Annotated in this window: 198 protein-coding genes and 3 pseudogenes (1 of these 201 running past the window's edge); 58 read left to right on the forward strand and 143 right to left on the reverse strand. The window is 45.3% G+C overall.

The features are described 5' to 3' along the window. Both NYE62_RS17690 and NYE62_RS17695 read right to left on the reverse strand, forming a co-directional pair. Window positions 1-206: the beginning of a glycoside hydrolase family 32 protein gene (locus NYE62_RS17690; RefSeq protein ID WP_144664385.1), read on the reverse strand. 1,264 nt of this gene lie to the left of the window's left edge; only the first 206 of its 1,470 coding nucleotides appear in the window; it begins with the start codon at window positions 204-206; its stop codon lies beyond the left edge, outside the window. Window positions 207-220: 14 nt separating this feature from the next. Beyond that, window positions 221-1,453, reverse strand: a complete 1,233-nt coding sequence (locus tag NYE62_RS17695; RefSeq protein ID WP_144463883.1) for an MFS transporter — start codon at window positions 1,451-1,453, stop codon at window positions 221-223. Between the two features lie 390 nt (window positions 1,454-1,843). On the opposite strand from NYE62_RS17695, the gene NYE62_RS17700 reads away from it, so the two are divergent. Together NYE62_RS17700 and clpP are read left to right on the forward strand one after the other, a co-directional pair. Then, window positions 1,844-2,818, forward strand: coding sequence for a LacI family DNA-binding transcriptional regulator (locus NYE62_RS17700; protein WP_095352627.1), 975 nt, complete (start codon window positions 1,844-1,846; stop codon window positions 2,816-2,818). A 247-nt stretch (window positions 2,819-3,065) separates the two neighbouring features. After that, window positions 3,066-3,662 carry an ATP-dependent Clp endopeptidase proteolytic subunit ClpP gene (clpP, locus tag NYE62_RS17705; RefSeq protein WP_003151513.1) on the forward strand — a complete coding sequence of 199 codons (597 nt, stop codon included), beginning with the start codon at window positions 3,066-3,068 and terminating at the stop codon, window positions 3,660-3,662. A 41-nt stretch (window positions 3,663-3,703) separates the two neighbouring features. On the opposite strand, the gene NYE62_RS17710 is transcribed toward clpP, so the two are convergent. Beyond that, entirely contained in the window at window positions 3,704-4,564 is an 861-nt protein-coding gene (locus tag NYE62_RS17710; protein WP_061860902.1) for a LysR family transcriptional regulator, read from the reverse strand. A gap of 173 nt (window positions 4,565-4,737) precedes the next feature. Between NYE62_RS17710 and NYE62_RS17715 the strand changes: the two genes are divergently transcribed. Both NYE62_RS17715 and NYE62_RS17720 read left to right on the forward strand, forming a co-directional pair. Next, window positions 4,738-5,868 carry a PrpF domain-containing protein gene (locus tag NYE62_RS17715; protein ID WP_095352626.1) on the forward strand — a complete coding sequence of 377 codons (1,131 nt, stop codon included), beginning with the start codon at window positions 4,738-4,740 and terminating at the stop codon, window positions 5,866-5,868. Between the two features lie 43 nt (window positions 5,869-5,911). Further along, window positions 5,912-7,288: an MFS transporter gene (locus NYE62_RS17720; protein ID WP_015240656.1), complete on the forward strand. Its 1,377-nt coding sequence runs from the start codon at window positions 5,912-5,914 to the stop codon at window positions 7,286-7,288. 243 nt (window positions 7,289-7,531) lie between these two features. On the opposite strand, the gene NYE62_RS17725 is transcribed toward NYE62_RS17720, so the two are convergent. Next, entirely contained in the window at window positions 7,532-8,107 is a 576-nt protein-coding gene (locus NYE62_RS17725; RefSeq protein ID WP_095352625.1) for a TIGR00730 family Rossman fold protein, read from the reverse strand. A 115-nt stretch (window positions 8,108-8,222) separates the two neighbouring features. Here NYE62_RS17725 and NYE62_RS17730 point away from each other — a divergent pair, with 115 nt between their 5' ends. Beyond that, window positions 8,223-8,543: a MazG-like family protein gene (locus NYE62_RS17730; protein ID WP_003151506.1), complete on the forward strand. Its 321-nt coding sequence runs from the start codon at window positions 8,223-8,225 to the stop codon at window positions 8,541-8,543. A gap of 45 nt (window positions 8,544-8,588) precedes the next feature. Here the strand turns inward: NYE62_RS17730 and NYE62_RS17735 are convergent, their stop codons facing one another. Both NYE62_RS17735 and NYE62_RS17740 read right to left on the reverse strand, forming a co-directional pair. After that, on the reverse strand, window positions 8,589-10,178 hold the full coding sequence (locus NYE62_RS17735) for a SulP family inorganic anion transporter (protein ID WP_342497485.1): 1,590 nt from the start codon (window positions 10,176-10,178) through the stop codon (window positions 8,589-8,591). 2 nt (window positions 10,179-10,180) lie between these two features. Continuing rightward, complete coding sequence (locus NYE62_RS17740) at window positions 10,181-10,774, reverse strand: carbonic anhydrase (protein ID WP_087920781.1); 594 nt, start codon at window positions 10,772-10,774, stop codon at window positions 10,181-10,183. 388 nt (window positions 10,775-11,162) lie between these two features. On the opposite strand from NYE62_RS17740, the gene NYE62_RS17745 reads away from it, so the two are divergent. After that, a complete protein-coding gene (locus NYE62_RS17745) occupies window positions 11,163-12,128 on the forward strand; it encodes a D-glycerate dehydrogenase (RefSeq protein WP_007407418.1) in 966 nt (321 codons plus the stop codon). Between the two features lie 204 nt (window positions 12,129-12,332). After that, window positions 12,333-12,722, forward strand: coding sequence for a ribonuclease (locus NYE62_RS17750; RefSeq protein ID WP_223204413.1), 390 nt, complete (start codon window positions 12,333-12,335; stop codon window positions 12,720-12,722). Window positions 12,723-12,782: 60 nt separating this feature from the next. Here NYE62_RS17750 and NYE62_RS17755 read toward each other — a convergent pair whose 3' ends face one another. The 21 genes from NYE62_RS17755 to NYE62_RS17855 form a co-directional block, all read right to left on the reverse strand. Then, entirely contained in the window at window positions 12,783-13,529 is a 747-nt protein-coding gene (locus NYE62_RS17755; RefSeq protein ID WP_095352622.1) for an arylamine N-acetyltransferase, read from the reverse strand. 24 nt (window positions 13,530-13,553) lie between these two features. After that, the gene (locus tag NYE62_RS17760; RefSeq protein WP_003151495.1) at window positions 13,554-13,811 is read right to left on the reverse strand and encodes an HPr family phosphocarrier protein; all 258 of its coding nucleotides are present in this window, start codon (window positions 13,809-13,811) and stop codon (window positions 13,554-13,556) included. Window positions 13,812-13,834: 23 nt separating this feature from the next. Further along, window positions 13,835-14,785: a DNA-binding protein WhiA gene (gene whiA, locus NYE62_RS17765; protein WP_007407421.1), complete on the reverse strand. Its 951-nt coding sequence runs from the start codon at window positions 14,783-14,785 to the stop codon at window positions 13,835-13,837. 26 nt (window positions 14,786-14,811) lie between these two features. Further along, window positions 14,812-15,765 (reverse strand): YvcK family protein, encoded by a 954-nt coding sequence (locus tag NYE62_RS17770; RefSeq protein WP_007407422.1) that lies wholly within the window; start codon window positions 15,763-15,765, stop codon window positions 14,812-14,814. Then, window positions 15,762-16,649 (reverse strand): RNase adapter RapZ, encoded by an 888-nt coding sequence (gene rapZ / locus NYE62_RS17775; RefSeq protein ID WP_012118535.1) that lies wholly within the window; start codon window positions 16,647-16,649, stop codon window positions 15,762-15,764. Before rapZ ends, NYE62_RS17770 begins: the two co-directional genes overlap by 4 nt. Window positions 16,650-16,674: 25 nt before the next feature. Continuing rightward, window positions 16,675-17,142: an 8-oxo-dGTP diphosphatase gene (locus NYE62_RS17780; RefSeq protein WP_342497096.1), complete on the reverse strand. Its 468-nt coding sequence runs from the start codon at window positions 17,140-17,142 to the stop codon at window positions 16,675-16,677. A gap of 273 nt (window positions 17,143-17,415) precedes the next feature. Beyond that, window positions 17,416-18,366: a thioredoxin-disulfide reductase gene (gene trxB / locus NYE62_RS17785; RefSeq protein ID WP_007407423.1), complete on the reverse strand. Its 951-nt coding sequence runs from the start codon at window positions 18,364-18,366 to the stop codon at window positions 17,416-17,418. A 206-nt stretch (window positions 18,367-18,572) separates the two neighbouring features. After that, the gene (locus NYE62_RS17790) at window positions 18,573-19,985 is read right to left on the reverse strand and encodes an NlpC/P60 family protein (protein ID WP_007407424.1); all 1,413 of its coding nucleotides are present in this window, start codon (window positions 19,983-19,985) and stop codon (window positions 18,573-18,575) included. A 396-nt stretch (window positions 19,986-20,381) separates the two neighbouring features. Further along, on the reverse strand, window positions 20,382-21,836 hold the full coding sequence (locus NYE62_RS17795) for a tetratricopeptide repeat protein (RefSeq protein WP_039253712.1): 1,455 nt from the start codon (window positions 21,834-21,836) through the stop codon (window positions 20,382-20,384). Between the two features lie 115 nt (window positions 21,837-21,951). Further along, the gene (locus NYE62_RS17800) at window positions 21,952-23,013 is read right to left on the reverse strand and encodes a HAMP domain-containing sensor histidine kinase (RefSeq protein WP_020956399.1); all 1,062 of its coding nucleotides are present in this window, start codon (window positions 23,011-23,013) and stop codon (window positions 21,952-21,954) included. Continuing rightward, on the reverse strand, window positions 23,010-23,684 hold the full coding sequence (locus tag NYE62_RS17805; protein WP_342497097.1) for a response regulator transcription factor: 675 nt from the start codon (window positions 23,682-23,684) through the stop codon (window positions 23,010-23,012). The genes NYE62_RS17800 and NYE62_RS17805 overlap by 4 nt, the downstream gene beginning before the upstream one ends. A gap of 36 nt (window positions 23,685-23,720) precedes the next feature. Next, window positions 23,721-24,338 carry a hypothetical protein gene (locus NYE62_RS17810; protein WP_144664427.1) on the reverse strand — a complete coding sequence of 206 codons (618 nt, stop codon included), beginning with the start codon at window positions 24,336-24,338 and terminating at the stop codon, window positions 23,721-23,723. A gap of 88 nt (window positions 24,339-24,426) precedes the next feature. Further along, a complete protein-coding gene (locus tag NYE62_RS17815) occupies window positions 24,427-26,196 on the reverse strand; it encodes an ABC transporter ATP-binding protein (RefSeq protein WP_007407428.1) in 1,770 nt (589 codons plus the stop codon). Between the two features lie 211 nt (window positions 26,197-26,407). Next, window positions 26,408-27,028: a bifunctional phosphoribosyl-AMP cyclohydrolase/phosphoribosyl-ATP diphosphatase HisIE gene (hisIE, locus tag NYE62_RS17820; RefSeq protein WP_199022179.1), complete on the reverse strand. Its 621-nt coding sequence runs from the start codon at window positions 27,026-27,028 to the stop codon at window positions 26,408-26,410. After that, the gene (gene hisF / locus NYE62_RS17825; RefSeq protein WP_191974032.1) at window positions 27,025-27,783 is read right to left on the reverse strand and encodes an imidazole glycerol phosphate synthase subunit HisF; all 759 of its coding nucleotides are present in this window, start codon (window positions 27,781-27,783) and stop codon (window positions 27,025-27,027) included. Before hisF ends, hisIE begins: the two co-directional genes overlap by 4 nt. After that, on the reverse strand, window positions 27,780-28,517 hold the full coding sequence (gene hisA / locus NYE62_RS17830) for a 1-(5-phosphoribosyl)-5-[(5-phosphoribosylamino)methylideneamino]imidazole-4-carboxamide isomerase (protein WP_020956401.1): 738 nt from the start codon (window positions 28,515-28,517) through the stop codon (window positions 27,780-27,782). Before hisA ends, hisF begins: the two co-directional genes overlap by 4 nt. Continuing rightward, window positions 28,514-29,152, reverse strand: a complete 639-nt coding sequence (gene hisH / locus NYE62_RS17835) for an imidazole glycerol phosphate synthase subunit HisH (RefSeq protein WP_335389979.1) — start codon at window positions 29,150-29,152, stop codon at window positions 28,514-28,516. Before hisH ends, hisA begins: the two co-directional genes overlap by 4 nt. Then, the gene (gene hisB / locus NYE62_RS17840) at window positions 29,153-29,737 is read right to left on the reverse strand and encodes an imidazoleglycerol-phosphate dehydratase HisB (protein ID WP_015240671.1); all 585 of its coding nucleotides are present in this window, start codon (window positions 29,735-29,737) and stop codon (window positions 29,153-29,155) included. Next, window positions 29,703-31,016, reverse strand: coding sequence for a histidinol dehydrogenase (hisD, locus tag NYE62_RS17845; protein ID WP_039253702.1), 1,314 nt, complete (start codon window positions 31,014-31,016; stop codon window positions 29,703-29,705). The genes hisB and hisD overlap by 35 nt, the downstream gene beginning before the upstream one ends. After that, window positions 31,013-31,654 carry an ATP phosphoribosyltransferase gene (gene hisG / locus NYE62_RS17850; protein WP_342497098.1) on the reverse strand — a complete coding sequence of 214 codons (642 nt, stop codon included), beginning with the start codon at window positions 31,652-31,654 and terminating at the stop codon, window positions 31,013-31,015. The genes hisD and hisG overlap by 4 nt, the downstream gene beginning before the upstream one ends. Beyond that, a complete protein-coding gene (locus NYE62_RS17855) occupies window positions 31,647-32,819 on the reverse strand; it encodes an ATP phosphoribosyltransferase regulatory subunit (protein ID WP_342497099.1) in 1,173 nt (390 codons plus the stop codon). The genes hisG and NYE62_RS17855 overlap by 8 nt, the downstream gene beginning before the upstream one ends. A 241-nt stretch (window positions 32,820-33,060) precedes the next feature. Between NYE62_RS17855 and NYE62_RS17860 the strand changes: the two genes are divergently transcribed. Next, window positions 33,061-33,786 (forward strand): C39 family peptidase, encoded by a 726-nt coding sequence (locus NYE62_RS17860; RefSeq protein WP_031378286.1) that lies wholly within the window; start codon window positions 33,061-33,063, stop codon window positions 33,784-33,786. 20 nt (window positions 33,787-33,806) lie between these two features. On the opposite strand, the gene NYE62_RS17865 is transcribed toward NYE62_RS17860, so the two are convergent. The 4 genes from NYE62_RS17865 to hprK are packed head-to-tail and all read right to left on the reverse strand — an operon-like array spanning window position 33,807 to window position 36,764. Further along, entirely contained in the window at window positions 33,807-34,322 is a 516-nt protein-coding gene (locus NYE62_RS17865) for an acyltransferase (RefSeq protein WP_012118549.1), read from the reverse strand. A 3-nt stretch (window positions 34,323-34,325) separates the two neighbouring features. After that, a complete protein-coding gene (gene ppaX, locus NYE62_RS17870) occupies window positions 34,326-34,976 on the reverse strand; it encodes a pyrophosphatase PpaX (protein ID WP_144664403.1) in 651 nt (216 codons plus the stop codon). A 25-nt stretch (window positions 34,977-35,001) separates the two neighbouring features. Next, window positions 35,002-35,817, reverse strand: a complete 816-nt coding sequence (gene lgt / locus NYE62_RS17875; protein ID WP_061890844.1) for a prolipoprotein diacylglyceryl transferase — start codon at window positions 35,815-35,817, stop codon at window positions 35,002-35,004. Window positions 35,818-35,831: 14 nt separating this feature from the next. Further along, on the reverse strand, window positions 35,832-36,764 hold the full coding sequence (gene hprK / locus NYE62_RS17880) for an HPr(Ser) kinase/phosphatase (protein WP_013353746.1): 933 nt from the start codon (window positions 36,762-36,764) through the stop codon (window positions 35,832-35,834). Window positions 36,765-36,933: 169 nt separating this feature from the next. Here hprK and nagA point away from each other — a divergent pair, with 169 nt between their 5' ends. Genes nagA through NYE62_RS17895 form a run of 3 tightly spaced genes read left to right on the forward strand, consistent with a single transcriptional unit; the run spans window position 36,934 to window position 39,591 of the window. Next, complete coding sequence (gene nagA / locus NYE62_RS17885; protein ID WP_094031320.1) at window positions 36,934-38,124, forward strand: N-acetylglucosamine-6-phosphate deacetylase; 1,191 nt, start codon at window positions 36,934-36,936, stop codon at window positions 38,122-38,124. Next, window positions 38,121-38,846 (forward strand): glucosamine-6-phosphate deaminase, encoded by a 726-nt coding sequence (nagB, locus tag NYE62_RS17890; protein WP_061861573.1) that lies wholly within the window; start codon window positions 38,121-38,123, stop codon window positions 38,844-38,846. The genes nagA and nagB overlap by 4 nt, the downstream gene beginning before the upstream one ends. A gap of 13 nt (window positions 38,847-38,859) precedes the next feature. Beyond that, complete coding sequence (locus NYE62_RS17895; protein ID WP_015418311.1) at window positions 38,860-39,591, forward strand: GntR family transcriptional regulator; 732 nt, start codon at window positions 38,860-38,862, stop codon at window positions 39,589-39,591. 143 nt (window positions 39,592-39,734) lie between these two features. On the opposite strand, the gene NYE62_RS17900 is transcribed toward NYE62_RS17895, so the two are convergent. From NYE62_RS17900 to NYE62_RS17925, 6 genes are all read right to left on the reverse strand, one after another. Then, window positions 39,735-40,310, reverse strand: coding sequence for a TetR/AcrR family transcriptional regulator (locus NYE62_RS17900; protein WP_015418312.1), 576 nt, complete (start codon window positions 40,308-40,310; stop codon window positions 39,735-39,737). Between the two features lie 167 nt (window positions 40,311-40,477). Beyond that, window positions 40,478-44,347 carry a metallophosphoesterase gene (locus tag NYE62_RS17905; protein ID WP_342497100.1) on the reverse strand — a complete coding sequence of 1,290 codons (3,870 nt, stop codon included), beginning with the start codon at window positions 44,345-44,347 and terminating at the stop codon, window positions 40,478-40,480. Window positions 44,348-44,440: 93 nt separating this feature from the next. Next, entirely contained in the window at window positions 44,441-44,800 is a 360-nt protein-coding gene (locus tag NYE62_RS17910) for a phage holin family protein (RefSeq protein WP_007407446.1), read from the reverse strand. Then, entirely contained in the window at window positions 44,801-44,995 is a 195-nt protein-coding gene (locus NYE62_RS17915) for a PspC domain-containing protein (RefSeq protein WP_007407447.1), read from the reverse strand. Between the two features lie 4 nt (window positions 44,996-44,999). After that, a complete protein-coding gene (locus tag NYE62_RS17920; protein WP_007407448.1) occupies window positions 45,000-46,097 on the reverse strand; it encodes a DUF4097 domain-containing protein in 1,098 nt (365 codons plus the stop codon). Window positions 46,098-46,121: 24 nt separating this feature from the next. Further along, window positions 46,122-46,448 (reverse strand): hypothetical protein, encoded by a 327-nt coding sequence (locus tag NYE62_RS17925; protein ID WP_003151444.1) that lies wholly within the window; start codon window positions 46,446-46,448, stop codon window positions 46,122-46,124. Window positions 46,449-46,645: 197 nt separating this feature from the next. Between NYE62_RS17925 and NYE62_RS17930 the strand changes: the two genes are divergently transcribed. Next, complete coding sequence (locus tag NYE62_RS17930; RefSeq protein ID WP_012118557.1) at window positions 46,646-46,906, forward strand: hypothetical protein; 261 nt, start codon at window positions 46,646-46,648, stop codon at window positions 46,904-46,906. Window positions 46,907-46,931: 25 nt separating this feature from the next. Here the strand turns inward: NYE62_RS17930 and uvrA are convergent, their stop codons facing one another. The 3 genes from uvrA to NYE62_RS17945 all read right to left on the reverse strand — a co-directional run bounded on the left by uvrA (window position 46,932) and on the right by NYE62_RS17945 (window position 52,210). Then, the gene (uvrA, locus tag NYE62_RS17935) at window positions 46,932-49,805 is read right to left on the reverse strand and encodes an excinuclease ABC subunit UvrA (protein ID WP_144664408.1); all 2,874 of its coding nucleotides are present in this window, start codon (window positions 49,803-49,805) and stop codon (window positions 46,932-46,934) included. A 7-nt stretch (window positions 49,806-49,812) separates the two neighbouring features. Beyond that, window positions 49,813-51,798: an excinuclease ABC subunit UvrB gene (uvrB, locus tag NYE62_RS17940; RefSeq protein ID WP_003151439.1), complete on the reverse strand. Its 1,986-nt coding sequence runs from the start codon at window positions 51,796-51,798 to the stop codon at window positions 49,813-49,815. 175 nt (window positions 51,799-51,973) lie between these two features. Next, on the reverse strand, window positions 51,974-52,210 hold the full coding sequence (locus NYE62_RS17945) for a CsbA family protein (RefSeq protein ID WP_003151438.1): 237 nt from the start codon (window positions 52,208-52,210) through the stop codon (window positions 51,974-51,976). Between the two features lie 300 nt (window positions 52,211-52,510). Here NYE62_RS17945 and NYE62_RS17950 point away from each other — a divergent pair, with 300 nt between their 5' ends. From NYE62_RS17950 to NYE62_RS17960, 3 genes are all read left to right on the forward strand, one after another. Beyond that, on the forward strand, window positions 52,511-55,012 hold the full coding sequence (locus NYE62_RS17950; RefSeq protein ID WP_342497101.1) for a PEP/pyruvate-binding domain-containing protein: 2,502 nt from the start codon (window positions 52,511-52,513) through the stop codon (window positions 55,010-55,012). 71 nt (window positions 55,013-55,083) lie between these two features. Then, the gene (locus NYE62_RS17955; protein ID WP_015240677.1) at window positions 55,084-55,707 is read left to right on the forward strand and encodes a TetR/AcrR family transcriptional regulator; all 624 of its coding nucleotides are present in this window, start codon (window positions 55,084-55,086) and stop codon (window positions 55,705-55,707) included. Next, the gene (locus tag NYE62_RS17960; RefSeq protein ID WP_007407455.1) at window positions 55,680-57,017 is read left to right on the forward strand and encodes an MFS transporter; all 1,338 of its coding nucleotides are present in this window, start codon (window positions 55,680-55,682) and stop codon (window positions 57,015-57,017) included. The genes NYE62_RS17955 and NYE62_RS17960 overlap by 28 nt, the downstream gene beginning before the upstream one ends. A gap of 656 nt (window positions 57,018-57,673) precedes the next feature. On the opposite strand, the gene NYE62_RS17965 is transcribed toward NYE62_RS17960, so the two are convergent. From NYE62_RS17965 to NYE62_RS18015, 11 genes are all read right to left on the reverse strand, one after another. Continuing rightward, entirely contained in the window at window positions 57,674-58,447 is a 774-nt protein-coding gene (locus tag NYE62_RS17965) for a thioesterase domain-containing protein (protein ID WP_042635520.1), read from the reverse strand. 50 nt (window positions 58,448-58,497) lie between these two features. Next, window positions 58,498-59,568 carry a DUF3810 domain-containing protein gene (locus tag NYE62_RS17970; protein WP_040238845.1) on the reverse strand — a complete coding sequence of 357 codons (1,071 nt, stop codon included), beginning with the start codon at window positions 59,566-59,568 and terminating at the stop codon, window positions 58,498-58,500. A gap of 85 nt (window positions 59,569-59,653) precedes the next feature. Then, window positions 59,654-60,715, reverse strand: a complete 1,062-nt coding sequence (locus tag NYE62_RS17975) for a saccharopine dehydrogenase NADP-binding domain-containing protein (RefSeq protein WP_040238843.1) — start codon at window positions 60,713-60,715, stop codon at window positions 59,654-59,656. A gap of 32 nt (window positions 60,716-60,747) precedes the next feature. Next, window positions 60,748-62,490 carry an ABC transporter ATP-binding protein gene (locus tag NYE62_RS17980; protein WP_040238841.1) on the reverse strand — a complete coding sequence of 581 codons (1,743 nt, stop codon included), beginning with the start codon at window positions 62,488-62,490 and terminating at the stop codon, window positions 60,748-60,750. 196 nt (window positions 62,491-62,686) lie between these two features. Beyond that, window positions 62,687-74,005 carry an amino acid adenylation domain-containing protein gene (locus tag NYE62_RS17985; protein ID WP_342497102.1) on the reverse strand — a complete coding sequence of 3,773 codons (11,319 nt, stop codon included), beginning with the start codon at window positions 74,003-74,005 and terminating at the stop codon, window positions 62,687-62,689. 11 nt (window positions 74,006-74,016) lie between these two features. Continuing rightward, entirely contained in the window at window positions 74,017-91,116 is a 17,100-nt protein-coding gene (locus NYE62_RS17990) for an amino acid adenylation domain-containing protein (protein ID WP_342497103.1), read from the reverse strand. Window positions 91,117-91,622: 506 nt separating this feature from the next. After that, window positions 91,623-92,153: an SDR family NAD(P)-dependent oxidoreductase gene (locus NYE62_RS17995; RefSeq protein ID WP_342497486.1), complete on the reverse strand. Its 531-nt coding sequence runs from the start codon at window positions 92,151-92,153 to the stop codon at window positions 91,623-91,625. Then, window positions 92,154-92,315 (reverse strand): hypothetical protein, encoded by a 162-nt coding sequence (locus tag NYE62_RS18000; protein ID WP_154105043.1) that lies wholly within the window; start codon window positions 92,313-92,315, stop codon window positions 92,154-92,156. It lies immediately after the preceding gene. A gap of 917 nt (window positions 92,316-93,232) precedes the next feature. Continuing rightward, the gene (locus NYE62_RS18005) at window positions 93,233-94,423 is read right to left on the reverse strand and encodes a PDZ domain-containing protein (RefSeq protein WP_342497104.1); all 1,191 of its coding nucleotides are present in this window, start codon (window positions 94,421-94,423) and stop codon (window positions 93,233-93,235) included. A gap of 74 nt (window positions 94,424-94,497) precedes the next feature. After that, on the reverse strand, window positions 94,498-94,851 hold the full coding sequence (gene swrA, locus NYE62_RS18010) for a swarming motility protein SwrAA (protein ID WP_014305920.1): 354 nt from the start codon (window positions 94,849-94,851) through the stop codon (window positions 94,498-94,500). 372 nt (window positions 94,852-95,223) lie between these two features. Next, window positions 95,224-96,624: a S41 family peptidase gene (locus tag NYE62_RS18015; protein WP_040238826.1), complete on the reverse strand. Its 1,401-nt coding sequence runs from the start codon at window positions 96,622-96,624 to the stop codon at window positions 95,224-95,226. Between the two features lie 167 nt (window positions 96,625-96,791). Between NYE62_RS18015 and NYE62_RS18020 the strand changes: the two genes are divergently transcribed. After that, window positions 96,792-98,198 (forward strand): right-handed parallel beta-helix repeat-containing protein, encoded by a 1,407-nt coding sequence (locus tag NYE62_RS18020; protein ID WP_342497105.1) that lies wholly within the window; start codon window positions 96,792-96,794, stop codon window positions 98,196-98,198. Window positions 98,199-98,244: 46 nt separating this feature from the next. Here NYE62_RS18020 and ftsX read toward each other — a convergent pair whose 3' ends face one another. The 26 genes from ftsX to degS form a co-directional block, all read right to left on the reverse strand. Beyond that, window positions 98,245-99,135, reverse strand: coding sequence for a permease-like cell division protein FtsX (gene ftsX / locus NYE62_RS18025; RefSeq protein WP_063094296.1), 891 nt, complete (start codon window positions 99,133-99,135; stop codon window positions 98,245-98,247). Continuing rightward, entirely contained in the window at window positions 99,128-99,814 is a 687-nt protein-coding gene (gene ftsE / locus NYE62_RS18030) for a cell division ATP-binding protein FtsE (RefSeq protein ID WP_007407465.1), read from the reverse strand. Before ftsE ends, ftsX begins: the two co-directional genes overlap by 8 nt. Before the next feature lie 218 nt (window positions 99,815-100,032). Beyond that, a complete protein-coding gene (cccB, locus tag NYE62_RS18035) occupies window positions 100,033-100,374 on the reverse strand; it encodes a cytochrome c551 (RefSeq protein ID WP_003151417.1) in 342 nt (113 codons plus the stop codon). 35 nt (window positions 100,375-100,409) lie between these two features. Further along, window positions 100,410-101,258 (reverse strand): YitT family protein, encoded by an 849-nt coding sequence (locus NYE62_RS18040; protein WP_007614078.1) that lies wholly within the window; start codon window positions 101,256-101,258, stop codon window positions 100,410-100,412. Between the two features lie 169 nt (window positions 101,259-101,427). Continuing rightward, window positions 101,428-102,529, reverse strand: a protein-coding gene (prfB, locus tag NYE62_RS18045) for a peptide chain release factor 2 (RefSeq protein WP_096034905.1) whose coding sequence is annotated in 2 segments (ribosomal slippage) — window positions 101,428-102,456 and window positions 102,458-102,529 — 1,101 coding nt in all. Because the reading frame shifts where the segments join, the coding sequence is not laid out codon by codon here. Window positions 102,530-102,603: 74 nt separating this feature from the next. Next, window positions 102,604-105,129 carry a preprotein translocase subunit SecA gene (gene secA, locus NYE62_RS18050; RefSeq protein ID WP_085342348.1) on the reverse strand — a complete coding sequence of 842 codons (2,526 nt, stop codon included), beginning with the start codon at window positions 105,127-105,129 and terminating at the stop codon, window positions 102,604-102,606. A 165-nt stretch (window positions 105,130-105,294) separates the two neighbouring features. Further along, window positions 105,295-105,861 (reverse strand): ribosome-associated translation inhibitor RaiA, encoded by a 567-nt coding sequence (gene raiA / locus NYE62_RS18055; protein ID WP_003151413.1) that lies wholly within the window; start codon window positions 105,859-105,861, stop codon window positions 105,295-105,297. Window positions 105,862-106,055: 194 nt separating this feature from the next. Then, on the reverse strand, window positions 106,056-106,433 hold the full coding sequence (locus NYE62_RS18060) for a hypothetical protein (protein WP_003151412.1): 378 nt from the start codon (window positions 106,431-106,433) through the stop codon (window positions 106,056-106,058). 9 nt (window positions 106,434-106,442) lie between these two features. Beyond that, window positions 106,443-106,787, reverse strand: a complete 345-nt coding sequence (gene fliT, locus NYE62_RS18065; RefSeq protein WP_007407472.1) for a flagella biosynthesis regulatory protein FliT — start codon at window positions 106,785-106,787, stop codon at window positions 106,443-106,445. Further along, the gene (fliS, locus tag NYE62_RS18070) at window positions 106,787-107,188 is read right to left on the reverse strand and encodes a flagellar export chaperone FliS (RefSeq protein WP_003151407.1); all 402 of its coding nucleotides are present in this window, start codon (window positions 107,186-107,188) and stop codon (window positions 106,787-106,789) included. Before fliS ends, fliT begins: the two co-directional genes overlap by 1 nt. 19 nt (window positions 107,189-107,207) lie before the next feature. Next, window positions 107,208-108,728, reverse strand: coding sequence for a flagellar hook-associated protein 2 (locus NYE62_RS18075; protein ID WP_085342349.1), 1,521 nt, complete (start codon window positions 108,726-108,728; stop codon window positions 107,208-107,210). A gap of 249 nt (window positions 108,729-108,977) precedes the next feature. Continuing rightward, window positions 108,978-109,964, reverse strand: a complete 987-nt coding sequence (locus tag NYE62_RS18080; protein WP_015387631.1) for a flagellin — start codon at window positions 109,962-109,964, stop codon at window positions 108,978-108,980. Window positions 109,965-110,107: 143 nt separating this feature from the next. Then, the gene (gene csrA, locus NYE62_RS18085) at window positions 110,108-110,332 is read right to left on the reverse strand and encodes a carbon storage regulator CsrA (RefSeq protein WP_003151402.1); all 225 of its coding nucleotides are present in this window, start codon (window positions 110,330-110,332) and stop codon (window positions 110,108-110,110) included. After that, entirely contained in the window at window positions 110,326-110,757 is a 432-nt protein-coding gene (gene fliW, locus NYE62_RS18090; RefSeq protein WP_007407475.1) for a flagellar assembly protein FliW, read from the reverse strand. The genes csrA and fliW overlap by 7 nt, the downstream gene beginning before the upstream one ends. 29 nt (window positions 110,758-110,786) lie before the next feature. Next, the gene (locus tag NYE62_RS18095; RefSeq protein WP_007407476.1) at window positions 110,787-111,356 is read right to left on the reverse strand and encodes a DUF6470 family protein; all 570 of its coding nucleotides are present in this window, start codon (window positions 111,354-111,356) and stop codon (window positions 110,787-110,789) included. Window positions 111,357-111,446: 90 nt separating this feature from the next. After that, window positions 111,447-112,364 (reverse strand): flagellar hook-associated protein FlgL, encoded by a 918-nt coding sequence (gene flgL, locus NYE62_RS18100; protein WP_342497106.1) that lies wholly within the window; start codon window positions 112,362-112,364, stop codon window positions 111,447-111,449. A gap of 11 nt (window positions 112,365-112,375) precedes the next feature. Beyond that, complete coding sequence (flgK, locus tag NYE62_RS18105; RefSeq protein WP_342497107.1) at window positions 112,376-113,893, reverse strand: flagellar hook-associated protein FlgK; 1,518 nt, start codon at window positions 113,891-113,893, stop codon at window positions 112,376-112,378. A gap of 15 nt (window positions 113,894-113,908) precedes the next feature. Further along, window positions 113,909-114,391, reverse strand: coding sequence for a flagellar protein FlgN (locus NYE62_RS18110; protein WP_039253650.1), 483 nt, complete (start codon window positions 114,389-114,391; stop codon window positions 113,909-113,911). Window positions 114,392-114,405: 14 nt separating this feature from the next. Further along, window positions 114,406-114,672: a flagellar biosynthesis anti-sigma factor FlgM gene (gene flgM / locus NYE62_RS18115; protein ID WP_003151393.1), complete on the reverse strand. Its 267-nt coding sequence runs from the start codon at window positions 114,670-114,672 to the stop codon at window positions 114,406-114,408. 69 nt (window positions 114,673-114,741) lie between these two features. Next, window positions 114,742-115,161: a TIGR03826 family flagellar region protein gene (locus NYE62_RS18120; RefSeq protein WP_012118571.1), complete on the reverse strand. Its 420-nt coding sequence runs from the start codon at window positions 115,159-115,161 to the stop codon at window positions 114,742-114,744. Between the two features lie 73 nt (window positions 115,162-115,234). After that, window positions 115,235-115,924: a phosphoribosyltransferase family protein gene (locus NYE62_RS18125; RefSeq protein WP_197061611.1), complete on the reverse strand. Its 690-nt coding sequence runs from the start codon at window positions 115,922-115,924 to the stop codon at window positions 115,235-115,237. A gap of 5 nt (window positions 115,925-115,929) precedes the next feature. Then, a complete protein-coding gene (locus tag NYE62_RS18130; RefSeq protein WP_039253645.1) occupies window positions 115,930-116,214 on the reverse strand; it encodes a competence protein ComFB in 285 nt (94 codons plus the stop codon). Between the two features lie 57 nt (window positions 116,215-116,271). Continuing rightward, window positions 116,272-117,657, reverse strand: coding sequence for a DEAD/DEAH box helicase (locus NYE62_RS18135; RefSeq protein WP_047936252.1), 1,386 nt, complete (start codon window positions 117,655-117,657; stop codon window positions 116,272-116,274). A 108-nt stretch (window positions 117,658-117,765) separates the two neighbouring features. Next, window positions 117,766-118,614, reverse strand: coding sequence for a DegV family protein (locus tag NYE62_RS18140; RefSeq protein WP_007407483.1), 849 nt, complete (start codon window positions 118,612-118,614; stop codon window positions 117,766-117,768). 97 nt (window positions 118,615-118,711) lie between these two features. Then, the gene (gene degU / locus NYE62_RS18145; protein ID WP_003219701.1) at window positions 118,712-119,401 is read right to left on the reverse strand and encodes a two-component system response regulator DegU; all 690 of its coding nucleotides are present in this window, start codon (window positions 119,399-119,401) and stop codon (window positions 118,712-118,714) included. 76 nt (window positions 119,402-119,477) lie between these two features. Continuing rightward, window positions 119,478-120,641 (reverse strand): two-component sensor histidine kinase DegS, encoded by a 1,164-nt coding sequence (gene degS, locus NYE62_RS18150; protein WP_007407484.1) that lies wholly within the window; start codon window positions 120,639-120,641, stop codon window positions 119,478-119,480. A gap of 222 nt (window positions 120,642-120,863) precedes the next feature. On the opposite strand from degS, the gene NYE62_RS18155 reads away from it, so the two are divergent. Further along, window positions 120,864-121,511, forward strand: coding sequence for a YigZ family protein (locus NYE62_RS18155; RefSeq protein WP_003151384.1), 648 nt, complete (start codon window positions 120,864-120,866; stop codon window positions 121,509-121,511). Window positions 121,512-121,515: 4 nt separating this feature from the next. Further along, the gene (locus NYE62_RS18160) at window positions 121,516-122,730 is read left to right on the forward strand and encodes an LCP family protein (RefSeq protein ID WP_015418337.1); all 1,215 of its coding nucleotides are present in this window, start codon (window positions 121,516-121,518) and stop codon (window positions 122,728-122,730) included. A gap of 89 nt (window positions 122,731-122,819) precedes the next feature. On the opposite strand, the gene NYE62_RS18165 is transcribed toward NYE62_RS18160, so the two are convergent. The 12 genes from NYE62_RS18165 to NYE62_RS18220 all read right to left on the reverse strand — a co-directional run bounded on the left by NYE62_RS18165 (window position 122,820) and on the right by NYE62_RS18220 (window position 137,140). Next, a complete protein-coding gene (locus NYE62_RS18165; protein ID WP_003151382.1) occupies window positions 122,820-123,896 on the reverse strand; it encodes an MraY family glycosyltransferase in 1,077 nt (358 codons plus the stop codon). A gap of 132 nt (window positions 123,897-124,028) precedes the next feature. Then, entirely contained in the window at window positions 124,029-125,225 is a 1,197-nt protein-coding gene (locus NYE62_RS18170; protein WP_069006925.1) for a glycosyltransferase, read from the reverse strand. A gap of 19 nt (window positions 125,226-125,244) precedes the next feature. Then, window positions 125,245-126,003 carry a glycosyltransferase family 2 protein gene (locus NYE62_RS18175; RefSeq protein ID WP_045209026.1) on the reverse strand — a complete coding sequence of 253 codons (759 nt, stop codon included), beginning with the start codon at window positions 126,001-126,003 and terminating at the stop codon, window positions 125,245-125,247. A gap of 23 nt (window positions 126,004-126,026) precedes the next feature. After that, entirely contained in the window at window positions 126,027-126,707 is a 681-nt protein-coding gene (locus NYE62_RS18180) for a hypothetical protein (protein WP_144665045.1), read from the reverse strand. Further along, the gene (locus NYE62_RS18185; protein ID WP_032867086.1) at window positions 126,704-128,191 is read right to left on the reverse strand and encodes an O-antigen ligase family protein; all 1,488 of its coding nucleotides are present in this window, start codon (window positions 128,189-128,191) and stop codon (window positions 126,704-126,706) included. The genes NYE62_RS18180 and NYE62_RS18185 overlap by 4 nt, the downstream gene beginning before the upstream one ends. Window positions 128,192-128,258: 67 nt before the next feature. Continuing rightward, window positions 128,259-129,599 (reverse strand): UDP-glucose/GDP-mannose dehydrogenase family protein, encoded by a 1,341-nt coding sequence (locus NYE62_RS18190; protein WP_251257242.1) that lies wholly within the window; start codon window positions 129,597-129,599, stop codon window positions 128,259-128,261. Window positions 129,600-129,603: 4 nt separating this feature from the next. Further along, a complete protein-coding gene (locus NYE62_RS18195; RefSeq protein ID WP_251257241.1) occupies window positions 129,604-130,800 on the reverse strand; it encodes a glycosyltransferase family 4 protein in 1,197 nt (398 codons plus the stop codon). After that, window positions 130,797-132,245 carry an MOP flippase family protein gene (locus NYE62_RS18200; protein WP_342497108.1) on the reverse strand — a complete coding sequence of 483 codons (1,449 nt, stop codon included), beginning with the start codon at window positions 132,243-132,245 and terminating at the stop codon, window positions 130,797-130,799. Before NYE62_RS18200 ends, NYE62_RS18195 begins: the two co-directional genes overlap by 4 nt. A gap of 36 nt (window positions 132,246-132,281) precedes the next feature. After that, window positions 132,282-132,941, reverse strand: coding sequence for an exopolysaccharide biosynthesis polyprenyl glycosylphosphotransferase (locus NYE62_RS18205; protein ID WP_003151373.1), 660 nt, complete (start codon window positions 132,939-132,941; stop codon window positions 132,282-132,284). 216 nt (window positions 132,942-133,157) lie between these two features. Next, window positions 133,158-134,648 (reverse strand): N-acetylmuramoyl-L-alanine amidase, encoded by a 1,491-nt coding sequence (locus tag NYE62_RS18210; RefSeq protein ID WP_022553873.1) that lies wholly within the window; start codon window positions 134,646-134,648, stop codon window positions 133,158-133,160. Between the two features lie 21 nt (window positions 134,649-134,669). Then, window positions 134,670-136,790, reverse strand: a complete 2,121-nt coding sequence (locus tag NYE62_RS18215) for a SpoIID/LytB domain-containing protein (RefSeq protein WP_020956425.1) — start codon at window positions 136,788-136,790, stop codon at window positions 134,670-134,672. A gap of 32 nt (window positions 136,791-136,822) precedes the next feature. Next, window positions 136,823-137,140 (reverse strand): hypothetical protein, encoded by a 318-nt coding sequence (locus tag NYE62_RS18220; RefSeq protein ID WP_007407496.1) that lies wholly within the window; start codon window positions 137,138-137,140, stop codon window positions 136,823-136,825. A 180-nt stretch (window positions 137,141-137,320) separates the two neighbouring features. Here NYE62_RS18220 and NYE62_RS18225 point away from each other — a divergent pair, with 180 nt between their 5' ends. Beyond that, window positions 137,321-138,238: a LytR family transcriptional regulator gene (locus NYE62_RS18225; RefSeq protein WP_003151369.1), complete on the forward strand. Its 918-nt coding sequence runs from the start codon at window positions 137,321-137,323 to the stop codon at window positions 138,236-138,238. 31 nt (window positions 138,239-138,269) lie between these two features. On the opposite strand, the gene wecB is transcribed toward NYE62_RS18225, so the two are convergent. Then, a complete protein-coding gene (wecB, locus tag NYE62_RS18230; protein WP_032867494.1) occupies window positions 138,270-139,409 on the reverse strand; it encodes a UDP-N-acetylglucosamine 2-epimerase (non-hydrolyzing) in 1,140 nt (379 codons plus the stop codon). Window positions 139,410-139,637: 228 nt separating this feature from the next. On the opposite strand from wecB, the gene galU reads away from it, so the two are divergent. After that, on the forward strand, window positions 139,638-140,522 hold the full coding sequence (gene galU / locus NYE62_RS18235; RefSeq protein WP_003151367.1) for a UTP--glucose-1-phosphate uridylyltransferase GalU: 885 nt from the start codon (window positions 139,638-139,640) through the stop codon (window positions 140,520-140,522). Between the two features lie 39 nt (window positions 140,523-140,561). On the opposite strand, the gene tagH is transcribed toward galU, so the two are convergent. The 5 genes from tagH to tagD all read right to left on the reverse strand — a co-directional run bounded on the left by tagH (window position 140,562) and on the right by tagD (window position 147,429). Further along, window positions 140,562-142,106: a teichoic acids export ABC transporter ATP-binding subunit TagH gene (gene tagH / locus NYE62_RS18240; protein WP_342497109.1), complete on the reverse strand. Its 1,545-nt coding sequence runs from the start codon at window positions 142,104-142,106 to the stop codon at window positions 140,562-140,564. Window positions 142,107-142,126: 20 nt separating this feature from the next. Continuing rightward, the gene (locus NYE62_RS18245; protein ID WP_003151365.1) at window positions 142,127-142,954 is read right to left on the reverse strand and encodes an ABC transporter permease; all 828 of its coding nucleotides are present in this window, start codon (window positions 142,952-142,954) and stop codon (window positions 142,127-142,129) included. 185 nt (window positions 142,955-143,139) lie between these two features. Beyond that, window positions 143,140-145,314 carry a CDP-glycerol glycerophosphotransferase family protein gene (locus tag NYE62_RS18250; protein WP_043021850.1) on the reverse strand — a complete coding sequence of 725 codons (2,175 nt, stop codon included), beginning with the start codon at window positions 145,312-145,314 and terminating at the stop codon, window positions 143,140-143,142. Window positions 145,315-145,363: 49 nt separating this feature from the next. Beyond that, the gene (locus tag NYE62_RS18255; protein WP_007407500.1) at window positions 145,364-146,902 is read right to left on the reverse strand and encodes a glycosyltransferase family 2 protein; all 1,539 of its coding nucleotides are present in this window, start codon (window positions 146,900-146,902) and stop codon (window positions 145,364-145,366) included. A gap of 137 nt (window positions 146,903-147,039) precedes the next feature. Beyond that, window positions 147,040-147,429, reverse strand: a complete 390-nt coding sequence (gene tagD / locus NYE62_RS18260) for a glycerol-3-phosphate cytidylyltransferase (protein WP_003151361.1) — start codon at window positions 147,427-147,429, stop codon at window positions 147,040-147,042. Window positions 147,430-147,784: 355 nt separating this feature from the next. Here tagD and NYE62_RS18265 point away from each other — a divergent pair, with 355 nt between their 5' ends. Continuing rightward, window positions 147,785-148,555, forward strand: a complete 771-nt coding sequence (locus NYE62_RS18265; protein ID WP_007407501.1) for a WecB/TagA/CpsF family glycosyltransferase — start codon at window positions 147,785-147,787, stop codon at window positions 148,553-148,555. 32 nt (window positions 148,556-148,587) lie between these two features. Then, window positions 148,588-149,754, forward strand: a complete 1,167-nt coding sequence (locus NYE62_RS18270; RefSeq protein WP_020956430.1) for a CDP-glycerol--glycerophosphate glycerophosphotransferase — start codon at window positions 148,588-148,590, stop codon at window positions 149,752-149,754. A gap of 60 nt (window positions 149,755-149,814) precedes the next feature. Here the strand turns inward: NYE62_RS18270 and NYE62_RS18275 are convergent, their stop codons facing one another. After that, window positions 149,815-152,460 carry an N-acetylglucosaminidase gene (locus NYE62_RS18275; protein WP_342497110.1) on the reverse strand — a complete coding sequence of 882 codons (2,646 nt, stop codon included), beginning with the start codon at window positions 152,458-152,460 and terminating at the stop codon, window positions 149,815-149,817. Between the two features lie 139 nt (window positions 152,461-152,599). Further along, window positions 152,600-153,550, reverse strand: a complete 951-nt coding sequence (manA, locus tag NYE62_RS18280) for a mannose-6-phosphate isomerase, class I (protein WP_342497111.1) — start codon at window positions 153,548-153,550, stop codon at window positions 152,600-152,602. 217 nt (window positions 153,551-153,767) lie between these two features. Between manA and NYE62_RS18285 the strand changes: the two genes are divergently transcribed. From NYE62_RS18285 to NYE62_RS18295, 3 genes are read left to right on the forward strand one after another with little or no spacing between them, the layout of a single operon-like run. Beyond that, the gene (locus NYE62_RS18285; protein WP_342497112.1) at window positions 153,768-155,219 is read left to right on the forward strand and encodes a spore germination protein; all 1,452 of its coding nucleotides are present in this window, start codon (window positions 153,768-153,770) and stop codon (window positions 155,217-155,219) included. A gap of 5 nt (window positions 155,220-155,224) precedes the next feature. Next, window positions 155,225-156,331 (forward strand): spore germination protein, encoded by a 1,107-nt coding sequence (locus NYE62_RS18290; protein ID WP_144665018.1) that lies wholly within the window; start codon window positions 155,225-155,227, stop codon window positions 156,329-156,331. Further along, entirely contained in the window at window positions 156,328-157,458 is a 1,131-nt protein-coding gene (locus NYE62_RS18295; RefSeq protein WP_144665017.1) for a Ger(x)C family spore germination protein, read from the forward strand. The genes NYE62_RS18290 and NYE62_RS18295 overlap by 4 nt, the downstream gene beginning before the upstream one ends. A gap of 3 nt (window positions 157,459-157,461) precedes the next feature. Here NYE62_RS18295 and NYE62_RS18300 read toward each other — a convergent pair whose 3' ends face one another. Then, a complete protein-coding gene (locus tag NYE62_RS18300) occupies window positions 157,462-158,874 on the reverse strand; it encodes a bifunctional glycosyltransferase family 2 protein/class I SAM-dependent methyltransferase (RefSeq protein ID WP_265451080.1) in 1,413 nt (470 codons plus the stop codon). Between the two features lie 94 nt (window positions 158,875-158,968). Then, on the reverse strand, window positions 158,969-160,345 hold the full coding sequence (locus NYE62_RS18305) for a sugar porter family MFS transporter (RefSeq protein ID WP_015418357.1): 1,377 nt from the start codon (window positions 160,343-160,345) through the stop codon (window positions 158,969-158,971). 304 nt (window positions 160,346-160,649) lie between these two features. Between NYE62_RS18305 and NYE62_RS18310 the strand changes: the two genes are divergently transcribed. The 3 genes from NYE62_RS18310 (at window position 160,650) to NYE62_RS18320 (ending at window position 163,479) form a co-directional block, all read left to right on the forward strand. Next, a complete protein-coding gene (locus NYE62_RS18310; RefSeq protein ID WP_015418358.1) occupies window positions 160,650-161,636 on the forward strand; it encodes an LCP family protein in 987 nt (328 codons plus the stop codon). A gap of 154 nt (window positions 161,637-161,790) precedes the next feature. Further along, window positions 161,791-162,648, forward strand: coding sequence for a Cof-type HAD-IIB family hydrolase (locus NYE62_RS18315; RefSeq protein ID WP_007614165.1), 858 nt, complete (start codon window positions 161,791-161,793; stop codon window positions 162,646-162,648). A gap of 105 nt (window positions 162,649-162,753) precedes the next feature. Continuing rightward, window positions 162,754-163,479 (forward strand): hypothetical protein, encoded by a 726-nt coding sequence (locus tag NYE62_RS18320; protein WP_144665024.1) that lies wholly within the window; start codon window positions 162,754-162,756, stop codon window positions 163,477-163,479. A 38-nt stretch (window positions 163,480-163,517) separates the two neighbouring features. On the opposite strand, the gene NYE62_RS18325 is transcribed toward NYE62_RS18320, so the two are convergent. The 5 genes from NYE62_RS18325 to pgsB form a co-directional block, all read right to left on the reverse strand. Next, window positions 163,518-164,753 carry a C40 family peptidase gene (locus NYE62_RS18325; RefSeq protein WP_144665015.1) on the reverse strand — a complete coding sequence of 412 codons (1,236 nt, stop codon included), beginning with the start codon at window positions 164,751-164,753 and terminating at the stop codon, window positions 163,518-163,520. Window positions 164,754-164,903: 150 nt separating this feature from the next. Beyond that, window positions 164,904-165,065, reverse strand: a complete 162-nt coding sequence (locus NYE62_RS18330) for a hypothetical protein (protein WP_003151344.1) — start codon at window positions 165,063-165,065, stop codon at window positions 164,904-164,906. Between the two features lie 7 nt (window positions 165,066-165,072). Continuing rightward, on the reverse strand, window positions 165,073-166,221 hold the full coding sequence (locus NYE62_RS18335; RefSeq protein ID WP_007614174.1) for a CapA family protein: 1,149 nt from the start codon (window positions 166,219-166,221) through the stop codon (window positions 165,073-165,075). 18 nt (window positions 166,222-166,239) lie between these two features. After that, window positions 166,240-166,689, reverse strand: coding sequence for a poly-gamma-glutamate biosynthesis protein PgsC (pgsC, locus tag NYE62_RS18340; protein WP_003151340.1), 450 nt, complete (start codon window positions 166,687-166,689; stop codon window positions 166,240-166,242). Window positions 166,690-166,703: 14 nt separating this feature from the next. Continuing rightward, window positions 166,704-167,885, reverse strand: a complete 1,182-nt coding sequence (pgsB, locus tag NYE62_RS18345; RefSeq protein WP_003151337.1) for a poly-gamma-glutamate synthase PgsB — start codon at window positions 167,883-167,885, stop codon at window positions 166,704-166,706. A gap of 731 nt (window positions 167,886-168,616) precedes the next feature. On the opposite strand from pgsB, the gene NYE62_RS18350 reads away from it, so the two are divergent. From NYE62_RS18350 to NYE62_RS18395, 10 genes are all read left to right on the forward strand, one after another. Then, window positions 168,617-170,086 (forward strand): spore germination protein, encoded by a 1,470-nt coding sequence (locus NYE62_RS18350; protein ID WP_023357161.1) that lies wholly within the window; start codon window positions 168,617-168,619, stop codon window positions 170,084-170,086. Next, on the forward strand, window positions 170,076-171,167 hold the full coding sequence (locus tag NYE62_RS18355) for an endospore germination permease (RefSeq protein ID WP_031379309.1): 1,092 nt from the start codon (window positions 170,076-170,078) through the stop codon (window positions 171,165-171,167). The genes NYE62_RS18350 and NYE62_RS18355 overlap by 11 nt, the downstream gene beginning before the upstream one ends. Continuing rightward, window positions 171,157-172,290, forward strand: a complete 1,134-nt coding sequence (locus NYE62_RS18360; RefSeq protein WP_039253592.1) for a Ger(x)C family spore germination protein — start codon at window positions 171,157-171,159, stop codon at window positions 172,288-172,290. Before NYE62_RS18355 ends, NYE62_RS18360 begins: the two co-directional genes overlap by 11 nt. A 93-nt stretch (window positions 172,291-172,383) precedes the next feature. After that, window positions 172,384-173,373, forward strand: coding sequence for a LacI family DNA-binding transcriptional regulator (locus NYE62_RS18365; protein ID WP_095352594.1), 990 nt, complete (start codon window positions 172,384-172,386; stop codon window positions 173,371-173,373). Beyond that, a complete protein-coding gene (rbsK, locus tag NYE62_RS18370; RefSeq protein ID WP_007407520.1) occupies window positions 173,366-174,247 on the forward strand; it encodes a ribokinase in 882 nt (293 codons plus the stop codon). The genes NYE62_RS18365 and rbsK overlap by 8 nt, the downstream gene beginning before the upstream one ends. Next, window positions 174,244-174,639 carry a D-ribose pyranase gene (rbsD, locus tag NYE62_RS18375; RefSeq protein WP_095352593.1) on the forward strand — a complete coding sequence of 132 codons (396 nt, stop codon included), beginning with the start codon at window positions 174,244-174,246 and terminating at the stop codon, window positions 174,637-174,639. Before rbsK ends, rbsD begins: the two co-directional genes overlap by 4 nt. A 16-nt stretch (window positions 174,640-174,655) precedes the next feature. Beyond that, on the forward strand, window positions 174,656-176,149 hold the full coding sequence (locus tag NYE62_RS18380; RefSeq protein ID WP_095352592.1) for a sugar ABC transporter ATP-binding protein: 1,494 nt from the start codon (window positions 174,656-174,658) through the stop codon (window positions 176,147-176,149). Then, window positions 176,139-177,110 (forward strand): ribose ABC transporter permease RbsC, encoded by a 972-nt coding sequence (gene rbsC / locus NYE62_RS18385; protein WP_007407523.1) that lies wholly within the window; start codon window positions 176,139-176,141, stop codon window positions 177,108-177,110. The genes NYE62_RS18380 and rbsC overlap by 11 nt, the downstream gene beginning before the upstream one ends. A 13-nt stretch (window positions 177,111-177,123) precedes the next feature. Further along, on the forward strand, window positions 177,124-178,041 hold the full coding sequence (gene rbsB / locus NYE62_RS18390; protein WP_007407524.1) for a ribose ABC transporter substrate-binding protein RbsB: 918 nt from the start codon (window positions 177,124-177,126) through the stop codon (window positions 178,039-178,041). A gap of 60 nt (window positions 178,042-178,101) precedes the next feature. After that, window positions 178,102-178,635: an SH3 domain-containing protein gene (locus tag NYE62_RS18395; RefSeq protein WP_342497113.1), complete on the forward strand. Its 534-nt coding sequence runs from the start codon at window positions 178,102-178,104 to the stop codon at window positions 178,633-178,635. 124 nt (window positions 178,636-178,759) lie between these two features. Here NYE62_RS18395 and NYE62_RS18400 read toward each other — a convergent pair whose 3' ends face one another. The 3 genes from NYE62_RS18400 to alsS form a co-directional block, all read right to left on the reverse strand. Further along, the gene (locus tag NYE62_RS18400) at window positions 178,760-179,284 is read right to left on the reverse strand and encodes an NAD(P)H-dependent oxidoreductase (protein WP_040238799.1); all 525 of its coding nucleotides are present in this window, start codon (window positions 179,282-179,284) and stop codon (window positions 178,760-178,762) included. Between the two features lie 102 nt (window positions 179,285-179,386). After that, window positions 179,387-180,154: an acetolactate decarboxylase gene (gene budA / locus NYE62_RS18405; protein ID WP_003151318.1), complete on the reverse strand. Its 768-nt coding sequence runs from the start codon at window positions 180,152-180,154 to the stop codon at window positions 179,387-179,389. A 60-nt stretch (window positions 180,155-180,214) separates the two neighbouring features. Next, entirely contained in the window at window positions 180,215-181,927 is a 1,713-nt protein-coding gene (alsS, locus tag NYE62_RS18410) for an acetolactate synthase AlsS (RefSeq protein ID WP_040238798.1), read from the reverse strand. 156 nt (window positions 181,928-182,083) lie between these two features. Here alsS and alsR point away from each other — a divergent pair, with 156 nt between their 5' ends. Together alsR and NYE62_RS18420 are read left to right on the forward strand one after the other, a co-directional pair. Further along, window positions 182,084-182,992 carry an acetoin biosynthesis transcriptional regulator AlsR gene (gene alsR, locus NYE62_RS18415; RefSeq protein WP_040238795.1) on the forward strand — a complete coding sequence of 303 codons (909 nt, stop codon included), beginning with the start codon at window positions 182,084-182,086 and terminating at the stop codon, window positions 182,990-182,992. A gap of 195 nt (window positions 182,993-183,187) precedes the next feature. Then, window positions 183,188-184,519, forward strand: a complete 1,332-nt coding sequence (locus NYE62_RS18420) for an arsenic transporter (RefSeq protein WP_015418370.1) — start codon at window positions 183,188-183,190, stop codon at window positions 184,517-184,519. 48 nt (window positions 184,520-184,567) lie between these two features. Here NYE62_RS18420 and NYE62_RS18425 read toward each other — a convergent pair whose 3' ends face one another. The 3 genes from NYE62_RS18425 to NYE62_RS18435 form a co-directional block, all read right to left on the reverse strand. Continuing rightward, window positions 184,568-185,242, reverse strand: coding sequence for a hypothetical protein (locus NYE62_RS18425; protein ID WP_007407530.1), 675 nt, complete (start codon window positions 185,240-185,242; stop codon window positions 184,568-184,570). 41 nt (window positions 185,243-185,283) lie between these two features. Beyond that, window positions 185,284-186,177 (reverse strand): hypothetical protein, encoded by an 894-nt coding sequence (locus NYE62_RS18430; RefSeq protein ID WP_007614229.1) that lies wholly within the window; start codon window positions 186,175-186,177, stop codon window positions 185,284-185,286. Window positions 186,178-186,299: 122 nt separating this feature from the next. Beyond that, window positions 186,300-187,394 carry a CotH kinase family protein gene (locus NYE62_RS18435; RefSeq protein ID WP_015240725.1) on the reverse strand — a complete coding sequence of 365 codons (1,095 nt, stop codon included), beginning with the start codon at window positions 187,392-187,394 and terminating at the stop codon, window positions 186,300-186,302. Window positions 187,395-187,534: 140 nt separating this feature from the next. Here NYE62_RS18435 and NYE62_RS18440 point away from each other — a divergent pair, with 140 nt between their 5' ends. The 3 genes and pseudogenes from NYE62_RS18440 (at window position 187,535) to NYE62_RS18450 (ending at window position 189,348) form a co-directional block, all read left to right on the forward strand. Further along, window positions 187,535-188,104, forward strand: coding sequence for a spore gernimation protein GerQ (locus tag NYE62_RS18440; RefSeq protein WP_144665011.1), 570 nt, complete (start codon window positions 187,535-187,537; stop codon window positions 188,102-188,104). Between the two features lie 156 nt (window positions 188,105-188,260). After that, window positions 188,261-188,881, forward strand: coding sequence for a flavin reductase family protein (locus NYE62_RS18445; protein ID WP_342497114.1), 621 nt, complete (start codon window positions 188,261-188,263; stop codon window positions 188,879-188,881). Between the two features lie 165 nt (window positions 188,882-189,046). Then, window positions 189,047-189,348: pseudogene (locus NYE62_RS18450) on the forward strand (hypothetical protein). 7 nt (window positions 189,349-189,355) lie between these two features. Here the strand turns inward: NYE62_RS18450 and ggt are convergent. Continuing rightward, the gene (gene ggt / locus NYE62_RS18455; RefSeq protein WP_251257234.1) at window positions 189,356-190,933 is read right to left on the reverse strand and encodes a gamma-glutamyltransferase; all 1,578 of its coding nucleotides are present in this window, start codon (window positions 190,931-190,933) and stop codon (window positions 189,356-189,358) included. 207 nt (window positions 190,934-191,140) lie between these two features. Here ggt and NYE62_RS18460 point away from each other — a divergent pair, with 207 nt between their 5' ends. Genes NYE62_RS18460 through chrA form a run of 3 tightly spaced genes read left to right on the forward strand, consistent with a single transcriptional unit; the run spans window position 191,141 to window position 192,754 of the window. Next, the gene (locus tag NYE62_RS18460; protein ID WP_007407537.1) at window positions 191,141-191,617 is read left to right on the forward strand and encodes an Lrp/AsnC family transcriptional regulator; all 477 of its coding nucleotides are present in this window, start codon (window positions 191,141-191,143) and stop codon (window positions 191,615-191,617) included. Between the two features lie 13 nt (window positions 191,618-191,630). Continuing rightward, window positions 191,631-192,221 carry a chromate efflux transporter subunit ChrB gene (gene chrB / locus NYE62_RS18465; RefSeq protein ID WP_040238790.1) on the forward strand — a complete coding sequence of 197 codons (591 nt, stop codon included), beginning with the start codon at window positions 191,631-191,633 and terminating at the stop codon, window positions 192,219-192,221. Next, window positions 192,218-192,754, forward strand: a complete 537-nt coding sequence (gene chrA / locus NYE62_RS18470; protein WP_015418373.1) for a chromate resistance efflux protein ChrA — start codon at window positions 192,218-192,220, stop codon at window positions 192,752-192,754. Before chrB ends, chrA begins: the two co-directional genes overlap by 4 nt. Window positions 192,755-192,911: 157 nt before the next feature. Here the strand turns inward: chrA and NYE62_RS18475 are convergent, their stop codons facing one another. The 5 genes and pseudogenes from NYE62_RS18475 to NYE62_RS18495 all read right to left on the reverse strand — a co-directional run bounded on the left by NYE62_RS18475 (window position 192,912) and on the right by NYE62_RS18495 (window position 196,029). Then, entirely contained in the window at window positions 192,912-193,628 is a 717-nt protein-coding gene (locus NYE62_RS18475; protein ID WP_342497115.1) for an endonuclease V, read from the reverse strand. A 40-nt stretch (window positions 193,629-193,668) separates the two neighbouring features. Continuing rightward, window positions 193,669-194,169 carry a hypothetical protein gene (locus NYE62_RS18480; protein WP_012118621.1) on the reverse strand — a complete coding sequence of 167 codons (501 nt, stop codon included), beginning with the start codon at window positions 194,167-194,169 and terminating at the stop codon, window positions 193,669-193,671. 191 nt (window positions 194,170-194,360) lie between these two features. After that, window positions 194,361-194,798 (reverse strand): SMI1/KNR4 family protein, encoded by a 438-nt coding sequence (locus NYE62_RS18485; protein ID WP_342497116.1) that lies wholly within the window; start codon window positions 194,796-194,798, stop codon window positions 194,361-194,363. Window positions 194,799-194,916: 118 nt separating this feature from the next. Further along, the gene (locus tag NYE62_RS18490; protein WP_144665005.1) at window positions 194,917-195,459 is read right to left on the reverse strand and encodes a T6SS immunity protein Tdi1 domain-containing protein; all 543 of its coding nucleotides are present in this window, start codon (window positions 195,457-195,459) and stop codon (window positions 194,917-194,919) included. A gap of 18 nt (window positions 195,460-195,477) precedes the next feature. Further along, window positions 195,478-196,029: pseudogene (locus NYE62_RS18495) on the reverse strand (polymorphic toxin type 15 domain-containing protein). 45 nt (window positions 196,030-196,074) lie between these two features. On the opposite strand from NYE62_RS18495, the pseudogene NYE62_RS18500 reads away from it, so the two are divergent. Beyond that, window positions 196,075-196,689: pseudogene (locus NYE62_RS18500) on the forward strand (IS3 family transposase); the annotation flags it as partial. Window positions 196,690-196,752: 63 nt separating this feature from the next. On the opposite strand, the gene NYE62_RS18505 reads toward NYE62_RS18500, so the two are convergent. The 10 genes from NYE62_RS18505 to NYE62_RS18550 all read right to left on the reverse strand — a co-directional run bounded on the left by NYE62_RS18505 (window position 196,753) and on the right by NYE62_RS18550 (window position 204,982). Then, window positions 196,753-197,262, reverse strand: a complete 510-nt coding sequence (locus tag NYE62_RS18505; protein WP_043020921.1) for a hypothetical protein — start codon at window positions 197,260-197,262, stop codon at window positions 196,753-196,755. A gap of 20 nt (window positions 197,263-197,282) precedes the next feature. Beyond that, entirely contained in the window at window positions 197,283-199,019 is a 1,737-nt protein-coding gene (locus NYE62_RS18510) for a T7SS effector LXG polymorphic toxin (RefSeq protein WP_342497117.1), read from the reverse strand. A 19-nt stretch (window positions 199,020-199,038) separates the two neighbouring features. Continuing rightward, the gene (locus NYE62_RS18515; RefSeq protein ID WP_007407543.1) at window positions 199,039-199,299 is read right to left on the reverse strand and encodes a YwqI/YxiC family protein; all 261 of its coding nucleotides are present in this window, start codon (window positions 199,297-199,299) and stop codon (window positions 199,039-199,041) included. Next, window positions 199,299-199,733 carry a DUF5082 family protein gene (locus NYE62_RS18520; RefSeq protein WP_039253558.1) on the reverse strand — a complete coding sequence of 145 codons (435 nt, stop codon included), beginning with the start codon at window positions 199,731-199,733 and terminating at the stop codon, window positions 199,299-199,301. Before NYE62_RS18520 ends, NYE62_RS18515 begins: the two co-directional genes overlap by 1 nt. Window positions 199,734-200,013: 280 nt before the next feature. Then, entirely contained in the window at window positions 200,014-200,802 is a 789-nt protein-coding gene (locus NYE62_RS18525) for a YwqG family protein (protein WP_061890865.1), read from the reverse strand. Between the two features lie 63 nt (window positions 200,803-200,865). Then, entirely contained in the window at window positions 200,866-202,191 is a 1,326-nt protein-coding gene (locus NYE62_RS18530) for a UDP-glucose/GDP-mannose dehydrogenase family protein (RefSeq protein WP_144665071.1), read from the reverse strand. A 199-nt stretch (window positions 202,192-202,390) separates the two neighbouring features. Then, entirely contained in the window at window positions 202,391-203,155 is a 765-nt protein-coding gene (locus tag NYE62_RS18535) for a CpsB/CapC family capsule biosynthesis tyrosine phosphatase (protein ID WP_015418388.1), read from the reverse strand. A gap of 45 nt (window positions 203,156-203,200) precedes the next feature. Next, a complete protein-coding gene (locus NYE62_RS18540; protein ID WP_015418389.1) occupies window positions 203,201-203,890 on the reverse strand; it encodes a CpsD/CapB family tyrosine-protein kinase in 690 nt (229 codons plus the stop codon). Continuing rightward, window positions 203,877-204,623, reverse strand: a complete 747-nt coding sequence (locus NYE62_RS18545; protein ID WP_015418390.1) for a Wzz/FepE/Etk N-terminal domain-containing protein — start codon at window positions 204,621-204,623, stop codon at window positions 203,877-203,879. The genes NYE62_RS18540 and NYE62_RS18545 overlap by 14 nt, the downstream gene beginning before the upstream one ends. Window positions 204,624-204,838: 215 nt before the next feature. Further along, window positions 204,839-204,982 (reverse strand): hypothetical protein, encoded by a 144-nt coding sequence (locus tag NYE62_RS18550; RefSeq protein ID WP_003151259.1) that lies wholly within the window; start codon window positions 204,980-204,982, stop codon window positions 204,839-204,841. Between the two features lie 203 nt (window positions 204,983-205,185). Between NYE62_RS18550 and NYE62_RS18555 the strand changes: the two genes are divergently transcribed. Both NYE62_RS18555 and NYE62_RS18560 read left to right on the forward strand, forming a co-directional pair. Then, the gene (locus NYE62_RS18555; RefSeq protein WP_227578948.1) at window positions 205,186-206,796 is read left to right on the forward strand and encodes an SWIM zinc finger family protein; all 1,611 of its coding nucleotides are present in this window, start codon (window positions 205,186-205,188) and stop codon (window positions 206,794-206,796) included. Next, on the forward strand, window positions 206,783-209,557 hold the full coding sequence (locus NYE62_RS18560) for a DEAD/DEAH box helicase (RefSeq protein WP_033574409.1): 2,775 nt from the start codon (window positions 206,783-206,785) through the stop codon (window positions 209,555-209,557). Before NYE62_RS18555 ends, NYE62_RS18560 begins: the two co-directional genes overlap by 14 nt. A gap of 112 nt (window positions 209,558-209,669) precedes the next feature. On the opposite strand, the gene NYE62_RS18565 is transcribed toward NYE62_RS18560, so the two are convergent. The 4 genes from NYE62_RS18565 to NYE62_RS18580 form a co-directional block, all read right to left on the reverse strand. Further along, window positions 209,670-210,527 carry a Cof-type HAD-IIB family hydrolase gene (locus NYE62_RS18565; RefSeq protein ID WP_335389928.1) on the reverse strand — a complete coding sequence of 286 codons (858 nt, stop codon included), beginning with the start codon at window positions 210,525-210,527 and terminating at the stop codon, window positions 209,670-209,672. Next, window positions 210,524-211,306 carry a DeoR/GlpR family DNA-binding transcription regulator gene (locus NYE62_RS18570; RefSeq protein ID WP_039253550.1) on the reverse strand — a complete coding sequence of 261 codons (783 nt, stop codon included), beginning with the start codon at window positions 211,304-211,306 and terminating at the stop codon, window positions 210,524-210,526. The genes NYE62_RS18565 and NYE62_RS18570 overlap by 4 nt, the downstream gene beginning before the upstream one ends. Window positions 211,307-211,514: 208 nt before the next feature. Continuing rightward, window positions 211,515-211,856 carry a single-stranded DNA-binding protein gene (gene ssb / locus NYE62_RS18575; protein WP_227578947.1) on the reverse strand — a complete coding sequence of 114 codons (342 nt, stop codon included), beginning with the start codon at window positions 211,854-211,856 and terminating at the stop codon, window positions 211,515-211,517. Between the two features lie 97 nt (window positions 211,857-211,953). Further along, the gene (locus NYE62_RS18580; RefSeq protein WP_040238779.1) at window positions 211,954-212,307 is read right to left on the reverse strand and encodes a hypothetical protein; all 354 of its coding nucleotides are present in this window, start codon (window positions 212,305-212,307) and stop codon (window positions 211,954-211,956) included. A gap of 172 nt (window positions 212,308-212,479) precedes the next feature. Here NYE62_RS18580 and NYE62_RS18585 point away from each other — a divergent pair, with 172 nt between their 5' ends. Continuing rightward, window positions 212,480-212,890, forward strand: a complete 411-nt coding sequence (locus NYE62_RS18585; RefSeq protein WP_012118638.1) for a YwpF-like family protein — start codon at window positions 212,480-212,482, stop codon at window positions 212,888-212,890. A gap of 45 nt (window positions 212,891-212,935) precedes the next feature. On the opposite strand, the gene mscL is transcribed toward NYE62_RS18585, so the two are convergent. Next, a complete protein-coding gene (gene mscL, locus NYE62_RS18590) occupies window positions 212,936-213,331 on the reverse strand; it encodes a large conductance mechanosensitive channel protein MscL (protein WP_003151243.1) in 396 nt (131 codons plus the stop codon). Between the two features lie 56 nt (window positions 213,332-213,387). Further along, window positions 213,388-213,813: a 3-hydroxyacyl-ACP dehydratase FabZ gene (gene fabZ, locus NYE62_RS18595; protein ID WP_003151242.1), complete on the reverse strand. Its 426-nt coding sequence runs from the start codon at window positions 213,811-213,813 to the stop codon at window positions 213,388-213,390. Between the two features lie 195 nt (window positions 213,814-214,008). On the opposite strand from fabZ, the gene NYE62_RS18600 reads away from it, so the two are divergent. Next, window positions 214,009-215,073, forward strand: a complete 1,065-nt coding sequence (locus NYE62_RS18600; RefSeq protein WP_040238774.1) for a tetratricopeptide repeat protein — start codon at window positions 214,009-214,011, stop codon at window positions 215,071-215,073. A gap of 17 nt (window positions 215,074-215,090) precedes the next feature. On the opposite strand, the gene NYE62_RS18605 is transcribed toward NYE62_RS18600, so the two are convergent. The 4 genes from NYE62_RS18605 to spoIIID all read right to left on the reverse strand — a co-directional run bounded on the left by NYE62_RS18605 (window position 215,091) and on the right by spoIIID (window position 218,357). Continuing rightward, the gene (locus NYE62_RS18605; RefSeq protein WP_119001999.1) at window positions 215,091-215,912 is read right to left on the reverse strand and encodes a flagellar hook-basal body protein; all 822 of its coding nucleotides are present in this window, start codon (window positions 215,910-215,912) and stop codon (window positions 215,091-215,093) included. A 24-nt stretch (window positions 215,913-215,936) separates the two neighbouring features. Next, a complete protein-coding gene (locus tag NYE62_RS18610; protein ID WP_007614310.1) occupies window positions 215,937-216,734 on the reverse strand; it encodes a flagellar hook-basal body protein in 798 nt (265 codons plus the stop codon). Window positions 216,735-216,893: 159 nt separating this feature from the next. Beyond that, a complete protein-coding gene (gene mbl / locus NYE62_RS18615) occupies window positions 216,894-217,895 on the reverse strand; it encodes a cell shape-determining protein Mbl (RefSeq protein ID WP_003151237.1) in 1,002 nt (333 codons plus the stop codon). Between the two features lie 180 nt (window positions 217,896-218,075). Beyond that, the gene (gene spoIIID / locus NYE62_RS18620) at window positions 218,076-218,357 is read right to left on the reverse strand and encodes a sporulation transcriptional regulator SpoIIID (protein ID WP_003151236.1); all 282 of its coding nucleotides are present in this window, start codon (window positions 218,355-218,357) and stop codon (window positions 218,076-218,078) included. Between the two features lie 331 nt (window positions 218,358-218,688). Here spoIIID and NYE62_RS18625 point away from each other — a divergent pair, with 331 nt between their 5' ends. Together NYE62_RS18625 and NYE62_RS18630 are read left to right on the forward strand one after the other, a co-directional pair. Further along, entirely contained in the window at window positions 218,689-219,102 is a 414-nt protein-coding gene (locus NYE62_RS18625; RefSeq protein ID WP_007407562.1) for a MarR family transcriptional regulator, read from the forward strand. 24 nt (window positions 219,103-219,126) lie between these two features. Next, window positions 219,127-220,323, forward strand: coding sequence for an MFS transporter (locus NYE62_RS18630; protein WP_012118641.1), 1,197 nt, complete (start codon window positions 219,127-219,129; stop codon window positions 220,321-220,323). 35 nt (window positions 220,324-220,358) lie between these two features. Here NYE62_RS18630 and NYE62_RS18635 read toward each other — a convergent pair whose 3' ends face one another. From NYE62_RS18635 to NYE62_RS18645, 3 genes are all read right to left on the reverse strand, one after another. Next, window positions 220,359-221,813, reverse strand: coding sequence for an NCS1 family nucleobase:cation symporter-1 (locus tag NYE62_RS18635; protein ID WP_342497118.1), 1,455 nt, complete (start codon window positions 221,811-221,813; stop codon window positions 220,359-220,361). 163 nt (window positions 221,814-221,976) lie between these two features. After that, complete coding sequence (locus NYE62_RS18640; RefSeq protein WP_094032554.1) at window positions 221,977-223,341, reverse strand: MFS transporter; 1,365 nt, start codon at window positions 223,339-223,341, stop codon at window positions 221,977-221,979. Beyond that, window positions 223,338-223,904, reverse strand: coding sequence for an isochorismatase family protein (locus NYE62_RS18645; RefSeq protein ID WP_241457729.1), 567 nt, complete (start codon window positions 223,902-223,904; stop codon window positions 223,338-223,340). Before NYE62_RS18645 ends, NYE62_RS18640 begins: the two co-directional genes overlap by 4 nt. A gap of 252 nt (window positions 223,905-224,156) precedes the next feature. On the opposite strand from NYE62_RS18645, the gene NYE62_RS18650 reads away from it, so the two are divergent. Both NYE62_RS18650 and NYE62_RS18655 read left to right on the forward strand, forming a co-directional pair. After that, window positions 224,157-225,368, forward strand: coding sequence for an ammonium transporter (locus NYE62_RS18650; protein ID WP_003151223.1), 1,212 nt, complete (start codon window positions 224,157-224,159; stop codon window positions 225,366-225,368). A 17-nt stretch (window positions 225,369-225,385) separates the two neighbouring features. Continuing rightward, window positions 225,386-225,736 carry a P-II family nitrogen regulator gene (locus NYE62_RS18655; RefSeq protein WP_003151222.1) on the forward strand — a complete coding sequence of 117 codons (351 nt, stop codon included), beginning with the start codon at window positions 225,386-225,388 and terminating at the stop codon, window positions 225,734-225,736. A gap of 53 nt (window positions 225,737-225,789) precedes the next feature. Here the strand turns inward: NYE62_RS18655 and ftsW are convergent, their stop codons facing one another. Further along, window positions 225,790-226,944: a putative lipid II flippase FtsW gene (ftsW, locus tag NYE62_RS18660; RefSeq protein WP_007407568.1), complete on the reverse strand. Its 1,155-nt coding sequence runs from the start codon at window positions 226,942-226,944 to the stop codon at window positions 225,790-225,792. A 164-nt stretch (window positions 226,945-227,108) separates the two neighbouring features. Between ftsW and NYE62_RS18665 the strand changes: the two genes are divergently transcribed. Then, the gene (locus NYE62_RS18665) at window positions 227,109-227,684 is read left to right on the forward strand and encodes an undecaprenyl-diphosphatase (protein WP_007407569.1); all 576 of its coding nucleotides are present in this window, start codon (window positions 227,109-227,111) and stop codon (window positions 227,682-227,684) included. A 17-nt stretch (window positions 227,685-227,701) separates the two neighbouring features. Here the strand turns inward: NYE62_RS18665 and NYE62_RS18670 are convergent, their stop codons facing one another. Further along, window positions 227,702-228,124 (reverse strand): VanZ family protein, encoded by a 423-nt coding sequence (locus NYE62_RS18670; RefSeq protein ID WP_342497119.1) that lies wholly within the window; start codon window positions 228,122-228,124, stop codon window positions 227,702-227,704. Window positions 228,125-228,215: 91 nt separating this feature from the next. Further along, window positions 228,216-229,085, reverse strand: coding sequence for a M23 family metallopeptidase (locus NYE62_RS18675; RefSeq protein ID WP_007407571.1), 870 nt, complete (start codon window positions 229,083-229,085; stop codon window positions 228,216-228,218). Window positions 229,086-229,223: 138 nt separating this feature from the next. Here NYE62_RS18675 and NYE62_RS18680 point away from each other — a divergent pair, with 138 nt between their 5' ends. Both NYE62_RS18680 and NYE62_RS18685 read left to right on the forward strand, forming a co-directional pair. Then, window positions 229,224-229,715 carry a GNAT family N-acetyltransferase gene (locus NYE62_RS18680; RefSeq protein WP_089072492.1) on the forward strand — a complete coding sequence of 164 codons (492 nt, stop codon included), beginning with the start codon at window positions 229,224-229,226 and terminating at the stop codon, window positions 229,713-229,715. Further along, window positions 229,712-230,161, forward strand: coding sequence for a DUF5362 family protein (locus tag NYE62_RS18685; RefSeq protein WP_144664838.1), 450 nt, complete (start codon window positions 229,712-229,714; stop codon window positions 230,159-230,161). The genes NYE62_RS18680 and NYE62_RS18685 overlap by 4 nt, the downstream gene beginning before the upstream one ends. A 31-nt stretch (window positions 230,162-230,192) precedes the next feature. Here the strand turns inward: NYE62_RS18685 and NYE62_RS18690 are convergent, their stop codons facing one another. Then, on the reverse strand, window positions 230,193-230,630 hold the full coding sequence (locus tag NYE62_RS18690) for a DUF5392 family protein (protein WP_064115302.1): 438 nt from the start codon (window positions 230,628-230,630) through the stop codon (window positions 230,193-230,195). Between the last annotated feature and the right edge of the window lie 56 nt (window positions 230,631-230,686).

The raw sequence follows: 230,686 nt of genomic DNA on the forward strand, positions 1-230,686 counted from the left end.
ACATGTCCCCAATGCATCGGCCCCCAATGCTCATCATACGGATGATGCTGAAAAAAGACGTGGTATTCTCCTTTAAACTGAATAAGCCCGTTCGGATCATTGATCCAATTCGCCCGGGGCATAATATGGTACCCCAATCGATATCTTTGTTTCACTTTACCCTCGGCTTCCTTCAAAGCTTCTTCCGCCTGCTGAATTCTATCCATTTATAACATCCTCTCTATCCGATTTTTTGCAGACGCTGGACACGCCTGCTGTTTTGTTTCGGGCCCAATAAAGTAAATATGGAGATGACGGTAAAACCGAAGACGACGATTCCCATGATGAGATAGGTTTGACGGAACCCCGCACTGTCATATAACCCTCCCGCAAGCGGCGACAGAATCGACGCGCCTGCCTGAGATGCGAATTGAAAACCGACGAGATAAAGGACGGACGACAGACGCGTATCAAAATTGGCAGCCAAATATTTAAAAACGGCGATCAGCATAATCGGCAATTCCAGTGCGTGGATGAGTTTCATTGATGAAATGCCTACAGGCTCAACTGCAATTCCGGACCCGACGATGCGGAAAGCCATTAAGAACCCCGCTAAAATCAAACTGTTTTTCGCCCCGAACTTATTGACGATAAAAGGCGCAAGAAACATCATGCCGGCCTCCAAAAACACCTGGAATGAATTAAGATAGCCGAATACTTGGTTACCCGTCGACACTGAAGGAAACAAAGACGCATAGTAGATCGGGAACTGCTGATCATATACGCCGTAAATGCAAGTCACCCCGATAATGTACAGCATAAAAAACCAGAAATCTCTTAGTAAAAAGAGCCGCCCCACATCTTTTAACCGGACCGAATCCGCTCTGTTTTTCTCATGATCGGTCATTTCTATTTTCACAGACATGATAATGACCGTTAATATGATGGCTGAAACAGACGCGATCCAGAAGTTGATATTGGGATTGATATTGAAAAGCTGCCCTGCAAAAAATGCAGCCGCCGCCCAGCCCAGCGAGCCCCACATTCTTGATTTACCATACTCGAAATCATATTTTCGGCTGACCTTTTCAATGTACGTTTCAATCGCGCCTATCCCCGCCAAAAAAGCGGCTCCCAAATATAAGCCTCCGACAACGGCGCCAAGAAAGACGTTGTATTGTAAAAGCGGCCCATAGACGAAGATATAAAACGGACCCGTGAATATGAGAAGACAGCTGATCATAAATAATATCTTTTTCTTCAGCCCCAATTTGTCAGAGATAAAACCGTAAAGAGGCTGCATGCATAGGGCAAATACGGCGTTTACAGAAAAGATAATGCCTGTCGCTGATCCGTTTAAATTGATTTCCTGCCCTAACCAAATCGCAAATAAAGAATAGCTGGAAGACCAAGTAAAAAAGAAAAAGAAGAAATAAGCACTCAGTTTCCAATACAGACTTTTTGAGCTTTTCATTTGCACCGCTCCTTTAAGAGGACCTTTTAATAGCCGTTTTAGAGCCGCATACTTCCTTCTTCATTTTCATCACATACATGCGAGCCCTGAGTAAGCGCTTACTTTCTATCGCTGCTTAATTCTTTCACTTTATTGCCGCCAGCCATCTCTCCATACCCGTCACTTCCCTTCACTCTGCAAATAAAGCGCTTTCAAAAAGAATTGTATGTCAACCGGTTCCATATGTCAATCGGTTGACATACAATTTTCTGATTATTTTAATCAAACAAAACGCACCCTCTTTATATGAAAACAGAAACACGGAATGTCCTTGCACATGTCAGCCTGATTCTCTAAAATAAGTGCGTGACGGAAATTGTAAGCCATTTCAGTAAGCAGGAGGGCACGGGAATGAAGCCTAACATTCATGATGTTGCGAAAATAGCGGGAGTTTCATCTACAACCGTTTCGCGGGTATTAAATAACCGCGGCTATATCAGCGAAAAAACAAAAGAAAAAGTGTACAAGGCGATGGAAGAAATCAATTACTTTCCAAACGATCTGGCCCGCTCTTTATTCCGAAAACGAACCAATTTAATAGGGCTTATCATCCCAAACTCCAGCAATCCGTTTTTCGGCGAACTCGCCTTTCATATTGAAAGCATTTGTACGTCCATGGGCTACAAACTGCTGCTTTGCAACAGTTTACATCGAAAGGATAAGGAAGAAAAATATTTGGAGATGCTGATAAGAAACCAAGTGGACGGCGTGATCGCCGTGACTTACAACCGGGGAATTCTCAATTATCACAAGCAAAATCTGCCGATTGTCGCCATTGATCATTACTTATCGGACACGATTCCCGTCGTCGGCTCAGACAACTATGACGGCGGAAAAAAGGCGGCAGAACTGCTGATTGAAAAAGGGTGCCGGCACATCGTCCATCTCAACGGCCCGCTTGAACTCGAGACACCGGCAAACCTCAGAAGAAAGGCATACGAAGACGTCATGCATGAACACTGCCGGAAGCCTATTACATATGAAGTACCCTTTTATCAGCATTACCATGACATTATTTCAACATTATTCGATGAACAGCCTGACACCGATGGAATTTTTGCCAGCGATGATATCATGGCGGCTGCAGTGATGACCGAGGCCAAAAAACGGGGAATAGACATCCCGAATCAATTAAAAGTGATCGGTTATGACGGCACTGAAACCGTTCAATCGGTTCTGCCGGACTTGGCAACCATCCAGCAGCCGATTGAATTGATTTCCAAAACAGCCATCGAGATTTTAGCAAAAGAAATTGAAGGCGAATTTGATGATTTGCCGCTGGAAACATATTTGCCGGTACGGCTTTTGGAAGGGCGGACAACGTAGTCAGACCGTTCAGCCGTACGTAGCGACGCGATTGCGGTCTATTTTGAGCGCTCCGGCCATATCATTTTCTCAAGGCTCCGGCATTGATCATCCTCATTTCCACTTTGCTGTTTGAACTTTTTGTTTTATGGGAAAAATGGTGTTAGAAGAAAAGGTTGGCATTTTGGTCAGCGTTTTGTTTGACCTTTATTGACCAAAAATGTATCATGTAAATACATACTTACCTAAAAGGTGAAGGAGGAGCATTATGAATTTAATACCTACAGTCATTGAACAAACGAACCGCGGAGAAAGAGCTTATGACATTTACTCCCGTCTTTTGAAGGACCGTATTATCATGCTTGGATCTGCGATTGATGACAACGTTGCGAACTCCATCGTGTCACAGCTTTTATTCCTTGAAGCGGAAGACCCTGAAAAAGATATTTCCATTTATATTAACAGCCCTGGCGGATCAATCACTGCCGGCATGGCAATCTATGATACAATGCAGTTCATTAAACCGAAAGTATCCACGATCTGCATCGGTATGGCCGCTTCTATGGGAGCATTTTTACTTGCAGCCGGAGAAAAAGGCAAACGTTACGCGCTTCCTAACAGTGAAGTTATGATTCACCAGCCGCTTGGCGGAGCGCAAGGACAGGCGACAGAAATTGAAATCGCGGCAAAACGCATTCTCTTGCTTCGCGACAAATTAAACAAAGTGCTTGCTGAACGTACCGGCCAGCCGCTTGAAGTCATTGAGCGCGATACAGACCGCGACAACTTCAAATCAGCTGATGAAGCCTTAGAATACGGCTTAATCGATAAAGTGCTGACACGCAATACAGAAGACCAGAAGTAATGCCCAAAAACCTGCAAGAGATGATGTCTCTTGCAGGTTTTTTATGCTTTATTCCCATTCAAGAAAGTAATGAATGCTTTGACGACAGATAATTCTAACGCTGAAGAATCATACATAAGCCAAGTATCGCGTATCACAGGCTCGTTATTTTTATAGGATAGCGCCAATGTGTATAGTTCATCAGAAGGCTGAAGACAGATTTCCGGCACAACAGAATAACCGAGACCGTTTTTCACCATCTCTTTACAGGTTTCCTGCCTGTCTACCTCCATCGCAATGAAAGGCGGTTCAGTAAATTGGTTATTCCACCATTTTTGAATCAAACTTTTCAAAGAAGCATCAGTTTGATAATAAATCATCGGCAATTTGGGAAGGTCCTCACTGTTGATTTCAGTTTTTGAAATAAGGTACAGTCTCTCTTCATTTAGCAGTTGTTTTTTCCCTTGCCAATCATAATCTCCCCTCATAATCCCAAGGTGTACCCCCGAATGATGAAGCAGATCCATCACCTTCGCACTCCATCCCGTATTGACGTGGAATTGAACAGACGGATACTGATCAGAAAACCGTTTTAGAATCGCCGGGAGCTTATACTGAGCAAAATTGCTTGAGACTCCTAATCTGAGAACCCCGCTGACTTCATGGCTCATATTGAGCATATCATCCTTCACTCTTCTGAATTCCTGCAGCATCTCTTTCGAATAATCAACCAGATGTTCACCTTCTGAAGTGAACTCCATCCCTTTTTTTCTTTTATAAAAAAGGCGCACTCCGAATTGTGCTTCCAGGTTTTTGAGCCGATAACTTAACGCCGGCTGTGTCATATATAATCGCTCTGCCGCCTTCGTCATATTTTTTTCTTCGAATAATGTAATGAGCACAATCCAATCCTTTTCATCCATATGAAATCCCCCAAAATATTTTTCTGCTATAAAATTTCCTCCTATTATAAAAGTTTTTTATTCAACTTTATAAAAATTATATGTTTTACTTATAATCCTTATTTATCATACGATATTTTCCAAAGGGACCGGTACCTTTTTATCCACACAAAATGATGTAAGGATGAGACAGCATGGAAAAAGTTCCTGTAACCGTCATGAGAGGCGGCACCAGCAAAGGCGTTTTTATTCATCAAAAAGACATGCCAGACGATACAAACCTATGGAGCGATTTTCTTTTAGACATCATGGGGAGCCCTGACGAGAGACAAATTGACGGTCTCGGCGGCGGCCATTCTCTCACAAGCAAGGCAGCCATTATTAAGAAATCCGCCAGAAAGGATGCGGATGTTGAGTATACGTTTGCTCAGGTCAGTTTGACTGACCATTTTACGGACTTCAAAGGCAATTGCGGAAATATCTCTTCTGCCGTAGGCCCTTATGCTATTGAGAAAGGGCTCGTTCAAGCTGAAGAGCCGGTTACAAAAGTCAGAATGTTAAATACAAACACTCAAAAAGTGATCGTAGCAGAAGTTGAAGTCAGAAATGGAACATTTCATTACCAGGGGGACTGCTCTATCCCCGGGGTTCCAGGTACAGCTTCTCCTATTTATCTTTCATTTCACCAGGCTGAAGGAGCGGTGACCGGTAAGCTGTTTCCCACTGGTCAGCCTATTGATGTTCTCGATACACCGTATGGAAATATCTCGGTCTCGATTATTGATTACGCTAATCCGCTTGTCTTTGTAAAAGCAGAGGACACGGGGCTTACCGGCTTAGAACTTCCGGATGAATATACTCCGGATATATTGGAAAAGCTCGAAATGATCCGATCGATTGCAGCCGAGAAATGCAGATTCGCTTCAAGACATGAGGCTGCTGCAAAATCACCGGCCGTACCAAAACTAACATTAATCTCATCTCCAGCGGATTATATCGATACAAAAGGGATAAAGAGACATGCAGAAGAGATGGATCTTGTCATTCGTATGATGTCCATGCAAAAACCGCATCAAGCTTTAGCCATTACAGGGGCGGTTTGTACGACTGCCGGTATGCTATTGCAGGATACAATATTATCTGAATTTTCATTCTATGGCAGAACGATTCGATTGGGACATCCAAGCGGCATTTTAGAATCCGAGGCAGATGTTGATTCGGACGGAACAACGATTAAAGTAGTACGCACAGCAAGAAAAATCTCTGAAGGCTATGTGTTTACAAAGCAAAGTTACAACCTGAATACGCTGAATCACATTGGTTAATACCAGTCTTCAGACAAGTCAAAGATAAACGGAGGAATGCGAGATGATCAATGTAAATGCGTCTAATCGATTAAACAGACTGCCTTTTTCAAGGGCCCATCAAGCAGTGCTCGTTATCCTTTCATTCGCTTACTTTTTTGATTTTATCGATTTAAATACGTTTTCATATGCGGCGCCTTCACTTTTAAAGGAATGGAACATTTCGACTCATACCATCGCTTTTATTACGTCTGTCTCCTATTTCGGAATGTTTATCGGCGCCTCTGCCGGAGGATGGTTTTCAGACCGTTTCGGAAGGAAAAAAGGTTTAATTCTGGTTGTCACTTTTTTCTCTTTCTTCTCCCTCCTCTCTTCTCTGGCTTGGAACCCAGAAATACTCGGTGTTTTTAGATTTCTTACGAGTTTAGGTATCGGCGCCACAACGATTGTGGCAAGTACGTATATCAGCGAATTTTTCCCATCCGCAACTAAGGGTAAGTACCAGGCAATCTGTATTACAATCGGCATATGCGGAATTCCTGCAGCCGGCTGGGTGGCTAAATTGGTCGTGCCGTCCGCCTCTTACGGCTGGCGGTTTATCTTTCTATTCGGCGCGGTCGGTATTTTTTTTCCGCTGATCGCCAGAAAACTGGAAGAATCACCGAAATGGCTGGACACGAAAGGAAAAAGCGAACAAGCACACCGCATTCTGCTTGAACTGGAGGCAAAAGCAGAAAAAGAAAAGGGTGAACTGCCTGAACCAGCTCCGGCTCTGCGAAGCAGACAAACCGCTGTAAAATCCGTTCCATATCGGACGTTATTTCAAAAGCCTTTGGCAGGAAGAACTTTTGTTTTAATGACGATGTGGGCAGCTTCCACGATTGCAATTCAAGGCTTTGGCACGTGGGTTCCCACCCTTTTGGTAAAAGAAGGCGTATCAATGGATGAGTCTATCGTATACGTCACTCTGGGAACGATCGGTGCCCCGCTGGGCGCTCTCATTGCCTCGCAAATCTCTGACCGTGTGGATCGAAAGTGGGCCATTTCTGTTTTATCGTTAATTATTATGGCGCTTGGATTCTTTTACGGCATCAATCCTTTACCGATGGTCATTGTCATATGCGGATTTCTCATGCATATGTTTGAGCGTACTTTCAGTTCGATCGCATATGCCTATACGCCGGAATTATATCCGGTTGAAGCCAGGGCCTCTGGAAATGGTCTCACTTACGGCGTAGGACGTCTTGCGAATGTAGCCGGTCCCTTTGTCGTCAGTTTCCTGTATTCAGGCTACGGATTTTTAAGTGTATTCTTGTTTTTTACAGGCTGCTGGTTTCTTTGTGCACTGACAGTCGGTATATTTGGAATCAGTTCAAAAAAACAAAAGATGCAGCAGGATGATTTCATATCGGAGGAAACATTCGTGCAACAAAAGTTGTAAACGCATACAGTATGCAAACCGCAAAACATCCATCTCCTCTGAGGAAATGGATGTTCTTCTTTTAACCCCAACAGCATTCTCTTTCTCATCTTATTCTCATACATATGTCTTATCATGAAGAAAGGTGTGATACGCATGAGAAAGAGAAAACGATTTCCAGAAAGAAAAGGTATTCTATAGGCGGAGAATTTTCCATCAGAATGGATCAGATGCAACCGCCGAAACATATTTCAGACCTCTGCCTTACAATTCCCGCCATTTCTTATCTAAAATCGGGTATATATACCGATTCATCTGCTCAATCAGCTCATCCGGCCGGGAGGAACTGTGGATCAGCTTCAAATGAGACTCATTCGAAAATCCTTCCTGAATGCTGTACTTGACCATCTTCATCATCGGCTCAAAATACCCGTTCACATTGTACAGTCCGATCGGTTTTTGATGAATGCCGATTTGCGCCCAGCATAGCACTTCAAATAACTCTTCATATGTTCCGAAGCCGCCGGGCATGGCAATGTACCCATCGGCAAGTTCACTCATTTTCGCTTTCCGCTCATGCATGCCGCTGACTTCAATCAGCTCCGTCAGATTCTGATGAACAACCTCCCCGCTGAACAGCCCGCTCGGCATGACGCCGACAGCTTTTCCGCCGCCTGCCATTAACGCGTCGGCGACGGTTCCCATCAGACCGACCCGTGAACCGCCGTAAACAAGGCCGATTCCCTGCTCCGCCATATATTCACCCAGTTCGGCCGCTTTGCGTTTGTACTCTTCATTTACCCCCGGGTTTGACCCCGCAAATACACAAATGGTTTTCATTTTTTCATCTCCATATCTATATATGTACATCAATAAATCAAAATACACTATATATTGTCCCATCTCTATATGATAATATCAATAAGAATCATACAGGACATAAGGAGTGTTTCACATGCAGATGGCTGAAGCAGAACAATGGACGAAAGATTTTTATGAAAAACGAGGATGGACGGCGTACGGGCCATTTATCAGAATCGGTTTTTTAATGGAAGAGGCGGGTGAGCTCGCCCGAGCGGTAAGAGCATATGAAATCGGCAGAGACCGGCCGGATGAAAAAGACGCGACCCAGGCTGAACGCAGGCAGGAGCTGATTGAAGAAATGGGTGACGTCCTCGGAAATCTGGCCATCCTTGCCGATAAGTACGGCATCACGTTAGAAGATGCGATGAAAGCCCATCAGGAAAAACTGATCAAGCGCTTTGAAACCGAATAAAAACACGGCCTGTCCGCTTTTTCATGGACAGGCCGTATCTGAATTTTATCCCGTTATCTCGTCCTGGTGCTCAAAGAAATGCTGTTTCCCGATTTTATGAAACAGCCCCGTCTTCCGGATCAGCTCTCTCGGCTGTGATTGCAATCCGACGATCATCAATCTCCCGTTATGCCGTTTGATCCGGTTCATCACATTCCCCAGCACCGCTTCTGCGGAGGTATCCATGTAATGTACATTATTCATCAGCAGAATAAGCGTCTTCGGCTTTTCCTGAAGCCTCTCCAGCAGCGATGATTCCAGTGAATCAATTGAACCGAAAAACAGCGGCCCTTCAATGGAATATGTGCTGACGGACGAATCATTTTTAACCGATTTGACAGCGGCATGCGGTGTTTTGATGCTTGTTGATTCGCTCATTTTCCTGATAAAGAAAACAAAAGCGAGCACGAGACCGGCAGAAACGCCGATGATTAAATCAAACAGAACCGTCAGCAAAAAGGTTGCCGCCAGTACGAATGAATCAGTGTTTTTCAGCCGCATCATATTGGCGACTTCCCTCCGCTCACTCATGTTCCAAGCCACAACCATCAATACCGGCGCCATGCTTGCCAGCGGTACGTGAACGGCAAGCGGGGCGAAGACGAGCAGGACGAGGAGGACGGTGACTCCGTGGACAACACCGGAAATCGGAGAAACTGCGCCGTTTTTAATATTTGTTGCGGTCCGCGCAATCGCTCCCGTTGCCGGTATACCGCCGAAAAGCGGCGCTGCCATATTGGCGATGCCCTGCCCGACAAGCTCCCTATTGCTGTCATGCCGTGATCCTTTCATATTGTCCGCGACCATCGCCGATAATATGGACTCAAGTCCGCCGAGAAGCGCAATGATCAGAGCCGACGGAAACATCATGATTATGTTATCGATTGAGAAATCAGGAAGCTGGAAAGCCGGAAGCTGCCGCGGGATTTCCCCGTAAGCAGAACCGATTGTCGCCATTTTGTCAGGAAAAAACACGACCGCCGCGGCTGTAGAGACAAGCAGCGCCACAAGCGCGCCCGGAATCTTCGGCATCAGCCTGGCTGATAACAGCAAAATGGCCAAAGCAATTCCCGCGATGAGGATGCTGTACAAATTAAAGGTTCCGATCTTCTTGCCGATTTCCGCAATGTTGAGGATAAAGCTTTCATGCTTTTGGATATCGCGCAGACCGAGAAAATGGGCAATCTGCTCCGAGAAAATCAGCACCGCGATTCCGGCCGTAAATCCGACGATCACCGGCTTCGGCACGAATTTCATAATCTTTCCGAGCTTAAATACGCCAAACAGGACGAGCATGACGCCTGCCATAAAACCGGCTACCAGTAAATTCTCAAAACCATACTGCATCACAATGGCAAATAAAATGGGAACAAACGCCCCCGTAGGCCCGCCGATCTGATATTTAGAGCCGCCCAACAGCGAAATCAGAATTCCGGCCACAATAACGGTGTAAAGCCCGTATTCCGGACCGACCCCCGAGGCGATGGCAAAGGCCATTCCCAGTGGAATCGCTACAATTCCCACCACAATTCCCGCGATTAGGTCTTTCTGAAATTTCTGCAAATTGTATCCCTGATATCTGCCGGTAAATTGCATCGTCAGCTGCATCCTCCTTTGACTGTTTCATAACCGTCAACGACTACATCCAGCGTCCCCGTCCCCGGATCGATCACCAGCCCGTGCACCGGCACCTCTTCAGGCAAGAGCGGATGATGCCTGACCATATTCACGCTGTGGGCCACGCTTTCTTCGACGCTGTGAAAACCGGTCAGCCATGTTTCCAAATCGACTCCCGCATGCTGCAGAAGGCTGAGACATTTGTCCTCCACGCCGCGCTCTTTCGCTTTATTTAATATGGAAGCCGCATTTAATCCCGACATTCCGCACTCGCGGTGACCTATGATGCAGACTTCCTCTGCCTGCAGTTCATAAACGGCAACCAAAATGCTCCGCATGACACTTCCAAATGGGTGAGAAACAATGGCTCCCGCGTTTTTTATGATTTTGGCATCGCCGTTTCTGAGTCCCATCGCCTGCGGCAGAAGCTCCGTCAGCCTTGTATCCATACAGGATACGATGACAAGCTTTTTTTTCGGGAATTTTGTCGTTTGGTAAGGTTCATATTTCCTTTCTTGGACAAACTGCTGGTTGTGCTCCAAAATGCTTGATAAAGAAACCATTTTTCTATTCATCTCCCATCCGATTGTATTGCAAGCCTTCTTACCCAGCTTACAGTAAGGAATTATAGCACAGAAAAAGGCCTCAAAAGCGCTTTCAAAAAAAGACACGATAATTTAACTGTAAATTCAGATTATGTTCATTTATATCTTTCAAAAATAATAAAATTTATCTTTACACCAACCTATAAAGCTTTTAAAAACAGCGGTTCCGCTCATTTTGCCTTCAGAAATATAGGCGGATTCTGTTATTGTTTGGAGAAATCAAGCATGTACATTTCTTTTTCTTTCATTTTAAGTTCAAAAGAACCAGAAATTTATCGTGATGCGTTTGAATATTTCTCACGTTACCGCTTCTCTTATATAATAAAATAGAGAAGAAAGACAAAGGAGGAGAAGCCCGTTGAAACCCTATGTATTCATCGCGAAACCGGTACCGCCGGAAGTCGAACAAATGATAGGCGAGCATTGCCGGTATGACATCTGGAAAGAAGATACCATTCCAAAAGAGGAACTGTACGAAAAAATGAAAGATGCTGAAGGGCTGCTGACATCCGGAACGGCGATTGACAGTGATTTACTGGATCACGCGCCGAAGCTGAAGGTCGTCAGCAATAATTCTGTCGGCTATGATAATTTTAATATTGAAGAAATGAAAAGACGCGGGGTTGTCGGCACGCATACGCCGTACACCTTAGATGACACTGTCGCTGATCTGGCTTTTTCATTAATCCTGTCTTCCGCCAGACGGGTTGCCGAATTGGATCGATTCGTCCGCGCCGGCAAATGGGGAACCGTTGAGGAAGAATCTCTTTTCGGTATGGATGTCCACCATCAGACATTAGGAATTATCGGCATGGGCAGAATCGGTGAACAAGCTGCCAAACGGGCAAAATTCGGCTTCGATATGGACGTGCTGTATTATAACCGCAGCAGAAAACCGGACGCTGAGAAGGAACTCGGGGTTACATATGCCGACTTAGATACACTGCTGAAAACATCAGACTTTGTGCTGTTAATTACGCCGCTTACTGACGAAACGTATCATATGATGGGAGAGCGGGAATTTAAATTGATGAAAGATACGGCATGTTTCGTCAATATTTCCCGGGGAAAGACGGTTGATGAGAAAGCGCTCATCCGCGCATTGCAGGAGGGCTGGATAAAAGGCGCCGGTTTAGATGTGTTTGAAAAAGAGCCGATCGCCGAAGACAATCCGCTCCTGCAGCTGGAAAACGTCACATTGCTTCCGCATATCGGGTCAGCAACGGCAAAAATCCGCTTGAATATGTTCAAGCAAGCCGCACAAAACATGATTGACGCCGTATACGGAAAAACGCCGAAAAACCTCACGAAGGAATTTCAATGAGATGAAAAATCCCGGCCGTTTCAGCCGGGGTTTATTTTTTTCTAGATCAAAAGAACCATTTTTAAATTCTTTCTATTCCTTTCTCTCGATGCTGATACAATGAAAAGGAATCAGCTTCACATGATAAAAATGGGAGGTATTGCTTTGAAAAAACGATTATCGTGGATTTCCGTTTGTTTGCTGGTGCTGTTCTCCGCGGCGGGGATGCTGTTTTCCACGGCTGCCAAGACGGATACATCTTCTCACAAGGCGCACACTGAAGCACAGGTTATCAACACGTTTGACGGGGTTGCGGATTATCTTCAGACCTATCATAAGCTTCCTGATAATTACATTACAAAGTCAGAAGCGCAGGCCCTCGGCTGGGTGGCATCAAAGGGGAATCTTGCAGACGTCGCTCCGGGGAAAAGCATCGGCGGAGACATCTTCTCAAACAGGGAAGGCAAACTCCCTGCCAAAAGCGGACGGACGTGGCGTGAAGCGGATATTAACTATACATCAGGCTTCAGAAATTCAGACCGGATTCTTTACTCAAGCGACTGGCTGATTTATAAGACGACAGATCATTATAAAACCTTTACGAAAATGAGATAAACACATACAAAAAACGGCTTCCCTGCGGAGGCCGTTTTTTTTGCAGAGAACCTGCGAGCTTCAAATAAAATGAGCAGTAAATTTTTCTTCAAACTCTGATCGGTCTATTCTGCTATTTTCCGCCGTGCCATCGTGTTTTTTTATTGTTATATTGCGTTCAGACAGAACCATGTGCCCTTCCGGTGTCCGCTTAGAAGCAAGCAGGCGTTTGTTGAAAGGAGAGCGTTCATGTTCAAAGATTGTTTGTTTCATAGACTTGAGATCCTTTTCATCGATTTCTTCAAGCGAAAATGCGTAACCTGTCTGCCAGCCGTCCCCTTTGTTCATTTCAAGCAGGTATGTACCGAATTCCGTCTCTTCTATCCTCACGCGGAACGCTCCGGCCGCTGATACCGTCTCGTCTCCCGACATCGGCACAGGCTGCATGGCGAGATTGAGGCCGAAGCCTGCATCAGCGATGTACTCATTCCCCCCGGCGGAAAGAAGTACGGCCGCATGTGTGCCGGGCAGCGCCCAGCCGTTTTTCCAGACCGTTCCGCGGATCAATTTGACATCAAATCCGGCATCTTTCAGGATGAAATAAAGCAGTCCGTTCAAGTCATAACAAAGGCCGCCATGAGGTTCCTTCACCATGTGCCGCCACAGTCCTTCTTTCGTGACGTCATATTCTTTTTTGGACAAAACCGCCCGATTTTCAAACGGAAACCGATATGCGAGCGCCTTTAAAAACTCCGGCAGGTTGCTGAAATTGAGGGAATCCTTTTCCCAGCCTATCGTTTGATAACAATCTTTCAGAAACTCATTCATCGTTCCGTCCCCCTTACAAAGTGTTTACACTTCTTCCTGCACATAAGCGGACAACTTTTCCAGCGCTTCCTTTTCATCGTCGCCTTCAGCGATCAGAGTGACTTCCGTCCCCGTGCTGACCGCCAGACTCATTAATCCCATAATGCTTTTGGCATTCACTTTCTTGCCGTTTTTCTCAAGAAACACATCTGATGCAAAACGATTTGCCTCCTGTACAAACAATGCAGCGGGACGCGCCTGCAATCCTGTCTTTAAACGCACTTCCACTTTCCCCTGAACCATAAGATCTCCCCTTTTCTGTACGGTTATTTCAAAGTGATGCTTTGTCCTGTACGCAGCTGTTCTGCGATTTCATCGAGCTTTCTCAGCCTGTGATTGATGCCGGATTTGCTGATTTTCCCGCTTGCAACCATTTCCCCCAGTTCTTTCAGCGTGACCTCCTGATAATCAATCCGCAGCTGCGCAATTTCGCGAAGCTTTTCCGGCAGCGCTTCAAGACCGATCCGTTCATCAATGTATTTAATATTTTCCACCTGTCTGAGCGAAGCACCGATGGTTTTGTTTAAGTTTGCTGTTTCACAATTGACGAGGCGGTTCACTGAGTTTCTCATATCTCTGACAATCCGCACATCTTCAAAACGCAGCAGTGAATTGTGAGCGCCGATGACATTCAGAAATTCAGTGATTTTTTCCGCCTCTTTTAAATACGTAATATAGCCTTTTTTCCGTTCAAGCGTTTTGCTGTTCAGATGAAATTCATTCAGCAGCGCGCATAATGAATCGTTATGTTCCTTATAAAGCGAGAAGATTTCCAAGTGGTACGACGATGTTTCGGGATTATTCACAGATCCTCCCGCCAAAAACGCCCCTCTCATATAAGAACGTTTGCAGCACCGTTTCGCCACCAGTTCCTCAGAAATATTCCGTTCAAATACAAAGTTCTCTCCGAGGATTTTCAATTCCTCTAAAATCAGCTTTGCATTTTCAGAAAAGCGCACAATATAAACATTGTTTTTTTTCAGCCGCATTTTTTTTCTGACTAACAGTTCGACCGATACATCATATTGTTTCTTCAGCAATGTATAAATGCGGCGGGCAATCGCCGCATTTTCGGTTTGAACGTCAAGCACGAGATGGCGGTTTGAAAATGACAGTGAACCGTTCATCCGAATCAGCGCGGACAGCTCCGCCTTGGCGCAGCAGTCCTTCACTTCCAGATTCGTCAGTTCTTTTTTTGTTTCCGATGCAAATGACATATTAGCCACCTCATTTCAAAAGGCCTCTAGTCCCTTAATAAATCGACAAGAAGAGAAGCCACTTTATGTGTATCGTGACGGATTACGCCATTTTTATACGTGATAATCTGATCCCTGATGACCTCAAGCCCCATGGATTTCAGCTTTTCAACATTGAAGTCGACGGGCCGGGCCAGCTCTTTCGCATATTTGCTTTTGATTTCGTCAGGGATCTCCTCATTGTTGATTAAGATCGTGTCGATAAACGGCTGCTCCATATGATCGTTCAGCGCCTTGACATGGTCGGCCGCACTGTATTGCAGCGTCTCGCCGGGCTGTGTCATGACGTTGCATATATATACTTTTTTGGCCGCAGCCTTGACGACTTCTTCTCCGATTTTCGGCACGAGCAGATTCGGAAGAATGCTTGTGTACAGGCTTCCCGGACCGATAATGATTAAATCGGCCTGACGGATGACGTCAATCGTTTCCGGGAGCGGATCAATTTTTTCAGGCGTAAGAAACACCCGTTTAATCCGCTGGCCGTAAGAAGGGATTGTCGATTCTCCGGAAACGACCTGCCCGTCCTCCATTTCAGCGTGAAGAACGACACTGGTGTTGGCAGCCGGCAGCACTCTGCCGCGGACATTCAGCACCTTGCTCATTTCGGTGACAGCGTGAAAGAAATCACCGGTTATATTTGTCATCGCTGCCAAAATCAAATTTCCGAGCGAATGTCCGGTTAAGTCGCTTCCTTTGTTGAAACGGTGCTGAAACAGATTTTCAACGAGCGGCTCAACATCTGACAAAGCGGCCAGTACGTTACGAATGTCACCCGGCGGCGGAATTTGAAGTTCATCCCGCAGACGGCCTGAACTTCCGCCGTCATCAGCAACTGTCACAATCGCCGTAATATCAACGGGCTTATGCTTTAACCCCCGAAGCAGCACGGACAGACCCGTTCCGCCGCCGAAGATTGCGATTTTCGGCTTCTTATTCATTTCCGGCTTCTCTTTTCAATGTCCCGGTGGGTGACATGAGTATAGAAATCTTTTTTAAAATAGTCAGCCAAATATTCAGCGAGCGTGACGGAGCGGTGCTGGCCGCCCGTACAGCCGATCGCGATGACAAGCTGGCTTTTACCTTCCCGCTTATAAGACGGAAGCATAAAGCCGAGCAGATCAACAAGCTTTTCAATAAACTTTTGTGTTTCGTTCCACTTCATCACATAGGATGACACTTCCTCATCTTTCCCCGTAAGCGGCCTCATGCTTTCAATGTAGAACGGATTCGGCAGAAACCTTACATCAAACACCAGGTCGGCATCTATCGGAAGCCCGTATTTGAACCCGAATGACATTACGTTCACTGTAAATGTTTCACCTTGGTTCGTGGCGAAATGCGCCACGATTTTTTCACGCAGATCACGCGGTTTCATATCCGATGTGTCATAGATCAGCTGAGAGCGCCCTTTCAATTCTTCAAGCAGCTGGCGTTCCAGCGCGATTCCTTCAAGAGGAAGCCCGGTAGCGGCCAGCGGGTGAGAACGCCTCGTTTCTTTGTATCTCGTCACAAGAATGGAATCCTTAGCGTCTAAAAAGAGAATGCGCGGTGTAATCCACGGATTTTCCGCCATTTCATCCAGCGCCTCAATCAGCCTGTCAAAAAATTCACGTCCCCGCAGATCCATGACAAGCGCGACCTTGCTCATTTTTGAACTTGATTCTTTCATCAGCTCCAAAAATTTCGGCAGCAAGGAAGGCGGCAGATTGTCGACGCAAAAATAGCCGAGATCCTCAAAGCTTTGAATGGCGACGGTTTTCCCCGCTCCAGACATTCCCGTAATGATGACGAGCTGAATATCATGGTTTTCATTCATACTCATCTTTCTCCCCCCTGCGGTCTTTCTTTTATTTGATAAGCTGCGGATCTAAACGATAGCTGAGCAGCTCGAAGTCCGGCGTATACGTAAAGGTGCCGTGCAAAAGCCCTTGGCCCTTGATCATAAAATCAAGGATATGCCCGTCTCCGGGGGCCATCGGAAGGCTGTGGATATCTTTTACATCATGCCACTTCAGAACGCCTTCCTCTGATTCAGCGACATTTCGCCCCGTGTACGAGTCGGCGACGAAAGTAAACATCATCCACTCTGACACGATTTGTTCCTGTTCCTTAATAATAAAGGTAAACACGCCTTTTAACTGCGGATTTAGTAAATAAATGCCCGTCTCTTCTCTGTACTCCCTGATGACGGAATCTCTGACGGACTCGCCGCTTTCCATCTTCCCGCCGGGCGCGACCCACCAGCCCCGTCTCGGCTTTTGGAGAAGGAGAACCTGATCATCTGTCTGCAGCACACAATTTGTCACTCTTTGCACAAGTACGTCACCTAACCTTCTCAACAAATCATCGTCTCTTCATTATACCGTTTCGGCATGTCTCTCACAATGCAGAGACACCGACATCCTTTTCTTTTATTTGACAGAAAACAGAAAATCGCAAAAAAAGGGCACGGATACTGGAATCCGTGCCAAAGTGTATTCATTAAAAAGGGGGTCAATTACTACATTCATCTTAAAACATCAGTATTTCACCCGTGTTACAGCGTAATTAAAACACAGTAACGATTCAAAAACTGAACATTACAGTGATTATTTAACGGTTTTGAGCGTTTCCTCAAGCTCTTCCACATAATGCTGAACGCTTTGAGCCGCAATACTTCCGTCGCCTGTCGCCGTTACGATCTGGCGGAGCGTTTTTTCACGGATGTCTCCCGCGGCGAAAATGCCTGGAACTTTTGTTTCCATTTGAGCGTTTGTTTCAATGTAGCCTTCTTCATTTGTGATGCCCAAGTTCTCGAACGGTTTAGAAAGCGGAAGCATACCGATATAAATAAAGACGCCGTCAGCTTTGAATTCTTCTTCTTCTCCCGTCACGGTGTCCACAAGAGTAAGTCTGCCGACTTTTCCGTTTTCCTCATGGATTTCTTTTACGGTTTTGTTCCATTTGAAGTCAATTTTCTCATTGTCAAAGGCACGCGCCTGAAGAATGCTTTGCGCCCGCAATTTGTCACGTCTGTGAACGATGGTGACTTTTGAAGCGAAGCGTGTCAGATAGACGCCTTCTTCAACGGCGGAGTCTCCGCCGCCGACAACGACAAGCTCTTTATTTTTAAAGAACGCGCCGTCACAAACCGCGCAGTACGATACGCCGCGGCCGCCCAGTTCTTTTTCGCCGGGAACACCGATCTTTTTGTATTCCGCTCCGGCAGAAATGACGATGGCGCGCGCTTTATATTCTTTTGAACCGGCTTTGACCGTTTTATATTCTTTGCCGTCAACGATTTCTTTAATATCGCCGTACGCATATTCCGCACCGAATTTTTTCGCATGTTCAAACATTTTATTAGAAAGTTCAGGGCCGAGAATGCTTTCAAAACCCGGATAGTTTTCAACATCCTCCGTGTTGGCCATCTGGCCGCCCGGAATTCCTCTTTCGATCATTAATGTGGATAAGTTCGCTCGTGATGTGTAAACAGCAGCGGTCATCCCCGCCGGACCCGCGCCGATAATGATCACATCATAAATTTTTTCTTCTGACACCATGATTCACTCCTTTTCGAAATGGGGCGCACCCTATATGACTAAGAATCCCCATCAATCGTATTCCTTACCCATATCCTATTAAATCTGAAGGCAATTCGCTATTTTTTTGCTCATTTTTCTGAAAAACCGTGATTAGGCAGCTCCTGAGCGGGTATACAAATAAAGAAAGAGCCTTCCGGGATAGAAGGCCCTTGTCTTATTCATTATTGCACGACACGTCTTACATTGCCGTTGAATGCTTTCTTCCAGTAAGGATTGCTCATAGAATCAATGGATACACCGTGTGATGTATTATCGTTCAGGAACGTTCCGTTACCTAAGTAGATGCCGACGTGGCCGTTTGTTTTATACGTGTTGAAGAATACTAAGTCTCCGCGTTTCATGTCAGACGCGCTTACTGCCTTACCTCTTCCGATTAATGTATCTGTGTTTGTGCCGCTTGCAGGTCCGAGATTAACGCCTGCGTTAGCATAAGCCCAGCGTACGAATGAAGAGCAGTCAAAAATACGGTTGTTAATATCAGATTGAGTGCGTCCGCCGCCGAATTTGTACGGGGATTGACCCACAAGGCTTGATCCTACGCTGATCGCGCCTTCAATACCGCCTGAATTTGAAATAACAGATCCGCCGTCAGAATCATCTGAACCGCCGCTGTTATGAGATGATCCGCCTGAAGTGCTCTTCGGTTTGCTTGAGCTGTCAGATGAATCAGATGATGTTGAAACAGCCGCTTTTTTCACAGTTTTAACCGCCGGTGCCGGCTGGCTGTCATCTTTTTGGTTTTGGTCTTCAGAAGCTTTTTGCGCTTCTTCCTGTTTTTTGATCAGGGCAGCCGCTGCAGCCTGCTCAGCTTTAATGCGCTTCTGTTCTTTTTCAGTATCAGCTTTTTCGTTTGCAAGCTTTGATGCTTCTTTTTTCAGATCAGAGATAGCGGAAGCCGCTTTTTTCTGACCGTTTTTCGCTTCGTCGAAAAGCTTGTCTTTCTGATCAAGCTGTTTGTTCAGGTCTTTTTGCATAGACTCGAGTTTCGCAAGATCATCTTGAACTTTTTTCAGCTTCACGTTAAGTTCAGCTTCTGCGTCTTCGAGTTTCGCTTTATCCTGCTCCTGCTGTTTGATCAGCTCTTTATCCGCATCAACGATAGAAGATACCGCAGTCGCACGGGAAATGAAGTCTCCGAAGCTTGTCGCCCCTAAAAGAACATCTATGTATCCTTGAGAACCGCCGTTTTCCTGTAAAGAACGAACGCGTTTTTTCAGGATTTCATTGCGTTTTTCAATACGCGCTTCTGTTTCTTTAATTTCTTTTTTCAAATCAGCGATCTGCTTTTTCGTTTTTTCGTTTTCAGCTTTTTTATCTTCGATTTTATTGCTTGTATCCAACGCTTTAGCGTTAATGTCTTTCAGTTCTTTTTCAATCTTAGCCTGCTTGTCCTGAAGCTTAGACAATTCTCTTTCTTTTGCTTCAAGGCTTGAAGCCACCTCAGATTGCTTGCTTTCAATTTTTGCTTTTTTGCTGTCTAATGTTTCCGCCGATGCAGTTTTTGTAAACGGGATCAAAAAACTGCTTGTCCCGATGACGGAAGCCAAACCAAGTGTTAATAAACTCTTTTTCACTTTTTCTTTCCTCCCTTTTACTTTAAACCTGTTCTCATTTGGAATTCTATTATGAACATCAAAGTTACGCTCCCTCACATACCCGTGAGGCTGATGATTTTTATGTATGAATCTTTAAATCTTTTAAATTGGTATAGATTATACAGCACATGTAAAATAAACTAATCTCTTATGTACGAGACTCATTATACCATCATGTTTCGACAATTTTTATTACAGTTATATTTCAATGTGATTGCAAATCTCATATTTTGCAAAATAAACGGTGATTACGGCCTGATTTCGATTCGAAAAGCAAAAAAATACGTATGAATACCTCTTTATTCGGCGGTAAAGTTCTGTTTTGCCCCTTTCTGATAAAAAAAGAACCGACTCTTTATATAGAAAGAATCGGTTTTATTCTAATATATCGTCTATTTGTCTGATGTATTTCGAAAGTGTTGCCGGCGTTATACCGTAAACGGCTGCCGTTTCTTTTTTCGTCGTTTTTTCGCCGTTTGCTTCTTTCCATACATATGCGATGGCTGCTGCCCACGCCCGCTCATTCTGTACGGCAGCGGCGGCGCGGATGTGCTGAATGACGTGAAAAACCCAGCAGCTCATGACGTCAGTTTTTAAACTGTCGGCTTCCGCTTTCTCCAGCAGCTTGACCGTCCGATACGTGAACAGCGCATCACCGGAGACGCCTGAAGCGCCTTTTTCACCGGAAAGCAGCAGTCTGACGAAATCTTGTTCAAACGGTGAAACGGCGCGTTTTGCCGTCAGAACTTTTTCAAGCTGGTTCCGCTCTCCTTCAGCGCTGCTGATATAATAGGCGGCAAGCCGCTGTTCAAGTGAAGCAGGCAGCGGTTCCTGCCGCTCCGCCCAAGGCGCGGGCCGATCTGATTCGGGAAATTCGGCTTCGGCCTTTTTCCAAATGGTTTCCGCAAATTCTGTGCGGCCTGTCCCGTAGGCTGAAGCGGCAAGCCAGTAATAAAACGTTTCGTCGCCTTCAAACCCGCTTTTGTAAAGAGAACGGAGCCATTTATAACCGAGATCATGTCTGCCGACAAGTGCAAGCGTCGCCCCCAGCTTATAGCGCTGTTCGAATAAAATCGGATACACATTGGCGAGTTTTCCGCTCAATTCTCCGACTTTTTCATCTTCCCTCTCGTAATAGCAGAATACAAGGAGGTTGCACAGGGCATGGAGATTGCCTTCATTTTTCTCAAGCACTTCGAATACCGTTTGTTTCGCTTTTGTGACATTGCCTGAGTAAAAGTAAGCGAGCGCCAGGTTGTTGTATGCGGACCAAAGCTCGGGGTAATCGGCCGTAATCTCTTCAAGCATGACAACCGCTTCATGAAGCTGGCCGCTCTCAAGAAGCGTTTTTGCCCGATCCTGCCTGATCAGCAGTTCATCCTGGTCATAGAGCGATTCGTTTTCACCCGCTTCGCCGAAATCCAAAAGCTCCATCAGACTTTCAATCTCTTCGCTGAATTCCCCGTCCGGATCGGCATCTGAATAAGCCGCCGCTTCTTTGTATGCTTCCTGAAAGAGTCCCAAATGCGCGAAATTATTCGCTTTAAAGTAATGACACTCGGGCATTTCTTCTTTCAGGTTCACCAAAATAAAGTCGAACAGCTCATTTGACTGCTGGTAGTGGCCCATTTCAGAATAAATGACGGCCAGCCGGGACAGCATTTCGGAATCATTCGGCTCAAGGTGGACGGCCCGCTGAATCAGTTTGCTGGCCCGTTTTAAATTCCGCTCTCTATATGCTTTTAAGCCTTTATGAAAAAAATATTGTCCATCCTGAAGCAGCTGGACAATTTGCGCGTGCTTTTTCTGTTCAGAAGTGTGTTTTCCCACAAATATCCTCCGTTTTATACGTATTACCGTCAGTAGTATACCATAAAACGGTTTCGCCTCAATAGTTCAAAAGACAGGATCGGCTTCGTTTTTTACTGGCTGGTTCGACCAGATTTTAGCTGTTTTTTTCACGAGGCTCGGCTGGAAGAATGACGCGGAAAAGGGTTCCTTCGCCGCGCTTGCTCTCAACCTCTATCGAACCGCCGTGCAGCTCTGCGATTTTTTGGGCGATGGACAGGCCGAGCCCGCTTCCTCCTGCATTTCTCGCCTTATCCGCTTTATAAAACCGTTCAAATACACGCTCCGCCTGTTCAGGCTCCATTCCGATTCCGTCGTCGGCGATTTCGACAGCCGCCGCTCCCGGCAGATCTGCAATTTTAACGGAAATGCGGCCGCCTTCACCGGTAAATTTTACGGCATTGTGAATCAGATTCATCCATACTTGGCTGAGCAGCGCTTCATCTCCGTACACATACGACTCCTGTAAATCAATGAGAAACTCAATCTGTTTGGCGGACCACTCAGGCTCACAGGTCAATATGGTGCGCCGCAGCTGTTTGTCAATGCGGAACGGTTTTTTTTGTATCGGTTCGGTTTGGCGTTCGAGCGCAGTGAGCTTCAGCAGATTTTCACTGATTTTTGATAATCGTTCTGTTTCTGTTTCGATGATGTGTAAGTAGCGCCCACGCTCCTCATATGATAAATCCGGTTTTTTCAGGAGATGCGCGTAGCCCTTTAATGAAGTAAGCGGGGTTTGGATTTCATGGGAAACGTTCGAAATAAATTCTTGTTTCAGTTTTTCCATTTCACTCAGTTCCGCGGCGAGTGTCGACAGTTCATCAGCCAATTTCGTCACGGGGTGGTTCCGCTCAATCTTCTCCATTTTCCGGGAAGCGGCCGCTGTGAAGTTGCCGCTCGACATTTGCTTGATCGTGGCGGTCAGCGAATCCCAGATCGCATGATGCCTTTCGCGTGCTGACTTTGAAAAGATAAACATCGTTATAAACAGCAGGCCGAAAACAAGCCAAAGCGTCAGAATCTGCTCGGCGTAGGGCACAAGCAAAATCGGCCATATGAGACCGAATCCCTGAACGATCAGGTGAGCCGCCAGCCATAAGAATGCGGTGACGGTGAGAAGGATGATGATTTTTCCAGCCGTTCTGAAGATCCGTTTCATTCCGTCACCACAAACCGATAGCCGAGCCCCCGCACCGTATGGATGGCAAACGGATAGTCTTTTTCCGGAAACCGTTCTCTCAGCCTTTTAATATGCACATCAACCGTCCGCTCGTCACCTTCATAATCAAAGCCCCAAATATCTTCTATTAATTGTTCTCTTGAAAACGTCTTATTCGGATAACCGGCGAGCTTAAATAAAAGCTCAAATTCACGCCGGGGCAGTGTCAATCCCGCTCCGCCGCGCGTTACGGTGCGGGATTGCTTATCTAATGTGACCGTTCCGATGGTCAGCAGTTTTTCAGCGGTGATCCGGTACCGTTTCAGCAATGCTTTGACCCTTGCTTCCAGCTCAAGCGGCTCAAACGGTTTGACGAGATAATCATCCGCTCCGGAAGTAAAACCTTGCACTTTGTCCAGCGTTTCGCCTTTTGCCGTCAGCATCAAAATCGGAATGTCCGTAAAGCTGCGGACGGCTTCACTGACTTCAAACCCGTCCATTTTCGGCATCATCACATCCAGTATGATGAGATCTATAGGTGCTGATTCGATCAGCCGCACCGCCGCTTCCCCGTCTTCCGCTTCTGCGACGTCAAAACCGCTCTGCTCCATCATAAGGCGGACAAGCTCACGGATATGGCGGTCATCATCCGCAACCAATATGACAGCCATGAAAATCCCTCCTTCTGCTTTTTTGCCTGTCTTCTTTTAATGAATCGACATGATGTCTATTAACCGTCTTATTTTTTCATTGTCTCCTGTATCGACAGACACTTTTTTTGTATGGCGGATCATTTCCTCCGTCACTTCTTTCATTACGCCTTGATCAGTATCTTCACGAGACTCCCAGCGCAAAGGAACATTGTATACCTGAATGGTGCCGTCACCATTGCTGCTGTAAGTGACTGACCCATCGATTAACCGGGAGCCTGCTAACTGCGTAACATCTTCCGGATAGCGGGCGCTCGTATGATCGTCAGGATTGACGAGTGCTCCGGCCGGAATGCGGCGAACGTTCAATTCATCTATCTGCTGATTTTCCCCAAGCTGCAGCCAGATGCGGGCATATTCAATTTGCAGAGGAGAATCGTCTGCCGACATGTTGTCCGGTTCGCTTTTGTCCGCAGAGATGTGATGTGAATCTTTGTTTACGGGTTCTTTTTTTTCTGCCGCTGATGCTGTTTCAGCCTTGTTGATGCCACTGCTTTCTCCGGCCGGACTTGAAGAATGGCTCGGCTCTTCATCGTTACCGCCCATACACCCGGCAGTCATGAATACGAGCAGTAAGGCCGCGTGACAATAAAAAATCTTTGTGCGTTTTTTCATCATTTAACCCTCGCTTCCAATGAACAGGACTCCGGCTGCAAAATAAAAAGCAGCTTTTTCAGCTGCTTTTTATTCATAAAGTCTTGCTTTACACAGCTTTGTTTTCTAAGTCGGCATTCAGCTTCAGCTGCTGCTCCGCAAAATCGCGGTACAGCGAATGGGATGCCATTAATTCATGGTGTGTGCCCCGTCCGGTGATTTCACCCTGTTCGACAAAGAGAAGCTGATCTGCATCCACAACCGTGGATAAACGGTGGGCAATCACGATGGTGGTGCGGCCTTCCATTAGAACTTCCAGCGCCTGCTGCACCCATTTTTCAGATTGGCTGTCCAGACTTGATGTCGCTTCATCAAGCATCAGAATGCTCGGGTTGCGAAGGAGCGCTCTGGCAATGGCGATGCGCTGGCGCTGTCCGCCTGACAGCATAATCCCCCGCTCACCGACCTCGGTTTCAAATTTCTTCGGTAAGTCTTCAATAAATTGCAGGGCGTAGGCCATGTCAGCTGCTTGCCTCAGTTCCTCATCGGTCACCTCGCGTTTTAATCCGTAGCAGATATTGTCGCGGATGGTGCCTGACATTAACGGGCTTTCTTGCGACACGTAGCCGATATGCTCCCGCCATGACTCAAGGGAATACGCATCAATCGGTTCATTTCCGAGCAGGATGCTGCCCGCAGTCGGATTGTAGAATCGTTCAAGCAGCTTAAATAACGTTGTTTTCCCGCCGCCGCTCGGTCCGACGATCGCGGTGACTTTGCCGGCCTCAATTGTAGCCGTAATGTCTTTTAAGATGGTTTGATCTGTTTTGTAGCCGAATGAGACTTGTTCGAGCTTAATCGGCTGATCCGCGTTTTCAATGGCTTTTCCGGTTTGGATATCTTCTTCTTTTTCTGCAAGAATATGAATCATCCGTTCCGTTGCGCCGACGGATTTTTGAAGCTGTGTGAAAAATGAAGTGATCTGGCCCATCGGCATAATGATCTGAAACAAATACAGGATAAAGGCAACGAGTGCGCCGGCTGTCAATTCACCGGATGACACCTGCATCCCGCCGTACCCGATGACAGCGACCAGCGCCGCCATTAATACAAGTGTAATAAGCGGACCTACGAGCGACTGCACCTTCGCTTCACGCAGCCCGAGTTTAAAGAGTGCCATGATGCCTGCTTTTCCGCGTCCGTATTCCGCTTCTTCAGCGTTTGACGCTTTTACAAGCCTGATTTCCGGGAGGATGTGGTTTAATAATCCGGTGAATCTCGCCGTTTCATCCTGTGTTTCCCGAGAAATTTTAAACATTTTCCGGCCGATCGGCACTAAAATCACCGCAGCCAGCGGCACGACGATCAGCACGAGCAATGTGAGCTTCCAGTTCATGAAAAATAAGATCGTCAGTGACCCGATAACGGAAATGATTCCGGTAATAAATCCGCTGATATTGTTTGTGATCAGCTCTTTTACCACCATTGTGTCATTGGTGACACGGCTGATCGTTTCTCCTGTGGCGTTTTTGTCAAAATAAGAGACGGGCAGTTTAATTAATTTCTGCCACAACAAATCACGCAGTCCCGAGATGATTTTCTGGCCGCTGTAGTTCAGGGCGTAGGTGGCGTAGGCGCTTAATGCGGCCTGTACGATAAACACGGCTGCGATGATTCCGATTTGCACGCCTGACAGCGACGACATGGAAAAGCCGTCAACGAGCTGCTTTGTCAACAGCGGAATCAGCAGGCTGACGAGCGTTGTCACAATACTGAGAGACAGCGCGAAGGCCAGCATACCGTATGATGGTTTTGTTTTTTTGACTAATGAAAAGAATGAGCTGAATTTCCCTTTAGGTTTTGGTTGTTTATTCGGCATATGTTTTCCTCCTATATCACTGTTTATACTATAACGGATGTGCATGAACGGAATATGAACAAAACGTATATTTTTAATAAAAACCAAAATAAACTCTATTAGTCAATATTATCAAATTCATCTGCCTCCGGTTGCGGAAATAAGGAATATTTAATTGAATGTTTAAGTTTGACAGATTAAAAACCTCACGGATCTCTCCGTGAGGTTTGTTTTACTCAGATGCTGAATGGCGTTTCGCAAGGACGTCAAGCACGTCGTCCAAAGGAAGCGACTGCTCACGCAGAAGAACGAGCAAATGATACAGCAAATCCGCTGCTTCCCATTTTAATTCTTCATGGTCGCGGTTTTTCGCGGCGATAATAACCTCTGCGGCTTCCTCGCCGACTTTTTTGAGGATTTTATCGACGCCTTCCCGAAACAGATACGTTGTGTAGGCTCCGTCAGGCATCTCCGCCTGCCGTTTGGCGATTACGCTTTCCAGTTCATTTAAGATGCCGAAACGATCCTGCGCGTCCGCTTTTTCCGGAGAAAAGCAGCTGTAACTTCCCTTATGGCATGCGGGTCCTGAAGGCTCCGCAAGCACGATGAGGGCATCTTGATCGCAATCATAGCGGATGGCTTTCACCATTTGGGTATTCCCCGACGTCGCTCCTTTATGCCACAGCTCCCCGCGTGAACGGCTGTAAAACCAGGTTTCTTTCGTTTCTATCGTTTTTTCGTAGGATTCACGATTCATATAAGCCAGTGTCAGTACTTCTTTGCTTGCCGCATCCTGCACGATGGCGGGAATCAGTCCGGCCTCGTCAAACCGCAGTTCATCTGCCCGTTTCATCTCACATTCACCCCGTGTTTCTTCATATAATCTTTCACTTCTTTTATAGATGTCTCTTTGTAATGGAAAATGGAAGCTGCAAGCGCGGCGTCCGCTTCACCGACTGTGAAGGCTTCAAGCATATGGCGCGCGCTGCCGGCTCCCCCTGACGCAATGACGGGCACCGGGACGGCACGTGTGACAAGCTGTGTGAGCGTATGATTAAAGCCTGTTTTCTCACCATCTGCGTCCATGCTTGTCAGCAGGATTTCACCCGCTCCCCGGCTGACGGCTTCTTTTGCCCAGGCCGTGACTTCCCACTCGGTTTTCTTTCTGCCGCCGTGTGTGTACACTTTATAGCAATCCGAATCTTCATCATACTTTGCGTCAATCGCCGCGACGATGCATTGCGAGCCGAAAAAATCTGCTCCTTCCGTAATCAGCTCGGGGCGGAGGACGGCCGCTGTATTAACGGATACTTTATCAGCGCCGGCGCGAAGCATTCGTTTCATATCGCTTAATTGATTGATTCCGCCGCCGACCGTAAACGGAATCGCCAGTTTTGCCGCAACTTGTTCTACGACGTCTGTCATCGTCTTGCGGCCTTCGTGAGAGGCGGAAATGTCGAGAAAAACAAGTTCGTCAGCACCCTCCCTGTCGTAGGCTTCGGCCAGCTCGACAGGATCGCCCGCATCTTTCAGCCCGAGAAATTGTATGCCCTTGACGACGCGGCCTTCTTTCACATCGAGACACGGAATGATTCGTTTCGTGATCATGCGTCCTTCACCCCGCTGAGCGCTTCGGCTAATGTAAATTGTTTTGTATACAGCGCTTTTCCGATAATCGCTCCCGATACGCCGGCGTCTTTGAAGCGGGCCAGTGCTTTGAGGTCGGCGACTGAGCTGACTCCGCCTGAAGCGATGACGGTTTTTCCCGTTGCTTTTGCGAGCTGAACGGTGCTTTCGATGTTCGGTCCTGACAGCATGCCGTCAGTTGCAATATCCGTGAAAATGAAGGTTTCCGCTCCTTCGGCCGCCAATTCACGGCCCAGATCGGCCGCCCTTACCGAGGATGTTTCCAGCCAGCCTTCCGTCGAGACATATCCGTTTCTTGCATCAAGGCCGATCGCGATTTTGCCGCCGTATTGTTTCAGCATGCTCTTCACAAATGCCGGATCGGAAACGGCCGAGCTGCCGAGAATGACGCGATCAACACCTTGTGATAAATAACCGTACACATCCGCTTCAGAACGGATCCCGCCGCCGATCTCGACTTTGGCATCAAGCTGCCGCGCAATGTCAAGAACATGCCTGTCGTTTACTTTCCTGCCTGCTTTCGCGCCGTCAAGATCCACGAGATGAATCCATTCGGCACCTTCGTTTGCAAATTGCGCCGCCATGTCTAAAGGAGAGTCACCGTATATCGTTTCCTTGCCGTAATCGCCTTGGATGAGGCGGACGCATTTGCCGTTTCTCATATCGATTGCCGGATATAATGTAAAAGCGTTCATTTCTTCACCTTCTGTTCCGCTGCCATTTTTGTAAATTGCGTTAAGATCGCCATTCCGGCCGTACCGCTTTTTTCCGGGTGAAACTGTGCACCGAAGACATTGCGTTTCCCGACGACCGCCGGAACACGAACGCCGTACTCAGCGCTTGCCAGAAGATCGCCGTCTTCCATCCCGTCTATATAATAGGAATGGACAAAGTAAACGAAGCCTTCTTCCGCTTCCGAAAGCAAAGGAGACGTTTGGTGAAACGTCAGCCGGTTCCAGCCCATATGCGGCACCTTCAGCTTGTTTCCTTCGACATCTCTGTCTTTGAGTCTCACAGCTTTTCCGGCTAATAAACCAAGTCCTTTTGCAGAGCCGTTTTCGGTGCTTTCTTCGAAAATGAGCTGCATGCCGAGGCAGATGCCGAGGAGCAGCTTCCCCTTGTCAACCATACGGTGTATGAATTGATCAAGCTTCGCGCTGCGTAAATTGTCCATGGCGTCACTGAATGATCCGACACCGGGGAGAATAAAAGCATCCGCTTTTTCAAGCTCTTCCGGCCGGTCTGATACGACATACGGGACGCCGACGCGTTCCAGCGCCTTCGACACGCTGAATAAATTGCCCATACCGTAATCAATTACACCGATCATTTACAGCATTCCTTTCGTAGATGGCACGCCCTTGACGCGCGGATCAATGGATGACGCTTCGTCCAGCGCTCTGCCAAGCGCCTTAAACACGGCTTCTATCATATGATGCGTATTCGTGCCGTAATGAACGATGACGTGCAGATTCATTCTCGCTTCCAGCGCCAGTTTCCATAAGAATTCATGTACCAGCTCGGTATCAAACGTTCCGACTTTCGCTTGCGGAAATGCGCCGCGCATCTCAAGGTGCGGCCGGTTGCTCAGGTCTACGGCGACTTGGGCGAGCGCTTCGTCCATCGGTACTAGCGCTGATCCGTACCGTTTGATCCCTTTTTTATCACCGAGCGCCTCCAAAAAAGCCTGCCCTAAGCAGATGCCGATATCTTCAGTCGTGTGGTGATCATCTATCTCCGTATCGCCTTTTGCGTCAACAGTTAAATTGAATTGCCCGTGCTTTGTGAACAAATCAAGCATATGAGTCATAAACGGCACATCCGTGCTGATGTCGGCTTTTCCTTCTCCGTCTATTTCGAAAGCCAGCTTAATATCCGTCTCATTTGTTGTTCTGGCGCGTTCCGCTTTTCTCATCGGTCATTCCTCCGTTTCTCGCTTCAATCGATCTTGCGTGCGCTTCAAGCCCTTCCAGTCTCGCGAAGGCGGAAATGCTGTCCGCGTGTGTTTCAAATGCCTTCCGGCTGTATGAGATGATGCTCGATTTCTTTTGAAAATCTGTTACATTCAACGGGCTTGAAAACCGCGCCGTTCCGTTTGTCGGCAAAACGTGATTCGGTCCGGCAAAATAATCGCCGACCGGTTCAGCGCTGTATCGTCCTAAGAAAATCGCCCCCGCGTGTCTGATGCTTCCAAGCAAAGCCTCCGGCGAATGCGTCATGATTTCTAAATGCTCGGGCGCCAGCGCATTCACCGTGTCCACTGCATCTTCCATCGATTCCGTAATATAAATGCGGCCGTGATCCCTGATCGACGCTTCGGCGATTTCTTTGCGCGGCAGCGTCTGAAGCTGTTTATTCACCTCATCTGATACGGCTTCGGCAAGCTTCCGTGAGTCGGTGACAAGCACGCTTGAGCTGAGCGTATCGTGTTCGGCCTGTGAAAGCAGGTCAGCGGCGACTTCTTTGGGCACCGCCGTATCGTCTGCCAGGACCACGATTTCACTGGGCCCGGCAATCATGTCAATATCCACAACGCCGAAGACTTCGCGCTTCGCGAGTGCTACAAATATATTGCCGGGGCCCGTGATCTTATCAACAGGCTGTATCGTTTCGGTTCCGTAAGCGAGCGCGGCAATCGCCTGCGCGCCTCCCGCTTTGTAAATTTCCTTTATGCCGAGCTCAGACGCCGCCGCCAGAACGCCCGGCGAAAGGCGGCCGTCTTTTCCCGGAGGACTGACGAGAACGATCCGTTCCACTCCCGCAGCGAGAGCGGGGATGACATTCATTAAAACGGAAGACGGATAAGCGGCCGTCCCGCCCGGCACGTATACGCCCGCGGAATCGAGCGCCGTTATTTTCTGCCCGAGCATCGAGCCGTCTTTGCGATGGTAAAACCACGAGGATTGCAGCTGGCGTTCGTGATATTCTTTAATATTGGCAATCGCCTGTCTGATCACTTCCAGCAGCTGATCATCAAGCAGACGGTACGCCTCGGTGACTTCCTCTGCACTCACGGCCATTTGGTTCAGGCTGATGCCGTCAAATGTTTTTGTATAGGCTAAAACGGCTTTGTCACCGTTTTGTCTGACGTCTTCAATAATCTCCCTGACGGTTTTCCGCTGCTCTTCGGTTCCGCTGTCGATGGAACGCTTCAGTGAAAACCGCTCGCTTCTTTTTACTGCGGTTATTTTCATTGTGCCGTTTCTCCTTCCACAACCCTGGCCAGCCTGGCCGCCATTTTGTCGATTACATCATCCTTCATGCGGTAGCTGACCGGATTGACGATAAAACGCGATGTGATGTCACAAATATGTTCTGATTCAACGAGACCGTTTTCCTTTAATGTCCGCCCGGTTGATACGATATCTACGATTCTGTCAGCAAGCCCGATTAAAGGCGCCAATTCAATCGAACCGTTCAGCTTAATGATTTCCACCTGCTCGCCCTGCTCTCTGAAATAACTTGACGCAACATTCGGATATTTCGTCGCAATCCTCGGGGCGACTCCGTTCCAATCAGCTCCGGGAAGCCCCGCAACGGCGAGATGGCATTTGCTGATTTTCAGATCGAGCACCTCATACACGTCACGCTCTTCCTCAAGCATGACATCCTTTCCGGCAATACCGGCATCAGCGACGCCATGTTCGACATAAGTCGTCACATCCATCGGCTTTGCCAGAATAAAGCGGAGATTTTCTCCAGGAACGTCAATGATCAGCTTTCTCGATTCTTCAAACTCCTCGGGCAGCCTGTACCCGGCCTGCCGCAGCAACCCGGCCGCTTCTTCGAATATCCGTCCTTTTGGCATTGCCATTGTGAGTACCTTACCCATTCTGCTCTTCCTTTCTGGCACCGATAAAGTATGTGACGTTTGCAAATGATTTTGTCATATGATCGATATTTTCAATGCCCGCCAGATCCTGCAGAACGACTTTTCTGCCTCTCGCCCTTTCTTCCTCCGCGAATAAAATGGCCTGCGCCCGCTGCTCCTTGCTGAAAATCACGGCGTCCGCTTCACTAGTTTCTTCCTGGATGCCGAGCGCTTCAATCAGCCTGTCGATACGGAGCCCGAAACCCGTGGCGGGAGCGGGACTGCCGAAATGGCCGAGAAGATTGTTATAGCGTCCGCCGCTTCCGATGACAAAACCGACATTTGCCGCATACACTTCGAATAAAATTCCCGTGTAATAACTCATATGGCTTACCATATTCAGATCAAGGCGAATATGCTCGGCACATCCGTAATCCTCAAGAATGTCCCACAGGTCTTCCAGCTCCTGAATCAAGCTTTGTCCGGAGATGCCGATGATCTCCTCCGCTTTGGCGCAGATCTCTTTCCCGCCTCGCAATTTCAGAAGTGCGAGCAGCCGGCTTTTGTCTATTGAAGAAAGCGGAAGCGATTTGACATGTTCCCTGTATCCCACGTAATTCTTCTCAAAGAGAAAGCGCCGCAGAACATCCGCCCGCTCAGCATTGCCCAGAACCTCGACAAACAGCTCATCAGCGAGTCCGGCATGGCCGATCGCGATTTTAAACCGGTGCAATCCCGCGTTTTTCAAAGCGCCGGCCGCCAGCGCAATCACCTCAGCGTCCGCGCTTGTTGATCCGTCGCCGATCAGCTCCGCGCCGACCTGTTCGAATTCGGCCGGACGTCCGCCTTCCCGCTCCTGAGCGCGATAGACGCTTGCCGCGTACCCCGCTCTGAGCGGATGATTGTGTTTGTGCAGCTTAGACGCCGCCACCCTGGCAATCGGTCCGGTCATGTCAGGCCGAAGCACAAGCGTTTTTCCGTCCTGATCGAGAAGCTTAAACAGCTGCTGTTCTTCAATGGCTGACTGGACGCCTACTGTTTCATAAAATTCAAGGGTCGGCGTCTCCATAAACTGATAACCCCATTTATCAATTAAATCCGTCAGTGTGGAACGGACTTTTTTCTTTGCTTCGTATAAACCGGGCAGCGTATCTCTCATGCCATGCGGTTTCTCAAACATAAACATTTGCCTTTTACACCTCCGCTTTGTCTGAAGGAAAATTCCGAATCCTTTAGTTCGCTAATATGATAATATGTTAGCAGATAAAAGAATGAATTGCAACGCCCAATGTCCGCCTACTCTTTTCCATAAACATGGCTAAAGAATGAACAAACCTGTAAACATATCGGAACGATCGAATCATATTGAGCAGAAGTGCTATAATACATAGAATAGCTTCAACAGAAACAAGGGAGAAGAATTGATAATGAAGACGCTTGGAACATTATGTGTGCTGATTCTGACAGCCGTCCTTGTCTATCTGGGATATAACATCTATACAAACGATATTCATTTGAATTTTTTCAATCAGCAGTCCGACGAGCCTGATGAGAAAACACCGTTAAAAGGGAGTGCGTCACCGCTGAATGTCGTTCTGTACAGACAGATGGATTCTCCCAGACTGTACAATGGCTGTGAGGTGACAAGCCTTGCCATGATTTTGAACAATGCCGGATATCATGTGTCAAAAAATACATTGGCGGATAAAATCAATAAAGTTCCGCTCACATACAGCAGCGGGCTGAAGGGAGATCCGAATGAAGGATTTGCCGGAGATATGGAAAACGGCCCGGGTTTAGGCGTTTATCATGAGCCGATTGATAAACTTGCCAAAGAATATGCGGGAAACAAAGTATACGACCTGACGGGAAAAGACATTTCTTCAGTGTACCGCCAGCTTGAAAAAGGGCGGCCGGTCTGGGTGATTACCACCACATCCTTTAAGCCGGTTGATAATATGCAGACTTGGAATACGCCGAACGGAAAAATCGACATTACGTTCAGCATGCATAGCGTAGCCGTTACCGGTTATGATCACGATTATGTATACGTTAATGATCCTTACGGCTATAAAAACAGAAAAACAAACCGATCTGACTTTGAAAAAGCCTGGAAGCAGATGGGCAGCCAGGCCATTGTGATCAAGTCATAAAAAAACCCCGCTGACGTTAATCAGCGGGGTTTTCCCATTCGTTCTTTCATTTCTTCGTCCGTATAGATCACCTGCATCGGATTTCCTCCGACAAACGCCCCGGCCGGGACATCTTTATGCACCAGCGTGCCGGCTGATACAACGGCTCCGCTCCCGATGGTGACGCCGGGCAGAATGGTTGTGTTTGCCCCGATCATCACCTCGTCACCGATTGTGACAAAACCGGTCCGGTACTCATGTATTAAATATTCATGAGCCAAAATCGTCGTATTGTAGCCGATGATACTGTTTTTTCCGACAGTGATTTTTTCGGGAAACATGATATCCGGCATCACCATCAGCGCGAATGACGTCTGTTTTCCGACATTCATTTTCAAAAAGGTTCGGTACAGCCAGTTTTTCACGCTTAAAAACGGCGTATACCTTGCGATCTGAATGATGATGAAATTTTTCATCACCTTCAGAAAGGGGACCGTCTGATAAACATGCCACAATGAATTTGCACCTGAAACCGGATGGCGGTCTGTTTTTCTCACGGATTACTTCACTCCGGTGATGTGCAATAAATCACTCATTTTTTCGAGCATATAATCGGGTTCATAGGCGGAAAGCGTCTGTGCGCCTTTAATCGTCCACGCGACGCCGGCTGTTTTCGTGCCGGCGTTTTTTCCCGCCATGACATCGTGATAATTGTCACCGACCATTATGGCTTCCGACGAACCGCACCCAAGCCGGCTGAGAGCAAGCCGCACAGGCTCGGGGTCAGGCTTCGGATGCTTTACATCATCAAGCGTGACGACAGTATCGAAAAACGCCCCGATGCCTGTCAGCTTCAATCCCATATTGACTGTATCCCTCAGCTTCGTGGTGACAATCCCGAGCTGATAGCCCGCTTTTTTCAATTCATCCAGCGTTTCATAAACCGTTTCGTACTCCGTGACGAGCTCATCGTGCTTTTCATGGTTGAATGCTCTGTACATGCTGATCATCTCATCGCACTTTTCAGCATTAATGCCTGAAAACGTTTCATACAGAGGCGGGCCGATAAACGGAAGCACATCTTCCCTTTTGAACTGCCCCGGGCAATAATGATCAAGCGTATGAAGGTAAGAAGCGATAATCAGTTCATTCGTGTCAATCAGCGTGCCGTCGAGATCGAATAAAATGGCGGTTACACGTTTATCAGTCATCTTATGTCCTTTCCGATTTCAGGCGTCAGTCCGTGTCGGCATACCGCTTATCGGCATACCCCTTCATGCGTCTGAAAATCATTAAAATAATCGCAAGTACAATCAGCACAATGGAAATGACCTGCGCGATCCGAAGCTGGCTCGTAAGCATCAGGCTGTCCGTCCGCATTCCCTCAATAAAGTATCTGCCGATCGAATACCAGATCACATACGTCAAAAACAAATTGCCCCTGCGCAGGTTCACGCGGCGGAGCAGAAGCAGAATCAAGACGCCCGCAAAACTCCACAGCGATTCATACAAAAACGTCGGGTTATAATATTGTCCGTCTATGTACATCTGATTAATGATGAAATCCGGAAGATGCAGACTTTCCAAAAATGACCGGCTGACCGCTTCACCGTGAGCCTCCTGGTTGATAAAGTTCCCCCAGCGCCCGATGGCCTGGCCGAGCAGAATACTCGGCGCGGCAATATCCGCCAGCTTCCAGAATGAGATCCCTCTTACTTTTGAAAAGACGATTCCCGTTGCGATCGCGCCGATCAATCCGCCGTGAATCGCGATGCCGCCTTTCCAGGTTTTAATGATTACCCCGGGGTGTTCCGAGTAATAGCTCCACTCGAAAAGCACATAGTATGCCCGTGCGCAAATGATTGCGATCGGGATGGCGAAAAGAACAAGATCAATAAAAATGTCCTTTTTCAGCCCCCGCTTTTCACTCTCCCTCATGGCCATCCAAAGCCCTAATAACGCACCCGCGCCGATAATGATCCCGTACCAGTGCACGGATAAAGGCCCGAGCTGCAAGGCAATCGGATTGATTGGTGTTCCTGCTTCGTTCATATTATTGCCAACTCCTATTCGTCTTGTTCGCCGTCTTCAATGACATCCGCCAGCTTATTCGTAAATTGCTCGGCAGCATTTAAGCCCATCCGCTTCAATCTGAAGTTCATCGCCGCAACTTCGATAATAACGGCGAGATTTCGCCCAGGGCGGACTGGAATGGTCAGTTTTGTAATTTCCGTATCAATGATTTTCATTTTTTCTTCTTCAAGTCCGAGACGGTCGTATTGCTTCCCTTGCTCCCAAAGCTCAAGGTCCATGACGATTGTAATTCTTTTATTGCTTCTGACGGCGCCCGCTCCGAACAGCGTCATGACATTTATAATGCCGAGACCCCTGATTTCAAGCAGATGCTCAATCAGATCAGGCGCATTCCCGACGAGCGTATCCTGATCCTCCTGCCGGATTTCGACGCAGTCATCCGCGACAAGACGATGGCCGCGTTTGACAAGCTCCAGCGCCGTTTCACTTTTACCGACGCCGCTTTTTCCCGTTATGAGCACACCGACGCCGTATATATCCACAAGCACGCCGTGAATGGCGGTTGTCGGCGCGAGACGGCTCTCAAGAAAATTCGTCAGCCGGCTTGACAGTCTGGTTGTTTTCAGAGGGGATCTGAGCACAGGCACGCCGTTTTTCTCGGATGCTTCTACAAGCTCCGGCGGGATCGGCATATCTCTGGAAAGTATGATAGCCGGCGTCACATCGGTGCACAGCGATTCCATCCGCTGTTTTTTATCCTCCTCAGGAAGCTGATCGAAAAATGACAGCTCCGTTTTTCCTAAAAGCTGCACCCGTTCTCTCGGGTAATATGTAAAATAGCCGGCGATTTCAATACCGGGCCGTGATAAATCACTCATCGTAATCGGGCGGTTAATCCCTTCTTCTCCGCTGATCAATTCTAAATGGAACTGCTCCATTACGTCTTTGGTCCGAACCTTTGCCAAGATATGTTCCTCCTGTTCTGGGATGTTCCGAGCTTTGAACAGTTATATTTTATCACTTTACTGTCTGAACCAAAACAGATTTATACAATTCCGGCATAACTGGTCTAGATAACTAGTCTGAAAAGGAGTAAAATAAAACTAACAACTAACCAGAAAGGCGTGTTTTAAAGTGGCTGAAAGCTTGTTAATCAGCGGTGCGGACATCGTAACAGAAGAAGAAATCATCCGAAACGGTTTTCTCGGTATAAAGGACGGCATCATTTCTTACGCGGGGAAAACAAGACCGCAAGAAACGTATGAGAAGGAATGGAAGGCGCCCGCGGGTTCGTATGCGCTTCCCGGAATGATTGATATTCATATTCACGGCGGATACGGCGCGGATACGATGGATGCTGATGTTGCAGCTCTTGATACAATGTCCGCCCGGCTGCCCGAAGAAGGAACAACCTCTTTTTTAGCGACCACGATCACACAACAGCACGAAAACATTGAAAAAGCGCTCGTCAACGCCAAAAAATGGGCGTCTTCCTCACCGCAGGCCCAAAAAGGCGCTGAGTTGATCGGCATTCATTTAGAAGGACCGTTTGTCTCTCCGAGAAAGGCGGGAGCACAGCCGAAACAATGGATTACTCCTGCTGATGCCGGGCTCTTTCAGAAATGGGAGCGGCTCTCGGGAGGGCTGATCAAAATCGTGACGCTTGCACCGGAAGAAGATCCTGATTTCAGCCTGATCCGTTATTTAAAAGACCAAAACATCATCCCGTCAATGGGACACACAGACGCGGGAGCCGAGCTTTTACAAAAAGCGGCGGATGCCGGGGCGGTGCATATGACGCACCTCTTCAACGCCATGAGCTCCTTTCATCATCGTGAGCCGGGGGGCATCGGTACGGCTCTCGCCTGCGGCCGCATCACGGCGGAGCTGATCACTGACGGCATTCATTCCCATCCTTTGGCCGTTAAGCTTGCCTATTTGGCGAAAGGAAGCAAAAACCTGATCATGATAACAGACTCCATGCGGGCAAAAGGGCTTAAGGACGGAGAATACGAATTCGGCGGACAAAAAGTCACCGTTCGCGGGGACACGGCGCTTCTCTCTGACGGGACGCTGGCCGGTTCCATTTTAAAAATGAATGAAGGCGCGGCGCTCATGCGCAGGTTTACAAACTGCTCATGGCTGGATATAGCAAATATGACATCGGCAAATGCGGCCCGCCGCCTCGGCATATTCGACCGTAAAGGAAGCATCGCCGAAGGAAAAGACGCCGACGTTGTTCTGACGGACGGACAGTGCGGCGTGCTGGCAACGATTTGCCGCGGAAACACCGCATATATCTCAAGGGAGGCTGATTGGACATGAACGTTATCACATGCAGACATTATGAAGAATTAAGTGAAAAAGCCGCAGCGATTATCGCTGAAACAGTGAAACAAAAGCCGGATGCCGTTCTCGGCCTTGCGACGGGAGGCACCCCTGAAGGCGTATACAAAGAACTTGTGCGGATGCACCGCTCAGAAGACTTGTCATTCCGAAATGTCACGACGATCAACCTTGATGAATACGCCGGGCTTTCTCCCGAGGACAAAAACAGCTATCATTATTATATGAATACACATTTTTTTGCACATATCGACAGCCGAAAGGACCGCCACTTTCTCCCTGACGGACGGGCAGACGATCTTGATGCCGAATGCGGACGCTATGACCGATTGATTCAAACACTCGGCGGAGCGGATATACAGCTTTTAGGCATCGGACACAACGGCCATATCGGCTTTAATGAACCCGGGACGCCATTTGAATCCCGAACCCATGTCGTTGAGCTTAATGAAGAGACAAGACAGGCGAATGCGCGGTACTTTCCGTCAATTGATCAAGTCCCTGTAAAAGCCCTGACAATGGGGATCGGGACGATTTTGTCCGGCAAACGGATTTTGATCATGGCATCCGGAAAAAGCAAGGCCCAAGCGGTGAAGCAGCTTCTGGACGGGCGCATCAGCGAAGCATTCCCCGCCTCCGCCCTGCACGCGCATCCGGATGTGACGGTCTTGATTGATGAAAAGGCTGCGGGCGGCGATTGAAAGGATTTGACCTATGCAGATTGATAAACAATCTCCGATTCCGATTTACTTTCAGATTATGGAACAATTAAAAACACAAATCAAAAACGGCGAGCTGAAAGCGGATGCGCTGCTTCCGTCGGAGCGGGAATACGCCGAACAATTCGGCATCAGCCGAATGACGGTGCGCCAGGCGCTTTCCAATCTGGTGAATGAAGGATTTTTATACAGGCAGAAAGGCCGGGGAACGTTCGTCAGCAAACTGAAGATGGAACAGCCGCTTCAAGGGCTGACAAGTTTTACGGAAGATATGAGAAGCCGGGGCATGAAGCCGGGGAGCAGACTTGCCGAATACCAGCTGATTCAGGCGACGGAAGAATTATCTTCTATCCTGGGATGCGGCTATCAGGCAACGCTTCATAAAATCATCCGCGTCCGGCTGGCGAATGATATCCCGATGGCGATTGAAGCCTCGTACATTCCGTTTGACAAAGCGGGAAAACTGGACGCCTCTCATTTTCAATCATCCATGTATGAGCATATTGAAGCGTACAATCAGATGCCGATCTCGCGGGCAAAACAAGAGCTTGAACCGGGAGCCGCTTCCGAGGAAGAAGCTGAGCTGCTCGGTATCCAGCCCGGCGCCCCCGTCCTCTATATCAAGCGGACCACTTATCTGCAGGACGGCACTGCCTTTGAGCACGTCAAATCCGCCTACAGAGGCGACCGCTACACATTCGTGCATTATATGGACAGGGTGAAATGAAACATCTCCAACCGTTACGGGTTGGAGATGTTTTTTGATCTGCCATTTTCAAATCAAGCCGGTGAATGTTCTCTATGACTCTGTCAAAATGGTGAGGCTGTGGTTCTGGTATCTATTTTTATAAAGAAAAAAGTAATAAAATGCTACCCTCTGTTTTGGACAATATACGGAACCTGCTTTGAAACCAGCAGCAGCGGTTCTTTGTTTTTATGAGCCAGTGAAAACATGATTGCGCCTTCAATCATCGAGTTGATTGTCACCCCGAGCTTCTCCGCTTCCTCTTGTTCAAACCCATGCTCAAGAAATTTTGCCGCAAACACATCCGTCCACTTCTTGAACACCTCAACACATGTGCATCTTAACGTTTCATTGATCAGAGCGGTCTCACCCGCCAGCAATCCAACCGGCACGCCCTCAATATTCTGCGGATCATTAAACTGTTCAGCCGTTACATGAATAAAGTGCTGAATCGCTTCTATAGGGTCCGCGAATTGAGACATACTATTCTGTATTTGCTTTTCAACGCATCTTCCCGTATATTTGATCGCCGCAATGGCGAGTTCTGCTTTTCCGTTTGGAAAGTGATGATACACAGACCCTCTGGGTGCTCCGCTCTCTTTTATAATTTGATTCAAACCAGTCGCATGATATCCCTGAATCTGAAAAAGATATGCAGAGGTTTGAATAATTCTTTCTTTTGTCCCGGTTTTACTGTTCATTATGTTTCCTCCTGCATATTACGAAAACCAATCGATTTTAGTATAGAAAAGGGACCTAAAAAAGTCAAAAGCACTTATCACAGCAGGACGCCGCCATTTACGTACAGAAAAAATCCTGCTGACCGTCAGATTTTCTTCTGAGCGATCAGCAGGCTGTATTTTTTTCGTTATGGGTTTGAGGCATGCCTGAAATCAAACTGATCCGGAGCCGGGCGATACGGCGTATTTCCCGTTTTGAACATCCACAACGGTGATATTGTTTTGCCGTTGTACGGGTCCTTAACAACGGTGTACCAGTAATAAACGGAATCAGGCTGCAGGCCGTCCCAGACCCAATTTGCGGTTTTTCCGCTTTTTACGTGTTTTTTATGACCGAGCAGTTCGTTCGTATAGACGTTGCATTCAAAATAATCGGTCGCTACCCTTTTCCTCTTCGGCTGTAAATCCATTTCTGCTGAGAATTCGTCTTTATCAGCGAACAGATCGGTGTCATAGTAATTGATGTCATCCGTGTACGGCGAGTAGGAGAACATGTGAACCTGATTGGCGGCCTGATCGAATTGCATCATGCGCATAAAGCCCTGCCCCCCTTCCGGACCGTCCTGGTAGTCGGTCAGAATTTGGTGGACGAGGCGGTCCGGTTTTCCGTCCCCGTCATCGTCAAGCGCATCGGTTTTTTTCATGGCGTTATGGTAATGGCCGCTTAATACCATCGCCACATTGCGATTCGGCTTGACGACTTTTCGATAGATCGTCTCCCCGATCGGGCTTCGATTTCCGCTCACAAGCAAGTACTCATGAAAGCATAAGATAGCGGTTCGGTCCGGATACCTCTTCAGCACTTGATTGATCCAGTCTATCTCTTGTTCCGCAATGCCCCAGCCCATATAAATCATAATAAAATCGTTCCCGCTTGCCGACAGCAGATCATAATGCCCGCGGTTATTTTTGTATGATCCGCCGTAATGCATGTTCTGTTCAAACCGGCGGCTCCCGAAGAAATCCCCGAATGTTCGGTATGTGCCGTCTTTATGGCCGACGTCGTGATTGCCTGCAAGCACTCCGTACGGAATCCCCGCCTTGTCAAGCGTCCGCATGGAGTGATCGGCGTTTTTCCACTGTTTCATCACCATTGAATCATCGACGATATCACCGGTATGAAAGACATATTTAATATTGTGCTTTTCCTTATTTTCTTTGATCCACTCCGTCATTTTGTCAAAAATGTGCGGGTGCCCTTGTGCGTAATACTGTGTATCCGACATCCAGACAAACGTGTAATTGCCTTTCGCCGGTATTTGATCCTGCACGATGACATTCATTTTTGAGTTCTTCACCACATCCGCTGCGGAAACGGCGGCTTTTAATGTAAACGGCTTTTTATCTTTGGCAAGAACGCTGTCCGCCTCCTGCCAGCGGCTTGTCCGGTAATTCCAAATATACATGGTTACCTTTCGGCCGGGCAGAGAGCTTCCTTTCCAGACCGCCTCGGCCAGATCCGTTTCGTCGATAGACGGGTCAACGGAGACTTCGAACCGGTGATAAGGAAAACGCTCCATACTTTCCGCCGAAACGGTTTTTCCGTCATTTGCCGAGATGCGGTTCATTTCCGGCAGGGTAAACGGCATTTCATTTTCTTTTATGCCCCTCGGCGGTTCCGTTAATGAGGCGTGTTTATACACTTTCACGCTGCCCGGATTCCGCGCGGTATAACGGAAGCCGCGATAAAATGATACATTCATGTCATCCTTCGTCGGGTCTTTTACCCGGACGGACAGCTTTGCTTTGTGGGCGCCGATTTTTTGATCGGCAAGCTCCGGCTGGTTCGGCTCCTCCCGTTTGATATGGAAGGTGCGGACGGACGTTGTTTCATTTCCGGCAAGGTCTGCCGCAATGATGGTAAGGGTATGTTTTCCGGGCTTGAGATCGGCTGATGACGTGTGATGGGGGAGCGTAATGCTTTCTCCGTCCAAAAACGCTTTGACCTCTTCCACTTTGCTCCATTTGTCACGGATGTCCGCATTTAGCTCAACATTACCTTTCAGCGCCGCGCCTTCTTTGATACCCGGGACAATCTTCGGCCCCGTATTGTCCACCCGCACAGATTGGCTCAGCTGTTCCTCACCGTCGCTAACAAAAATATGGTGATAGCCTTCAGAAAGCTTCGCCGTGTTCCACGGCAGCAGCCGTGACGTAAACAAATGATCCGGCAGGCTGAATGAGAAGGTCTTCTGCTGATTCGCCCGCCTGCCGTCACCGATAAACAGCTGCTCAGCCGGATCCGTCTTCCCGTCTTTGATCACCGTTCCGTCCGAAAGCACCAGACGGGCATGTTTCACGACAAAATCATCCCGATTCTCTCCCGTGTCATACGGAGAAACCTTTGAGCCCGAACGGATGGATACTTTCTGCGTTTTGCCCCCTTTTTGCAGCAGACGTTCCGGAAGGAGAACCGAGTGCGTTCTGTAGCGATGAGACGGATCGTCAAAAATGTGCAGCACCTCATTTTCCATTATGACGGTGTTTTGAAAATAAAGATTCGTTTTCCGGGCATCGAAGGCGAAATAGACCTCTTTTTCCAGCGCCGGCCGGGTCTCCTGCCGCTTGCCGTCAATCCACAGCTTGATCTTATCGGCGCTGACGTCGGAAGTCGCTTTGAGCAGATAGGTGCCGGATATCGTATCTTCGGGTTCAACATTCATTCTGAGTCCGTGTGATTTGCTCGTCTGTTCAATGTCAATCATCTTGACGGGCGTTTTTGCTTCATTTTCTCCATCACTGGCTGCGATATAATACTCAAGCTGATCCTGGCCGAGCAGTTCCGGGGAATAAAGAATGTGATGGTATAAGCTGTCGTTGCGGTCTTTTTCGGCCAGAATTCGTTTGAATGGTTTTTTCTCATTGGTCCGGTAATAAAACGCGGCTGTTTTGACAAGGTTTTTGTCTTTTATGTCAGCCTTTAATTCAATGCTTTCAGCGGGCCGGACTGGCTTTCTGTCTGTAAGGTCTTCGATGACCGGTTTTTCCTTGTCGGGTTTTATCACCCTTTTCTGCTGCGGGATCTGCGCCTGAAAAACGGAGCCCGGTGACGGCTTATGCTCGCTCGTGGAGATCTTCAGCAATTCTCCCGTTCCGTTCAGCGGATATTTGTACAGCAAAGAAGTCAGCCGGCGGAAAGCGTGTTTCCGGTATTGCGCCGAGGCGATATCCTTGCCGGTATTTGCCGACAGCACCACCGTACGCGAGCGGCCGTTGGACATTCCGTCCGTCCCTTCGATGACGGCGAGATGTTCTCCCTCCTTCAGGCGTGTCCCGTAATAGCGGTTGAAATCATCTATCGTCAGTTCTGATGCGGCGCGTCTCAGCCAAAACACGTAAGTCCCGCCTGACGGAATGACGGTATCTTCTTTCGGCCTCCATATCATGTCTGATTCCGGCCCTTCCTTCGGATAGCGGTAGCGGATGTGATAGTCTTTAAAATGAATGGGTCTGTCCGTCGTGTTATACACCTCGATAAATTCATAGGCATCAGCGCCGTCTTCATTTTTCGTATCAACCGCAAGCTCCGTAATCATCAGCTCGGGAATATGATTCAAATCGGCTTGATAGCCGTCCAGCTTCAGCCGCTTTTTCTCCGATTCCGCCCGCTGTCTGCCGTTGGTGAAAACGAGGTAATATTCCAATTCTCCATTCCAGATATCCCGCTTTGAAACCTGGGCCGTAAACAGCCGGATTGCGCCTGGCGCGGGCTCCATCGGCACCATTTTAAACCCAAGCTCATTGCTTTGTTTATAAAAAAGAAACGCCGAAAACGCTTGATAGTCAGCATTCCGTACATGAGCCTGTATGAACAGGTTTCTTTTCATTTCCGCCTTTACTTCGATTTGGGGAGGATTCTCCAGAAGCGGTATGTAATGAGGCGGCTGTCCGAATTCCTGCTGATTCACGGGGATTGCCGATTCTTTGCGCGCCGCATCCGCAGAAGGACTCACACAAAGCAAACCAATCAGAAAAAAGAGCGTCATCACAAGTTTCATCTCATTACCTCCCTATACATTATGTTGCGTCAGGAGGCTGCCGCTTATGTAAATCACACATAAAAAAGCTGCCCTCTCGGGACAGCTCGTTTTTTACCTTTTTCTAAGCGGCTCCAATATGCCTTTTTGGATCAGCAAGTGGAAAACGGACAGCACGACGGATGCCCAAATGGCGGTGCCGAACCCATCAATCTGAAAGCTGTCTCCCATCAAGGCTGCGGTCATCATTAACGTTATGGCGTTGATGACAAACAGAAAGAGGCCGAGGGTCACAACCGTGACAGGCAATGTCAATATGACGATGATCGGTTTGATCAGCACATTTAACACAGAAAGAATCACACTGGCGATGACAGCCGCTCCGATACTGCTGATATGGACGGAATCAAAATATCCCGCGATAACGATTAATAATAAAGCATTTACTAAAATGCTGACTGCCCATTTGATCATTTATTTCAAATCTCCTTCTAAAGGTACAACAAAACACCAGATAATATATACAATCGGCACGATTCCGCTCGTGACAAGCGCTAATACAACGGTGATAATGCGCAAAAGCGACGCATCCATATTGACGTACTCCGCCAAACCGCCGACAACGCCGGCGATTTTACGGTTTTTTTCTGAACGGTAAAGTCTTTTCATCCAATCACCTCTGAGTATGCTTGAGCTTAATGGCTCCTGTTAACGATTCTGAGAAAATCGAGAGATGCTGATCATGGCCTTGATTTGATGCCAGCATCAGTTCTTTTTGAATGGTATCATTCTTTTCCTTTAAAATTTCCGCGTCAATCAGCTCATGGCTGAGAGAGCCGAGATTGCTTTTGAGCTCCGCTTTCACCGCCGAATCATCAGGCAGGGCGATCTCCACGTTTCCGGTCGTCGTTTTCGTGTAGATGGAGCGGCAGTGCGGCGCTGTCACGGTAAGCATGATATTGCCGTTAAAGCTTTGAACGTCAATGGATTCACTCGATCCGCGCAAATCAATCAAGCCGTTGATCGTTTCCGCTTCAATCGCGCCGCATTGATGTCCGGCCAGCTTGATTTGTCCGTTAGCCGTTTCCGCCGACGCTTTATCAGCCGTCAAATGAGAGAATGACAGAACGCCGTTTGTCGTTTTCGCCGAGAATTCTTTTACATGTAAATGTTCCCCTCTGATCGGTCCGTTAAACAGCTTCACTCTTATCTTATCGTACTCTTTCTGGGGAACATAAAGCGTAACATTGGTTTTCATCGTTTTCTTTTCCGTGCGGACAAAAAACTTATTGCCCTTCACTTCACACTCAATGTGCTGAAGAAATGCGGTGCGCGCCGCCTCCTGACTGTCCGCCCGGTACACTTTCGCCTGGCACTCCGCTCTGATATCTTCATCCGCCCACGGCACGATATTGACGCTGCCGTTTGCGATCTGCATATCAATGGCCGAGAATTCACTGTCTTTAAATTGAAAAATATGCTGCACTTCGTGTGCGTGGCCGAAATTCAGATCAAGATCCGCTTCCTTCACTTTTTTGACGGCAGAATCAATCCAGTCGAACAGCTTCGCCCCGAGCGACGGCTTTTGGCTTCCTTTTGCCCCGCTTTCGAAATCTTCCGCAGGTTCCTGGACCTCTGCAGATAATGCGGTGATCTGCTCTTCTTTTTCTTTATATTCATGATCCAGTTTTTCAATGAGCGTCAGTGCTTCCTGCGCCGTCAGCATGCCGTCTTCCACAAGCTTTAAAATCCGTTCTTTCTCCTGTTTCATACAAAACGCCTCCCCCGACTTTTCTCACACCTGGCGTAACACCTTAATTCCCTGCACGATATTCCAAATGACCATTCCGATGAGGATCAGAAAATAAACAGCTGCTCCTGTTATCATAACAAAAACGGGCACCATACTCTCCCCCTGAGCCGTAATCAATCCGCCGACAACACCCGCGGTCACAATCAGCAATCCCGCAAACGGAATGATATGGGAAATCAGAGCGCGCATGGCATGCCGCTTCGTCTCTTTTTCATCGACGACAAAGTAAGCCACAATCGGAAGAATGAGCGGCGCGAGAAACACGCTGAAATAACAGATTGATGCGATAATCGCTTGATTTCGGTTCAATTAAAACACTCCCTGTGCCGTAATGTAAAAACCCTTCCTTATACATACGTATGACGAATGGGCGGGTTTCATTTTCATGCTAAGGACATGCTTCGTTATACGTAATTTTTGATTTCAGAGATTTCACTATAGAATCTTTTCCCCGAACCGATTACAATATGTAACAAAGCCTGACCGTATGCAAGGAGGACATACAAATGGAGAAAGATCCCGAAAACGCCCAAGTAACGGAAGAGAGTCTGCGAAATTTAATTCGCGAACAGAAAAGAATGAACAGCGAAATGCTGGCTGAATTGGAACAGATCAAAGCAGCCCCTCTTCCCATTTCCCATGATATCCAATATATAAAAGTGCTGCTGGACAGCAGCAGCACCCATATTCTGCAGGACTTAATGCATTTAAGCAAACAGCTTCCCCAACAGAAAAAAGCCTGTAACACAACAGCCCAAAACCGGTGAGTTTTGGGCTGTTTTTATTGATCTATTATGTGGCTGCCGTTTCTTTTTCAGCCAGCAATGTTTTCATCCGTTTTTTATCACGTTCCATTACCGGTTTCAGATAGCGGCCCGTATATGATTCTTCCACTTCGACAACTTCTTCAGGCGTCCCGGAGGCTACGATCGTGCCGCCGCCCGCTCCGCCTTCAGGTCCCAGGTCTACGATGTAGTCCGCCGTTTTAATGATGTCGAGATTGTGTTCAATGACCAAAACGGTATCACCGTTATCGACGAGTCTTTGAAGCACAACCAAAAGCCTTGCGATATCATCAACGTGGAGGCCTGTCGTCGGTTCGTCCAAAATATACAGCGTCCGGCCGGTGGAACGCTTATGCAGTTCGGAAGCGAGCTTGACGCGCTGCGCTTCTCCGCCTGACAGCGTCGTCGCCGGCTGGCCGAGCGTCACATACCCGAGTCCGACATCGGCAAGCGTTTGAAGCTTGCGTTTGATTTTCGGGATATTTTCAAAGAAAGACAGAGCATCTTCCACCGTCATATCCAAAACGTCAGAAATGCTTTTTCCTTTGTATGTGACCTCCAGCGTCTCCCGGTTGTAACGTTTGCCGTGGCACACTTCACACGGAACGTACACGTCAGGAAGGAAGTGCATCTCAATTTTGATGATGCCGTCGCCGCGGCAGGCCTCACAGCGCCCGCCTTTTACATTAAAACTGAACCGGCCTTTTTTATAGCCGCGCACCTTTGCTTCATTTGTCTGCGCGAATACATCGCGGATATCATCAAACACACCCGTGTAAGTTGCCGGATTTGATCTCGGTGTCCGGCCGATCGGCGCCTGGTCGATGTCGATCACCTTATCAAGGTGGTCGAGGCCTTTGATCTCTTTATGGCTTCCCGGTTTCGCTTTGGCTTTATGAAGCTTTTGCGCAAGCGCCTTATGCAGAATTTCATTCACAAGCGTGCTTTTTCCGGAACCGGAGACACCTGTCACCGCCGTAAAAGTGCCGAGCGGGAATTTGGCGTTCGCTTTTTTCAGGTTGTTTTCTGAAGCGCCTTTGATTTCAATGAACCGGCCGTCAGGCTTTCTTCTCTCCGGCGGCATCGGGATGAATTGAGCCCCTGACAAATAGCGTCCGGTCAGAGAGTCCGCATCATTCATCACTTCTTCAGGCGTCCCCGCCGATATGACGCGGCCGCCGTGAATGCCGGCGCCCGGACCGATATCTATCAAATAATCGGCAGCCATCATCGTATCCTCATCATGCTCAACGACAATCAGTGTGTTGCCGAGATCCCTCATGTTTTTCAGCGCGCTGATTAAACGGTCATTGTCACGCTGGTGAAGGCCGATGGACGGCTCATCAAGAATATACAGGACGCCTGACAAACGGGAGCCAATCTGCGTCGCAAGCCTGATACGCTGGGCTTCTCCGCCTGACAGCGTTCCCGCCGCCCGGCTCAGCGTCAGATAATCAAGACCGACTTTATCTAAGAAGCTGAGCCGCTCCACAATCTCTCTTAAAATTAAATCGGCAATCTGCATATCTTTCTCCGACAGCGTCAGGTTTTTGAAAAATTCCAGCGCATCGCCGACGGAAAGCTCGGTAATGGTTCCGATATGACGCCCGTTGACCAAAACGGCAAGCGCTTCTTTCTTCAGCCGGTAGCCTTTGCACGTCGGGCACGATTTCTGTGACATGTACTGCTCCATCTGTTCACGGATATAATCGGAGCTTGTCTCTTTATACCGTCTCTCAATATTGCGCAGCACACCTTCAAATTCAATTTCATTTTCGCGCACTTGTCCGAAATCATTCTCGTATTTAAAGTAAATCCGTTCATTGCCGCTGCCGTACAGCACTTTATCAAGCTGATGCTTCGGCAGGTCTTTGACCGGAGTCTCCATATCAATGCCGTAATGGCGGCAGACCGCCTGAAGCAGCTGCGGATAATATTGTGAACTGATCGGCGTCCACGGCGCGATGGCGTGTTCCTTTAATGACAGCTCGGGATTGGGGATGACGAGCTCAGGGTCCACTTCCAGCTTCAAGCCGAGACCGTCGCAAGTCGGACAGGCGCCGAACGGGCTGTTAAACGAAAACAGCCGGGGTTCAAGCTCCCCGATAGAAAAACCGCACAGCGGACAGGCGTGATGCTCGCTGAACATCAGCTCCTCCTGACCGATGACATCTATCATGACACGGCCTTCCCCTAAACGGAGCGCAGTTTCCAGCGAGTCGGAAAGCCGGGCGGCAACGCCTTCCTTGACAACGATCCGGTCAATGACTACTTCAATGGAATGCTTTTTGTTTTTTTCAAGTTCAATATCGTCGGAAAGCTCGGCCATTTCTCCGTCAATCCGCACCCTTACGTAACCTTGCTTTCTGATTTGGTCAAGCACTTTGACATGGGCGCCTTTTCTGCCTGAGATGATCGGCGCAAGCACTTGAAGCTTCGTCCGCTCCGAATATTCAAGAATCCGGTCAACCATCTGTTCAATCGTTTGCGACGTAATTTCAATGCCGTGCTCCGGGCAGTGCGGTTTCCCGACTCTCGCGTACAGCAGCCGGAGATAATCATAGATCTCCGTTACCGTTCCGACGGTTGACCGCGGATTGCGGCTTGTCGTTTTCTGGTCAATGCTGATCGCCGGAGAAAGCCCTTCGATCGCATCAACGTCCGGCTTATCCATCTGCCCTAAAAATTGGCGCGCATAGGCAGAAAGCGATTCAACATACCGCCTCTGTCCTTCCGCGTAAATGGTGTCAAAGGCAAGGGATGATTTTCCCGATCCGGACAGCCCCGTCACGACGACGAGCTGATCCCGCGGAATCGTTACATCAATGTTTTTTAAATTGTGCGCCCTTGCGCCTTTCACCTCGATCCGGTCAATTGCCATGTGTTCATCATCCTTCCGCTTTAAGCTCTAACAGTAAATCACGAAGCTCTGCCGCCCGCTCGAAATCAAGCGCTCTGGCCGCTTCTTTCATTTCGTGCTCCATTTGCTCAACGACTTTCTGGCGTTCTTTCTTCGTCATCTTCGCCAGTTTAGGCGCGGCTTTTGTTTTATATTCTTCTTTATCCTCAGCGGCCTGCGTCGCGCGGATCACATCGCGGATTTCCTTATTGATCGTTTGCGGCGTAATGCCGTGAATTTCGTTAAAGCGCTCCTGCTGTTCCCGGCGGCGCTTCGTTTCATTAATCGCGATTTCCATCGAATTCGTGATTTTATCGGCATACATGATGACGCGGCCTTCCGCGTTTCGTGCCGCCCGTCCGATCGTCTGAATGAGCGAACGTTCAGAACGGAGGAAGCCTTCTTTATCCGCATCGAGAATGGCGACAAGTGACACTTCCGGAATATCAAGCCCTTCCCTCAGCAGGTTGATGCCGATTAACACATCATGTTTTCCGAGGCGGAGGTCACGGATGATTTCAATCCGTTCAAGCGTCTTAATCTCGGAATGCAGATAATTGACCTTGATGCCGATTTCCTTGAGATAATCGGTCAGATCCTCTGACATTTTTTTCGTTAAAGTCGTCACGAGAACGCGTTCATTCCGTTCTATCCTCGCCTGAATCTCGCCGATCAGATCATCAATCTGTCCTTCGATCGGACGGACGTCAATGAGGGGATCGAGGAGTCCCGTCGGTCTGATGATCTGCTCGATCATTTCCGGCGTATGCTCAATTTCATACGGTCCCGGAGTCGCCGACACGTACACGATATTGTGCATGTGTTTCTCAAATTCCTCGAATCGGAGCGGACGGTTGTCAAGCGCTGACGGCAGGCGGAACCCGTGATCGACTAGCACCTGTTTTCTCGCCTGGTCACCGTTGAACATGCCGCGCACCTGCGGAATCGTCACATGTGATTCATCAACGACAATCATAAAATCGTCCGGAAAATAATCAAGCAGCGTATATGGCGTAGAGCCCGGCGGACGGAGTGTCAAATGTCTTGAATAGTTCTCGATCCCTGAGCAAAAACCCATTTCCCGCATCATTTCAAGATCGTATCTCGTCCGCTGCTCAAGCCGCTGCGCTTCAAGGAGCTTGCCGTTTTCGTGCATCACTTTCAAGCGCTCCTCAAGCTCCTGTTCAATATTCAGAATCGCTTTTTCCATCTTTTCCGCCCGGGTGACGAAGTGGGAAGCCGGAAAAATCGCGACATGGTCACGGTCGCCGAGAATTTCTCCGGTCAAAGCGTCGACCTCTCTGATCCGCTCAATTTCGTCTCCGAAAAATTCCACTCTGATACAATGTTCGTCACGGGAAGCCGGGAAGATTTCCACAACGTCTCCGCGCACGCGGAACGTCCCGCGCTGAAAGTCGATATCATTGCGGGCATACTGGATATCCACAAGCTTTCTCAGCAGCTCGTTCCGCTCAATCTCCATTTCCGGTCTGAGCGACACAACCATCTCCCGGTATTCTTCAGGCGAACCGAGACCGTATATGCATGACACACTCGCGATAATAATGACATCTCTCCGTTCAAACAGAGAGGATGTCGCGGAGTGTCTCAGTTTATCAATTTCATCATTAATGCTTGCGTCTTTCTCTATAAAAGTATCCGTTTGAGGCACGTACGCCTCCGGCTGATAGTAATCGTAATAGCTGACAAAATATTCGACAGCATTGTTCGGGAAAAACTCCTTAAACTCGCTGTACAGCTGTCCGGCAAGGGTTTTGTTATGGGCAATGACCAGTGTCGGTTTATTCACTTCTTTAATCAGATTGGACACGGTAAAGGTTTTGCCCGTCCCTGTCGCACCCAGGAGAGTCTGGTGTTTTCTGCCTTCCTGTATGCCTTTGACAAGCTTCTCAATCGCTTGCGGCTGATCTCCCTGGGGCTGATATTTCGAGACTAACTCAAAACGATCTTTCACAAAAAAGCCTCCGTTTCTTTACGAAATCTTCCTATTGATATAGTAACACAATGACGGGCAAAATCACTAAAAATACGAACTAAAGTTCGATGGTTTATTTTTACCAAGTCAATTTTTGTATAAAAAACCTGCTTTTATGGCGTAAAAGCAGGCATTCTATTTCATATTCACCATGTCAGGCATTGTCTTTCTTTTTGTCTGCTTCTTTTTTGGCCATGTACAGCCCTCCGGCCACCAGCGATACGACATCCAATCCAACGATAAAATACGTTTCGGTGTAACCCTTTAAATAGGATGCGAAAAGCAGTGCTGCTGTGAGAGCGATCGCCACATAGTGGTTAAACGTGACGCGCGTAAAAAGGACGACCAGCATAAAAGGGAAACATAATGCAAAAACGGCTTTTGTAATCACAAAAACCCTCCTCGGGAATTCTTCATCTCATCTGATTATAGTAAAAAATGAAGAATCGGACAATCGTTCCCCTGCTATCACAATACCCTTTTTCAGCAGTCTTCAATCATCTGTCAAAAAAAATGTGAATATAAATCCATTGAACCATTAACCAGATGAATCGAATTACCTTTCTTCAGCCGAAAGGATGAGAAGGTTTAGGTCTTTGTATCTTTGACAGTTTCTTCCTCCCTCTTTACAATGTAATGATAGTGTTTACTATCATTTTCTTGGATGAAGAAAAAAAGGGGGTCATACCGCATGTATTCAGTGCGATTTCAAAAAGCGGAAGAATCGAGCCGCTCTGCAGGAGCAAAAGGAATGAACCTGATTAAACTGACGAAAAACGGGCTGCCCGTTCCCGGCGGTTTCATCATTCAGACGAATGCCCTGACACGTTTTATGGAAGACAACGGGCTTCAAGCAGATCAGGAACAGATGGAGCGCGCCATTATGAACGGCACGTTTTCAAAAGAGCTTCGGGAGGAACTGACCGCGTCGTTTTATGAATTGAGAGAATCATACGCCTCTGTCGCCGTACGTTCCTCCTCCGCGTCCGAAGATCTTGAAGGGGCTTCTTTCGCGGGCCAGTACGAAACCTATTTAAATATCAAAACAGAAGAAGAGTTTCTCGGAAAAGTGAAAGAATGCTGGGCTTCCTTCTTCTCGGCGCGGGTCAGCGGTTATAAAGAGAAAATGAACAATGACACCGCAGAACCGTTAATGGGCGTTGTCGTGCAAGGGCTTATCAATTCCGAGGTTTCAGGAGTCATTTTCAGCCGCAACCCCGTCACACATGATGACGGAGAGCTGATGATCAGCGCGAGCTACGGTCTCGGAGAAGCAATCGTCTCCGGCAGCGTGACGCCCGACACATTTATCGTCAATAAAGACACATTTCAGATTGAAAAAGAAATCGGCTTAAAAGAAATGTATATCGTTTCTAAAGACGAAGGCGTGACGGAAAAAGAGACGACCGCAGACATGAGAAACCGCTTCTGCCTTGATGACGAGAGCATCAAAGAGCTTGCCATGCTGACGATAAAGACGGAAGAACTGTACGGTTATCCCGTGGATCTCGAATTCGGATTTGCCGAAAATAAGCTGTATCTGCTTCAGGCCCGGCCGATTACAACGATCGCGCAGGATCAGAAAGCGGCAGACGAAGAACGGGAATTTATCATGACGCCCCGGGATCAGAAAGAGTTTTGGCTCAATATGGAGGCCAATATAGAAGGCCCCGTCAGCCCGTTATTCGCCTCACTCATTGTGCCGGCTTTGGAATACGGCCTCAAAGAGAGCACGAAGGCATTCCCTGTAATGGGCATCGAAATCGAGCGTGTCAAACTTCATCAGGGCCGTGTTTTTTCCAGACAGCATAAGACGGACGACAAGCTGCCCGCAGAACAGTTAGAAGCGCTTTTCCCCGTCTTGGCTGACCGCATGTACGATATTATTCAGGAAACCTTTCTGCCTTTTTATCAAAAGCTGGACGAACTGGCGCATACAGACCATACGCCGGAGACTGCCCTTAATGCGTTCCGAAACCTGCAAGACTTCTATTTAAAAGGATACGCAGAACATTTCAATATTGTCTTTCCGCAGGTTGCGTTAAACATGATACTGGAATCCATGTACGGACAGGTTGAGAAAGAAAACACCTCCCTTCTGTACGAAATGCTGGCTGGCGTCATGAATAAGTCATTGGAGACTGACAGACAGCTCTGGCTGCTGTCCGGACAAGTAAAAGACAGCCCTGAGCTGCGGCGCGTCTTTACGGTTTCTCATGCCGATGAGCTGCATCAGACGCTTCTGCAATCAAATGAGGGAAAACGCTTTCTCGAACAAGTCGGTGAATTTTTACAGGAATACGGCTGGAGATCCGTGAAAAGTCATGATCTGATTGAAGAAACTTGGGCGGAAAACCCTTATTTCGCTTTGGCCAACATTCAGAACTATGTCCGGAACGGATACAATTTTGACAGTGAGTTTCATAAAACGATAGAAAAACGAAAACAGCTCTACGCCGACTTTATGGATAGAATTGAAGATGACGGCTTCCGGGAGACGTTTGACCGCTATTATCAGTGGACATTGTCTTCATCCGTCATCAAAGATGATCACCATTTTTATATTGATGCGATGCTGGACGCCAAAGCGCGCCTTTGCCTTCTGAAAATCGGCGAGCTGCTTCAAAAACAAGGCGTAATCGATGATCGGGAGGATATGTGGTACTTATACAGCGATGAAGTCGAGAAAGCGCTGGCGTCGCCGGTTCCGATGCAGGAAAAAGCCGCTGAACGAAAACAGCTCTTCCAGCAATATCAATTGCTTGAAGCCCCCGCTTATCTCGGGACTCCGACTTCGGAACAGCTGAAAATGGCTGAACAGATTACCGGCTCCATCACAGAAGATGAAAAAAACACTGAACATCAAATTTACGGACTTGCGGCGTCAAGCGGAATCGCAAGCGGCCCTGTGAAAGTCATTCGTGACGCAAGTGAATTTTCCCGTTTTTCAACAGGAGACGTGCTTGTCTGCAAAATGACGACACCGCTGTGGACCAGTCTGTTCCAGGATGCAAAGGCCGTCATTACGGACACGGGCGGCATCCTGTCACATGCGGCGATCATCGCGAGGGAATACGGGCTCCCGGCCGTTCTCGGCACACGTGCCGCGACTGACAGGCTCAACGACGGAGATATCGTCACGGTGGACGGGACAAACGGCAAGATTACGATTGTCAAACGCGCTTCATGCTAGGTTTCCCTCTTTATTGACGGGCAGGGCGGGTGTATACTTGTCCTGCCAGTATTTACGCGAGGTGAAACATGTTGAGAACGACGAACAAGAGAATTATTGACGCCGCGATGAATCTGATCATCCAAAAAGGATACCGCGCAGCGACAACAAAAGAAATCGCAGAAAAAGCAAAAGTAAGCGAAGCAACGATTTTCCGTAATTTTAAAAACAAACAAGGATTAATGAAAGCCATGATTGAACAGCAGACGCCGGTTCCGGAAAGCATGATCACTAAGGCGGAAGGCGATCTGTATGAGGATCTTCTTCATTTCGCCGCGACCCTTCTTCAGCAATTGGAACAAAAAAAAGAAGTGTTCCGCATCTGCCTGCGCGAACCGGAACTATTCGAAGACGTCCTGCAGGATATTGTCGTATATCCGCAATCCGTGAAAAAGCATTTAATCGTTTACTTTAAGGAGCTGACAAAGAAAAATATGATAAGCCCCGGCAGTGAAGAAGCTAATGCAGACGTCTTTATGACGATGATTTTCGGTTATTTTATACACCGGCTGCAGCTGGGGAAAAGAGTCATCACTCTCTCTGAGGAAACGATGCTGAAACACAGCACTGAGATTTTCATGAAAGGCATTACCGGCCGGTCATTTTCCGGCTCCAAGGAGGATGAAGGATGGGTTCAAAGAAAGAATGGGCGCTGATCGTTTCGCTTTTGCTGGGAGCCATACTCGTTCCCATCAATTCTACGATGATCGCAGTCGCCCTTTCATCCATTTCCCGCTCATTCAGCGAATCAATTGCCAGCATCACATGGGTAGTGACCGTGTATTTAATCGTGATGGCCGTGACACAGCCCATTGCCGGCAAGCTCGGTGATATGTACGGAAACAAAAAAATGTATTTATGGGGCGTCGGCCTTTTTCTCATCGCATCATTGGGGTGCGCCCTATCGCCAAGTCTTTTCTTATTGATTTTCTTCCGGGCGCTTCAGGCTGCCGGCGGCGCTTTGCTTACGCCAAACAGCATCGCCATCATCCGCCATGTCGTGTCTGAAAAACGGCTTCCGAAAGTATTCGGCTTTTTCGGCCTCGGTGCCGGGCTGGGCGCGGCTCTCGGTCCGTTTATCGGCTCTCTTTTAATTGAGAGCTTCAGCTGGCATTCGATCTTTTGGGTCAACATTCCGTTTCTTGCAATCGCACTCGTGACGGCATTAGTGATGTTTCCTAAATATAAAGAAGAAACGTCTGACGCTCCGCTTGATATCATCGGGTCCGTTTTGCTTGCCGGAAGCATTGTATCTATTATTCTTCTGACGAAAAATGAAAGCTCTTTGGGCTATTGGGTGTACGCACTGCTCATTCTCGTATTTGTTCCGCTATTTTTCAGGCGGGAGCTGCGCACGAAACATCCGATTATTGATTTTGATCTGTTTAAAAACACGACCTTTACGAGCGCCAATCTGTCGGTTCTGTTAAGCAATTTAATGATGTACGCCGTGTTATTGATTATGCCGCTCTTTATGACCGGCCACTTCAGCATGAATACGTCACACAGCGGCATGGCGCTGTCAGTCTTTTCTGTTTTCATGTCCGCCAGCAACTGGGGCGGAGCTCAGCTGCATCAGAAATGGGGCGCGCGAAGAATGATTTTTCTGTCCTTCGGGCTGATGGCCGTAGCCAATCTCTTATTTTTGCTTTTGGTTTATTCCCATTCCGTTCCGTTTCTTATGGCATCGCTTATTGTCGGAGGCATCGCGTCAGGTGCGGGGCTGACGAGCATGCAGGTATCTTCTCTTGCGACGGTAGAACCGGGCATGTCCGGCATCGCATCCGGGATTTTCTCCACCTTCCGTTATTTCGGAAGCATTATTTCTTCAGCGCTGATCGGTTTAATCTCCGGGTTTCATATTCTGTTTATCATATTGATCGGAGTTTCTGTGATCGGCTTGTTCGTATCGCTTGGTATCAAGTCCGGGGAAACCGTTCAGACGAAAAAAAGCCATTCGGCATAACGAAAAAGGTTCCGTAAGCATCTGCTTTCCGGAACCTTTTCTAGTTTTCCTTCTTCATTTTCTCTCTCAAAGTGTCACCGCAATGCCGTTTGCTCTATGAGAATCTTTTGATTTACAAGAGAAAAGGTGAATGTAAATGGCTGAGAGTTCCGATCAAGTTCGGCGCTGACATCGTAATCCGGCCGTAAAAAAAGCCCGGCCGCTGTGTTGTTAGCGGCACCAGGCTTTTTATATGTGATTTTTCATAATTAATAAAACTGAAAGCTTATTATTTCCAATGTTTTTTCTTAATTTTTTTCATAATTCTCCTTACTAAAACCTACCTAAAACAATTATTGAATATTACTTTTATAATTAAGCAAAATTAAGTAACAATCATTGAAGGATTCTCAGACTGATAAAATTTATTTTAAATATAATATTTCAAAACACATTCAAACTGTACAAAGAAAAGAAAGTCTAAATTTTTATTTTTGTGAGATTCTATCTATAGAAGGCACGGTTTTGATCCTCCTTCTAAAGTTGAGTCGCGTCACTTTAGTAGAATCATACCGTGGCTTCCCTTGTCAAAAGGCACAGTTCTTTTTTACACCACTACTTGAGACTTTAACGTTTCTCTCATTTGAATTAATTCAAAATAGAATTAATGGGGGAGATTACCCCCGTATTTCCAGGCGATCCAGGTGGGTGGCCTGGTAAATATTTTGAGTCTCTGTATCTTTAACAATAGTATTTACAATATCATTAGGATACCGATTCAAAAAAAAATGTTCTCCTTTAAACTTATGAAATTTCACGTTTCCTTCAACAACTTCACTCCATTTATGCATTTCATTGATATGAGTCGAAAAATCGCTATCCGCATAAAAAACGCTTACTCCACAACTTATTTTTTCTGCTTTGGGCTGAAACTTATAATTGTCCAAAATTATAAAATCTGCTCGCAAAATCGGAAGAAACATATCCATAATCTCTTTTGTATAAAACTCCTCTGGTATTCCCCCATATTGTTCCACCTTTGTCAAGAAAGTTTCATTAGTCATATTTTCAATGTCTTCTCTCTTTTCAAAAATATGTGGAGCATCTCGCCCAGAAAAAAACAGATGCCTTGGTTCCTTAGTTCCCATTTGCTTAAGTTTATAATATATCTCATAAGTCAATAAGGCTCCCATGCTGTGTCCAAATATAACATATTCATCGTCATATTCTAATTGTTCACTTATTCTTTTGGCGATATCTTCACTTGCTTCACCAACAGACTGGTAACAAGGCTCTGTGAATCGAGTTCCTCTTCCAGCCAATTCACATATACACAATTCATATCTATCCGGCAGTAGTTTTTTCCATTCATAATATGCATTTACCGACGCTCCAGCATATGGAATAGGAAATACTTTTATTTTATTTATTTCACTCACTCCTATGTTCAACTTGAGCCCACTATCATTACTATATAAACCTATAAGTATTCAAGATACATTTAATTGTACTTCTCTATCTCTCGCTGCTCTGCCAGCAACAAATTCACCATATCACTATAGCTATTCATACCGTCTGTCTGATTATTTGCCTTCAGATATACATCATTTACATTTCTTGAAATACTTGAAATAACACCCTCATACTTATCCCGGTACTGCTCATTTTGTTCTATATCATGCTGCACCGCCTTGGACAGACTGGACATTATATCAGACGCCTGATCTGGATCCACTTTCTTTAGCTCAGATATAGAATAATCAAATGCTAGAAAAAAACCACTGTAAAGTATCATTGGATCATCCTGCTGCTTACATGCCAGATATGCTATAAAATTTGCCTCATCCTCATGCATGAAACCACTCTGATGTGCCAATTCATGTGCCATAGTAGCAGGCACCAAGAAAACGGGCACATTAACATTGATATTGGATTCATAAGTAAAAGGGACAAAGATACCATTTATCCCTGCATGCGACATTAGCTTTGACATCACAACTGGTTTTGGTGTTGAGTATAAAGAATGCTCCAAAATAGGATATTCCTTTGATAACATTTGCATCGAGAACACTGCGTGTTGTGCATAATAATCAAAAACCTCCGGTACTTGAGCCAAAAGATCAGTGTCCGCTAACTTTTCCCTTGCCAATCCCATTTCAACGGCAAGCGACTTACTCAATTTGACCAGTTCCTCCTTGCTGTAGTTCTCTTCTTTATATTCGGTATAAGACAAAAAAGAATATCTGTAATAGTTTATTCCACCCAAAATAGTATAACAAAAATATATCACGCTACAGATCGTAACTATTCCTAGAGCACCACGATAAACTACCATCCTACGTACACCTTTACTCATGATAACCTTGCGCACATAATAAACGATATAAAATAGAAAAAGTAACACAACCAACACGACGAGCCATTCACTAACAGAAAACTTGACCCAAGAAGGTACAAATCCTACTATTTTTGACAATAACGGATATACAGACCTACTGTATTTTTCCGCCCAATCCTGATGGTTCTGCGCGTATATTGTCAGTATGTAAGCTATAACTCCAAGTGAAATCAACGGTAATCTCTTAAGTAAAAGCTTTTTTATAATGTACTCCCCCTATCCAATAAATATCAGATGTACGCCATGTAACCTAGTCATATCATTTCTTTATTTCAACATACTTTTCCTCATAAAAATCATGCTTATTAGAAAAAACATATTGATTCATAAAATCTATAGGAAGTACTTCATAAGCCCAGTAGGTACCATTAGGTCTATTACTTGAAATAACTTGTCGGGCGATTTCAGCAGCCACTGTACCCGTTAACTCTGAACTCGTTTCCATTTGTAAATTCAATCTGCACCTAACATCCTTTCCATTTTTCACTCCTGTAGCATCAATGACTAAAGCTATCCATTCCTCTTTAGGTTGCTCCTCTAAACGAATGTCTAGTTTTTTCAGGGCTTCTTCAACCGAAGACTCAAGTTGCATTTGATAAAATTGCATTGCTAAACGAAAAATATTATCATTTGCTGCTATATTGTACCAGTGGAGTTCTTGTACCGAACTAACTTCCAGAATATCAATGATCTCTTGACTTAAATACGGTTTCTTATAGACAGGGACATCCACTTCAGGTACAAATTCTTTCTTCATCATATTTATATTTTCCGTTTTTACACAATGATCACTCCAATAAGAATCTGTTTTTCCAATTACACTATGGCCACTCATTAATATATCTGAGATAGAAGTTTTCGTATAATGTTCCGCACCACCAATATAACAATTCACATACTTCGTTTCGTCTAATAAATGATTTATTACTCGTTTTAATAGCAGACCTGTAATTCCAGGACAAAAACCAGCTCCTATGTAATTTACACCGTTAGCTTTAAGCTCTATTTGCTCCTGACTCAATAATAAAGCATTGGAAGCATCGACATATTTTGCTCCTACTTCCATAGCTGCCTGAGCAACTCTATCTTTAATTATAAATTCAGGCCCTGCACAATTAATGACAACCGTACAATCAGTACAGAACGCAATCAAGTTCTCCCAGTCAGAAACATCCAGGAATTGGTAGTTAAAATTATTAAGGTTCATTAATGCTGTAGGTTCACGCCGCTGTCCGCCCTTAACAATAAAGTCTTTACATAAGTTCTTACAGATGACTTCACCGATCATTCCGCCACACCCAACAACTGCGATTTGCTCCATCCGTACGACACCCCTTTCATCTTATACAAGATTTAAAATACAAGACTAGTTATACCTTTCTCTATTAAAAGATCATTATTATGTCTACTCAACATACTCAATGCATAAAATCTTTGTTTGGCTTCCATTAATTTATGATACGTGCCGTGTTCTTCAATTTTCCCATTATTCAATAAGACAATTTCATCATATCCACTAAGAATTGATTCATCCAGCCTATGAGTAATGGAAATTCTCGTAATGCCCTGCATTTCACTTAACATACACTCAAGGTCACTAGCTGTTTGATTGTCCAACGCTGAAGTCGCCTCGTCCATAAGTAATATAGGTGATTTTCTCAGGAGTGCTCTTGCTATAGAAATTCTCTGTTTTTCCCCACCTGAAAAATGGATTCCATTTTCTCCACATAATACATCAAAGCCGCCTCTGTCATGAATCAATTTCTGTAACATACTCTTCTTTATTACTTGCTCAAACTCATCTGTGTCACATTCACGAAACAATTTAATATTTTGTTCAATCGTATCATCAAAGATAAAACAGTCCTGATGAATAAAACTAACATTTTGGAAAATGGACTGATCACTTATTTTCTCAAGATCAACCCCGTCATACCTGATATTTCCTTCATACCCATCATAAAACCCAGTCAACATCTTTAATAAGGTTGTCTTTCCACTCCCACTTGTTCCTACAATGGCATAAGACTTTCCATATTCAAATTCAAAATTAATATCATCTAAAATTTTTTTCCCATCTACGCTTAACGAAAGCCCATTTAGAGAAATTTTATTACTGAAATTAGGGATATCAATTCTTTGAGTTTGATCCGTTTTTGCCTCTCCAATTTTATTGAAATTCATTAATAAAGCCCGACTGGCCTTCCTTTTGGTAAAACCGGTTATGAGTCTATTAATGGGAACTGTTACACAATTTAACAATTGAATGAAAGCCATAATCTCTCCTACTGTAATTTCTCCTTTCATTAGCTGCTGAGTACCCACAATAAATATGACTACAGCAACAAGAAAAGTTGAAATATCAGTAAGTGACATAATGAGTGACAACAGATTTTCGTATACCATTTTTGCTTTTTCCTGCTTGTTCGCCTTTGCCTTTGCCCTTTCAAAAATCTCCTTTTCGATGTTAAAGCTCTTAACAACCTGATTTCCAGACAATATATCTTTAATGAAAGATACATAATTTTTATTTTGCTCAGCCACTTCACCTTGTGCTTTTTGCATACGATTATTAAATATACTCGAAACTGCAAGTGGAATGATACAAGTGAGTAATATACTCAATGCAAGGAATGAATTAATGATAAACATCGCAAGCACTCCACCTACAAGCATAGCTAGCTGAACAAATATTTCCACGGTCCCTTTTATATAATCGTTTTGAATTATCGTTATATCATTTGACAATCGTGATATGTAGGTTCCATTACTCTCCTTGTTGAAACTTCTCATATCTAACCGCAAAATATTTTCAACAAGGGTATTTTTCAGGTTTAACGTTGCCCTTTTTGTATATAAATTTTTAACAGCATACCCCACATACATTCCCACTGCACCTAAAGGCAATAAAATAACGGAAACAGTAGTCACCTTAATGATATTGTCAATATCTTTATTAATAGAATAATCAATAAACTTTTGTAGTATAATTGCCAATGCAATAAACAGAATAGATGTCATGATACCAAGTAAGCAGGACAAAATAAATAAGCCTATATTCTTTTTGTATATGCTTTTTGAAATTTTTTCATTCATACTCTAAGCCCCCTTCTTGTTTCTAATTTCATTTAGAGCATGTCTAATTTACACTCCAATTGTTTATTGCTAGATCATGTGCATATTTCAGATATGTTGGGTGGGACCGCGAGCATATGCACATGATCTGGCATCATATGTCTTTTTATGACCCCTCCACCCGCATAGCGGGTGGTTTTACGGGTAAGATACAACATTAAATATTCTTCATGACATCATTAAGGAGCTCTTCTTCAATTGTAATGCCTGTAATGCGAGCAATTAGAGTACTATTTTGAATGTAAAAGTGCATGCTAACTCCAAAATCTTCAGACTCTATAATCTGTGTTTGTAAAAACATCTTCTCAAGTGATATGTCATCTCTACTTGCAAACTTATCAAGGACTCCCTGATAATTAATGATTGGAATGCGACGGGACATTTCATTAAAATCGTACTTTTGTGCTATAAGAAACAACTTTTCTGTAATTGCAGATTGATTAATACTCGATTTTTCTGATGTTGATAAAAGCTGTTTTTGCGTTTTACTTTTCCTATCATAAATTGAATAATCTAAATTTAAAGTTAGCCCCAACATTTCCTTATTGAATTCATCTCTGTTATGTGTCAAAACAGAAACAGGGATGTTATTTAATTCTTCAGGTAAGTCACTATACATAAGCCTTGATATAAATTCTACTGCTGTATTAATGGGTTGTTCGCTAAATTTCTGATATTGTAACTCATTTAGTTTTACATGAATTTCTGTAGACCTCTTAGTGTCTCGTCGAGAGACCAAATCAGCTGATTGTTTAGCAGCTTCAATATACTCTTCCATGTTAGACTCTTGAGCATCTGGAATTTCCAGTTCGTCAACTTTCTTTTTAATCATTTTGCAATATTCTATGAAAGAATAGTTATAGGGAGTGGTAAGTCTGTTGTTCAAAGTTTCATGAAGCATAACCTTAAACAAATCTTGTGAGACTCCATCCCATATTAAATGATGAATTGCACTAAGTACTAAGCAATGATCTGCATCTATTTCTACGATTAAAAATCTAGATAACAGCTTATCATCAGTTAGAAAACTCATTTCATTCACAATTTCTTTAAATTGTTCTGCAGATAACTCTAAGGTTCCTTTCACTACTGGAATTTCCCACTCATCTGAATAATCGTATTCTTCTAAATAGGTCATTTTTTGATTTAATTTCGTTCTTAATGCCCCATGCCTGGAAATTATTCCTCTGAGTGATAAAGAAGCGTTCTCTGCCGTTCCTTCTATTGTTATGATTTCAGTAATAATTTCTGTATCCGGTCGCAAGAAGTCCTCATGTCCTGTCAATACAGGACATTCTAAAGTAGAACGTGTTTTAATATAGTTATCTCCATAATAATTCAACTGTTTTTGTATCATGCACTTTAGATCGCCATCACGGTTATCACCAATTAATGTTTCATCTAATGGCATTTTTACTGTTCCTTTTCTGGTTAAACACGTTTCGACAACATCCTTAATTGCTCTTTCATATGCCAATACCAATGTTTGAGCATCCTCGTCAGTATACAATCCAGTATCATATATGATGTCAAATTCAAGTTGCCCATTTAAAACAGCCCCATTTAGAGACAATCCCATTCCTGATGAATTTTTTTCTGACATACTTCTTCCTAATGGCATTCCCGACATGGATATTCCTTCAATTCTGTCTATCTCGTTATCCAATTCTCCAAGATAATTGAATGTTATTGCTGCGCTCATCTCAAGTCCGCTATGCTCACCAAGATATCTCAAAACTCCATATCCAATTCCATGATTAGGGACCTGTTTCAATGTTTGTTTTGTCTCCAAAATGCTTTCTTCAACAGTATCTTTTGTCTCCAAAATAATAGGATATACACTTGTAAACCAACCAACTGTACGATCGATGGCGATCTCTCTATCTATTGTCTCTCTCCCGTGACCCTCCATTTCTATGGTTAGGTACTTAGAGTTTCTCCATTCTTTTACTGCAATGGTCAGCGATGCCAGTAACAAGTCGTTTATTTCTGTTTTATATGTCTTTCCAGCTTCGAGCAACAGCTTTTTCGTCGTTTCAGAGTCCACTTTCACTACTTTATTTTTATATTGACCACTTGCTGTTTGTGTACTCTTGAATGTCTCAGTACTATTTGATTTATCCGATATATTTTTCCAGTATGCTATTTCATCTGAAAGCACTTCACTCTTAGCATATTGTGTTAAAGCATTCGCCCATTCCTTGTACGAAGCCGTTTTCATTGGCAGCGTGATTTTACCTGTCTCTTGTATTTGTCGATATCCACTAAATAAATCCTCCAGCAGAATTCTCCATGATACACCGTCTATGACCAGATGATGTACACAAATTAGTAAATGATCTCCACTGTCTGAATGGAACAGCCCTACTTTTACTAAAGGCCCGGTGGCTAGGTCTATGCTTGCCTGTAATTTATCGCTGGCATACTCTATCTCTTTCGATACATCTTGCACTTTTGTATAATCTTTTTCATACCAATCATATAGCTTGCTTTCCTCTGTAGACAGCGTGATTTGACGTTGTCCGTCATATACATTTCTTAAAGCGTCATGATGTTTAATGATTTCAGTAATTGCTGTCTTTAAACTAGGTATGTCAAATGGCTCATCACTTCTTAACATTAAGGCCTGATTATAATGATTAGGTACGACGTGATTCTTATTGAAAAATTCTAGTTGTATAGGGGTTAATGGACTTTCCCCATTGATTTCTCCCTGTTCGTATACTTGATTTACTTCTCCCATTTGAATATTTTCCCCAATCTTTCTTGGGGTCTGCTGATACATTAATGCGGCGAAAGAAAGCTTATAACCTTTTTCCCGTAACTTCGAAACGGCCTTAATCGCTTTAATAGAATCTCCGCCAAGTTCAAAGAAACTGTCTTCTATTCCGACTGGAGATATTCCTAAGATTTCTTCAAATATGTCCGTAATGACTTTCTCTGTTTTAGTTCTTGGTGGCATATATTCCTGTCCTGCTAATGCATTTAGTTCTGGCAGTGCTTTTGCATCCAGCTTCCCATTTGGAGTCAGTGGCAAGGCATCAATCTGCATCATAAAGCCAGGTAACATATACTCAGGCAGTTTGTCTCTCAAATCATTTTTGATTTCAGACATATCCAGTTGCTGCTCTTGATTTGTCGGGATCAGGTAGGCACATATACTCTTGTCACCGCCTACTTCCAATGCAACAACGGCTACATCAGATATACCCGGCTGATTCCTTAGAACGCTCTCGATCTCGTACAACTCGATCCGATATCCTCGGATTTTAACCTGTTCATCTATTCTTCCCAGGTATTCCATCTCTCCGTTAGGCAGCCATCTCGCCAAATCTCCAGAGCGGTATAACTTCCCTTCGCCATATGGATTGTCGATAAACTTCTCCGCTGTTAATTCAGGCTGGTTTAGATAGCCTTTGGCTACTCCGTCTCCTGCGATGCATAGCTCACCAGGAACGCCTACACCACATAACTCCATCTCATTCAGTATATAGAGCTGCATATTGGCAATGGGATGTCCGATTCCTACACTTAAACCCTTATCTTTTTCGCTGGAATAGACATAGTCACAGCATCCTACAGTAGTCTCTGTAGGGCCATATTCGTTATGGATCTTGACGCTTTCACCCAATAGCTTCTGCGTTTTCCACGCCGTATCTGTGGTGAACTTCTCTCCACCGACAATCAGCGTTTCTAAATTCGGCACATATACGCCGTCTGCATAGGTTTCCAGCATTTTTAAATGTGACGGGGTAAGCTTCAGGAAGGTTACCCTGTTATCTTTGAATGCTGCACGCAGCCTTTCCTCCGCGTCTCCTCCCTTTAATAGAAAAGATCCACCACTAATCAGCGGTAAGAACAAGGACGTTACGGAAAGGTCGAAACTTAAGCTTGTCATTAATACCGTCGTACAAGCTTCCTTCTGGTATTCTTGATCTGCATACGACAAGTAATGATCCAGATTGCCTCGTGTCACCGCCACACCTTTGGGCTTTCCTGTCGTTCCTGATGTGTAAATCACATAGGCTATGTCACTTTTTTCAACAGCACACGCTGGATTTGTCTCCTTCTCACCCAGATCTTCAAGATTCATCGAGATGAATGGGACTTCCGTTTCCATAGTCTTCTCTCTTGTTAAAATGACCTTGGGTGCTGCATCGTTTAAGATATGCTCTATTCGTTCCTTCGGAGTCGCTGGATCAATCGGGACATAGGAAGCTCCACTCTTTAGCACGCCTAAAATGCCAATGATCGTTTCCGCTCCCAGTGAAGCCATGATGGCCACTCTATCATTGGGCTGGACACCTAACGAAATCAGTTCCCATGCCAATGCATTGGCCTTTCGGTTGACTTCTCCATAACGAAGTACTCCCGTTTCGTATTCGATTACCGTCTTCTCGGGTGTCTGTTCCGCATGTTTCTCGAATCGTTCTACTGCCGTATTATTCTGTGCATACTCCGTATGGGTATCATTGAAAACCGTTAGTATTCTTTGTTGCTCTACCTCACTGACCATGTGGAGTTCAGACAATTTCATTTCAGGGTTAGCAATCACCCTGTCCAGCAACACCTTAAAATGCTCCAGTATGACCTGTGCTGAAGTCTCGGTAAATAAATCACTGCAATATACCAGATCTAAAGCGTACCCCTCTTCATACGCTGTAGCTTGTAAATCCAAATCAAATTTGGCATCAATGAAAGGAATGCCCAGCATCTCTACCTGTGCTTCGCCCATCGCAAGATGGATTTCCTCGTTATTCTGCATGGTAAACATCACGTCAAACAGCGGATTGCGTGACAGATCACGGCGTACTTCTACTTCCTCTACCAATTCTTCAAACGGGTATTCTTGATTCTCATATGCATTCAATGCCAACTCTTTGATCTCGCTTAAAAATTCTAAGAACGTTTTTTCAGCCCTTGGATACCCTCTCATTGCCAGCGTATTGACAAACATGCCGGCTATTGTCTCGGTGTCCTGATGCACTCGGCCTGAGATGGGTGTTCCTACCACGATATCTTGTTGCCTGCTGTATTTATGCAGTTCTATCATAAATACAGCCAGTAAGGTCATGTAATCTGTCGTTCCCTGTTGTTTATTTATATTTTGAATGCCAGCTTTCTGCTCTCGGCTAAGCTGAACAGACACTTGGGCTCCTTTGTAGCTTTGGATTTTGGGACGTGGATAGTCCGTCACCAAATCCAAAACCGGTGCCTCTTCTTTGAATACTTCTTTCCAATAGTTTCTCTGACTCTCCAGGTTTCTGCCACGCATCCATTCACTATAATCCTTGTATTGGATTTCAAGTGGTTGTAATTCTTCACCGTTATACAATCGTGAGAAATCTTCGATTAATATATTTAGCGTCTGATGATCGGAAATAATATGGTGCATATCAAATAGTAAAATATAATTGTTCTGATTTCTTTCTTTGACTACTTTAAAACGCATGAGCGGTGCTGTTCCGATGTCAAACGGGCGTACAAATTGTTCCATGTCAGCGTCACTGTAGCTGTCGGTCTCTTCATATTCCACTTGGTAGAATACCTCGTCTGCAATGACTTGATATGCTCCTTCTTCGGTCATTACAAAACTTGTTCGCAGCGACTCATGACGCTTAATCAGACGATCTATGGCTTGTTGTATTTTTTCTACATCAAGGTTACCCGTTACTTCTAGCGCTGACGCCATGTTATATGCAGTACTGTTGCCTTCCATCTGATCCAGAATAAACAATCGTTTCTGTGTAGAGGATGCTGGATAAGCTTCTCTCTGTTCTGCTTGTGGTATTGGACTATATTCGCCTTCTCCCGCGGCCTCAATCTTTCTCGACAACATGACAGGAGTTGGTGAACTAAATATATCTTTGACTGGCAAACGAATCCCTGTCTTCTTCTCGATGGCATTAATGGCTGCCGTCGCTTTTAACGAATGTCCTCCCAGTTCAAAGAAACTGTCTTCTATTCCGACTGGAGATATTCCTAAGATTTCTTCAAATATGTCCGTAATGACTTTCTCTGTTTTAGTTCTTGGTGGCATATATTCCTGTCCTGCTAATGCATTTGGTTCTGGCAGTGCTTTTGCATCCAGCTTCCCATTTGGAGTCAGTGGCAAGGCATCAATCTGCATCATAAAGCCAGGTAACATATACTCAGGCAGTTTGTCTCTCAAATCATTTTTGATTTCAGACATATCCAGTTGCTGCTCTTGATTTGTCGGGATCAGGTAGGCACATATACTCTTGTCACCGCCTACTTCCAATGCAACAACGGCTACATCAGATATACCCGGCTGATTCCTTAGAACGCTCTCGATCTCGTACAACTCGATCCGATATCCTCGGATTTTAACCTGTTCATCTATTCTTCCCAGGTATTCCATCTCTCCGTTAGGCAGCCATCTCGCCAAATCTCCAGAGCGGTATAACTTCCCTTCGCCATATGGATTGTCGATAAACTTCTCCGCTGTTAATTCAGGCTGGTTTAGATAGCCTTTGGCTACTCCGTCTCCTGCGATGCATAGCTCACCAGGAACGCCTACACCACATAACTCCATCTCATTCAGTATATAGAGCTGCATATTGGCAATGGGATGTCCGATTCCTACACTTAAACCCTTATCTTTTTCGCTGGAATAGACATAGTCACAGCATCCTACGGTAGTCTCTGTAGGGCCATATTCGTTATGGATCTTGACGCTTTCACCCAATAGCTTCTGCGTTTTCCACGCCGTATCTGTGGTGAACTCCTCTCCACCGACAATCAGCGTTTCTAAATTCGCCACATCTACGCCGTCTGCATAGGTTTCCAGCATTTTTAAATGTGACGGGGTAAGCTTCAGGAAGGTTACCCTGTTATCTTTTAAAGCTGCACGTAACCTTTCCTCCGTATCTCCTCCCTTTAATAGAAGAGATCCACCACTAATCAGCGGTAAGAACAAGGACGTTACGGAGAGGTCGAAACTTAAGCTTGTCATTAATACCGTCGTACAAGCTTCCTTCTGGTACTCTTTATCTGCATACGACAAGTAATGATCCAAGTTACCTCGTGTAACCGCCACGCCTTTGGGCTTTCCTGTCGTTCCTGATGTGTAAATCAAATAGGCTATGTCACTTTTTTCAACAGCACACGCTGGATTTGTCTCCTTCTCACCCAGATCTTCAAGATTCATCGAGATGAATGGGACTTCCGTTTCCATAGTCTTCTCTCTTGTTAAAATGACCTTGGGTGCTGCATCGTTTAAGATATGCTCTATTCGTTCCTTCGGTGTTGCTGGATCAATCGGGACATAGGCGGCTCCACTCTTTAGCACGCCCAAAATGCCAATGATCGTTTCCGCTTCCAGGGTAGTCATGATGGCCACTCGATCATTGGGCTGAACACCTAACGAAATCAGTTCCCATGCCAATGCATTGGCCTTGCGGTTGACTTCTCCATAACGAAGTACTCCCGTTTCGTATTCGATTACCGTCTTCTCGGGTGTCTGTTCCGCATGTTTCTCGAATCGTTCCACTGCCGTATGATGCTGTGCATACTCCGTATGCTCCGTATGGGTATTATTGAAAACCGTTAGTATTCTTTGTTGTTCTACCTCACTGACCATGTGTAGTTCAGACAATTTCATATCAGGGTTAGCAATCACTCTATCCAGCAATACCTTAAAATGCTCCAGTATGACCTGTGCTGAAGTCTGGGTAAATAAATCACTGCAATATACCAGATCTAAAGCGTACCCCTCTTCATGCGCTGTCGCTTGCAAATCCAAATCGAATTTGGCATCAATAAAATGAATGCCCAACATGTCTACTTGGGCTTCGCCCATCGCAAGATGGATATCTTCGTCATTCTGCATGGTAAACATCACGTCAAACAGCGGATTGCGTGACAGATCACGGCGTACTTCTACTTCCTCTACCAATTCTTCAAATGGGTATTCCTGATTCTCATACGCGTTTAAGGCCAGCTCTTTTATCTCGCTTAAAAACTCCAGGAACGTTTTCTCGCCCCTTGGATATCCTCTCATTGCCAGCGTATTGACAAACATGCCTGCGATCGTCTCGGTGTCCTGATGCACCCTGCCGGAGATGGGTGTTCCTACCACGATATCTTGTTGCCTGCTGTATTTATGCAGTTCTATCATAAATACAGCCAGTAAGGTCATGTAATCTGTCGTTCCATTTTGTTTATTTATATTTTCAATTCCAACTTTTTGTTCTTTACTAAGTTGAACAGACACTTGTGCTCCTTTGTAACTTTGGGTTTTCGGACGTGGATAGTCCGTCACCAAATCCAAAACCGGTGCCTCTTCTTTAAATACTTCTTTCCAATAATCCCTCTGACTCTCCAGGTTTCTGCCACGCATCCATTCACTATAATCTTTGTATTGGAGTTCAAGTGGTTGTAACTCTTCACCGTTATACAATCGTGAGAAATCTTCGATTAATAGATTGAGCGTCTGATGATCGGAAATAATATGGTGCATATCAAATAGTAAAATATATTTGTTCCGATTTCTTTCTTTCACTACTTTAAAACGCATGAGCGGTGCTGTTCCGATGTCAAACGGGCGTACGAATTGTTCCATGTCAGCGTCACTGTAGCTGTTGGTCTCTTCATATTCCACTTGGTAGAATACCTCGTCTGCAATGACTTGAAGGGTTTCTCCTTCTGTCATGACAAAACTTGTTCGCAGCGACTCATGACGCTGGATCAGGCGATCTATGGCTTGTTGTATTTTTTCTACATCAAGGTTACCCGTTACTTCTAGCGCTGACGCCATGTTATATGCTGTACTGTTGCCTTCCATCTGATCCAGAATAAACAATCGTTTCTGTGTAGAGGATGCTGGATAAGCTTCTCTCTGTTCTGCTTGTGGTATTGGACTATATTCACCTTCTCCCGCGGCCTCAATCTTTCTCGCCAACATGGAAGGAGTTGGTGAACTAAATATCTCTTTTACTGGCAAACGAATTCCTGTCTTCTTCTCGATGGCATTAATGGCTGCCGTCGCTTTTAACGAATGTCCACCCAGTTCAAAGAAACTATCCTCTATGCCGACTGGAGATATTCCTAAGATTTCTTCAAATACATCTACGATTGCCTGCTCCGTCTTATTACTTGGTGGTACGTAGTTCAAACTTTCTAACATATCTGGCTCTGGCAGCCTAGTTTTATCCAGCTTCCCATTTATGGTTAGTGGAAATTCATCGATCTGGATCATAAAGGCAGGAATCATATACTCTGTTACTTCTTCTCTTACCGCTTCTTTAATTTGGGGTATACTTAGTTCCTGCCCCTTTTCTGCAATGAGATATGCACAGAGAATATCATTATTTCCAACTTCTTTTACAATAACGACAGCATCTGCAATATTACTCTGCTTTCTTAATACACTTTCAATTTCACCTAACTCTATCCTGTAACCACGGACTTTCACTTGTTCATCATCTATTCGACCTAAATACTCTATATTTCCATCTGGCTGCCAACGTGCTAAATCTCCTGTACGGTACAGTTTTCCTTCACCGAAGGGATTCTTAATAAACTTCTTATCTGTCAATTCTGGCTGATTTAAATAACCTCTTGCTAAACCATCTCCTGCAATACACAACTCACCAGGTATTCCAATCCCGCATAGCTCCATTTCATTTAGAAGATATACCTTTGTATTTGCAATCGGACGTCCAATGGAAATTGAAGTAGAGTCTGTATTCACTCTAAAACTAGTTGCATTTACAGTAGACTCCGTAGGCCCATATGTGTTAAGCACTTCTACTCTTTCCGCCCATTTTTTTAAGCTTTCTAGACTACCTGCCTCTCCACCTGACTCCAGCAAACGAAGCGTCGGTAATGCGTCAACACACAACCCGTCTATTAACTTAGGTGTCAATGAAGCTGTTGTAACATTATTTCGATCGATATATTTTTGTAGTTGCTCCATATCATAGGTTAAATGTTTTGGTACAATGCATAATGCCGCACCATTGCATAGTGCAGGGAAGATATCTCCCACCGCTTGGTCAAAAGATATATTTGCAAATTGCAGCACCGTATCCTTGTCGCTTAGTGCAAATGTCTCCTGATATGTGACCCACATATTGACCACATTTCGATGTTCAATTAAAACTCCTTTAGGATTTCCAGTTGTACCCGAGGTGTAGATACAATACACTAAATCATTAGACCTGTTAACGTGCAAAAGATTGTCCGTTTCATTAGCATAATTATTCTCATCTTCTAAATCTAATACTGGTATCTCTACCTTCCCTAGCAGCTTATTCTTATACGTCAATACAATCTTTGGACTACTGTCCTCCAGCATATAGTGAATTCTATTATCTGGATATTCAGGATTGATGGGTACATAAGCTCCCCCTGCCTTGATGATGGCTAATATCCCTACAATCATTTCCATGCTGCGTTCTGTCACTAGAGCCACTAGATCGTTTGGAGCCACTCCTAAATCCCGAAGAGTTCGCGCCAACTGATTTGCTCTTTCATTCAGCTCGGCATATGTCATCTTATTATCATCAAATTTAAGTGCAATATTTCCTGCTGTTTTCTCTACCTGATTCTCAAATAAGCTGACAGCTGTTTGTTCTCGAGAGTATTCTACATTCGTTGCATTGAAATCAACCAAGATCTTCTCTTGTTCTCTGAGATCAAGCATATGCAGATCTTTAAGCTTTTTGCCTGGATGTGTTATGGCTTCCTCAAGCAGCGTTACATAATGCCTTGCCATATATTCAATCGTTTCTTGTTTGAATAAATCTGTGCAATACTCAAAATCTATCTCATACCCTTCTGGCATACATTCAACCAGAACGGATAAGTCAAACTTTGAGACATTTCTTTTAATGAATGCACTTTTTCCGCCCAATAGGCCTTGCATTTCCGTCGGTTTTTTCTTTTCTTTTAATCCGAACATAAAATCAAAAATTGGATTTCTTGAGAGATCTCTTTTCTCCTCTACGGCTTCAACTAAATCTTCAAATTGGTATTCTTGGTTATCATAAGCCTGCAGACACTTCTCCTTCACAGCTAATATCAAATGCTCAAAGGTCTCATCCGGACTAACTTCTCCCTTGATCACCAGAGTATTGACAAACATCCCCAACATACCCTTAGTATCTGCATGAACTCGGCCTGACACGGTAGTTCCTACAATAATATCCTTTTGGCGACTATATTTGGCTAATAATAAAATGAACACAGATAGGGTAACCATAAATTCAGTAGCACCATGCTTTAGAGCTAGATTTTTAACCCCTGAGCTTAATGGCTCCTTTACCTTTGCTACAACATTGTCTCCCCTGAAAGACTGGATTTGAGGACGGAGGAAATCCGTCTTCAAATCCACCCTAGCAATTTCACCAGCGAATTCCCTCTTCCAATACTCTTCCTGTTTTGAGATGTCATAAAAATTCTGCCATACACTGAAATCTTTATACTGAACACGGTTAGAATTTTTATTCATAAGTTCTCCTCTTATTCATAATCAGTTCCATCATTTTCATAAAATTCGTTCACTTGTTGCAGTATAACTGGCAGGCTTTCTCCATCACATATAATGTGATGAATATCAACAAATAGATAGGAGGCCGTTGTTGTCTTCATTAATTTCACACGCATCAACGGTGCTTCGGATAAAACAAACGGTTGTATAAATTTATCGTATTCTGTTTGTATATCTATTTCGTCCACTTCGCTGTAGTCTATTAAAACCCTTGCGTCTGGAGAAATCGTTTGAATAGGCTCACCGTCCACAACATGGAAACTAGTTCGCAAGATTTCTTCTTGCTTTAACAGCTTATCCAAAGCCTTCTGTAATCTTTCTTTATCTAGCGGTTCTTCATAAGCATAAACGTCCGATACGTTGTAGTTAATATTAGGTCCGGTCATCTCGTCCAGAAGATAGAGTCGTTTCTGAGCTGAACTTGTAGGGTAGTATTCAGCTGCTGAAGCTTGTTCTATTGCCATAAACATCTCGCTCTCAATCGACTCGATATTTCCCGCTATCTGCTCGGGCGTACCAAAATTAAAAACATCTCTAATTGACAATCTTACTCCTATGGCCTTCTCCAATTCATTGCACAAGAGCACTGCTTTCAGTGACGATCCCCCTAGATCAAAGAAGCTATCAGTTACACTGACTTTTTCAATATCTAGTATGTTCTCAAATGCCTGCACGATCAGAGTTTCATATTCATTTCGTGGTGCAATATATTCCTTTGACTTATACTGCGGCTGGGGTAATGAGGCTTTGTCAAGTTTCCCATTACTTGTAAGTGGAATCGCATCAACCGAAATAATATGTGCAGGCACCATGTAATCTGGTAATACTTTACTTAACTTGATCTTAACGTCCTTTTCTTCTATTTCTGTCTCAGTTATTACATAGGCACACAGGAATTTCTCATTCCTTTTGTCTTCTCGCACTATGACTACAGCTTCATTTATGCCTTCAAGCTCCAATAAACGGCTTTCTACTTCTCGTGGTTCAATACGATATCCTCTGATTTTTGCTTGGTCATCCATCCGTCCAATATATTCAATGTTTCCGTTAGGTAACCAACGTGCCAAATCACCTGTCCGATACATCTTTCCGGATCCAAATGGGTTGTGTACAAACTTCTCGTCTGTCAGGTCTTGTCGATTTAAATATCCTTGAGATACACCCTCACCTGTTATACATACCTCACCCGGAACTCCAATTCCACAAAGTTCATTTCCATTTAATATATAAATCTTTAATGTTGGAAGTGGCATTCCTATATCGCTAATTCCTCTCTCGATGGCTTCAGCATCAATATCGCGATAAGTAGCGTATACCGTGGTTTCTGTTGGCCCGTACATATTAACCAGACGACAATGTCTATTGTTCTCATGCCATTTCTTCAAATGTGCTGGATAAAGTGCCTCCCCTGCAAAAATAACATATCGTAAACTATTTATGGTTTGTCCTGTCGTTGCATCGATCAACGCATAGAATGGTGAAGGTACCTGGCATAAGATGGTTACCGCTTCTTTTTGGAGCAGCTCTCCGAAGGCATATCCATCTTTTACTGTATCCTCAGAAGGTATTACAAGCTTTGCTCCATTCAATAGACTTCCGAATATTTCCCAAACCGAAACATCAAAACAATAAGAATGGAATTGAACCCAAATATCATTTTCATATAAATCAAGCTTAAACTTGTCATTCTTGAGTAATCGCACTACATTTACATGCTGAACCATAACACCTTTTGGCCGGCCCGTCGTACCTGAGGTATAAATAACATACATCAAATCACTTGAGTGATTTACATGAACAAGGTTACTGCATTCCATTTGATAATTTGCCTCATCATGAAGATGCATGACAGGAATGTTAACTTCAGGTTCTTTTGTACTGCATAATACGACCTTTGGTTTACAGTCATTAATGATATAATTAATTCTTTCCTCTGGATAAGATGGATCAACCGGTACGTAAGCTGCTCCAGCCTTTAAAATAGCGTATATACCCACCACCATCTCCAAACACTTCTCTGTTGAGATCACCACAAAGTCATTGGGTTGAATGTTATAGTCCTCACGAAGCTTTCTTGCCAGAGCATTCGCCCGTTCATTTAATTGTGCATAGGTCATCTGTTGTCCATTAAATGTGATGGCTATACTATTAGGTATTCTGGCGGCCTGCTCTTCAAGTAACTGCACAATCGTCATATTTTGAGGGAATTCTGCATCCGTCATATTGAACTCACCCAATATTTTTGCTTCTTCGTACAGATCTACCATGGCAATCTCCTGCAGCTTCTTTTCCGGAGACATTAAAACTCCTTCAATTAATGTTAAGAAGTGTTTTGCCATGTACTCGATCGTTTCTGGTTTGAATAAGTCTGTAGAATATTCAAAATCAATCTTATAGCCTTCTGCATCACTTATCATGGTTAAGGTAAGATCAAATTTAGAAATACTACCTTCAACGGATTCCCTTGTTCCAATATGAATACGATCCGAATAACTCTCTCTCTCATCGTCCTGCAATACAAACATCACATCAAATACTGGGTTTCTTGAGAAATCTCTCTTTACTCCCACTGCTTCAACTAAATCCTCGAACTGATAATCCTTGTTATCGTATGCCTGTAAACATTTCTCTTTTGTACGTAATAATACATCCTCAAATGTATCATCAGCGCACACATTCCCTTTGATTGCCAGAGTGTTTACAAACATGCCCAACATATTTTGGGTATCCGTATGGTTTCGGCCCGATATTGGCGTTCCTACTATAATTTCTTCCTGTCGACTGTATTTTCCTAACATAGAGAAAAAGGTGGATAACAACACCATAAACTCCGTTGCACCATACTTCTTCGCTAACTCTTTTACTTTAATACTCGTTTTTTCTTCTACCTGTGTTCGGAAATTAGCACCTCTAAAGCTTTGTTTATGAGGGCGTGGATAATCCATGATTAAATCCAGGACTGGTATATCACCGGAGAATTCTTTCTTCCAGTACGCTGCCTGTTCTGTGATATCTCTAGCATTTTGCCAAGCAGAAAAGTCTTTATACTGTACTCGTGGTGTTAACAATTCTCTTCCTTCATATAACTCTTGTATTTTGTAAAGCATAACTGGCATGCTTCCTGCATCACATAAAATATGGTGAATATCCAGGAATAAATATGAATCACTTGGAGTATTCAGTATTTTTGCACGCATTAGTGGTGATTTTGACAGGTCAAATGGTTGGACGAAAGTATTATATTCATCTTGGATATACTGTGATCCTGCTGTCTTTACTTCACTGTGCTCCAGCACAATTCTTGCATCTGAAGAAATTTTTTGAATTGGTTCACCATTCACGATATGGAAACTTGTCCTTAAAATTTCCTCATGCTCTACTAATTGATCCAATGCCCTCTGAAGTCGCTCATTGTCTGGTTTAACTTTAAGCTTGATTACTAAAGGAATATTATAAGTTATACCAGGGCCTGTTAGTTGGTCCAAAAGATAAAGTCTCTTTTGAGCTGAACTTATAGAATAGCTTTCTGCTTCTGCTATTTCTGGTATTTCTTCAAACGTATTCTCCTTTGAGTTTTTTATTTGTTCTGCAATATTTTTTGGTGTAACTAAATCAAAAATTTCTCTAAGTGGTAACCTTACCCCTGTGCTCTTCTCTAATTCATTACACAGCCGGATTACATTAAGCGAGTATCCACCCAAATCAAAGAAATTGTCATTTACACTTACTCTTTCCATACCAAGTACATGTTCAAATGCCTCTACTACCAATTTTTCCGTCTGGGTCTTTGGTGCCTCATAACCCCTTATCATCTTAGTTTCTTCAATAAACTGTTCCGGGTTCGGCAATAATTTACGATCTACTTTACCATTTGCAGATAGTGGAATCTCATCTACCTGGATGAACTGTGCCGGGATCATATAATCAGGCAGATGTTTGGCTAACTCTCTTTTTATTTCTGCCAATTCTACGGTCTCATCTGCAACAATATACCCACACAATTGCTTCTCTCCATGTGAATCACTGTAATCAGCGACGACGGACTGGTAAATATGTGGCAAATGATTGATACAGTGTTCTATTTCTCCTAGTTCGACACGATGTCCACGTATCTTAACTTGACTATCTTTTCTTCCCAGGAAGTCTACATATCCTTCCGGACGCATGACACCATAATCACCTGTTTTGTACAGATAACCTAATCTATGGTTGATAAAGGCGGCCTTCGTCTTCTCTTCTTCATTGAGATAACCTGCAGCGACTCCTTTTCCACCAATATGCAGTTCTCCTGGTACGCCTACTGGGCATTCTTCCCCACATTCATCCAGTACGTAAATTTGTTGATTTTTCAGCGGATAGCCGTAAGGGATACTTTTCCACTCTGGCTTCACTTCTGTGATTGGGAAATATATGGACCATATAGAGCCTTCCGTTGCTCCACCTAACCCGATGACTTGTGCTTTTGGCATTCTTGTTTTGATTTTCGCTGGCAAACCAAGAGAAATCCAGTCTCCACTTAGCATCACCATACGTAAGCGCTCTGCTGAAGTGCTATGCACCGTGTCTTGCTTTGTGCTTTCTAGATACATATCCATAATCGCCGGAACCGAATTCCATATCGTGATTTCTTCTTCGATCATGATCTGATGAATACTGGCCATATCTAAAAGATCTGGAATTAATACTAACTGAGCTCCGCTAATGAGTGCTCCAAAAATATCATAGACGGATAAATCAAAGCTCATCGATGATAGGGCAATGATTTTATCTTCGCTATTTACTTGGAATTTCTCATTAATATCTAATAATGTATTCACTACTGCTTCATGGGTGATCACAACCCCCTTAGGATGTCCAGTGCTTCCTGACGTATAGATAGCATAGGCTCTATCCTGCTGGCAGCCTTCTAACAGTTCTAAGGCGCCATCGTTATAGGTGGAAAGGTTCTCTGTTTCATATAAATCCGGATGAATCATGAGCTTGATATCACTATGTTCCACGATATATTTTATTCTTTCCTCAGGATGTTCCGGATTAACAGGAATATAAGCATGGCCGGCTTTTAAAATAGCTACCATATTTACAATGGTCTCAATTCGTCTCTCTGCCCAAACTCCAATATAAGAATTGAGCGCATAGTTTTGTTCTGCTAAATAACGAGCGACCTGATTGGATTTTCTCGCCAACTCGCCATAGGTCAATGTATCCTGTCCTAATTTGACTGCAATAGCATCTGGCGTCTTCTGGCATTGCTGGTCTATTAATCTTTGCAGTAAATCCCCTTCATAGTCTCCTTGTGTACGATTGTAATCAAGCAGAAGTTCAGACTGTGTTACAGGCAGCGGCATAGATGAAAGTTTATTGTCTATAACTTGCTGTAATCGAAGTTGATACGTTTCAAACATGGCACTGATCATGTCTTCATCAAACAAATCTTTTGCATAATCCCAAGTCACAATTAATTGTCCGTCGCTTTCCGCAACTTGGAAGTCCAAAAACACTTCAGGGGTCTGATTTATTCCGTATTTCAATTCTCCCCTACTACCTATATTGGCATTGAAAAAATCTACTTCGTCACGAAGCATACTCGTAAATACAATTGGCATTATAGCTTGACCTTCTTGACCACGGTGTTCAGCCAGATCACGCAGGAAATCAACCCCACTGTAAAATCTGTGGTCTAACGCTTCAAATAACCGATTCTGAATCTCAGTAGTTCTTTCCCAAAATGGTCTATGAGATGATAAATCGATATCTAACAACAATTTCGATACGAAATCCCCCATCAGAGACATTCCATCTTGATGAAAAGGCTGATTACTAAACAGATTTAAGCTAAGTGCCATATTGGATTGATTGCTCCATTTAAATAGAACTTCCGCATATATTGTGCACAATAACGCAGATGGTGCAATTTTGTTATCCAAAGCCTTGTTTCTCACAATCGCCCAGTCTGTCGCAGCAATTCTCGTTTCTAAACGTTTTACTGTTGCGTTGTTTACAGCATTCCCATTTGGAAGAAGTGGTAACTGAGGTGCATGCGGGAAATTGTCTACTTTTTCCTTCCAATAAGCTTGATCTCTTTGCTGCAATGCCCGCATCAAATCTGAAACTTGCTGTGCCAGATGATTGGCACGATGATCAAGCTCTGCTTGGGTCGAATCTTTCTCCTCTTTCTTAACATCCTCTTTCTTAAGTAGCTCTTGCAAACGGTCTTCTGGATGTTTTATAACTTCTGATAGTAATAAAACATAATCATCCAGCATTTGCTTTATCGTTTCCTGTTTAAATAAATCTGTAGAATACTCTAAGTTGACCACATAACCCTCTGATGTGTGTATTACCATTAAATTCAGATCAAACTTAGCTACTTTTCCTTCCATTGGTACCCATGTTCCACTCACAATGCTCTTTGAACCAGACATAATTTCACTCTCTGGCATCATGAACATTACATCAAATAATGGATTTCTTGATAAATCTCTCTTTACATCTACTGCCTCAACCAAGTCTTCATATTGAAAGTCCTGATTATCGTACGCACGAAGACATTTTTCTTTTACTCCAAGCAATACTTGTTCAAAACTCTCCTCTTGTTTCACTTTTCCTTTGATAGCCAAGGAGTTTACAAACATCCCCAGCATTTCTTGTGTATCAACGTGGGTTCTACCTGATACAGGAGTTCCGACTACAATTTCTTCCTGTTGACTGTATTTGCTCAATAGAATCATAAAGGTTGATAACATAGTCATGAATTCCGTAGCACCATGCTTCTTCGCTAATTCTTTTATTTCCATAAAAACTGGTTCTTCAATCTTAGTTTTTACGTTGGCACCATTGAAGCTCTTTTTCTTAGGACGTTGGAAATCTGTATTCAAATTAAGTATTGGAATTTCGCCTAAAAACTCGTTTTTCCAATATGCCGCCTGCTTCGTAATATCCTGAGTCATTTGCCAAGCAGAGAAATCTTTATAATGAAGCCTTGGGATTGGTAAAGTATTTCCTTCATATAACTCGCTTATCCAGTTCATCATAATAGGCAGACTTTCTCCATCAGAAACAATATGATGAATATCCAGCATCAAGTATGAAGCTTGTGGTGTCTGTAATAACTTAACCCGCATCAAAGGTGCTTTGAATAAATCAAATGGGCAAACAAAACGATCATATTCATCTTGAATATCTAGTGTATCTGCTTCTTTGTATTCCAATACTACTCTCGCATCTGGTTGAATCACTTGAACTGGCTCTCCATTAATAAGATGGAAGCTGGTTCTTAATACTTCTTCTCTCTCTAAGAGCTTATCTAATGCTCCCTGTAACTGCTCTTTATCCAGAGTGTTTTCGTATTTTATGACGTTCGAAATGTTATAGGAAATACTAGGACCTACTATCTCATTGAGAAGATAAAGTCGCTTTTGAACAGAACTCATAGGATAGAACTCTGCTTCAGCTATTTTCGGTATTTCCGAAAAACGATCCTGTTGTAAGCTTCCAATTCTTTCTGCAATACGTTTTGGTGTAGATAAAGCAAATATTTCACTAAGCTGCAGTCTTATACCGATTGTCTTTTCTAATTCATTACACAATAATGTAACTTTCAGTGAATGACCACCCAAGTCAAAAAAGCTATCATTGACACTAATTCCTGTTATTCCAAGGACTTTCTCAAATGCTTCAACTATTAACTTCTCTTCTCTATTTATTGGTGCTACATATTCCTTAGGCTTGTATTCTGGTTCTGGTAGTGCCGCTTTGTCCAGCTTTCCATTATGACTTAATGGAATTTGGTCAATTCGAATAATATACACAGGAACCATATAGTCTGGTAACTTCTTGCGTAATTCACTCTTGATTGTATCTTCGTCTAATTCTTCTATTTCTGTATGAACGACTACATAAGCACACAGATATTTTTCTCCTTGCTTGTCTTGTCGTACTACAACGGCTGCTCTACTAACTCCTTCGAGCTCCATCAAAGTACTTTCAATTTCTCCTGGTTCGATTCTGAAACCTCTTATCTTAACTTGATCATCTATACGGCCAAGGTACTCGATATTTCCATCCGGTATCCACCGTGCCAGATCACCTGTTTTATACATCATTCCTGAACCAAAAGAATTTTTAATAAATTTCTGAGCTGTTAATTCTTCACGGTTTAAGTATCCACGCGACACACTTTCTCCTGCAATACATAATTCCCCTGGTACACCTATTCCGGCTATTTTTTCATTTGATAATATATAAATTTGTGTATTACTAATAGGCTTACCAATTAATATTTTATCTACATCTAAGCCTGTTGGACAATGATATCCACTGGAATTAACTGTAGTTTCTGCTGGACCATAAAGATTCAGTAGTTCTGCTCTTACTTGTCCTTTTTCCCTTAATTGATTATAATGTCTCACACTTTCCGCATTCAGTTTCTCACCAATATTAATGATATAACGCAGAGTATTTATTTTTTCTTTGCTCATATCTAATTCTTCTAGAAACATATTGAACATGGAAGGAACGAACTGGATTGCATTGACTTTATAATCCTGAATTACCTTGATGATCTTATCACTTTGACTTTCTTCTCCTTGTTGCAAAATAACAAGTTTACCACCCGCTAACATCCACCAAAATACTTCCCAGGCAAAAACATCAAATGCACAAGTGGTCTTCATTAAAAGAGATTCTCCCTCGTGTAATGGGTATTCTCTTTGTGTCCACATCTGCTGATTGACTATATTCTGATGCTCTACCATAACCCCTTTTGGTTTTCCTGTTGTACCCGATGTATAAACCAGATAAATAAGATCACGAGGAGTATTTACATGTTCTAGATTCCCTGCACCTTCTCCATAATTGCTTTCACTATATAAGTTAACAACCTTTTCAGGAGAAATATTATACTTTCCATGACCAATTAAAACCGCTTTAGGCTGGCTATCTTCCAATATATACTCGATACGTTCTTCTGGATACAATGGGTCAATGGGTACATATGCTGCACCCGACTTTATGATGGCATATAACCCGATCACCATCTCCAAACTTCTTTCTGCTATAATCGCAACAAAATCATCAGGCTGGACATGGTATTCCCGTCGTAACTTTAATGAAAGCTGATTGGCACGAGCATTTAATTCAGCGTAACTCAATTGCTCATTCCCGCATACAACTGCTGTATTATGGGGGGTTCTTGCTACTTGTTCTTCAAATAATTGTACAATTGTCTTGTCTCTTGGATAGTCGCTGTCCGTTGCGTTAAACTGTACTAATTCTTTCATTTCTTCTGCTTCACTGGTCATGCCTAATTCGATTAATTTCGTCTGTGGTGCTGCAATTGCTTGTTCCATAAGCCTTTGCAGATGGGAACCAATAATGTTTATTTGTTCCTTGTTATATAGCTTTGTACTGAAAAGAATTCTAAAATGGATACGATCACTCTTAAATGCTGTCATTCCCAAGTCATACCCAATTTGTTCGCGGTAATATTCGGATTCCACATTTAATTTGCCATCAATATTTATACTTGTTCCTTGATAACCTTCAAAGAAGAATAATGTTCCAATTAGATCTCTTCCTAATAAAGTATGATTCTGTATTTCTGCTAAGGGAAGAAAATCGTGTTCATTTGCAATAATTGCCTGGCTCTGTAATGATTTCAACAAATCGGCAAAGGTGTCTTCGTTTGTTGTCGATATACGTACGGGTATTGTATTGATAAATAAACCAACGATTTCTTCAATATCTTCAATCTCTGCATTTCTACCAGATACAACTTTTCCAAATACAACATCATTTGTTGAGTTGTATTTTTCCAATAAAACGCCCCAACAAGCTTCTACTAGCGTGTTCAATGTTACATCATATTGGGCACATATCGCTTCTGCTTGTTCAGTTACCTCTATGCTTAACTTAAACTCTTGGCTCTGACTCTCTTCTTCTGTTTCATCTGGACGACCTAAAGGTAGAATATCAGCCCTTGTCTCATATCCTTGAAGAAGGTCTTCCCAATATTTAAGGCTCGTCTCTTTATCTTTTTCATTTATATAATGGACAAACTTTTCATAGCTACCCATTTTATTAGAAGCAGCCTGATTAGGTGTTTTTAATTGTTCTTCATCTGTTGCCATATACGCACTAAATAATTCTTTACGCAAAATTGGCAAACACCAACCATCTAAAATAATATGATGGTTTGTCATGATCAACCGATAACCACTGTTGTTTATTTTTATCAGATTCATACGAAGTAGTGTATCTTCTTCTAAATCAAATCCTCGTTTTACATCTTGTTCCTTTAAATCAAGATAATCCGATTCATTATCTACTTCCATATAATTAAATTCCGGCATTCTTTCTTTCAATACAACTTGTCTTGGTACACTTACTCCCCGATAACAGATTTTTGTACGTAAAATATCATGCTGTGTTGCTAAATACTTAAAAGCTTTGTGCATCTTCTCTACATCTACATCTGCCAATCGCAACGTCTGCTGAACAACATATTTTGTAGATGATTCATCCATAAGCTTCTCATAGAGCATTCCCTCTTGCACAGGAGCCAATGGATAGATACGTTGAATTTCCTGGCCGCGGATTTCGACAGCTTCCTGTACATAACAAAATTCGCTATCTTTCCATACGCTCTCACCAAAATCACTTGCCGTTGACTCACTCTTCTGTGCGTGGGAGCAATGTTCTGCGACTGCTATCAGTTCTTCTTCATATGCTTTTCCTATTTGCTCAATTCTCTCAGCCAAATAACGACTGCTGTTGCAGGTTACTGTCATAGATAAACTACCTTTTTGCACATGACCTATGACGTTAATGGATGGTCCAAATTGATTACGAGGATTCGTATCCTGTCCATAACCTAATTGTGAAAACTCGAAATATAGATCGCCAGATTCTTTCTTTGTTCCTAGTTCTCCAAGATAATTAAATGATATATCTGGTGCCACTTCTACATCCATTTCTTCTGGATTACCCATGGCTGCATTCTTTATGATGCCATAATCAATTCCATGTCCTGGTACGCGTCGTAGTGTCTCTTTCGTATTTCGAATATCCTGTGCAATATTAGTGCCTAACTCATCTAAAACTACGGGATATATACTAGTGAACCATCCTATTGTCCTACCTAAATCAAAAGAGCCTACTGTTTCTTCACGACCATGTCCTTCCATCTGTATAGCAAGCGTTCTCTGACCTGTTACTTTGTTTACCGCACGTCCTAGTGCTGCTACAAGCAAGTCATTAATCTCTGTATTATAAGCATGTGCACTTTCTTTTAATAACTTTTCTGTGATAGCGGCATTAAGACATGCCACGGCTGTCTTTGGTTCGAATTTATCATCAATTCCATCTTCTTTTAACTTACCATCAACCAATTTATTTTCTATTTCTGACCAGTAAGCTAACCTTCTCTTTAACTTTTCACTCTGGCTGTAATAAGCTAATCCTTCGCTCCATACTTTAAAGGAAACGGTTTTAGCTGGTAATGTTATCTCTTTTTGATTCAAAGCTTGAGAGTAGCCCTTCTCCAAATCCTCAGTTAAAATCCGCCAGGAAATCACATCCATTATCATATGATGAGCTAGCAACATCATATAATCTTGCTCCGGCGTACTAAATAAAACAGCCTGCAATAATGGTCCTTCCGCCAAATCCATCTTTACTTTCGTTGTCTTAATTTTTTCCTGAATCTCTTCAGGTTCACATGCTATTTTTGTAAAGCCGTACCATTTCTTATCTTCTACTTTCCCTATAACCTGTTTCTTATCTTTGTACGTAGCTCTCAACATATCATGATGCTGCACTAACGCAGATAAAGCTTTTTGTAGTGCCAGATCATTTAGTTTTTCACGAACCTTAAACACTTGGCATACATTAAAATGTTCAGGATCTATCATATTTTGTGCGAAGAAGTAGTTTTGAATTGGTGTCAGTGAAATTTCACCAGTTATTTCTCCTTGCTCCGCAGGCATAATTTCTTTTTTTGTGGATAAATTCATGGCTATTAGCTTTGGTGTTCTCTCCATCAAAAGATTTCGCATGGAGCTATCGTATCCAGCTTCTCTTATCTTGTTTAGAATATGGATAGCCTTAATCGAATCTCCACCCAAATCAAAGAAATTGTCATTTACACTTACTCTTTCCATAACAAGTACATGTTCAAATGCCTCTACTACCAATTTTTCCGTCTGGGTCTTTGGTGCCTCATAACCCCTTATCATCTTAGTTTCTTCAATAAACTGTTCCGGGTTCGGCAATAATTTACGATCTACTTTACCATTTGCAGATAGTGGAATCTCATCTACCTGTATGAATTGTGCCGGGATCATATAATCAGGCAGATGTTTGGCTAACTCTCTTTTTATTTCTGCCAATTCTACGGTCTCATCTGCAACAATATACCCACACAATTGCTTCTCTCCATGTGAATCACTGTAATCAGCGACGACGGACTGCTGAATATGTGGCAAATGATTGATACAGTGTTCTATTTCTCCTAGTTCGACACGATGTCCACGTATCTTAACTTGACTATCTTTTCTTCCCAGGAAGTCTACATATCCTTCCGGACGCATGACACCATAATCACCTGTTTTGTACAGATAACCTAATCTATGGTTGATAAAGGCGGCCTTCGTCTTCTCTTCTTCATTGAGATAACCTGCAGCGACTCCTTTTCCACCAATATGCAGTTCTCCTGGTACGCCTACTGGGCATTCTTCCCCACATTCATCCAGTACGTAAATTTGTTGATTTTTCAGCGGATAGCCGTAAGGGATACTTTTCCACTCTGGCTTCACTTCTGTGATTGGGAAATATATGGACCATATAGAGCCTTCCGTTGCTCCACCTAACCCGATGACTTGTGCTTTTGGCATTCTTGTTTTGATTTTCGCTGGCAAACCAAGAGAAATCCAGTCTCCACTTAGCATCACCATACGTAAGCGCTCTGCTGAAGTGCTATGCACCGTGTCTTGCTTTGTGCTTTCTAGATACATATCCATAATTGCCGGAACCGAATTCCATATCGTGATTTCTTCTTCGATCATGATCTGATGAATACTGGCCATATCTAAAAGATCTGGAATTAATACTAACTGAGCTCCGCTAATGAGTGCTCCAAAAATATCATAGACGGATAAATCAAAGCTCATCGATGATAGGGCAATGATTTTATCTTCGCTATTTACTTGGAATTTCTCATTAATATCTAATAATGTATTCACTACTGCTTCATGGGTGATCACAACACCCTTAGGATGTCCAGTGCTTCCTGACGTATAGATAGCATAGGCTCTATCCTGCTGGCAGCCTTCTAACAGTTCTAAGGCGCCATCGTTATAGGTGGAAAGGTTCTCTGTTTCATATAAATCCGGATGAATCATGAGCTTGATATCACTATGTTCCACGATATATTTTATTCTTTCCTCAGGATGTTCCGGATTAACAGGAATATAAGCATGGCCGGCTTTTAAAATAGCTACCATATTTACAATGGTCTCAATTCGTCTCTCTGCCCAAACTCCAATATAAGAATTGAGCGCATAGTTTTGTTCTGCTAAATAACGAGCGACCTGATTGGATTTTCTCGCCAACTCGCCATAGGTCAATGTATCCTGTCCTAATTTGACTGCAATAGCATCTGGCGTCTTCTGGCATTGCTGGTCTATTAATCTTTGCAGTAAATCCCCTTCATAGTCTCCTTGTGTACGATTGTAATCAAGCAGAAGTTCAGACTGTGTTACAGGCAGCGGCATAGATGAAAGTTTATTGTCTATAACTTGCTGTAATCGAAGTTGATACGTTTCAAACATGGCACTGATCATGTCTTCATCAAACAAATCTTTTGCATAATCCCAAGTCATAATTAATTGTCCGTCTCTTTCCGTGACTTGGAAATCTAAAAATACTTGAGGGGTCTGGCTTATTCCGTATTTAATTTTCCCTAATTTCGTCAACGTATCTGCAAATTCCGATTTATCGAATAACATACTAGTAAATACAATTGGCATAATCGCTTTACTAGTCATTTCTCTCTTACTTGCAATATTTCGTATAACATCAACACCACTATAAAAACGATGGTCTACTGCTTCAAATAATATATCTTGAACCATAGATGCTTTCTCCCAAAAAGCACGATGAACAGATAAATCAATATCTAACAATAAAACTGATGTAAAATCTCCAATCAACTTCATTACGTCTGGATGAAAGGACTGTCGATTAAATAATGTTAAATTAAGTGCCATTCTGGATTGATTGCTCCATTTGCACAAAACTTCCGCATAAATTGTACATAAGAATACAGATGGTGTTACACCGTACTGAGTTGCCAGGCCCTTCACAATATTCCATTGATCAGTTGTCAGACTTTTCTCCATTCTCTGAAATATTGGTTTCTCTATGAATTCTGGCTCACAAACTAATGGTAGCTGAGGTGCATAGGGAAAATCCTCTATTTTGGCTTGCCAATAGTCTTGAGCTTTTTGATAGGCGGAAGATTCACGAAAGCTCTCCAATGCCCTTACATAATCTGAGAATTGGAATGTTAAAGGTTTAATCTCCATATTCGGTTTCTCATAATAATCCATTATCTCTTGTATTAAAATTAATAAACTGCCTCCATCAGCAATTAATAAGTCAATATCCAGGAAGAGATAATTTTTCTTCTCACCAAGAATAAATGCAGTCAACTCAAATAATGGCCAATGATCTTGTTGGAAAACAAAATGTGACCTGCTATTTCTTTTTTCCAATATACGTTTTTGTTGATCCTCTAAAGACAAGTCTTGTAAATCTTCAATACAAATCTCATAAGAAGAATTAGAACGCCGAACTTTTTGCATTCCTGTCTCATCAAAAATAGTACGCAGCATAAGCTGACGCTCTAAAACATGATTCAATGCATCGTTTAAGCGTTTAATATCTAATTCTGTTTCAAACTCATAATAGGCATGGGTGGAGACATTACCCATTTCCATAATATTTTGTCTTCCAACTAAATAGGCTCCTTGTATTTCTGTTACCTGGAACGGCTCATACCACATGTCTTTATTCCCTGTTAATTCGGATGCATTGACATCCTCTGCCTTTAGTTGTTCCTCAACCATCTTAATTATTTGTTCCAGGGTAGACATTTTGAAAAGGCTTACAATAGGGATTTCGACTTGAAATCGTTGATTTATTTCATCCTGGAAACGAATCAACGTTAACGAACTAACTCCCATCCGAGAAATCGTATCGTCTACTTTCAAAGAAGGGATAGAGAATACTTCTTTTGCAATTTCAACGATTTGATTTTCAATCTCCGTTTTGTTCCATGCTGACTTCTTTGCAGATTCCTTGATACTCTGATAAGAATATGGAGCTATTGCGATAACTTCATCAAACTCATGATTCTCAAATCGCTCTATTAAAAGAAAACGTTGCACCTTTCCACTTGTTGTTTTCGGTATCGTTTTTATTGGAATTACATAATCTGCAGCTATTCCAACCCGTTCTAATACCATATCCTGCACTTGATGGGCAAGTGGCAAAAATGCCTTGGCATCTTTTCGATTATGTACAAATACTATAATTTCATCCCTGATCGATGACGGATTGCGAACACCACACACAACGACTTGAGACAACTCTGGGATCGCCAATGTTAACATATTTTCTATATCGCTAGCATAATAATTCTGACCATTTACAAACAGAATATCCTTCTTTCTGCCCATTACAATGAGTTCTCCATTGCGTAAAAGTCCTAAATCTCCTGTACAGAAGAAGCCCTGTTCATTAAAAGGGGAACTATCATGATTCATATATCCCTCAAATACATTTTTCCCCTTGATCACTATATTGCCTATGTAATTTTCCCCTAAGATGTGGTCTTCATCATCTACAATCAATATTTCTAATTCATATAATGGTTCTCCTACTATGGCAAACTCTGCTGCATTTGGCTCCTTCGTTTCTATATACTCCACTTCTTGACCAATACGAGCTTTATGACGGTTAATACATACACTTCTATTATGTCCTTCTTCAGGAATAGTAACAGCCAGACTAGCTTCTGCCATACCATAGACTTGATGGATCGTATTTTCACGCAAGCCAGAAGACGAGAATTTTTCATAAAATCGTCTAATGGTATCCATTGATATTGGTTCTGCACCACACATTATGTTTCGCACACTAGATAAATCAATATTTTCTAAATGTGAATCCTTTACAGTCTTTATCATCCAGTCTAATCCAAAATTCGGACTTACAAGCACCGTTGCTTTTAATTGCGCACATTTTTGAAGATATAGCCAAGATTTCTTTAAAAATGTACCCGAATTTAGAAGGGAATGAGATATACCCGCAAATATCGGAGTTAAATGATAACCGATCAAGCCCATATCATGTGTCAATGGTAACCAACTAGCCATGACATCATTTGTGTCTAGTTTCAAACGATCTACTATCTGTGCCAAATTATAAACTAGATTTTCATGTGTTAATTTTACTCCTTTAGGGTTACCTGTGCTGCCAGACGAATATTGTATATACGCTAAGTCCTGACAATCTACTGTAACGCATTGCCCCTCTTCCATATTACATGCTAAGGTTTCATACTCTAAGTATTTCAAATTATTGGCTTCATAACTTTCTCTAAACGTATTTAAATTTCTTTCATCAGTAATTATCCACGCATTCGGCAACTGCTCACTTACTTTCACTAACTTCTTGAAAGCTTCAGTGTCAGGCGATGCAATTAGCGGTACAGACAGAGGAACGGGGATCATGCCTCCTAAAATACAACCCCAAAACAACCTTATAAAGGATAAATTATTGTTTGTCTGAAAGATAATATAAGAGCCCTTCTGAAATCCCTGCTTTTGTAGTGCCCCTAAGATGGATTTGGCATTAAAATAAAGACTTTCATAAGACTCAAACAATTCAGAGCCATCGGATTGAGTAAAGTAAACTCCCCTTGATTTCTCGTTAGCATAAATTCCAAGTAATTGATCTAGTGTTATATTAACTCCATCCTCTAATACTGATTTTGTATAGGGTTTCATATTGCACCTCTTAAAAAGTTATTGTTTTTATGATGCGATATTATCTTTGTTACAATTGATGCAACGTCTTGATCTTGCCTCTTTAATATTAAAATTTATGTTGAGAATTATTTATGTATATTGGCTTCTATAATTCTATTATATTATATTTAAGGATTATATCAACAAAATTCTTAAAATTTTTCCAGTTCAAAGGGCGTGGTTTAAACCCACCGCCCTTTGCCTTCGGGTTGGATAGTAATAATCAGAATCACTTAAAAAAACACTCAATAATGCCCCCGTTGTCAAGACACGATTTTTTGAGGAAAAAGTTATGTCCTTCTTATCATGTCATGTAGCATTTCAGGATGCGATCTGTTCTCAATATATCATTTTTTTACATTTTCCAATTTAATAGCGTGCAGAAAGGCAAACAGCCTCTGCACGCTTGTGTATAAATCTTAAATTTCAACTTATATCTTATATCATACAGCAGTCATTTTCTTGATCATCCAGACGGTGCCACATCAAATGCTCATCGGTTTCCCTTGATAGTCAACGAAAACAAATTCACTATCGATACGAACTTGTCGATTAATGAGATTATAAATATCTTCTGCTGTTTCTTTTGGATGTGTCGGGGCTATCATTCCTCCTATATCCGTCCTTACCCACCCTGGATGGACGGAAAGGACTTGAATGCCTTCATTCTTTGCTACATGGAGCTTCTCGGACAACATATTTAAGGCAGCTTTCGACAATCCATAAGGATAATCACCACTATATGCATTTGTTAGACTACCACCTTCTGACGAGATGTTGATAATGGATTGATTCTCACCCTTTTTCAGCAAAGGTAGAAAACGTTTAATCACACGGGCTGGTCCTAACGTGTTGACATCAAATGCTAGTTTGATAGCCTCTATATCAAGATCCTCAATAGACGTACCCCTTCCATTAAGAATGGCAGCATTATTGATAATCACATCAAGACTTTCACCTACATTACGAGCTGCTTCACGAACAGATTCCTCGTCTGTGACATCTAAATGAAGAATTTATAACTGGTTGCTATTTTTCTCTTTTAATTTGGTTAATTGAGTCCTTTTTTGTTCATTCGCATCTCTGACTCCAGCAAAAACTCGGTACCCTTTTTCTAATCCAACTTCGACAAATCCAAGCCCTAAGCCCCTATTTGCCCCAGTAATTAATATATCCACCATAATCCTCCCAGATTTTTTTAATAGTTATTTTACGGATGCATGTGATAGCAATAGGTAAGACTTTGATGTAATCGCCATCTTTTCCCCTGCTCCACACCCAACGTGCGATTTTCACCGCATTGGGCGTTCCATCTTATTCTTTTATGCTAAAGTAATTCTACAAATTTAAGGTTCCATATCGCATCTATTTGAGTATCAAAGGTTTTAATTTCATAATATAAATTATAAAAAAAATGAACAAAACTAATACAATCCTATTCTACCTTTACATGATCTAACAATTTCAGTTCAAATCCACAGTTACATTTTTTTAATGTTTTTCTTATCGGAGATATCTTACTGTTACATCTTGGGCATTCATTAACCAAATACAAATTATGTATGGGACAAATAACATTAACTGTATAGTTCCAAATTTTCTTCTGATAAAAATTCCCATTAAAACAAGCTGGGCAAATTTTATCAGCATATGAATTAATACCTAACTTAAAGCCCGTCCTTATAAATCCAAGATTAGTGGTATCCATAATTTTATCATTAAAAGTCATACTCCATAATTCTCTTTCAGTAATACCAGTAATGTTGCTCAGTAACTCTAAACTTATCTTACCCGCATCACCTCTAACAATTTTCTTTTTTTATCTGAGCCATAGTATATATCCAACTAGAATTTTCATAACCATTATAATCAGTTATTCTTAATATATATCCTGCTAAAGATTCATCTTCTAAAGGTTTTGGAGTTAGCAATAACCTTTCCAATAAGCCATACCTCTCCTTCATTTATTTTTTTATTATTTCAAAATAAAACAGCTAAGAAAATATAATTTTCTTAGCTGTTTTACTTTCTAGCTGATTTTGAAATCTAGTTTAGGAGTTCTTGAAACTATTCCGAATAATTATGAAAAATCACATTATAATGCTGTCATTTCTTCGTGCTCGTGTTCATCCTGCACGAATAAAATACCTAATTCATGATGTTCGCCTTCATAGGACGCGCGCTGATCAAACCGGATCTCACCGTTCAGGCCGATGATCTCCATTTTTACAAATGCGCGGTTTTTTTGAAGTGCTTCATAAAAATCCGACACACGCTTCACGGGGATGCCGTTTACTTTCGTAATAATCTCACCGATCTTCAGCTCAAGATCGTCCGCGGGTGTATTCGGAATGATGCCGAGCACCATTAAGCCCTGATCCCGCTTAGAGAAATAAAACGGAGCCGCGTTATCGTTCAGCCGCTGTCTCAATGATAAAAACAGGCGTCCGAGCACCGCAATACAAGCGGCAGCTCCGGCAAGCGGAGTCCACCAAAGGGCAGCTGCCCCGAATGCGGTCACGATACCCCCGAGAATCATGACACGTTTCGCCGTTATCCTTATGCTGACTTCCGGAAGTGACCCCTGCACACGCTGTCCGAAGCCGGCGATATAAGGAATCCAGATCAAATGGAAAGAGCCGCCCGGCACGGTAAAGACAGGCCACCAAGAAAGGTGTGACTCAAGCCCGCTGCCCGGCACCAATAAGAAAAGCGGAAGCAGCCATGCGCGATTCGCCAATTGTCGGCCGATGGGCAGGCCTCTGCTGCTGACGACAAGCGCCGGAGATGTTTTCAGATGCGCTGAACGGCAGGCAGCCGCTCCCTCCGTGATAATCAAAAGGCCCATAAACACGGCCGCCGATGCCCAATTCACGCCGAATGCCTGCGGAAACCGATCCGCAAACGGCACTGTGTGGGTATACTGAAGGAGAAACGCAATGAACATGCCGGCGCTGACAATATAAGCTGATGACAGCCAATTCATACGGAACGTCAGCGAAGCCAAAGCCGTCACGGCCGCGATTATGCCGAGAAAACCGAATGGAATCGAAATTCCCAGTCCAAAAAATAATATGGAGAGAAGAATACCCGGTATAAGTCCTTTTATGTATGTAAAGATAAGCTCGTCATACATATCCGCGATTTTTGTATGAAACGTATGGCGTTCACGTTTGATCCGCAAATATCCGCATGCGAGACTTATGATGATAAAAAACCAGAACATCGGGTGCAAAAAAAACAGACCGATACTTTTCAGAAGTTCAATTCCCCATTGAACAGACACTGCTTTCACCGCCTCAAGCCAAACATTTTAATTCTATTCTACCAAATAATCATTGGCTTGAATATCTCAAACGTTTATCTCTCTTCCGTCATCCACAGCGTTACATTTGAGAGAGAGAAATCTTTCAGATAGTGGTCAACCTCTACCTCGATCACGCCGCTGATCAGAAGCATGGACCGCTTAATATCCGTCAGATTGATTCCTAAACGTTTATGGTTTTTCATTAAGTAAGTGAAATAATGCTTCGCACACTCTTCATTGATTTCGTGAACGCATTCAACATTTGTGTAATTGACCAGGTATCTGCTGAACAGCATAAGAAGACTTAGTGCTTTGGTTGATGAAAATGTGACGTCTTTTGTTCTGTCTTTTAGTTGTTCCACTAATTCATAATATTTTTTTTCACGCACAATACTTGCCCTCTTCAATTGTGAACCCCCATTTTTTTATCCAGATAAGCACGGGTGATTACAGCTGCCGTGCTGAAGCGCCGCAAACACTTCTGCTTTCGATACTGAAATGCAGCTGCCAAACTAAAACTGTTCTCTATTAGAACCTTCTTTTATTGTAAGAACTAAAACTGACTGAGGCAACTTTCAAAAGTTTCATTTTGAATACATATTAACTCGGCATAAAGTCTCTCTTCTCTATAAATATCGGGTAATGTTTGTCCTTTATAAATGTTTAAATGTGAAAATTTTTTTAATATCTTGTCAAAACCGACATAATTATATGCCTTTTAGTTCATTTTTAAGGCATGACAAAAGAAACAGGAGACGAAAAAAACGCCTCCTTTTCATTTATTTTACAAATAATGATTTTAACGCCATTTGCAGCTGTAAATCATTTTTTTCGTCAGATTTCTTTTCATTCATCAGCTGATTCATTTTTTCCACTGTCTTTTTATCAATGACCGCTGTTTTATCAAGCTTGTACCGGTCTTGAAACGCCAGAACGGCTTTTTTCATTGTTTTGCTGAAATAGCCGTCCGCTCTGCCCGGGTCGAAGCCTAGGCCTTTCAGCAGGATTTGGGCGTGTTTGACATCCGCGCTGTTCATATCAGGCTGAAGCGGCTGTTTCAGCTGAAGCGGTCCCGCCGCAAAATAATCCGGCTGGCTCACGGCGATTGTCGGAGCAATGCCTTTTTTGTGAATCCAATTGCCTTTCGGTGTCAGCCATTTGTAAAGCGTCAATTTAATGTTGCTCCCGTCTCCCATAGGCACGGCCTGCTGAACCGTTCCTTTACCGAAAGAAGTGTCGCCGACAACGTCATAATGTCCCGCTTCTTTTAACGCGCCCGCAAGAATTTCTGAAGCGGAGGCGCTTCCTTTATCCGTGATGACATTGACGGGATACGGCTTCTTATGTTTTAAGGTTGAGAAATATTGTTTTTTATCGCCGTTACGCTCCGCAATTTGGATATACGGCATGTCTTTTGTGATGAAATGCTTTAAAATTTGTTCGACGCTTTGAAGGTAGCCGCCGGGATTCCCTCTTACATCAAGGACGAGACCGTCAATCCCTTGTTTTTCAAGCTTTTTCAGCGCCGCGGCGAAGTCCTGGGCGGTATGCTCGGAAAATGTCGATATTCCGATGTAGCCGACATGATGACCGCCTGATTCTTTGCGGGAAGCAAATACGGTTTCAAGCGGGATTTCCGCTCTTTTAATCCGGAATGACAGCTGTTTATCAGTACCCGGACGCTGTATTTTAATAGAAACCTTCGATCCTTTTTTTCCTCTGATTTTCAGCACGGCTTCGTTTAAACCTTTCCCGCTCATTGACTCGCCGTTTATGCTGATGATTTCATCATTCGGCTTGAGTCCCGCTTTTTCCGCCGGAGATTGCTTAAACGGTGATACGATAATGATTTTATTGTCTTTCATACCGACTTCAGCGCCGATCCCTTCGAAAGAAGAATCAAGAGAATCGGAAAACTGCTTAGCTGTCTGCTTGTCCATATAAACGGAATAAGGGTCGTTTAATGTAGACAGCATCCCCTGAATCGCTCCTTCAAGAAGCTTTTCGTTATCTACATTTTCCACGTATTCGTTCGAGATCAGCTCATATGCTTTTTCGATTTTTTCCATTGCCCGGCTTCTTTCTGCGTCTGATGAATTCGGCTGTGCCGCCCCGGCAATATGGGCTCCGCCGCACATAATGCTGACGGCCGCTATCACTGCGATCATTTTCTGCTTCATCGTTTACCTCCTCTTAGTCCTTTTACGAAAACCTGGAGATAGTATGTGTAAATTGCAAAGAATTCATGTAACGGCAACAAAAAAATGAAAACGCGAGATTGTTTCATATATATGGGTAACGTATAATATTTTGTATGCAATTCATTAAATATACAGGAGAATGCGATATGAAAATAAAATTATCGATTTTATCCGCGGCGGTTCTGGCCGCAGGAATTACCGCCTTTGTCTGGCCAAAAACAGAGGCCAATGAAAAAACGCAGACGGACGCCTTGTATGTTTCTCCGGCAGGCAGCGACCAAAATGAAGGAACGAAAGAAAAGCCGTTCCGCACATTAAAACATGCGGCTGAAAAGGCAGAGGCCGGGACAACCGTATTGATTCGGGAAGGGACGTACGATGAAACGTTTGAAGTAAAGCACAGCGGCACGGCCGAAAAGCCGATTACATTTCGGAACTATCAGAATGAGCATGTCTCAATCAGCGGCAAATCTGCGCCAAAAAGCGATTCTGAAACTCCGTTAATTCAAATCCGCAATAAACAGTACATTACCATTCACGGCGTTACGCTTGAGAATCTCTCCGTATCATCAGAAGATGCAACGGCCATGGGAATCTTCGTCACCGGATCAAGCAGTTATATCAACATTGACGGCAACCATATCCGAAACATTAAAACCACGGCTGATGAGGGAAATGCACACGGCATTGCGTTTTACGGCACAGGCGCCATGAAGGATGTCAGCATCACAAATAATACGGTTGAAAAACTGACGCTCGGCGCAAGCGAAGCGGTCGTGCTGAACGGGAATGTTGACGGATTTAAGATTGCCGGCAATACCATCCGGGACAATAACAATATCGGGATTGACGTGATCGGATACGAAGGAACGTCCAAGCAAAACGACTATGCACGAAACGGCGTCATTGAAAACAATACGGTGAGCCATAACTCTTCTTACGGAAATCCCGCTTACGGAAATGAATATTCAGCGGGCGGTATTTACGTTGACGGCGCAGAACATGTGGACATTAAGAAGAACACCGTTTACAACAATGACCTTGGGATTGAAGCCACCTCTGAGCATCAAGGGAAATACGCACGTGATATCCGGATTACGGATAACAAGGTGTACGGCAATGCTTACACCGGTATTTCAATCGGAGGCTATGACACGAAACGCGGCGGCACCATCAATTCGGTGATCGCTCATAACATTATGTATCGAAATGACACGAAGGACCTTGATGGCGGCCAGCTGCTGCTGCAGTACGGCACAAAAGGGAACACGATCGAAAAAAACATCATGACGGCAAGCCGTTCAAGGATTTTTATTGCAAATGATTATACGAAAAACGAAGGCAATACCGTTAATCATAACGTCTATCACAAAGAAGCGGGAAAAGACGGCATTTGGAATTGGAAGAACAAAGAATATGATTCATTCGCAGCGTACAAAAAAGGAACGGCAAACGATTCGGATTCCATTTATGCGGACCCGATGTACCGTGACGAATCGTCTTATGACTTTACATTAAAGCCCGGATCACCGGCCCTGCCCGTCATTCAGTAACGAAACCATTAAAAAAAGCCAGTCTATATCAGACTGGCTTTTGTATTTATACACGAAGGAATTTCCGGATGGAAGTCAGACTTCCCCATACTCCGATAACCGCGCCGATCAGAATGAGCACAAGTGATACTTGGAACACAAACGGACTGTACGGCAGAAGTGAAACAAATGAGCCCTGAACTTTCGGGGCCACCCAAGCGACCATCGATTGGTACGTACTCAGCACGAGAGCGATCGGTATGATAGAACCGAATACCCCCAGCAGCAGCCCTTCCAGGAAGAACGGCCAGCGGATAAACCAGTTTGTCGCACCGACAAGCTTCATGATTTCAATCTCTTTTCTTCTGGCGAAAATCGTGATTTTAATCGTATTTGAAATTAAGAACATCGCTGTGAACAGAAGGCCGATGATTAACGCAATCCCGATGTTGCGTGACACCCCGACGATCTTAAACAGACGGCTGACTTCTTCTTTCCCGTATGTCACTTTATACACATGATCAAGCTTTTCAATTTTTTTCGCGACTTTCGGCGTATCATGCGGATCTGTCGTTTTTACGATAAACGCGTTGTTCAGCGGGTTTTCCTGATCTTGCATTTGCATGGCCTTTCCGCTGTCGCCGAAGCTTTTGACCAATTGATCAAGCTCTTTATCTTTAGATGAAAACTCTACGCTTTGGATTCCCGAGATGTCTTTAATCTCATTCTGCAGCGTATCCTGCGTTTTCTTATTGGACGTCAGATCGATTAATACTTTAATTTCCACTTCTTTTTCAGCATTTTTAGCCATGTTGTTTAAATTCAGCATAATGACTAAAAACACGCCGACCAAAATCAATGTAACGGTAACGGCGCTGATGGATGCAAATGTCATCCATGTGTTTCTTCCGAGAGATTTAAAACTCTCACGCAAATGGCGCCCGAGAATTTTAATCATAAGAACCATACTCCCCTCTTGACTCATCACGCACAATAATTCCGTCTTCGATCGCGATGACCCGTTTCTTCATGGTGTTTACTATTTCTTTATTGTGTGTTGCCATCACAACGGTCGTTCCGCGGTTATTAATCTCTTCCAGCGTCTTCATGACTTCCCATGATGTTACCGGATCAAGGTTGCCCGTCGGTTCGTCAGCTATCACGACGTCAGGATTGTTGACGATGGATCTTGCGATGGAAACACGCTGCTGTTCTCCTCCGGAAAGCTGGTCGGGAAACTGCCGCGCTTTATGCTTCAGCTGCACAAGATCGAGCACTTCGAGCACGCGTTTTTTAATGACTGACTGCTGCTCTCCGATAACCTCAAGTGCAAACGCGACGTTTTCAAACACCGTCAATTTCGGAAGAAGTTTGAAATCTTGGAAAACAACACCTATTTTACGCCGCACGAAAGGAATCTCTTTTTCTTTTACAGACGCGAGATCTTTATGATTAATCAATATTTGCCCTTTTGTCGGCTTTTCTTCTCTGTAAATCATTTTAATAAAAGTAGATTTACCGGCTCCGCTCGGTCCCACGACATATACAAATTCTCCGGGATGAATCATGACTGACAGCCCGTTAATCGCTTTTACACCGTTCGGATAGGATTTATATACTTCTTTCATCTCTATCATGAAATCACCTAATCTTTTAATTATGTCTTGCAGCCATAGAGTTCGCAAACGTACAGCGGTTTATGGCCGATTTACCAGGAAACAGATGAAAAATCTGAAAGTTCCTTTTCCTCAGTACACTTCATTATACGTCAAATTTAGACATATTACTATTACAGTTTCTTTTCATTCCCAGACCGTGAAAAAACCTTGCCCCTATAACAGGCAAGGTTTTTCTGTTATTTTTTCTGTGACAGCCATTTTGCGATCTTCGCGGCTTCCTCATCATTTACAAGATGGCTCGGCATATTGCCGCGTCCGTTTTTAATGATGCTTTCAATTTTAGCTTCATCATACTTCCCGCCGACTTCCTGTAAATTCGGGCCTCCGCCGCCTTCTAAGTCTTTTCCGTGACAGCCGATACAGCTTTGCTGATAAAGCTCTTCTCCTGCTGACGCAGAAGCTTTTGATCCGCCTGAGCTGTCAGAGCTTTCTTTTTTCGATTCATTGGATCCGCCGCATGCCGCCAGCAGGACGGACATGGTCAGAACCAGCGCCAGCAGCGCCCATTTTGATTTCATATGTAAGATGCACCCCTTCGCTATTATAACCCCGTTTACGCGCGTTTGAAACCCTCGCCGAGCACCTCGCTTGCGTCTGCGACAATGACAAAGGCTGACTCATCAATTTGTTTGACGATTTGTTTCAGTTTTGTGAATTCGGTCTGGCCGACGACACACATTAAGATCGGCCGGTCATGTTCCGTATACCCGCCGACTGCGGAAATCTTCGTCACACCCCTGTCGATTTCTTTAAACACAGCCGATCTGACGGCTTCTTCATGCTGTGTAATAATTAAAGCCATTTTGGAGCGGTTGAACCCGACCTGCACGACATCAATCGTTTTGCTTGAAATAAATACCCCGAGCATCGCATACAGTCCCTGCTCCACTCCGAAAACGAGCATCGCGCTCAGCACAATTAATCCGTCCATGATGGCGAGGCACGTTCCCAGCGACAGCCCCGTGTATTTGTGAATGATCTGGCCCGCCAGAGCCGTTCCCCCCGTGGAGCCTTTGCCGAGATACACGATGCCGATTCCCGTTCCGATCCCGACGCCTCCGAAAATCGCCGCCAGCAGTTCATGGGTCGTCGCGGCAGGCAGATCTCTTGTTAAATAGACGGCGAGCGGCAGAACGATGGAACCGACCAGTGTCTTCATTCCGAACTTCCCGCCGAGAATGATCACTCCGGCGATAAACAAAGGGATGTTAATAATCCACTGCACGTAAGCCGGTTCAAAACCAAACGTTTCTAAAATGGTGCTGATCCCGCTTACTCCCCCCGCTGCTATACGGTTCGGCAGCAAAAATACGTTAAACACGACCCCCGTAATCGCCGCGCCGATCATGATATATATATAATCTTTGATCAGACGGAGCGGCTTATTGTGATTCACATCCATGCAAAATCCTCCGTTCTCCGATTTTCTCTCGATAGCATTTTAAGTCTTCCCGGCTTAGAAGTAAATAACAGCCAAATACCGTATTAATTTGCTAAAGCGCTGTTGTGAAAAATGGAAAAAGAGAACGGATAAAAAAACACACCTTGCCAAAGGCAGGTGTGTTCCCGGATTACGACAGTTTAGAACGTAAATAGGCGTCAATGAAGATATCGATATCTCCGTCCATAACCGCCTGGACGTTCCCCATTTCCGTATTGGTGCGGTGATCTTTCACCATGGAGTACGGATGGAAGACGTACGAGCGGATTTGGCTGCCCCAGCCGATTTCTTTCTGTTCGCCGCGGATTTCGTCAAGCTCCGCCTGCTGTTCTTCAATTCTGCGCTGATACAGCTTCGCTTTGAGCATTTTCATCGCCCGGTCGCGGTTTTTGATTTGTGAACGTTCCGTCTGGCACGTGACGACTACATTTGTCGGCAGGTGGGTGATCCGAACGGCTGAATCAGTCGTATTGACGTGCTGTCCGCCGGCACCGCTCGCCCGGTACGTATCAACTTTAATATCTTCGGTACGAATATCAATGTCGATTTCTTCATTGAATTCAGGCATGACTTCACATGACACGAATGACGTGTGACGGCGGCCTGATGAATCAAATGGAGAAATCCGCACGAGGCGGTGTACGCCTTTTTCCGCTTTTAAATAGCCGTATGCATTGTGGCCTTTAATAAGCAGTGTGACTGACTTAATTCCTGCTTCATCTCCCGGGAGATAATCAAGCGTTTCAACTTTGAAACCGCGTCTTTCCGCCCAGCGGGTATACATTCTGAGCAGCATGGAACCCCAGTCCTGGGATTCCGTACCGCCGGCCCCCGGATGAAGTTCTAAAATCGCGTTATTTTTGTCATATGGTTCACTGAGCAGCAGCTGAAGCTCAAATTCATTCAATTCCTTCGTTAATGACTTCAGCTCTTTTTCAAGCTCTTGCTGAAGGTCCTGGTCAGGTTCTTCTTTTAAAAGATCATGTGTCATTTGCAGCTCTTCGTGAGACTCGCTCAGCTGATGATAGGAGTTCACGTATTCTTTCAGACCGTTCGCTTCATTGATGACGGTTTGGGCCTTCTGCTGGTCATTCCAGAATTCCGGTTCCGCCATCTTTTCATCTAATTCTGCAATGCGGGCTTCCTTTGATTCGAGGTCAAAGAGACCCCCTGAAGTCCGCTAAACGAGAAGCCATATTTTCGAGCTCTGCCCTGATTTCTGATAATTCCATTCCATTCACCTCATTAAAAGATCCGGGGCGCCATAAGACGCAGACCCGGTCATGTTCGCTTCATACAGTCGAGACTATTCTGTCCGGCCGCAGCAATTTTTATATTTTTTTCCGCTTCCGCAATGGCAAGGCGCGTTACGTCCGATATCCACAACTTTGCGGACCGGCGCTTTTTTCGCTTGTTTGGCCTCATCGCCGTCCTGCGGCTGATGAGCCGTCGTTTGGCCCTGAACAACTTCTTCGCGTTCCAGATTGCTTTCAATCTCGGCCTTCATGACGAATTTCGCAACTTCGTCCTCAATGGACTCAATCATGTGCTCAAACATTGCGAAGCCTTCCATTTGATATTCACGCAGCGGATTTGTCTGCGCATAAGCGCGGAGGTGAATCCCTTGACGCAGCTGATCCATCGCATCAATATGATCCATCCATTTTGAATCAACGGCACGCAATACGATGACTTTTTCAAATTCACGCATCTGCTCTGTGCCGAAATTCTCTTCTTTTTCATTATATTTTGTCATGATGCGGTCCATGATCATCTCATGCATTTCATCCGGTTCTTTTCCGAAGATATCGCTCTTTTCAAGTGCGCCTTCATCAAGATACGTTGAATTCACCAGCTCCACGAGGCCGTCAAGATTCCATTCTTCCGGAAGCTCCTCTTTCGGCGTATAAGCGGCAATCGCACGCTCCAGAGAAGACTTGATCATGCCTTCCACAATGTCACGCAGGTTTTCAGAGTCAATGACTTCAAAACGCTGCTTGTATATGACTTCGCGCTGCTGACGGAGCACGTCGTCATATTGAAGAAGCTGTTTACGTGAATCAAAGTTGTTTCCTTCGACACGTTTTTGAGATGATTCCACGGCGCGTGACACCATTTTGCTCTGAATCGGCGTGGAGTCATCCATACCGAACCGGTCAAGCATCGCCATCGTCCGTTCAGCTCCGAAACGGCGCATCAATTCATCTTCCATTGAAAGATAAAATTGTGTGATGCCCGGGTCTCCCTGACGTCCTGAACGTCCGCGGAGCTGATTGTCAATCCGGCGGGATTCGTGGCGTTCCGTACCGACGACTGCAAGGCCGCCAAGCTCTTTTACGCCTTCGCCGAGTTTAATGTCGGTTCCGCGTCCCGCCATGTTGGTCGCAATCGTGACAGCGCCTTTTTGTCCCGCTTCCTCAATAATCTGAGCTTCACGCTCATGGTTTTTGGCATTGAGCACCTGATGCGGAATCCCTTTGTTTTTCAGAAGTTTAGAAATCAATTCAGACGTTTCAACGGCAACCGTACCGACAAGAACCGGCTGTCCGGTCATGTAGCGCTGGGCGACATCCTCCGCCACCGCCTTGAATTTCCCTTCCATTGAGCGGTAGATCAAGTCCGGACGGTCATCACGGATGACCGGCTGGTTGGTCGGGATGGATACAACCTGCATGTTATAAATATTTCGGAATTCTTCCTCTTCCGTTTTTGCGGTACCGGTCATACCGGCCAGCTTTTCGTACATACGGAAATAGTTTTGGAACGTAATCGTCGCCAATGTCATGCTTTCATTTTGAATCTCCAGGCCTTCTTTCGCCTCAATCGCCTGGTGAAGACCTTCGCTGTAGCGGCGTCCTTTCATCAGACGGCCGGTGAAGGAATCAACGATGACGACCTGGCCGTCCTCAACAACATAATCCACGTCTTTCTGCATCGCCGCATGGGCTTTTAAAGCCTGGTTGATATGGTGGTTCAAGGCCACGTTTTTGACATCAAACAGGTTGTCGATGCCGAACGTTTTTTCAGCCTTCGTCATTCCTTCTTCCGTCAGCTGAACGCCTTTCGTTTTGACGTCATACGTAAAATCCTGATCTTTCTTGAGTGTGCGGACAAACGCATTTGCCTGCACGTACAGTTTTGTGGACTTCTGAGCTTGTCCGGAAATAATCAACGGCGTTCTCGCTTCATCGACTAAAATTGAATCGACTTCATCAATAACGGCAAAATGAAGCGGGCGCTGCACCATTTGTTCTTTATAGAGCACCATGTTGTCACGCAAATAATCAAAGCCGAGTTCATTGTTCGTTGAATACGTGATATCGGCTGCGTAAGCTTCGCGTTTTTCGTCTTTTGACATCGAATTCAGGTTCAGGCCGACTGTAAGCCCGAGAAACGCAAAAATTTCTCCCATTTGCTGGGCATCACGGCTCGCCAGATATTCGTTGACCGTTACGACGTGAACGCCTTTTCCCGTCAAGGCATTTAAATACACGGGAAGCGTGGACGTCAGCGTTTTCCCTTCCCCTGTTTTCATTTCGGAGATGTTCCCCTCATGAAGGGCGATGCCCCCCATCAGCTGCACTTTAAACGGGAACATGCCGGTTACGCGGCGGGAAGCTTCACGAACGACGGCAAACGCTTCGACAAGAAGGTCATCCGTCGTTTCTCCTTTTTCAAGCCGCTCTTTAAATTCTGCCGTTTTATGTTTAAGCGCCTCGTCAGAGAGATTTTCATAATCTCCTCTTACGGCATCAATGTCATTTGCTATTTTTTCATATTTGTTCAGCGCACGTTTGGTCGGATCAAACATTTTATTTAAAATCCCAAGCATCTATAACGCTCCTCTATGTTCACATGCAGATTTTGCATGGAATAAATGATAATTTTCTGTCCATGTATACCTCTCATTATCATACCATACCTTTTGCCATTTCCAAAGAATTTGCAGATAAAGATAGAGAAAAACCTTCCGCGCGTTCACGGAAGGCTGGATGGTTTATTCAGTCGGTTCAATTAATCCGTATTTGCCGTCATTTCTGCGGTAAACGACATTTGTGAGATTCGTCTCCGCGTTGGTGAATACGAAGAAATTATGTCCGAGCATATTCATTTGGAGAATCGCTTCTTCATTATCCATCGGTTTTAAATTAAAACGCTTTTGACGGACAATTTCCGGGCTGTCATCTTCAATTTCGTCCTGAACCGCTACGCCCGTATCAGCAGCGCTGCCGTTCTCGAAATAATGTTTCGGAAGACCCTGCTCGCGGAATTTTCGGTTGACTTTTGTTTTGTGCTTTCGGATTTGACGTTCCAGCTTGTTTGTTGCGAGATCAATTGCATTGTACATATCCTCGTTATGCACTTCAGAACGAAGCGCCAGATCAGTCATCGGAATGGTGACTTCAACTTTGGATTCCTTATCATTATAGAATTTTAAGTTGACGTTCACATCGGCATTGACGCTCTGCTCGAAATATCGCTCCAGCTTGCCGATTTTTCTCTCCACATGATCCTTTAACGCAGGTGTAACCTCAATGTTTTCTCCTCTGATATTGTAGTTCATCAAAGAACGCCTCCCTTTATCTAAGGATATGTAACTATTTCTCTTTTACCCCTTCTGATCCCTGCTGAAACGTTAAAATAATGTGTAAATTCGGTGAACGATGACGAATGGTGTCGGTTTTATCCGGCAGCTTCCGCCAGGATTATAAGTATATGCGGAGGACGCAGGCAAAAGACCTGCCGCTTGCAGCAGGTCTAGTGAAGAACATACGGTTTGATGCAGTCGTGCGTCTGCTCCATCCATAGCTTATAATGCGGCAGAAAGATGGTTTTTAAAAACTCCTGAAAAGGGGCGGACGGGAAATCATAATCATTTAACATGCTGAAATCCTGAAAGATCTCGTCAAATGAGCGGATCGCCGTCTCCACGCATCGGCACTCAATGATAGACAGCAGAAGCGCATGAGAGGAATCGAGATGAAAAAAAGCCTGAATCAAATCGTTGTAAATCCGCTCGCCCTCCGTCTTAAAAAAATCATCCTGCGTGTCCAACAGGTAGCAAAGCCCCTCATCAATCGTAAAAAGAAGCTGGTAATAGGCTGACACCAAATGGTAATCGTTCAAACTTCTCAAAACACTCACCTATTTGCGTTTGTCGTAATAACGGCCGTCACTTGTCGTTTGATGATACGGATTGAAATACGTATTATGGTAGATTCGTTTTTTCTTAAGCGTTTTTATTTCATTTCGGATACCATCCTGAATCCGTTTCACTTCGCCGGTAATCAGACGGTCCATCGCGGCCACCTGCTGAAGCAGCGTTTTTTCTTCTTCGGAAAAAGGCGGCTTTATGCCCGCAAGCATCTCCTCCCTTTTCTCCGTAAATGCCGTAACGCTGCTGATGAGACCATCGCTCTCCGGGGCGTCCTTCAGTGCGGCGTACATGTTCTTCGTTTCGTTATACAAAGAAAAGACATTGCTGTTCATCAGGCAAGGCCGCCCGCGCCATGGCTGTTTTTCCGTTCACTCTGCATGGCCTGCTTCCACGTGTCGCGAAATTCAGTAACGAGCTTTTCCGCTTCATCTAAAAATTCTCCGTTATTCTGCACGTTCGCGTCGATCAGCCGGCGGCGGATGTAATCATAAATGGATGACATCTGTTCAGAAATCTCAATCTCCCGGTTTAACGTGATGCTGAGCTCTTGAATGATGTTTTGCGCCTTTACGATATTTTCATTTTTGGCTTCAAGGTTGTTTTGCTTCATCGCCTGCCTTGCCAGCTTAATGAATCGCAGGCAGCCGTTATAAAGCATAAGAGTCAGCTCTTCCGGAGCGGCTGTAAAGACGGATGTCTGCTGATAAGCAGCAAAAGGATTATTTATTGCCATTTTTATAAAACCTCCAAGGTTATGATGTTGAAGATCCTAACATTGACGTGAGATATGAAGATTGGCTGTTCAATTTCTCCAATGCCGTATCCAGTGCGCTGAACTTTTTATAATATCTCGTCTCGATGTCATCCAGCTTCGTTTTCATATTGGAAATATTTGTTTCTATTTCATCCAGGCTTTTTCCGATGGCAAAGCTGGTTGATACCGAGCTTTCCGTACCCGCCTGTTTTGAAATTTGAATCTGCATTTTGTTTAATGTGTCTTTTAATCTCCGGGCAATCCCCTGTTCCTCCGGGTTTTTGGTTTTCGCTGTATCAGGGCTGTCTGCATTAAACAGTTTAGCCACGAGAGCAGGATTCTCGGTAATTTTCTGTTTCAGTTTCGCTTCGTCTTTAATGACAAGCTTTCCTTGATCCGTATAACTATCAGACGTCTCAATTCCGAAATCTGCAAGCTGATATTTTTTCCCGTCAATCGTAACCGTTGAGTACAGATCAAGCCGCATCTCCGCCAACCCGTTCTGCAGCGTGCTGTCGCTCCGTAATAAACCGCTTTTGGCCTTTGCTTCCCACTGCTCAATCTGCTTATCGGTCATCGCTTCTCTTTGTTCATCGGTTAGCGGCTTATAATCGCGGTATTTTGATTCTGTCACCTTCGCGTTTGCGCTTTTAATTAACGTATTGTATTTATCAACGAAATCTTTAATGTTGTCAAAAATCCCGTCCGTATCAGTCGTGCTGTTAATCGTAACCGTTTTATTGCTGTCCGTCACGCTGTTCAGCGTGTATTTGATGCCGTTGATCGTAAAGTTATTGGACGTTTTTGTCATTTCAAGCCCGTTGAACGTAAATTTCGCGTTTTTCCCTTCGGCATTGGCCGTCAGTTCATTTGTCGCATCATCAACGGCAAAACCGAGCTGATCTTTCAGAAAGCTTTTGGTCGCGTCATCACCTGCTGAAAGGGTAAATCCTTCCCCCGTTTTATTGGAAGTGAACGCAATCGTGTCCACATAATCCGTGCCGTTGGAAATTTTCTCTTTTAAAGCCGTCACCCCAAGGCCTGAGCTGTTCAGTTTAGAAATGACATCGTCAATCGTATCGGTTGCGGCGATCGTGACGTTTACCTCAGTCGGCTTCGTTTCACCCGGATTTGTGACATTGAATTTCAATGTTTGGCTCTGACCTGAAGTGAAATTGATGGCCCCTGATGATTTATAAGTCGTCGGTGTGGCCAGCTGCTGTACAGACATGCTCGTTGAAATATTCTGTTCAGCACTGACAGCCACCGCGCTGACACTGGAATCCGAACTTGTTACTGTTTTTTTATTCCAGTTTGTGGACATCAGCATATTATTAAATGTAGTAGAATACATGTCGGCAATCTGGGTATTCACTTCCCGATAAGCATCGCGCTTCCATTCAAGCGTCTGCTTTTGCTGGTTTAATTTATTAAGCGGCTGCTTTTCGGCATCCATCAGTTTTTTTACCAGAGAATCTACATCAAGACCGGAATTAAGGCCTGTGATTCTTGTGACCATATGTACCCTCTCCTTTTCGGCGTTTAGTCGTATACGGCTCTATGACAACAGTGAGTTTCCGACTGTTTATCATATCACAGCTCCATAAATGTATGATCTTATTCTTATATCGGTCATATTAAAAGGTTTTCAATAATTCAACTGCAAAATATAATGTTTCATTTTGTCAATAGGGTTCTTTGGCATGATGAAGGGGAAAATAGCTGAAGAAATAAAAAAAGACCCTGGAGAACCAGGATCTTTCCGTCATTAACCTTTAAGCAATTGAAGAACTTGCTGAGGCTGTTGGTTAGCTTGCGCAAGCATAGCTTGAGAAGCCTGAGTAAGGATGTTGTTTTTCGTGTACTCCATCATCTCAGAAGCCATGTCTACGTCACGGATACGTGATTCAGCAGAAGTCAGGTTCTCAGAAGAAGTACCAAGGTTGTTGATTGTGTGCTCTAAACGGTTTTGAACCGCACCAAGTTTAGCGCGCTCGCTAGATACTGTGTCGATAGCTGTTTTGATTGTTGTAAGAGCTGAAGACGCAGCTTTAGCTGAAGATGAGATGTCGATACCTTTTGTTACTTTTGTATCTTTAGCTAATGCACTGTCAGCTTGATAAACTAATTTATCAGCATCGTCATAGTAGCCATTCGGCCCTTTAGAACCGTCAGTGACAAGGGTTGCTTCTTTTCCATCTGCAGTTACAAGCTTAGAACCGTCATCATTTGCTGTGTAAGTCGTACCGACTTTCAGGCTTTCAGAGTCCATTTTATTGATAGACAGGCTCATTGTTTGGCCTTCGTTAGCTCCGATTTGGAACGTAAGGTTTTGCGCAGTTCCGTCAAGAAGTTTCTTCGTGTTGAACTCAGTGTCAGTAGAGATTCTTGTTACTTCAGACGCTAATTGGTCCATCTCTTTTTGAAGCTCAGAACGGTCTGAATCTGTGTTTGTATCGTTCGCCGCTTGTGTAGCAAGCTCGCTCATACGCTGAAGAATGCTGTGAGTTTCGTTCAATGCACCCTCAGATGTTTGAATAAGAGAGATTCCGTCTTGAGCGTTTTTAGACGCCATGTCTAAACCGCGGATTTGAGAACGCATTTTTTCAGAGATCGCAAGACCCGCAGCGTCATCACCAGCGCGGTTGATGCGAAGACCTGAAGATAATTTTTCCATGTTTTTAGAAGCAGCGTTTGAACCTGCATTCAGCTGACGGCTAGTGTTAAGAGCCGCGATATTGTGGTTGATTCTCATTTTGTATTTCCTCCCTGAATTGTTTTTCGCACGTCCTTGTGCATTTGCGCAGCGTCATTCTGAAGAAAATTTTTCCTCTCATTGGCTACACTATATATATCGGATGGCCGTTTCTATTGTTTATATTGAAAATAAAAAAATCCTCACTTTTTTTGTGAGGATAAGTTAAGTAATAAATCGGTATTAAAAGATACGGCTCTGTTGTTCTCTTCCAGGATCGACAAGTAGATTTCTTTCCTGTGAATATCTACGTGCTGAGGCGCTTCAATTCCCAGCTTCACTTGTTCTCCTTCGATGGCGATCACCTTTATTTCAATATCCGGCCCGATCTGAATGGACTCATTCACTTTTCTTGAGAGAACTAGCATGATCCTCCTCCTATCAGATGTTTTGTTTCATAGGAAGCATCATGTAAAATGATTTGTTTCGCCTTCATTTCCTTTTTATTGACGATAATCGGCGCTTTTAAATTGGCGGTCGTGTTTTCAAAAGGCTCTTCCAGCGTTAAAATCGCCATCACTTCGACGTCCTCTATATCTTCAATATGCAAAAGTTCAAGCGTCGCATGGTCAATGTCAAATTCGTACCCTTTAAAGAAAATAAACGGACTGGCGACAATAAAGGCGATGTGCTCCTGTTTGACAGACTGCAGCGCCAAAAACGGTGAATCTTCCGACAAAGGAAGAACAACAAATTGAGTCTCGTCATTAAATCCCGGCAGGCCGTTTTCAAATGAGATAATCTGCCCTTCGTCTATTCTGATTTCTCCGTGATATTTTGTTTTAATTATCATGCTTCACAATCCTTTACCACTTTCATCTTTTATTCTGCGTTGCCATCGTCAACCGAAATCGTCACCTTAGGGTCTTGCATCATATCAATCTGAACTTTCCCCGGCGTATAATTCCATACAGGTTTATTGACGGCTGCTTCAATTGAAGGTTTGCGGGCTTCAATATCAATCGTAAGCTTTGAAGGAATGCAGTCAATGTCGACGAGAAACTGCGCAGGCAGAAAGTCGCTGAATTCGCCGAATGGATCGGGCGGTCTGACATCTGCTGCCTGCCGGGCCATCACATTGCCCGTTTTCTTTTCGATAGCCGCCATTTCCTTCCCTTCCCTGACTGTTTTTGCGATAAACTCGCTGCAGGCTTCCGCACCTTTTTGAGCGGCTTCAGCGTTCAGCTTTTCAAATGATTTGAGATTCAAGTTCTCCCACGCCCTCGTCTGGTCAATCGTCAGTTTGGCCGGCGTGCTTTCAATGTTCAGCTCTGCCGGCGGCTGCTCGATTTCCAGGTCAGCGGGCGGCTGTTCCATCTCGATTTCTTCCTTTTGAAAGGTTATACCGATTTTAGCAGGCACACTGTCAATAATCAATCTCGGCATCTGCACAGAGACCCCTCCTGTTTATAGTATTTTAGTAAAAAAAGCGATCTCCCTGGTGTGAGTCGCTTTTTTATATATTGAAGACGGTCAGTTATATTATTTCAGAAAGTCAATCAGTGACGGCTGAATGATATTCGCATTCACTGACAGCGCTGCTCTATGAACCGTCTGTTGAGATAAATAATCAACAATTACATCTTCCATTTCTACATCTTCATTATCGGACAATACTTTTTCAGCGGTTGCCGCTTGTGATTCCAATCTTGTCTGAATGAGTTCCAACCGGTTTGTGCGTGCGCCGATATTGGATTTTTCAGCATTCATTTTATCAGTAAAACCGTCAATATCTGACAGAATTTGATCTGAATCTGCTTCGGACAGCGTGCCTTTGCTTAAAGAAGCTTCTAAGGAGTTAAGAAATTCAAAAACATTATCTCCATTTTGTGCGACGCCTCCGAAAGCTGAGTTCGGATCAGAATTCACTTTCAACACTGCTCCGTTCGAGATGTTGATGTTAACATCCGAAGCACCTGTATAATTCTCATAGTTGTACTTATATGTGCCATCGGCATTTTCAGTGATCGGCGGGACGTCTGAATTTGTTCCGTTAAACAGATAACGTCCGTTTACCTGAGTATTCGCGACAGAAACGAGCTGCTTTTTCAGCTGGCCGATTTCTGTACCGATTGCTTTCAATTCTGTTTCACCGTTCGAATCACTTTTCGCCTGAACCATCAAGTCCCGGATTTTCCCCATAATATCCGTTTCCGAGTTTACGCTTGATTCCGAGTTTTCCAGCCATGTAAAACCTTGCGAAACATTCCGCTGATACTGGTTTACCTGCGCAAGCTGAGTACGGTACTGCATTCCCTTCATTGCAACGACCGGATCATCAGAAGCTTTCGTGATTTTTTTCCCCGTAGACACTTGCTGCTGAAGCCGATCGAGCTTGTCATAACTTGAGCCGATAAATCGAAGAGAATTTTTTGCGATCATCCCTTGAGTTACTCTCATTTACTTATCTCCTATCTTCCTCCGGTGCCCATACCGTTAATAATTTTATCGAATATTTCATCTTGCATCGTTATAATCCGCGCAGCCGCATTATAAGCGTGCTGAAACTGAATCATATTTGTCATTTCTTCATCTAAAGACACTGCACTGACTGATTGTCTCCGTTCATCGGCTGAAAGGGTGTTGCTTTCAGAGTTGTTCATAAGATTGGCCGCTTTTTGTGAATTAACGCCCAGCTTTCCGATAAGGGATTCATAAAAGTCATTAATTGTAGTGGTTTCACCGTTAATAGTCAGTTTGCTGTTCTGTACGGCTGCAAGATTTGTCGCGTTTGTGCCGTCACTTTTTTCTCCGTTTAACGACGCTGCGATATTATCAGTAGACGCAAGGATTTTGTCACTGACTTTTATTTTCGCTGCCGCACCTTTTGCCGGCACCGCCTCACCACCGCCGAAATCAAAAAATGCTGCGCCCTGTTCGCCTGTATAGGTCTTCCCTTTTTCATGAACTGCATTAAACGCGTCAGCAAAGGACAGCGCCATATTGTCAAGAGCCGTCAGCATTTCAGGATAAAGACCTTTTTCTTCTCCGTTTGACATATAGCCGTATGATTCAATAAGACCTAAAAGTGAGCCTTTTCCGGTAAATGCATCCGCATTGACCGTATTGCTGCCGACTGACACACTCGACACAAGGCCGCTGTCCTTGTCGTAGTTGATTTTCATTTCTGAAACTGTTTTTGTGTTACCGTCGAGCAGCGTACCGAGAGAATTGTTGTTTCCGTTCAGCAATTCGACGTTAACCGTGCCCTCAGCAGTCGCCAAGGCATGTCCGCCCGACTTATTATATGAAACTTTAATATTTGCCATAGAAGATAATTGATCAATCAATCTGTCTCTTTGGTCATACAAATCATTAGGGAGCATACCGCTCGGCTCAACTGCCGCTATTTGATTGTTAAGGTCATTCAGCTGATTGAGAATGGAATTGACCTGATCCGCTGTGTTATCCAGGTTCTTTTTAATATCACCCTGAATGTTAGTCAAAGAGGTAGATATATAGTTAAAACTTTCGGCAAGAGATTTCCCCTGCTCCTGCAAAACTGAGCGCGCTCCCGTATTTTCCGGATTCGTCGCCAGATCCTGAAGGGCATTCCAAAATGAACTGAGCGATCCGTTTAATCCGTTATCGTCAAGCTCTTTCATGACGCCCTCCATTTGCGACAATGAATTGGAACGGGCTGTATAGTACCCTAATTTTGTATTTTCAGTTCTGTACTGATAGTCTAAAAAACTGTCTCTGACGCGCTCAACTGAACCGGCTTTTACTCCTGTTCCGATTTGGCCGGCCGTCAGATCACTGTTTTTTGATACTGCGGGATAAGGGCTCGTCGATTGTAATGTGACGCGCTGCCTCGTGTACCCTTCTGTATTTGCATTTGCAACGTTATTTGAAACTGTGCTCAATGCAGTCTGCTGCGCACTCAATGCACGCCTTGCTGTTTCCAGCCCCATAAAAGTCGATGGCATTGAAAATCCTCCGTTCTAAGCTTTTGAATCGAATAATGTCAAACGGCTGACAGGCTTGCGCGCCGCTTGCGGCTCTTTATAATTCATATTCTCTTTTTCACCCGGCATGATCATATCGAATGCCCCGGAGATGAATTGTAAAGCCTGAATCGTGAGCTGTTTGTTCATCTCATTCACTTCTTTCAGACGGTCAAGAAGCGCAGACAAAGAGTGAAATAACCCTTCAAGCTCCTGTTTTTCACTGCCTGAAGTTCTGGAGATGCATGCAGCAATTGTATTGTCCTCACCGCGGCTGAGAAACTGAGAAGTTAACCTGATTCGTTCTTCCTCAGTCTGCCCGATTGCCTGAATATACTTTTGCTCTTTGGTCAATATGTTGGAGAGCTCTATTGTTTTACCTGCTTTCAGCGCTTCCGTTTTCTCCTCAGACAGCGTGAGCAGATGTTCATGCAGTGCGCAAAGTCGCTTCAGTTGATCAATAATTGGCTTTGCTGACATTGGCTTTCTCCTTTTTATTGCTTTTTATAGAAATTTACTATATTTTCAGCGATGCTGTTTGAATCTATTTTATATGTTCCGCTCTCTATATCCGCTTTAAGCTGAGCGATTTTTTCCTGTCGTGTTTTAGTGACCGCATCTGACGCATTTTGAAGCTCTTTTGCATGAGAAGAAATTTCCACTTTGTCCTTCGGCTTTGCAGCCTCTTTTTGTACGGCTTGCTTTTCGTAATTTTTTTGGTATGGATTAACGGATTGTGTTCCGTACTGATTGATTTTCATAGGATTCCTCTCGCTTTCTGTTCGCAGTCTAATTCTTTTATCGACTGCGTTATCAGTTAGTTTAGGGAATCAGGTGTTTTTGGTATTATAGGCATAGTATGTGTCTTTTGTACTGTTTTTTTCTTCGAATTCAGCGGCTGTTTTTTGGTTCATATGGTCTAATTGTGACTCAATATCTGTCTGACAGGACTTGCAAAATTTCCCCGTCCTGATTGGATTTCCGCACCTTTCGCAAGGATATGCCAAATTCGGAAGCTGGCTGATCTGAATCCTTTTTTGTTTGATAAACTTGAGGATCAGCTCTTCATCCACACCTGTTTCCTCAGTGATCTGCTGCATCGTCGACTGTCTGTTGATCTGCTTTCTCAAAAATTTATAGACGGTTTCAAATGCTTTTTCTTCTTCTTTAATACATGCCTGGCACACGGTCTGCAGGTTCGTTTTAAAAAATAAAGCATTGCATTTTGGACAATTCGCCAATTCACCCATCGTATTAACTCCTATTCCTTCTTTAATCTGCCTTATATTTCTATCAATTATATCGGCAGAAAAAAAGAATGATTTAGCTCCTGATTAAAGTAAAAGAGGAGACCGATGACGCTTTGCCCGCTGTCAGCAGGACTTCGGCGGCTTGGTGAAGTGTGGCGCCCGTCGTATAAATATCATCTATTAAAATGACGTTCATACCTTCGGCGGAGTTTTCGGCTGCTGAAAACTTTTTTTCTGCAGACAGCCTATCTGTTTTGCTCTTTTTGGATTGTTTTTCATTGTTCAGTCGGATGAGGGGGGAAATGACAGGCATTCCGAGCAGAGAGGCCAGCAGCTCGGATTGATTGAATCCGCGTTCCGCCAGCCGTTCGCCGCTCAGCGGAATAGGGATGAGAGTATGTGTATTTGATGGATATGCCGCTTTAAAGCCGGCAGCAAAGTCACGTTCAAATGCTTGAATGATTTTCGCATCACCCCTGAATTTAAAACGGGCCAATGAGTCCTTCATCGCATCATTATATAAATATACCGAACGGTTTTGCCGCAGCAAAAAGCGCTTTTCCGTTTTTGATTCCCGGGCCGCACAATCAGCGCATTTTTCATTTGACTCCTGAGGCCTCCCGCATATACTGCATACGGGGCCTTCAATTTTTTCGAATTGGCTGCTGCATATGCTGCATATCTCTTGCTCGGGCGCCAGAGAAAACAGAGATCTCCAAGTCAATGAACTTGAAATTGGTGAGTCACACAATAAACAATTCAGAGATATTACGCTCCTTCCCGAGTTTCACAGAACTCGCTTGGATTAACCGAAACAATCGCCGCTGATTCAGCCAGAATGACAAGCAGCGCCGTATTTTTCTGTTTATCAACTATCTCTGCTTTTGCATAAGCAACTTTCTTTTTATCTGTAACATATGCCGGCTCAGCCCGGTTTAATGAAAGTGCCAGTACATCATTTTTGCATACCCGGCATGTGCATTTCATATGAAGCTGAGACATATGGCGGTCGAGAAGTTCCTTTAATATGATTTCTTTAGAATTGACAAGCATGCTGACAGCTCCTCATAGGAAAGTATGAGTATACTGTATCACGTTTTCTGAAATTAACTAGTCCAACAATTTACTTTTTTGTGCCAATTTGTTCATATGTTCTATATGTTTTTTTGCTTTTTTCATTCCGTTTGTAATTCCGAAATGAAACATGACGACATCACCGCTGAAATGTTTATAATGCCTTCCCGTTCTGCCCGCGATCTGTACGAGCGCGCTCTCGGTAAAGATAGGTGCTTCTGCGCCGAGGACACATGTCTGAACTTTGGGCACGGTAACCCCTCTTTCTAAAATCGTAGTCGTTACCAGCAGGTCAAGCCCGCCGTCTCTGAACCGTTTCACTTTATCCTTTCTGAATGTGTCTTCCGCATGTACGCCTTCTGCCCGTATGTTTAATTTCTGAAAATAATCCGTTGTCTTTTTCAATACGTGTACAGACGGAACGAATAAGAAAACCGGCAGCTGTGATTGAAGTTTTTGGCGGACCCAATCGGTTACAGAGCGCGGCAGTTTTCCTTTCTGAAGCTTCTTCTTCCAATTTCCGCACCACAAAAAACGCGGCTCCGGGAGGGGTTTCCGATGATATCTGGCCGGTATGCGGACGCTTTTCAGCAAACCGGCTTCAGCCTTCTTTTTTAATGTGTCTGAAGGAGTTGCCGTTACATAAACAAGGGCGCTGTTTTTCTTCCTCGCTTTATCAACAGCGAATCTTAATGTCTCATCGGCTGAAAAAGGAAACGCATCTACTTCATCTATTATCATGACATCAAAAATGTCTCGGTAGCGCATCAGCTGGTGAGCGGTTGAAATCATTAACGGGGTCAGACGGCCTTTGTCCTCGCTGCCGCCGTACAAAGCAGAAACTTCGACTTTCTCAAATGCTTTTTTCAGTCTCGGCAGCAGTTCAAGTACGACATCTGTACGCGGAGTCGCGACACAGACGCGCAAACCGTGATTCAGCGCAAACTCGATACCCGGAAACAGCATCTCTGTTTTCCCCGATCCGCAAACCGCCCATACTAACAGCTCTTGTCTCTCTTTTATCGCATCTGTAAGCGCGGCGGCCGCCCGCTTCTGTCCGTCTGTCAGTGTTCCTTCCCAAGAAAGCTTTACAGGCTCCCAGCTGTTTTCATGGGCTTGATTCCAAGAATATAATGATGTCAGTTCATCAGCCCTTCCCATCACGACACAGGCACGGCAATAGGTAATCTGCCTTTTGGCAGAGGGCGCCCAAAATGCCGCAAAGCAGGCTTGATCAGACTGACCGCATCGTTGGCAGACGTAACGATTTTTCCGGCGGATGATTGACGGCTCGGCCGTTATATATTCTTTTTCTGTAAAACGCTTAATACGCTGGTCTGAAAACGGTATCTCAGATCTCAATAAATGCCGGCCGTAAAAGAAATCCCGCACCTCTGAAAATTCTGAAGCACCTTCGGACATCTCCCTGCCTCCTTTCTGCTCAAAGTATGTCTTGTCGGGAACCCACTTGTCGAATTGCGAAAATTAAAAAATAAAAAAATCTCCGCCCTTGAAAACGGAGATTTTCACTTAGTTTTTAAAGCACCAGCCGATTCCGATGGCGCCTTCGCCCAAATGGGTTCCGATCACGGCGCCGAAATAGCTGTTATAGAATTCGACATGAGGATATTTACCGCTTAACTCCTGTATAATAGCCGCCGCTTCTTCTTCCCTGTTTGCATGGATGACAGCGGCCCGCATCGGGATTCCTTTACTTGCATCCTCCCCAAACAGCTCAAAAATTCTCGAAATCGCTTTTTTGCGTGTCCGAATCTTCTCAAAAGGAACAATTACCTTATTGTCAAAATGAAGAATAGGCTTTACCTTTAACAGACCGCCGATAAAAGCCTGAGCACTGCTTAGACGCCCGCCCCGCTGGAGGTGTGATAAATCGTCCACCATAAAATACGCACGGACTGTTTTTTTCATTTCTTCCAGCTCTTTTATAATCTCTTCCGGTGAGTCAACACCGTCTTTAATGAGCTGTGCTGCCTTTAACGCATAAAACCCTTGTGCCAAACAGCTGATCTCTGAATCAAAGGGATAAACTTTAATATGATCAACCATAGTGTTTGCCGAGGCGGCGCTGTTATATGTTCCGCTGATTCCGCTGGACAAATGTATGCTTATGACTGCGTCATATGTTTTGCCCAGTTCTTCGTACAATGCGATTAATTCACCGAAAGAAGGCTGAGACGTAGTCGGCAGCTCATCATGATTTTTTACTTCTTTATAAAAACTTCTCCAGTCGAGTTCTGTTTCTTCGCGGAATGTTTTTTCACCGAAAACCACTTGGAGAGGAATCATATGAATATGATGTTCTTCTCTCATCTCTTTCGGAATATATGCTGTACTGTCTGTTACAACTGCAATCTTCATCACTTTACCTGCCTTATTAAGTACTTAATAAGTATTTTAATAGATATGCAGCTGTAAAAAAAGACTTGCCATAACAGGCAAGTCTTCTCACACATGACTAACGCATCTCTACCCAGCCGTTTTTAATGGCCACGACAACGGCTTGTGTCCGGTCATTAACGTTCATTTTCTGCAAAATATTACTCACGTGGTTTTTCACTGTTTTCTCACTGATAAACAATGATTCACCGATTCCGCGGTTGCTTTTTCCGTCTGCAAGCATTTGCAGCACTTCACATTCCCGTCTCGTTAATATATGTAATGGTCTCCGGATTTCCGGGTAAACCTCATGCTGAGGATGAGCAGAAACTCCGCTTGTCGCAAGACGGCGGAATTCGTTGACAAGATTGTGGGTTACTTTCGGGTGAAGGTAAGAACCGCCCTCGGCTACCACTTTCACTGCTTCGATTAAAGTATCTGCGTCCATCTCTTTCAGGAGATAGCCTCTTGCACCAGTTTTTAAAGCATGAGTCACATAGTTTTCATCATCATGGATGGAGAGGATAATCACCTTAGATTCAGGGTACAGCTCAACAAGCTGTTTAGTAGCCTCTACTCCATTTACATTCGGCATATTGATGTCCATTATGACAACATCGGGATGATAATGCTCGACGATTCGAGCCGCCTCATCTCCATCGTCACCTTCTGCTACCACTTCAAAGGTAGGTTCAAAATCCAATATTCTTTTTACACCCTCACGGAATAGTTGATGGTCGTCGATAATAACAATATTTACTTTAGTCACACGCTACGCCTCCTTATCCTATTGTTCTATATACGCCGCTGTTCGGTCAATATGTCTTTTGGCTCTATTTAACAAATTATAGGCCGAGAGATAACGGAACCTTAATCATGATAAATGTCCCAAGACCTATTTTAGAGTCTATCGTTATCGTTCCTTCAAGCAGATCTACTCTTTCTTTCATTCCCAGCAAGCCGAATGACTTGTTTTTCTTTTGTTTAGCATCCTTAATATCAAAGCCTTTTCCGTTGTCCTTAATGATGAGAACGACAAAATCAGCGGTTACTTCCACTTTTACTGTAATTTCCTCTGATTCTGAATGCTTGAGTGCATTTGTGACGGCTTCCTGAGCGAGACGGAAAAGCGCCACTTCAAATTGCGGGGCAAGCCTTTGGTTCTCTGTGTCTCCGATACACTGAAAATGTATTTTCACCTTTCCGTTGTATTCTTCAGTTGTATAAAGATATTTTCTCAGTGTCGGAATCAGCCCGAGATCGTCCAATGCCATCGGTCTTAAATCATATATAATCCTTCTGACTTCGTAAAGGGCATTCCGCACATTCTGCCGCAGATTTCTGATTTCCTGAAATCCGTCCTCCGTGCCGCGGTCGCGGAAGATCCGTTCAATTAATTCCGATCTCATCATGACATTTGCCAGCATTTGCGCGGGACCGTCATGAATTTCTCTGGAAACTCTTTTTCTTTCTTCCTCTTGGGCTTCAATGATTCTTAAACCGAAATCTTGTTTAGCCTGCGCATCGGCAAGAAGAAGCCCTACTTGGCGAAGGTCTTGATTCAGGTAATTCAGAACGACGGTTATTTGGCTGACCAATGATTCTGACCGTTCAATGATTTCCTGAAGCCCCAAAAGCCGGCGTTCTAAATCATCTCTGCGCTCCCGCAGCTGCTTTTCACGCTGTTGGATCATCGTCAGTTCCACTTGAAGTTTGTGCGCCTTTTCATAGGCGTTGCGAATTTCTTCTTCGCTGAACTTATGGAAATTTCTGCTTACTTCAGACAAGCGGTTTCGTGCGTGCCGCGTATGAACTTCAAGTTTGTCGCCCAGCTCAATGACTTCGTAGACCTGCTGTTTGATCTGTTTGAGTTCTTCAACCAGCTGCTCATATTGCTGGCGCGACTGCTCTCCGATTTGAAAAACCTCGTCCTTACTCCCGTCCACGGTTTTCAGCATTTTCATAAGTATAGAATCCAAAACTTTGGAGTCCATCTTCGATTTATTCATCTGTCTCCCTCCGTAACGGTGTTGTTATGTATTTTTATTATAAATGTAATTGAACTGCAATTTATGTCGAATTATAATGAAAGAATGCGTATATTCTAGAAAAAAACATTTTTATATAGTATCTTACTCTTTCATGATACCAAAATATGCGCAAAAATTCTAAAGTCTGTTCGAATTTGTAGAAACAAGTCTTTTAATGCTTGTCAGGAGGGTCCAGCAATCATGCTGCACAGCTATTTAACAGTTAAAGAAACGGGTGAACATGAGATTGTGATTGAAAAATCGCGTTTTATCTGTCACCTGAGCCGTGCTGCTTCTGAAGAGGAAGCGCAGGAATTTATACAAAAGATAAAAAAACAGCACTGGAATGCGACTCATAACTGCTCAGCTTATCTGATCGGCGAAACCGACCATATACAAAAGGCGAATGATGACGGAGAACCAAGCGGCACAGCCGGCGTCCCCATGCTGGAAGTGCTGAAAAAACGCGGTCTGAAAGATACCTGCGCGGTGGTTACCCGGTATTTCGGCGGAATAAAGCTCGGTGCAGGCGGATTGATTCGTGCATATGGGAAGTCAGTGTCTGAAGGCTTAAATCATATAGGAGTTACGGAGCGGAAGCTGATGCGTATTATGCATACATCAGCGGATTATACGTGGCTCGGCAAGATAGAGAACGAACTGAGAGAATCAGTTTTTTTACTGAAAGATATCCATTATGCGGATCATGTCGAATTTGAAACGTACGTTGAAGAAAAAGACAAAGAAGCGTTTCTAAAATGGATGACAGAACTGACGAACGGCAAGAGTAAGAATACAGAGGGAGAACTGACGTATTTAGAAACAGACGTCAGCCCTAAAGGAGACTAATGTAATGGCTGAACGTGTAAGAGTGCGTGTTCGAAAGAAAAAGAAAAGCAAACGAAAGATCATATTCAAACGGATTTTGCTGCTGCTTACCCTCGTTTTGTTAGTCGCTGCCGGGTTTGGCGGATACAAAGTATACAAAACGATCAATGCGGCAGATAATGCATATGATGCCCTTTCCCGCGGAGACAAATCAAAATTACGGGATAAAGTCATCAATATGAAGAAAAAACCGTTCTCCATTTTGTTTATGGGGATCGAAAATTATGCCACCAGCGGAAAAGGCGGACGATCAGATTCTCTTATTGTCGTTACCCTTGATCCGAGAAATAAAACAATGAAAATGCTGAGTATTCCGCGTGATACGCGGGTGACGCTTGCCGGCGACACAACCGGTAAAAAATCAAAAATCAATGCGGCTTTTGCTAAGGGCGGAGCGGATGAAACCGTCTCAACCGTCGAAGACTTATTAGGCATACCGATTGATAAGTATGTCACTGTCGACTTCAATGGCTTTAAGGATGTTATTGATGAAGTAGGCGGGGTCGATGTAAAAGTGCCGTTTGACTTCGACGAGATGAGTGACGTCAGTAAAAAGAAACGGATCTATTTCAAGAAAGGAAACATGCATTTGAACGGTGAGCAGGCTTTGGCTTACGCGCGGATGAGAAAACAGGATAAGCGCGGAGACTTCGGCCGGAATGACCGCCAAAAGCAAATCTTAAACGCACTGATCGACCAAATGTCCAGAGCTGGAAATATTGCTAAAATTGATAAAATCGCTGAAACAGCGAGCAATAACGTCCAAACGAATATCCGAATCACTGAAGGACTCGCTCTTCAGCAGATTTACAGCGGCTTTACCAGCAAAAAGGTTGATACACTGACCATAACAGGATCAGATTTATATTTAGGCGGAACCGCAACTACGCGCGGAACATATTATTTCCAGCCGGATCCAACCAATCTCGAAAAAATACGGCAGGAATTGCAGAAACATCTGGATTACCCGTCCGGAAACAGCACGGCATCCGATCCTGCTTCTGACAGCACCGGAACGGACAGTACGACTGATTCGACTTCCGACAGCACGGGAACAGGCGGTACGGCTGATTCGCCTTCCGGCAGCACAGGAACAAGCGGCACGACCGATTCAACCAGCGGTACTGCAGGTGAAAACGGTACGGGCAGCACACAGTCCGGCGGCACAACAGGCTATTAAGAGTAAACCCGATCCTTTGAGCAGGATCGGGTTTTTCTATATAATAAGAGAATAGCAAAAAAGCAGACCATTCGCATGATCTGCTCTTTTTAATTTTTCTTTACCAATCTCTTGTAAAACTTGGTAAATGGTTTAAATTGTTCATTTACTAACCCTGTGACCTCTGCTATGATTTGCATAAATACAATCAATACAAAAATAATAAACAGCGAAAGCCATATGGTCGCGCTTTTCAGCAGGATGGCACTGACGCTGAAAATAAAGCCGATTAAATAGATGATAATGACAGCCGTACGGTGTGACAGCCCGAAGGCCATCAGCCGGTGGTGTATATGTGACTTATCAGGCGCTGAGATCGGCTGTTTGTTTAAAATCCGCCTGATGACGGCGAATGTCGTATCAAAAATCGGCACGCCCAAAATGATGATCGGAATGATGATACTGAATAAAGTAACACTTTTATAAAGACCTAATAATGAGAGTACTGAGATGACGTATCCGAGAAAGAGCGATCCGGTATCTCCCATAAATATCTTTGCCGGATGAAAATTATAAAATAAAAATCCGAGTGTGCTTCCTATCACGACAAGTGAAAGTGACAGAATAAGGATTTTCCCTCCGGATAACGCCATAACGGCGATAGTGGAGAGTCCGATGACCGACAGGCCGGCAGCGAGTCCGTCCAAACCGTCAATCAGGTTCATCGCGTTCGTAATACCGACGATCCATAACACAGTCAGCGGGTAAGCGACCCATCCCAATTCTAAACGTTCCGTTAAAAACGGTACGGAGAAAAAGTCCATTTTCAGTCCCGTGCTCACAATCATAATGGCCACGGCCAGCTGGACGAAAAACTTTACCTTTGCGCTTAATTGGTATTTATCATCAAGGATTCCTAAAATAACAATAATAAACGCACCCACTGTAATGGCGGTCATTTTCGTTTCATTATATATGCCGGCCGCGAGAACACCCGCCGCTACGCCGATAAAGATGGCCAGGCCGCCCATACGGGGCATTATTTTATCATGTACTTTTCGGTTGCTGGGCTGGTCAACTGCACCTATTTTGATCGCAATTTTTTTTACGATAGGAGTTAGGATTAAAACCGTTAGCAGAGAGACAAAAAACGCAACAACTATGCGAAACATGCGTTCGTCAAGCATAAAGAAGTCTCCTTTGGAATTATATGAAGTCTTTTCTGATATTGAACCGTTCCTTCCATTATAATTCTTACTAGTTATTATAACAAGCATCATCAAAAAGAAACACGCAAATCAAAAAATGCGCTTTCCCTTTTAATGGGATTGCGCATTTTTCAATATACCCGTGCATTCGAGCATTCGGCCGAATAAAACATTCCAATCCCGTCTCCGGGCCAATTCACGGCGCAAAGCCTCATATGATCCGCTGCGGTCCGCTGCCAGAAGCGCGTCGCAGGCCGCGATGAAATCTGCGGGGTCACTGCCTTCAACGTATTCATAGACGAAAGGCCTTTTGATTTTTGACGTAGAAGAAAGGTTGCAGCCGACAACCGGTTTGCCGGCGGCTAAAAATTCAAAAAGCTTAAGCGGAAATACCGCGTCATTATAAGGTGAATTTTTATACGGCATGATGCCGATGTCGACAAGCTGCATATAGGACGGCACTTCATTCGGCGCGGCAGGTCCCGTCCAGATGACATTCGGACGCTCCAGAAGCGACTTGAAATCCGGATCGTCCTGAGCCGTGTTCGGGCCTACCAATAAAATCGTCCAGTCAGGCCTCACATCTGCCGTTTCCGCCATAAGCGCAAAATCGAGCTTCGGCTTGATTCCGCCGATAAAACCGAGAACCGTTCCGTTCCGTCCCCGTAAAATGTCTTCATCCGGCTGTTTATTTTCCCGTGAAAACAGGTCATATTCCACTCCGTTTTCAATGGTGAACACTTTCTGGTGCGGGTTCTCCAGCTTTTTTCCGACCTCCTGGTGCAGACAGTCAGATGTACACGTAATGGAATCGGCACGCTGAATGATTCTCATTTCCGCCTGTTTAATGATGTTTCTTCTAACATTTGACAGCACCCCGGACCGGCCGCTGATCGGAGCGGCCCACAGATCACTGCAATCATAAATCACTTCATCCCAAGGAAACAGATCTGCCAGAAGCGGAAAACCGGGGAAGGTGTACCATAAGCAGCAGCGGGCCCCTTCTCCTTCTTCCTTCAGCATGTTCACCAATGGTGAAAGCTTATGCCTGTAGCACATGTCTGTATACCTGCCGAAGCGGAAAGCTTTTTGCCGCATGAGATCCTTTACAGTGAACTGCCGGATTCCCTCGGCGATCCCGGCCATTTGACCATCATTGGCTCGCGGAGACGGGCATACCCAAATGACGCTTTTCGTTTCTTTTTGCCGGGCGAGAAATTCAGCCAGCCGGTGCCGTCTGTATCTCAGCCGGTCATGCCCCCATTCCGCCGCTCCGACGATTACGTGAATAATCGGTTCCACCTTCATCACCCAGCTCCTCTGACGCCTACAGTCTTTTCATGACCGCGTTTTTCGCATATTGCATAAAACACCACGAAGCCTTGATAAAATGCAGGCGCTCAATTTCTCTATAAACAAACCACGTTTTTTTTGCGGCTTTCCACTTGTTGCTTGAAATCGAATTCTGCACAAGCCTGTATTCTGAAAGGCACTCATTCAGGCCGTAAGCCGTAAATCCCCTTTTCAGCAGGGAAAGCCATGTCGCTAAATCCTGCCGCGTTCTGATATCAGGCATTTGAATCTGCCCCGTCTGCTCTCTGTCAATCATGACCGTTAAACATCCGATAATCGTGTTTTTTAAAGCTTCATCATATGACAGGCTTTCAGGGGCTTGAATCGTTTTGTCCGTCGGCGTTCCGTCCTGCTCCATGACGCTGTAGCCCGTAAATGAAAAAGCGCAGGACCGCTCTGCCATAAACGCAAGCTGTTTTTGAAGCTTTTCCTTTTTCCATCTGTCATCGCTGTCCAGAAATGCGACATAACGGCCCTTGGCATGTTTAAGGGCTGTATTTCTGGCAGCTGCGGCTCCCCCGTTTTTATCTAAATAAACGACGCGGATCCGCTCATCCTTTTGTTCATATTGCCGTAAAATATCTCTCGTTCCGTCCGTTGAACAATCATCCGCGATAATCATTTCCCAATGCGGGTGGCTTTGATGTAAAACAGACTGAATCGTGTCTTCGATATATTCACTTGCATTATAAGACGGTGTAATGACAGATACGAAAGGTTTCCAGTTTGTCATGGTCACATCTCCATCGCAGATTTTTACAAGGACTCTCTAAAAAACTCAGGAATGACAATGAACATAAATGCAACTGCAATGCCGATGAAAACGCCCAGAACCGCTTTCCTTTTCGGCGGCATGCCTTCTCCCGCCGTTTCATTCATCGGCTCTGAATTGATGATGCCGGCCGCTTTCAGGTTCAGCTGCGTATTTTTCAATTCGTATAAAAATCGTTCCTTATCCACTTTGGCGTCCGCGCTGACGGTTTCTCCTTCAAGCGCAGCAATACTCTGCCGCACTACTTTTGCCCGTTTTTCAAACAGGTCCTGATCATTCTTCAGAAAAGTTTTTATGACGGCTTGAAACACCGATTCGGTCTCCTGTTTGTTTTGGCCGCTGTAGCTGACCGTGATCAATGAATCTGATTGTGTTTCGACAGTCAGTTTACTTTTCACGGCCGCTCTTTCTTCGTCTGTTTTATCAGGCAAAGCCTGCTTTAAAAAGGCATCGCTCGTCAAAAGGAGCGGGATTTCTTTTGTATTGTTATAAAGCGGATGATCATAATTTCCCGCGGCGATCGCGGCTTCTGATGTAAAACTGCTGCTCCCGCTGATTTTTGACGGCAATACATATCCCGCCGCCCCTAACACAACGGGCAGCGCAATGATCCAAATAATATTCTTTTTGATACGCCGGGTTATTCTTGTCAACATATCCTTCATCTCGCATCTCCCTGTTTTTCATAGTACGCCGTGACGGCAGGCTCCTTTTGTAACCGCCTCAATATATTGACCGCCGCGATCACGAGCGAGAGAAATACCCAGTGGAAAAATAAATTTGATACGGAGCTTGGGCTGATGCTGCTTACCAAAAAACCGGCCATCGCCGTGATAAGTCCTTCTGTGATCAGTCTTGACTGATTTTCCGATTTTCTTTCATGACATTTATAAAGTGTCCAAAAAAGGAACAAATAGACTGTCAGGTAACCGAGCATCGTAAGCACGCCGAAGTTCGCCATAATCTCGACGAGCCAGTTGTGCACCTCAACTACGCCGCCCGTATCATAAACGGGCTCCGCTTTTAAATAGTAAGAGACGTTTCCGGCACCCACTCCAAACCCCCAGGAATCAATCACATAGTGAAAGGCGTTTTTTAAAAGATTCGCCCTCGCGAGGTTGGAAGGAAGCGGTTGCTGTCCCGGCATCGCCTGCGGAGCTGAAAACAGATTCAAGACGGCGTTGGTGATACGGCCCGCAAATAAAACCGCAAACAGCGCTGCACCCGCTCCCGCTGCGTACAACGCGAGCTTTTTCAACAGGGAAGGCAGCAGAATGAAGACGTATACAGCCGCCCCCGCGCATATGCCCAGCAGACTCGCGCGCGAACCGGTCAAAATGATTAAATACAAAGCGCTGATCGCAAAGAGCAGGCTGACGGCCTTCACATAGCCGTTTTTCATATTTTTCACCGCCGCCGCATACAGAAAGAAACTGATGCACAAAAACGTCGCGAAATCATTTTGATTAAAGAAAACGGACGTCGGATAATGCTGTTTGTACTGCGGGCCGTTATAAAGCGTGGAGCTCGGCAGATGGTGGTGTGTAAAATGGTTGTAAAAGCCGATCGCCATCACAAAAATGGTCATCACAAGCCATATGCCGTAAAAAACCATCAGCTGATCAAAGCGCTGAATGAACATGACAATAAGATAAATCAGAAACATGCCCATTCCCATTAAAGCTAAATATTTAATCCCGTACGTCACGGATTTTGCCCACAATAACGATAGGAGACCGTATGTAAACCATAAGGCGAAAAACATCAGAACCCCTTTTACATTCACCCGATTCCATCTGTCAATATGATGACGGTTTGTCAGGATGCCGGCGACGTGAAGGGCGCCTGCTCCGATTAATAACAGCCGGTATATAAATAAGCTGAAAAATCCGAGATGGACCGCAAAGAAGGCCTGGTTTAAAAATGTACACGCGATCAGTATATAAATGAGCCCCATAAACATCTGACCGTTTGTTGTAAAGGCGGATAGCAAAGCAAGTCCGGCAAAGCCGATCATGGCGGCAAACAGCAGCACGGTGATTTTTCCGAAACCGGCATCCGCCCTGACCGCCTCCAGCATGATGAATCCTCCTGTAATGAGAGCGGCAAGCAGCACAAGAACATGTGCCGCTGAACGTTTGATACTCACATGGCAAACCCCTTTCCAAAACCGGCAGCCGAGCCGGGCTGCCGAGAGCCTGAAGACAAATCTTTTTCTATCTTGCCAGTTCTTTTATTTGCCGATCGGCATGAACCGCCGGACGTCCGACGGAATGATAAGTGAATCCTGAAACCCTCATATACTCCAGCGGAAACATATTTCTGCCGTCAATGATGACCGGCTGTTTGAGCAGCTGCTTCACTCTCTGAAGATCCATCTCCTTGACTTCCGGCCAATCTGTTGTAATCAGGCATGCGTCCGCGTTTTTGATGGCACTGTACAGCTCTGTGTGATATTCAATGCCGCCGTCTCCTAATATCGCTGACGCTTCGGGAATCGCGATCGGATCATACGCTTTCACGTGAGCGCCCTGCTCTTTAAGGCTTGTGATGATATCAAGAGCCGGGGCGGAGCGGACGTCATTTGTGTGCGGTTTAAAGGCCAGCCCCAGTACGGCCGCGGTTTTCCCTTTTAAGGGACCGATGGCGCGGTTCAATTTTTCCGTAATACGGACCCGCTGCTTCTCATTGGTTTCAATGACGGCTTCCATCATTTGAAACGGATAGCCGGCGGCGTTTGCGATATGCAATAAAGCCGTTGTATCCTTCGGAAAGCAGGATCCGCCGAATCCGATGCCCGCCTGGAGAAATTTATTCCCGATCCGGCTGTCAAGACCGACGCCTTCTGACACGTGGGAAATGTCCGCCCCGACACGTTCGCAAATATTGGCGATATCGTTAATAAAAGATATTTTGGCGGCTAAAAAAGCATTTGCGGCATACTTAATCATTTCCGCGCTTTCAAGATTGGTCTTTACGATCTTCGTACGGAACGGCTTATGAAGCTCTTCAATGACCGAAGCGGCATGTTCGCTTGTGGCGCCGATGACCGCCCGCTCCATCTGCATCGTATCCCGCACCGCCGAACCTTCGCGGAGGAATTCAGGATTTGACGCGACATCAAACGGGTATTTTCCCTTTGACGCTTCGCTGACAATTTGGTAAACGAGCTTTCCTGTCCCGACCGGAACAGTGCTTTTGGTGACAATGATTTTGTATCCGTTCAGCTGTTCTCCGATTGTTTGCGCCGCTGCCTTAATGTAGGTCAGATCGGCTTCACCCGTCTTTGACATCGGCGTACCGACGGCGATATAGATGATATCAGCGGCTTTCACAGCCGGCTCGATTTCGGCTGTAAAGGATAACCGTCCGGTACTGACATTTTTTTCAGCTAATTCCTCAAGCCCCGGTTCATATATCGGGATGACTCCGTTTTTCAAGCTTCTGATTTTCGCTTCATTGATGTCACAGCAAGTCACATGATGGCCGATTTCCGCAAAACAAGTTCCAGATACAAGACCTACATACCCTGTTCCTAATACAGCGATTTTTTTCACAGCTTCATCCCTCTTTCGAAAGGTTCTCCTCTTGCCCGGCCCGGTTCATTACGGATCGGTATTTCTCTTTCAGCGCTTTCGCGTTTTGGCTTGCGTCAAAATACGTGCGGACGGTTTGATAAAGTTCCTCGGCTGTTTGCGGCGTCCAAGCCTCTCCTTCGTCATATTGCAGAATCGATTCTGCCAGCGTCTCAGGTGAACCCGGCTTGATCAGCAACCCCCGGTGTTTCCCGAATAAAGAAGCCAATCCTCCGACATCGGTGCAGATCACCGGCACCTTCAGAGCGAGCGCCTCAATGACCACAGTCGGCATGCCTTCGCTGTAGGACGGCAGCGCCATTACATCCGAAGCCAGCAGATAGTCCTGTACCTTGTCGTTCGGCACTTGCCCCGTGACGATATGAGCGGCTTCACGCAATGAAGATGCGGCGGGACCGTCACCGACAAAGACGGCTTCATATCTTTCATCCAATGATTGAACGGCTTTTGATAAGTCGAAAACACCTTTCTCTTTGACAAGCCTGCCGATGAACACGATCAGTTTTTTATCCGGAGGAAGGCCGAGGCGTTTTCTGACGGCTTCTTTCGTCTCGTTCCTTTTTCGAAAGGCGTCAAGCGTGATGCCGATCGGAAGCACGGTGCACTCCGCTTCGATAAGCTTTTTCATTTGTTCCCGCAGACTGCCGCTCACAGCGTAAATATCGGCTGCTTCCCGCACCGCAAATGTAAATGCGCGATGAGCGCTTTTGCTGTAATGCGGATAGACATTGACATCACTGCCATGCAAGGTCAGCACATACGGAATGCCTAAAGCCTTTGACACAATGGCGGCCGCTCCGCCTGACGGCATGGCGAAATGCGCGTGAATCAGATCGGGCTTCAGGCCATGATTTTTAATTTCGGAAAGAATGGATTCCGCCATTCTTTTATGCGGCTGCGCCCATTTCAGCTGCCCGGGAACCGCCTGATAAAACGGCCGGTGGACGGACACGCCTTTCCGCCATTCATGCGCCGGCCTGATATCCTTTTGCTGATACGTCTTTTTCAGCACCCGGAATGGCGCGGCGAGTTTCGGCCGCGGACAAATGACGGTCATCTCCGCGCCAAGCTTTCTCAGTTCTTGGGCCTGCGTCTCATGAAAAACGCCTTCTCCCGGCTTCTCACTGCTCGGATAGACACTTGTCATCCACAATACCTTCATAGCAAACGTCCTTTTCTTAATTTACTTTTCATATGCGGATAAGCTTTTCCTAACAGGAATAAATAACACAACGCGCCGCAGGCTACGGAGATCGCCAGCCGCAGCTTGACATCAAGGCTGATCCGCTCCGTGCCGAAGCTGGCTGTAAAGGCGATGACACCCATTGCCGCCGTAAGCAGAAACGGTTTGGCCACGGCTTTGAAGTAAGCCGACAGCCGCAGCTTAATGACATATGCCAACAGCCAGCGCCCGATCAGGAAATTCAGGATGCTGATGAAAGCGTACGTCCAGGCTACCGTCAAGAGATTTCCGGACAGCACGGCGGCGTACAAAGATGCACCATACAGCAGCATCACCCCGGCGTCCCAATAAAACGCCAGATCGGCCCGCCCTTTTGCGAGCAGCACAGATCCGTTCGGATTCATCAGGACCCTTAAAATCCCGACGATGGCGAGAACGTTTAAAACCGGGACAGCCGCCAGCCATTTTTCTCCGAATACCGAAGCCACGAATGCATCCGACACTGAAACCAAACCGAGCAAAAGCGGAAAGGATATCAGCGCGAGTATTTTGGTCATATTGAGAAATCCTTCTCTGATAACGCTGTTTTCATGCTTGTTTTTCGCAAAGACGGGAAACGCGACTCTCGTAATGATCGGATTAATTTTTAATACCGGAAGCGTGACAATCTGGTAGGCCAGATTGTAAATGCCGAGCGCCTCAGCGCCGATAAAACTGCCGATCAGAATCATATCAATATTCGCTCCGAGCCGGTTCACAAGCCGGGAAGACAGCTGAAAGGCCCCGAAAGAAAAGAAGCCTTTCATTCCTTTCAGATCAAAAACCAACGCCGGTCTCCATGTTTTTCTGCAGGCCATCCAGTACAGAATCCCTTTCGACGATTGCAGCAGCACCTGAGAAATCACATAGGCGAGAATCGGGTCCGTATAAAAAACCGCGGCCGCCAAATACACGAAGGACAGCACATTTGAAAAGATTTCAATCTTGCTTAACGTGTTAAATGCCAGCGCTTTTTGCAGCATATACTGGTATTGCTGACCGATCGGCGCGATTAAAAACATAACGGCCAGCACGCGGATTAAATAGACAAGCTCCTCCCGCCGATAAAAATCGGCGATGAGCGGACTGCTGAAAAACAGCAGCGCAAACAGCGCAAGCCCCGTTATGATATTCAGCCAGTACAAGGAAGACATCTGTTTATCAGTCACATGATCTTTTTGAATGAGCGCGGCGCCAAAACCCATATCCAGCGCAATTTGGGCAAACACCACTACCGTTGTGATCATGCCGACAAGGCCGAATTCAGCCAGTGACATGACCCGCCCGAGCAGGGCGAATTGGACGATTTGAATGACCGTAATATACGCTGTCGAAATACTTGTCCATTTGGCGCCGCTCAAGATTTGATTTGTAATACTAGGCATCGTTTTCCCTACTTTTTTGTCTGCTGACCAGAATTTTTATCGCGCCCCGTCACCGGTCCAGATCACTTTGCACGTTTTGAGCATAATCTTCAGTTCCAATGAAAAGGTCAGGTTGCGGATATAATATAAGTCAAACATTAGTTTTTCCCTCGGTGTCATGTCATATCCCCCGTTGACCTGCGCCCAGCCGCTTAATCCCGGCTTAACGGCCAGCCGCTCCGTAAACCCCGGAATCTCAGCCTGAAACTGTTCCGTAAACACGGGACGCTCGGGACGCGGGCCGATCAGGCTCATTTCTCCCCGAAGCACATTTACCAGCTGCGGCAGCTCATCAATACGGGTCCTTCTGATAAAAGCGCCGACCTTTGTCACGCGGGGATCCTTTTTCAGCGCCCAGACCGCCCCCGATTTTTCAGCATCTATTTTCATAGAGCGGAGCTTATACAAATAAAACGGCTTCCCGTCTTTGCCTACCCGCTCCTGCTTATAAAAAGCAGGGCCGGGCGACTCCAAACGAATCAGTATGGAGAACAGGCCCATCACCGGGAGCGCCGCCAAGAGCCCCGCAAGCGCAAACACAATGTCCATGAATCGCTTAAAAGCCAAATAACGGGCCGTTCTTTCCGTAACGGCAGCGGAAGTCCCCTGCCGCACTGCATAGTTATTATTTACATTCATGCTTTTCTCTGCTCCCACTGACACACACCTCACGATTTGTTGGGATGTTTGATGACCTATGCCGTGAGTTTAGCAGATGGATGTTAATTGGAAGTAAAGGAAGCGTTAATGTTTATTAGAATGTTTCGATTATTGTTTTTTTATTGTAAATCTATTCATATCCATATTTGAGACAAAGCATAATGAAAAATAAAAAAACAGACCGGCATGAACCGGTCTGTTTCCATGAAAAAATTATCGGAAATAGGAGGAAACGCCTTGGGTGATCCCCGCCGCGAGTCTGTCCTTTTTCGTTGATTGTTTTAAAATATTGGCATCAATCGGGCTTGTGACAAAACCGGTTTCTAACAAGACACTCGGCATTTTTGAATATTTAATGACGTAAAATCCGGCAGTTTTCACACCGCGGTCACGCGTCCCGAGAGCAGAAACCATTTTCGGCTGAATATTTTGGGCAAGCCTCAGACTGTTTGCGGATTGGTACGTTTTATCATAATACGTCTCCGTACCGTTTGCACTGCTGTTATCATTCGCATTTGCATGGACGCTGATGAAAATATCGGCGTTCGCCTTCGCCCCTTTGTTCACTCTCTCCTCAAGCGAGTCAAAGGTGTCGCCCTTCCTCGACATTACAGTAAGCGCGCCCGCGCCGTATAATTGATTGTTAAGACGCGTAGCGATATCAAGGTTTACATTTTTCTCAAGCAAGCCGTTTCCGGTTGCACCTGAATCCTGATAGCCGTGCCCCGGATCAATAAAGACCGTTTTGCCGACAACGGGATTTTTAAGCTGCGACGCGGCATTGTTGCTTAAAGATGAAGCACTTCCTATGACGGTGAAGCTGGTGATGTTTTTACTTCCGATATACGTCCGGACGTCTTTTGACAGACTGTCTCCATTCGTCAGCAGGTGAACTCTTCCCTGTTTGGCGCTCAGCACGCCTCCGACGATGGTATCCGCCTCTTTAAAACCATTGGTAACAAATGTATAGCCTGTGCTTAAGCCTGTCTTTTTTGCAAGATTCACAGACAGGTTATAGCGGTTTTTGCCGCTGATTCTTGAAGGGTTCGGCAGTTTATTGTAAAGTGAGCTGCTGATGCTGCTTGTCCCGCCGATGACAATCGTGTTTTTAATCCCCAAGCTTTTGATCGCATTGGACGTAGAACCATTTAATGTCGAATCATTAGTGAATAAAATCGGATATTTTTTAGCGGACGCATAAGAAATCGCAGCCATTCCATCTGCATCAACAAACCCGTTGACCACAAGGGCTGTAGAAGATCTTGTCATTTCACCCGCCACTTTTGCGGCTGTGGCATATCTCGTGCTCCCTGATAATCGTTTGACACTGATGCCTAATTTAGCAATTTGATTTTCAGTATTTTTCGAAACGGCAGGTGTGCCGCCTACGATAATCACATTTTTCGTTTTTAAATCAATTAATCCCTTTTTTGTGCCGGCAGACAGCTGATCTTTATTTGTAAACAGCAGCGGCGCATTTTTTTGATATGAAAGCGGCGCAGCGGCAATTGCATCGGCATATGAAGTTCCGCCGGTGATAATGACCGTTTTCGCTTCACCCCATGATTGTTTTGCCGCCAGTACAGCCGTATCATACCGGGTGCTTCCGCCGATCCTTTTAACCGTGTTGTCAGCCAAAGCGGAAGGGACAAATAGAATGACCCCGAGAATAAAGACGGGGAGACATTTTATGATGAATTTCAATCCGATCTCCTCCACAGAAGTTTAGTAGTTTGTAAGTGCTGTATTAGGATAATAGAACGCAAGAATAGAAGTATACGGCTCTCCGGCCTCCGCTCTTTCTTTTGCTCCGTATTGACTCATTCCTACGCCGTGACCGTATCCCTTTCCTGATATCGTGATTTGCGAAGAATTACCGGACGCACTGGCGTATGTGCTTTTAAAAGATGAAGCTCCGATCATCGTCCTAAGTTCAGACGCTTTCACCTCAACAGATGCAGTCTTGTTCATGACATAGCCTTTCGACTTGTCATTCACATGGTACGTGACCTTCACCGCGGCGTCTTCCGCGCGCTGGCCTTTTGTTTTTCCGGTGAGCGAGAGATCAGAGATGCTTGCAATTTTTATGGAACTTGCATTGGTTTCTTTATTTTTCATCAGCCAATTTTTTATTCCGTTGAGCTGCGCGGCATTTGCTTCGTTTGTTTTAGACCACCAGGATGCGGGATTTTTCATATCCAGACCCGCTGGCAGCTGCTGCTTCTGCAATGTTAAAGACCAGCTGATTTCCGGATCTTTTGTATCCTTTTTGGCTACTAAATACGGCACTTTCGATCCCCACACTTCATCGCCGGCTTCCATGTAACCGCCATTGCTTGATGAGTAAGTGGCATCTATCAATCTGCCGGAATAAGTGAGCACTTTCCCTTTTGTTCCGTTAACGGCTGCGGTGGCGTTTGGATACCAGCTGTATCCCCCGTAAACCTGAAAGGCCGTTGTATCCGCGACTGTTTGTCCCATCTTGCCGATAGAGTAGGTGCGGGCGGCAACAGCCTGGGCTTTCAGCGCTTCTGTCGGCCAGCTTCCCGGCATTTCATTCGGCAGGACACCTTTCAGATAATCCTCAAAAGGAATGTTTTCATTAACAGGTCTTACATATTTGCCGGATTCCGCAGTGAAACTCATATTCCCCAGATATGGCTTCCCGTCAATGCTGATTGTGTTTGCTGTTGAATATTTTTCAGGAACCGCCTTGAAAGACGTTTTTCCGCTGTTAATGCCTGCAACGCCTAATTTGCCGCCGGACGTTTCAATACGGTACGTCTTTCCGTTTACGAGATAAAACTCTTTTGCGTAAGCAGCCTTAACTGAATCGGCAATTGAATTCGCGCTGCCTATTAATGTATAAGAATAGGTGCCTTTCGTTTTAAAAAGGCTGGCCTCGTCGGCGGGTGTTTCGCTTTTTTTGATGTATACAAGCGGCATGTGATTTGCGGCGGCAATATTTGATCCGACAACGATGTCCGCTAATTTAGTCCCGTTGGCAGCCACCGTTTTGCTTGCATCCATGCCAAGCGAAGTGACTGCGTTAGCTGATATTTGATATCTGTTTGATCCGGTAATTCGTTTGGTGACCGAGGCCTTCTTTTTAATTTGATTCTCCACATCTTTGCTGACGCTTGAAGTGCCTCCCATGATGATCACTTTTTTAGGCAGATTGTAGCTCGGGAGGGAGTCTTTTTTCGTCAGGAGAATCGGATAGCCGTTTTGCGCAGCATAAGGCGCGATTGCCAGCGCATCCGTATATACATCCCCCGTTACTACGACCGCCTGGTCATAACTGCCCATTTCGGCCGCAATATTTTTGGACAGATCATATCTGTTTTTTCCGCTGATCCGTTTCGTGCGGCCGTATTTCTTCAATGTCTTTTCCGCGGCTGACGAAATACTGTTCGTCCCGCCGATGATTAAAATATTATCCGGACTGAATTTCTTGATTTGCGCTTCTGTGCTGCTGCTCAGTTTTTTCGCTTCAGTCAGCAGAACAGGCGCTTTCAGTTTATTCGCTAAAGGAATGACGGAAAGCGTGTCCGCAAAATAAGCATCCGTATTAACGACGACTATGTTGGACGGGTTTTTCCAATACTTGGATGTCGCGGCGTTAGCCGTATCATATTTGGACGCGCCTCCCAATCTGGCAACGGAGGAGACATCGCTTCCCGTCAGTTTATAAGTTCCTGAAGGTTCGATATTCAGAGTCGATTTATTACCAATATAATTCGTCAGTTTTACTGAGATATCAGAACTGGACGCAAAAGTGCTTTCCGGTAATAAAGCCAGGCTGAATATCACAGAAAAACAGACAGCCCATATTGTTTTCTTCAATTTTTATCCCGCCTTTTGCTGATCATGGTGTATTATTTTGCTTTCTCGATTTCCTTGATCTCTTTTTGGCCTTTATCATTTGTGAAATACGTAATGCTGACTTTGTCATTTTCGCTGAATTTATTCAGAACATCAGAGAAGTCATCAGAAAATTCAAAGCTGACGGGCTGATCATCCACTTTTACTTCAATTGTGTGCGTATCCGCCATACCGACATAATATGCCGTTTCTTTTTGAGCCTGGTTCTCCGAAGAACCGCTTCCCTTCTTTGATTGATCCGCCGTTCCGCACGCTGCCAATACAACAGAAAAAAGCAGTATTAAGAACGAAGCTGCAATAGTTTTTTTCATTTTTTTCACCTCATCTTTATGTATCGTCTTATACTAACTTTTTTTTAAGGTAATTTTAAGGTCTTTTTGTAACCTTTTTTTAAGAATTTCGTCTATTACATGGTTATAAGTAAAAATATGACTGGGTTTATAAAGATTAGTAAATTGTATCAGGAAAGTTAATAGAAAAGGTGATGACAAATGAGAGCTGAACGAAAAAGAAAGAAGAAAAAAGTTCTTCTGACAATCGTAACAATCATCGGGCTGTTAGTTTTATCATCAGGAGGCTACGTCTACTACTTGTGGCACAAAGCGGCTTCAACGGTGGCAAGCATTCAGGAAGACTTGAAAAAATCGGACAAACGTGACACGGATATAGATCTCGGAAAGAAGGATCCGATTTCTGTTTTAATCATGGGCGTCGATGAGCGGAAAAATGACAAAGGGCGCGCGGATACGATGATTTATATGACCGTCAATCCTAAAACGAATACAACAGAAATGGTCAGCATTCCGCGTGATACGTATACGAAAATCTCCGGCAAAGGTACGATGGATAAAATCAACCACTCCTATGCTTTCGGCGGAACGCAGATGGCCGCGGATACCGTCGAGGACCTGCTTGACGTGCCGGTAGATTATTTTGTGAAAGTAAACATGGAGAGCTTCAAAGATACCGTGGATACACTCGGCGGGATTACGGTGAACAGCACGTTTGCCTTCAACTACGACGGGCACTCTTTCGGAACGGGGAACATCAGCCTGAACGGCGAAGAAGCACTTGCCTACACGCGTATGAGAAAAGAAGATCCCCGGGGGGATTTCGGCAGGCAGCAGCGCCAGCGCCAAGTGATAGAAGGGATTATTTCTAAAGGGGCAAACATCTCGTCTGTCACGAAATTCGGAGATATGTTTAAGGTCATTGAAAACAATATGAAAACAAACATGTCATTCGATGATATGTGGACGGTTATGACTGACTATAAAAACGCCCGCAGCAAAGTCACTCAGCATGAACTGAAGGGAACGGGAACGAGAATCAACAATATCTATTATTACAAATTAGATGAAGCAAGCCTCGCTTCAGTCAAAAAAGAATTAAAAGAAAGCCTGAAATAATAAAAAACTCTGCATATGATGCAGAGTTTTTTTATTCTGTAAAAGGCTGCGGACGGGTTTTTCTATAGCCGTACCGATAAAGCAGTTCTTCCACAATCCGTTTTGAAGCCGATCCGTCACCATAAGGGTTTGACGCCTTTGACATCCGTTCATATTCAGCCTGATCGGTTAAGAGCTGTTTTGTCAGCTGATACACCGTTTCTTCATCTGTACCCGCCAGCTTTAATGTCCCGGCTTTCACTCCTTCGGGGCGCTCGGTTGTGTCCCTAAGCACCAAGACCGGCTTTCCGAGAGAAGGCGCTTCCTCCTGAACCCCGCCTGAGTCGGTCAAAATGAAGTTTGCTTTCGCAGCGAAGTTATGGAAATCCACGACCTCCAGAGGTTCTATTAAGTGCACCCTGTCCGAATCAGCAAAATGGGCTTCTGCAGCCTCACGAACTGCGGGATTCAAATGAACGGGATAAACGACTTGTACGTCCTCAAACTCTTCAACGACTCTTCTGACGGCCTTAAACATCTGTTCCATCGGCCTGCCTAAATTTTCACGTCTGTGCGCTGTTAAAAGAATCATCCTGCTTCCTTCCAGCTTGTCAAAAATCGGATGAAAATAATCTTCCCGCACTGTCGTTTGAAGCGCGTCTATCGCTGTATTTCCCGTGACAAATATAGAATCCGGCTTTTTATTTTCAGAAAGCAGATTCTGCTCGGCCTGGCTTGTCGGCGCAAAATTCACATCAGCCATCACGCCCGTCATCTGCCGATTGATTTCCTCGGGGAAAGGAGAGTATTTATTATGCGTACGCAGACCGGCTTCCACATGGCCTACGGCGATTTGATGATAAAAGGCGGCAAGGCTTCCGGCGAACGTTGTCGTCGTATCTCCGTGGACCAAAACGATATCTGGTTTTACTTCTTGGAACAGCTTGTCCAGTTTCAGCAAAGCATGAGATGTAATTTCTGAAAGCGTTTGACGCTCTTTCATAATATTCAAATCAAAATCAGGCGTAATGCTGAATGCTTCAAGCACTTGATCCAGCATCTGTCTGTGCTGTGCGGTTACAGTCACCAGCGAATCAATTTCCTGATATTTTTCAAGCTCTAATACGAGCGGAGCCATTTTAATTGCTTCAGGTCTTGTACCGAATACGGTCATTACTTTTAGTTTTTTCAACGGTTTGTCTGCACCTCGTTTTATATGTCGGATATCCCTTCATGTTAACACATTTATGCCGTTTCTTAGATATTGTAAAGCTTAATGGCAAACAAAGCAAAAACCGTTACAAGACTCTTTGAAAGCGGATTAAAAGGTGTGAATTTTAATCAATTGTGGTAAAGTGGAAAAAGACTAGGTTATAGTTCTGAAAAAAAGATTTTGCAGAAACAAGGATGGTGTTATTCAGTGAAGAAAGTACGCAAAGCCATTATTCCGGCAGCAGGTTTAGGCACTCGTTTTTTGCCGGCCACAAAAGCAATGCCTAAAGAAATGCTTCCAATCGTTGATAAGCCGACAATTCAGTATATTATCGAAGAAGCTGTCGAATCCGGCATCGAAGATATTATTATCGTAACCGGAAAAGGAAAAAGAGCAATAGAAGACCATTTCGACAATGCCCCTGAACTGGAACGCAATTTGGAAGAAAAAGGGAAAATCGAACTGCTTCAAAAAGTGAAAAAATCGTCAAATATTGCGGATATCCACTATATTCGCCAAAAAGAGCCAAAAGGACTCGGTCATGCCGTTTGGTGCGCACGCAACTTCATCGGCGATGAACCTTTCGCCGTTCTTCTCGGCGATGATATTGTCCAGGCTGAAAAACCGGGACTTCGTCAGCTGATGGATGAATACGAAAAAACATTGTCTTCAATCATCGGTGTTCAGCAAGTTCCTGAAAGCGACACACACCGCTACGGAATTATCGATCCGTTAACAAATGAAGGCCGCCGTTACCAGGTCAAAAATTTTGTAGAGAAGCCTGAACCGGGCACAGCTCCTTCCAACTTGGCTATTTTAGGAAGATACGTTTTCACTCCTGAAATTTTCATGTACCTGGAACAGCAGGAAGTCGGTGCAGGAGGAGAAATTCAATTAACGGACGCCATCCAAAAGCTCAATGACATTCAGCGTGTCTTCGCTTATGATTTCGAAGGAAAACGTTACGATGTCGGTGAAAAACTCGGATTTATCGAGACGACGCTTGAATTTGCCTTACAGGATCAGGATATCCGCCATAAATTAATTCCGTTCATGAAGGATCTTCTTGAAAAAGAAGAAGCTGACGAATAGAAAAAGCTGCCGAATCCGGCAGCTTTTTTTATGTGATCTTTACTTTTTAGACGTTACCGTCAGTGTTTTATCAGCATTGTTCACCGAAAAAGTATATTCCTGGTTTTTAAGCATGAGCAAATTCTGATTGATTTTGCTGCCGCCTTTTTCACTTAAAGCTGAGATGTCTGCGGGACGCGATAAATGAAAAATCACTTCGGAGACTGTATCCTTGTCAATCACTACATCCGTTTTTGCATCGGATGTTTTTAATACGTTCCGTCCGTCAGCCGTTTGTCCGGCAGCTGGATTTTTCAGTTTACTCTGCACATCGTCCCGGCTTTTATTGAGATATGAGAGAAACTCTTCTGCTGTTTGGCTTGATAAACTGCCGCTGAAATCATTAAGCTGAACATCCGTCTTTTTTAAAGCATTCACTTTATACAGATCAGTCTTTTTCATAAAGTACTCTTTATCGTTTAATTTCACTTTGGCCGCCTGGTTATTCTCGGCTTCTACCTGCACCTTCGTGCCGAAACTTACACTTGCGGAGGCTTTTCCTTTTATATCTTTTTCAGTATAAAGGTTCGCCTTTTCAGCTTTTACCAAAGCAGGTTTATTCACAGACTCATAAAGGCCGGCATCGCTCTGTTTGACGTCACCGAAAGATGTAATCGCACGCAGTGGCTTGTCTGAAAACATCGAAGCGCCTGCGCCGACAGCCAGCAATGCAAGCAGCGTAATCTGTATCGTATTGGCAATGAATTTGGGCTTCGCTTTCTTTTGCTGCGCCTGACTGATTTTCTGTTCCTCGGCTGCCCGCGTTCTGCCTTCAATCTGCTCGTTTTGATATTTCTTCTTTTCTTTCTTTGAAAGCTTGTTGAACCAATCCACAAAAGCTTTATATTCTTTCACAACGGCTTTCGTTTCGTCGAACATGCGCATTTCGCCGTAATGCATCCAAGCCACCCGATCACACATTTTCTCAATCTGTCCGATGGAATGACTGACGAAAAAGATCGTTTTGCCGCGTTCTTTAAACTCCGTAATGCGGTCCACACATTTCTGATAGAAAGTCTGGTCCCCTACTGAGAGCGCCTCATCAATAATAAGGATGTCAGGGTCCATATGCGCCGATATGGCAAAACCGAGACGGGATTTCATACCGCTTGAATAGCTTTTAACAGGCTGATCTATAAAGTCGCCGATATCCGCGAATTCAACGATTTTTTCATAAAGCTCGTCTATCTGCCGATTGTTGAGACCCATCATCAAGCATTTTAAACGAATGTTGTCTTTACCGCTTAATTGATTGTTTAATCCGGCAGAAATCGCGATTAAAGACGGCTGCCCGTTCATGTCAATCTCCCCGCTTGTCGGCGGAATGATCTTTGCAAGCAAATTGGACATCGTTGATTTTCCAGACCCGTTGATCCCTACGAATCCGATCGTTTCCCCTTCATAGACGTCAAAAGAAACATTTCGGACAGCGAAAAAACCTTTTTGATTTCTGTTTGGGAAAAACAGTCCTTTAATTTTGTCAGACTGTTTTTTATATAGAAAATACTGTTTTGAAACATTTCTGAACGAAACTTTTAGTTTCATCGTATAATCTCCTTACTATATTAAAGAAAGTCAACAAACTTATCTCTGAATTTCATATGAAGAAGTGAACCGACTGTTAATAACAGCAGTGTGACGAACCAGAAATACAGCGTGTATTTCACATCGTGGAAAAACCACTGCCCTTCCATAAAGCTGTCTCTAAAGCCCTCGATAATATAGAAAAGAGGGTTTAACTTCAAGATGGTCAAAACTTCAGGTCTGTTTCCAAATTTCTCCGCAATGTCCCAGAAAATCGGCAGAAGAAAAAAGAGCAGCCTTGTGACGGCCTGAAGCAAAAACTGATAGTCCCTGATTAAAACGCTGATGGTTGAATTAAACAGGCCGAAAGCAAACATAAAACTGATCATGCAAAACAAGTAATAAATATATTGCAGCCAGTGAAGCGTCGGAAACAGTCCGTTGCTCAGCAGCACAATAATATAAATCGCCATCATCACAAAGTAACTGAATAAATTCGATGCTATCACTACAGAAGGCAGTGAACTGATCGGAAAGTTCATTTTCGACACTAAATTTATCCGTTTAAAAACGCTGTTAGATGCATCCAGTATCGTCGGACTGATAAAGAACCAAGGAATTAAGCCGGCCAGCATCCAGACGATGAACGGTACGCTGTCTCCATTTCCAAGCACCATATCATGTCCGCCGCGAATCCCGAGACCAAATACGAACCAGTAAGCCAGCATTTGAATCATAGGGTTGAGAAACTGCCACAATATACCCAAATAGTTCACTTGATACTTTGATTTCGTTTCGTACACTGCAAGCCGCATAATCAGCGGAAATGAGTTGAATTGCTCTTTCAGAATTTTTACCAATGCATTCATTCTAATCTTCCTTAGTCGTAAGTTTTAGGTAATAGCTTTGACTTACAAAAGCACCGCTCATAATTGTAACAGATTACGATGTATTTTTCACTTCATAACAAGCCTGAGTCCCATGAGCGCAACATGCCGTCACTTAAGCAAAAAAGCATAATTAACGTGGTTAAATTATGCTTTTTTGCACTTATTTACTTGTCCCCGAAAATCACTTTTACAGCTTTTTCAGACGATTCTCCGGTTTCTAAATAACAGAACTTCTCGTAAAAAGGCCCGAATGAATCCGGAAGCTTATAATCATCTGATTCCGTTTCATTGACCCATTTGATAACGTCACCTGTTTCTTTGACAAGCGGACCGGGCGCTTCTTTTTCAAAGTCAAAGTAAAACCCTCTGAGTTTATCCCGGTACGTTTCGATATCAGGCACATAAAACAGCATCGGTCTTTTCAGATTTGCATAGTCAAAAAAGACAGAGGAATAGTCCGTTATGAGTAAATCAGAGACCATATACAGCTCACGGATATCTTCGTAGCTGGAGAAATCATACGCAAATCCTTCATACGGTCCGAGATCAAAGTTTTCCGCCACGAGATAATGCATTCGTAAAATAATGACATAACGATCGCCGATCGCTTCTCTCAATTGATGAAGGTCTAAATCAAGGTCAAACTTGTATTTTCCCTTCTTATAAAATTGGTCATCCCGCCATGTCGGTGCGTAGATAATCACTTTTTTATCTTGCGGAAGATTCATTTTTTCTTTCAGCGCTTTGATGACAGAAGGGCTGTTATCCGTTTGAAGGAAGTCATTCCGCGGATATCCCGATTCAATCATGGTTTTATTAAACTGAAACGCCCGGGCGAATATTTCGGTTGAATATGCGTTCGGTGAAATCAGGTAATCCCACTTTGAAGCCTCTGTCGTAAAGTTGCGCTTGTATTTTTCAGTGTTTGTTCCGGGCATATGCACTTCATCCATATCTACGGCAAGGCGCTTTAAAGGCGTGCCATGCCATGTCTGGACATATGTCGTATGCTCAGGTTTCGGAATCCACAGCGGCATACGGCTGTTGACAACCCAGTACTCGGCTCTTGCCATGGCAAACAGCCATTTGAACGTAAAGCGTTCGATATAAGGAATTCCTTTATCTTTAAATGTCTGTGAGTAAGCGGGGTTTACACTCCAGCAGAGACGGTATTCCGGCATCTCTTTGCTCATGTATTCATAAATCGCCCGCGGGTTGCAGCTGTACTGTTTTCCGGCAAAGCTTTCAAACATGACAAATTTCTGTTTGACAGGCAGTTTCCCCGCAACCCTGAATCCCGCTTTATAAGTGTTTTGTATTCTTTTCTCAATGAACTTTTTCAGCTTATTCTTTCTCTTGCGTACAAAGGAAGCGCCCCGTTTCAGCTTTCCTTTCACAAAATACTCCACGCGGGTGCTGAAGCTGTAATCGTTCATTCTCAGGTGGAGATTTTTCGTTTTCTTTTTCGTGAAAACGTGAAATCTGGCAGGCCCTTTCTCCGTTTTCAGGATCGTGAATTGGTTAGGGTTTACTTGTTCAGATTTCAGAACCTTTAACGGTTTGCTGTTGGTGATAATCTCTTCACCCGTCCCGGCATCTTCAAAAATGAATTGAATATGGAATTGAAAGATTAGCTGCTGATTCAATTCTTTATAAACGGCATTCAAATCAATTTTTGTATCAAAGCCTATCGTGTCAAGCATCGTTGTGTCCTGAACATATTCATCAAGGTCGTGTCTCGGCACGTCGTGAAGCGGATACTTCAGAATGAGAGGCTCCTCTTCTTTTCCTTTTTTCATTTTCAGAATCAGGTTTTTTTCTTTTATCTTTAAGGTTTCTGCCGCATTCAGCCGGAATGCAAAACCTTTCAGATGTAAGCTGCCGTCAGATTCGAGCTCCATTTCATCAATCCGCGTGACGAACTTTTTCTGCAGCAGCTTTAAGGAGAAATTCCCTTTCTTCGTCGTGTAAGGGAAAAAGAACATATGATGAGCCTCATCTTTATAAGAAGACAGTTCAATAGGTTCAAGGCTGGATTTTAACCGTTTTTTACTGATATCACTGTCATCATTGATAAAGGAGACATAGAAATCCAGACATCCTTTGCCGTCCGTATGGTCAGAAAGCAGATCCGTGCTCATAACAGCATGGTACTCCCCGCCTTCTCCGGCCAACCGTTTCAGAGGGACGGAAAGTTCCGCTTTTGTCTTACGATTTATAATCTGAAGAGAAGGCTCTTCCCCTGCAGTGACATTTTCACAGGATATCGTAATGCTGAATGTCTCTTCCTTTATGTTAAGATGTTTTAACTTGTATCTGACAGGATTTTCTATACCCATAAAATAAGTCTACTCCTCTGTTTCAATTAAACATATCCAATCACAATCATCATTTTGTTACTTTCAGCGAAAGGTTCTCCTTCACCGTCCGGTAGAATTGATATTGCAGTCCGTTCGCTTCTGCCGTCACCTTTTCACCGTCGTCTCTGTTTAACATGACACGTTCATAATCGTTATAAATGACATACATAATATAACCGCCAAGTCCGACTTTTTCAATGTCACGTAACGGGATTTCAAGGACGTACCGCCCGTCTCCCAGTGACTGAACCGGAAACTGGTGGAATACTTTCATGTTATCTCTGTGCTGAAACTGAATATATTGGGCATTATTTCTGTCCTGTCCGAACAAGCGGAACGTAACGGTGAATTTATGATCGGCGAACACCGCGCTTTCCGTTTCTCCGTGCATGCGAAGTTCGACCAGTTTATTTTCTTCATCCGTCAGCGGGCTTTCTAAATAAGCCAGTCCGCCTTGCGTCACGATGTTTTTATCGGGCTCTTTTTTGGACCAGCGGAACAGCTTTTCGACCTCATCATACCGTTTTTGAGTCAGCAGACGGTAGGCTGTTTTATGAATCGGATGAAAAAATGTCTCGGAAATATCGTATTTCGTCTTCTTTAACACATTCAGAATTTCATTGAATTTATTGTAATAGGCTTCTTTGTTTTCGCTTTTCAGGAAGTGCATCCGATCGAAAAGACGCGTAATGGAATCGAATTCGATCAGGCGGTTCATTGCCATCTTCTCTTTTTCAGTATCTAATTTTTTGTTCAGAATATACTTCATTACGGCTATGTTCGTGTCGGTTTTTTCCATTATATTAGTCTGCTTTGTCAGCGACTCATTATTGTCCATTCTGTTCAGATAATAGACCGGCTCGGTTGACGTTGAAATATCTCCGCACGCCAAAAGAACATCCATAAAAAATTGCTTATCTTCAGCAAATTTCATTTCCGGATATCTGATATCATTATCTTTTAGAAATTGTAAGTTCATCATTCTTGCCCGCGGGCCGAGATGATAGAAAATATGCCGGATTGAAAAAGGCGATACCTTCGCTCTGTTCAGAGAAGACTCATGTTTCCCGATCGTTTTTTGACCGTTCACCTGCATTTCGATCGTTTTTCCGACCGCATAATTTACCTGATCTCTTTCAAGCATGTCGAATAAGATTTTAACTCCGTTCGGCGCAAACCAATCATCCGCATCCAAAAATGTAATGTACTTTGCATTTGCCAGCTCAATCCCCAAGTTTCTCGGATAAGCCGGGGTTCCCGTGTTGTCTTTCAAAAAGACGACTGTAATATTTTCATACAACTCGGCGTACTCAGTCAGGATGTTTCTGGAATCATCAGTAGAGCAATCATCGACAAGAATTAAAGAAATATGCTGAAAGCCGATGTTTTGAAGGATCACTGAATCAACTGTTTTCCTTACATATTCTTCTGCATTATAAACAGGAACGACTACCGCTACCTTCTTCTCTTCCGCCAATGCTTCTTTGTTTAAAATGGTATATTCGCGTTCTTCTACGGACGGCTTGGACTCTTTTTTATTCAACTTAAAAAAGTTACTAAGATTCATCTTTAAATTCTCCTCTTATTGTCTAGCTTTTTTTCAAAAGCGCATAACAAATATAGCGAAAATAACCTTATATTACAAGAAGTACTCCCTATCCGGAGGGAGTACTTCTTTATCATCTGTATATCCGAATGTTTCAATTACACCCCGGCAATTTCTTTTTTAATCTGTGTGGTGGAAATGCCTTCGGTTCTAGGGAGGTAGATGACTTCGCATTGATCTTTAAGGAAATCGAATTTGCCTTCCCAATCGTCTCCCATTACGAACACGTCGATGTTGTGATCCGCTACGTCACGTACTTTTTGATCCCAGCTGTTTTCCGGAATGACTTCGTCGACATAACGGATCGTTTCCAGAATCAGCTTTCTGTGTTCATAGCTGTGGTAGGCCTTTTTTTGTTTTTGCAGGTTGAACTCGTCTGTTGAGATGGCAACAACAAGGTAATCTCCAAGCTGCTTTGCGCGCTCAAGCAGTTTAATATGACCCCAATGCAGTAAATCAAACGTTCCGTAAGTAATGACCTTCTTCATGAAACAAAAGCTCCTTTCTATCATCATACGTATAACAAGCAACTGCTCTGAAATGCTGCGCAGCTGTATCCTTAATCACTAAAGTGCCAATTTCGTACTCATGGAACCTCATTATATCACATAGCCCTGAAAAGGTTAAGCCAATGTAAAACGAAGTTACATTCCACTTATTAACAAATGTTATTACAATAGGAGTTTAGCAGGGTTTTTGCGCGTATGATTAAAGAAATTGTTATCTTATTTATATTTTTGTAAAACTATTGTTAAGTTTATCTGAAGGTATTATGTTAAAATAAAGCTTAGCCTAAGTCACGAAAAAGTGAAAGAAAATCCCGTACAAAAAGGAGGACGGCAGATGCAGACTGAAATGGTGCACAACCTTTCTTACGTTAATGGAAATTTACAGGAGTTTATTTCATATTTAGACACTTATTATATCGCACAAAAGCAAGGAGCCGTCATTGCGACGGTCAATCCTGAGATCGGATACGCTGCGGCGAAAGACAAAGGTTATCATCAAGTCATTTCTTCCGCGGATTTCGTCCTGCCGGATGGTATCGGCGTCGTGTTAATGTCACGTTTGACGCAGCACCCGCTGAAATCAAGAATTGCGGGATTCGATGTGTTTCTTGCGCTGCTCGGCCTCGCAAACCGGCAGTCTAAAAAAATATTTTTATACGGAGCTAAGCAAGACGTGCTTGACGCCGTTTTGAACCGGATCAGCAAAGAGTATCCGAATATTGAGGTTGTCGGAGCCAGCAACGGTTATGAAGCGGATAAACGCTTCGTCGCCAAACAGATTTCCCGGGCGAAACCCGATCTCGTGTTTGTCGCCTTAGGATATCCCCATCAGGAACAATTTATTTATGAATACAAACATCTTTTCCCTCAGGCTGTATCGATCGGTTTGGGCGGAAGCTTTGATGTGTTCAGCGGAACGGTGAAACGCGCCCCTGAATGGATGATCAAAACGAATCTGGAATGGCTGTACAGACTGGTGACGAATCCGTGGAGATGGAAAAGGATGCTGAACATTCCGAAGTATGCTTTTACCGTTTTGAGAAATAATAAATCAAATAAAAGCCTGTATTCCAAGCAGGCAGAAGATCAAACGAAACAGCTTTAAACAAATAAAACAGCAAAAGAGATTGGTAATCTATGAACTTGCGATCTTTATTCGCCGCTTTTTATTCTATATATCTGTCTGTTCTCGGCGTTTTGTTCAAGCCTGTAAAGCCCAAGAACCATCTGACCCTGCTGGTATCTTTTGAAGAGAATGCGCAGGCTCTCATCCGTTCTTACAAAGCGCACGCTGAATCGCTTTCTTATGAAATGACGGTTTTGTATACGAGACATGCCGTCAGTCTGAAAAAAGAGCTGGAAGGTATCGGCTCTTTTTATCTGAACGAAAAACATCCGCTGCATCTTTTGAAGGCTGTTTTGATCCTTTTTAAGAGCAAAGTGGTGATAACGGATAACTATTTCCTCATGACAAGCGTCTTAAACCGCCGGCCGCAAACGACATGCATTCAGGTGTGGCATGCGAACGGCTCTTTGAAAAAGTTCGGCCTTGAGGATGTGACGAATCAAAACCGTCCGGCATCAGATATCAGCCGGTTTAAAAAAGTGTACCGCTCGTTTGACTTTGTCACCGTCGGTTCAGACGCGATGGCTGACGTTTTTAAAAAGTCGTTCGGCATACGGGACGGCCAGCTGTTAAAAACGGGTGTCCCCCTGACTGACGTCTATTATGAAGAACACAAGCCCGAACTGAAGCACAAATGGCCGAAAAAAATCATCCTGTACGCACCGACATTCAGGGACTATGATATGCAGTCCTTTCGGCTGCCATTCACCGAAGAACAGCTCACAAACGCGTTAAACGGAGAGTATATGCTGCTTGTAAAGCTTCACCCTGCCGTTTTGCATCAGATTTCGGCTTCGTTTGAAAGCGAACTGATCAAGAACGTGTCTGACATGCGTCTTCATGATCTCTTGAAAGCGGCTGATATTTTAATTACGGATTACTCTTCCGTGCCTTTTGAATTCGCGCTCTTAAATAAACCGATTTTCTTTTTCACATATGATCTGGAGGAATATGATCAAAAGCGCGGTTTAATCGACAATTATACTTCCGTCATTCCCGGAAAGGCTTGTCATGACAGCGAAGCCCTTCTGGAGGAAATGACGAAAAAGCCATTTCGTGCAGAAGAAATGAAGCGGTTCTCGGACAAATGGAATATGTATTCAGATGGGAATTCGAGTGAAGCGTTATTAAAATTTGCAGAGACAGAAATGAAAAAATGTGATGCAGCACCTGTCTGAATCGACGGCGGGTGTTTTTTGCATGAAGAAAGGGCTGAAGCATACACTTCAGCCCTTTTTTTATACTTTCATATACACGGGAACATCATAGTAAAGCGTATAGTCATCCAGCAGTGAGTATAAGCTGTACATGCGGTTTACCTGCTTATACGCCCAGCCGATGTCTGTCGCATACTGATGGGCCGCGGCTGGAGACCATCTCATTTTATACAGCGTATCCTGCTCGTATGAAGGATTGTGAATATAAGACGCACCGATAAATTGGGCTCCGCCGATAATCGCGGCTTCCGGAGTAAACCAGCCTTGATTATACGCGTATTGTGCGCCGTAGTAATTCGGGTTGCTGTCATAAGCCCCGATGCCGTACATGTTGTAAACCTTTTTACCATTATACATAATGCCGTTCGCAAGCTCTGACGTGCCATTGCCCGTTTCAAGCAAAGCATGCGAAATCAAATACACTTCATTGATGCTGTATTTGCCGGCGGCTGTAATAAAGGCCTGGCCTTTCCCTGTCAGTATTCCTTTATTGACCAGCACTTTTTGATTCAGTTCCGGTGCGTTCAGTCCGGCTGTCTGAGAGAGCTTCAGAAATTGAAAGTAATACTTGCTGTCTTGTGCGAAGTGAGCCGGATTGACGTACTGCCCGACTTCGTCACTGCTGGCGTTTCTCCAGCCCATGCTGAGTTTGGCCCAGCCGTTTGTCTGGCCTGTGATGCTGACTTTATCGCCTTTTTTCAACTGCCCGATAATATTGCCGGAGCTGACTTCGGGGGTTGACCGGACGTTCAGGACGTCGGCTGTGACCGTTCCGGAGGCCGTATTGATGTACGTAAGCGATGCATAAGCCGCGGCATCAGTCTGCGGGCTGACTGTCATTTGTTTTTTGACCATATCTGCCAGCGAGATGTTGTAATTGGTATTCATGATTTGCGGTCCGTTTTTTATTTTCAAAATAGCCATCGTCCATCCGTACAGCTTTTTCAGCTTTTGGGAGGCGGCGTCCGCTGACTGCGCTCCCGTGAATTGATTGCGAATGCGGAGTTCATAAACCGGATGGCTTTCACTCGTATAGCCGGCCTGTAATTGTTTGGCGCTGAAAAAGCTCATGCTTTTATTTAAAACGGTTTTACTGCTGAATGTTTCGGTTTTGATGACGTATTGTGCAGAGCCGGTTTTCCCCGTCTCCTTCACAGTGCCGGCCGCTTTGTTTTGCTTGAAAAAAGCAGTCACGCGGTCAATGTCTTCCTTCTTAAGCAGCGGTGCCGTTTCAATTCTGAATTGTGTATACGCCGCTTCACCTGTTTTCTGTGCGGAGGCGGATACTTTTTTCCCTTTGAAAAAATCCAGTGATTGCTTGATCTTTGCCGTATCAAGCAGTGATTCGGTTGTGACTTGGTACGTTGTGTCCGTCTGCTTGGATATCGTTTTTGAAATGGCAGTCAGTTTATATCCCGCCAGCAGATTCAATCCTTTTTTTATCTTCGACTGGTCTGCCGTCTGCTGAGAAAGCAGCTGATATTCGTTTTCTGATGTTTTTCCCGCCGCGGTTCTTGCCGTCTTTACACGCTGCTGGCGGAAAAACGCCTCCGCTTGATCTGCCTGTGCAGCGGTAAGCTGCCCTGCCGTGATCCGATAAACGGACACTGATGCTGTCTTTTTGACAGGCGATGCGTCGCAATGCCATTTTTTCTTTTTAAAGAAAGCTTGAACACTTTGCAGCTGCTTAGCCGTCAGTCCGCTCATCCCGACCGTGTAATTATTTTTCTTGCCGGCTTTTTGATAGCTTCCGCTGACACCCGTATTCTTCTTGATTTGGGTGATAGCATTTTGTACGGCACTTACTCCGTTAAAATATCCTGACTGCACGTTGTACACGGTTGCTGTTTTGCTTTGGGCATACTTTTGAACGTTCCCTTTGACGCCCGTTTTCTGCTGCAGCTGTTTCGCTAAACCTGCCGCATCATTTGCATTTGAAATGTCAGAGGCTGTCACGGTGATATTCGGACTGGCCTTTGCCGTGACTTTCAGCGACGACTGCAATCCTGTTTCCTTTTGAAAATCAGTTTGGATTTGAGCGGCTTTTTGATCGCCGGAGATTGTTCCTGATTGGATCTGAAACCGGGCTGTTTCCCGTTTGATCTGACGGTATGACGCTTTCACGCCCGTCTGCTTCGTCAACGCTTGCGAGAGCGCTTTTGCGTCCGCTTCGGCCGCCATCTCAGCAGTCACGACCTGCATGTACGGCTGTTTTGTCCCCGCCGGCTTGACGGCGCCGGTCACGCCCGTTTTTTTCGTCAGTTCGGCAAGAAGATTTTTCGTCTGCCGCTCGTCTGATAGAACGCCTGATGTGACGGTCACGTACGGCTGTTTGCTTCCGCTTGCGCTGTAAGTGCCGGACACGCCCGTCTGCTTCGTAAAATCTTTCAGCACGGTTTTCGCATCCGTTTCATCGTGTAAGCCTGAAGCCGAGATTTGATAAGTGAGCGGCGTATTTCCGGCTTTCTTTGCGTCAGCCTGCCACCCCGTATCCTTTTTCAATTTCGCTGCCGTTTGAAGCGCCTCGTTCTCAGAAGCAAATTGCTGCTTCGTTTCCAGCTCGTAAACGGAGTAGTCGCTGTATGCGGCCTCAGCGGGCTGTGTAAGGGTGCAAAAGACAAGGAAAACGGCGGACAATAACATAGGTGCAACGAATCTCTTTTTCATTCCTTCTCCTCTTTCTGATTCAATTGGTTTCTATCAAACTAGTTTATTTATCGGCCGGCCTTCTTCTTTTTTACAGAGAGAAATCACCCAATTTTCCAAATAAAAAAAACTTAATCCCAGACTGGGATTAAGTTTGGTTTTATATATGAGAAACGATGAGCGTGCAATCTCCGTTTATCGTAAAGTCAGGCATCTGATCCGGCAGTATGAAATGCGCGCCTTTTTCAAGCTCGGCGGACTTGCCTTCACAGATGATGGAGCCGCTTCCTTCTGTGACGCTGCACAGCATAAACGGAGCGTCCTGGGTCATTTCCGCCGTCCCGCTGATATCCCATTTGTATACAGAAAAATATTCTCCCTGCACAAAGGTTTTGATGGTGACGCCTTTTCTCGTTTCAGTTGATTCATCTAAAAATCCGTCCACATGAGGAACGGTGGCGGCGTTGACGGCATCGCGGATATGCAGCTCACGCGCCTGGCCGTTTTGATCTGTACGCCCGTAATCATATATCCGGTAGGCGGCCTCTGAATTCTGCTGTGTTTCAAGCACGAGCGCCCCCGCGCAAATGGCATGGATGGTACCGCTCGGCACATAATAAAAACCACCGGGTTTGATCTTCACGCGGCGCAGCAGGCCTTCCCAGTCACCGCTGTTAATCATGGTGACAAGTTCCGCTTTCGAACGGGCCGTGTGACCGTATATGATTTCCGCATTTTCTTTACAGTCGATAATGTACCAGCACTCAGACTTCCCCGTTTCACCCTGTCCATGCTCCTCGGCGTCATAATCGTCAGGATGGACTTTAACAGACTGATGATGTTTGACGTCCAGTATTTTCGTCAGCAGCGGAAACCGGTCCCCTTCCGTTCCGCCGAATAATTCTCTATGCTGATCCCACAGTTCCATCAAGGTTTTCCCTTGATACGGACCGCTTTTGACCGTGCTCATTCCGTGCGGATGGGCTGATACCGCCCAGCATTCGCCGGTTGTTTCTGAAGGTATGTCATATCCGAATCGTTCGCGTAATAACGTGCCGCCCCATAGTTTTTCTTTACATACAGGCTGTAAAAAAATCGGCTCTTGCGTCATGTTCGTTCCCCTCCCCTTAAAAAGCGGCTCATATCCCATTCCCCCTGTGTCTTTTTTAAAACACGGAGGGAGCCGCGGTTAAAACAATATGTATAAAATGGCTGACCTGCTCATTATACCATTCGGATGAGGCGGAATGCTCAGTCATTTCCTATTCCAGAATAAAATGCCTTGTTTGTCGCAAATTAAAATAACTGATGAAAAAGGGGGGAACATTGTGACGATACATGCGGAGCTCGGCAAAAACCTTGAAGCGCTGAAAAAACGATTCGGCCAAAGCGATGACATGATGTTTTATTCGTTTACGTACGGAAACGGCAAATGTGACGCCTGTCTTATCTATATAGACGGACTGACCGACAATCAATTGCTTGCGGAATATATTATTTCGCCCGTGCAGGCGGCCGCCCGGCATCAAGAGGAACCGGCTGAAACACCGCCGTCATCCATCTCTTTCGGCTATCGTCACACCCGGCTTTCTTCACTTAAGGACGCGGAGGCAGACATTTTCTCCGGCAAATCGGTTTTGCTGGCGGAGGGATGGGAGGAAGCCCTTTCGTTTGAGACGGAAACATTTAAAATGCGTGATATTGAAGAACCGGCTTCAGAAGTGCTTGAACGGGGGCCTAGGATAGGTTTTGTCGAAAAGCTTCGAACGAACACGGCGCTGTTGCGCGAGCAGTCCGGTGATCCCAACCTCCAGATCAAAGAGATCACACTCGGCGAACGGACAAAAAAGCGGATCGCCGTTGCCTACATTCGGGATATTGCTCCTGATGATGTTGTAAAAGAAGTGATGAAAAGACTGGATTCGATCACCATTGATGACATTCCGGAATCAGGAGCGATTGAACAGCTTATTGAAGATAACACGTATTCTATTTTCCCGACCGTCTTGACGACCGAACGGCCCGACCGGGTTATGGGCGCTCTTTTGGAAGGAAGGGTTTCCATTCTTGTAGACGGAACGCCTTTTACCCTTTTGGTGCCGACTACCATTGATGAATTTATCCACTCCCCTGACGATTATAATCAGCGGTGGGTTCCGGTTACCTTTCTCAGGCTGCTTCGGTATACATGCATTTTAATCACGATTTATTTACCCGGCCTTTACATATCGCTCGTTACGTTCCACACGGGGCTTTTGCCGACGAGAATGGCGGTTACGATTGCCGGAAGCAGATTGAATGTCCCGTTCCCTCCTTTTGTTGAAGCGTTCATCATGATTTTTACGATCGAAATGATCAGAGAAGCCGGACTCAGGCTGCCGAAGCCGATCGGACAGACGATCGGCCTGATCGGGGGCGTGGTGATCGGACAGGCCGCCGTTCAGGCGAACATCGTCAGCGCGATGATGGTCATTGTCGTATCCGTTACGGCATTGGCTTCTTTTACGGCGCCCTCCTATGCGTTCAATTTTCCGCTGAGGCTCATCCGTATTTTTTCGATGATTTTGTCGGCGATATTAGGTTTATACGGACTGATCATGTGCTATCTGCTTGTCGTCGGCCATCTGATGCGTCTGAAAAGCTTCGGCCAGGACTATCTTATTCCGATCATGGCGCAGCCTGGCCAAGACTTAAAAGATACGATCGTCAGACTGCCGACGCCTCTTTTGAAAAAGCGGCCGTCCAGAAAAGAGACGAAAGATAAAATCAAGCAAAGGTGATCCCCATGAAAAAACCGGAAGACAAGCTGTCGTTTATGCAGACACTTCTCATGGTAAGCGGAACAATGATCGGAGCGGGCGTGTTAACACTGCCGCGCTCCGCCGCAACAGCGGACAGTCCGAGCGGATGGATCATTATTCTTGTGCAGGGTGTCGTGTTTATCGGCATCGTCCTGCTCTTTATGCCGTTTTTGCAGAAAAACAGCGGGGAAACCATATATGAGCTGAATCAAAGCATCATGGGACGCGGCATCGGTTCTCTTCTGAATTTATTCATCAGCTGTTATTTTGTTGTCACCGTCTGTTTTCAAGCCCGATTTCTCGGTGAAGTCATCAATTACTTTTTACTGAAAAATACGCCGATGAGTGTCGTCATATTCATCTTTCTGGCGGTCGGCATCTACCATGTGACCGGCGGGGTCTATCCCATTTCAAAGCTTTATGCCTATCTGTTCCCGGTTACGATCGTCATTCTGATTATGCTGCTTATATTCAGCCTGAGACTGTTTAAGCTGGATTTCGTCCGCCCGGTCATGGAAGGAGGCTACAAAAGCTTTTTTGAGATGTTTCCGCGGACCCTTTTGTATTTTTCAGGACTTGAGGTGATTCTGTATCTGGTGCCGTTTATGAAAAATCCGAAGCAGGCGAAAAAGGCTGCTGTCTTCGGCATCGCCAGCGCAGGCTTATTTTACAGCATTACGCTGCTTGTCGTCATCGGCTGTATGTCGGTCGCTGAAGCCAAAACGGTGACGTATCCGACCATTTCCCTGATTCACGCCTTGGAAATCCGGGGTATTTTCATTGAGCGGTTTGATATCTTTCTTTTAATCACGTGGACATGCCAGCAGTTTACCTGTATGCTCGGCTCTTTTAAAGGGGCGCATCTCGGATTAAACACCATTTTCAGACTGAAAAATAAAAACAATGCCTGGCTGATGGGGAGCTTATTGGCAGTGACATTCGGCCTTTCGATGTACCCCGATGATATCAACAGCGTGTTTGCATTCGCGAATATTCTCGGGTATACGTTTTTTGCCGTCATTATGATTCCTTTTCTCATCTGGTTTGTCAGCTGGATGAAAAAAATAGCCGGGAGGAAACAGACGTCATGACACTTTTCATAAAATGGGCGGCGGCGCTTTTCATACTGATGACGCTTTCAGGATGCTGGGACGCGAAGGAAGTCGAAAAGCTATCTTTCGCCCGGGGACTGGCGATAGACGAGACGAGTGACCGCCGATATAAATTAACCTATCAAAACCTGCTGCCCCAAAGTGAAAACAGCCAGGCTTCCGGCCGGCCCGTGTTTGTCAATGTGACGACGCGGGGGGATACCATTCTTGAAGCCGTCAGTGAAGTCGCTTTAAAAGATCCGCCTGTTTACAGCGATCACTTAAAAGTGCTGATATTCAGCGACAAATTGCTGGCCGACCAAAATATACTGCAGATGATGAATCATTTTATCCGCGATGATGAATTAAGGCGGAGCAGCTATCTCTTCGCGGTAAGAGGAAAAGCGTCCGATATTCTGACGGAGCCGACGCCGAATCAGCAGCAGCCCATGGCCGCGGAAAAGCTGATCGACCTTACGAACAACGGAAACTACAACGGAAAGATTTTACAACCGCTCCGAATCGGGAGAGCTTCAATTTACTGCCATAATAAACTCAGTTTTCTCATTCAGGCCGTCAGCAGCCAAAAAGGAAAAACGGTGTATGACGGAGCGGCCATTATCAAAAACGGAAAACAAAACAGATTGGCGGGCTTTCTGTCATCATACGAAATACAGAGCCTGAATTGGCTGATGGGGACGATACGGGGCGGCGTGCTGCCCGCTTTGGATAAAGGGGGGCACCCGATTACCTTCGAGATCAAAAAATCAACATCCGCCATCACTCCCAGGCTGAAAAACGGGAAGCTGTCATTTCATGTAGCGGTAAAAACAAAAGGACTTTTGTCAGAGGATCAATATGCCGGAGAAGATTCATTCAATCAGCACTATTTAATCGGGCTGGAAAAGATTTTCGAAAAAAAACTGAAAAGCGATGTGAAAGAAGTCATCGATAAGCTGCAGAATCAATATGAAACGGACCCTGTATTCTTTTCTGACAGAGTCCGCATTCAATATCCCGACTATTGGAAGAAAGTAAAGCACCGCTGGGATGAGACCTTCTCCGAAGCGGCTTTTGACTATGATGTTTCCATTCAGATTACCAACTTCGGAACGATGGGACGGTAGCCTTCAGCGTGTTTTTTCGACATGGAGGAGAATTTGATAAATCCGGCTTTGTTCGGGCAGCTGTATCACCGGAAATTGCATCGATTGCGCCATTCGTGTGATTTCCTGTAAAAACAGCTGCACCCGCTCATCCACGTGAACATACGTATAGGACTGCTTTTTCACGTCAAATGTCTCTTCCGGAAAGAGCGTGCGCACCGTCTGCGGCGTAAAAAACCGCAAGTGGGTGCGGTCGAGAATACCGGCGTCTCTGTATGTCCAGTCACCGAGCAGAAGCGGGAACAGCGCTTCGGCGTGGGAAATATTCGGAATGCTGCAAACGATTGATCCGGCAGGCGACAAATAGGATGAGTACGTTTCAATGACGCGCCACGGGTCTTTTAAGTGCTCAAGGATGTCCGCGAAAATGATGCAATCAAAAAAGCCTTCCGGATAAGGCAGCTTCACTTCTTCGACATCTTCCTGCAGCACCGCTTCATAGTGTCCTTTTGCCGCTTGCGCCGCCAGCGGGTGCAGCTCTATTCCATACAGTTCGCAAGGCTGTCTGTTTTGAAGTTCCAGCCCCGTAGCCCCCGCGCCGCAGCCGACATCAAGTATCCGTTTCGCCTCCCGGGGAACGAGCTCCGCAATTTCCGGTCTCGGATGAGTAAAGTACGTAAAATCAGTGCCCCATTTTTCCCTAAAACGCTGGCGGTTCTCCGAATATAACTGATTGATATTGATATCCTGATTAGCCGTAAACGTCGCATGTCCGTGGTGATGCACAAAGGCATCGAGGGCGATGTGCAGGCTGTAGCCTTTTTGCAGTGCGCGCAGACATAGGTCATCATCTTCAAAAGAACCGTATCCGAATTGTTCATCGAACGGGCCGATGTCTTCAATGACGCTTCTTTTCACCAGAAGACAGAAGCCGACAAGGCGCAGCACCCGCTTTGTATGATGCTTTTCCCGTTCGCAATACGCCTCCGCGAATGACTCCAGCTCATCAAGCGATTGATATGCGTCATGGATCATTTGCGCGCCGCTGACATAGTTGCTGACGGGCCCGACCATACCGGTTTTTTCAGATTGATACAGCACCCTCAGCATGGAGGTGAGCCAATTTTTCGTGACCATCGTATCGTTGTTCAGAAACAGCAGATTTTCTCCCCCTGCCGCTTCGATTCCCTGGTTGCACCCCTTGGCGAACCCGAGGTTTTTTTCATTTAGGATGACTTTGACGTCAGGCAGATTTGATATGTATTCTCTCGTTCCGTCTGAGGAACCGTTGTCAACTATAATCAGTTCAATCTTATCTTTGTCGGTGTATCGTTCAATGCTGGCCAGACATTTTTTCGTCAGCTCAAGTTCATTATATGTAAGGATAATAATACTCGTTTTCACCGGCATCCCCGCCTTTATCGTGACTTTATACAACGTATGACATATCCCCGTCATTTATGTGACCGGGCGCCCGCTCGGCATCCGTTTTGAGGGGGCCGGTGAATAACCGCCCCCCTAAAACTGAATATTACGGATGAACTGTCCGCCGATTTGATTCTGATCCCGAGCCTCCGTTACGGCTTTTCAGATCCTGCTCAATTTCTTCAAGGCTTTTCCCCTTCGTCTCGGTCACTTTAAACCGGACGAACAGGAATGCCAGTATCCCGATCGCGGCATAAATGAGAAATAAATAGCTGATGCCGACTGCTTCCATTAACATCGGATAGGTTAATGAGACAATCAATGTTCCGGCATGCAGCATTAAAGTGGAGACACCCGTCCCGATACCCCGGACATGCAGCGGGAATAATTCAGGAAGCATGACCCATACGGCAGGCCCCCAGCTGACCGCAAACACAATGATAAACAGGCCTAAACAAATCACCGTTGTCCATGATGCGGCTGCTGAATGTTCAAAGAAAAGATTGACCGCGGCCAATACGAGCAGACTGATGACCATGCCCGCATTACCGGCCAGCAGCAGCGGCTTCCGGCCGATCTTATCAATGACTTTAATAGCCGCAAGCGTCATGATGACATTGACGGCGCCGATTCCGACCGTTCCCAATATAGACGCGGAATTGCCGAACCCGACACTGGTAAATGTTTTCGGGGCGTAATAAATAATTGTATTTGTCCCGATGAATTGCTGCAAAAAGGCAAGTCCGAGGCCGGCAATCAGCGCGGGTCTCACCCACGGCTCAAACAATTCTTTCAAGCCGCCTTCGTTTTCCTTTTCCGCTTCTTTCATCTGCTCAATCTCATCATCAATATTCTTCGTTCCCCGCAATGATGAAAGGATTTCTCTTGCTTTCTCTTCTTTGCCGATCGTAAACAGCCAGCGCGGGCTTTCCGGCATAAATAGGATTCCGATCAGCAGAATGACTGACGGCACAACCGCAAGTCCAAGCATCCAGCGCCAAGCGCCCGCATCGGCAAATATATAGTTCACGATATAAGAAACGAGGATTCCGACCGTAATCATCAGCTGATTCAGCGAAGAAAGCGCCCCTCGTTTATGCTTCGGAGCCAGCTCCGATAAATAGAGCGGAACGATCGTTGTAGATGTTCCGACAGCCAGTCCGAGAATGATCCGGAAAAGAACCATCACCTCTGTATTCGGGGCAAAAGCGACTCCTAAACCGCCTATACAAAACAGCAGCGCCGCTCCCATGATGGCCTTCCGCCTGCCGAACCGGTCGGTCAGTTTGCCGGCGAATCCCGATCCGAGAATCGCCCCCGCCAATAACGAACTGACGACGAGGCCTTCTGTAAAGGCGTTCAGTCCCAGTTCTTTTTTCATAAATAAAATAGCTCCGGAAATGACTCCGGTATCATATCCGTATAACGCGCCGCCGAGTGCGCCGAAAAAATAGAGCCATTTATTCGAGTGTATGCTTTTCATGTTATGTAGACTCCCTTCATCCAACGCTGTATCCGCGCGGAATTGTTCTACTGCTTCTTTTACCTGTTTTCGTCCGTTTCAAACCTTCCGCACCGTTAATATCCATTATTTCACTAATTATTTTTTACAAAGCGACGAAACATTTCCCGCTTCCTGCCGTCCAATATAATGTGAACCTGATGCAAAAATAACAGTAGATGTTGTCGAAATAGAGAGAAAGATTTGGAATTTTCTCATTTGCAGAGTTGCTCCAAGTCAACAATTATGGTACGCTTCACAAAGAATAGAAACGAGAGGTAATGATATGGAAGAACGATCTCAACGCAGAAAAAAGAAAAGACGCCTCAGAAAATGGGTGAAATTTGTACTGGTATTCGCCGCTTTCTTATTGGTGATCGCCGGTTCCGTCGGCACCTACGCATTTGTGAAATTGAATAATGCGACCAAAGAAGCGCACGTCAGCCTTGACCGCGGCGACCAGTCCGTAAAACGGATCAAAGAATTTGACCCGAAGAAGGATTCTTTCACCGTATTGCTTTTAGGAATAGACGCCCGTGACAATAAGGGCGAATCAGTAGATGACGCAAGAAGTGACGCCAACGTGCTCGTCACCTTCAACCGGAAAAAGAAAACAGCGACGATGCTCAGCATTCCGCGGGATTCCTATGTCAACATCCCGGGACACGGCTATGACAAATTCGCGCACGCACATGCTTACGGCGGTTATAATTTAACTTATAAAACAGTAGAAAACATGCTTGATATTCCGGTAGATTATGTGGTTGAGAGCAACTTCGACGCGTTCCGCGATGTCGTCAATGAGTTGAACGGCGTTACGGTAAATGTGAAAAGCCAGAAAGTTGCCGATCGTATTAAAGTCGATACAAAAGGAAAAGTCGTGCTGAAGCCGGGCGTCCAGACGCTTGACGGTGAGCAGGCACTGGCTTATGTAAGAACACGCAAAGCGGACACCGATCTGATGCGCGGACAAAGACAGATGGAAGTGCTGAGCGCCATTATTAAAAAATCTAAATCGTTAAGCTCGATCCCATCTTATGACGATATCGTCGACAGCTTAGGGAAAAACTTAAAAATGAACTTATCTCTTAATGACGCCATCGGTCTGTTCCCGTTTATCACATCGCTGAAATCGGTGGATTCTTTGCAGCTGACAGGTTCAGACAGCTATATTTACACTCCTCAGTACGGCAAAAATATTTATTACTTCAAGCTGAATGAGGAAAACCTTCAAGAAGTGAAAACGAAATTAAAAAATGATTTAAACGCGTAAGACGTCACGGCGGGATTAGCAAATCCCGCCGTTTTTCTGTTGAAAAAAAGGACATGAAGGTATAGCCTTTTAACTGAAGGCTTTCTGCTGATTTCGCACAAAGCTGAACATACTACATGAAGCAGCTTTATTTTTAAGGAGGGCATCCATACATATGAAATTGATAGCCATTGACTTAGACGGCACATTACTGAACTCGGACAGTGTGATTTCTCCGGAAAACAGAGCGGCTTTACAAAGAGCGGATGAAGCGGGCATTCTCGTGGCCATCTGCACGGGCAGAGCCACGTTTGATGTAAAAGCGCTCTTGAAGGATTTGGATATTCCGATCATTGCGGCAAACGGCGGGACAGTCCATGACAAAGGATACCGCCTCGTCAGCCGGCTCTTAATGGATCAGCAGGCCGGGAAGGATATCGCCGCTTATTTAACGGACAAAGACATTTACTTTGAGGTCTATACAGATGATCATCTGCTGTCCCCATTTGACGGCGAGTCCAAACTGCAGGCAGAACTGGATATTCTGAAAAGCGCCAATCCCAAGGAAGATATTCAGACATTATGGGAGGGCGCAAAGACGCAGTTCAAACAATTCGGCATTAAACCCGTACAGGATATACAGGCGATTTTTAACGGAGACGAACATGTTTACAAGCTTCTTTGTTTCTCTTTTGATATGGAAAAACTGAGAAACGCCAAAGAAGAAATTACACATCATCCGAAATTATCCCAGACATCTTCCGGAAAACACATTATCGAAATCCTCCCTGCCGGTTCCGGAAAGGGACGTGCTCTGACGGAGCTTGCCTCACTGTACGGAATTGAAAAACAGGATATTTACGCCATCGGCGACAGCCCGAATGATTTCTCCATGTTTGAAGCGGCGGGAAACCGCATCGCCATGGGCAATGCGATTGATGAACTGAAGGAAAAAAGCACGTATATTACAAAAAGCAACGATGAAAACGGCGTCGCATATTTCATCAACCGGCTTCTCGACAACGATCAATAAAAGGAAAAAGCCAGGTCTTTCACGGCCTGGCTTTTCACGTTTCCCAAAAAACAAATCCCCAAAAATGAAAATAAATTGTAAGATAAAGAAAAAAGGAGTTTCATGATGTCGAATGCAATCGCTATTATAGGATGTTTAGCTTTTCTCTGCGCAGTCGGATACGGAATTTTCCATCTCATATGCAAAGCGGCAAAAAAAGAAAAACATTTTTCAAAAAAGCTGTTTTGGCCCCTTCTCACCGGCGGATTTATCCTGCTTCTGACCGGCGCCTCCCTCGCAGAGCCGGACGCCTCGGCCGTGAAGGCAGAGGAGAAATACAGCACCCTTGATACCGCTTATCAAAAATTGACGAAGGAACACCAGGCGCTTGAGAAAAAATATGAAAGCATCAGTGCCGCGGCCGAAAAGGAGAAATCCGAAGCCGAAGCCGGCAATGAAGAAAAACTCAGCAAACTCAGCCAAGAGATAAGCGAGCTGAAAAAAACAAACAAATCACTCAAACAAGACAATGAGACATTAAAAAATTCACAAAAGAAGCTCGAAAAGACCGCTGAAACGCTTCAGTCAGAAAATAAAACTTTAAAGCGGCAGAAAGCAGAAACAAAAACATCCGAAAACGCGGAAACGGCGCAAAACAATGCCCCTTCCTCCGGCGGACATGCCGAAACGAAAGCAGCCGGCACCTCACAGGGATGCGACATTAAAGGCAGCCGGAACGGCATTTATCACACGCCGGGAAGTACATACTACGACCGGACGACAGATCCCGCGGAAATGTTCTGTTCCGTAGAGGATGCGGTAGCGGCCGGATACAGAGCGCCGAAACGGTAAAAGAAAAAGACGTCAGAGACACTCTCTGACGTCTTTTTTTACGGAAGCCGGATGCCGCCCGCATATTTGTCCTTCCAATAAGCGCTTGTGTTCATATTTGTTATGGTAACGCCTGCGGACACGGTGACATGAATCACTTGTCCGTTCCCGATATAAATGGCCGGATTCAGGCTTTCCGCTTTAAAGAAGACCAGATCGCCGGGCTTCAGATCTTGTTTATCGACCGGAACGCCCGCCTGCATCTGCTTGTCCGCATAACGCGGCAGGCTGATTCCTTTCGCTTTTTGATAGATGTATTGAACAAATCCCGCCGTATCAAAGCCGGTTTCCGGTGAAACGCCGCCTTTCAGATAAGAAATTCCGATATGATCGGCCGCTGTGGACACAACGGGATTTTCTTTAGAAATGGCTAAATTGCTGAATCGGCGCACCCCTGTAAAATGTTTTTTCCAGTAATCTTCCGACAAGTAAGAAATGGTGACTTTTGCGGAGCGGCTTGCTTGGATGAACCTTCCTTCTCCCGCATAAATGCCCGCATGGGAAATTCCTTTTTTATACGTGTCGCTGAAATAAATCACGTCCCCGGGCTTTATGCCGCTCAGTTTGATTTTCTCACCGACCAGCCACTGCTGTTCCGCTGATCTCGGCAGGTAAATGTGAAGCTTGTTTTCAAAAACATATTGGACCAGCCCCGAACAGTCGAATCCCTCCTCGGGCGTGCTTCCGCCGAATACATACGGAATGTCGAGGTAACGGGCTGCCTCCTGAACGATCGGGTCATCAGCCAGTTCCGGATCTTTTGTAATCCGCTTTGCACCAAGATATAAATTCATCCAATAACTGCTTTTTTGAAAGCGTGTGACGGTTACGCCTTCTGACGGAGAACTGTGTATCATCTCTCCGTTTCCGATATAAAGACCGTTATGGACGGGCGCGTTTTGTGTTGAATCCGACTTTTTGAAAAACACAAGATCTCCCGGTAAAAGGTCATTTTCTTTGACGGCGGCTCCGACTTTCCATTGATCACTGACCGTTCTCGGCAGATGGATGTTCTGCCTGCTGAAAAGATAATGCATCAATCCGGACGGATCAAAACCGTCCTCAGGCTCTTCGCCTCCGTAAACATATTTATTTCCGACAAGTTTTTGCGCGTCTGAAACCATCAGGACAGAAACTTGAGAATCCGCTTCAGCAATTTCCGTTCTCGTTACTGCGGGTGCCACAAGACAAATCATAAGGCCGGCAAGGATGTACTTCCTCCAGCTTGTGAGCATGTTTTCTATTCACTCTCCTCATTTTTAGTAGTTTTTACATCGGTAACTTTTAACAAATGTTTAGGAGAGCACACAAAAAAAGAATGCCCGTTATGGGCATTCTTTACTGGATTCGGAACAAACAATATGCCGGCAAGCGGAATCATGCGCTTATTTTGCGCCCGCTGTGTCCTCTTGCTGAATTTTTTGCATTTCCGTGTCAATTTTTTGTTTTTCCTGATCTGTGAGCTGATCATTGTATTTAAACGCAGACATAAACATAAATACCATAATGATCGCGGCAAACGGCCATCCCGCTTTAATGATTTTCATTTGTTTTTCACTCCGCTTTCTTTTTTAAGATATCGCTGTGATCCACATCAAACGTTAATTTTCCATCCTTGACGCTCCAATCGAAATTCGATTCTTTCGTCAGTTCACGTACGATCGTTTTATGATTGATGCTGCCTTTTTTAACCGGCGCAGGCGTCGCTTCATGAATATTCATCGGCGTGACTTCAAAGCGTCCCGTGCCGTTTTTCTGCAGATGATATTGAACAAGCGCCGTGTCTCTCGTTCTTGTCCACCCCTGGTCGAATACGAAGTTGCCCAGGCTGTAGAAAATAACGGTGCCGTGGTACATTTCGATCGGTTCCAGCACGTGCGGATGGTGTCCGACGATAATATCCGCTCCGGCATCTGACATTGCTCTTGCCAATTGGCGCTGTCTGTCATTCGGATCATTATCATATTCCTGTCCCCAGTGTGTTTGAACAATGACAAGATCTGCTTTCTTTTTGGCTTTAGAAATCATCGGAATAAACAGCTCTGGATCGGCCGGAAGCACACCCGGCGCATTTCGTTTAGCTGCAAAGCCTTTTCCGGAAACATCAGTGAAACCCAGTGTTGCGATTTTGATTCCGTTTACATCTTGATACGAAATGTTCTGCTCGGCTTCCTTCAGCGTGAGGCCCGCACCGACAAGTTCAAGATTTTGCTTTGAAAACTCTTCAACCGTATCCCGCATTCCTTGAGGGCCGTAATCCATCGCATGGTTGTTGGCTGCCGTGAGAACGGTGAAATTCATGTCCTTCAATACTTTTACGGCATCTTTGTTTGATTGAAGGTGGATATTTTTTTCTGCTTCTTTGTAGTTCTTTTTATATGTAACCGGGTTTTCAAAGTTCCCCGACACATAGTCGGATGCTTCGAAGAATGGCTTTGCGTAACGGAAGACACTCTCCGTGCCTTTATGCTTTGTCACTTTCTCGACATTCCGGCCCATCATAATATCTCCGACGAATGAGGCTGATACAAGGTCATCGGCATTTCTTTTCACACTCGGCGTTTCCGCCTTCCCTGTCAGGATGCAGACGAACATCAGGCAAAAGACGATCGGCAGCGCGATAAAAACGTGAAGATTGGTCTTCTTTTTCTGCTGTTTGGTCAGCTTCAGCAGTTTTTCTTGAAAGCTTAATTGTTTTTTCATCGTTTGACACACCTTACATTAGATTAAGTAGTAAGCAAACATAATGGCAAAAGTTGCGCCGCTTAAGAACAGCGTGCTGGCAAATGTAATCGTTAATCCCTGTTTCTGAATGGTATTGGCGATCAGACCCGGTACGATGATACCGATTCCTCGGAATTCTGATATCTCAAACGGTACGATCGGGTAAAGGAAATCAAGGGCGATTTTTAAGCAGATTCCCGTTATCAGCATAGCTGCGAATTTTCTGCGTCCGTACAAAATCATAAATCTGGATAAACCGTATTTGACGATCACGTATGTAAGAAGACTCACTAACAATACGAGTAAAATAAAGACCGGCTGGTTAAAAACGAGCCCTAAATAACCCGGCACGACTAAACCGGCAGGTACGATACCTGTTTTTTCCGCGAAAATTAAACTGATTAACACGCCTAAAATAAGTGAGATGTATAAATCTGATCCGAACATTTATCCTTTTCCTCCTAGCTAACGAGCTGTTTCACCTTATACTCTTGAATTTTTTCAATTAATGGTTCCGCTGAACCGTGGATATTGCCCACGCCATATATGACACGGTTTTGCATTCTTGTTTTCAGCACGTCCATGATTTCGTCTGTTGATTTATATTCCAGATCGTGCAATGTATCGGCAGGAATCTTGCCTTCTTCATAAGCTCTGACGATCGGTTCTGTCGTCTCGCCGATGAGTATGAGTTCCTTCGTTTTAATGTACGGAAGCACGTCGTTTGCGAACTGAATCGTTCTGTCCACACGGTCGGCGCGGCAGTTCATGATAACGATCGGTTCATCTGTCGGGTAGCCGATTTCCTTTACACGTTTCCATATATTTAAAGTAGAAGATGCATCATTTGCGGCAAAGCCGTTTACGAAATGACCGGGCTCCTTCGTGCTGAGCAGCGGCAGGATTCTCATGGCGCCAGGATCAGGCGGCGCATTCAGCATTCCTTTAAACGCCGTTTCTTCATCTATCCCAAGAGCCTGGGCAACGCCGAGCGCAAGGGAAGCGTTATCAGGAAAGACCATATATTCAAATTTTCGAAGGTATTCATCTGTAATTTTAGAGTTATCCGCAATAATGACCTCGGTATTCCGCTCTGCGGCTTTTTCTTTAAAGAAGTCTGTGTATTCACTGTCTGTAATGACAAGGTGACCGTTATACGGTATCGTCGCGGTAAATGCTTCAGCGATTTCATCAAGCGTCGGCCCCATGACGTCCATATGGTCTTCAAGCACATTCACGATGACGCCGATGTTGGCTTGAAGGAGTTCTTCCTGAAAGATAATCTGATAATCCGGGTTTACCGCCATACATTCACTGACAATGGCATTGGCGCCCCGTTCTACGGTTTCCTTCATTACTTCTTTTTGCTCGCCGATATTCGGACCCTGCGGTTTCCGTTTGATCGGTTTCTCCTCAGGTGTATCCCAATAGATCATCCTTGCATCTGTTCCCGTCGTTTTTCCGACTGTTTTGTAGCCCGCCTCCATCAGTATTCCGGTCGTCAGCCTCGTTACGGTTGACTTTCCGCGGATACCATTAATATTGACGCGTACTGGCAGAGCATCGATATTCTTCTGATGCCGCCTTTTTTCAATGATTCCGATGATTAGTACGGCAGCACAGGCTATAATGAGTAACCACATTGATTTTTGACATCTCCTTCTGTATTGATAAATTCATTCATCAGTATATAGCTTCACTATGAATTCTCAATCGGCATTATGTAACATAATCTTCCCGCTTTCACTGAGCCAAACTTCTCTATTAGTGACGCTATTCTTCCTATTATCGAATTGCTTTTTTTGGGAATAGGCAGGACTTCAACCTTACTTCAATTTTTCAAAAGAAAAATGAATGCGTTTACATTTTCACACAGAAATTCATTTGGACCAATGGAACTATTCGCGTTCCGGAAGAAAAAGATGTAATGATAATCCATCTTTTCCAGCCCGTTTGTATCAGCGTTTTTCGCACTGCGCATACGTTTCGGGACTCTCTGTCCGCTGTGTGCAGACTGCCTGTTTTGTTAAGGATAAGGTCTTAAAGTCATTCATTTTTCCCCCGTATCCTGCTTTCAGTCCCATTCCAAAATAACTAGCGGAATGACTGGTACATGACAGAAAAAGACGGGTCCGGAGTGTTTACAAGAAATACACATTTTATATGCGGAAAGCCTTTCTCCTTTTAAACCATTTACAGGACGTTTATCACTCTTTTGAAATAATTTTAATAAATCTTTATATTCGTTCAAGAAATATTCATCCATAATTGTGAAGTTCTTGGTAAAACATCGAGGAACTCCTCTATTTTATAAAATGCATAAAAAAGGAATACCCGCTGAAAACTACAGATAACCGGGGAAGGAGGCGGTCTGATGTCTGCGGATAAACAAAACAAACGGATTCCCGGCGATTTTGAATCGGCTGTACGGGAAATGCAGGAGCTGATGTGTGTTTGCGGTGATTTTAAAATACGAAGGATCAAACTGCAGGACCGTCATACCGCTTTCTTTTATATTGAACAAATGATAGAAGAACAGAAGCTGAATGAGTTTCTGTTAAGCGACACCCTGCAGAACGGCCCGCTTGAGGAAACGATGAATGCCGTCAGCAGTGCGGAAACGGATGAAACCAGAAAACTCATTGACGGGATTTTGGCCGGCCAGGTTGTTTTTCTCAGCGATGCATCAAGGAAAGCGAAGCTGTTTTCTGTCGGGCAGAATCCGCTGCGTTCCATTATGGAACCCGAATCTGAAAGTATCGTCCGCGGCGCCCATGACGGGTTTGTGGAAAGTTTGGAAACGAACATTCATCAGCTGCGGTTTCACATACAGGACCGCCATCTCTCCGTTCATTATATGGATATCGGGGAAAGAGCCAAATCAAAGGTTGCGGTTATCTTTGTTGAGAATATCGCCAATCCGGAGATTGTCGAGGAAGTGAAGCGGCGCCTGTCATACTTGCGTATAGACAGCGTGCTTGCGCCCGGGATTATCGAGGAATCAATAGAAGATAATTCGTTTTCCATTTTTCCGCAGATCATTCATACGGAACGGCCGGATAAAGCAAAAGCATGCGTGATGGAAGGCTGTGTACTGATCATGATGGACGGGAGTCCGTCGGCTTTGATTGCGCCGATCACATTCTTTTCTTTTTTTCAATCTCCGGACGACTACAGCACGAGGTGGATTTCTGCCAGTTTTTTAAGAGTGCTGAGATTTTTCGCCTTTATGATCGCGATTACGCTGCCCGCTTTTTATATCGCGCTGATTGCGTTTCATTTTGAAGTCATTCCCAACGATCTGATTATCACCATGAAAAATTCGATTGTTGATATTCCCTTTCCCCCGCTGATAGAAGCCATGATTATGGAAATTACGATTGAACTGATCCGCGAAGCCGGTATCAGGCTGCCGAGACCGATCAGTCAGACGATCGGCATTGTCGGCGGTCTCGTGATCGGTGACGCAGTCGTTCAGGCGGGACTCATTTCTAATATGATGATTATCGTCGTAGCCGTTACGGCTGTTTCTTCTTTTGTGCTTCCTTCATATGAAATGAGCACGTCCATCCGAACGCTCAGATTTCCGCTTATGTTTCTGGCATCCTCGTTCGGTTTTATCGGCATCGCACTCGGCTTCGGGCTTATTCTGATGAACCTGTGCAAGCTTGAATCACTCGGCGTTCCTTATTTATCATCGTTGACGCCGTTTCATTTCAGTGACTTGAAGGATGCATTTATCCGGCTGCCGGCTTGGTTTATTAAAAGAAGGCCTTTTTATTTGAGACCGCAAGACTCAAAGCAGATGAAACATGTTCGGGGGTGGAGAAAAGATGAAGCCTAAAAAAATCAGCCGGCTTCAAGGCGTGTTTTTCATTAATCAGACGCAGATCAGCATCGGCATTTTGGCGCTGCCCCATTTACTGATGATGAAATCGGGAAGCAGCGGATGGATTTCCATTCTGCTTACCGGATTGCTCGTCCAGCTTACATTCAGCCTGTATATGATATTATTTCACCGGTTTCCGAAGCTGAACCTGTACGAAATGCTGGAGGAGGTGTTCGGAACACTTGCCGGCAAAGGGGTGCAGGTGCTGTATATTTTATACTTCGCGTTTCTCTGCACGCTCATTCTTTCTGTATTTACACGGATATTGGATATCTGGGTGCTCCCTCAGACTCCGAATTGGGTGATCAGCTTAATGCTGATCCTCGGTTCTGTCTATATCGCCCAGGCTCCGCTGAATGCGATCGCCAGGTTCAGCTTTATTTTAACGCCGTTTTTGCTGCTGATCTCTCTGCCGCTTTTATACACGCTGGGAAAAGCCGATATCACATACATTATGCCGATTTTTCACGGAACCGCAAAAGACATGCTTACCGGGGTGCAGCAAACACTTGTCAGCATTACCGGCTTTCAGGCGGCGCTCGTGATCGGGCCCCTAATCAACTGCACCGTCAGCCAGCGCTACAAAATACTGACGATTTCAAACATCTTGATTATCCTTTATTACCTGTATATCACCCTTACTTGCTTTGTCACAATCAGCCCCGAAGAAATAAAAATGATCCCGGAGCCTGTGCTGTACCTGTTAAAAACCGTTTCATTCAGAATTATCGAACGGACGGATCTGCTCTTTTTGACGTTTTGGTTCGTGACCGTCTTTTCAACGCTGGCCAACGTGTTTTACTTGGCAAGCACCGGCATTGCCAAGCTGTTCAATCAAAAAGATCACAGCCGGTTTGTTTATCCGCTGGCCCTGCTCGTCTTCCTTCTGTCTATTTGGGCCACAAGCACAGATAAAACGATACAGCAGCTGGATCAGTTTTTCCGCATTTCCGATATTGTGTTTGTGTATTTGTTTCCGTTGTTTATGGTATTGATTGTCCTTGTACGCAAAAAGGGTGTCCGCCATGCGCATTAAAAAAGCGGTTCTTATCAGTCTCATGTGCGCAAGCCTGACACTTGCGGGCTGCTGGGATCAAAATTTGCTGAAAGATATTTCTCTCGTGCTGACCGCAAGCCTTGATGTTGATCATGACGGTAAAAATAAAATCGGCATCACCTATCGGAAGGTTCAGTCCTCCCAGGCGGAACAGGAAACGGGCGGCTCATTCATTACGACGGTGCTCAGCGCTTCCGGGCACACCATCCGTGAAGCGCGGTTTCAATTGGATAAGCTTGTCGACCAGCGCATTGACACGTCCAAGCAAAGAGTCTTATTAATCGGTGAGAAAATGGCGGAAAAACCGCTTTTTCCTTATCTCGATGTCTTTTACAGAGATCCGAAAAGCCCGCTTCTCGCTCATCCGGCGGTTGTAAAAGACGGCGAGGCGATTGAAGTGCTGAAGCTGATCGTCCGGCAGAAATTGATCGTCAGCAAGTATTTAACGAATTTATTAACAAGCGCTAATGCGGAATCAAATATCAGCATGGAAAATTTGCAATCCATCCGTTCAAGCATGCTGACGGCTGATAAGGATTTCGCCCTTCCTTATTTATCGATTAACGGACAGACGATAAAGGTAGAGGGTTCTGCCCTGTTCAGCGGCCAGCGAAAAGTGACTGAGGTGCTCGGTCAGGATTCGACCCTCCTGACCCTTTTAAGCGGGCAATTTAATAAATCGGCTAATATTAATCTGAAGCTGTGGGACAAATACAAAATGGATATAGAAAATTATCTTTCTCTCGGCATCACGGATGCCACGCGAAAGATTGTATTTATAGATACAGATCCGCAGCATATAAAAGTGAAAATCCGTTTAAAACTGAATGCACGCGTCTTGGAATATCCAAAGGACAAGCTGAATTCTTATACGGCAATCGACCAAATAAACAAACAAGCCTCAGCAAATTTGAACAGCCAGGCCAGATCGGTGATCAGCCATATTCAGGAGCACAACTCGGATATCCTCGGCATCGGCCGGAAATATCAAACCCATTATTATGAGCGGGGCAAGCGGCTCAATTGGCGTGGGGTCTATCCTTCCATCGAGATAATCCCTGATATTAAAGTGAATATCTCACAAATCGGCATCGTGAACTAAAAGAGACCCCGGTCTCTTTTTTTGTTGCCAACCGAAATGATTCGTGTTACTCTTTTTATGTAAACGGTTACATAGTTGAAGGAGGAGTGTTTGTTGGCAACGATTAAAGATGTCGCAGGCGCTGCCGGCGTCTCTGTTGCCACGGTTTCACGTGTCCTCAATGACAACGGCTACGTGCATGAAGATACACGAACGAAGGTCATGCTTGCCATGGAGAAGCTGAATTATTATCCGAATGAAGTTGCCCGTTCTCTTTATAAAAGAGAATCCAGACTGGTCGGGCTCTTGCTGCCGGATATTACGAATCCCTTTTTCCCTCAGCTTGCCCGCGGCGCTGAAGACGAGTTGCAGCGGGAAGGATACCGGCTGATCATCGGCAACAGCGATGAAGAATTGGAAAAAGAACTCGACTACCTGCAAACATTTAAACAAAATCAAGTTGCCGGTATTTTGGCGGCCACCCATTACCCCGACCTTCCCGAATACAGCGGCAGCCTTTACCCGGTCGTATTTCTGGATCGGACAAAAGAAGGCGCCCCATCCGTATTCAGTGACGGGTGGGCAGGCGGAAAACGGGCGGCTGAGGAAATGCTTCGCGGCAAAAGCACAAGCATCACGCTTGTCAAAGGCCCAGCCCACCTTCCGACCGCTCAGGAACGTTTTAACGGCGCACTTAACGTGCTGCAAAAAGCGAACGCGCAGTTCAATGTCATCTCCGCCGCTTCATTTTCCATCAAGGATGCCGCCATTTTAGCAGAAGAATTGTTTGCAGCATACCCTGAAACCGACGGAGTCATTGCCAGCAACGACATTGCGGCGGCTGCCGTCCTCCATGAGGCACTGCGGCTCGGCAAAAAAGTTCCGGAGGAGATTCAGATCATCGGATACGACGATATTCCGCAGAGCAGGCTTTTGTTTCCGCCGCTTTCAACCATCCGCCAGCCTGCATATGAGATGGGAAAACAAGCGGCAAACCTGCTGCTGCAATTGATAAAGAAAGAGCCGCCGAAAGAGACGGCCATTCAAATGCCCGTGACTTACATAAGAAGACAAACGACAAGAAAGGATGATCACCATGAGTGAAATTTGTGTTATCGGAAGCTGTTCTATGGATCTGGTCGTCACATCTGAACGGCGTCCGAAAGCCGGAGAAACCGTACTGGGCACAGACTTTCAAACCGTGCCCGGAGGAAAAGGCGCAAATCAGGCCGTAGCCGCTTCCCGCCTGGGCGCAAACGTATATATGGTAGGAAAAGCAGGCAATGACAGCTACGGAAAAGCGATTATTGAAAACCTGAAGGCAAACGGTGTCAATACGGACTATATGGAAACGGTTACACATAAAAAAAGCGGAACGGCTCATATTGTGCTCGCTGAAGGAGACAACAGCATCGTCGTCGTAAAAGGCGCAAACGATGACATCTCCCCCGATTATGCCAAAAGTGCGCTAGCAAAACTTCCCGGCATTGATATCGTGCTGATCCAGCAGGAGATTCCTGAAGAAACCGTTGAAGAAGTGTGCAGCTACTGCCGCGCGCAGCAAATTCCGGTTATCCTGAATCCCGCGCCGGCCCGGCCGCTGAAACAATCGACGATTGAGGATGCCGCATATCTTACGCCGAACGAACATGAAGCGTCCATTTTATTTCCTGACCGGACGAAAGAAGAAGCGCTCGCCGGCTATCCCGGCAAACTGTTCATTACCGAAGGAAAACAAGGCGTGCGCTACTCAGACGGCACCGCGGAACGGCTTGTTCCCGCCTTCCCTGCAGAAGCGGTCGACACGACGGGAGCCGGCGATACCTTTAATGCGGCACTTGCCGTCGCACTCGCGGAAGGACGGGACATTGAGCAAGCGCTCCTGTTTGCCAACCGCGCCGCCTCCCTGTCCGTGCAGCACTTCGGCGCCCAAGGCGGCATGCCGGCCAGAAAAGAAGTTGAGGAGCTGCTGTCATGAAAAAACACGGAATGTTAAACAGCCTCATTGCCAAAGTATTAGCTGATCTCGGGCATACAGACCTCATCGCAATCGCCGATGCGGGTCTCCCCGTCCCTGACGGCGTCCCTAAAATTGATTTGTCCTTAACGGCGGGCGTTCCCGCCTTTCGGGACGTGACCAGCCTGGTAGCCGGGGAGATGGCAGTCGAAAAGGTGATCGCCGCTTCCGAGATCAAAGACGCAAATCCTGAGAATGCAAGTTTCATAGAAAGCCATTTCTCAGCGCAGACGATCGAGTACATGTCCCATGAGGAATTCAAACGGCTCACACAGAAAGCAAAAGCCGTCATCCGAACGGGTGAAATGACACCATACGCCAACTGCATCCTGCAGGCGGGTGTGATTTTCTAGAAAGAAGGGATCCAGCATGCACATCGGCATGACAGACATTCATAAAGCATTCGGCAAAAACCAAGTGCTCTCCGGCGTCTCATTTGAGCTTCTGCCGGGAGAAATCCACGCTTTAATGGGAGAAAACGGAGCGGGCAAATCGACGTTAATGAATCTGCTCACCGGGCTCTACCGGCTCGACAAGGGAAACATTACGATAAACGGAACAAATATGAGCTTCTCCAATCCAAAGGAAGCCGAAAAGCACGGAATCGCCTTTATCCATCAGGAACTGAATATATGGCCGGACATGACGGTGCTTGAAAACCTTTTTATCGGCAAAGAGCTGACGACGGCGTTCGGCGTTTTGGAAACGAAGAAAATGAAAGCGCTAGCAGAATCACAGCTTGAAAAACTGGGAGTCTCTCTTCCTCTTGACCGGGAAGCCGGACAATGTTCCGTCGGACAGCAGCAGATGATTGAGATTGCCAAAGCGCTGATGACAAACGCCGAAGTCATTATTATGGACGAACCGACCGCGGCGCTGACCGAACGGGAAATCAGCAAACTGTTTGACGTGATGACGGCGTTAAAGCGGGACGGCGTATCCATCGTCTATATTTCGCACCGAATGGAAGAGATATTTTCGATTTGCGACCGGATCACCATTATGCGGGACGGCCTCACTGTCGATACGGCGCATATTAAAGACTCTAATTTTGATGAAGTGGTCAAAAAAATGGTCGGGCGGGAGCTGACCGATCGGTATCCGACTCGCACGCCGTCACTCGGCGATAAGGTGCTCGAAGTGAAAAACGCCTCAAAAAAAGGAAGCTTTTCACAGATCAGTTTCCATGTGAGCGCCGGAGAAATCCTCGGCGTTTCCGGCTTAATGGGTGCCGGACGGACAGAAATCATGAGGGCGCTGTTCGGAATTGACAGGCTCGATTCCGGAGAGATCTGGATTTCCGGCCGAAAAACCGGCATTCGGGGTCCGTACGATGCCATCCGTAAGGGACTCGGCCTGATTACGGAGAACCGCAAAGATGAAGGGCTGCTGCTGGATACGTCCATTCGTGAAAATATCTCATTGCCGAACCTGACCAGCTTCTCTCCGAAAGGCATCATTGACCGAAAACGCGAGGCGGAGTTCGTTGAGCTGCTCATCAAGCGTCTGACCATTAAGACCGCATCTCCGGAAACCGCCGCCCGGCATTTATCAGGAGGAAATCAGCAAAAAGTCGTCATCGCCAAATGGATCGGAATCGGCCCGAAAGTTCTCATCCTTGATGAACCGACAAGAGGCGTCGACGTAGGCGCGAAAAGGGAAATCTATTCATTAATGAATGAACTGACCGATCGCGGAGTCGCCATCATCATGGTGTCTTCCGAGCTGCCGGAAGTTCTCGGCATGAGTGACAGAATCATCGTCGTCCACGAAGGGCGCATCAGCGGAGAAATCAATGCGGCCGGCGCAACACAAGAACACATCATGACACTTGCCACGGGAGGGCAGCAGTATGAAAACTGAACCAATGACATCAACTGAACAAAAGCGATTTTCCATTCACACCTTCACACAAAAACTCGGTCCGTTTCTCGGCTTACTGATTCTTGTGCTGATCGTTTCCGTTTTAAACCCGAGTTTTCTTGAACCCCTCAATATTCTCAACCTTCTTCGGCAGGTTGCGATTAACGCTCTGATTGCATTCGGAATGACGTTTGTCATTTTAACGGGAGGCATTGATCTCTCTGTCGGAGCCATCCTCGCCTTATCGAGCGCATTGGTCGCAGGTATGATGGTCTCAGGCATCGACCCGATCTTAGCCGTCATCATCGGCTGCGTAATCGGCGCCGTACTCGGCATGATAAACGGATTATTAATCACAAAAGGAAAAATGGCGCCGTTCATCGCTACTTTGGCGACAATGACCGTCTTTCGCGGACTGACCCTCGTCTATACGGACGGAAATCCGATTACGGGACTCGGTTCAAGTTACGCATTTCAATTATTCGGGCGCGGTTATTTTCTCGGCATTCCCGTACCTGCCATTACGATGCTGATTGCATTTGCAACCCTGTGGGTTCTTCTGCACAAAACACCGTTCGGCCGCCGGACATACGCCATCGGCGGCAATGAGAAAGCGGCGCTGATATCGGGAATCAAAGTGCCCCGCATCAAGATCATGATCTATTCTCTGACAGGTTTATTATCGGCGCTGGCGGGAGCGATTCTGACATCACGCTTAAATTCCGCACAGCCGACGGCCGGGGAATCATACGAGCTGGACGCCATCGCAGCGGTCGTTCTCGGCGGAACGAGCCTGTCCGGCGGTCGAGGGCGCATCATCGGTACACTGATCGGGGTTTTGATTATCGGTACGCTGAACAACGGCTTGAACCTTCTCGGCGTATCATCTTTTTATCAGCTCGTCGTTAAAGGAATCGTCATTTTAATCGCGGTGCTGCTGGACCGCAAAAAATCGGCATAGTAGGAGGACCATTATGAAGAAAGCCATCATCACGATCGCGGCATTATCACTGTTTTTGCTGTCCGCCTGTTCACTTGAACCGCCACAATGGGCAAAACCGTCAAACACAAAACATAAAAAAGAATTCACTATCGGGCTCTCCGTCTCCACATTGAACAATCCGTTCTTCGTTTCATTAAAAGAAGGCGTTGTAAAGGAAGCCAAAAAACGGGGCATGAAGGTCATTATTGTCGATGCTCAAAATGATTCATCTAAACAGTCAAATGACGTAGAAGATTTGATCCAGCAGGGAGTCGATGCGCTGCTGATCAACCCGACCGATTCATCAGCGATTTCAACAGCCGTCGAATCGGCAAATTCCCTCGGCATTCCCGTCATTGCGCTTGATCGTTCAGCCGAACACGGCAAAGTCGAAACGCTTGTCGCCTCTGACAATGTCAAAGGAGGAGAAATGGCGGCTGACTACCTCGCCGATCAGCTCGGAAAAGGCGCCAAAGTAGCGGAATTGCAAGGGGTGCCGGGCGCATCCGCAACACGGGAACGCGGAACGGGCTTTCATCATATTGCCGACAAAAAGCTGGATGTCGTAACAAAGCAAGCGGCGGATTTTGACCGTACAAAAGGATTGACCGTCATGGAAAACCTGCTGCAGGGACATCCGGATATTAAAGCCGTGTTCGCCCATAATGATGAAATGGCACTCGGCGCGCTCGAAGCGATTAACAGCTCAGGCAAACACATTCTGGTCGTCGGTTTCGACGGAAATAAAGATGCGATTTCTTCCATTAAAAACGGAAAGCTGACAGCCACGGTCGCCCAGCAGCCGGAGCTGATCGGAAAACTGGCGGCCGAAGCGGCGGAGCAGGTGCTCAAAGGAGAAAAAGTCAAAAAAACCATTTCCGCTCCATTGAAACTTCAAACACAAAAATAACCGGCCGATGTTTAGACTTCCGGTAAAACGTGAAAGGATGAAGTAAAAGGAGAGATACAGATGAAGAAAACAGCCAAAGCGGCATCCATTCTGACCCTTGCAGCGGGAATATCAGCGGCTTCAGCTGCCGGAATAACGCCTCTTCCGGAGACACACGCGCAGGAAGCGGTCAAAATTGACGATCTGTACAGCTACCCGCTTGACTCTTATCTCGTTTCCGCGGAAGCATTGAACGTCAGAACAAAAGCATCAGCAGCCAGTCCGAGAGCTGATACCCTTCATTTAGGCGACAGCTTAAAGATGGTTTCATTCCAGAACGCTGACTGGGCAAAAGTACATTATAAAAACGGAAAAACAGGATTTGTATCTACTCATTATATTGTTAAAGAAGCAACAACCGTAAAAACGACGGCAAAAACAAAAGTATATACAGACAAACAAGCGGTCAAAGCTTCCCTTGCTAAAAACACGAGCGTTTCTTTCCTCGGATGGAAAAAGACAGCCGGCGGCGGCATTGACTTCGGCTGGGCGCTTGTCGATTACGGGGGCGCAACGGGATATATCAGCACAAAAGATCTGCAAAAACTGACATAATAGCAAAACGGATTTCGCAAATTCAGCGCGAAATCCGTTTTTTCTTTCTTGGGCAGTCAGAAACGTCTAAGGTTCGAAATATTTCTCAGGAAATATTGTCGGATGAAGATGAATGCATACGACTCTAAAATGGCTTCTTTATGTAATCCGCCAGGCGTTTTGCATTGTCACGAATAGCCGCAGCATCGGCGCTGCTTACCCCGTACATAGCGAAAGCCGGCAAATAGGTCATACCCGTAAAATTAGCCATTGCCTGAAACGGCCTTAAGAGCTCGCTCAGTGAAAAATGGTTGGACCCGCCTGCCTGATATGCATCCTCTCCGGCACCTACAGAAACAGCCAGCAGCAATTCTTTGCCGTGCAGCGCCTTTCCTTTGGAACCGTAAGCCCAGCCATACGCCAGCACATGATCCATCCATGTTTTTAAAAGCGGAGGCGCACTGTACCAGTACAGCGGGAATTGAAATACGATCCGGTCATACTGTTCACACAGCTGCCGTTCCTTTTCCGCATCTATTTTCCCGTCCGGATATTCTTTATAAAGCTCACGGACCGTGATGTCATCATGATTTTTTAATTCTTCTGTCCACGCCTTATTGACCGCTGAGTTGTTCATGTCAGGATGAACCGCTAATACCAATACTTTCACAGCTACCACACCTTTCCCTTTTGACTGTATTTTACCTAATCTTTACCGGTTCAGCCAAATAAAAAGAAAGCCCCCGAGAAAAATGGAGCTTTCTTTTTTAATTTATTCCGGGCTTCCTTCGGTTGTTTCGATATCCTTCGCAAAATTCGGATTATCTAAATTTGCGTTGAAAAAGTCCGCCGTATTCGGAAGCTTGAGGTTCATATTCATTTTTTGAGAAATGGTCACTTTACAATCTTTAATGACATAGTCAAACACGTGTCCGCCGGAATTGCGTCCTTCATCAATGAAGTGCAGGTGATATCCGGAAACAGCGATGCCGTTTGCGTACCCCGGCGTCCAGAAGCCGGCGATTGTACCCTGAATGTCGTCAAAGTTGAACACAGGCTGTGTTTTCACCGCTTCGATCATCGGAACGTACGGTTTCTCCTGGCGTTCTACCGTTCTTGTCTGCACCTTTTTAAATACGCCGTCTAAACGGATCGCATAAAATAAGTTTTTACTAGGCAGAAGGCTGGCGATTTCCTGCTCGAATTCTTCACGGGTCATTTCGCCGTCGATCGTATGCGTCATATCAGGCGTGAAAAATGTGAATGAGCAGAATGGTGACAGGTCTCCGCCTTTAACAGGCGTAGCCGTTCCGTCGCCGCGCAGACGGTAAAATTCTCCGTCAAATCCGATTAATTCGCCGTCCAATTTGTTGAACGTGCCGATTCCGAAATCACCGAACTTCGGAATGTCAGCCATATCAAAATCTCCGTCATATACTCCGTCCAGCAGAGATGTCATTGTTGATACTTGATAGATCTGATCCTCAGGTGAGCCTTTTTCTCCGCGGCTCATCATATGGATGTCGCTTGCGTTTTTCATATTCCCTTCACTCCTTTTAAATTGGGCTGTTTTAGAAAACAGGTCATGGTGCGCAGAGTGCTAGAGAGCTTTTGCTTTCATTTTTTCTTTGAATTGCTTCGGAAGCATGTCGCTTGATAAATGGACATTGTCACTGTAATCGACAGGAATGTCAATGATGACAGGGCCTTCTGTGTTCAAGCCTTTTTGCAGCACGTCTGCCAGCTGTTCCGGTGACTCAACGCGCAAGCCGGTGGCGCCGAAGCTTTCTGCATATTTTACGATGTCAATGTTTCCGAAATCTACGCATGATGTACGGTTATATTTTTTCATTTGCTGGAATGCGACCATATCATATGTGCTGTCATTCCATACAAGGTGAACGATCGGCGCTTTTAAGCGGACTGCCGTTTCCAATTCCATTGCAGAGAACAGGAATCCTCCGTCTCCTGAAACGGATACGACTTTTTCACCCGGATTCACCAATGTGGCGGCAATCGCCCAAGGAAGCGCTACGCCCAATGTCTGCATGCCGTTGCTGATCAACAGTTTCAGCGGCTCATAAGCGCGGAAGTAGCGGGACATCCAGATCGCGTGAGAACCGATATCGCAAGTGACGGTTACGTCGTCATCAATTGCATTGCGCAGTTCTTGGACGATTTGCAGAGGATGCACTCTGTCGGATTTATGGTCGCTTGGCGCCTTCTCGCTGTCTGTGAGCATCTGTTTTAATTCGCTCAGCACTTCTTGTTCACGGCTGCCCATATCAAATGTCACAGCGTCGTGTTCAATTTGTTTAACCGTAGCGGAGATATCGCCTAATAATTCTAATTCCGGCTGATAGGCATGATCGATATCGGCCTGGATTTCGTCAAGATGGATAATAGCACGGTCACCGTTTACGTTCCAGAACTTCGGATCGTATTCAATCGGATCATAACCGATCGTTACTACGACATCCGCCTGTTCAAGCAGAAGATCGCCCGGCTGGTTGCGGAACAGTCCGATCCGGCCGAAATATTGGTCTTCCAGCTCTCTGGACAATGTGCCGGCCCCTTGGTACGTTTCTACGAAAGGCAGTTTTGTTTTGGCAAGCAGTTTGCGGATTTGTTTTACCGCCTCCGGTCTTCCGCCTTTCATGCCGACTAACAGAACGGGAAGTTTTGCCGTCTGGATTTTCGCGATAGCCGCGCTGACCGCTTCTTCCGGTGCAGGGCCTTGTTTCGGCGCCGGCACGCTGCGTACGTTTTTCACATTTGTGATTTCATTCACAACATCCTGCGGAAAGCTCACGAAAGCCGCGCCTGCCTGACCTGCTGACGCTGCCCTGAAGGCGTTTGTTACCGCTTCTGGTATATTCCCTGTTTCCTGTACTTCTACACTGTATTTTGTAATCGGCTGAAATAGCGCCGCATTGTCCAATGATTGGTGTGTCCGTTTTAAACGGTCTGCGCGAATTACGTTACCCGCCAGCGCCACTACCGGATCACCTTCTGTATTAGCCGTTAACAAGCCGGTCGCCAAGTTGGATGCCCCCGGGCCTGAAGTAACGAGACAAACGCCTGGTTTTCCAGTCAGTCTTCCGACAGCCGCAGCCATAAATGCAGCGTTCTGTTCGTGACGGCATAAAACCAGTTCAGGTCCTTTATCTTTTAACGCATCAAATACTGCATCAATTTTTGCACCCGGAATGCCAAAAACATGTGTGACACCTTGCTCCACTAAGCAATCAACAACAAGCTCCGCCCCCCGATTTTTTCCAGAGGTTTTTAGTTCATTTGTTGCTTTTGCCAACACCCTCACTCCTTATTATGCATATTAAATATAAAATTTTAAGTAATTTGTGATATTATTCACTATACACTCTTTGGAAATTGACCTCCAATATCAATTCGCCGTATGATTAATATGTTTCACGAATAATTAACAAAGAGAAAGGAATGGATAAGGATGGAGCTTCGCCATCTTCAATACTTTATTGCCGTTGCCGAAGAACTTCATTTCGGCAAAGCTGCGCTTCGGTTAAATATGACACAGCCGCCTCTCAGCCAGCAGATCAAACAGCTTGAGAAGGAAGTCGGCGTGACCTTATTAAAGCGCACGAAACGGGTTGTAGAGCTTTCAGCTGCCGGAGAAAGTTTTTTAAAACACAGCAGAAACGCGATCGAAGAAATAGACAAAGCGATTGAAATGGCGCAGAGAACGGCGCGGGGAGAGCTCGGCCGCCTTGTCGTCGGTTTTGTCGGCTCGGCCACATATGAATTTCTGCCGCCGATCATTCGGGAATTCCGCGAAAAATTCCCCTCCGTCAAGCTTGATCTGCGTGAAATTTCTTCTTTCAGACAGCAGGAAGAACTTCTGAAGGGGAACATTGATATCGGCATCCTTCATCCGCCTTTACAGCATTCCGCGTTACATATGGAAAAGGTGCAGAGCAGCCCGTGCATTCTGGCTTTGCCGAAGCAGCACCCGCTTACCGCTAAACAGACAATCGACATTCAGGATTTAAAAAATGAACCGATTATCACACTGTCGAAAGAAACATGGCCGACTTTATACCTAGAGTTTGTAAACTACTGCGAGCAGGCGGGCTTCAAACCGAAAATCGTTCAGGAAGCGACGGAGTATCAAATGGTGATCGGATTGGTTAGTGCCGGCATCGGTGTGACCTTCGTGCCTTCTTCTGCTAAAAAGCTGTTTAATCTCGAAGTCGCCTACCGCGGCATTAATCAGGTGCAGCTCACTGCCGAGTGGGTCATTGCCTACCGCAAGGATAATCAAAATCCGATTCTGAAACATTTTCTGGCTATTATGAATAAACGCCAGGCTTTATTGCAGGCGGATAAGGAAAATGCATAAAAAAGAGGGCCGCCGAAAGCAGCCTCTTTTTTTTGTGCTTTTATGGATTTTTACTAAATTGGTAGAAACGCTCAGTACACCTTACGACCTGTACCCGTATACATACAGTACAACTGATCAGGAGGGATAAAAATAACGGGGCGGCAATGACCCATCTAAAAGGAGGCAGAACACATTACACATATTACCGTCATTTTGACCCTGATTTCTTTCTTTGTGACCATTATTTTTATATTTTGGAGACCCGGGGGATTAAATGAAGCCGTTCCGGCGTCGCTGGGCGCCATTCTCGTTTTGTTATGCGGAACCGTTTCCTTTCATGATTTGGGGGATATAGGGTCAAAAGTCACCGGAGCATCAATCACCATTATCTCCACAATGATTATGGCGATCGCGCTGGAAAGCTTCGGTTTTTTTAACTGGGCGGCGGCCAAACTGCTTCACCGCGCCAAGGGATCGGGCATCCGGCTTTTTTGGCTGACCAACCTGCTCTGTTTTTCAATGACGCTTTTTCTGAATAATGACGGCAGCGTCTTAATCACCACTCCTATTTTACTATTGGTCTTACAATATCTCGGACTTAAAAGACATCAGAAAACACCGTATTTAATAAGCGGCGTATTAATTGCGACAGCCGCAAGCACCCCGATCGGCGTCAGTAATATCGTCAATTTAATTTCTCTCAAAATGATAGGCATGGACCTTTATTTGTACACCAATATGATGTTTATCCCCGGCACGCTGGGACTGGTGTTTATGGCCTTTCTGCTGTTTGCCGTTTTTTACCGCCGTTTGCCGAAACAGCTCCCCGATATTCCGGTTCATTTTGACTCGCTGGAACACAAACGATATCATCCGCTTCAGCCTCCGCCAGACCCGACCCAAAACAGCCGTACGAACATCATGTTTTGTGTTTTGGCATTTGTATTGTTCGTCCGGATCAGTCTGTTTGCAGCTTCTTACAACGGCATATCCGTTTCGCTCGTGGCTGTCATCAGTTCAGTCATCCTGCTTGGCTGGAGATGGATTTATTTAAAAATCGGACCGGCAGACTTATTAAGGAAAGCGCCTTGGCATATCTTTATTTTTGCCTTCACGATGTACATTATCATCTACGGACTGCATAATATCGGACTGACGGCGCTGCTTGTTCAGTCTATTGAGCCTTATGTCTCACAAAGCATTGCCCACGCCGCATCTATTATGGGCATTGCTACATCCGTCCTCTCTAATTTGTTCAATAACCATCCCGCCTTAATGATCAGCACTTTGACATTAACTGAAATGTCCATCGACCCATTAACCGTAAAAATCATTTATTTGGCTAATATTATCGGCAGTGATATCGGATCATTGCTTCTGCCGATCGGGACATTAGCCACGCTGATCTGGATGCATATCATCAGACAGCACGGCGAAAAAGTTTCTTGGTCAGAATATATCAAAACGACCATTATCGTTGTCCCTCTCACCGTCGTGTTTACCATTACCGTTTTATATGTTTGGATCAGTTGGATTTACCTTTAGCTCCCATGAAAAAAACTGCCTGCTGTATAAGAGAGGCAGTTTTATCATTTATGGCAGGTGCATGGTTTTTAAATGATTCAATTTCCAAAAAACAGTATCGCCGTCTGCATTGGTCAATTCAAGAATATTATCTGAGACATCCTGCAACAGCCCGACTTTATTCGGTATATCTCCTAAATCCAGAATAATCAGCTTCCCGATATATCTTTTTAATTGCTCCTCAAAATTCCGGACAAGGGGCACATTAGCGGGAACAACCGGAAGCTCTGAACTGTTTAATGTATACGGCGTCTGCTCATCGGAATAGGGTGTCAGCCATTTCAAATGATGCATCGAGATGAAAAGAGTCTTATAAACCGGAGAGAAGAAAACAAAATAATCATTTAAAACACTTGTCACATACCCATGAATGGAACGGTCTCCCGTAACAAATATTTCTGTGAATCTGCCTTTTATATGCTGGAGGGTATTCCGGTAAGAAAAGGAATGTTCCTGTTTTTCGGGATGCGGACTTTTTTTTCTTGCGTACGGTTCTTTATTCTCTTCGTCCGGGAGCGTCAATGTCATCCTCTGAAGGTGCAGCAGCGGAATATAAAGAAACGTCCGGCCGTCATGAATCACAATGATATCCTGACCGATATCCAAAAGAGTTCCTGAAAATGTCGTATTCCCCGATATCTCAATATCGACTTGTTTATCCAGAAATCTGCTTAATCCAGCCATTTCATTCCCCCCTCTCCCGCGTTTACGGACAATCTTTCCAATCATTTACGGCCGTGTTTCCACCGATAATCTATTGTCCTTAATACAGTGGCATAGCTATAAGAGTTCTCTTCCTCCCGTTTTGAGGATCGAACGGATCTTGACGATCTTTTCGACTTTTTAGAGGAAGTACGCTGCTCTTCGCGTGATTCTTCTTCATGCGGCTTTTCTTCTTCGGCGCTCTCTTTCTCACCTTTATTCTCGTCGTCTTTATTCTCCTCTTTTTTAGCTGCTCCTTTTGCCCCTTCGCTGATGCTCTTGATATGAAAAGGATAGATCCGCAGCACTTCTTTATCTTTCACAAGAGTGTAGTGGCCGTCGGAATTATCCACAAGTATACCTTCAACGGCTTCAGGACCTCCGCGGTTGATGGATACCCATTTGTGGATCAGGCGTTTAAATATGCCGTGAAAATCATCAGCCATTTCAAATTCCGGGCGCTCCTCCTCTTGGCCGTCCTCTTCTTGTTCCGCGCTGATGCTTTTGACATGATCGGCGTTAAAATATACGATTCCGTCATCTTCCGTTTCCAGCACGAGAAAATCATCCCCTGTTTCGTGAAGCTTTCCTCTTTTCGATTCCGGACCTCCCTGATTCAATTGCACCGTGCGATTGGTCATCCGGCTGATCAGATCTTGAAAATCATCAGCTTTTTCACATTCTGCCGCTTCGGCCGGCGATACGGTTTCACTCGTATTTTCCGTCACACTTTTCACGTGTTTCCATTGATAATAAACGATTTTATTATCAACCTGAAGAGCGATATAATCCGATTGAATGTCTGCTAATCTCCCTGTCTTGGACTCCGGGCCTCCCCGGTAGACAGTAATCACTTTTCCTTCCATTGCATGCAAAAAGTTGTCATCAGACCGCTGCCGCTTCGTATTGCGTTTCATCTATTGTCCTCCTAGTCATTTTTCTCATAATGTAAAAAGCATAATGCATATATACGTATCACGATTATTTTCGGGAACTGATTCACCAGCCTATTTGTAAAAAATCTTTCTTCATTTCCAAATCAGATATTCCACCGCTCTAACTCACTGCTGATGAAGGCTGACCGCTCCTTAATGTATTCGCAAATCACTTCAGGCTCCCGGTCAAAGCAATCAATCTCTTCTTTCTTATATGGATCCTTCGCGACATGCGGCCTGATCTGCTCATACAGTGACATGACCTTCGGCTTCATATGTTCAATAGTAAACCGGGTCTGAAGCGTCTCTTCCAAAAGCCGTTTGTACGCTTTGCGGAAATACGGTTCATCCAGAAGCCTTGCAGTCAAGGTATTAAACCCTTGTATTCTGACATAATCGGCCTCCATCCGATCACCGTGAATGTCTCTTCCCCACGTCGCATCGTAATCCCACGGAATGACTTCAAAAAGTCCCGTTTCATGATTCCGGTACAAAGCGTAATTATGAACAAATCCATCGTAGTTTGAGGTAAACACGATGCCCGCAAGCCACCGCAAATACTTATCGGCGTCCAAGTGTTTGACGATCTCCCCCTTGAACTCTGACTTCGGCACGGTATTAATTTTATAGATCATATCCTGCAAGTATAAATCGTCTTCTTTCGTTCCCGTTTTCTTTTCATAACCAAGTTCGAGCGATGTTTTCGTATCCCGCTCCAGATCACTGACGAGGGAGAAATTGGCGTCGTCATCAACCGCGTAAAAAACAGCGCCGTCCGCCAAATTCCGTTTCGCCAGAAAATATTCATCCACTGACTCCAGCTCAAGATACACCCCCTCATGTCTGCCATTGATTTGCAGGGTTACGAAATTCGCCTTTGGTGACAGCGTCCCAAGCTCCGCGAAGAAATCGAGAGACAGCTTATTCCGCATCATCGACGGATCTTTGTATTCAGCGTTTAAATGTATCTCTTTCGCCCTGCGAAATGTTTTCGGCGAATAAAAAGCGATATGATACGATTTTTTCTTAAAATCTCTTATATGAGAGCCGCGGTACGCCAGATCAATGTCAAGCCGTTTTTGATTCACTCTCAGCACCGCGGGCACCGGATCATCATCCCAAATGTCTTTTTTCAGCTCCATTAAGTCTTTCGGGTGAATAAACAGCTGGTATAGAGGCAATGTTGATTGGTCTTTCATCAGTAAACCTCCCTGTATTAATTTAGGCTGTGCTTTTTATATAAAACTCAGCGAATCACACATACACTTTTTTCATTCATGCGTACTATGTGGTAGTAAGGATCGCATCCTTAAAACATATATCATGAGGAGGTTTCAAAATGGGCCACTATTCCCATTCTGATATCGAAGAAGCAGTAAAATCCGCAAGCACCGAGGGATTGGAAGATTATTTGTACCAAGAACCAAAAAGCAGTAAGAAGAGAAAATCTCGCAGCCGTAAAAAATCATGCCGCTCTCACAAAAAATCTCGCAGTCATAAAAAATCGTGCCGCTCTCACAAAAAATCTCGCAGTCATAAAAAATCGTGCCGCTCTCACAAAAGATCTCGCAGCCATAAAAAATCCCGTTCTCACAAAAAATCTCGCAGCCATAAAAAGTCCCGTTCTCACAAAAAATCTCGCAGCCATAAAAAATCCCGTTCTCACAAAAAATCTCGCAGCCATAAAAAATCCCGCTCTCACAAAAAATCTCGCAGCCGTAAAAAATCATGTCGGTCTCACAAAAAATCTCGCAGCCACAAAAAATCATGCCGCCGCAAGAAAAAACGCACGCAGAAAAAAACTTATCGTCCTCATAAAAAAGACCCTTGCAAAAAAGACGATTACTGCAGCAAAACAGAGTACTGGAAAGACGGGAACATCTGGGTTGTAAAGAAAAACTACAAGTAACACCATTCGTAAATAGGCTGCCGGCTAAACGGAAGCCTTTTTCCTCAATCAGATATATGCCACGTGATAAGATATGCAGCCGGTTTTCTTTTGTTGTGTTTCCGAATTTTCTTTCTGTATAATCAGGTCATACGATAAAGAAAGGCGGCCGAAATCATGCATATCTTACGAGCAGACGAACTGAACGCAAAAGACACTTACAAATTGCTTTCGGGCACAGTTGTTCCCCGGCCGATCGCATTTGTCACTACGCGGTCATCCATCAACGGCGCCGTAAACGCGGCGCCCTTCAGTTTCTATAACGTTGTCTCCGCAGAACCGCCGCTTCTGGCCATCTCAGTCAGCCGCGCGGACGGTCGGCAGAAAGACACCGCGAGAAACGCAATCGCTCATCGGGAATTCGTGGTGCACGTCAGTGATGAGTCCATTATTGAAGACATTAACAAAACGGCGGCAAGGCTTGATCCTGATGTCAGTGAACTTGGCATGACAGACTTTTCTGTGACAGACAGCGCTTGCATCAGCGTTCCCGGTATAAAAGAAGCAAAAGTGAGGTTTGAATGTATACTCGAACGCCATCTTCCGTTCCAAAATGACAGCGGAGAAACGACGACAGACCTCATCATCGGCAGAGTCGTTTGTTTTCATTTGAATGACCAAGTATATGACGCCGATAAAGGCTACATACGGACAGATGAGCTGAAGCCTGCGGCAAGGCTCGCGGGGAACGAATACGCCAGACTCGGGAAGACATATACACTTGTACGCCAGACCTGAAGCAGGAACCATTATAATAGAAGAAACCAGTCAAAAAGACCCCTTTCGTAAGGGGTCTTTTTTGAGTCTTTTACCATGTAACTCAGCCTAATGTCTTATAGAATGCCGAAACTTACAAGGCCCTCACCCGTATGAAACGAGTGACACATTTTTAGGAGGCAGACGATGGATTTCATTCAGTTACTGGTTTTTTCAGCCGTATTTATTTTGCTCAGCCTTATGTTTCAAGTATTTGCCGTCAAAGTTCTCAATATCGATTAATCGAAATCACACTGCTTATTACGGGCATCGCAGCGGTGACTTTTTTCAATGAAATGTACGGATTTGCGGGAGTTGTTTTCATGCTATTTTTCTGCAGCGGCTTAATGGAATGGCGGCACCGGCGGGAGGAAAAGCAATATGTGTACGATTCGTTTTACGCGGGTCTTTCTGCCGCGCTTGGCGTGCTTATTTTTTTCATCAGTTAGCGTAGCTCTATACTCCTGCGGCCGCTCCGTCGCCGCGCGGGTCGGCCCCGCCTTGGAGAAAGCCTTCTTCATCAATGACGATCGCTGCCGCATGACCCATTAGCCCGTCAGTATCACCAACGGTCTCGACGCGGTGGCCGCTCTGCCTTAGAGCTTCTCTCGTTTCAGGGCTGATTCTGCTTTCAACCCTCAGCCCTTCATACTCCTCTCCCCATGTCCGTCCCCAGACCCAGCGCGGCTCATTGATCGCCTGCTGGGGGTCCATTTTGTAATCAATGATGCGCGTAATCATCGCTGTCTGAGTTTGCGGCTGGCCTTCTCCTCCCTGGGTTCCGTACAGGATGTGCGGCTTTCCTTCTTTACAGGCCATCGCCGGCATGAGGGTGTGGAACGTCCGCTTGCCGGGTTCAAGTGTATTGACATGGGATTCGTCCAGCGAAAAAAATGACCCGCGGTTTTGCAGCAGAATGCCCGTCTCCCCCGCTGTAACGGCAGATCCGAACTCGAAATAGAGGCTCTGAATAAAGGAAACGGCATTTCCTTCCGCATCGGCGACGGCGGCATAAGCTGTGTCGCTTCCGACCGGCCGGCTTACCGCCGGCGCAGCCACGTTACCGATTTCTTCCGCGAGCTGCTTTGCATACCGTTTATCAAGCAGCCGATCCAGCGGAATATGAGAAAATGCCGGATCAGTCAGCACTTCATTCCGGTGCTGAAAACTCTTCTTCAGCGCCTCGATCAGCAGATGATAATAGTCAAAGGAACCGTGTTCGATCTGAGAAAAATCATAGTTTTCCAATATATTGAGCGTCATTAAGCCTGTAAAACCCTGTGAATTCGGCGGAGCCTGATAGATTTTGCACCCGCGGTAATCGGAGGATACCGGGTTCGTCCACTCGCCGCGGTGGGCTTTAAAGTCATCAAGTGTCAGACGGCTGCCGTTGTTTTGCAGAAAGGATGTGATGCGTTGAGCGAGGTCTCCTTCATAAAAAGCGCTTCTGCCTTTCTGGGCAAGCTGCTCCAAGCTGGCCGCCAGATCCTTTTGGACAAACCGTTCACCGGGCATGGGCGCTAATTTGTTTCTCGTAAAAATGGACGAGGTGTAAGGCGTCGAGGCTAAAAGAGCGAGATTACGTTCTGTGTGGGCGCATTGGTCGGCGGACACCGGAAATCCGTTTGCCGCATAATCAAGAGCTGGCTTCAGCACCTCAGCGAGCGAAAGACGCCCGTACGCCGAAAGCACGGCATCCCAGCTGTCCGCCATTCCCGGAACGGTAATGGCGCTTTCTGTCCCGCGCAGAGGGATCGCTTCTCTGCCCCGATACAAGTCTCTCGTCACATGCTTCCCTGAACGGCCGCTCCCGTTATAAGCTTTGATTCGTCCTGTTTCTTTATGGTAAGTGAGCCAAAATGAATCCCCGCCAAGACCCGTCATATGCGGATACACGACTGCCAGACAGGCGCTGACCGCCACTGCTGCGTCAAACGCGTTTCCGCCCTTTTCCAGAATGCCGGCCCCCGCCTGAGAAGCGAGATAATGCGGACTGACGACCATTTGTTTCGTTCCGATGGTTGAAGTATTCATGGCAAGCCCCTTTACAAATTTTCTCAAGTATAAAAAGCGGTTTCGCGGCCATCCACCTTCCTGAAAGAAAATCTCACACACTATTTACTTTTCGATAAGAAATAATTTTAATTTATTACGTATCGAAAACAACAAAAAATTTCTCCCTTCATACCGTAATGTTTCATGATACAATAATGTCTACCAAATGAAGGAAGGTGAAGCGGGTTGGAACATGAATACAGCATTCCGAATCTTGTCCTTGATGAAACGGATAAACAGATTCTTTCGATTTTGCACGAGGAAGGGAGGATTTCCTATACAGACGTAGGAAAGCGGGTTAACCTGTCGCGAGTGGCGGTTCAGCACCGCATTCAGCATTTACTGGATGCCGGTGTGATTGAAAAATTCACCGCTGTCATCAACCCGGCGAAAATCGGCCGCCATGTGTCCGTGTTTTTTAATGTGGAGGTGGAGCCGCAGTATTTGGAGGAAACCGCATTAAAGCTTGAAAAGGAGCCGGCCGTGACAAGCCTTTATCATATGACCGGACCGAGCAAGCTGCATATGCACGGCATTTTCGCAAATGATCAGGAGATGGAAGAGTTTTTGACAAAACGGCTCTATACGCAAAAAGGCGTCGTCAGCGTCGACTGCCAAATGCTGATTAAACGGTATAAAAGCAGAACGGGCATGAAGCTGTAAGGAGGACATAGCCATGAAACATCCCTATTGGGACATTACGGCGGCGATGGTCCGAACGGGCATTCTCGGATTCGGAGGCGGCCCGTCGGTGATCCCGCTCATCCGCCATGAAGCCGTCAATAAATACAAATGGATAGATGATGATGAATTCGGAGAAATATTAGCGATCGCTAATGCGCTTCCCGGACCGATTGCCACAAAAATGGCTGCGTATCTGGGCTTTAAGCTGAAAGGCACGTTAGGCGCAATCGTGGCAACCCTCGCACATATTCTGCCTACATGTCTCGCTATGGCGGGCTTGTTTGCGGCTGTCAATGTCTTAAGCCACTCAGCAATTGTTGCCGGCATGATTGGCGCCGTCACGCCGGTTATCGCTGTCATGCTCGGCATTATGGCGTACGAGTTTGGCCAAAAAGCGCTTAAAGGTTTCGGCTGGGTCACGGGCATCCTGTTTTTTATCATCGCTTTTATCGGCCTGCAAACGTTACAGATCAATCCCGGCTTTGTCATTATCATTTTCTTAGCATACGGCGCGTTTCATTTTAAATTGAAAGACAAAATCACAAATAAACGTTCAAAAGATAAAGGAATGTCGGCCTCATGATCATGATTTATGTATTTATGGCGTTTTTTGTCGCAAACGTACTCGGATATGGAGGCGGACCGGCGTCGATCCCGCTGATGTTTGAAGAAGTCGTCAACAGATACAGCTGGCTCTCAAACGATCAATTCTCAAATATGCTCGCGCTTGCGAACGCATTGCCGGGCCCGATCGCCACCAAAATCGCCGCGTATGTCGGCTACAGCGCAGGCGGATGGCCCGGCTTCCTGATTGCGCTGATCGCCACCGTCGTACCGTCGGCGCTCGCATTGATCGTCCTCTTGCGCATCATTCAGCGCTTCCGCCAATCTCCCGTCATCAAAGGTATGACGCTGTCCGTCCAGCCTGTCATCGCCGTCATGATGCTCATTCTTACCTGGCAAATCGGCGCAGACGGCATCAAAGCGATCGGCTGGGTTCAAGCGATAGTGATTGCGGGGATTTCCCTCCTTGCCTTGACAAAATTTAAGATGCATCCGGCCTTCCTGATTATCGCGGCGTTTTTGTATGGAGGTCTTGTGGTTCCTCATTTATAAAGAAAAGCACCTGGACAGGTGCTTTTTGTTTCAGTCCCGATATGTTGTTCGATATAGATAACTGTTTCTTCGTCTATGCTTCTTACATGTGGTTCCTGTCATCCTCCCAGATGGCCTGATCAATAAAAAACATTTGCAGCCTCCCGGACTGCAAGTGTTACACGTGATTTTTCCGATAAAACGTTCGCAAAACATGCGTTTCAAGGTCAGCCAGACGGACAGGGATCGGCAGCCTGCTTTCTCGATTGATCATTTTCATTGTGATCTGATAGCTGCTTTCTAAATCAATGTTATGTCCGCAAGACAAGAAGATAGGCTTCACGTCCCGCCGTGTCCGCAGCGCCCGGCCATATACCTCGCCGTCAATGAGAATATCGGTGTAGGCGCCGACTTCATTTTCGGGCATCTCAAAATCGCAGCCTTTGATTTTGAGATAGGTTTTCGCAATCCCAATCGTCGGCTTACCCAGAAAAAAAGCCGCATGGGTGGCAACGCCCATATGATTGTAATGCAGATACCCGTTGCCATCAAACAAAAACACATCCGGCTCCGCCTCCAGCTTTTCGGCCGCTTCGATGATCAGCGGCAGCTCGCGAAACGCAAGAAAACCGGAAACATACGGCACGCTGATTTTCCCCATGCTGTGCACTTTTTCAATCACTTCTTTTGTATCAGCGTCAATCACGATGATACTGCATACGCCGTACGGTTCCCCGTCCTGATCCCAATAAGCGAGGTCGACGCCTGCGCAGGTGTTGACGGAGTCTGGATGGATGGCGGGGGATAGGTTGATTTTATGTATTAGGGATTGTTGTGTTTGAATAAAATCCGATTCATCATTTAGATCAAAATCGTGAATTTGATGTATTTTCATTTCATTGGTTTTCCTCATTTTCATTTCTAAAATCGTCTTTTCAGTTCAAATTCTTCATTTCGATATACAACGCAATAAAACTTCCATAAGGATAATCTCCATCCCAGCCACATGGAAAATAGCCCGCTTTATAAATTTTGAAAAGTTTTTCAAAAAAATTGTCTGTTTTCCCGTTTACTGCTCTATTTATTGCACAATTATTTAGATCTGCTACGATCTCTTCAAGAAAAGTATTAAATTCAGTCGTAGCACTTCTGACATTTTCCGAAAAAATTTTCAGAAGCATGTCTAGGTTTTGTGGTTTTTGATCATCGTTTAATTCATAAAATTTTCCCCATACCTCACTCATCTCGTTTTCTTTTATATCTTTCCACGCATATTCATCTTCACCAATTACATCTTCGTAAGCATAGTACTTAGCTTTTTCTTCATCATTAATAATTTTAGTAAAATAAGAGATATCATGTGATGCAACTGCTTTAAAGGTTTTGGAAAAATCAATAACTTCTTTTACCTGATTATGATAATGTCCGTATTTCATTACTTTATACACCTTTCCTAAGTACAACCGTAGGGTTACCAACTCTCCGGTAACCGGAACGCAGCCTAAAGCCAAATAAGTTATTCAGAATTTACAAAACAGAAAACAACAATTCACCTATGAAAAAACCTTGAAAGGCTTCACTAGTCAATCAAGATCAATTAATTCTTCTAACTATCCCATTTTTAAGTCTAATCCTCAATTAAATCAATATAATATTCGTTATCATTGAGGAACTTTTTAAAAAAATCCTCTAACGACTCAGCTATTTGAGTGTCAAAATAAAATATTGGATTATTTCCCAATTGTAAATCTATAGAAATATAAACACCCTCGTTTACTTCAAAAAAAATAAGTTTATTTTCATCATCATAAAGTTCATCTAAATCTGGGTCAAACTCAAAAATTCCTTCTCTTAGTCTAATGTCGGCTACTGCCCCTGGCCCCAATATCCTATTAATTGCATTATCACTTTCACCTTTAATAAAACCATAACCGACTTCTAAATATAATTGTTTTAAATCATTTGGAATATCTACGTTCATTCTTTGTTCAGCTTTTAATATATCCTCTTCAGGTACCTTATATGTTTTATTTTCTAAATGATTTATAAATTCAAATTCAGCCATGAACTATTTTTACCTCCTTGGAAAGCAAACATTCATTTTTCGTTCAGCTATTCCTGTTACATACAAAGAAGCACTTGATGCCTTAAGTGCAAATCAAGTGCTTGTCTTAACACCAATCCTATTCAATTGGCCCCATAAATTCAGTAATAATAAGAATATGTTCTCTTAATTTTACCTTTTCTAGATTCTCTACTTTTTCAGATCCACCTGAACCTAGTAAAGGAGTGTATCCGAAACATTCGTCATAATCAGGTTTACCGTATATTCTACTAGCTTCAGGATAAGGTTCCCACATTAATTCATCATTCATAAAATCATTATCTTTTAAATCATCAAAAAAGAAATCAAATCCAGATGAAACAACATGAACATGCCCTTTTCTAAAATTTAATAAATTAACGTATTTATCTTTTTCCCATACTATAATATCACCCATTGAGGTGGTGAAAATAGGAATCGCTTGCTCGTACCTCATATAACATCTTTCTATGATATCTAAATACTCGTCTGGGTTAATAACTTTTAAAAAACCGTTTAATAATGTTCCCAAACCATATTTATCCCATACTTCTATCAGTTCTGCAGGAAGTTTGTCTTTATATCTCAAAGTAATTCTTTCATCAACTGTATCGTATTTAATATAGTTCTCAAAGGTATCCAATTAAAATGCCCCCTTTTGTTATTGGGTCAACTTTACATTCAAATAAGTATTCTTTATTTCTGCAGGTGACATATTCTCTGCCGTTTTCCTAATTTGCTCATCAACAATATCAATTCTATATTTCCATTGTGATCCTAAGGAGGAATTAACTCTTTTATCCCCTAAACCACCAATACTGTCTGCCCTTCCTCCAGCTATTTGATCTGGATTGTGAAGCGCTGCTTGTGTGTCCATCCAATCTGAAGCTTGTTTAGTCGCATCAGCTCTTGAGAGTCCTTGCTTTCGTAGTTCAGCAATTTTATCTTTAAGCGCTTCTTGTCTAGCCATTTTTTGAGCAGCATTTCCTTCTATCGCTCTACCTTTAGCAATATATCTTTCTCTATTTTTCAAATATTCGTTAACTGTTAATTCGTTCATTCCTTTTTCTTGATTTTATAGTTGTCTTGCAAATTCTTCAGGATCATGTTTTATATTTCTCTTAAAGTTAACTTCAATTTCACTTATTCTAGGTACATCATCTAAATGCCTTACATTACCCGTACCCTTGGTGCCTTTTCCACTACCCGCCATCTTCACAATCCCAAGATCTTTCACAGCAGTCGTTTTCACATCAGCATGAATCATAAAACGGTTCAGCGCATTATTTAGAAGAATCAGTGGCAATGCCGGGTTAAGGTGAAAAAGCGCAAGAAGAATGGGCAGCCATATGCCGTGGCCGAGAATATATTAGATCGAAACTTTCAGTATGATCGTCCTCTGGAAAAGCTAGTAACGGATATCACATATTTGCCTTATGGGCAGAAACAATTGTACCTTTCCAGTATATTGGATTTATACAATGGAGAAGTGATTGCTTTGACGATTGGCGATAGACAGGACACAGACTTTGTCTTACACACACTTGATCAGCTGCCCGCACTGCCAGAGAACTGCCTGTTACATAGTGACCAAGGTTCTGTTTATACATCTTATGAGTATCAAAAAGCTGTTAAAACAAAAGGCATTACCATGAGCATGTCCCGCAAAGGGACGCCCGCTGATAATGCCTCCATCGAATCGTTTCATTCCTCACTAAAGTCTGAAACGTTCTATCTTAACAGCATTGATCGAACTACGACCGCCATCGTAGAACGCACTGCCATAGAATACATTCATTATTATAACAATATTCGTATTCAAACGAAACTAAACAGCCAATCGCCGATACAATATCGGCAATTGGCTGTATGAAGGTGTTTTGATCCCTGTCTCAAAAACAGGGGTCAGTCCCAATATAACTACCTGCTTTTTTAGTTAAATTTTATTACTAAAGTTAATTTCTTTTACTAGGATAGCTTCGTTTCCGTACTCTTCAATGTCGGCCTTTAGCCAACCGCTTTCCTCTTCTCTATATTTATGAAATCTAAGTGTCGCAAAACCTTCATCAATACTTATAATCACAACAAATTTATGCTCAGGAAATTTTTCTTTTAAATGTTGTTCCCAACCGTCTACTACCTGAAACGCATATAGTGAAATCTCTTCATCAGACAAATCACTGTTGTCTAAATAATCGTTTATGCGGAGCTCATTACACGATGCTTCATACCCCGTTTTATCCCCGTACATTTTCAAAATTCTATTCCAATTTATCGTTGTATTATCAGTTAACTCATACTCTAGATCTAGAATATAGCAATCGTCTACTTTAACTATATTAGGTGAAATAATATCCTTTAATTTAGATAGGTCAACTTTATTTGCATTACTCCGATCTTCAAGTCGTTCTTTTAGTCTTTTCATATTTTTATTTGTATATTCCATATATAATCTTCACTCCTATACTAAAATACAGGATCCTCACCTAAAAATTTCAATCCCTTATTTATAGCTTTCTGAACACTCTTGTCTTTAAGTACTTTTTGAATTTTGCTAGGTGCATCTTCACCTGTTTTTTGGTCATAAAACTTTTTTGTTTCTACATCGAAATACCATTTTTTATTATTTGGCTCGTGATAGTGAATTTGACCTTCTCTTTGCCCTGGATTTGGGTTTTCAATGTCTATTCTTTCTGTCTTCCCATTTTGCCATGTTGTCTTACTTGCAATTTGAGTTCCATTTTGACCGAAAAGTTTCTTACTATTCCCGCCACCACCACCCGCCATCTTCACAACCCCAAGATCTTTCACAGCAGTCGTTTTCACATCAGCATGAATGATTGGGAAAGTTGCGCCATCCGCTGTGACAGTCTTGTGGACACGAATTTTCACATTCGTCGGTACTTTGAATTCTTTTACTTGGTCTAGAATCTTTTTTCCTTTTTCAACCTTTGCTGTTTGTGGCGATTTTGCAAGCGGTATGCCTTTGTTTACATGCTTCGCCAATGCACCGGCTCCAACCAAACTCAGCGCAGCTTCCAGTGCCCCTTGCTTCCGCTTCTCCTCGGACACTTTGTTTCCGAACATATCTCTGCCTGTGACGGCTTCTGAGAATCCGTTTGAGGCGACAAGGCCGTATGCGCCCATTTCTGTCATTTTGAGAATGTCTAAGGATTTTCCGGTTTTATAGGCATCTAAAGCATGTTCTGCGGCAATGACGGTTTTTCCGGTTTTGTAAATGGCTTTTCCGCCTTTGAAAGCGCGGCCCGCCCAGCCGACGACCGGTATGAATCCGGCGGCGGCCATCGCTCCTGCTGTGACGCGTTCTGCGGTGGAGAGCTTTTCTCCGGTCACCGGATCAACGCCTTCGGCTGCTCTTTTATAATCATAATAGCCGGTGACTTCGCCGGTAAAGTTGCAGATGCCGTCCCATGTTTTTTCGTACCATGGTTTATTGGCTTCTTCTTCAGCCTTTTCCTGAAGCCGTCTTGCTTCGGCCTGCTGGGCTTTTGCGTCAATATAGTCCGTTCCCTGTTTTTCTGTCGCCGTGACGCTTTTGTAGATTTCATTGCTGTGGAAGGCTTTTTTGTCATAGTACATAGGGGATGCGCTTTTCCCGTTGCTGGTGGCCTGCATGAGAACAGAATATTTGCTGAGCACGGCGTTGTCCAGAGATTCTAAGTTTTGATATTCAGCAGTCAAGGATTCATCAAGCGTATCGACTGCCGTGATCGTGTCACGTCTGGTTTTCTGGGCATCGCCCATTTTGTCAGCGTAATCATCCAGCGTATATGTGTCGAGATGAATAATATCGCTGATGCCTGACAAAATTGAATCGATTTCTGCTTTATGAGCGGAGACAATCTCTGAAGCTTTCAAATCCGCGTTGGGCAGCTCATGCTCCAAAAATGAAGTCTCCACGTATGTATCGCTGAGTTCTTGATCTTTAATGTCACCTGAAATGCCATTTAAAAACGCAATTTGAGCAGAGACAAGCGTCAGCCAGCTGTCGGCGATTTCCGCTTGTCCCTGAAAAAAATCTTTTATATTGTCTGCGCCTTTCCCTTTCAAAGCATCACCCAGATCAGCCATGCCTTGAAAGGCTTGTTTGAGCGCACGCAGCTGCTCTTCAAGGGCTTCGTATTGTTTCTTTCTCTTATCTGCTTCGTCCGTTAACGATTGTGATTCAAACACTTTGCTCATCGGCAAGTCCTTTCTTTCGTTATTTTACGGCGATCGCCTCGTCCTGTTCTTTCAAAGAATCTACGTTGTCTTTAACGTCCGCGATATTCTTATGAACGGCCTGCTTGTATTCGCTGATCATCGATACAAGCTTTGCCTCGCGGGATTGGTACTTGGAGGTATAGTCGAGCTTGTTTTTTCCGTTTGAACCGGCGTTCCCGATCGAGACGGCCTCCAAAGCGCTGCTGACGGATTCAAGCTGCTTCATGACGGTTCCGTATTTGAGTTTTATTTCTGCCATTAAAACCAACTCCAGCTTCTTTTGATTGATTGTATTTTTTCTCCGACCGTGTCAAGGGCTTCTTCTCCCAGCGTCAGCAGGTGCTCTGCCTCTCTCGCAATGCTTCTGGCGGCAAGGAGCCCTCCTTTTTCAATTTCAAGCTGTGTCATCTTTAAGCCGATTCGGTAAATATAACCGTCGTATTTGTCTGTGACGATTCTGTATGCTTCTGTATGGGCCTGATCGCGCCGGTCATCAAATTCTTCAGAAAAAGTGCCGGTCCAATGATGGTCCAGGTGCGGCCTGAGGATGTCCCTGATTTCAGATACGCCCTCTTCCTGCAGAGATTCTATCTCTCTTTTCGCTTCTTTTAATTTATCAATTTGGTGTTCAACCTCGCCCAGTTTATGGCTGATCGTGCTGTTAATATGGCTTAATGTGCTTGAATGGCTCATCTGTTTTCACCTCGTCTTACGCAAAAAGTCGTACAAAAAGCACAGACTTTTCCATACTATATTTCCATATATTATATTTTAAAATAGACAGAAAGCAGCTTAAATAGGTTAAATGGCTTATTTTCAACAGCCGAGATGCTCATCATTAACGCCAAAAGACTCACATAAACGGCATATCCATTCATCGATCTCCTCTATGTATCCATGATAAATTCCCTAAAAAAAAGGAGACAGTGATTAACCGTCTCCTTTGCCTTGTATCATGATCATCATACTGTCGTTAACTGCAGTCCCAGTTGTACAAAACGTTTGAGAAATCTTTTTTCTTCAAATCTTCCGGTCTGATAAAGAAATTGGCGATTCCCACATCTCCCCACATCGAATCAATGTCATCATCTGAATCAATTTGCAAAAGCAGAATCGTATGGTTTTGATGGGAGTAAGACCGCGGATCTTCCTGGGTGAAGGACGCATAGCCGCCGATTTTATGGCCGAATGCGTTCGCCGTATATTCGTCATACACCTCATCGTCAAACTGCTCGAAATAGTCAAAGGCATCCATCCCGGCATACTGCCTGAATTGAAAATCAGACGGGAGCACCCATTCAGCAGATAGCTCAGGGGTGATCAGCGCTTCTGATTGAATCGGAAAATCGTACTCCTCTTCAACCTGAACGAAAGAAAAATCATCCATGAGCTCCGCTTCTTCTGCTGTCACATGTTCAAAATATTTGACGCAGAAACCCGTTTGCACGCACCCGTCGTCAAAATTCAGACCGTATACGTCATCACTGACCGATATGTAAAACTGAAGAATGCCGGTGTCCGGAAAATCAGGGAGTCCGGGCATATCCGCAAAATTGATTTGAGCGAGAAGCTTCATCGGCCTGCCGCTTTCATCTTTAGGATATGGTTCATGTTTCGGAAAATAGGGGTCTCCTGCAATTTTACTGTCATACCGTCCCGTTTCAGCTTTTTTGACGTGCAGTTTGATAAAAGGCCGTGCTGACGTTTCCAGCAGATCGCGGGATGATTCCATTTGCTTCGGCAGTTTCCATGTTTTTTCCACGATTAATATCCCCTTCGTCTCTAATGATTGTATGATAAAAGGCCGGCGCGGTCCGCCGGCCTTTCAAGTGACAGAATCAGTCTGAGGCACGACGGCTCTTCTTCCGATTGAGATATATTCCACGCCCGCCTGTTCCGCTTCCTCAAGCGAGTGGCAGTTTCTCCCGTCGAAAATAACCGGGGTTTCCATCAGCTCTTTGTACGCTTCAAGCGGGAAGTGTTTAATTTGTTCCCAATCTGTCAGAATCAGGACGGCATCCGCTCCCCTGACGGCTTCTTCTATGGACTCCCGATAGGAAACTTCAGCCGGAAGCAGCCCGGAAGCCCGGAATGAAGCGATCGGATCGTACGCTGTCATCCGGGCGTCAAGAGCCGCCAGACGATCCGCAATGACAATGGACGGGGCATCCCGCATATCATCTGTATTCGGCTTAAAAGACAGCCCTAATAACGCGATGGTCTTCCCCGTCACACCACCGAGCCTGTTCAGCACTTTATCAACCAGCATGGACTGCTGGTTATTGTTGACTTTAATGACGGACTTCAGCAATTCAAAATCATGCTCCACATGTCCCGCGATCTGCACGAGGGCGTTTGTATCCTTCGGAAAACAGGAACCGCCGTAACCGATGCCGGCTCTTAAGAATTGATTGCCGATCCGTTTATCCAATCCCATTCCGTGTGCGACTGATTCCACATCCGCACCGACTTTTTCACATATATGAGAAATTTCATTAATAAAACTGATTTTTGCCGCTAAAAATGCGTTTGACGCATATTTGATCATCTCAGCGCTTCTGATGTCCGTATGATATACCGGAATCGCAAGCGGCGCGAAAACCCGGTCAAGCGTTTCCCGCGTCTGCCGGTCTTCAGCCCCGATCACGATGCGGTCGCCGTGAAAGGTATCGTGAATCGCCGAACCTTCACGGAGAAATTCCGGATTCGAGGCGATTGAAATGTTCACGTCCGCTTTCAGCCGTGAATGAATAACTTCGCTGATCCTGTCATTCGTTCCCACGGGAACCGTGCTTTTTGTCACGACGATCGCATCTTTACAGATATGTTCGGCAATCCGTTCGGCGACATTTTCAATATAAGTAAGGTTTGCGTGCCCGTCTTCTTTTTGCGGCGTTCCGACCGCTATAAAAATAACCTTCGCTTCCGCAAGCCCTTTTTCGTAGCTCGTTTCGAATGCCAGTCGATGCCGGCCGATATTTCGTTTCATCATATCTTCAAGACCCGGTTCAAAGATAGGGGACAAGCCCTTTCTCATCTGCTCAACCTTACGTTCGTCAATATCTATGCATGTTACGTCATGGCCGATTTCTGAAAGAGACACTCCTGTCACAAGACCGACGTAGCCTGTTCCGATCACTGTTATTTTCATCGTGTTCCCCCAACCGTTTAGAAATTGCTGCTGGGCAGCTTACCGTTATTATCATATGATCCCGGCGCCGGCTGAATGCCGGAAGCCTGAGGTCATGATAGGAAAAAACGGCGCCGGCCGCTGATAATAGCATAAGCATAAAAGAATCATCTTGCAAAACAGCCGCTTACGCTTCATTTAAACGGGATGGAGACGACGATTAAAAAAGACCCCAGCGCTTACGGCGGGCCACAGGCAGCGGAGGTTCCTTATAAACGGCTTTGTTTTCAGCGAGAAGCGCCGCATTTTCCGTGAGCATGTAAATCAGCTCCGCCCCTGCTTCTTTTTTCAGAACGCCGAGCGCCTCCTGATAATAAAAATTTCTCGGGCCGAGATTATGGGCGTCAGATGCGAGAAAGTGAATCAAATTCGCTTCCATCAGCTGCAGCGAAAAGGATTTCGCTTTCCGCCCGAATGCTCCGGCAATGCAGCCGGCCGTCACTTGGGCGGCCGCGCCTTTCTTCACAAGATTGTATAGAACGGAAGGGTTTTCGCGAATTTCCCTGTTCCGCTCCGGATGGGCGATGACGGGGACATATCCGTTCAGCTGCAGTTCATAAAACAGCCTTTCAGCGTAGGCCGGGACATGATCCGCCGGAAATTCCGCCAGCACATACTTTGTATTATGGAGCGGGACAAGCGAGCCGCTTTGAAGACCTGCCAGCAGATCTCCGTCTATTCTGATTTCCTGGCCGGGCAGAACAGTCAGCGGAATGCCTTCCTTGTTCAAACGTTTGTTTAACAGGCTGACCGCTTCGTTGACCGTATGCCGGTCCGTGTCATAGCGGTATTTCACATGATGCGGCGTCGCGATGATCGTATCAATCCCCTGTCTGACCGCTTCTCTCGCCATCTTCAGGCTTTCTGTATCATCCGCCGCGCCGTCGTCTATGGAAGGAAGGATGTGACAATGGATATCTATCATATTTCAATCCCTCCTTAAAAAGAATGGACCGCGCCCATTATGACATTATTGTCCGTAATAGGCGTAGTCCGAATGTTTCGTTTGTTTCTTCCCGTTCATCACGGCCCCAAGGAGCTTGCACGGGCAGTAATCGAGCGCTTCTTTTGCCTTGGCCGCTTTTTCCTTGTCCGTTTTCCCGCTTGAGATCACCATAATGGCCCCGTCAGTGTAGCTGCCTAATATTTTCGTATCGGCTACGGCCAAAACGGGAGGCGTATCCAAAATCACCTTATCATAAACTGCGCCGGCTTCTGACAGAAGATCTTTCATGGCACCCGTCGATAAAAGCTCCGCCGGATTCGGCGGGATCGGCCCGCTCGTTAAAATATCCAGGTTTGCTTCATCAGCCGGCAGGACGGCTTTCTGAAACGGCATCTGTTTTAACAGCAGCGACGTTAATCCGGTTCCGTTATCCAATTTGAAGGTGAAATGAACCGTCGGTTTGCGCAGATCCGCATCAATTAAAAGCACTTTTTTCCCCTGCTGTGCAAATACGACGGCAAGGTTGGCCGCGGTTGTCGATTTTCCTTCTTCCGGACCGGCGGATGTGATCAAAAGGGACTTCACCTCCGTATCAACGGAAGAAAATTCAATGTTTGTGCGGATCGTGCGATATTGTTCTGAGTTGATGGATTTCGGCTCAGACATCGCAATCACGCTTCGTTTTCCGGGTTTGTCTTTTTTACGCGTCAACATGTCCGCCCCCCGCTTGTTTGGTTTCCGCCATCCTCAAGTTTTTGGCAACGCTGTCTTTAGTACTGATTGAAGTAACCGTTCCCAGGATCGGGATACCGAGCAGCGATTCCAGCTGTTCTTCCGATTTGATCGTATTATCCAGATGTTCCAGCAAAAAGGCGAGACCGATTCCGCCCAAAAGTCCGGCGGCAAACGCAATCGCGATGTTCAGCTTACGGTTAGGCTCTGCCGGTGACTGGCTGTCCGCCGCTTCGGCCTTTGAAAGGATGCTGACATTATCCACGTTCATAATGGCGGTGATCTTGTCCTGAAAAACGGCTGCAACCGCATTTGCCATAACGGCCGCCCGCTTAGCATCCGTATCCCGCACGGCAATCGTCACGACTTGTGAATCCTGCTCGCTGGACACCGTGATTTTCGATTCCAGCTCTTTCGAAGTCATGGACAGATGCAGCTGTTTAATCACCTCATCGAGGATGACCGGACTTTTGATGATGACATTATACGTGTTGATTAATTGGAGGTTGGTTTGAACATCATTGAATTGGACTTCTTTTTGATTGTTTTTGGATTGGCTGACCAAAATTTGAGTTGAGTTTTCATAGACCGGCGTAAGAGCGAAGAAACTGATGAGTCCGCCTGCGGCAGTTGCCGCCGCGGTAATAATAAGTATAAACAGCAGACGCTTTCTCAGTATTGCGAATATTTCCTTTATGCTTGTCGATTCTCCCATATAACCTCCATATCACTTTCCGCGTATTCCCATTCCCTCCAATGATCTTTTCCAATTACGATTATACAGCTTTAAACTGTCATTTCTAACCTTTTCAAATGACAAAATTCGACAAAAATAGACAATCACTTCAATCTGTTTTATTTTTGTAAGCGCTTTAAATACTGGTGTCACAGGAAGATTAAAAAATCCCGCGGCCAAGAGCCTGCGGGATTTTATGTTGCATATCCATTTTTAATATAAGAAATCAAATTCTCAAGCATTTCTTTTGTGGTCATCTCAGAGGACTGCTCACCAATGTCGTGCGCATGCATTAAAATCTTCAGAAACTCCTCTTGATCTAACTTCGTTTTCTTCATCATTCGTTTCCTTTCGGCTTCCATTAAATTGAAAACAAGATTATTATATGCTGTCGGGTGCTGTTTTGCAATCTCTAATACATCATTCGACACATTCGGGTTTTTATGTCCTTTTTTAGGAAAAACTTTTTCCGGGCCATGTGTTGCGATATAATAGAGGAATTGGAATCTTTTTATTTTGTGACTCGTTAGGAGCGATAATCATGCTTCAGGATATGATTGTTAAAGAAGATGTGCTCGCAGCGGCTGAACAGCTTAAAGAACTTCTTCCTTACAATGAAGACAATGTTCAGCTGATGAAGAAAGCACTCATTTTATATCGGCAGGATTCCGTCTATCGTATACAGGTTCAAACCCCGACAGAGATTTCCGCATATGTGCAGGATGTTGTGCCTGTAAGGGTCACGCTGAACTTATTTTTCATGGTGAAAAGCGGCTGCGCATGCCCGTCTGAGGCGATCTGCCGCCACGTGCTGGCCGTTTTTCTTTACGTATATGCCCAATTCGAGCGGGTCGGTACCTTTACCGAACATTGGCTGGAAAGAGAAAAGCTTGAGGAAAGCAGGGAGCTTGTCCGCCGGCAGTTTCAGGAAAAAGTGCTGCCGAATGAAGAGTCGCTGTCAAGCTGGCTCGCTTTTTTTGATTCGGAATTCTCGCTGTGGGAGGCGCGGACGCCGGCCGGAAGCCAGACGATGCAGGGCCTTTATTACGGCTATCTGTCAGCGCTCAAAAAACACGCCCCGAAAAAACCCGAGCTTAAAAGCTTATATCAGATTCATTCGGCGCTTGCCGTCTGGCTTCACATGTTCACTTTGATTGAGTCAGGCAGATTGGATGCCGAAAAAGATTATTACAGCATCAATCCATACGTGGAACAGCTGATGGATACGATTTATTCCTCCATTGACAGACTGAAAACGTACGCTTTGTCTTTTTCACTCGATCCCTTTTTAGACCGGACGCCCCCGGTGCTTCGCAGACTGCTTGTGAAAGAAGAGCTTTTTCAATACGAACGCCTCCGGGTATTCGGTGAAATGTGGAGCGCGCTTTTGAACCGGCCGAAATGGGTTGCGCGTGAACAGGAGATTCTCGCACAGGAAAGCGGGCGCCGTTTTTCGCCGGAAGTGCGGTTCGGACGGCTTCATCTGGCCTTTTTGCAAAAAGATGATGAAGCGGTCTTCCAAGATATGTCCCGCTTCCCTCCTGAAGCGCTGCCGTATACCTTTCAATGGCTCGGTGAACTCACCGCGAAAAAAGACTGGAAACGGCTGAAAGCATGGTATGGCCGGATCGAGCCGCTTGCCGTGAACTATACGAAGCTTGATAAGCCGTTTAAAGAAATGCGCGACATTATCGGAGAGCTGTTTGCGCTATTGGCGGATTATGCGCGGCACTCACGGGATGATCAGCTGTTTGAACGGTTTGCTTCCGGCTGCCTTCCCTATACCTTTAGCGAATACAGCCAGTACCTGTATGAAAAGCGACGGTACGCGGAGTGGGTGGAGATTCACAGCCTCGTCGGTTTTTCCGTCTGGGAAATCGAAAAGGACATCCTGAAGGAAATTGCCGCCAGTGATCCGGAAGCGCTCATCCCCTCCTATCACCGGGCGGCGGCCTTTTTTATCGACCAAAAAAACCGCAGCGCCTATAAAGAGGCTGCGCGCCATCTGAAAAAACTGCGGACGCTTTATAAAAAGGCAAAAAAACAGCAGGTATGGGAGCGGTATATCAGCCGGCTGAGCGCAAGCTACAAGAGGCTGCGCGCCCTTCAAGAAGAATTGCAGAAAGGAAAGTTGATTGATGGCGAGTCTTAAGGAAATTTTCATTCATGTAGAACAAATGGAAGATTGGACATTTACGCTGTCAAGCCATGATGAGAAGGAGCAGCCGCTTACTCTCAGTCAGATGAAGACTCATTTGTTCCAATGGCATGAGTCCACCTTTTACGGAACGTTTCTTGAAGACGTCAGCTTCATCGGCACCCCGGCCGTTCTGCTCAGCCCGTGGATGACCGTCGAGCTGCTCGGAAAAAACTCGTTCAATTCATTCAGCACCGTGCAGCTGACAAAGGAAACGGAACCGTTAATCGAAGCGGCTTCGACGATATACGAATTTATTGCCGACGGCGATTTTCTTCCGGATTATGAGGCTTGGCAAAATGGCGTCCTGCGCTTCAAAGACCGCGAGCTTTTGCTGGAAGGCTTTACGGCAGACTGGTTCTCAGCCGCGGTCCAGGACTACATTCAGTACAATGATGACCTGCTGGAAAAATGGCGGCAGATCGAAACCCGCTCGCCGGCCGTTCATACGTTTAAAGGCTCCTTTTTGGATGAAGATGATTTTCTCGAGGGAATCGGCTGGCATGACGATCTGACGCCGTTTACCGTCGGGCTCCGATTAAACGAGCCTGATTTCGACGGTGACGACTGGAAAATCGAAATGTTTTTACGTGAGAAAAAAACCGGCTCCATCACCTTTTTTGACGGACTGAAGGGACTGAAAAAAGCGTGGCAGGCATACAGCGGAAAAATCGCGCGCGAACAGGACCGCTTCCGCAGAACGGTTCCCTGGCTTTCGTTTGATTCAGGAACGACGCTGATTTCTGAAGAAGAGGCTTGGATCTTCTTATCGGAAGCGAGTGAGACGCTTGTCGATATGGGTGTGGAGATTCTTCTCCCATCATGGTGGCAGATTGTCCGGGACAGCAATATGATGCTCAAGGCGAAAGTGTCATCCTCGCCGCGGGGCGAGTCTTTCGTCGGCATGAACGCTCTGCTTGATTTCAACTGGAGATTCGCCACAAACGGTATTGAGCTGACAGAGGATGAATTCAATGAGCTTGTCGCAAACAACAGACGTCTCGTCAACATCCGCGGCCAATGGGTGAAAATTGATCCGCAATTTATTAAACAGATGAAAAAACTGATGGAAAAAGCGGAATCTGAGGGCCTTCACATGTCCGACGTGCTGGCGCGCGAACTGATGGATCACGGGGAAAACGGAGCCGAGGACACGGACATCATTGACTCATCGGCATTTGCCGGGATCAAGATCGAATTATCAAAGCAGCTCAGAAGCCTGATCCGCAAACTGACGGAAGCCCGGGATCTGCCGGAACATGAAGTCAGCGCCGCGTTTCAGGGCCAGCTCCGCCCTTATCAGATGTACGGCATGAACTGGCTTCTGTTTTTACGGGAAAACGGCTTCGGCGCCTGTCTCGCAGATGACATGGGACTGGGAAAGACGATTCAGATGATCGCTTATTTTCTCCATGTGAAGGAAAGCGGCCGGCAAAAAGCGCCTGCCTTAATCATTGCGCCGACATCGGTGCTCGGCAACTGGCAGCGTGAGCTCCAGACCTTCGCGCCGCAGCTGAAGGCCGTGCTTCATTACGGTCCCCGCCGGCCGAAGGGGGAAGCATTTGTCCCGGCCTATCAGGACGCGGACGTCGTTCTTACTTCTTACGGCCTGTCGCACGCCGATCAGGAAGAGCTTTCTTCCGTGACATGGAGCACCATCTGCCTTGATGAAGCGCAAAATATTAAAAACGCGCATACGAAGCAGTCCCGCGCGATCAGAAAGCTGAAAGGCGTCCATCATATCGCGCTGAGCGGAACACCGATGGAAAACCGCCTGACAGAGCTTTGGTCGATCTTTGATTTTATGAACAAAGGCTATCTCGGCAGTCTGACCGGCTTTCATAAACGCTATGTGCTGCCGATTGAAAAAGACCGTGACGAAAAAAGAATCAACCAGCTTCAGCAGTTAATCCGGCCGTTTTTACTGCGCCGGACAAAACGGGATGAAGAAGTGGCGCTTAATCTTCCTGACAAGCTGGAACAAAAAGAGTTTATCCCGCTCTCAGCCGAACAGGCATCCCTTTATGAACAGCTTGTCAAAGATACATTTGAACATATGGCTTCTCTGACCGGGATGCAGCGGAAAGCGCTGATTCTGAGCATGCTCGGCCGCTTGAAGCAAATATGCGACCATCCTGCGCTCTATTTGAAGGAAGAACAGACAGAGCTGTTAAACGGGAGATCCGTCAAACTGGAAAAGCTGCTTGATTTAATGGCGGTGATCCGCGGACAAGGGGAAAGCTGCCTCATTTTCACCCAATACATTCAGATGGGCAACATGATGAAGCGCCTCCTGGAAAAAGCATTCGGAGAACCGGTTCAGTTTTTAAACGGAAGCCTATCCAAGCAGGAACGCGATTCTCTCGTCGAACGGTTCCAGAAGAAAGAATACCCGACGCTGATTTTGTCACTGAAAGCGGGCGGAACCGGCCTGAACCTGACGGCTGCCAATCATGTCATTCACTATGACAGATGGTGGAATCCGGCGGTGGAAAACCAGGCGACCGACCGCGCCTACCGAATCGGCCAGGAACGGTTCGTCCATGTTCACAAACTCATTACGACGGGAACGATTGAAGAAAAAATTGATGCCATGCTTGAAACGAAACAAACGCTGAACGATCAGATTATCCAAAGTGAAAATTGGATTACCGAGCTGTCATCCGCTGAGCTTGAAGAACTATTCACCCTCAGCGCATCGGCGCAATCACATTAAACGCAAAAAGGCCGGCTCTCTCAGAAGAGCCGGTCTTTTATGTCGTCCTTACTGTTACGCCGCATTTGCCATGAATGCGTCACGCCAGTCATGAACAGTATCGCCATACCTTTCACAGTAAATTCCTGATCATATGCGCAACGCCGTTTTGATCATTTGTCAATGTAACGGCATCAGCGATCTCTTTAATATCTTCTCTCGCATTCCCCATCGCTATGCCTTTTCCGGCCGCCTGAAGCATTGAATAGTCATTTAAGCTGTCACCGACCGCGGCGGTCTCAGCCATCGGAATGCCGAGCTTTTGCGCCAGCCGTTTGAGCGCCTGCCCTTTGGAGGCGTTTCGAGACGCCAGTTCGAAGTTGTGATCGGCAGAGCTGACAAGGGTGAGATCTTTCTGACCGCTGAATCGGTCCCAGCCCGCTTTCAGCTTCCGCTCATCAAACGAAAATCCGAGAATATTATAAAAATCCAGATGCTCTTCTTTCTCAAAGAGCTCACGGTATGAATGAATGTAAGCAAAGCCGGATTGGCTGTATTGCACTGAAGCCGCCTGTTCCAAAACGGAAAGATCGGTTTCCGGATTGGCGCTTTTCACCCGGTCAATTTCGATATCGAGCAGCTGCCTGCCGGTTTCAGGCGTATAGATGGCTTTGTTTGTAAACACCTCATAGTAATATTGATTCTCTTCAAGCCATGACAAAATGCCGCGGGCTCTTGTTTCTTCAATCGCATCACAGTGGTACAGGCTGCCGTCAGGAGCATGAATGGCGGCTCCGTTTGCGCTGATAATCCATGTTTTTATGCCGAGCGGTTCGAATATGGAGTGCACATCAAAATGCGCGCGTCCCGTGGAAACCACGATTTCAATTCCCGCTTGCCGGGCTTCCCTTAAAGCCCGCTCATTTTCATCGCTTACTTGATGACTGCTGTTCAGCAGTGTGCCGTCCAGATCTATGGCAATCAGTTTCACATGTCCTCATCCTCTTCTTCAGATTCAGTTACAAGCAATTCTACGCCGTGCCGGTCGAGCAGATCGCAAAAATCCTGATCAGGCAGCCGATTGGTAATCAGCAGGTCAATCTCATGCAGAGCTGCATACTGATAAAAACTCGTACGGCCAAGCTTGGAGTGATCGCTCAGCGCAATCACCTGTTCCGCCTGTCGGATCATTTTACGCTTTACCATGCCGTCTTCTTCATGCGGAATCGTCAGGCCGTTTTCCGAGATGCCGACAACGCCGATCAGCACCTTATCGGCGTGATAATCCCCCAGTTTTTCTACGACGGAAGCCCCGTATAAAAACCGGTGTTCCTTCTGGAGCTTTCCGCCGAGCAGGTGAATATCAATTCCCTCTTTTGCGGAAAGGATATCGGCCTGATTGATCGAATTTGTAATAACAGTGCAGCCGGTGACATTTAAATGCTCCGCGCAGGCCTGCACGGTTGTCGAAGTGTCCAGGATGATCCGGTCTCCTTTATGAATCAGGGATGCGGCCAGCTTGCCGATTTTGTTTTTCTCTTCAGAAACGGTTTTCAGCCGGCCCGAATAGCCCGGAACTTCCTGATTCACCGACGGCAGAATCGCGCCGCCCCGTGTTCTGATAATGGCCCCGCGCTCTTTCAGCTTTACAAGGTCCCTTCTTGCGGTATCTCTTGAAATATGAAGCAGCGAACATATCTGATCAGCGGTGATCCGCCGATGCTGTTTCAAATATTCCATTATCGCAATCAGTCTTTCTTCTTGATACACGTCCTCATTCCCTTTTTCGTCACTTATCTGTAAGTAATTATAAGTTTTTATCCCAATATATTCAATGTTTTTAAGTATTCATAAGCGAAATCACTTCTTTTTAACCATTTTTTAGCTCCCGCACAAAAAAACCAGTCTTTCGACTGGCGAGTGGGAAGGAGGTATTGCGGGGCCCGCTGAAAGGCGGGAAATCGAGGAAAAAAGAATGCTATTCAGCCAGCGGCTCTTTCTGTTTTTGATCCATAAACCGAACGGTATCAGCCATGACCTCGGTCACATAAACTTTTACGCCGGCTGTCTTTTCATAGCTTCTCGTCTGGATTCTGCCGCTTACACCGACCATTGACCCTTTTTGGCAGTACAATGCCGTGTTTTCAGCGTTTTTTCTCCAGATGGTGCAGTTGACGAAGTCGGTTCCGGTTTCACCCGACGCGCTTTTAAAATTGCGGTTTACCGCCAACGTAATATGTGCGACGGGAATGCCCGCTGCTGTAAAACGGAGCTCCGGGTCTTTCGTCAGCCGGCCGACAAGCACAACGTGGTTAAACAAACCGTATCCTCCTCTCTTTTTCGAGGCTGGCTTCATTGTAGTACAAGGGCTCGTGAAAGCAAAAAGCGGATAAAGCCGTTATTCGTTCAGGCTGCTCTTATGTTTTCGTTTTTCTTTCTGATAAAAAAAACTTTTGTTTTTGACCGCTTATGTAATATGTATTTTTGAGCAGCCGCGAGAAAAGTTTCGTTTTGAGCCAGTCTTTCTCAAACATGCGGACAAACTTTCCGCCATCCCATGCGAACCAGTAAAAACTCAGCTTTTTATCAGTCAGTGAAAGCTGAATTTTATACTGTTCCATGCGGTCTTTTGTTTCATATAAAAAGACGACATTTCCCCTTCTGTTAATATGCACCTCACAATCTTCCTTTTTGCATACCAAGTAGGAATGATCGTCTTTTCGCCTTGAACCGTCTTCTATATAGATTTCCTTCAGGCGCAATTGATTCATAAGCATCTCTCCATGACCATATTCTTTTACATTATAATGAAAAAATAGAAATGATTAAATGTTGACCGCCTACAAAAATGATGAAGCATGTCTTACAGCATTTTCCCGGGAAAAATGATATGTGTTATAATAAATGAACGAAAAACATGGACAACAGGGGTGAAAATAAGAGATGAAAACCTTTAAACTGGTTGATCTGAATGTGGAACGTTTAGATAAAGACGATCAGCCGATTGAGCAGTTTCCCCTTTTAGACGGACTGATTATCAATAAAGAGGACGGAGAAAATCATTGGTTAATTGAAGCACTGGTCCCGGCCGAACACTTGTCTTTTTTTGACATGCTGATGAAAAGCCAGAAAGAAGCGAAGGTGTTTGTAACGATTACGAAAAAAAGCAACCGCCCCGCCCAGCTGACGGGAAGCATCAAAAATATCGTCGAGCTGGAAAGAAGTATACAAGTTTTAATTTACGGTCAAATGGTGTCAAGAAACCACCCCGGATCAGAAAGCATTCTGGAGTCGCTCGTGAAAGAAGGCTACTCGGGCAGCCGGCTGATTGAAGCGTTTAAACAAAAATTATAATCATGAAAAAGGCCGGACGTTAATCATCCAGCCTTTTTTTGTGCCCTAGTCATTGTGAGGAGCCCGCTGTTTCAGCAGATCTCTGATTTCAGTCAGCAGTTCTGTCTGCTGATCTGTTTCCTCGGCTTCTTCAGCCTCTTCTTCTGCTTCCTTTTTACGTCTCAGCTTGCCTATTGTGCGGATCACGATAAAAATAGAAAATGAAATAATAAAGAAGTTCACAATCGTTTGAATGAAGCTTCCGTACTTGATATGAGCATCGCCGAATGTCACGGCCAGTCCTGAAAAGTCAAGACCGCCAAGAAGCAGGCCGACAAGCGGCATGATGATGTCTTCAACGAGCGACGTCACGATTTTGCCGAAAGCGCCGCCGATGACGACACCGATAGCCAGATCCATGATATTGCCCCGCATCGCAAAGCTTTTAAATTCTGACCACATTACATTCACCTCTTTCTATACAAAATGGGCTTTTTTATAAGCCCATTTGTTTGCTTTTATTCTCCGAGCGCAAAAGTTAATTCAGCTTCACACACGAGCTCGCCGTCAACTTTGGCAACGCCTTTGCCGCGTCCGATCGTACCGCGCGCGCGGGTAATATCAACCTCAAGCTCCAGCTTGTCACCCGGTTTTACCTGCTTTTTGAAACGGCAGTTATCAATCCCCGCAAAAAATGCGAGTCTGCCCCGGTTTTCTTCTTTAATCAGCATCGCAACCGCTCCGACCTGCGCCAAAGCCTCTACGATTAATACGCCCGGCATAACAGGGTATTCAGGAAAATGGCCGTTGAAAAAATCTTCATTCGCCGTCACATTTTTATATCCCGCCGCCCGTTTTCCTTCTTCGACTTCCGTAATTCTGTCTACCAGAAGAAACGGATAGCGATGGGGAATAATTTCTTTAATTTGCTGAGTATCAAGCATTCTCTTGACATCTCCTTCATCGACAATAGTATGTATAGAAGGCATATGTGGCAACCAATCTGTACATTTGGAAGTATATTATGAATCAATTTCTTTTTCAACCGCGCTGTAAACTGTAACCAGCTGGCAATGAGCCTCGTCCATTAATGTGTTATGATAAATAAAGATTTTTACCCTATGCAAAGAGGTTGGAAGATGATTGCTAAGTTTACTGAAAAACGTACGCTGGTGATGCTGAATGAGTGGTATGACGCCATGGGAAAACGCCAATTCGATCTAGCCCGTTCCCTTCACGAACAAATCAATCAGCATCTCCCCAAATTACAAAAGAATGCAAAGCTCAAACTCAGATATCAGCTGTTTTTCGCACGGTTCCAGCTGCTGTTTGAGAAAAAAGACGGTCTGAATAAGCTGTTCTGCGAGCTGAAGCGGCGCAAAGATGAGATGGATCATGAATTAACTTATTATTTCTATTTTTTCAAAGGGTTATTCCATATGGTGAATGGCGCTCCGAACCGTGCTGTCTGCCGCTTTAAAGAAGCTGAACAGTACCTGCCGGCCATTCAGGACCGTTTCGAAGCCGCTGAATTTTATTATAAAACAGCGGGTGCATATTACATGATGAAGTCGCCTGCGCTCTCCATTCAATATGTCAATAAAGCGCTGGAAATCTATCAAGGTGAATTCGGCTACATCAAAAAAACGCTCAGCTGCCGGCTGCTTCTCGCCGTGAATTATATAGACGAGGCACGCTATGACGACGCAGAACAGCTCTTCAATGAATCCATAAAGATAACGGACCGGATCAATGACAATAACCTGCTGTGCCACGCCTATTATAATTTTGGTTTTTTAAAGACCGCCCAGAAAAAAGATAAAGAGGCCCTCCCTTTTTACAAAAAGGTATTGGGCAATCAGCGTTTCGAGAAAGAGTCTCCCGTTTCCTACCTTCATTGTGTGTACGAAGCGGTCAGAGCACTTTTTAAAACCGGCTCTGCCGCCGAAGGACAAACCGTGCTGCAGAAAGGTTTATACATATCTGAAAAAGTGCAGAACAAGATTATGAAATTGAAGCTGACCGCGCTCAACATACTGTACACCGCTCAGGAGGACCCGTACGACCGATTGCAGAAGCTCGTGCTGGAGCTGCAGAAAATTGAAGCGTGGGTGGATTTGGAAGTGCTGCTTCAGGATATTACTGATTACTACAAAAAAAAGGGCGATTTTGAGAAAGCCGCATTTTTTATCATGCGCGGCTGATCAAAACGCCCCTTCTTTTATCTGACTGAGTTGATTAAGCCCAGCATTTGGTCTCCCAATGTAATCGTGCGGCTGTTCAGCTGATAGGAACGCTGAGACACGATTAAGTCGGTCATTTCTTTTGACATATCGACATTTGAACCTTCAAGCGCGCCCTGCTCCATGCCGATTGCCTGCCGGTTTGCGCCGGTAAGGTCTTCAATCGCTGAAGCCCCCGCGCCGTTTACGGAAAACAGATTATCCCCTTCCGCATGAAGCGCCTGCGGATTATTGACATTGACGATGCCGAGATTAAACGTCTGCGAACGGGTTCCCGCCTGGTCTGAAGCAGTCAGCGTTCCGGTTTTGCTGATTTTCAGCTGAGTCAGCGAACTGTCAATTTGTATGGGCTGACCGTTCTCATCGAGAATGGGATTGCCTCCCGCTGTCATCAGCTGAAGCAGCCGGTCATTTCCGCCGGCCGGCTTGAGGGAAAGTGAGCCGTCCCTTGTATACACCCGCCGTCCGTCCGCTTCTGCCTGAAGATATTGATAAGGTGATGTGAACGCGATATCAAGGTCACGGTCGGTTTTTTTGATGCTTCCCTGCCCTGAGTCCAGCTGCGGAGTCATCACCGTTCCGGCGCCGAGACGCAGGCCGGGCGGCGTTTTCCGCATGTTCGGCGAATTTTCCTTTTTGTCATCTATATGGTCATACTGCTGTCTGATCAGCTCGGAAAAGCGGGAGTCCCTCGCTTTATAGCCTGTCGTATCACTGTTTGAAAGGTTGCTGCTGACTGTATCCATCTGCTGCTGAAGCTGATGTAAGGCTGTTGAAGCCGTCAGCATTGATCTGAGCATCATAATTGAATGTCCCCCATTTTGTTACACTTTGCCGATTTCATTTGCGGCTTTATCCATGCTTTTATCGTAAGCCTGAATGACTTTCTGATTGGCTTCAAATGATCTGTATGCTTCCGTCATTTCTGTATACGTGCTCGTCACGTCCACGTTTGAAAGCTCCGAGACGCCTTGCTTTAATGAATACGAGACTTGGGGATTCGCCGCCGCGCTCGGCAGTTCAGAGCCGTCGGCCGTGCTGTATAGGTCATTGCCGTCCCGTTTCAGATTGCGCACGTCTTCTTCCATTCTGATATCAATCTGCCCCGCCGGCCGGCCGTTTGTCGTGACCGTTCCGTTTTCTGATACGGTGAATTTTTCATTGTCGACTGTAATCGGCTGTCCGTTTGTTGATAACACAAGGTTTCCGTTTATCGTAAGCTGATTGTTTTCATTTAATGAGAAAGTGCTGCTTTTTGAATAGCGGACGCCGCCTGCGGTCTGCACGGGATAAAACAGCTCGGCGTTTTCATTCGTTTCGGCATTCTTGGGAACCTGATTCTCCATAAGCGCGATATCCGTCGGCTGATCGGTCGTTTTCAGGCTTCCCTGCGTAAACAACGGTTTCAGCTCCTGCATGTATACGCCTGTGTTGACGGAGCCGATTTTCGTTTTTTTGTCGCCTTCTATTCGGCTCAGAAGCATCTCGGGAAAGGCGCGGATTGAACCTTGATCCTCTTTGTACCCTGACGTATTCGCGTTTGCGATGTTATTTGACAGCATTTCCGTTCTTCTCTGCTGTGTAATCATTGCGGACGTTGCGGTATATAATCCTTTTAACAAGTCTTCCACCTCTGAAATAGCATTATTTCCAGTTGCCTCACCGGAACATTTGTTCTATAATGAAAATCAGCATTTTTTCTTATTATCGGATTTACATTCCCGTTCGTGAAGGGTTTGACAGAAAAAAACCCCATTCTTTTTCAGAATGAGGTTTTATCATCAGCTCAGTTTGCGTTTTGGAAGCTTGTCCATGTTATCCAGCATGACGCCGGTTCCGACCGCAACACAATCCATCGGGTTCTCAGCAACAAGAACAGGCACCCTCAGCTCTTCGGCAAGAAGCTGGTCAAGCCCGTTCAACAGCGCTCCCCCGCCGGTAATGATAACGCCGCGGTCGATGATGTCAGCGGACAATTCAGGCGGTGTTCTTTCAAGAACCTGCTTGGCGGCCTGCACAATGACGGCAACTGATTCACGAAGGGCTTCTTCTACTTCTTTGCTGTTTACTGTAATCGTTCTCGGCAGACCGGAAACCATGTCACGGCCGCGGATGGTGATTTCTTCATGACGTGCGTCTGGGAAAACCGTTGCGACCTTCACCTTAATATCTTCAGCGGTACGTTCACCGATCAGCAGCTTATACTCGCGTTTGATATAATTTAAGATTTCCATGTCAAACTTGTCCCCAGCCATCTTAATAGAAGAGGAGGTGACAATATCGCCCATAGAAATAACTGCGATATCTGTCGTACCGCCTCCGATGTCAACAACCATGTTACCGCTCGGCTGGAAGATTTCCATACCCGCGCCGATAGCGGCAACTTTCGGTTCTTCTTCAAGGTACACATGCTTTCCGCCGCTTTTTTCAGCTGCTTCTTTAATCGCTTTTTGCTCAACGGATGTAATATTCGTCGGGCAGCAGATCAGCATGCGCGGTTTTGAGAAAAGTCCTTTTACATTCAGCTTATTAATGAAATGTTTCAGCATGGCTTCTGTTACTTCGAAGTCTGCGATTACGCCGTCTTTCAGCGGACGGATCGCAACAATATTCCCAGGTGTACGTCCAACCATTCGTCTGGCTTCTTCACCGACAGCCAGCACTTTGCCGCTGTTTTTATCAAGTGCCACAACGGAAGGCTCATTCAGAACAATTCCTTTTCCTTTTACATGGATCAGTACATTTGCAGTACCGAGGTCAATTCCAATATCCCTTGCAAACATCTATTTATATCCTCCTTGATATCTGTTTCACAGTAAAATATCCACATTGTGCCCTAATTATATATATTATCATAATTTATCAAAAAAAAGCTGCTGAACGATATAAGTTCTTGACAAAATTTTGCGGATATTCGCGAAACCGCCCGGGAGGAGAAAAAAGGGCCCGGCAGACGTCAGGCGCTACGGCTGCTGAACGGGCTCCCCTTCAAGAATTTCATCCTTCTTGTACTTTAATTTCGTCGCCTCTCCCCCTCTTAAATGTCTGATGGATTTATGATAATCGAGTATTTCTTTTACTTCATTCGCCAAGTCAGGATTGATTTCAGGCAGGCGCTCTGTCAGATCTTTGTGTACGGTACTTTTGGAAACACCAAACTCTTTCGCAATGACACGAACGGTTTTTTTCGTCTCCACGATATACTTGCCAATCTTGATTGTTCGCTCTTTGATGTAATCGTGCACACCACTCGACCTCCCCAGTTGGATGTGAGAAGTGTGAAATGAGATCCGTATTCTGTAACAGATTCACTGATGATGCAGCTTCTTCGTTGTCCGATTATATAAGAAGGTTTTAGAAATATGCCCACGATCCCTCACCTCAAACACTCTCTTTGATAGGTTTGTAACAGTGTATTAGCAATGAATTGGGAATATGCTAAAAACTCAATAAGGACAAGGGGCGGGTCATAATTTTCTGCTTTTTGATCGGGGGGTTTACATCCGCGCGATCCTGCTGTAGAATGAAACAGCACAATTAGTTACTTAGGTAAGTTTTTTGAAAAGGAGAACGGAAATGATCCACGTCAACAGACGCCTCATTCACCAAATCAATCAATGCGCCCGCCTGATTACGAAGAAAGCCAATGAACGGCTGGAACCATTCGGCCTGTACTCCTCTCAATGGTCAATCCTATATTGCTTAAAAACGATCGGACCGATGACCCAAAAAGAAATCTGGTCCTATCTGAACGTAGAGGCGCCGACCGTTACCAGAACGATCAAACGCCTTGAAGAAAACGGCTGGATTCAGCGGGAACAGGGAGAAGACAAGCGGGAAAAGCTCGTCGTCCTGACGAAGGAAGCTGAATTGAAATACGACAGCATTAATCAAGAGATGCTGAAGTTCGAGGAAGACATGCTTGCGGATTTCCAAGATGGAGATAAGGAAGCTTTTTCTGAGTTTCTGAATGTGTTTTTAACGAAATAGAAAAGAAAGGGAAGTGCTGTACTTTTGAGTAAATCTGACTCGATCTGGACCAAAGATTTTATTATGGTCGTACTCGTGAATTTATTTGTCTTTGTGTTCTTTTATACATTTTTGGCCGTGCTGCCTATCTATATGATTCAGGAGCTTGGCGGCAGTGAATCGCAAGGAGGGCTTTTGATCAGCCTGTTCCTGTTATCTGCTATTATCACCCGTCCTTTTTCAGGGGCGATTATTGAACGGTTCGGCAAGAAAAGAATGACGATTGTATCCTTGGCGCTGTTCGCCCTGTCTTCTTATCTGTATTTGCCGCTACACAATTTCTATCTGCTGCTCGGACTGCGTTTTTTCCAAGGCATCTGGTTCAGCATTTTAACGACGGTTACGGGCGCAATTGCCGCTGACATTATTCCCGCCAAGCGGCGCGGTGAGGGGCTCGGTTATTTTGCGATGTCTATGAACCTTGCCATGGCGATCGGTCCTTTTCTCGGGCTGAGTCTTGTGAAAGTCATTTCGTTCCCGGTTTTCTTTACGATTTTTGCCGTATTTGTTTCTTTAGGCTTGCTGATTGCTTTTATGATTCGTGTGCCGGATCAAAACAACAGCGGAACGACTGTCTTCCGTTTTTCTTTCTCCGACATGTTTGAAAAAGGCGCGCTTAAAATCGCGATTGTCGGGTTGTCCATTTCTTTCTGTTATTCAAGTGTGACTTCATATTTATCCGTTTATGCCAAGACGATCCACCTGTTGGATGTCAGCGGCTATTTCTTCGTCTGTTTCGCAGTGACGATGATGGCCGCCCGTCCTTTCACAGGAAAGCTGTTTGACAGAGTGGGGCCGGGAATCGTCATCTATCCGTCGATTATCGTGTTCTCCGCGGGGCTTTGCATGCTGGCGATGACAAACAGCGCCCTCATGCTTCTCTTGTCCGGTGCCGTAATCGGTCTCGGATACGGCTCTATCGTACCTTGTATGCAGACGCTGGCGATTCAGAACTCGCCCGGACACCGTTCAGGCTTTGCGACGGCTACCTTCTTCACTTTCTTTGACAGCGGGATTGCCGGCGGGTCATATGTATTCGGCCTCTTCGTCGCTTCGGCCGGATTCCATTCGATTTATCTGGCAGCGGGGCTGTTCGTCCTGATTGCTTTGCTCCTGTATGGCTGGAGCCAGAAAAAAAGAACGCCGCTTGAAGCGGACGGAAACGTTTCAATCGCAGACTGATATGAAAAAAAGCCGGGGCAGCCCCCGGCTTTTTTTTATTCGGCCGCTCTTTCCCGCGCGATTCGTCCCGCCGCTTTTGCATAAGGAGGATGAATATACATAAGCGCCGTATAACCGAGACATGACAAAATGACACCCGCAAACCAGGAGATATCATAGATGCCGGCGAACGCCGGGACGTACATCCCGATTAAAGAAATAAACGCGCCGAGAAAGGTCGCGGCAAAGGCCCGGTAATTATAGCCTTTGTAATAAGTGTACTGTCCGGTCTCCGAATAAAGGTCTTCAACTGAGAGCTGCCTTTTTCTTATGATAAAATAATCAGCCATCATCACCCCGGCCACCGGTCCGAGCATCCCGCCGATGAGCCCGAGAAACGCATAAACATTCGTGGCGCTCTCCATCAGCTTCCACGGTATTGTGAACAGGGCCAAAACGGCGGCCAGATACCCTCCCCTCCTGAATGTAATATATTTCGGCAGGACATTCGCCAAGTCATAGGCCGGTGACACGATGTTTGCCGCCACGTTAACCGAGACGGCGGCGATGCAAAGTGTGATGACCGAAAGAGCGATAACGAAAGGATTATCAAACCGGGCCAAAATCTCCACCACATCCCAAATCGGTTCTCCGAATGCTACTTGTGATCCGGATGTCACCGTGATGCTTGCAAACGCGAACAGCGCAAACGTTCCCGGCAGCCCGTAAAACTGGCCGCGAATCTGTTCTTTTTGCGACGCGGCGAACCGGGTGAAGTCAGGGATATTCAGAATCAGCGTCGCCCATATTCCGATAATGCCCGTCACTCCGGCGGCAAACGGCCAAAACGTTTCAGAAAAGGTGTGGAACTTTCCCGGCTGTGAGTAAATCGGTCCGAGTCCGCCGGCAATATCTATCGCCCACCAGACCATGCCGCCGAAGACGAGATAAACAAGCGGGCCCGCCCACACTTCAAATTTTTTGATCGATTCCATGCCGTGCCGCAGCACAAGCAGATGAATGCCCCAAAAGAAAATGAACGACAGAAAACCCGGCAGATGAAGCCCGAGTATATTCCAATCTCCGCCGAGACTCCCCCAGCCCGGCCATATGTTCAAAAGCAGAATGTGCAAAGCCGTGCTCCCGGCAAATGTTTGAATTCCGAGCCACATGATGGCTGTAAACGCCCTGAGAAGCGCCGGAATGTTAGCCCCGTATATTCCGTAAGAAGCCCTGATAATGACCGGAAAAGGCAGTCCGTATTTCGTTCCGGCATGGCCGTTCAAGGCCAAAGCGGCGAACAAAATGAGTGACGCCGTCACGATAATGGCGAGCACCTGCCACGGAGAAAGGCCGATCGCAATGAGCCCGCCCACAGTCGCGTAGGTCGGGATATTATGAATACAACCCATCCAGATGGATGCAAAATTCACCGCTTTCCATGTCCGTTCGCCGTCTTCTAAAGGCAGTAAATCTTTATTGCTTAGCCGATCACTCGTTGTTTTTTTCATTTTCTCCCTCCCACATGTGCGTTTTCCTTACATCACATGTGAAAAAATATAACTGAAAATTCCATAAATAACATTGGTCGCTGTCGACAATAATCGTTTTGATTTTTGAGCACATTACACAAAAAAAGAGACGGGGAGAGCCCGTCTCTTTTTGTTGCGCCTGTTAAGAGGCTTTTTTGAGGAGAACCGAAAACCGGAACGCCATCAAAAGGCTTACAGCGCCGACAACGATAAGAATCGTCCCAAGCATATGAAAATGGCCGGCGGTAATTTCTTTTCCGAAAAGAATGCCCAAAATGACAGAAGACAAAATCGAACCGAGATACCGGCAGGTCTGAAACAGGCCGGACGTTGTTCCGACCATGTCGGCGGGGCTCGTTGTCAGCATGGCCGCCTGAAACGTGACATTTCCGAAGCCGTAGCCGACACCCAGCACGGACAGGATCAGCCCTTTTCCTATCATGGGCGCCTGAAGAAAGAAAAACGTTAACAGCACCGCCCCGATCACGGTCAGGCAGGTTCCGGCAACAATCGGCTGAAGAAGCCCTTTCTTATCTATCCATTTTCCGGTCAGAGGCGACACCAGAATACTCATGCCCGACATAAACAGCATAATCAACCCGCTTGTCTGAACGGACAAATGCATTTCATCCTGAAAATAGCTCGGAAGCCCGAAAAAGATGCAGTAAAAGAATATATTCAGCAAAATAAATTGAATATACACCGACGATAGTTTCCGATGCGTTTTAAACAGCCTGACATCAATAAACGGCTTCTCCGTTTTCAGCTCGCGCCAGATAAACAGCCCGACAAACAAAAGCCCGAATACGCCTTCTGTATAGTGAGGCTTCGTACTGAAGGACAATAAAAACGACAGGAGAAGGATAATCGCTCCGGCAAACAGGAGTATCCCGATCGTATCAAGCTGGCGGAGCACGCCTTTCAAGCCGCCGATCTCGCGTTTTTCATCTTTCGGAAACATATACATTCCGAGAAAAAAGCTGAGAATGATAAACGGCAGATTGACGAAAAAGATTGCCGGCCACCCTCCCCAAACGATCAGAAAACCGCCGAGAGTCGGACCGAGCGCCGTCATGGCTGATGCAAAGATTGACAGGACGGCCAGCGCCGAAGCCTGCTTCTCCTGTATATTTGAACGGATCAATCCGACGCCGGACGGATATATCGCGCTGCTTCCGATCGACTGAAACAATCTCATAATTAACAAAGTCATAAAAGTCGGCGCAAACGGCGCGCCGACCGCTGAGACGGCAACAAGCAGAAGCCCGATCAAAAACAGCTTCTTCCTGCCGAGCATATCACCGAGCTTCCCGGTAACAGGCTGCGCCACCGCGCTGGCCAGATAAAAGGACGATATCAGCCAGGACACCGTTGTAAACGACAGGTGAAATTCATGCTGAATACTGTGAAGCGCAAGAGAAATCATCGACGAGTTCAATGGGTTCAGCATCGTCCCCGAAGCCACGGCTGTCAAGAACAGGACGCGGCTTTTTTTGGAGATTGTCATTTTGTCTGTGTGATAAATTCTTCCGTCGTCCGGCTTCTGCCGATTTTCGGGAAGATAAACTTGAGTGTCGCTTCGTGCTGTTCATCGCTGAATGTCGCCATCGCGTCAGTTACGAAAACTTGCTGATACCCGAGCTGAAAAGCTTCTCGCGCCGTGCTTTCCACACCGATGTTTGTCGCAATCCCGCATAACACAATCGTGTCGATTCCCCGTCTTCTGAGCTGAAGGTCCAGGTCCGTGCCGAAAAACGCGCCCCACTGCCGTTTTGTTACCGTATAATCGTTTTCTTTCACTCCGATGTCAGGCACAAATTCAGCCCAATCCGCCGGCGGAGCCGAATGGCCCGCCGCCTCTTCATCCGTCAGCGGCTTCAGCGCATCCGCTCCGTCATGAAAATCCACGTTCACAAAGCTGATAAATCCGCCTTTTTCCCGGAACACATCAATTAATTTTTTCGCGTTCGGCACAACGGTACCGCTTTTATCCATCTGCACAATGCCTTTTTGTAAATCAATAAGGACCAAAGCCGTTTTTTCAAATTGCAGATTTAATGATGTTGTCATAATGATTCCTCCTGATGCAGTTAGTGTTTCTCACCCCGTTTATTTTACTCTTCCCCGGACAGGATTTCTTCCGCCGTGCTCCGGCGCTCTTTTTATGGATATAAAGTCGCACGGCACCCATTTGAAAAAACAGTATTATGAACGCAAAAAACCATGTCAGATAACCTTACACGAAAATGTTTTATCGTTCTTTTTTCTCTATAATAATGAATTAATCACAATTACATTCTGAATGAGACGGAGGAATACAACATGCAGATGGGCGATACAGTATTTATGTTCTTTTGCGCTTTACTCGTGTGGCTGATGACCCCCGGGCTGGCTTTGTTTTACGGCGGAATGGTAAAAAGCAAAAACGTGCTCAGCACGGCAATGCATAGTTTTTCTTCTCTCGCCATCGTATCCGTCGTTTGGGTTTTGTACGGATATTCACTTGCTTTTGCCCCCGGCAATACATGGCTTGGCGGGATTGAATGGGCCGGGCTGAAGGGGGTCGGCTTTGAACCCGGAAGTTACAGTGATACGATCCCGCATTCCTTGTTCATGATGTTCCAAATGACGTTTGCCGTACTGACGACGGCCATTATTTCCGGAGCATTTGCTGAACGCATGAGATTCAGTGCTTTTCTTGTATTTTCCTTTTTGTGGGCTTCCCTCGTATATACGCCCGTTGCGCACTGGGTATGGGGCGGCGGCTGGATCGGCCAAATGGGCGCTCTTGACTTCGCAGGCGGAAACGTCGTCCACATTTCTTCCGGAGTCGCCGGGCTTGTGCTGGCGATTGTGCTCGGGAAACGCAAGGACGGCACGGCGGCTTCGCCTCACAACTTAATTTACACGTTCTTGGGCGGAGCGCTCATCTGGTTCGGATGGTTCGGCTTCAATGTCGGCAGCGCCCTCACGCTTGACAGTATCGCGATGTTTGCCTTCATTAACACAAACACCGCGGCTGCAGCCGGAATTATCGGCTGGATTTTAATCGAATGGATGCTGAATAAAAAACCGACCATGCTGGGTGCTGTATCGGGCGCAATCGCCGGGCTTGTCGCCATTACGCCGGCTGCCGGGTTCGTTACGCCGTTCTCTTCCATCGTGATCGGGTTCATTGGCGGGCTTGTCTGCTTTTGGGGCGTTTATTGGCTCAAAAAGACTTTCGGTTATGATGATGCGCTTGACGCTTTCGGCCTGCATGGGATCGGCGGGACATGGGGCGGCATCGCGACCGGTTTATTCGCCACCACTTCCGTCAATGACGGCGGGGCAAACGGGCTGTTTTACGGCGATCCGGGACTGCTCTGGAAGCAGATTGCGGCCATTGCGGCAACCTATGTATTTGTATTTATTGTCACTTTCGTTATCATTAAAATTGTAGGTCTGTTCATTCCCCTGCGCGCCAGTGAAGAAGAAGAGTCACTTGGGCTTGATTTAACGATGCACGGGGAAAAAGCATATCAGGACTTATAAAGTGAGGAGTGGCTTAGATGAGCGGTCAAATGTTCAAGGTAGAAATCGTTACGCGTCCGGCTAAGTTTGAAACATTGAAACAGGAACTCGGTAAAATCGGAGTCACATCGCTGACCTTCTCCAACGTACACGGCTGCGGCCTTCAAAAAGCCCACACCGAACTGTACCGCGGAGTCAAAATTGAGAGCAATGTGTATGAACGGCTGAAAGTGGAAATCGTTGTCAGCAAGGTCCCCGTTGATCAAGTCGTGGAAACGGCGAAGAAAGTGCTGAAAACGGGAGAGCCCGGAGACGGCAAAATATTCGTCTATGAAATCGGAAACACGATTAATATCCGCACCGGAGAAGAAGGACCAGGAGCTTTATAAACAGGCAGAACGCCCGGAGACAGAAATGTCCCGGGCGTTTTTTTCCAGCTTCATTAAAAAGAAGAAACCTTTTTTTCATGCGGGACAGGCCGCTTATGTCGTACGGGTTGTTTTTTCGCATATGTACTGATATTGACCAGTATGCCGCACAAAAACAGCGTCATAATTAATGAAGAACCGCCGTAGCTGATAAACGGAAGAGGCACACCCGTAACCGGGAGAAGTCCGCTCATCGCTCCCAAATTCAATACAACCTGAAACATTAATTGAAACGTAATTCCGATGGCAAGAAGCTTCCCGAACGGGTCATCAGCCCGCACGGCCGTTTTTACGCCGAGAAGCATTAACGCAAAATATAATCCCAAAACGATCAGAACACCGAATATCCCCAGCTCTTCGCTGATCACGGCCATAATGAAATCGGTATGCGCCTCAGGCAGATAGTTCATTTTTTCAACACTGTTTCCAAGCCCTCTTCCGAAAAACCCGCCTCCGGAAATAGCAAAATAGGATTGAATCAGCTGATAGCCGTCCCCATTCGCGTCACCAAACGGATTGGTAAAGGAAACGAGGCGCTTCACACGATAGGAAGCGGAAAATGCGAGATAAACAACCCCCGACACCGCCGTCGCGCCGAGCACGAACAGATGGCGCTTTTTCAAGCCGGCACATAATAAAATCGACCCGCACGCCGCCAGGATTAAGGAAGCCGTCCCTAAATCAGGCTCCGCCAATGTCAGCAGAAAAGCAGTTCCCAAAATCACTAAAGGCGGCAGAACCCCTTTCACAAATTGATGAATGTACGGCTGCTTTTTCGTATAAATCGAAGCGAAATACAAAATCATCGCGATCTTCGCCAATTCAGACGGCTGTACGACAAGCGGGCCCGCTCCCAGCCACCTGCGGGAAAAATTCCGCTCCAGCCCGATTCCCGGTATCAATACGAGCAGCAGCAATACCAGCGAACCGACCACAAACAGCGGTACAAGCCGCGCATACCGCTTATACGGCAGACAGGCGGCAAATAGAAATAAGCATAATCCGATCAGTAAAGAGGCACTCTGCTTATGGAAGAAATAGGATGGATCTCCGTACCGCTGAGACCCCATCACATCACTGGCGCTGTACACCATTAACAAGCCGAATCCGCAAAGCAGCATAATGACAAACACAAGCGGCAGATCGGCGTTTTTCAAACGTTTCAGCAACGGACAAAACTCCTTCGGCTATTCTTTTCCCGCATACTTGACGCACAGTAATACAGTCACGTTTCATTCTGTTTACTTTTTTATGATTATTTTTAATACCAATTGTGTCTCATAGAAAAAAGCATTACACTGTTCATATAAAATAAAGATAAAAGGTGATATTTGTGAATTACGAACTATTTAAAGCGATCAATGGTTTGTCGCACCATAGTGCCATTCTCGACTCTATCATGGTATTTATTACGGAATACGCCATTTACGCCTACGCCCTTTTCCTGCTTGCCATGTGGCTGTTCGGAAGCACAAAAGGCAGACAAAACGCCCTGTACGCGGGCTTCACGGGTGTTGCAGCGCTTATCGTCAACTACCTCATCACGAAAGTCTATGTCGAGCCGCGCCCCTTTGTCGAACATACGGTTCATACGCTGATCCCTCATGCCGCGGATGCTTCATTTCCGAGTGACCATACGACAGGCGCTTTGGCGATTTCAATTGCGATTCTGTTCCGCAACAAAAAACTCGGCTGGCCGCTTGTGATTTTCGGCCTTTTGACCGGCTTCTCAAGAATTTGGGTCGGCCACCATTATCCGATCGATGTGCTCGGAAGCATTATCGTTTCCCTCATTGTCGGATTCCTGCTGTTCAGATTTTCAAATGTGCTTCGTCCGATTGTCGATCTGATCGTGCGAATCTATGAAAGTATCGTTCATAAAAGCAAATCGACAAACCATAATATATAAAAAAAAGCCGGCGTCTGTCACAGACTGCCGGTTTTTGTATGTTTGGCTGTATGCTTTTTCCTTTGTAAAGCACAGAATGCGGCAATGCCGAGACTGTCAATCAGCACATCGCGGAGGCATCCGTTTCTGCCGAAAAAGAGCTGGACGATTTCTGTCAGGAAAGCGGCGGCCAATGCATACAGCACCGCCCTCTTCATGCGCCTGCGCTCTCTGAAAAACAAATAGGCTAGCACAAAAAATGAAAACGCGTGCCCGAGCTTTTGAATCGCCGCTTCCGGTATGGCGAGCTCCGCCATATCGAACACAAAGAAACCGGACACATCCGGATGCGGCGTGAAACGGAAGGACACCGTCTGCGACACAACCATATCGTGAAAGCTTTCAGTCAAAGCCGAAACGAAAACTAAGACGAGCCACCCGGCCGCCAGACATTTATTCATTCAGCATCCCCTTCGTTTTCTACTAGTATAAAGGCACATGCGGCAATATGAAAAGCGCCTATCTGAGATGATAGGCGCTTTGGGATCAAGATTACTTGCCCGAATCTTTCATTGAGCCGTCATCTTTACCATCTGTCTTGTCTTTTGTGCCGTCCTCTTTGTCACCTGGTTTTTCTTCGGTTTCTTTTTTAGGCGTCACATCTTTTTTCTCGGAAGACTGCTGAATTGACCCTTCCGTTTCTTCTGTCACAGCGTTTTTCTCTTCAGCCGCCGCTTTTTCAATAGATGTTACCGGCTTGTCCATAAAATTGAGCGGGTTCATCGCTACGCCGTCCTTGCGGATTTCAAAGTGCACGTGATTTCCGCTTTCTTCACTGTAAAGGTTTTTTCCGGATTTACCGATGACCTGGTTCTGCTTTACTTTGTCGCCCTGATCGACGCTGACTTCAGATAAAGACTGATAGACAGTAGACAGGCCGTCTGAGTGTTCAATTTCAACCACATATCCCAGTACCGGGTCTTTAGCAGCTTTAACAACCGTACCGCTCAGAGAAGCAGAAACATCAAATGATTTTCCGTCTTTCTCAGCTAAGTCAATTCCTTTACTGAGGCTGTACGTGTTATTATAGTTAACAAGTGCTGCTTCTTTCTCTTTTTTTGCGGCATCAGTTTCATAAAACTTTTTCACAACAGAAACATTTTCAGAATGAGCAGCCGGCATTGCGACGTTTTCCATTGACTTGCCTACTTCGACGGCATCGTCTTTGCCGCTGTCATACGCGGAGTTTCCTCCGTTGTTCGTCAGATTGTCCTTCACATCATTCGAAACGGATTGATACCAAAGGACAGCTGTTAAAATGACGGCCGCACTGACTAAGTAGATTGCAGGGAATATCCAGCGTTTGCGAAAAAACCGCTGAAGTTTTTTGACTTGAGAAGTTTTCTTTTCTTCCTCTCTCATTTGTTCATCACCTCAGCAACATTCTGAACACTTTTCTGAAAATATATACACATCCATAAAAAACTTTTTTGGAAATAGTATGTGCAGATTGCACTTGATTATGTAATGAAATGTGAAGGGAGATCCCGGAATATGAATTTGACCCTGCGCAAAGCCGTATTGGAGGATTTAGATGCGGTGGTGGCCATATACAACTCGACGATTGCCTCACGAATGGTAACGGCTGATACGGAAGAAGTGACGCCCGAAGACCGGATGGATTGGTTTCTGCGGCACACGGACCGGCGCCCGCTGATGGTCGCGGAAGATGAAACCGGCAAAGTGGCGGCCTGGATCAGCTTTGAAACGTTTTACGGCCGTCCGGCCTATGACAAAACGGCGGAGATCAGCATCTATCTGCATCAGGATTGCCGCGGCAAAGGAGCAGGAAGCTTTCTGCTGAAAGAAGCCCTGGCACTCGCTCCGGCAATCGGCATCCGCAGCCTGATGGCTTTTATCTTCGGACATAATGTGCCAAGCATTAAGCTGTTTGAAAAATTCGGTTTTACCGAATGGGGCGTATTCCCGGGTATCGCCGAAATGGACGGAAAACGATATGACTTGAACATTTTAGGGAGAGAACTGTCATGATCACCATCGATAAAGAGAAAGACGAAAACCAGCCGCTCAATAAAAAAGCCCGTTCCCTTGCCGACATCGCCAAATGGGGAAAGATCACCGCCGTGTTTCTGATCATCACGGGCTCTCTTTCCGCTCTGTCAGCCATTGTGACGCTGCTCGGAGCCATTCCGGGGGTTCTGCTCATCATTTCCGGCGTCATGCTGATGCGCTCGGCAAAAGCGGCTGCCGCACTTCAGGAAGGACTAGAAGAAAACGCGGAAGAAAATATGCTTGCACATTACGCGTCATTTATCAAAATGCAGTTTTTTTATGCGGTATCCAGTGTGGTATTGGGCATTCTCGCTTTTATTTTAGTCGTCATCTTCGCTGTCATCGGAATTATCGCTTATCACAGCACTGATACGTATGACACGCCTGATTCATATTACTATGAGAACGACCCGGTGTTTGAATGACAAAAAGAGCTGATCGCGCGTCAGCTCTTTTTTAATAAAGCATTTCTTTTTTCCGGTCTTCTTCCGTTAAAAATTCAATAAAGCTCTTCATCGCAGACGGCTCCTCGGCAATCAGACGGGTATAGGCGCTTTTCCGTTCCTCAGACAGAATATCGCTTTTTCTGATTCTGTTCAGCATATAAAGGCGGATCGTTTTTTGCACCTGTTTCCGCTGATAGCCGGCTTCCTTAAACAACGCAAGACCCCAGGCCGCAAGGAGGGCAAAAATGCCGGCCGACACGAGAGCTCCTCTCCCGGAAGGGGCCTGAATCAAAAGCGATGCCAGATGAAACAGACTAAAAGCGGCGAGCGGGAAAGCAAGAAAACGGTAAATGATGCTTTTTTTCATCAGCGGCGCAATGGCGATTTGTATTTTCTGAATTTCTTTTTTTATGAATCCCGGCAATTGTTCCGCATGCTCCAGCTTCATGCCCTCTCCCCTTTGCTGTCATTTTTGTCTTCTTTTTCATATATGCATATTTTACC

Source organism: Bacillus sp. FSL K6-2861 (assembly GCF_038630725.1).
Taxonomy (GTDB): Bacteria; Bacillota; Bacilli; order Bacillales; family Bacillaceae; genus Bacillus; species Bacillus velezensis.

Excerpts from the sequence above, each read along its gene's own strand:
- NYE62_RS17695 (WP_144463883.1), bottom strand. The coding sequence starts at position 1,453 with ATGAAAAGCTCAAAAAGTCTGTATTGGAAACTGAGTGCTTATTTCTTC.
- NYE62_RS17700 (WP_095352627.1), top strand. The coding sequence starts at position 1,844 with ATGAAGCCTAACATTCATGATGTTGCGAAAATAGCGGGAGTTTCATCT.
- clpP (WP_003151513.1), top strand. The coding sequence starts at position 3,066 with ATGAATTTAATACCTACAGTCATTGAACAAACGAACCGCGGAGAAAGA.
- NYE62_RS17710 (WP_061860902.1), bottom strand. The coding sequence starts at position 4,564 with ATGGATGAAAAGGATTGGATTGTGCTCATTACATTATTCGAAGAAAAA.
- NYE62_RS17715 (WP_095352626.1), top strand. The coding sequence starts at position 4,738 with ATGGAAAAAGTTCCTGTAACCGTCATGAGAGGCGGCACCAGCAAAGGC.
- NYE62_RS17720 (WP_015240656.1), top strand. The coding sequence starts at position 5,912 with ATGATCAATGTAAATGCGTCTAATCGATTAAACAGACTGCCTTTTTCA.
- NYE62_RS17725 (WP_095352625.1), bottom strand. The coding sequence starts at position 8,107 with ATGAAAACCATTTGTGTATTTGCGGGGTCAAACCCGGGGGTAAATGAA.
- NYE62_RS17730 (WP_003151506.1), top strand. The coding sequence starts at position 8,223 with ATGCAGATGGCTGAAGCAGAACAATGGACGAAAGATTTTTATGAAAAA.
- NYE62_RS17735 (WP_342497485.1), bottom strand. The coding sequence starts at position 10,178 with ATGCAATTTACCGGCAGATATCAGGGATACAATTTGCAGAAATTTCAG.
- NYE62_RS17740 (WP_087920781.1), bottom strand. The coding sequence starts at position 10,774 with ATGAATAGAAAAATGGTTTCTTTATCAAGCATTTTGGAGCACAACCAG.
- NYE62_RS17750 (WP_223204413.1), top strand. The coding sequence starts at position 12,333 with ATGCTGTTTTCCACGGCTGCCAAGACGGATACATCTTCTCACAAGGCG.
- NYE62_RS17755 (WP_095352622.1), bottom strand. The coding sequence starts at position 13,529 with ATGAATGAGTTTCTGAAAGATTGTTATCAAACGATAGGCTGGGAAAAG.
- NYE62_RS17760 (WP_003151495.1), bottom strand. The coding sequence starts at position 13,811 with ATGGTTCAGGGGAAAGTGGAAGTGCGTTTAAAGACAGGATTGCAGGCG.
- whiA (WP_007407421.1), bottom strand. The coding sequence starts at position 14,785 with ATGTCATTTGCATCGGAAACAAAAAAAGAACTGACGAATCTGGAAGTG.
- NYE62_RS17770 (WP_007407422.1), bottom strand. The coding sequence starts at position 15,765 with ATGAATAAGAAGCCGAAAATCGCAATCTTCGGCGGCGGAACGGGTCTG.
- rapZ (WP_012118535.1), bottom strand. The coding sequence starts at position 16,649 with ATGAGTATGAATGAAAACCATGATATTCAGCTCGTCATCATTACGGGA.
- NYE62_RS17800 (WP_020956399.1), bottom strand. The coding sequence starts at position 23,013 with ATGAAACGGATCTTCAGAACGGCTGGAAAAATCATCATCCTTCTCACC.
- NYE62_RS17805 (WP_342497097.1), bottom strand. The coding sequence starts at position 23,684 with ATGGCTGTCATATTGGTTGCGGATGATGACCGCCATATCCGTGAGCTT.
- NYE62_RS17810 (WP_144664427.1), bottom strand. The coding sequence starts at position 24,338 with ATGAAAAAACGCACAAAGATTTTTTATTGTCACGCGGCCTTACTGCTC.
- NYE62_RS17815 (WP_007407428.1), bottom strand. The coding sequence starts at position 26,196 with ATGCCGAATAAACAACCAAAACCTAAAGGGAAATTCAGCTCATTCTTT.
- hisIE (WP_199022179.1), bottom strand. The coding sequence starts at position 27,028 with ATGAAACGGGCAGATGAACTGCGGTTTGACGAGGCCGGACTGATTCCC.
- hisF (WP_191974032.1), bottom strand. The coding sequence starts at position 27,783 with ATGATCACGAAACGAATCATTCCGTGTCTCGATGTGAAAGAAGGCCGC.
- hisA (WP_020956401.1), bottom strand. The coding sequence starts at position 28,517 with ATGAACGCTTTTACATTATATCCGGCAATCGATATGAGAAACGGCAAA.
- hisH (WP_335389979.1), bottom strand. The coding sequence starts at position 29,152 with ATGATCGGTGTAATTGATTACGGTATGGGCAATTTATTCAGCGTGTCG.
- hisB (WP_015240671.1), bottom strand. The coding sequence starts at position 29,737 with ATGAGAAAAGCGGAACGCGCCAGAACAACAAATGAGACGGATATTAAG.
- hisD (WP_039253702.1), bottom strand. The coding sequence starts at position 31,016 with ATGAAAATAACCGCAGTAAAAAGAAGCGAGCGGTTTTCACTGAAGCGT.
- hisG (WP_342497098.1), bottom strand. The coding sequence starts at position 31,654 with ATGGGTAAGGTACTCACAATGGCAATGCCAAAAGGACGGATATTCGAA.
- NYE62_RS17855 (WP_342497099.1), bottom strand. The coding sequence starts at position 32,819 with ATGTTTATGTTTGAGAAACCGCATGGCATGAGAGATACGCTGCCCGGT.
- NYE62_RS17860 (WP_031378286.1), top strand. The coding sequence starts at position 33,061 with ATGAAGACGCTTGGAACATTATGTGTGCTGATTCTGACAGCCGTCCTT.
- ppaX (WP_144664403.1), bottom strand. The coding sequence starts at position 34,976 with ATGACTGATAAACGTGTAACCGCCATTTTATTCGATCTCGACGGCACG.
- lgt (WP_061890844.1), bottom strand. The coding sequence starts at position 35,817 with ATGAACGAAGCAGGAACACCAATCAATCCGATTGCCTTGCAGCTCGGG.
- nagB (WP_061861573.1), top strand. The coding sequence starts at position 38,121 with ATGAACGTTATCACATGCAGACATTATGAAGAATTAAGTGAAAAAGCC.
- NYE62_RS17895 (WP_015418311.1), top strand. The coding sequence starts at position 38,860 with ATGCAGATTGATAAACAATCTCCGATTCCGATTTACTTTCAGATTATG.
- NYE62_RS17900 (WP_015418312.1), bottom strand. The coding sequence starts at position 40,310 with ATGAACAGTAAAACCGGGACAAAAGAAAGAATTATTCAAACCTCTGCA.
- NYE62_RS17905 (WP_342497100.1), bottom strand. The coding sequence starts at position 44,347 with ATGAAACTTGTGATGACGCTCTTTTTTCTGATTGGTTTGCTTTGTGTG.
- NYE62_RS17910 (WP_007407446.1), bottom strand. The coding sequence starts at position 44,800 with ATGATCAAATGGGCAGTCAGCATTTTAGTAAATGCTTTATTATTAATC.
- NYE62_RS17915 (WP_007407447.1), bottom strand. The coding sequence starts at position 44,995 with ATGAAAAGACTTTACCGTTCAGAAAAAAACCGTAAAATCGCCGGCGTT.
- NYE62_RS17920 (WP_007407448.1), bottom strand. The coding sequence starts at position 46,097 with ATGAAACAGGAGAAAGAACGGATTTTAAAGCTTGTGGAAGACGGCATG.
- NYE62_RS17930 (WP_012118557.1), top strand. The coding sequence starts at position 46,646 with ATGGAGAAAGATCCCGAAAACGCCCAAGTAACGGAAGAGAGTCTGCGA.
- uvrA (WP_144664408.1), bottom strand. The coding sequence starts at position 49,805 with ATGGCAATTGACCGGATCGAGGTGAAAGGCGCAAGGGCGCACAATTTA.
- NYE62_RS17950 (WP_342497101.1), top strand. The coding sequence starts at position 52,511 with ATGTATTCAGTGCGATTTCAAAAAGCGGAAGAATCGAGCCGCTCTGCA.
- NYE62_RS17960 (WP_007407455.1), top strand. The coding sequence starts at position 55,680 with ATGGGTTCAAAGAAAGAATGGGCGCTGATCGTTTCGCTTTTGCTGGGA.
- NYE62_RS17975 (WP_040238843.1), bottom strand. The coding sequence starts at position 60,715 with ATGGAGCAAATCGCAGTTGTTGGGTGTGGCGGAATGATCGGTGAAGTC.
- NYE62_RS17980 (WP_040238841.1), bottom strand. The coding sequence starts at position 62,490 with ATGAATGAAAAAATTTCAAAAAGCATATACAAAAAGAATATAGGCTTA.
- NYE62_RS17985 (WP_342497102.1), bottom strand. The coding sequence starts at position 74,005 with ATGAATAAAAATTCTAACCGTGTTCAGTATAAAGATTTCAGTGTATGG.
- NYE62_RS17990 (WP_342497103.1), bottom strand. The coding sequence starts at position 91,116 with ATGAAACCCTATACAAAATCAGTATTAGAGGATGGAGTTAATATAACA.
- NYE62_RS18015 (WP_040238826.1), bottom strand. The coding sequence starts at position 96,624 with ATGAAGCAGAAAATGATCGCAGTGATAGCGGCCGTCAGCATTATGTGC.
- NYE62_RS18020 (WP_342497105.1), top strand. The coding sequence starts at position 96,792 with ATGAAAATAAAATTATCGATTTTATCCGCGGCGGTTCTGGCCGCAGGA.
- ftsX (WP_063094296.1), bottom strand. The coding sequence starts at position 99,135 with ATGATTAAAATTCTCGGGCGCCATTTGCGTGAGAGTTTTAAATCTCTC.
- ftsE (WP_007407465.1), bottom strand. The coding sequence starts at position 99,814 with ATGATAGAGATGAAAGAAGTATATAAATCCTATCCGAACGGTGTAAAA.
- cccB (WP_003151417.1), bottom strand. The coding sequence starts at position 100,374 with ATGAAATCAAAATGGGCGCTGCTGGCGCTGGTTCTGACCATGTCCGTC.
- NYE62_RS18040 (WP_007614078.1), bottom strand. The coding sequence starts at position 101,258 with ATGGATGTGAATCACAATAAGCCGCTCCGTCTGATCAAAGATTATATA.
- secA (WP_085342348.1), bottom strand. The coding sequence starts at position 105,129 with ATGCTTGGGATTTTAAATAAAATGTTTGATCCGACCAAACGTGCGCTG.
- raiA (WP_003151413.1), bottom strand. The coding sequence starts at position 105,861 with ATGAACTACAATATCAGAGGAGAAAACATTGAGGTTACACCTGCGTTA.
- fliT (WP_007407472.1), bottom strand. The coding sequence starts at position 106,787 with ATGAACAGCAATGTCTTTTCTTTGTATAACGAAACGAAGAACATGTAC.
- fliS (WP_003151407.1), bottom strand. The coding sequence starts at position 107,188 with ATGGCAATAAATAATCCTTTTGCTGCTTATCAGCAGACATCCGTCTTT.
- NYE62_RS18075 (WP_085342349.1), bottom strand. The coding sequence starts at position 108,728 with ATGGTCACAAGAATCACAGGCCTTAATTCCGGTCTTGATGTAGATTCT.
- NYE62_RS18080 (WP_015387631.1), bottom strand. The coding sequence starts at position 109,964 with ATGAGAATCAACCACAATATCGCGGCTCTTAACACTAGCCGTCAGCTG.
- csrA (WP_003151402.1), bottom strand. The coding sequence starts at position 110,332 with ATGCTAGTTCTCTCAAGAAAAGTGAATGAGTCCATTCAGATCGGGCCG.
- fliW (WP_007407475.1), bottom strand. The coding sequence starts at position 110,757 with ATGATAATTAAAACAAAATATCACGGAGAAATCAGAATAGACGAAGGG.
- flgL (WP_342497106.1), bottom strand. The coding sequence starts at position 112,364 with ATGAGAGTAACTCAAGGGATGATCGCAAAAAATTCTCTTCGATTTATC.
- flgK (WP_342497107.1), bottom strand. The coding sequence starts at position 113,893 with ATGCCATCGACTTTTATGGGGCTGGAAACAGCAAGGCGTGCATTGAGT.
- NYE62_RS18110 (WP_039253650.1), bottom strand. The coding sequence starts at position 114,391 with ATGTCAGCAAAGCCAATTATTGATCAACTGAAGCGACTTTGCGCACTG.
- flgM (WP_003151393.1), bottom strand. The coding sequence starts at position 114,672 with ATGAAAATCAATCAGTACGGAACACAATCCGTTAATCCATACCAAAAA.
- NYE62_RS18120 (WP_012118571.1), bottom strand. The coding sequence starts at position 115,161 with ATGGGTGAATTGGCGAATTGTCCAAAATGCAATGCTTTATTTTTTAAA.
- NYE62_RS18130 (WP_039253645.1), bottom strand. The coding sequence starts at position 116,214 with ATGCTTGTCAATTCTAAAGAAATCATATTAAAGGAACTTCTCGACCGC.
- NYE62_RS18135 (WP_047936252.1), bottom strand. The coding sequence starts at position 117,657 with ATGTCCGAAGGTGCTTCAGAATTTTCAGAGGTGCGGGATTTCTTTTAC.
- NYE62_RS18140 (WP_007407483.1), bottom strand. The coding sequence starts at position 118,614 with ATGAAGATTGCAGTTGTAACAGACAGTACAGCATATATTCCGAAAGAG.
- degS (WP_007407484.1), bottom strand. The coding sequence starts at position 120,641 with ATGAATAAATCGAAGATGGACTCCAAAGTTTTGGATTCTATACTTATG.
- NYE62_RS18155 (WP_003151384.1), top strand. The coding sequence starts at position 120,864 with ATGCTGCACAGCTATTTAACAGTTAAAGAAACGGGTGAACATGAGATT.
- NYE62_RS18160 (WP_015418337.1), top strand. The coding sequence starts at position 121,516 with ATGGCTGAACGTGTAAGAGTGCGTGTTCGAAAGAAAAAGAAAAGCAAA.
- NYE62_RS18165 (WP_003151382.1), bottom strand. The coding sequence starts at position 123,896 with ATGCTTGACGAACGCATGTTTCGCATAGTTGTTGCGTTTTTTGTCTCT.
- NYE62_RS18170 (WP_069006925.1), bottom strand. The coding sequence starts at position 125,225 with ATGAAGGTGGAACCGATTATTCACGTAATCGTCGGAGCGGCGGAATGG.
- NYE62_RS18175 (WP_045209026.1), bottom strand. The coding sequence starts at position 126,003 with ATGACAAACTGGAAACCTTTCGTATCTGTCATTACACCGTCTTATAAT.
- NYE62_RS18180 (WP_144665045.1), bottom strand. The coding sequence starts at position 126,707 with ATGAAGGATATGTTGACAAGAATAACCCGGCGTATCAAAAAGAATATT.
- NYE62_RS18195 (WP_251257241.1), bottom strand. The coding sequence starts at position 130,800 with ATGAAGGTATTGTGGATGACAAGTGTCTATCCGAGCAGTGAGAAGCCG.
- NYE62_RS18200 (WP_342497108.1), bottom strand. The coding sequence starts at position 132,245 with ATGCCTAGTATTACAAATCAAATCTTGAGCGGCGCCAAATGGACAAGT.
- NYE62_RS18220 (WP_007407496.1), bottom strand. The coding sequence starts at position 137,140 with ATGAAAAAAACTATTGCAGCTTCGTTCTTAATACTGCTTTTTTCTGTT.
- NYE62_RS18225 (WP_003151369.1), top strand. The coding sequence starts at position 137,321 with ATGAGAGCTGAACGAAAAAGAAAGAAGAAAAAAGTTCTTCTGACAATC.
- tagH (WP_342497109.1), bottom strand. The coding sequence starts at position 142,106 with ATGAAACTAAAAGTTTCGTTCAGAAATGTTTCAAAACAGTATTTTCTA.
- NYE62_RS18245 (WP_003151365.1), bottom strand. The coding sequence starts at position 142,954 with ATGAATGCATTGGTAAAAATTCTGAAAGAGCAATTCAACTCATTTCCG.
- NYE62_RS18250 (WP_043021850.1), bottom strand. The coding sequence starts at position 145,314 with ATGGGTATAGAAAATCCTGTCAGATACAAGTTAAAACATCTTAACATA.
- NYE62_RS18255 (WP_007407500.1), bottom strand. The coding sequence starts at position 146,902 with ATGAATCTTAGTAACTTTTTTAAGTTGAATAAAAAAGAGTCCAAGCCG.
- tagD (WP_003151361.1), bottom strand. The coding sequence starts at position 147,429 with ATGAAGAAGGTCATTACTTACGGAACGTTTGATTTACTGCATTGGGGT.
- NYE62_RS18265 (WP_007407501.1), top strand. The coding sequence starts at position 147,785 with ATGCAGACTGAAATGGTGCACAACCTTTCTTACGTTAATGGAAATTTA.
- NYE62_RS18270 (WP_020956430.1), top strand. The coding sequence starts at position 148,588 with ATGAACTTGCGATCTTTATTCGCCGCTTTTTATTCTATATATCTGTCT.
- NYE62_RS18275 (WP_342497110.1), bottom strand. The coding sequence starts at position 152,460 with ATGAAAAAGAGATTCGTTGCACCTATGTTATTGTCCGCCGTTTTCCTT.
- manA (WP_342497111.1), bottom strand. The coding sequence starts at position 153,550 with ATGACGCAAGAGCCGATTTTTTTACAGCCTGTATGTAAAGAAAAACTA.
- NYE62_RS18290 (WP_144665018.1), top strand. The coding sequence starts at position 155,225 with ATGAAAAAACCGGAAGACAAGCTGTCGTTTATGCAGACACTTCTCATG.
- NYE62_RS18295 (WP_144665017.1), top strand. The coding sequence starts at position 156,328 with ATGACACTTTTCATAAAATGGGCGGCGGCGCTTTTCATACTGATGACG.
- NYE62_RS18305 (WP_015418357.1), bottom strand. The coding sequence starts at position 160,345 with ATGAAAAGCATACACTCGAATAAATGGCTCTATTTTTTCGGCGCACTC.
- NYE62_RS18310 (WP_015418358.1), top strand. The coding sequence starts at position 160,650 with ATGGAAGAACGATCTCAACGCAGAAAAAAGAAAAGACGCCTCAGAAAA.
- NYE62_RS18315 (WP_007614165.1), top strand. The coding sequence starts at position 161,791 with ATGAAATTGATAGCCATTGACTTAGACGGCACATTACTGAACTCGGAC.
- NYE62_RS18320 (WP_144665024.1), top strand. The coding sequence starts at position 162,754 with ATGTCGAATGCAATCGCTATTATAGGATGTTTAGCTTTTCTCTGCGCA.
- NYE62_RS18325 (WP_144665015.1), bottom strand. The coding sequence starts at position 164,753 with ATGCTCACAAGCTGGAGGAAGTACATCCTTGCCGGCCTTATGATTTGT.
- NYE62_RS18330 (WP_003151344.1), bottom strand. The coding sequence starts at position 165,065 with ATGAAAATCATTAAAGCGGGATGGCCGTTTGCCGCGATCATTATGGTA.
- NYE62_RS18335 (WP_007614174.1), bottom strand. The coding sequence starts at position 166,221 with ATGAAAAAACAATTAAGCTTTCAAGAAAAACTGCTGAAGCTGACCAAA.
- pgsC (WP_003151340.1), bottom strand. The coding sequence starts at position 166,689 with ATGTTCGGATCAGATTTATACATCTCACTTATTTTAGGCGTGTTAATC.
- pgsB (WP_003151337.1), bottom strand. The coding sequence starts at position 167,885 with ATGTGGTTACTCATTATAGCCTGTGCTGCCGTACTAATCATCGGAATC.
- NYE62_RS18350 (WP_023357161.1), top strand. The coding sequence starts at position 168,617 with ATGTCTGCGGATAAACAAAACAAACGGATTCCCGGCGATTTTGAATCG.
- NYE62_RS18355 (WP_031379309.1), top strand. The coding sequence starts at position 170,076 with ATGAAGCCTAAAAAAATCAGCCGGCTTCAAGGCGTGTTTTTCATTAAT.
- NYE62_RS18360 (WP_039253592.1), top strand. The coding sequence starts at position 171,157 with ATGCGCATTAAAAAAGCGGTTCTTATCAGTCTCATGTGCGCAAGCCTG.
- rbsK (WP_007407520.1), top strand. The coding sequence starts at position 173,366 with ATGAGTGAAATTTGTGTTATCGGAAGCTGTTCTATGGATCTGGTCGTC.
- rbsD (WP_095352593.1), top strand. The coding sequence starts at position 174,244 with ATGAAAAAACACGGAATGTTAAACAGCCTCATTGCCAAAGTATTAGCT.
- NYE62_RS18380 (WP_095352592.1), top strand. The coding sequence starts at position 174,656 with ATGCACATCGGCATGACAGACATTCATAAAGCATTCGGCAAAAACCAA.
- rbsC (WP_007407523.1), top strand. The coding sequence starts at position 176,139 with ATGAAAACTGAACCAATGACATCAACTGAACAAAAGCGATTTTCCATT.
- rbsB (WP_007407524.1), top strand. The coding sequence starts at position 177,124 with ATGAAGAAAGCCATCATCACGATCGCGGCATTATCACTGTTTTTGCTG.
- NYE62_RS18395 (WP_342497113.1), top strand. The coding sequence starts at position 178,102 with ATGAAGAAAACAGCCAAAGCGGCATCCATTCTGACCCTTGCAGCGGGA.
- budA (WP_003151318.1), bottom strand. The coding sequence starts at position 180,154 with ATGAAAAACGCAAGCGACATCCATATGATGAGCCGCGGAGAAAAAGGC.
- alsR (WP_040238795.1), top strand. The coding sequence starts at position 182,084 with ATGGAGCTTCGCCATCTTCAATACTTTATTGCCGTTGCCGAAGAACTT.
- NYE62_RS18425 (WP_007407530.1), bottom strand. The coding sequence starts at position 185,242 with ATGGCTGGATTAAGCAGATTTCTGGATAAACAAGTCGATATTGAGATA.
- NYE62_RS18430 (WP_007614229.1), bottom strand. The coding sequence starts at position 186,177 with ATGAAACGCAATACGAAGCGGCAGCGGTCTGATGACAACTTTTTGCAT.
- NYE62_RS18435 (WP_015240725.1), bottom strand. The coding sequence starts at position 187,394 with ATGAAAGACCAATCAACATTGCCTCTATACCAGCTGTTTATTCACCCG.
- NYE62_RS18440 (WP_144665011.1), top strand. The coding sequence starts at position 187,535 with ATGGGCCACTATTCCCATTCTGATATCGAAGAAGCAGTAAAATCCGCA.
- NYE62_RS18445 (WP_342497114.1), top strand. The coding sequence starts at position 188,261 with ATGCATATCTTACGAGCAGACGAACTGAACGCAAAAGACACTTACAAA.
- ggt (WP_251257234.1), bottom strand. The coding sequence starts at position 190,933 with ATGAATACTTCAACCATCGGAACGAAACAAATGGTCGTCAGTCCGCAT.
- chrB (WP_040238790.1), top strand. The coding sequence starts at position 191,631 with ATGAAACATCCCTATTGGGACATTACGGCGGCGATGGTCCGAACGGGC.
- chrA (WP_015418373.1), top strand. The coding sequence starts at position 192,218 with ATGATCATGATTTATGTATTTATGGCGTTTTTTGTCGCAAACGTACTC.
- NYE62_RS18475 (WP_342497115.1), bottom strand. The coding sequence starts at position 193,628 with ATGAAAATACATCAAATTCACGATTTTGATCTAAATGATGAATCGGAT.
- NYE62_RS18480 (WP_012118621.1), bottom strand. The coding sequence starts at position 194,169 with ATGAAATACGGACATTATCATAATCAGGTAAAAGAAGTTATTGATTTT.
- NYE62_RS18485 (WP_342497116.1), bottom strand. The coding sequence starts at position 194,798 with ATGGCTGAATTTGAATTTATAAATCATTTAGAAAATAAAACATATAAG.
- NYE62_RS18505 (WP_043020921.1), bottom strand. The coding sequence starts at position 197,262 with ATGGAATATACAAATAAAAATATGAAAAGACTAAAAGAACGACTTGAA.
- NYE62_RS18510 (WP_342497117.1), bottom strand. The coding sequence starts at position 199,019 with ATGAGCAAAGTGTTTGAATCACAATCGTTAACGGACGAAGCAGATAAG.
- NYE62_RS18515 (WP_007407543.1), bottom strand. The coding sequence starts at position 199,299 with ATGGCAGAAATAAAACTCAAATACGGAACCGTCATGAAGCAGCTTGAA.
- NYE62_RS18520 (WP_039253558.1), bottom strand. The coding sequence starts at position 199,733 with ATGAGCCATTCAAGCACATTAAGCCATATTAACAGCACGATCAGCCAT.
- NYE62_RS18530 (WP_144665071.1), bottom strand. The coding sequence starts at position 202,191 with ATGAAAATAACAGTGATCGGAACAGGCTACGTCGGTCTTGTGACAGGA.
- NYE62_RS18535 (WP_015418388.1), bottom strand. The coding sequence starts at position 203,155 with ATGATAGATATCCATTGTCACATCCTTCCTTCCATAGACGACGGCGCG.
- NYE62_RS18540 (WP_015418389.1), bottom strand. The coding sequence starts at position 203,890 with ATGTTGACGCGTAAAAAAGACAAACCCGGAAAACGAAGCGTGATTGCG.
- NYE62_RS18545 (WP_015418390.1), bottom strand. The coding sequence starts at position 204,623 with ATGGGAGAATCGACAAGCATAAAGGAAATATTCGCAATACTGAGAAAG.
- NYE62_RS18550 (WP_003151259.1), bottom strand. The coding sequence starts at position 204,982 with ATGAAGAAAACGAAGTTAGATCAAGAGGAGTTTCTGAAGATTTTAATG.
- NYE62_RS18555 (WP_227578948.1), top strand. The coding sequence starts at position 205,186 with ATGCTTCAGGATATGATTGTTAAAGAAGATGTGCTCGCAGCGGCTGAA.
- NYE62_RS18560 (WP_033574409.1), top strand. The coding sequence starts at position 206,783 with ATGGCGAGTCTTAAGGAAATTTTCATTCATGTAGAACAAATGGAAGAT.
- NYE62_RS18580 (WP_040238779.1), bottom strand. The coding sequence starts at position 212,307 with ATGAATCAATTGCGCCTGAAGGAAATCTATATAGAAGACGGTTCAAGG.
- NYE62_RS18585 (WP_012118638.1), top strand. The coding sequence starts at position 212,480 with ATGAAAACCTTTAAACTGGTTGATCTGAATGTGGAACGTTTAGATAAA.
- mscL (WP_003151243.1), bottom strand. The coding sequence starts at position 213,331 with ATGTGGTCAGAATTTAAAAGCTTTGCGATGCGGGGCAATATCATGGAT.
- fabZ (WP_003151242.1), bottom strand. The coding sequence starts at position 213,813 with ATGCTTGATACTCAGCAAATTAAAGAAATTATTCCCCATCGCTATCCG.
- NYE62_RS18600 (WP_040238774.1), top strand. The coding sequence starts at position 214,009 with ATGATTGCTAAGTTTACTGAAAAACGTACGCTGGTGATGCTGAATGAG.
- NYE62_RS18605 (WP_119001999.1), bottom strand. The coding sequence starts at position 215,912 with ATGCTCAGATCAATGCTGACGGCTTCAACAGCCTTACATCAGCTTCAG.
- mbl (WP_003151237.1), bottom strand. The coding sequence starts at position 217,895 with ATGTTTGCAAGGGATATTGGAATTGACCTCGGTACTGCAAATGTACTG.
- NYE62_RS18625 (WP_007407562.1), top strand. The coding sequence starts at position 218,689 with ATGATCCACGTCAACAGACGCCTCATTCACCAAATCAATCAATGCGCC.
- NYE62_RS18635 (WP_342497118.1), bottom strand. The coding sequence starts at position 221,813 with ATGAAAAAAACAACGAGTGATCGGCTAAGCAATAAAGATTTACTGCCT.
- NYE62_RS18640 (WP_094032554.1), bottom strand. The coding sequence starts at position 223,341 with ATGACAATCTCCAAAAAAAGCCGCGTCCTGTTCTTGACAGCCGTGGCT.
- NYE62_RS18645 (WP_241457729.1), bottom strand. The coding sequence starts at position 223,904 with ATGACAACATCATTAAATCTGCAATTTGAAAAAACGGCTTTGGTCCTT.
- NYE62_RS18650 (WP_003151223.1), top strand. The coding sequence starts at position 224,157 with ATGCAGATGGGCGATACAGTATTTATGTTCTTTTGCGCTTTACTCGTG.
- NYE62_RS18655 (WP_003151222.1), top strand. The coding sequence starts at position 225,386 with ATGAGCGGTCAAATGTTCAAGGTAGAAATCGTTACGCGTCCGGCTAAG.
- NYE62_RS18670 (WP_342497119.1), bottom strand. The coding sequence starts at position 228,124 with ATGAATAAATGTCTGGCGGCCGGGTGGCTCGTCTTAGTTTTCGTTTCG.
- NYE62_RS18675 (WP_007407571.1), bottom strand. The coding sequence starts at position 229,085 with ATGAGAGAGGAAGAAAAGAAAACTTCTCAAGTCAAAAAACTTCAGCGG.
- NYE62_RS18685 (WP_144664838.1), top strand. The coding sequence starts at position 229,712 with ATGATCACCATCGATAAAGAGAAAGACGAAAACCAGCCGCTCAATAAA.
- NYE62_RS18690 (WP_064115302.1), bottom strand. The coding sequence starts at position 230,630 with ATGAAGCTGGAGCATGCGGAACAATTGCCGGGATTCATAAAAAAAGAA.